The organism is Pseudomonas sp. GW821-FHT01D09, assembly GCF_059422465.1.
Genome location: NZ_JBWKWY010000001.1, coordinates 146,210 through 371,542, shown reverse-complemented (window position 1 = coordinate 371,542; position 225,333 = coordinate 146,210). Strand labels below are relative to the sequence as shown.

At 61.7% G+C, this 225,333-nt stretch carries 223 protein-coding genes and 3 pseudogenes (2 of these 226 only partly in view); 85 read left to right on the top strand and 141 right to left on the bottom strand.

Going from position 1 to position 225,333, the window contains the following annotated elements; genetic code table 11:
- Positions 1-292: the end of an NADH:flavin oxidoreductase/NADH oxidase family protein gene (locus AC07W7_RS01830; protein WP_495038511.1), read on the top strand. 932 nt of this gene lie to the left of the window's left edge; only the last 292 of its 1,224 coding nucleotides appear in the window; the start codon falls outside the window, past its left edge; the stop codon is at positions 290-292.
- A gap of 71 nt (positions 293-363) precedes the next feature.
- Here the strand turns inward: AC07W7_RS01830 and AC07W7_RS01825 are convergent, their stop codons facing one another.
- Complete coding sequence (locus tag AC07W7_RS01825; RefSeq protein ID WP_495038510.1) at positions 364-921, bottom strand: NADPH-dependent FMN reductase; 558 nt, start codon at positions 919-921, stop codon at positions 364-366.
- Between the two features lie 227 nt (positions 922-1,148).
- On the opposite strand from AC07W7_RS01825, the gene AC07W7_RS01820 reads away from it, so the two are divergent.
- Together AC07W7_RS01820 and AC07W7_RS01815 are read left to right on the top strand one after the other, a co-directional pair.
- Positions 1,149-1,373, top strand: a complete 225-nt coding sequence (locus AC07W7_RS01820; RefSeq protein WP_076961099.1) for a hypothetical protein — start codon at positions 1,149-1,151, stop codon at positions 1,371-1,373.
- Positions 1,374-1,465: 92 nt separating this feature from the next.
- On the top strand, positions 1,466-2,356 hold the full coding sequence (locus AC07W7_RS01815; protein WP_495038509.1) for a LysR substrate-binding domain-containing protein: 891 nt from the start codon (positions 1,466-1,468) through the stop codon (positions 2,354-2,356).
- Between the two features lie 3 nt (positions 2,357-2,359).
- Here AC07W7_RS01815 and AC07W7_RS01810 read toward each other — a convergent pair whose 3' ends face one another.
- The 3 genes from AC07W7_RS01810 to dnaQ form a co-directional block, all read right to left on the bottom strand.
- Positions 2,360-2,923: a GNAT family N-acetyltransferase gene (locus AC07W7_RS01810; protein WP_076961101.1), complete on the bottom strand. Its 564-nt coding sequence runs from the start codon at positions 2,921-2,923 to the stop codon at positions 2,360-2,362.
- Between the two features lie 8 nt (positions 2,924-2,931).
- Complete coding sequence (locus AC07W7_RS01805; protein ID WP_495038508.1) at positions 2,932-5,187, bottom strand: Orn/Lys/Arg family decarboxylase; 2,256 nt, start codon at positions 5,185-5,187, stop codon at positions 2,932-2,934.
- 229 nt (positions 5,188-5,416) lie between these two features.
- Complete coding sequence (dnaQ, locus tag AC07W7_RS01800; RefSeq protein ID WP_162237649.1) at positions 5,417-6,157, bottom strand: DNA polymerase III subunit epsilon; 741 nt, start codon at positions 6,155-6,157, stop codon at positions 5,417-5,419.
- A 360-nt stretch (positions 6,158-6,517) separates the two neighbouring features.
- On the opposite strand from dnaQ, the gene AC07W7_RS01795 reads away from it, so the two are divergent.
- Positions 6,518-7,468, top strand: a complete 951-nt coding sequence (locus tag AC07W7_RS01795; RefSeq protein WP_076961103.1) for a glycerophosphodiester phosphodiesterase family protein — start codon at positions 6,518-6,520, stop codon at positions 7,466-7,468.
- Positions 7,469-7,471: 3 nt separating this feature from the next.
- On the opposite strand, the gene rnhA is transcribed toward AC07W7_RS01795, so the two are convergent.
- Both rnhA and AC07W7_RS01785 read right to left on the bottom strand, forming a co-directional pair.
- Positions 7,472-7,924 carry a ribonuclease HI gene (rnhA, locus tag AC07W7_RS01790; RefSeq protein ID WP_236309304.1) on the bottom strand — a complete coding sequence of 151 codons (453 nt, stop codon included), beginning with the start codon at positions 7,922-7,924 and terminating at the stop codon, positions 7,472-7,474.
- A gap of 85 nt (positions 7,925-8,009) precedes the next feature.
- Positions 8,010-8,768: a class I SAM-dependent methyltransferase gene (locus tag AC07W7_RS01785; protein WP_076961104.1), complete on the bottom strand. Its 759-nt coding sequence runs from the start codon at positions 8,766-8,768 to the stop codon at positions 8,010-8,012.
- A 65-nt stretch (positions 8,769-8,833) separates the two neighbouring features.
- Between AC07W7_RS01785 and gloB the strand changes: the two genes are divergently transcribed.
- From gloB to AC07W7_RS01730, 11 genes are all read left to right on the top strand, one after another.
- Positions 8,834-9,601 (top strand): hydroxyacylglutathione hydrolase, encoded by a 768-nt coding sequence (gene gloB, locus AC07W7_RS01780; RefSeq protein ID WP_099169738.1) that lies wholly within the window; start codon positions 8,834-8,836, stop codon positions 9,599-9,601.
- Between the two features lie 98 nt (positions 9,602-9,699).
- Positions 9,700-11,100 carry a lytic transglycosylase domain-containing protein gene (locus tag AC07W7_RS01775; protein ID WP_236309302.1) on the top strand — a complete coding sequence of 467 codons (1,401 nt, stop codon included), beginning with the start codon at positions 9,700-9,702 and terminating at the stop codon, positions 11,098-11,100.
- A gap of 231 nt (positions 11,101-11,331) precedes the next feature.
- Entirely contained in the window at positions 11,332-13,161 is a 1,830-nt protein-coding gene (locus tag AC07W7_RS01770; RefSeq protein ID WP_495038507.1) for an extracellular solute-binding protein, read from the top strand.
- Entirely contained in the window at positions 13,158-14,996 is a 1,839-nt protein-coding gene (locus AC07W7_RS01765) for an extracellular solute-binding protein (protein WP_495038506.1), read from the top strand. Before AC07W7_RS01770 ends, AC07W7_RS01765 begins: the two co-directional genes overlap by 4 nt.
- Position 14,997: 1 nt before the next feature.
- Positions 14,998-16,071: a microcin C ABC transporter permease YejB gene (locus tag AC07W7_RS01760; RefSeq protein ID WP_076961109.1), complete on the top strand. Its 1,074-nt coding sequence runs from the start codon at positions 14,998-15,000 to the stop codon at positions 16,069-16,071.
- Between the two features lies 1 nt (position 16,072).
- Entirely contained in the window at positions 16,073-17,092 is a 1,020-nt protein-coding gene (locus AC07W7_RS01755) for an ABC transporter permease (protein WP_076961110.1), read from the top strand.
- 1 nt (position 17,093) lies between these two features.
- Positions 17,094-18,704, top strand: coding sequence for an ABC transporter ATP-binding protein (locus AC07W7_RS01750; protein WP_099169735.1), 1,611 nt, complete (start codon positions 17,094-17,096; stop codon positions 18,702-18,704).
- Positions 18,705-18,955: 251 nt separating this feature from the next.
- Positions 18,956-19,486 (top strand): sigma-70 family RNA polymerase sigma factor, encoded by a 531-nt coding sequence (locus AC07W7_RS01745; protein WP_083743021.1) that lies wholly within the window; start codon positions 18,956-18,958, stop codon positions 19,484-19,486.
- Positions 19,483-20,451: a FecR domain-containing protein gene (locus AC07W7_RS01740; RefSeq protein WP_495038505.1), complete on the top strand. Its 969-nt coding sequence runs from the start codon at positions 19,483-19,485 to the stop codon at positions 20,449-20,451. The genes AC07W7_RS01745 and AC07W7_RS01740 overlap by 4 nt, the downstream gene beginning before the upstream one ends.
- 117 nt (positions 20,452-20,568) lie before the next feature.
- Positions 20,569-23,037, top strand: coding sequence for a TonB-dependent siderophore receptor (locus AC07W7_RS01735; protein WP_495038504.1), 2,469 nt, complete (start codon positions 20,569-20,571; stop codon positions 23,035-23,037).
- Between the two features lie 77 nt (positions 23,038-23,114).
- Positions 23,115-23,936, top strand: coding sequence for a helix-turn-helix transcriptional regulator (locus tag AC07W7_RS01730; protein ID WP_169864113.1), 822 nt, complete (start codon positions 23,115-23,117; stop codon positions 23,934-23,936).
- A gap of 1 nt (position 23,937) precedes the next feature.
- Here the strand turns inward: AC07W7_RS01730 and AC07W7_RS01725 are convergent, their stop codons facing one another.
- From AC07W7_RS01725 to AC07W7_RS01715, 3 genes are all read right to left on the bottom strand, one after another.
- The gene (locus tag AC07W7_RS01725; RefSeq protein WP_495038503.1) at positions 23,938-24,525 is read right to left on the bottom strand and encodes a LysE family translocator; all 588 of its coding nucleotides are present in this window, start codon (positions 24,523-24,525) and stop codon (positions 23,938-23,940) included.
- 313 nt (positions 24,526-24,838) lie between these two features.
- Positions 24,839-25,204, bottom strand: a complete 366-nt coding sequence (locus AC07W7_RS01720; protein WP_130898180.1) for a hypothetical protein — start codon at positions 25,202-25,204, stop codon at positions 24,839-24,841.
- 239 nt (positions 25,205-25,443) lie between these two features.
- Entirely contained in the window at positions 25,444-26,064 is a 621-nt protein-coding gene (locus AC07W7_RS01715; RefSeq protein ID WP_495038502.1) for a GDP-mannose pyrophosphatase, read from the bottom strand.
- 186 nt (positions 26,065-26,250) lie between these two features.
- Here AC07W7_RS01715 and AC07W7_RS01710 point away from each other — a divergent pair, with 186 nt between their 5' ends.
- Positions 26,251-27,420 (top strand): GGDEF domain-containing protein, encoded by a 1,170-nt coding sequence (locus AC07W7_RS01710; RefSeq protein WP_495038501.1) that lies wholly within the window; start codon positions 26,251-26,253, stop codon positions 27,418-27,420.
- A 74-nt stretch (positions 27,421-27,494) separates the two neighbouring features.
- On the top strand, positions 27,495-28,379 hold the full coding sequence (locus AC07W7_RS01705; RefSeq protein WP_076961117.1) for an alpha/beta hydrolase: 885 nt from the start codon (positions 27,495-27,497) through the stop codon (positions 28,377-28,379).
- Between the two features lie 206 nt (positions 28,380-28,585).
- Here the strand turns inward: AC07W7_RS01705 and AC07W7_RS01700 are convergent, their stop codons facing one another.
- Entirely contained in the window at positions 28,586-28,795 is a 210-nt protein-coding gene (locus AC07W7_RS01700; protein WP_076961118.1) for a DUF3079 domain-containing protein, read from the bottom strand.
- A 176-nt stretch (positions 28,796-28,971) separates the two neighbouring features.
- Here AC07W7_RS01700 and AC07W7_RS01695 point away from each other — a divergent pair, with 176 nt between their 5' ends.
- From AC07W7_RS01695 to AC07W7_RS01680, 4 genes are read left to right on the top strand one after another with little or no spacing between them, the layout of a single operon-like run.
- Complete coding sequence (locus AC07W7_RS01695; protein ID WP_076961119.1) at positions 28,972-29,502, top strand: iron transporter; 531 nt, start codon at positions 28,972-28,974, stop codon at positions 29,500-29,502.
- Positions 29,503-29,826 carry a cupredoxin domain-containing protein gene (locus AC07W7_RS01690; protein ID WP_076961120.1) on the top strand — a complete coding sequence of 108 codons (324 nt, stop codon included), beginning with the start codon at positions 29,503-29,505 and terminating at the stop codon, positions 29,824-29,826.
- A gap of 17 nt (positions 29,827-29,843) precedes the next feature.
- On the top strand, positions 29,844-30,695 hold the full coding sequence (locus tag AC07W7_RS01685; protein ID WP_495038500.1) for an FTR1 family iron permease: 852 nt from the start codon (positions 29,844-29,846) through the stop codon (positions 30,693-30,695).
- 32 nt (positions 30,696-30,727) lie between these two features.
- The gene (locus AC07W7_RS01680) at positions 30,728-32,053 is read left to right on the top strand and encodes a 4Fe-4S binding protein (protein WP_495038615.1); all 1,326 of its coding nucleotides are present in this window, start codon (positions 30,728-30,730) and stop codon (positions 32,051-32,053) included.
- A gap of 147 nt (positions 32,054-32,200) precedes the next feature.
- Here AC07W7_RS01680 and AC07W7_RS01675 read toward each other — a convergent pair whose 3' ends face one another.
- The 13 genes from AC07W7_RS01675 to AC07W7_RS01615 form a co-directional block, all read right to left on the bottom strand.
- On the bottom strand, positions 32,201-33,820 hold the full coding sequence (locus AC07W7_RS01675; RefSeq protein ID WP_495038499.1) for a methyl-accepting chemotaxis protein: 1,620 nt from the start codon (positions 33,818-33,820) through the stop codon (positions 32,201-32,203).
- A 99-nt stretch (positions 33,821-33,919) separates the two neighbouring features.
- The gene (locus AC07W7_RS01670) at positions 33,920-34,615 is read right to left on the bottom strand and encodes an anaerobic ribonucleoside-triphosphate reductase activating protein (RefSeq protein ID WP_495038498.1); all 696 of its coding nucleotides are present in this window, start codon (positions 34,613-34,615) and stop codon (positions 33,920-33,922) included.
- The gene (gene nrdD / locus AC07W7_RS01665) at positions 34,612-34,767 is read right to left on the bottom strand and encodes an anaerobic ribonucleoside-triphosphate reductase (RefSeq protein ID WP_038441552.1); all 156 of its coding nucleotides are present in this window, start codon (positions 34,765-34,767) and stop codon (positions 34,612-34,614) included. Before nrdD ends, AC07W7_RS01670 begins: the two co-directional genes overlap by 4 nt.
- 35 nt (positions 34,768-34,802) lie before the next feature.
- Positions 34,803-36,797 carry a ribonucleoside triphosphate reductase gene (locus AC07W7_RS01660; RefSeq protein WP_495038497.1) on the bottom strand — a complete coding sequence of 665 codons (1,995 nt, stop codon included), beginning with the start codon at positions 36,795-36,797 and terminating at the stop codon, positions 34,803-34,805.
- 96 nt (positions 36,798-36,893) lie between these two features.
- Positions 36,894-37,946 (bottom strand): PDDEXK nuclease domain-containing protein, encoded by a 1,053-nt coding sequence (locus AC07W7_RS01655; protein ID WP_495038614.1) that lies wholly within the window; start codon positions 37,944-37,946, stop codon positions 36,894-36,896.
- A 133-nt stretch (positions 37,947-38,079) separates the two neighbouring features.
- A complete protein-coding gene (gene moaA / locus AC07W7_RS01650) occupies positions 38,080-39,066 on the bottom strand; it encodes a GTP 3',8-cyclase MoaA (RefSeq protein WP_495038496.1) in 987 nt (328 codons plus the stop codon).
- Position 39,067: 1 nt separating this feature from the next.
- Entirely contained in the window at positions 39,068-39,970 is a 903-nt protein-coding gene (locus tag AC07W7_RS01645) for a peptidylprolyl isomerase (protein ID WP_495038495.1), read from the bottom strand.
- A gap of 10 nt (positions 39,971-39,980) precedes the next feature.
- A complete protein-coding gene (gene narI / locus AC07W7_RS01640) occupies positions 39,981-40,658 on the bottom strand; it encodes a respiratory nitrate reductase subunit gamma (RefSeq protein WP_076963221.1) in 678 nt (225 codons plus the stop codon).
- Positions 40,651-41,406, bottom strand: coding sequence for a nitrate reductase molybdenum cofactor assembly chaperone (gene narJ, locus AC07W7_RS01635; protein ID WP_076963222.1), 756 nt, complete (start codon positions 41,404-41,406; stop codon positions 40,651-40,653). Before narJ ends, narI begins: the two co-directional genes overlap by 8 nt.
- A gap of 3 nt (positions 41,407-41,409) precedes the next feature.
- Positions 41,410-42,948 (bottom strand): nitrate reductase subunit beta, encoded by a 1,539-nt coding sequence (narH, locus tag AC07W7_RS01630; protein ID WP_495038494.1) that lies wholly within the window; start codon positions 42,946-42,948, stop codon positions 41,410-41,412.
- Position 42,949: 1 nt separating this feature from the next.
- Entirely contained in the window at positions 42,950-46,723 is a 3,774-nt protein-coding gene (locus AC07W7_RS01625; protein WP_495038493.1) for a nitrate reductase subunit alpha, read from the bottom strand.
- Positions 46,724-46,792: 69 nt separating this feature from the next.
- Positions 46,793-48,190, bottom strand: a complete 1,398-nt coding sequence (locus AC07W7_RS01620; RefSeq protein ID WP_495038492.1) for a NarK family nitrate/nitrite MFS transporter — start codon at positions 48,188-48,190, stop codon at positions 46,793-46,795.
- The gene (locus AC07W7_RS01615; protein WP_495038491.1) at positions 48,187-49,455 is read right to left on the bottom strand and encodes an MFS transporter; all 1,269 of its coding nucleotides are present in this window, start codon (positions 49,453-49,455) and stop codon (positions 48,187-48,189) included. Before AC07W7_RS01615 ends, AC07W7_RS01620 begins: the two co-directional genes overlap by 4 nt.
- Before the next feature lie 310 nt (positions 49,456-49,765).
- On the opposite strand from AC07W7_RS01615, the gene AC07W7_RS01610 reads away from it, so the two are divergent.
- Positions 49,766-51,571: a HAMP domain-containing protein gene (locus AC07W7_RS01610; protein ID WP_495038613.1), complete on the top strand. Its 1,806-nt coding sequence runs from the start codon at positions 49,766-49,768 to the stop codon at positions 51,569-51,571.
- On the top strand, positions 51,568-52,215 hold the full coding sequence (gene narL, locus AC07W7_RS01605) for a two-component system response regulator NarL (protein ID WP_495038490.1): 648 nt from the start codon (positions 51,568-51,570) through the stop codon (positions 52,213-52,215). The genes AC07W7_RS01610 and narL overlap by 4 nt, the downstream gene beginning before the upstream one ends.
- A gap of 55 nt (positions 52,216-52,270) precedes the next feature.
- Here narL and AC07W7_RS01600 read toward each other — a convergent pair whose 3' ends face one another.
- On the bottom strand, positions 52,271-53,131 hold the full coding sequence (locus tag AC07W7_RS01600; protein WP_169901271.1) for a DMT family transporter: 861 nt from the start codon (positions 53,129-53,131) through the stop codon (positions 52,271-52,273).
- A gap of 113 nt (positions 53,132-53,244) precedes the next feature.
- On the opposite strand from AC07W7_RS01600, the gene AC07W7_RS01595 reads away from it, so the two are divergent.
- Genes AC07W7_RS01595 through AC07W7_RS01585 form a run of 3 tightly spaced genes read left to right on the top strand, consistent with a single transcriptional unit; the run spans position 53,245 to position 56,059 of the window.
- Complete coding sequence (locus tag AC07W7_RS01595; RefSeq protein ID WP_169901270.1) at positions 53,245-54,132, top strand: LysR family transcriptional regulator; 888 nt, start codon at positions 53,245-53,247, stop codon at positions 54,130-54,132.
- Between the two features lie 47 nt (positions 54,133-54,179).
- Positions 54,180-54,860, top strand: coding sequence for a Crp/Fnr family transcriptional regulator (locus AC07W7_RS01590; protein ID WP_099169719.1), 681 nt, complete (start codon positions 54,180-54,182; stop codon positions 54,858-54,860).
- A gap of 50 nt (positions 54,861-54,910) precedes the next feature.
- Positions 54,911-56,059 (top strand): MalY/PatB family protein, encoded by a 1,149-nt coding sequence (locus tag AC07W7_RS01585; RefSeq protein WP_076963231.1) that lies wholly within the window; start codon positions 54,911-54,913, stop codon positions 56,057-56,059.
- A gap of 45 nt (positions 56,060-56,104) precedes the next feature.
- On the opposite strand, the gene AC07W7_RS01580 is transcribed toward AC07W7_RS01585, so the two are convergent.
- From AC07W7_RS01580 to sctW, 31 genes are all read right to left on the bottom strand, one after another.
- Positions 56,105-56,320, bottom strand: coding sequence for a TOBE domain-containing protein (locus AC07W7_RS01580; RefSeq protein ID WP_003173733.1), 216 nt, complete (start codon positions 56,318-56,320; stop codon positions 56,105-56,107).
- A gap of 298 nt (positions 56,321-56,618) precedes the next feature.
- A complete protein-coding gene (locus tag AC07W7_RS01575) occupies positions 56,619-57,029 on the bottom strand; it encodes a CesT family type III secretion system chaperone (RefSeq protein ID WP_076963232.1) in 411 nt (136 codons plus the stop codon).
- 6 nt (positions 57,030-57,035) lie between these two features.
- Positions 57,036-59,075, bottom strand: a complete 2,040-nt coding sequence (locus AC07W7_RS01570) for a patatin-like phospholipase family protein (RefSeq protein WP_495038489.1) — start codon at positions 59,073-59,075, stop codon at positions 57,036-57,038.
- A gap of 88 nt (positions 59,076-59,163) precedes the next feature.
- On the bottom strand, positions 59,164-59,847 hold the full coding sequence (locus tag AC07W7_RS01565; RefSeq protein WP_076963233.1) for an HrpE/YscL family type III secretion apparatus protein: 684 nt from the start codon (positions 59,845-59,847) through the stop codon (positions 59,164-59,166).
- On the bottom strand, positions 59,826-60,467 hold the full coding sequence (locus tag AC07W7_RS01560) for a Yop proteins translocation protein K (protein WP_099169716.1): 642 nt from the start codon (positions 60,465-60,467) through the stop codon (positions 59,826-59,828). The genes AC07W7_RS01565 and AC07W7_RS01560 overlap by 22 nt, the downstream gene beginning before the upstream one ends.
- Positions 60,467-61,216 carry a type III secretion system inner membrane ring lipoprotein SctJ gene (gene sctJ, locus AC07W7_RS01555; protein WP_090413028.1) on the bottom strand — a complete coding sequence of 250 codons (750 nt, stop codon included), beginning with the start codon at positions 61,214-61,216 and terminating at the stop codon, positions 60,467-60,469. The genes AC07W7_RS01560 and sctJ overlap by 1 nt, the downstream gene beginning before the upstream one ends.
- Entirely contained in the window at positions 61,213-61,551 is a 339-nt protein-coding gene (sctI, locus tag AC07W7_RS01550; protein ID WP_495038488.1) for a type III secretion system inner rod subunit SctI, read from the bottom strand. The genes sctJ and sctI overlap by 4 nt, the downstream gene beginning before the upstream one ends.
- The gene (locus AC07W7_RS01545; RefSeq protein WP_099169715.1) at positions 61,551-62,132 is read right to left on the bottom strand and encodes a YopR/YscH family type III secretion effector; all 582 of its coding nucleotides are present in this window, start codon (positions 62,130-62,132) and stop codon (positions 61,551-61,553) included. The genes sctI and AC07W7_RS01545 overlap by 1 nt, the downstream gene beginning before the upstream one ends.
- Positions 62,129-62,479, bottom strand: a complete 351-nt coding sequence (locus AC07W7_RS01540; RefSeq protein WP_083743067.1) for a YscG family type III secretion system chaperone — start codon at positions 62,477-62,479, stop codon at positions 62,129-62,131. The genes AC07W7_RS01545 and AC07W7_RS01540 overlap by 4 nt, the downstream gene beginning before the upstream one ends.
- Positions 62,480-62,481: 2 nt before the next feature.
- Entirely contained in the window at positions 62,482-62,736 is a 255-nt protein-coding gene (gene sctF, locus AC07W7_RS01535) for a type III secretion system needle filament subunit SctF (RefSeq protein ID WP_076963238.1), read from the bottom strand.
- Positions 62,736-62,942, bottom strand: a complete 207-nt coding sequence (locus tag AC07W7_RS01530; RefSeq protein ID WP_076963239.1) for an EscE/YscE/SsaE family type III secretion system needle protein co-chaperone — start codon at positions 62,940-62,942, stop codon at positions 62,736-62,738. The genes sctF and AC07W7_RS01530 overlap by 1 nt, the downstream gene beginning before the upstream one ends.
- Positions 62,905-64,209 (bottom strand): type III secretion system inner membrane ring subunit SctD, encoded by a 1,305-nt coding sequence (gene sctD, locus AC07W7_RS01525; protein WP_495038487.1) that lies wholly within the window; start codon positions 64,207-64,209, stop codon positions 62,905-62,907. Before sctD ends, AC07W7_RS01530 begins: the two co-directional genes overlap by 38 nt.
- Position 64,210: 1 nt before the next feature.
- A complete protein-coding gene (sctC, locus tag AC07W7_RS01520; RefSeq protein ID WP_099169713.1) occupies positions 64,211-66,040 on the bottom strand; it encodes a type III secretion system outer membrane ring subunit SctC in 1,830 nt (609 codons plus the stop codon).
- Positions 66,028-66,450, bottom strand: a complete 423-nt coding sequence (locus tag AC07W7_RS01515) for a YscB family type III secretion system chaperone (RefSeq protein WP_076963242.1) — start codon at positions 66,448-66,450, stop codon at positions 66,028-66,030. The genes sctC and AC07W7_RS01515 overlap by 13 nt, the downstream gene beginning before the upstream one ends.
- Positions 66,451-66,472: 22 nt before the next feature.
- Positions 66,473-67,306: a T3SS regulon anti-activator ExsD domain-containing protein gene (locus tag AC07W7_RS01510; protein WP_076963243.1), complete on the bottom strand. Its 834-nt coding sequence runs from the start codon at positions 67,304-67,306 to the stop codon at positions 66,473-66,475.
- A 118-nt stretch (positions 67,307-67,424) separates the two neighbouring features.
- The gene (locus AC07W7_RS01505) at positions 67,425-68,240 is read right to left on the bottom strand and encodes a helix-turn-helix transcriptional regulator (RefSeq protein ID WP_076963316.1); all 816 of its coding nucleotides are present in this window, start codon (positions 68,238-68,240) and stop codon (positions 67,425-67,427) included.
- 347 nt (positions 68,241-68,587) lie between these two features.
- Entirely contained in the window at positions 68,588-68,998 is a 411-nt protein-coding gene (locus AC07W7_RS01500; RefSeq protein WP_495038486.1) for a YscW family type III secretion system pilotin, read from the bottom strand.
- Positions 68,995-69,240, bottom strand: a complete 246-nt coding sequence (locus AC07W7_RS01495) for a T3SS regulon translocated regulator ExsE family protein (protein WP_141562834.1) — start codon at positions 69,238-69,240, stop codon at positions 68,995-68,997. Before AC07W7_RS01495 ends, AC07W7_RS01500 begins: the two co-directional genes overlap by 4 nt.
- A gap of 7 nt (positions 69,241-69,247) precedes the next feature.
- Positions 69,248-69,691, bottom strand: coding sequence for a type III secretion system chaperone (locus AC07W7_RS01490; protein WP_076963246.1), 444 nt, complete (start codon positions 69,689-69,691; stop codon positions 69,248-69,250).
- Between the two features lie 122 nt (positions 69,692-69,813).
- Complete coding sequence (locus tag AC07W7_RS01485; protein ID WP_495038485.1) at positions 69,814-70,704, bottom strand: YopD family type III secretion system translocon subunit; 891 nt, start codon at positions 70,702-70,704, stop codon at positions 69,814-69,816.
- 10 nt (positions 70,705-70,714) lie between these two features.
- Entirely contained in the window at positions 70,715-71,881 is a 1,167-nt protein-coding gene (sctE, locus tag AC07W7_RS01480) for a type III secretion system translocon subunit SseC family protein (RefSeq protein WP_495038484.1), read from the bottom strand.
- Positions 71,862-72,368 carry a SycD/LcrH family type III secretion system chaperone gene (locus AC07W7_RS01475; protein ID WP_076963248.1) on the bottom strand — a complete coding sequence of 169 codons (507 nt, stop codon included), beginning with the start codon at positions 72,366-72,368 and terminating at the stop codon, positions 71,862-71,864. The genes sctE and AC07W7_RS01475 overlap by 20 nt, the downstream gene beginning before the upstream one ends.
- 9 nt (positions 72,369-72,377) lie before the next feature.
- The gene (locus AC07W7_RS01470; RefSeq protein WP_495038483.1) at positions 72,378-73,307 is read right to left on the bottom strand and encodes a virulence-associated V antigen; all 930 of its coding nucleotides are present in this window, start codon (positions 73,305-73,307) and stop codon (positions 72,378-72,380) included.
- Between the two features lie 10 nt (positions 73,308-73,317).
- Positions 73,318-73,596 carry an LcrG family type III secretion system chaperone gene (locus AC07W7_RS01465; protein ID WP_076963318.1) on the bottom strand — a complete coding sequence of 93 codons (279 nt, stop codon included), beginning with the start codon at positions 73,594-73,596 and terminating at the stop codon, positions 73,318-73,320.
- 42 nt (positions 73,597-73,638) lie between these two features.
- Complete coding sequence (locus AC07W7_RS01460) at positions 73,639-74,073, bottom strand: LcrR family type III secretion system chaperone (protein ID WP_495038482.1); 435 nt, start codon at positions 74,071-74,073, stop codon at positions 73,639-73,641.
- Entirely contained in the window at positions 74,070-76,196 is a 2,127-nt protein-coding gene (sctV, locus tag AC07W7_RS01455; protein WP_169864157.1) for a type III secretion system export apparatus subunit SctV, read from the bottom strand. Before sctV ends, AC07W7_RS01460 begins: the two co-directional genes overlap by 4 nt.
- Positions 76,180-76,521 carry a type III secretion apparatus assembly chaperone SctY gene (gene sctY / locus AC07W7_RS01450; RefSeq protein WP_099169708.1) on the bottom strand — a complete coding sequence of 114 codons (342 nt, stop codon included), beginning with the start codon at positions 76,519-76,521 and terminating at the stop codon, positions 76,180-76,182. Before sctY ends, sctV begins: the two co-directional genes overlap by 17 nt.
- An 8-nt stretch (positions 76,522-76,529) precedes the next feature.
- A complete protein-coding gene (gene sctX / locus AC07W7_RS01445; RefSeq protein ID WP_076963253.1) occupies positions 76,530-76,895 on the bottom strand; it encodes a type III secretion apparatus assembly protein SctX in 366 nt (121 codons plus the stop codon).
- The gene (gene sycN, locus AC07W7_RS01440) at positions 76,892-77,263 is read right to left on the bottom strand and encodes a type III secretion chaperone SycN (RefSeq protein WP_076963254.1); all 372 of its coding nucleotides are present in this window, start codon (positions 77,261-77,263) and stop codon (positions 76,892-76,894) included. Before sycN ends, sctX begins: the two co-directional genes overlap by 4 nt.
- Before the next feature lie 9 nt (positions 77,264-77,272).
- Positions 77,273-77,548, bottom strand: a complete 276-nt coding sequence (locus tag AC07W7_RS01435; protein ID WP_076963255.1) for a TyeA family type III secretion system gatekeeper subunit — start codon at positions 77,546-77,548, stop codon at positions 77,273-77,275.
- The gene (sctW, locus tag AC07W7_RS01430) at positions 77,529-78,404 is read right to left on the bottom strand and encodes a type III secretion system gatekeeper subunit SctW (protein ID WP_076963256.1); all 876 of its coding nucleotides are present in this window, start codon (positions 78,402-78,404) and stop codon (positions 77,529-77,531) included. The genes AC07W7_RS01435 and sctW overlap by 20 nt, the downstream gene beginning before the upstream one ends.
- 193 nt (positions 78,405-78,597) lie before the next feature.
- On the opposite strand from sctW, the gene sctN reads away from it, so the two are divergent.
- From sctN to sctU, 8 genes are all read left to right on the top strand, one after another.
- Complete coding sequence (sctN, locus tag AC07W7_RS01425; protein WP_169864159.1) at positions 78,598-79,920, top strand: type III secretion system ATPase SctN; 1,323 nt, start codon at positions 78,598-78,600, stop codon at positions 79,918-79,920.
- Positions 79,917-80,384, top strand: coding sequence for a type III secretion system stalk subunit SctO (gene sctO / locus AC07W7_RS01420; protein WP_495038481.1), 468 nt, complete (start codon positions 79,917-79,919; stop codon positions 80,382-80,384). The genes sctN and sctO overlap by 4 nt, the downstream gene beginning before the upstream one ends.
- Before the next feature lie 689 nt (positions 80,385-81,073).
- Positions 81,074-81,511 (top strand): type III secretion system needle length determinant, encoded by a 438-nt coding sequence (locus AC07W7_RS01415; RefSeq protein WP_169901258.1) that lies wholly within the window; start codon positions 81,074-81,076, stop codon positions 81,509-81,511.
- Positions 81,508-82,440, top strand: coding sequence for a type III secretion system cytoplasmic ring protein SctQ (gene sctQ, locus AC07W7_RS01410; protein ID WP_495038480.1), 933 nt, complete (start codon positions 81,508-81,510; stop codon positions 82,438-82,440). Before AC07W7_RS01415 ends, sctQ begins: the two co-directional genes overlap by 4 nt.
- A complete protein-coding gene (gene sctR / locus AC07W7_RS01405) occupies positions 82,437-83,090 on the top strand; it encodes a type III secretion system export apparatus subunit SctR (RefSeq protein ID WP_495038479.1) in 654 nt (217 codons plus the stop codon). Before sctQ ends, sctR begins: the two co-directional genes overlap by 4 nt.
- Positions 83,091-83,092: 2 nt before the next feature.
- Positions 83,093-83,359: a type III secretion system export apparatus subunit SctS gene (sctS, locus tag AC07W7_RS01400; RefSeq protein WP_076963264.1), complete on the top strand. Its 267-nt coding sequence runs from the start codon at positions 83,093-83,095 to the stop codon at positions 83,357-83,359.
- On the top strand, positions 83,356-84,144 hold the full coding sequence (sctT, locus tag AC07W7_RS01395; protein ID WP_076963265.1) for a type III secretion system export apparatus subunit SctT: 789 nt from the start codon (positions 83,356-83,358) through the stop codon (positions 84,142-84,144). The genes sctS and sctT overlap by 4 nt, the downstream gene beginning before the upstream one ends.
- Positions 84,141-85,199, top strand: a complete 1,059-nt coding sequence (gene sctU, locus AC07W7_RS01390; protein ID WP_099169703.1) for a type III secretion system export apparatus subunit SctU — start codon at positions 84,141-84,143, stop codon at positions 85,197-85,199. The genes sctT and sctU overlap by 4 nt, the downstream gene beginning before the upstream one ends.
- 20 nt (positions 85,200-85,219) lie before the next feature.
- Here the strand turns inward: sctU and AC07W7_RS01385 are convergent, their stop codons facing one another.
- From AC07W7_RS01385 to AC07W7_RS01360, 6 genes are all read right to left on the bottom strand, one after another.
- A complete protein-coding gene (locus AC07W7_RS01385) occupies positions 85,220-87,610 on the bottom strand; it encodes a TonB-dependent siderophore receptor (protein ID WP_495038478.1) in 2,391 nt (796 codons plus the stop codon).
- Positions 87,611-87,831: 221 nt separating this feature from the next.
- Positions 87,832-88,767, bottom strand: a complete 936-nt coding sequence (locus AC07W7_RS01380; protein WP_236309755.1) for a FecR domain-containing protein — start codon at positions 88,765-88,767, stop codon at positions 87,832-87,834.
- Complete coding sequence (locus AC07W7_RS01375) at positions 88,764-89,282, bottom strand: sigma-70 family RNA polymerase sigma factor (RefSeq protein WP_099169807.1); 519 nt, start codon at positions 89,280-89,282, stop codon at positions 88,764-88,766. The genes AC07W7_RS01380 and AC07W7_RS01375 overlap by 4 nt, the downstream gene beginning before the upstream one ends.
- A gap of 107 nt (positions 89,283-89,389) precedes the next feature.
- Positions 89,390-89,605, bottom strand: coding sequence for a cytochrome C oxidase subunit IV family protein (locus tag AC07W7_RS01370; protein ID WP_099169700.1), 216 nt, complete (start codon positions 89,603-89,605; stop codon positions 89,390-89,392).
- A gap of 2 nt (positions 89,606-89,607) precedes the next feature.
- A complete protein-coding gene (locus AC07W7_RS01365; RefSeq protein ID WP_076963271.1) occupies positions 89,608-90,174 on the bottom strand; it encodes a cytochrome c oxidase subunit 3 in 567 nt (188 codons plus the stop codon).
- The gene (locus tag AC07W7_RS01360) at positions 90,158-90,934 is read right to left on the bottom strand and encodes a CbbQ/NirQ/NorQ/GpvN family protein (protein ID WP_099169698.1); all 777 of its coding nucleotides are present in this window, start codon (positions 90,932-90,934) and stop codon (positions 90,158-90,160) included. The genes AC07W7_RS01365 and AC07W7_RS01360 overlap by 17 nt, the downstream gene beginning before the upstream one ends.
- A gap of 188 nt (positions 90,935-91,122) precedes the next feature.
- Between AC07W7_RS01360 and nirS the strand changes: the two genes are divergently transcribed.
- The 11 genes from nirS (at position 91,123) to AC07W7_RS01305 (ending at position 100,108) form a co-directional block, all read left to right on the top strand.
- Positions 91,123-92,805 (top strand): nitrite reductase, encoded by a 1,683-nt coding sequence (gene nirS, locus AC07W7_RS01355; RefSeq protein ID WP_495038477.1) that lies wholly within the window; start codon positions 91,123-91,125, stop codon positions 92,803-92,805.
- A gap of 24 nt (positions 92,806-92,829) precedes the next feature.
- On the top strand, positions 92,830-93,144 hold the full coding sequence (locus AC07W7_RS01350) for a c-type cytochrome (RefSeq protein WP_099169696.1): 315 nt from the start codon (positions 92,830-92,832) through the stop codon (positions 93,142-93,144).
- A gap of 16 nt (positions 93,145-93,160) precedes the next feature.
- On the top strand, positions 93,161-93,487 hold the full coding sequence (locus AC07W7_RS01345; RefSeq protein WP_090412681.1) for a c-type cytochrome: 327 nt from the start codon (positions 93,161-93,163) through the stop codon (positions 93,485-93,487).
- Positions 93,484-94,656, top strand: a complete 1,173-nt coding sequence (locus AC07W7_RS01340) for a cytochrome D1 domain-containing protein (RefSeq protein ID WP_495038476.1) — start codon at positions 93,484-93,486, stop codon at positions 94,654-94,656. The genes AC07W7_RS01345 and AC07W7_RS01340 overlap by 4 nt, the downstream gene beginning before the upstream one ends.
- A 1-nt stretch (position 94,657) precedes the next feature.
- Entirely contained in the window at positions 94,658-95,116 is a 459-nt protein-coding gene (locus AC07W7_RS01335; protein WP_076963276.1) for an Lrp/AsnC family transcriptional regulator, read from the top strand.
- Positions 95,113-95,628: a siroheme decarboxylase subunit beta gene (gene ahbB / locus AC07W7_RS01330; RefSeq protein ID WP_076963277.1), complete on the top strand. Its 516-nt coding sequence runs from the start codon at positions 95,113-95,115 to the stop codon at positions 95,626-95,628. The genes AC07W7_RS01335 and ahbB (AC07W7_RS01330) overlap by 4 nt, the downstream gene beginning before the upstream one ends.
- Positions 95,621-96,064, top strand: coding sequence for an Lrp/AsnC family transcriptional regulator (locus AC07W7_RS01325; protein ID WP_076963278.1), 444 nt, complete (start codon positions 95,621-95,623; stop codon positions 96,062-96,064). The genes ahbB (AC07W7_RS01330) and AC07W7_RS01325 overlap by 8 nt, the downstream gene beginning before the upstream one ends.
- Positions 96,039-96,557 (top strand): siroheme decarboxylase subunit beta, encoded by a 519-nt coding sequence (ahbB, locus tag AC07W7_RS01320; protein ID WP_495038475.1) that lies wholly within the window; start codon positions 96,039-96,041, stop codon positions 96,555-96,557. Before AC07W7_RS01325 ends, ahbB (AC07W7_RS01320) begins: the two co-directional genes overlap by 26 nt.
- Before the next feature lie 14 nt (positions 96,558-96,571).
- Positions 96,572-97,750, top strand: coding sequence for a heme d1 biosynthesis radical SAM protein NirJ (gene nirJ, locus AC07W7_RS01315; protein ID WP_099169692.1), 1,179 nt, complete (start codon positions 96,572-96,574; stop codon positions 97,748-97,750).
- 67 nt (positions 97,751-97,817) lie between these two features.
- Entirely contained in the window at positions 97,818-98,651 is an 834-nt protein-coding gene (cobA, locus tag AC07W7_RS01310) for a uroporphyrinogen-III C-methyltransferase (protein WP_099169691.1), read from the top strand.
- Positions 98,648-100,108 carry a cytochrome D1 domain-containing protein gene (locus AC07W7_RS01305; protein ID WP_099169690.1) on the top strand — a complete coding sequence of 487 codons (1,461 nt, stop codon included), beginning with the start codon at positions 98,648-98,650 and terminating at the stop codon, positions 100,106-100,108. The genes cobA and AC07W7_RS01305 overlap by 4 nt, the downstream gene beginning before the upstream one ends.
- Positions 100,109-100,150: 42 nt before the next feature.
- On the opposite strand, the gene AC07W7_RS01300 is transcribed toward AC07W7_RS01305, so the two are convergent.
- The 4 genes from AC07W7_RS01300 to AC07W7_RS01285 form a co-directional block, all read right to left on the bottom strand.
- A complete protein-coding gene (locus AC07W7_RS01300; RefSeq protein ID WP_236309750.1) occupies positions 100,151-101,590 on the bottom strand; it encodes an outer membrane protein transport protein in 1,440 nt (479 codons plus the stop codon).
- A 129-nt stretch (positions 101,591-101,719) separates the two neighbouring features.
- Positions 101,720-102,226 carry an alkane oxidation protein activator PraB gene (praB, locus tag AC07W7_RS01295; protein WP_076963284.1) on the bottom strand — a complete coding sequence of 169 codons (507 nt, stop codon included), beginning with the start codon at positions 102,224-102,226 and terminating at the stop codon, positions 101,720-101,722.
- Between the two features lie 207 nt (positions 102,227-102,433).
- The gene (locus AC07W7_RS01290) at positions 102,434-102,646 is read right to left on the bottom strand and encodes a hypothetical protein (protein WP_495038474.1); all 213 of its coding nucleotides are present in this window, start codon (positions 102,644-102,646) and stop codon (positions 102,434-102,436) included.
- Between the two features lie 44 nt (positions 102,647-102,690).
- Positions 102,691-104,790, bottom strand: a complete 2,100-nt coding sequence (locus AC07W7_RS01285) for an EAL domain-containing protein (RefSeq protein ID WP_495038473.1) — start codon at positions 104,788-104,790, stop codon at positions 102,691-102,693.
- A gap of 419 nt (positions 104,791-105,209) precedes the next feature.
- Here AC07W7_RS01285 and AC07W7_RS01280 point away from each other — a divergent pair, with 419 nt between their 5' ends.
- Positions 105,210-105,437, top strand: coding sequence for a hypothetical protein (locus AC07W7_RS01280; RefSeq protein ID WP_495038472.1), 228 nt, complete (start codon positions 105,210-105,212; stop codon positions 105,435-105,437).
- Between the two features lie 46 nt (positions 105,438-105,483).
- On the opposite strand, the gene AC07W7_RS01275 is transcribed toward AC07W7_RS01280, so the two are convergent.
- The 15 genes from AC07W7_RS01275 to tssA all read right to left on the bottom strand — a co-directional run bounded on the left by AC07W7_RS01275 (position 105,484) and on the right by tssA (position 124,737).
- Positions 105,484-106,377, bottom strand: coding sequence for a serine/threonine-protein kinase (locus AC07W7_RS01275; RefSeq protein WP_495038471.1), 894 nt, complete (start codon positions 106,375-106,377; stop codon positions 105,484-105,486).
- A 64-nt stretch (positions 106,378-106,441) separates the two neighbouring features.
- Positions 106,442-109,849, bottom strand: a complete 3,408-nt coding sequence (gene tssM / locus AC07W7_RS01270) for a type VI secretion system membrane subunit TssM (protein WP_495038470.1) — start codon at positions 109,847-109,849, stop codon at positions 106,442-106,444.
- Between the two features lie 15 nt (positions 109,850-109,864).
- Complete coding sequence (gene icmH, locus AC07W7_RS01265; protein WP_495038469.1) at positions 109,865-110,731, bottom strand: type IVB secretion system protein IcmH/DotU; 867 nt, start codon at positions 110,729-110,731, stop codon at positions 109,865-109,867.
- A 4-nt stretch (positions 110,732-110,735) separates the two neighbouring features.
- On the bottom strand, positions 110,736-112,067 hold the full coding sequence (gene tssK, locus AC07W7_RS01260) for a type VI secretion system baseplate subunit TssK (RefSeq protein WP_495038468.1): 1,332 nt from the start codon (positions 112,065-112,067) through the stop codon (positions 110,736-110,738).
- A gap of 1 nt (position 112,068) precedes the next feature.
- Positions 112,069-112,554, bottom strand: coding sequence for a type VI secretion system lipoprotein TssJ (tssJ, locus tag AC07W7_RS01255; protein ID WP_099169683.1), 486 nt, complete (start codon positions 112,552-112,554; stop codon positions 112,069-112,071).
- Positions 112,555-112,559: 5 nt separating this feature from the next.
- Positions 112,560-113,687, bottom strand: a complete 1,128-nt coding sequence (tagH, locus tag AC07W7_RS01250) for a type VI secretion system-associated FHA domain protein TagH (RefSeq protein ID WP_495038467.1) — start codon at positions 113,685-113,687, stop codon at positions 112,560-112,562.
- A gap of 15 nt (positions 113,688-113,702) precedes the next feature.
- The gene (locus tag AC07W7_RS01245) at positions 113,703-113,840 is read right to left on the bottom strand and encodes a type VI secretion protein TagU (RefSeq protein ID WP_197881969.1); all 138 of its coding nucleotides are present in this window, start codon (positions 113,838-113,840) and stop codon (positions 113,703-113,705) included.
- 39 nt (positions 113,841-113,879) lie between these two features.
- Positions 113,880-115,406 carry a sigma-54 interaction domain-containing protein gene (locus AC07W7_RS01240; protein WP_495038466.1) on the bottom strand — a complete coding sequence of 509 codons (1,527 nt, stop codon included), beginning with the start codon at positions 115,404-115,406 and terminating at the stop codon, positions 113,880-113,882.
- Entirely contained in the window at positions 115,403-117,976 is a 2,574-nt protein-coding gene (gene tssH / locus AC07W7_RS01235; RefSeq protein WP_495038612.1) for a type VI secretion system ATPase TssH, read from the bottom strand. Before tssH ends, AC07W7_RS01240 begins: the two co-directional genes overlap by 4 nt.
- A gap of 12 nt (positions 117,977-117,988) precedes the next feature.
- Complete coding sequence (gene tssG, locus AC07W7_RS01230; RefSeq protein ID WP_495038465.1) at positions 117,989-118,996, bottom strand: type VI secretion system baseplate subunit TssG; 1,008 nt, start codon at positions 118,994-118,996, stop codon at positions 117,989-117,991.
- Complete coding sequence (gene tssF / locus AC07W7_RS01225) at positions 118,960-120,729, bottom strand: type VI secretion system baseplate subunit TssF (RefSeq protein WP_495038464.1); 1,770 nt, start codon at positions 120,727-120,729, stop codon at positions 118,960-118,962. The genes tssG and tssF overlap by 37 nt, the downstream gene beginning before the upstream one ends.
- A complete protein-coding gene (tssE, locus tag AC07W7_RS01220; RefSeq protein WP_076963297.1) occupies positions 120,719-121,138 on the bottom strand; it encodes a type VI secretion system baseplate subunit TssE in 420 nt (139 codons plus the stop codon). Before tssE ends, tssF begins: the two co-directional genes overlap by 11 nt.
- Positions 121,139-121,152: 14 nt before the next feature.
- The gene (gene tssC, locus AC07W7_RS01215) at positions 121,153-122,628 is read right to left on the bottom strand and encodes a type VI secretion system contractile sheath large subunit (protein ID WP_495038463.1); all 1,476 of its coding nucleotides are present in this window, start codon (positions 122,626-122,628) and stop codon (positions 121,153-121,155) included.
- A 27-nt stretch (positions 122,629-122,655) separates the two neighbouring features.
- Positions 122,656-123,153, bottom strand: a complete 498-nt coding sequence (tssB, locus tag AC07W7_RS01210; RefSeq protein ID WP_495038462.1) for a type VI secretion system contractile sheath small subunit — start codon at positions 123,151-123,153, stop codon at positions 122,656-122,658.
- A 30-nt stretch (positions 123,154-123,183) separates the two neighbouring features.
- Entirely contained in the window at positions 123,184-124,737 is a 1,554-nt protein-coding gene (tssA, locus tag AC07W7_RS01205) for a type VI secretion system protein TssA (RefSeq protein WP_495038461.1), read from the bottom strand.
- 547 nt (positions 124,738-125,284) lie between these two features.
- Between tssA and AC07W7_RS01200 the strand changes: the two genes are divergently transcribed.
- Positions 125,285-125,800: an Hcp family type VI secretion system effector gene (locus AC07W7_RS01200; RefSeq protein WP_076963301.1), complete on the top strand. Its 516-nt coding sequence runs from the start codon at positions 125,285-125,287 to the stop codon at positions 125,798-125,800.
- Positions 125,801-125,863: 63 nt separating this feature from the next.
- Here the strand turns inward: AC07W7_RS01200 and AC07W7_RS01195 are convergent, their stop codons facing one another.
- Entirely contained in the window at positions 125,864-126,901 is a 1,038-nt protein-coding gene (locus tag AC07W7_RS01195; protein ID WP_495038460.1) for an AraC family transcriptional regulator, read from the bottom strand.
- 243 nt (positions 126,902-127,144) lie between these two features.
- Between AC07W7_RS01195 and AC07W7_RS01190 the strand changes: the two are divergent.
- Positions 127,145-127,408, top strand: a pseudogene (locus AC07W7_RS01190) (transporter); the annotation flags it as partial.
- 12 nt (positions 127,409-127,420) lie between these two features.
- On the opposite strand, the gene AC07W7_RS01185 reads toward AC07W7_RS01190, so the two are convergent.
- From AC07W7_RS01185 to AC07W7_RS01165, 5 genes are all read right to left on the bottom strand, one after another.
- On the bottom strand, positions 127,421-128,632 hold the full coding sequence (locus tag AC07W7_RS01185) for a DSD1 family PLP-dependent enzyme (protein ID WP_169864240.1): 1,212 nt from the start codon (positions 128,630-128,632) through the stop codon (positions 127,421-127,423).
- A gap of 68 nt (positions 128,633-128,700) precedes the next feature.
- Entirely contained in the window at positions 128,701-130,029 is a 1,329-nt protein-coding gene (locus tag AC07W7_RS01180) for a D-arabinono-1,4-lactone oxidase (RefSeq protein WP_495038611.1), read from the bottom strand.
- Positions 130,030-130,106: 77 nt separating this feature from the next.
- Positions 130,107-130,475, bottom strand: a complete 369-nt coding sequence (locus tag AC07W7_RS01175) for a c-type cytochrome (protein ID WP_495038459.1) — start codon at positions 130,473-130,475, stop codon at positions 130,107-130,109.
- A 154-nt stretch (positions 130,476-130,629) separates the two neighbouring features.
- Complete coding sequence (locus AC07W7_RS01170) at positions 130,630-131,382, bottom strand: outer membrane beta-barrel protein (protein WP_495038458.1); 753 nt, start codon at positions 131,380-131,382, stop codon at positions 130,630-130,632.
- A gap of 149 nt (positions 131,383-131,531) precedes the next feature.
- Positions 131,532-132,365 (bottom strand): arylamine N-acetyltransferase family protein, encoded by an 834-nt coding sequence (locus tag AC07W7_RS01165; RefSeq protein ID WP_495038457.1) that lies wholly within the window; start codon positions 132,363-132,365, stop codon positions 131,532-131,534.
- A gap of 160 nt (positions 132,366-132,525) precedes the next feature.
- Here AC07W7_RS01165 and AC07W7_RS01160 point away from each other — a divergent pair, with 160 nt between their 5' ends.
- On the top strand, positions 132,526-132,768 hold the full coding sequence (locus tag AC07W7_RS01160; RefSeq protein ID WP_495038456.1) for a DUF6555 family protein: 243 nt from the start codon (positions 132,526-132,528) through the stop codon (positions 132,766-132,768).
- Between the two features lie 99 nt (positions 132,769-132,867).
- The gene (locus AC07W7_RS01155) at positions 132,868-133,389 is read left to right on the top strand and encodes a DUF3087 domain-containing protein (protein ID WP_495038455.1); all 522 of its coding nucleotides are present in this window, start codon (positions 132,868-132,870) and stop codon (positions 133,387-133,389) included.
- Between the two features lie 37 nt (positions 133,390-133,426).
- Here the strand turns inward: AC07W7_RS01155 and AC07W7_RS01150 are convergent, their stop codons facing one another.
- A complete protein-coding gene (locus tag AC07W7_RS01150) occupies positions 133,427-134,293 on the bottom strand; it encodes a Dyp-type peroxidase (protein ID WP_495038454.1) in 867 nt (288 codons plus the stop codon).
- Between the two features lie 140 nt (positions 134,294-134,433).
- Here AC07W7_RS01150 and AC07W7_RS01145 point away from each other — a divergent pair, with 140 nt between their 5' ends.
- On the top strand, positions 134,434-136,059 hold the full coding sequence (locus AC07W7_RS01145) for an NADP-dependent glyceraldehyde-3-phosphate dehydrogenase (protein ID WP_495038453.1): 1,626 nt from the start codon (positions 134,434-134,436) through the stop codon (positions 136,057-136,059).
- 157 nt (positions 136,060-136,216) lie between these two features.
- Positions 136,217-137,281: an FUSC family protein gene (locus tag AC07W7_RS01140; RefSeq protein WP_495038452.1), complete on the top strand. Its 1,065-nt coding sequence runs from the start codon at positions 136,217-136,219 to the stop codon at positions 137,279-137,281.
- 152 nt (positions 137,282-137,433) lie between these two features.
- Here the strand turns inward: AC07W7_RS01140 and AC07W7_RS01135 are convergent, their stop codons facing one another.
- Positions 137,434-138,189: a TetR/AcrR family transcriptional regulator gene (locus AC07W7_RS01135; protein WP_495038451.1), complete on the bottom strand. Its 756-nt coding sequence runs from the start codon at positions 138,187-138,189 to the stop codon at positions 137,434-137,436.
- A 354-nt stretch (positions 138,190-138,543) separates the two neighbouring features.
- On the opposite strand from AC07W7_RS01135, the gene AC07W7_RS01130 reads away from it, so the two are divergent.
- Genes AC07W7_RS01130 through AC07W7_RS01115 form a run of 4 tightly spaced genes read left to right on the top strand, consistent with a single transcriptional unit; the run spans position 138,544 to position 143,167 of the window.
- Positions 138,544-139,251: an ABC transporter ATP-binding protein gene (locus tag AC07W7_RS01130; protein WP_076963681.1), complete on the top strand. Its 708-nt coding sequence runs from the start codon at positions 138,544-138,546 to the stop codon at positions 139,249-139,251.
- Positions 139,248-140,447, top strand: coding sequence for an ABC transporter permease (locus AC07W7_RS01125; protein ID WP_099169665.1), 1,200 nt, complete (start codon positions 139,248-139,250; stop codon positions 140,445-140,447). The genes AC07W7_RS01130 and AC07W7_RS01125 overlap by 4 nt, the downstream gene beginning before the upstream one ends.
- Complete coding sequence (locus tag AC07W7_RS01120; RefSeq protein ID WP_076963683.1) at positions 140,440-141,921, top strand: TolC family protein; 1,482 nt, start codon at positions 140,440-140,442, stop codon at positions 141,919-141,921. The genes AC07W7_RS01125 and AC07W7_RS01120 overlap by 8 nt, the downstream gene beginning before the upstream one ends.
- Entirely contained in the window at positions 141,911-143,167 is a 1,257-nt protein-coding gene (locus tag AC07W7_RS01115; protein WP_169864221.1) for an efflux RND transporter periplasmic adaptor subunit, read from the top strand. The genes AC07W7_RS01120 and AC07W7_RS01115 overlap by 11 nt, the downstream gene beginning before the upstream one ends.
- 54 nt (positions 143,168-143,221) lie before the next feature.
- Here the strand turns inward: AC07W7_RS01115 and AC07W7_RS01110 are convergent, their stop codons facing one another.
- Positions 143,222-144,643 (bottom strand): FAD/NAD(P)-binding protein, encoded by a 1,422-nt coding sequence (locus AC07W7_RS01110; protein WP_495038450.1) that lies wholly within the window; start codon positions 144,641-144,643, stop codon positions 143,222-143,224.
- 259 nt (positions 144,644-144,902) lie between these two features.
- Between AC07W7_RS01110 and AC07W7_RS01105 the strand changes: the two genes are divergently transcribed.
- Positions 144,903-146,066, top strand: coding sequence for an L-dopachrome tautomerase-related protein (locus AC07W7_RS01105; RefSeq protein WP_495038449.1), 1,164 nt, complete (start codon positions 144,903-144,905; stop codon positions 146,064-146,066).
- Between the two features lie 35 nt (positions 146,067-146,101).
- Positions 146,102-146,983, top strand: coding sequence for a glycine betaine ABC transporter substrate-binding protein (locus AC07W7_RS01100; protein WP_495038448.1), 882 nt, complete (start codon positions 146,102-146,104; stop codon positions 146,981-146,983).
- Positions 146,984-147,079: 96 nt separating this feature from the next.
- Here the strand turns inward: AC07W7_RS01100 and AC07W7_RS01095 are convergent, their stop codons facing one another.
- Positions 147,080-147,502 carry an ester cyclase gene (locus AC07W7_RS01095; protein ID WP_076963692.1) on the bottom strand — a complete coding sequence of 141 codons (423 nt, stop codon included), beginning with the start codon at positions 147,500-147,502 and terminating at the stop codon, positions 147,080-147,082.
- Positions 147,503-147,633: 131 nt separating this feature from the next.
- Here AC07W7_RS01095 and AC07W7_RS01090 point away from each other — a divergent pair, with 131 nt between their 5' ends.
- Positions 147,634-148,527: a LysR family transcriptional regulator gene (locus tag AC07W7_RS01090; protein ID WP_495038447.1), complete on the top strand. Its 894-nt coding sequence runs from the start codon at positions 147,634-147,636 to the stop codon at positions 148,525-148,527.
- 10 nt (positions 148,528-148,537) lie between these two features.
- Here the strand turns inward: AC07W7_RS01090 and AC07W7_RS01085 are convergent, their stop codons facing one another.
- From AC07W7_RS01085 to AC07W7_RS01075, 3 genes are all read right to left on the bottom strand, one after another.
- On the bottom strand, positions 148,538-149,470 hold the full coding sequence (locus tag AC07W7_RS01085; RefSeq protein WP_495038446.1) for a p-hydroxyphenylacetate 3-hydroxylase reductase component: 933 nt from the start codon (positions 149,468-149,470) through the stop codon (positions 148,538-148,540).
- A 63-nt stretch (positions 149,471-149,533) separates the two neighbouring features.
- Positions 149,534-150,703: a p-hydroxyphenylacetate 3-hydroxylase oxygenase component gene (locus AC07W7_RS01080; RefSeq protein WP_495038445.1), complete on the bottom strand. Its 1,170-nt coding sequence runs from the start codon at positions 150,701-150,703 to the stop codon at positions 149,534-149,536.
- Between the two features lie 687 nt (positions 150,704-151,390).
- Positions 151,391-152,482 carry an NADH:flavin oxidoreductase/NADH oxidase gene (locus AC07W7_RS01075; RefSeq protein ID WP_076963695.1) on the bottom strand — a complete coding sequence of 364 codons (1,092 nt, stop codon included), beginning with the start codon at positions 152,480-152,482 and terminating at the stop codon, positions 151,391-151,393.
- A gap of 58 nt (positions 152,483-152,540) precedes the next feature.
- Between AC07W7_RS01075 and AC07W7_RS01070 the strand changes: the two genes are divergently transcribed.
- Positions 152,541-152,876: an ArsR/SmtB family transcription factor gene (locus tag AC07W7_RS01070; RefSeq protein WP_495038444.1), complete on the top strand. Its 336-nt coding sequence runs from the start codon at positions 152,541-152,543 to the stop codon at positions 152,874-152,876.
- A 32-nt stretch (positions 152,877-152,908) separates the two neighbouring features.
- Here the strand turns inward: AC07W7_RS01070 and AC07W7_RS01065 are convergent, their stop codons facing one another.
- From AC07W7_RS01065 to AC07W7_RS01005, 13 genes are all read right to left on the bottom strand, one after another.
- Positions 152,909-155,473 (bottom strand): bifunctional diguanylate cyclase/phosphodiesterase, encoded by a 2,565-nt coding sequence (locus tag AC07W7_RS01065; protein ID WP_495038443.1) that lies wholly within the window; start codon positions 155,471-155,473, stop codon positions 152,909-152,911.
- Positions 155,474-155,589: 116 nt separating this feature from the next.
- Positions 155,590-156,252 carry a hypothetical protein gene (locus AC07W7_RS01060; RefSeq protein WP_495038442.1) on the bottom strand — a complete coding sequence of 221 codons (663 nt, stop codon included), beginning with the start codon at positions 156,250-156,252 and terminating at the stop codon, positions 155,590-155,592.
- Positions 156,249-156,680, bottom strand: a complete 432-nt coding sequence (gene gspM / locus AC07W7_RS01055; RefSeq protein ID WP_099169654.1) for a type II secretion system protein GspM — start codon at positions 156,678-156,680, stop codon at positions 156,249-156,251. Before gspM ends, AC07W7_RS01060 begins: the two co-directional genes overlap by 4 nt.
- Complete coding sequence (locus AC07W7_RS01050) at positions 156,677-157,780, bottom strand: type II secretion system protein GspL (protein WP_495038441.1); 1,104 nt, start codon at positions 157,778-157,780, stop codon at positions 156,677-156,679. The genes gspM and AC07W7_RS01050 overlap by 4 nt, the downstream gene beginning before the upstream one ends.
- A gap of 14 nt (positions 157,781-157,794) precedes the next feature.
- Complete coding sequence (locus AC07W7_RS01045; protein ID WP_495038440.1) at positions 157,795-158,385, bottom strand: PulJ/GspJ family protein; 591 nt, start codon at positions 158,383-158,385, stop codon at positions 157,795-157,797.
- The gene (locus AC07W7_RS01040) at positions 158,382-158,747 is read right to left on the bottom strand and encodes a type II secretion system protein (RefSeq protein WP_495038439.1); all 366 of its coding nucleotides are present in this window, start codon (positions 158,745-158,747) and stop codon (positions 158,382-158,384) included. The genes AC07W7_RS01045 and AC07W7_RS01040 overlap by 4 nt, the downstream gene beginning before the upstream one ends.
- Positions 158,744-159,193 (bottom strand): type II secretion system minor pseudopilin GspH, encoded by a 450-nt coding sequence (gene gspH / locus AC07W7_RS01035; protein WP_495038438.1) that lies wholly within the window; start codon positions 159,191-159,193, stop codon positions 158,744-158,746. The genes AC07W7_RS01040 and gspH overlap by 4 nt, the downstream gene beginning before the upstream one ends.
- A 2-nt stretch (positions 159,194-159,195) precedes the next feature.
- Complete coding sequence (gene gspG, locus AC07W7_RS01030) at positions 159,196-159,639, bottom strand: type II secretion system major pseudopilin GspG (protein ID WP_076963704.1); 444 nt, start codon at positions 159,637-159,639, stop codon at positions 159,196-159,198.
- Between the two features lie 32 nt (positions 159,640-159,671).
- The gene (gspF, locus tag AC07W7_RS01025; RefSeq protein WP_495038437.1) at positions 159,672-160,874 is read right to left on the bottom strand and encodes a type II secretion system inner membrane protein GspF; all 1,203 of its coding nucleotides are present in this window, start codon (positions 160,872-160,874) and stop codon (positions 159,672-159,674) included.
- Complete coding sequence (locus tag AC07W7_RS01020) at positions 160,874-162,322, bottom strand: GspE/PulE family protein (RefSeq protein WP_083743079.1); 1,449 nt, start codon at positions 162,320-162,322, stop codon at positions 160,874-160,876. Before AC07W7_RS01020 ends, gspF begins: the two co-directional genes overlap by 1 nt.
- Positions 162,323-162,327: 5 nt before the next feature.
- Positions 162,328-164,277 carry a type II secretion system secretin GspD gene (gspD, locus tag AC07W7_RS01015; RefSeq protein ID WP_495038436.1) on the bottom strand — a complete coding sequence of 650 codons (1,950 nt, stop codon included), beginning with the start codon at positions 164,275-164,277 and terminating at the stop codon, positions 162,328-162,330.
- 7 nt (positions 164,278-164,284) lie between these two features.
- Positions 164,285-164,704, bottom strand: a complete 420-nt coding sequence (locus AC07W7_RS01010; RefSeq protein WP_495038435.1) for a pilus assembly protein PilZ — start codon at positions 164,702-164,704, stop codon at positions 164,285-164,287.
- Entirely contained in the window at positions 164,701-166,353 is a 1,653-nt protein-coding gene (locus AC07W7_RS01005) for a bifunctional UDP-sugar hydrolase/5'-nucleotidase (RefSeq protein ID WP_495038434.1), read from the bottom strand. The genes AC07W7_RS01010 and AC07W7_RS01005 overlap by 4 nt, the downstream gene beginning before the upstream one ends.
- Positions 166,354-166,583: 230 nt before the next feature.
- Here AC07W7_RS01005 and AC07W7_RS01000 point away from each other — a divergent pair, with 230 nt between their 5' ends.
- Positions 166,584-168,614: a PhoX family protein gene (locus tag AC07W7_RS01000; protein WP_076963708.1), complete on the top strand. Its 2,031-nt coding sequence runs from the start codon at positions 166,584-166,586 to the stop codon at positions 168,612-168,614.
- Between the two features lie 326 nt (positions 168,615-168,940).
- Here AC07W7_RS01000 and gspK read toward each other — a convergent pair whose 3' ends face one another.
- Positions 168,941-169,906, bottom strand: coding sequence for a type II secretion system minor pseudopilin GspK (gene gspK, locus AC07W7_RS00995; protein WP_076963709.1), 966 nt, complete (start codon positions 169,904-169,906; stop codon positions 168,941-168,943).
- A 161-nt stretch (positions 169,907-170,067) separates the two neighbouring features.
- Between gspK and tatA the strand changes: the two genes are divergently transcribed.
- From tatA to AC07W7_RS00935, 12 genes are all read left to right on the top strand, one after another.
- A complete protein-coding gene (tatA, locus tag AC07W7_RS00990) occupies positions 170,068-170,283 on the top strand; it encodes a twin-arginine translocase TatA/TatE family subunit (RefSeq protein ID WP_076963710.1) in 216 nt (71 codons plus the stop codon).
- Complete coding sequence (gene tatB, locus AC07W7_RS00985) at positions 170,283-170,576, top strand: Sec-independent protein translocase protein TatB (RefSeq protein WP_197883361.1); 294 nt, start codon at positions 170,283-170,285, stop codon at positions 170,574-170,576. The genes tatA and tatB overlap by 1 nt, the downstream gene beginning before the upstream one ends.
- Entirely contained in the window at positions 170,573-171,310 is a 738-nt protein-coding gene (tatC, locus tag AC07W7_RS00980; protein WP_169901222.1) for a twin-arginine translocase subunit TatC, read from the top strand. The genes tatB and tatC overlap by 4 nt, the downstream gene beginning before the upstream one ends.
- A gap of 73 nt (positions 171,311-171,383) precedes the next feature.
- Positions 171,384-171,896, top strand: a complete 513-nt coding sequence (locus AC07W7_RS00975) for a MarR family winged helix-turn-helix transcriptional regulator (protein ID WP_076963713.1) — start codon at positions 171,384-171,386, stop codon at positions 171,894-171,896.
- Positions 171,897-171,946: 50 nt separating this feature from the next.
- The gene (locus tag AC07W7_RS00970) at positions 171,947-172,876 is read left to right on the top strand and encodes a GNAT family N-acetyltransferase (RefSeq protein ID WP_495038433.1); all 930 of its coding nucleotides are present in this window, start codon (positions 171,947-171,949) and stop codon (positions 172,874-172,876) included.
- 34 nt (positions 172,877-172,910) lie between these two features.
- On the top strand, positions 172,911-173,777 hold the full coding sequence (locus AC07W7_RS00965; RefSeq protein WP_495038432.1) for a class I SAM-dependent methyltransferase: 867 nt from the start codon (positions 172,911-172,913) through the stop codon (positions 173,775-173,777).
- Positions 173,767-175,404, top strand: a complete 1,638-nt coding sequence (locus AC07W7_RS00960) for an FAD-binding oxidoreductase (RefSeq protein ID WP_495038431.1) — start codon at positions 173,767-173,769, stop codon at positions 175,402-175,404. Before AC07W7_RS00965 ends, AC07W7_RS00960 begins: the two co-directional genes overlap by 11 nt.
- The gene (locus tag AC07W7_RS00955; RefSeq protein WP_495038430.1) at positions 175,401-176,171 is read left to right on the top strand and encodes a hypothetical protein; all 771 of its coding nucleotides are present in this window, start codon (positions 175,401-175,403) and stop codon (positions 176,169-176,171) included. Before AC07W7_RS00960 ends, AC07W7_RS00955 begins: the two co-directional genes overlap by 4 nt.
- Before the next feature lie 13 nt (positions 176,172-176,184).
- On the top strand, positions 176,185-176,826 hold the full coding sequence (locus AC07W7_RS00950) for a peroxiredoxin-like family protein (RefSeq protein WP_197883373.1): 642 nt from the start codon (positions 176,185-176,187) through the stop codon (positions 176,824-176,826).
- A gap of 63 nt (positions 176,827-176,889) precedes the next feature.
- On the top strand, positions 176,890-178,560 hold the full coding sequence (locus AC07W7_RS00945; RefSeq protein WP_076963718.1) for an NAD(P)/FAD-dependent oxidoreductase: 1,671 nt from the start codon (positions 176,890-176,892) through the stop codon (positions 178,558-178,560).
- 5 nt (positions 178,561-178,565) lie between these two features.
- Positions 178,566-180,038, top strand: coding sequence for an amidase (locus AC07W7_RS00940; RefSeq protein ID WP_232243934.1), 1,473 nt, complete (start codon positions 178,566-178,568; stop codon positions 180,036-180,038).
- 24 nt (positions 180,039-180,062) lie between these two features.
- Positions 180,063-181,400, top strand: coding sequence for a cation:proton antiporter (locus tag AC07W7_RS00935; RefSeq protein WP_076963720.1), 1,338 nt, complete (start codon positions 180,063-180,065; stop codon positions 181,398-181,400).
- 46 nt (positions 181,401-181,446) lie between these two features.
- Here the strand turns inward: AC07W7_RS00935 and AC07W7_RS00930 are convergent, their stop codons facing one another.
- The 6 genes from AC07W7_RS00930 to AC07W7_RS00905 all read right to left on the bottom strand — a co-directional run bounded on the left by AC07W7_RS00930 (position 181,447) and on the right by AC07W7_RS00905 (position 186,794).
- The gene (locus AC07W7_RS00930; protein ID WP_495038429.1) at positions 181,447-182,307 is read right to left on the bottom strand and encodes a hypothetical protein; all 861 of its coding nucleotides are present in this window, start codon (positions 182,305-182,307) and stop codon (positions 181,447-181,449) included.
- A gap of 120 nt (positions 182,308-182,427) precedes the next feature.
- Positions 182,428-182,814 carry a nuclear transport factor 2 family protein gene (locus AC07W7_RS00925; protein WP_495038428.1) on the bottom strand — a complete coding sequence of 129 codons (387 nt, stop codon included), beginning with the start codon at positions 182,812-182,814 and terminating at the stop codon, positions 182,428-182,430.
- Positions 182,815-182,840: 26 nt separating this feature from the next.
- On the bottom strand, positions 182,841-184,064 hold the full coding sequence (locus AC07W7_RS00920) for an MFS transporter (RefSeq protein ID WP_495038427.1): 1,224 nt from the start codon (positions 184,062-184,064) through the stop codon (positions 182,841-182,843).
- 105 nt (positions 184,065-184,169) lie between these two features.
- On the bottom strand, positions 184,170-184,793 hold the full coding sequence (locus AC07W7_RS00915; RefSeq protein WP_076963724.1) for a malonic semialdehyde reductase: 624 nt from the start codon (positions 184,791-184,793) through the stop codon (positions 184,170-184,172).
- A gap of 11 nt (positions 184,794-184,804) precedes the next feature.
- Positions 184,805-185,800, bottom strand: a complete 996-nt coding sequence (locus AC07W7_RS00910; RefSeq protein WP_495038426.1) for a 2,4,5-trihydroxytoluene oxygenase — start codon at positions 185,798-185,800, stop codon at positions 184,805-184,807.
- 127 nt (positions 185,801-185,927) lie between these two features.
- The gene (locus tag AC07W7_RS00905; protein WP_495038425.1) at positions 185,928-186,794 is read right to left on the bottom strand and encodes a fumarylacetoacetate hydrolase family protein; all 867 of its coding nucleotides are present in this window, start codon (positions 186,792-186,794) and stop codon (positions 185,928-185,930) included.
- A 227-nt stretch (positions 186,795-187,021) separates the two neighbouring features.
- On the opposite strand from AC07W7_RS00905, the gene AC07W7_RS00900 reads away from it, so the two are divergent.
- Positions 187,022-187,645, top strand: coding sequence for a TetR/AcrR family transcriptional regulator (locus AC07W7_RS00900; RefSeq protein WP_099169992.1), 624 nt, complete (start codon positions 187,022-187,024; stop codon positions 187,643-187,645).
- Positions 187,646-187,665: 20 nt separating this feature from the next.
- Here AC07W7_RS00900 and AC07W7_RS00895 read toward each other — a convergent pair whose 3' ends face one another.
- From AC07W7_RS00895 to AC07W7_RS00865, 7 genes are all read right to left on the bottom strand, one after another.
- Positions 187,666-187,959, bottom strand: a complete 294-nt coding sequence (locus AC07W7_RS00895; RefSeq protein ID WP_495038424.1) for a hypothetical protein — start codon at positions 187,957-187,959, stop codon at positions 187,666-187,668.
- Positions 187,960-188,013: 54 nt separating this feature from the next.
- On the bottom strand, positions 188,014-189,399 hold the full coding sequence (locus tag AC07W7_RS00890) for an OprD family outer membrane porin (protein ID WP_495038423.1): 1,386 nt from the start codon (positions 189,397-189,399) through the stop codon (positions 188,014-188,016).
- A 35-nt stretch (positions 189,400-189,434) separates the two neighbouring features.
- A complete protein-coding gene (locus tag AC07W7_RS00885; protein ID WP_495038422.1) occupies positions 189,435-190,397 on the bottom strand; it encodes an HlyD family secretion protein in 963 nt (320 codons plus the stop codon).
- Entirely contained in the window at positions 190,394-190,597 is a 204-nt protein-coding gene (locus AC07W7_RS00880; RefSeq protein ID WP_076963731.1) for a DUF1656 domain-containing protein, read from the bottom strand. Before AC07W7_RS00880 ends, AC07W7_RS00885 begins: the two co-directional genes overlap by 4 nt.
- Positions 190,587-192,737 carry an FUSC family protein gene (locus AC07W7_RS00875; RefSeq protein ID WP_495038421.1) on the bottom strand — a complete coding sequence of 717 codons (2,151 nt, stop codon included), beginning with the start codon at positions 192,735-192,737 and terminating at the stop codon, positions 190,587-190,589. Before AC07W7_RS00875 ends, AC07W7_RS00880 begins: the two co-directional genes overlap by 11 nt.
- 65 nt (positions 192,738-192,802) lie before the next feature.
- Positions 192,803-193,429, bottom strand: coding sequence for an isochorismate family cysteine hydrolase YcaC (gene ycaC, locus AC07W7_RS00870; RefSeq protein ID WP_029300559.1), 627 nt, complete (start codon positions 193,427-193,429; stop codon positions 192,803-192,805).
- Between the two features lie 62 nt (positions 193,430-193,491).
- Positions 193,492-194,181, bottom strand: a complete 690-nt coding sequence (locus AC07W7_RS00865) for an isochorismatase family protein (RefSeq protein ID WP_099169988.1) — start codon at positions 194,179-194,181, stop codon at positions 193,492-193,494.
- A gap of 245 nt (positions 194,182-194,426) precedes the next feature.
- Between AC07W7_RS00865 and AC07W7_RS00860 the strand changes: the two genes are divergently transcribed.
- The 3 genes and pseudogenes from AC07W7_RS00860 to AC07W7_RS00850 form a co-directional block, all read left to right on the top strand.
- Positions 194,427-195,362 (top strand): LysR substrate-binding domain-containing protein, encoded by a 936-nt coding sequence (locus tag AC07W7_RS00860; RefSeq protein WP_495038420.1) that lies wholly within the window; start codon positions 194,427-194,429, stop codon positions 195,360-195,362.
- 68 nt (positions 195,363-195,430) lie between these two features.
- Positions 195,431-195,913: pseudogene (locus AC07W7_RS00855) on the top strand (ClbS/DfsB family four-helix bundle protein); the annotation flags it as partial.
- 58 nt (positions 195,914-195,971) lie between these two features.
- A pseudogene (locus AC07W7_RS00850) lies at positions 195,972-196,145 on the top strand (N-acetyltransferase); the annotation flags it as partial.
- Positions 196,146-196,159: 14 nt separating this feature from the next.
- On the opposite strand, the gene AC07W7_RS00845 reads toward AC07W7_RS00850, so the two are convergent.
- From AC07W7_RS00845 to pdxR, 3 genes are all read right to left on the bottom strand, one after another.
- Positions 196,160-196,654 carry a DUF2165 family protein gene (locus AC07W7_RS00845; RefSeq protein WP_099169987.1) on the bottom strand — a complete coding sequence of 165 codons (495 nt, stop codon included), beginning with the start codon at positions 196,652-196,654 and terminating at the stop codon, positions 196,160-196,162.
- Between the two features lie 55 nt (positions 196,655-196,709).
- Complete coding sequence (locus AC07W7_RS00840) at positions 196,710-197,621, bottom strand: DMT family transporter (RefSeq protein WP_495038419.1); 912 nt, start codon at positions 197,619-197,621, stop codon at positions 196,710-196,712.
- A gap of 185 nt (positions 197,622-197,806) precedes the next feature.
- Complete coding sequence (pdxR, locus tag AC07W7_RS00835; protein ID WP_076963737.1) at positions 197,807-199,219, bottom strand: MocR-like pyridoxine biosynthesis transcription factor PdxR; 1,413 nt, start codon at positions 199,217-199,219, stop codon at positions 197,807-197,809.
- Positions 199,220-199,306: 87 nt separating this feature from the next.
- On the opposite strand from pdxR, the gene AC07W7_RS00830 reads away from it, so the two are divergent.
- The 5 genes from AC07W7_RS00830 to AC07W7_RS00810 all read left to right on the top strand — a co-directional run bounded on the left by AC07W7_RS00830 (position 199,307) and on the right by AC07W7_RS00810 (position 202,773).
- On the top strand, positions 199,307-199,753 hold the full coding sequence (locus tag AC07W7_RS00830) for a GNAT family N-acetyltransferase (protein ID WP_099169984.1): 447 nt from the start codon (positions 199,307-199,309) through the stop codon (positions 199,751-199,753).
- Positions 199,750-200,370 carry an FMN-dependent NADH-azoreductase gene (locus AC07W7_RS00825; protein WP_169901209.1) on the top strand — a complete coding sequence of 207 codons (621 nt, stop codon included), beginning with the start codon at positions 199,750-199,752 and terminating at the stop codon, positions 200,368-200,370. The genes AC07W7_RS00830 and AC07W7_RS00825 overlap by 4 nt, the downstream gene beginning before the upstream one ends.
- Positions 200,371-200,787: 417 nt before the next feature.
- Positions 200,788-201,069 carry a BrnT family toxin gene (locus AC07W7_RS00820; protein WP_076963740.1) on the top strand — a complete coding sequence of 94 codons (282 nt, stop codon included), beginning with the start codon at positions 200,788-200,790 and terminating at the stop codon, positions 201,067-201,069.
- A gap of 3 nt (positions 201,070-201,072) precedes the next feature.
- Positions 201,073-201,414 (top strand): BrnA antitoxin family protein, encoded by a 342-nt coding sequence (locus AC07W7_RS00815; protein ID WP_076963741.1) that lies wholly within the window; start codon positions 201,073-201,075, stop codon positions 201,412-201,414.
- A 132-nt stretch (positions 201,415-201,546) separates the two neighbouring features.
- On the top strand, positions 201,547-202,773 hold the full coding sequence (locus AC07W7_RS00810) for an MFS transporter (protein WP_099169981.1): 1,227 nt from the start codon (positions 201,547-201,549) through the stop codon (positions 202,771-202,773).
- Between the two features lie 45 nt (positions 202,774-202,818).
- On the opposite strand, the gene AC07W7_RS00805 is transcribed toward AC07W7_RS00810, so the two are convergent.
- The 3 genes from AC07W7_RS00805 to AC07W7_RS00795 all read right to left on the bottom strand — a co-directional run bounded on the left by AC07W7_RS00805 (position 202,819) and on the right by AC07W7_RS00795 (position 208,157).
- A complete protein-coding gene (locus AC07W7_RS00805; RefSeq protein ID WP_495038418.1) occupies positions 202,819-203,865 on the bottom strand; it encodes a DUF2931 family protein in 1,047 nt (348 codons plus the stop codon).
- A gap of 14 nt (positions 203,866-203,879) precedes the next feature.
- The gene (locus AC07W7_RS00800; RefSeq protein WP_197883389.1) at positions 203,880-206,294 is read right to left on the bottom strand and encodes a DUF3772 domain-containing protein; all 2,415 of its coding nucleotides are present in this window, start codon (positions 206,292-206,294) and stop codon (positions 203,880-203,882) included.
- Between the two features lie 144 nt (positions 206,295-206,438).
- Positions 206,439-208,157 carry a hydrogenase maturation protein gene (locus AC07W7_RS00795; RefSeq protein WP_495038417.1) on the bottom strand — a complete coding sequence of 573 codons (1,719 nt, stop codon included), beginning with the start codon at positions 208,155-208,157 and terminating at the stop codon, positions 206,439-206,441.
- Between the two features lie 277 nt (positions 208,158-208,434).
- Here AC07W7_RS00795 and AC07W7_RS00790 point away from each other — a divergent pair, with 277 nt between their 5' ends.
- The 3 genes from AC07W7_RS00790 (at position 208,435) to AC07W7_RS00780 (ending at position 211,192) form a co-directional block, all read left to right on the top strand.
- On the top strand, positions 208,435-208,671 hold the full coding sequence (locus AC07W7_RS00790) for a thioredoxin family protein (protein WP_099169977.1): 237 nt from the start codon (positions 208,435-208,437) through the stop codon (positions 208,669-208,671).
- Positions 208,672-208,791: 120 nt separating this feature from the next.
- Complete coding sequence (focA, locus tag AC07W7_RS00785) at positions 208,792-209,652, top strand: formate transporter FocA (protein ID WP_076965194.1); 861 nt, start codon at positions 208,792-208,794, stop codon at positions 209,650-209,652.
- Between the two features lie 100 nt (positions 209,653-209,752).
- Entirely contained in the window at positions 209,753-211,192 is a 1,440-nt protein-coding gene (locus AC07W7_RS00780; RefSeq protein ID WP_495038416.1) for a catalase, read from the top strand.
- Between the two features lie 50 nt (positions 211,193-211,242).
- Here AC07W7_RS00780 and AC07W7_RS00775 read toward each other — a convergent pair whose 3' ends face one another.
- The 15 genes from AC07W7_RS00775 to AC07W7_RS00705 form a co-directional block, all read right to left on the bottom strand.
- On the bottom strand, positions 211,243-212,607 hold the full coding sequence (locus tag AC07W7_RS00775) for an alginate export family protein (RefSeq protein ID WP_495038415.1): 1,365 nt from the start codon (positions 212,605-212,607) through the stop codon (positions 211,243-211,245).
- Positions 212,608-212,788: 181 nt separating this feature from the next.
- Positions 212,789-214,432: an arylsulfatase gene (locus tag AC07W7_RS00770; protein ID WP_495038610.1), complete on the bottom strand. Its 1,644-nt coding sequence runs from the start codon at positions 214,430-214,432 to the stop codon at positions 212,789-212,791.
- A gap of 109 nt (positions 214,433-214,541) precedes the next feature.
- A complete protein-coding gene (locus tag AC07W7_RS00765; RefSeq protein ID WP_495038414.1) occupies positions 214,542-214,877 on the bottom strand; it encodes a Rieske (2Fe-2S) protein in 336 nt (111 codons plus the stop codon).
- Positions 214,874-215,191, bottom strand: coding sequence for a YciI family protein (locus AC07W7_RS00760; protein WP_495038413.1), 318 nt, complete (start codon positions 215,189-215,191; stop codon positions 214,874-214,876). Before AC07W7_RS00760 ends, AC07W7_RS00765 begins: the two co-directional genes overlap by 4 nt.
- A 3-nt stretch (positions 215,192-215,194) precedes the next feature.
- Positions 215,195-216,067, bottom strand: a complete 873-nt coding sequence (locus AC07W7_RS00755; RefSeq protein ID WP_076965230.1) for an intradiol ring-cleavage dioxygenase — start codon at positions 216,065-216,067, stop codon at positions 215,195-215,197.
- Positions 216,068-216,107: 40 nt separating this feature from the next.
- Positions 216,108-217,178, bottom strand: a complete 1,071-nt coding sequence (locus tag AC07W7_RS00750; RefSeq protein WP_076965229.1) for a maleylacetate reductase — start codon at positions 217,176-217,178, stop codon at positions 216,108-216,110.
- An 8-nt stretch (positions 217,179-217,186) separates the two neighbouring features.
- On the bottom strand, positions 217,187-218,650 hold the full coding sequence (locus tag AC07W7_RS00745; RefSeq protein ID WP_495038412.1) for an aldehyde dehydrogenase family protein: 1,464 nt from the start codon (positions 218,648-218,650) through the stop codon (positions 217,187-217,189).
- A gap of 92 nt (positions 218,651-218,742) precedes the next feature.
- Positions 218,743-219,762, bottom strand: coding sequence for a hydroxyquinol 1,2-dioxygenase (locus AC07W7_RS00740; RefSeq protein WP_076965227.1), 1,020 nt, complete (start codon positions 219,760-219,762; stop codon positions 218,743-218,745).
- Between the two features lie 54 nt (positions 219,763-219,816).
- Positions 219,817-220,311 carry a cupin domain-containing protein gene (locus AC07W7_RS00735; RefSeq protein WP_495038411.1) on the bottom strand — a complete coding sequence of 165 codons (495 nt, stop codon included), beginning with the start codon at positions 220,309-220,311 and terminating at the stop codon, positions 219,817-219,819.
- Positions 220,312-220,435: 124 nt separating this feature from the next.
- Positions 220,436-221,365 carry a LysR family transcriptional regulator gene (locus AC07W7_RS00730; RefSeq protein WP_076965226.1) on the bottom strand — a complete coding sequence of 310 codons (930 nt, stop codon included), beginning with the start codon at positions 221,363-221,365 and terminating at the stop codon, positions 220,436-220,438.
- Between the two features lie 87 nt (positions 221,366-221,452).
- A complete protein-coding gene (locus AC07W7_RS00725) occupies positions 221,453-222,487 on the bottom strand; it encodes a branched-chain amino acid ABC transporter permease (RefSeq protein ID WP_495038410.1) in 1,035 nt (344 codons plus the stop codon).
- Positions 222,487-223,350: a branched-chain amino acid ABC transporter permease gene (locus AC07W7_RS00720; protein ID WP_076965224.1), complete on the bottom strand. Its 864-nt coding sequence runs from the start codon at positions 223,348-223,350 to the stop codon at positions 222,487-222,489. Before AC07W7_RS00720 ends, AC07W7_RS00725 begins: the two co-directional genes overlap by 1 nt.
- Before the next feature lie 2 nt (positions 223,351-223,352).
- A complete protein-coding gene (locus AC07W7_RS00715) occupies positions 223,353-224,045 on the bottom strand; it encodes an ABC transporter ATP-binding protein (protein WP_495038609.1) in 693 nt (230 codons plus the stop codon).
- A 21-nt stretch (positions 224,046-224,066) separates the two neighbouring features.
- Complete coding sequence (locus AC07W7_RS00710) at positions 224,067-224,723, bottom strand: ABC transporter ATP-binding protein (protein ID WP_244902332.1); 657 nt, start codon at positions 224,721-224,723, stop codon at positions 224,067-224,069.
- A 94-nt stretch (positions 224,724-224,817) separates the two neighbouring features.
- Positions 224,818-225,333 carry the end of an ABC transporter substrate-binding protein gene (locus tag AC07W7_RS00705; protein WP_495038409.1) on the bottom strand. Its footprint extends 795 nt past the window's final position, so 516 of the gene's 1,311 nt are visible here — the last part of the coding sequence; the start codon falls outside the window, past its right edge — the gene reads right to left on this strand; it ends in the stop codon at positions 224,818-224,820.

Sequence of the window (225,333 nt, the reverse complement as noted above, 5' to 3'; positions counted from 1 at the left end):
CCTGGACAGTGGCATCGCCATGGCCGGTATTGCGACCGCGCTGAGCCTGGAGCCACAGCTGATCAAACAGTGGCGGGCAGGTCGCGACAGTCATCCCCAATTGCGCCCGATTCGCTGGAAGCGCAAGGCATTGGCCTCCCTGGCGACCATGGCGGTGGTGCGCTATCAACTGCGCCGTTTGAGCCAGGGCCGCCAGCCGAACCCGCGCATTGCACCGCTGCTGGCACTGATTCAAGACCAGTGGTTCAGTGCCCGGCGCACCCGGCAATATCGAGCGGCAATGGCCGGTTAGGCAGCCAATCAGCAGGCCGTGCAACTGGCAAGCCGACTGGCCTGGGCGGATCTTGCAGGTACGGCGTGCGCTCAGCCCTTCTGTTTCGCGACCCACTGGCCATAGGCATCGATAAACGCCTGCAGGAACGACCGGGTTTTTTCCGCGAGCTTGCCCGACTCATCGAAGGCGCTGCCCGCGCCACTCAGGTACGCTTCCGGCTGCTGCATGCAGAGCACATCCAGAAACACCAGGGACTGACGCAAATGGTGGTTGGCGCCGAAGCCACCAATGGCCCCCGGCGACACACTGATGACCGCCCCCGGCTTGCCGCTCCAGACGCTCTGGCCGTAGGGCCGAGACCCCACATCAATAGCGTTTTTCAGGGCCGCCGGGACCGAGCGATTGTATTCAGGGGTCACAAACAGCACGGCATCAGCGCCAGCCACCTGTTGGCGGAAGGTGGTGTAGGCCGCAGGTGGCGTTGAGCTTTCAAGGTCTTCGTTGTACAGCGGCAATTCGCCGATCTCGACAATCCTGAGCTCCAGATTGGTCGGTGCCAACTGGGCCAATGCCAGGACGACCTTACGATTGATCGACTCTTTTCTCAAGCTGCCGACCAGTACGGCAATCGTGTAGACCTTGCTCATGGGGTTTTCCCTACATCTGACTAAAGGAACCTACAGTTATAGAGCCTTCACCGGCCTATCACCAGCAGGTTTTGCCTCTTCGGCGGTGGTTTTGCGCCGAGACTTGCTTGTAGGAAAAATAAGCGGAACATCAGCGAATAGTATTTTTTCTATGTAGGTAAACTACCCAGCTCAATGACGGTCTACAGAACCGCAAATCGGTGTTTTTCTCCAGAGGTTCTAAACAGATGGCAGCAGTACTTGTCGGACAATTCCATGCCCGCGACGCGGAAGGCCGCGTTTATTCCGTGCATGAGTTCCAGGAGTCCACCCCGTCCGCCGACGGTTCAGAGCCTGCAATTTCCTACAAACTGGCGATTGGCGACCGGGTCAACAAGGTCGACGACAATACCTTTGTCCTGGTTCAGTCGCAGGTCTCCCTGACTCGCGAACCCGAAAACACGCCTGTTTGATAAGGCTGTGCCCTCCGGCAGAAGTCATATGAACGGACTTGGGTTAGGATTCACCCGTTGAATCCCTTACCTGCTGAACATGGACTTCATGCATGCGTTTACGTCATATCGAAGTGATTCAAGCCATTTTGCAGACCGGACACCTCGGCACCGCCGCCGAATGGTTGCAATTGGCTGTGTCCGACGTGGACGCTACCCTCAAGGACGCTGAACAGCAGCTGGGTTTCATGTTGTTCGCCAGCGTCCGCGGGCGGTTGCAGGCAACCCGGGAAACCCTGGCCCTGCAAGCGCAGATCGCCCACCTTTACGAAGCCCTGGAGCCGGTGCAGCGCCTGGCCAGTAGCCTCAAGCACCACCACGCCCCGCCGTTGCGCACGCTGTGCACACCGCCCCTGGCCAATCAGTTGCTGCCGCAAAGCATTGCGCTGCTGCGCCGACGCTTCCAGGACACACCCTGCAACCTGTCCAGCCAAGCCACCCGGGATATTGTCAGGAGCCTGCTGCTGCATGAAGCCGACCTGGGCCTGAGCCTGCATGACCCCGAGCACCCGCAAATCACCCGTACCGTGCTGGCCCAGGGCAAGTTGCAGTTGTTGGCACCCCACGGCTGGCTCAAGCCCCGGCAGAAATACATCGCCCTGCAGGAGCTGGCCGGCCAGTCGATGATCGGCCTGGAGGGTCAGGACCCGTTGAGCCAGTTGCTGGACAGCAAGTTGCAGGCGCTGCGGCCGCTGCCGGTGATCCAGACGCGGGTACAGACCTACCAGATGATGCGCAGCATGGTCGAGGCCGGCGAAGGGTTAGCGGTGGTCGACCCCTTCACCGCCAGCGGCGCGCGTGAGGCCGGGCTCGATACCTGCCCACTGTCGCCGCCGATCCTGGTGAGCCTGTATGGGTTGACGCTCAAGGACAGCAGCCCGAGCCCGGCGCTCAATGCCTTGCTGGAGATTGTCACGCAGAAGGCCCAGGCGCTGTTGTCCTGACGGTCAGTTGAACAAGCGATACCAGAAAATCGCCACCTCACGCGTCTGCGGATCAATCCCGCGATAACGCAGGTGGTCGATGCCGCCCAGCACATAACCGCAACGCTCATACAAGCGGCAGGCCCCCAGGTTGTTGTTCTGGGTCTCCAGCATCATCCCCGGCAGGTTTTTCTTGCGGCTCCAGAACTGCGCCACATCGAGCAAGGCCTTGGCCACGCCATAGCGCCGTGCCGCCAGCACCACCGCCAGCTCATCGACATGGGCATAACCGTTCCAATTGGTACTGACGACGATATGGCCCACTGGCCGATCGTCCAGGTAGGCCATGAATACCGCACTGTCGGTGGCATCGCGATAGCTGGCGAACTCCTCGGGATCGATGCCGTAGCACTTGCGGTAGGGCAACACCTGCTCCAGCGCCCATTGATCGACCGGCTTGCCCAGCTCCGGCGTGCCATACACGTCTACCTCAAAGCTGAAATCATTGCCCCATACGTAGGCGTCAAATCCCTCGTCGGCGACTCGTACACTGAGCCCCGGGTACTTCGGATTTACTACAGCTTGCATAACCATCCTTAACACTTGATGCAATCGACGGTGTAACAACGACCGTTGCCGTCGTCTTCGTGTTGTAAGCCATGCACATCGGCGACAAACCCCGGGAAACTGCTATCGAACTCCCGGGCAAAGGCCAGGTAGTCGATGATCGACCGCGTCGACTCGGTAAAGCGCTCCCCCGGCATAATCAGCGGAATGCCCGGCGGATAAGGCACCAGCATCACGGCTGCAATGCGCCCTGGCAAGGCATCGATGGACACCGCCTCGACTTCACCGCGCACCAATTGGTCATAGGCATCGGCCGGCTTCATGGCGATTTCCGGCAACACCGTGTACATACGCTTGAGGTGCCTGGCCGTGGCGTTGCTGCGATAGCAGCCGTGCAACTGGTCGCACAAGTCCTGCAACCCCATGCCCTGGTAACGGGCCGGGCCTTGCTGGAACACCGACGGTAGGCAACTGGCCAGGCTGGTATTGGCGTCGTAACTGCGCTTGAACTCCAGCAGTTCCGTGAGCAGGGTACTCCACTTGCCTTTGGTGATGCCCATGGAGAACAACACCAGGAACGAATACAGCCCGGTCTTTTCCACCACCAGGCCACGTTCCCAGAGGAATTTACTGACCACCGCCGCCGGAATCCCACAATCACTCAAGGCCCCACCCGCCGTGAGGCCGGGCATCACCAGGGTGACCTTGATCGGGTCGAGCAACACGTAGTCTTCGGCAATATCCCCAAACCCGTGCCAATCGGCCTCGGGCTGCAGCAACCAGTCGGCCGTCGCCACCCGGTCAATGCCGGCCACCGAAGGCGGCTGCCAGATAGAAAACCACCAATCGTCGGCGGCGATATGCTGGCGCAAATTGGCCAGGGCCCGACGAAAACTCAAGGCCTCATCGAACATTTCCTGGAGCAGCGAACGCCCCGCCGGCCCCTCCATCATGGCCGAGGCTACGTCCAGCGAGGCGATGATGCTGTACTGCGGCGAGGTGGAGATATGCATCATAAATGCTTCATTGAACCGGTCACGGTCCAGTTGCCGCGCCCCGCCATCCTGCACATGGATCATCGACGCCTGGCTGAACGCCGCCAATAGCTTGTGGGTCGAGTGCGTGGTAAACACCAGCGGGCTGTCGGGCGTACGCGAGGTGCCCATACCATAGCGCCCGGCGAAAAACTCGTGGAAGGCTGCGTAGGCGTACCAGGCCTCGTCAAAGTGCAGAACTTCGACACTGTTGCCCAATTGCTGCTTGATCAGCTCGGCGTTGTAACACAGGCCGTCATAGGTCGAGTTGGTCACCACCGCCAGCTTGACCCTGGGCTCGCGGCCACGGGTCAAGGGGCTGGCCGCGATCTTGGCGCGAATCGATTCGCGGCTGAACTCGGTCAGTGGAATCGGGCCGATGATCCCTAGTTCATTGCGCTCCGGGCACAAGTACAGGGGGATCGCGCCGGTCATGATGATCGAGTGCAGCACCGACTTATGGCAATTGCGGTCCACCAGCACCAGGTCGTCGCGCCCGACCATGGAGTGCCAGACGATCTTGTTGGCCGTGGAGGTGCCATTGATCACGAAGAAGGTGTGGTCGGCGCCAAAGTTGCGCGCGGCACGGGCTTCGGCTTCGGCCAAAGGCCCGGTGTGATCCAGCAGCGAGCCCAGTTCCGGCACCGACACCGACAAGTCCGAGCGCAGGGTGTTTTCCCCGAAAAACTGATGAAACGCCTGCCCCACCGGGCTTTTGCGATAGGCAACGCCGCCGCCGTGACCGGGGGTATGCCAGGAGTAATTGGAGTCGGCCGTGTGCTGCACCAGGGCCTTGAAGAATGGCGGCAACAGGCCATCAAGGTAAGTGCGTGCGGCGCGGGCCACTTGCCGGGCGAGAAACGGCACCGTGTCTTCAAACAGGTAGAGAATGCCACGCAGCTGGTTGAGTTCGCTCATGGCATCGGCCGGGGCATTTTCCAGGGTGACTTGCTCGCCCAGGGCAAAGATCGGCAGGTTGGGTGCACGCAGGCGTGCCAGTCGGATCAGTTCCACCATGTTTTGCAGCAGATGGGTATTTTCCCCGGCGCCTTCAGCCGCGATCAGCATGCACGCCAGGCCATGATGGGTCGAGGCCACCAGCCGGCCTTCGGCATAGTCCACTGCGGAAAAGATGCTGAAACCCTCTTGCTCCAACTCCCGGGCGATGCCCCGGACCCGATCACCGGCGACGGTGTCGGCCTTGATGTCGCGGTGCACGATCAGGATCGGGAACTTCAGGTCTTTGTACATGGGGGCTTGGCGTCCTGAGGGCGATGTACTCAGGGTAGAAGCTGGGAGTGAATGTGGCGAATGAAGATTTTGCAGGTATGAAATGTGAGGGTTTATGTGGGAGTGGGCTTGTGTGGGAGCGGGCTTGCCCGCGATGGCGGTGTATCAGTAACAGATGTACTGACTGTCAAACCCCAATCGCGGGCAAGCCCGCTCCCACACAAACCCGCTGCCACATTTTTCGACCGCGTCAGTGTTGGGTCAGTTGAGTCCACAACGCCGGCGCCCCTGCCGACTTGGCGATGGCCTCCAGGCGTGCCGCATGCTCGGCCATGTCCTGCTCGCTGGCGCGGATGATTGTGGTGGCTTTGCGATCAGCCGGCAGGCGGCGGATTTCCGAAGGCCGGTTGCCCGAGCCTTCGGCCGAACCGTTGCCATCGGAGGCGTTGCCGGCGAGGGACAGGCTGGTCTGCCCGCCCGTCATGGTCAGGTAGACATCCGCCAGGATCTCGGAGTCGAGCAACGCGCCGTGCAGCTCACGGCCGGAGTTATCGACACCGTAGCGTTTGCACAAGGCATCGAGGCTGTTGCGCTGGCCCGGGTGGCGCTCACGGGCCATCATCAAGGTATCGAGGATCGAGCAGTGACGGGTAATGTCCGCCCGATCCGCCTGGCCCATCAAGGCAAATTCGTTGTTGATGAAGCCAACGTCGAACGCCGCGTTGTGGATGATCAACTGGGCGCCGTTGATGAACTCGAAAAACTCATCGGCGACTTCGGCAAAACGCGGCTTGCCCACCAGGAATTCATTGGTGATGCCGTGGACGCCAATGGCGCCTTCGTCACTTTCCCGGTCCGGTTGCAGGTACACGTGGAAATGCCGACCGGTGAGGCGGCGGCCCATCAACTCGACACAGCCGATTTCAATGATCCGGTGGCCATCGGTCACCGGCATGCCGGTGGTTTCGGTATCGAGTACAACAGATCGGATGGCCATCAGGGTTCAGCTCTCAACGGTGTGTGTATTTCAAGGGGCGGGATATTAGCACGCTCTATAACCTAAACGCCGCCCCGAGGAAAACCGCAGCCCCTTGTCCAACAGTTTTTTACAAGATTTAGCAAAGCTTGCGCAGTTTGCCATCACGGCTCTTGCGGCCTGCACGCTACGGACGAGCAACTCGCCCAGGCGATCCTGCTCTTGTAACGATGGATTGCACGCGAGGTTTTCTTATGGAGTTGGCTGAGGTATTAATTTGATAAGGGTCGTCTTCGTTTATCAAACAAGTCGATCGTTGTCCGTTTACCCTGCCTTGGTAAAATGCCAAGCCCACCCGAGAACGCGAGCATTCCGATGATTGAAACGCGATATGCCCTTGCCCTACTGGTCGCCAGCCTGACCCTCGGCGGCTGTGTGTCCCAGCCTGTCTCCAGCCCGACAACCGGGCAGCCGCCGCAGATCGTCGCCCACCGTGGCGGTACGGCGGATTTCCCGGAAAATACCCTGCTGGCCATCGATAACGCCCTGCAAAACAAGGTGGACATGCTTTGGCTCACCGTGCAACTGAGCAGTGACCAGGTCCCCGTGCTGTACCGGCCGACAGACCTGAGTGCCAATACCGATGGCTCGGGCCCCGTGGCCGGGAAAACCCTGGCCCAGTTGCAACAGCTCAACGCCGGGTGGCAATTCAAGCAGGACGCGGCCAATGGCCAGGTGGTCTTCCCCTATCGCACAAACCCCGTGAGATTGCCCTCCCTGCAGCAAGCCTTGGCCGCGATTCCGCGGACAACCCCGATCATCCTCGACATGAAAGCCCTACCCGCCGCCCCCCAGGCCAAGGCCGTGGCCCAGGTCCTGGAGCAAAACCAGGCCTGGGACCGGGTCTTGATCTACTCCACCGACGCCAGCTACCAACAAGCCTTCGCGCAATACCCCCAGGCGCGGTTGTTCGAGAGCCGGGACCGGACACGTGACCGCCTGGCCAACGTAGCCCTGGCCCACAGTTGCCAGCCGGCGCCCCAGGCAGGGAGCTGGGTGGCATTCGAGTATCAGCGCAAGGTCGAACTGGTGGAAACCTTCACCCTTGGGGAAGCACGCTCGCCGGTGAATGCCAAGCTGTGGACAGCGCCGGCCATTGACTGTTTCCAGTCCAAGGGCAAGGTGCATATCCTGGCGATCGGCATTAACAGCGAAGAGGACTACCGGGCGGCAGCGTGCCGTAACATCGACGCGGTGCTGGTGGACTCGCCCCGCACGATGCGAGGCGTGAAGCAGCGGCTCGAATGGCCGCTGCGGTGTGACTGACGGTCAGCTCTGCTTGTAGCCGCGCACGTCATCCACGCCACGATTGGCCAATTGATCGGCCCGCTCGTTACCGGGGTGGCCGATATGCCCGCGTACCCACTTCCAGGTGATGTTGTGGCGGTTGCACTGTTCATCCAGCAACTGCCACAGGTCGGCGTTTTTCACCGGCTCCTTGGCCGCGGTTTTCCAGCCGCGTTTTTTCCAGTTGACCATCCACTCGTTGATGCCTTTCATGACGTACTGCGAGTCCGTCACCAGCAACACGTCGCAACGGCGCTTGAGCTCTTCCAGGCCACGAATGGCGCCCATCAGCTCCATACGGTTGTTGGTGGTGTTGGCTTCACCGCCCCACAACTCCTTCTCCACGCCCTTGCACACCAGCAAGGCGCCCCAGCCGCCCGGCCCCGGATTGCCCTTGCAGGCGCCGTCGGTATAGAGTTCTACGCTATCGGTCATTACGCTATCCATCAAAGCGGGTTGCCGGCAATCGACCGGCAGTTCCCGAGGTCGAACACGACGACCTGAATTCCAGAAAAGTGATTTATGGCTCGCTGGAGCGACGGTTGACCTTGGCCAGGGGCATCGGCACCAGTTTGCCCATGGGCTCGCGCCGTACCTGGCTCACCGGCCGCAGCCCGACCACGATCTTGCGGGCCACCAGCAGGTAGAAACCGCCACCGGACAACTGCCAGGCCCCGGCCCGGCGCTCCCAGCCCGCCAAACGGCCCTGCCACTTGGGCGAGGCAAGCGGCGGACGATAGCACCCGAAGCGGCGTTTCTCCAGCGCGAAGCCCAGCAGGTTCAACCAGTCGCTGACCCGCGAGGGCGAGATGCAGCGGGCCTGGCGCAATGCATCATGGGCAAAGACGTGCCGCAGCCCCCATGAACTCCAGGGGTTGATGCCGACGATCAATAAATGGCCACCCGGGCGCACGGCGCTGGCCGCTTCCCGCAGCAAGCCATGGGGCGACAGGCAGAAATCCAGGCCATGCTGCATCACCACCACGTCGGCGGCGTGCTCGCTCAGGGGCCAGGCCTGTTCTTCGCAGACAATCTCGACCCCCGGCAATGGCGCACCCAGGCGTACATTGCGCTGCACCTGGGGCGCGGACGGCGGGGCCTGGGCCGAAGGGCCGTAGTGCACCAGGTAGCCGCCAAAGAAGCGCTCAAGCTCTTCTTCGAGCATCAGCCGCTCCTGTTCCAGCAAAAATTGCCCGATCGGCCCGGACAACCACTCACGGGCTGCGCTGATCAAGGCCAGCCACTCGGGATCGGCCTGGGCGAACGCTTTATCAGTCATTGCATTCTCCAACTCGCCAAGACGTTCTAAGATGCACCAATGTGTCCAGCTTGGCGAATAGAAGAATGATACAGATCAGTGCCCTGCCCGCCTTCACCGATAACTACATCTGGTTGTTACAAGACCATCGCACCCTGCGTTGCGCGGTGGTCGACCCTGGCGATGCCGCGCCTGTGCTGGCATGGCTGGCGCAACACCCCGGCTGGACCCTCAGCGATATCCTGGTCACCCACCATCACCACGACCACGTGGGCGGTGTCGTGCAGCTCAAGGAGGCGTCAGGCGCCAGGGTCTATGGCCCGGCCACTGAAAACATCCCGGCACGTGATGTCGCGCTCAACGATAACGATGATATCCATGTGCTGGGTTGGGACTTCAAGGTCCTGGCCGTGCCGGGACACACCCTGGGACATATAGCCTTTTATCATCATGGCTTGCTGTTCTGCGGCGACACGCTGTTCGCCGCCGGTTGCGGGCGTCTGTTCGAGGGCACGCCACAACAGATGCACATCTCCCTGGAGCGCCTGGCCGCGCTGCCGGCCGACACGCTGGTCTACTGCACCCACGAATACACACAAAGCAACCTGCGCTTTGCCCAGGCCGTGGAGCCGCACAACACCGATATCGCCGAACGGGTGGCCAAAGTCAGCCAACTCCGGGCAGACGGCAAGATGACCTTACCCTCGACCCTGGCCCTGGAAAAACTCACCAACCCGTTTTTGCGCACCGCTGAAACATCCGTTAAACAAAAAGCGGACGAATGGGGGAACTGCGATAACCGCTCTGGGAGCGCGGTTTTTGCTAGCTTGCGGGCTTGGAAAGATACGTTCTAAGCAGACAGGTTCTGATACGAAATTTCTGAATGGTTGACCGGAACCCAAGCGCTTTCTAGAATCGCCCGACATTTTTGCCCGGAACTCACTTCCAGCCAATGTCGTCATCTATTCGTAAATCCAACCATTCAGACGCATTGACCCGCCTGGCTCAAGCCATTGCGGTGGCCGTATCCGCAACTCTGGCGGGCTGCCAAACAACCAATTACGCTGCACAATCCACCGTGCAACCCAAACCCAATCTTGCGGCCAAGATCAAGCAAAAACCCCTTTGGCTCTCAGAGAAGCCAAGCCCACAGGTGCCCCAGGATGTCTGGGAACGCATGCGCCAGGGGTTCCAATTGCAGGACGGCGCGGGCGTCAACCCGCGTATCGAGCAACAACGCCTGTGGTTCGCCAGCAATCCCTCCTTCCTGGAGAATGCCGGCGAACGTGGCAGCCTCTATATTCACTACATCGTCGAACGCCTTGAAGAACGCAACATGCCCCTGGAGCTGGCGCTGCTGCCAGTGATTGAAAGTGCCTACAACCCAATGGCCTATTCGCGCAGCGATGCCGTCGGCCTGTGGCAATTCATTCCCTCCACCGGGCGCTACTTCAACCTGCGCCAGACCCGCGCCTATGATGGCCGCCGCGACATCACCGCCTCCACCACCGCCGCCCTGGACTATCTGACACGCCTGCATGACATGTTCAACGGCGACTGGTTGCTGGCCCTGGCGGCCTATAACGCTGGTGAAGGCACGGTCAGCCGGGCCATCGAGCGCAACGAGAAGCTCGGCCTGCCCACCGACTACTGGAACCTGCCACTGCCCCAGGAAACCAAGGACTACGTGCCCAAGTTCCTGGCGCTGTCCCAGGTGGTGCTGGCCCCCGAGGCCTACGGCGTCAACCTGAACCCGATTGCCAACACGCCGTACTTCAAAATGGTCGAAGTCAAGCAAAGCATGGACCTGTCCCGGGTCGCTGCGCTGGCCGAAATCGACGAAGACGAGCTGTTCCAGCTCAACCCGGCCTTCAAGCAACGCACCACCCTGGACGGTCCCCAGCACTTGCTGGTGCCCACCTCCAAGGCGCAACTGCTGGCCAGTAGCCTGTCCTCGATGAATCCCGAGGAGCTGTTGAGCCTGCGTCCGAAAAAACCGGTGTTTGACGAAGTCGAGCACAAGGCCGTGGCCGGCCGCTCGCGCAGCTACAAGGTCAAGAGCGGCGACAACCTGACCCTGATTGCCAAGGCCAACAAGGTCGATGTGCATGACCTGCAGCGCTGGAACAAGCTCAATGGCCAGGCGCTGAAGGTCGGCCAGACCCTAGTGATGCAGGACACCCGTAAAGTCGTGGCCAAGAAGCCGGTGCAGTACAAGGTCAAGAAAGGTGACTCGCTGTACATGGTTGCCAAGCGTTTCAACGTCGAGATGCAACACCTCAAGCGTTGGAACCCACGCACTGGCCAGGCGTTGAAGCCGGGGCAGATGCTGGTAGTGTCCGGGCCAAGATAAACCGAGTGCAAGCTGGCTTGTGTGGGAGCTGGCTTGCCTGCGATTGCATCTACGCGGTGTAACTGATTCACCGCGGCGCTTGCATCGCAGGCAAGCCAGCTCCTACACAAGCCAGCTCCCACATGATCCCTCCGGGCCTGGAAATGGCCTTTTCAACAGTCTTTTTCCAAGTGGAACAAGCTGTTACTGTACCGGTCATAAAGCCCAAGCCGCCCGGATCGGATTTCTGACTTGAAGCGTCCCCTCCTTCTACTAATAAGTCTGGCCTTGAGCTTTTGTGCGAATGCAACCATTACCGAAAACCACGGTTATGCGCAGTTCGGCACACTCAAGTACCCGGCCAAATTCACCCACTTCGATTGGGTAAATCCCGCAGCGCCCAAGGGTGGCACCTTGCGGGTCATGGCCTTTGGCACGTTTGACACCCTCAACCCCTATACCTTCAAGGGCTCAAGCCCGGTCTCCACCGCCAACTTCCTGCAATACGGGGTCAATGAGCTCAACGAGCCACTGATGGTCGGCACTGGCCAGTACGCCCCTTCCGGTGACGAACCCACCTCCAGTTATGGCCTGATCGCCCGATCCGTGGAGTACAACGAGGACCGCAGTTGGGTGGTGTTCAACCTGCGGCCACAAGCGCGTTTCCATGACGGCAAACCCATCACCGCCGACGACGTGGCCTTTTCCTATCGCACGTTGCTCACCGAAGGTCACCCGCAATACCGCACCAACCTGCAGGAAGTGGCCCGGGTGGACGTGCTGAGCCCCCTGCGCATCCGCTTCGTGTTCAAGCGCGCCGGCAACCCCTTGTTGATCCTGCGCCTGGGTGAGCTGCCGGTGTTGCCCCAGCACTACTGGAAAAACCGTGACTTCAAGGCCACCACCTTTGAACCGCCGCTGGGCAGCGGGCCCTATCGGATCAGCCAGGTCCAGCCGGGCCGGCAGTTGGTGTTCGAGCGGGTCAAGGACTATTGGGGCAAGGACTTGCCGGTCAATCGCGGGCTCTACAACTACGACAAGGTCGAGGTGGAGTTCTACCGCGACAGCGACGTGGCTTTCGAGGCATTCAAGGCCGGCGAATTCGACATCTATATCGAACACCAGGCCAAGAACTGGGCCAATGGCTACAACTTCCCGGCGGTAAACCGTGGCGAGGTGGTCAAGGCGCAGATCCCCCACCAGATCCCGACCCAGAGCCAGGGCCTGTTCATGAACAGCCGGCGCGCCACGTTCAGCCAGGCCAAGGTGCGCGAAGCGCTGGGGCTGATGTTCGATTTCGAGTGGACCAACCGCACCCTGTTCAGCGGCGCCTATAAACGCACCCTGAGCTACTACCCCAACAGCGAGTTCTCCGCCAGCGGCCTACCGGTGGGCCATGAATGGTTGATGCTCTCGCCCTATCGCGAGCAACTACCGGCCAATCTGTTTACCCAGGCCTTCAGCCTGCCGCAGACCGACGGGCGCGGCATCCCCCGGGACACCCTGCGCCGCGCCCTCGGCCTGCTGGCCGAAGGTGGCTGGAAACTCTCCGGCCAGCGCCTGCTCAATCGCGACGGGCAGCCGCTGCGCTTTGAAGTCCTGCTGGTCAACCCGAACCTGGAGCGGATCCTGCAACCTTATGTGGAAAATCTGCGCAGCATCGGTGTCGATGCCCGCTTGCGTACGGTGGATCGCGCGCAGTACAAACAGCGCCTCGACCAGTTTGACTTCGACATGATCCTGATGACCCTCAACCAAACCCTCAGCCCCGGCCTTGAACAGTGGCAGTACTTCCATTCCAGCCAGGCCGAGATCAAGGGCAGCAAGAATTACGCGGGCATCGCCAACCCGGTGGTCGACCACCTGCTGGAGCAGTTGCTCGCCGCCCAGACCCGCGACCAGCAAGTCGCTGCCGGCCGGGCCCTGGACCGGGTCCTGCTGTGGCAGCACTACAGTATTCCCAATTGGTATCTCAACTATCATCGCCTGGCGTACCGTAACCGGTTCGCCTTCGTGACCACGCCGCCCTACAGCCTGGGCCTGAGCGCGTGGTGGCTGAAAGCATCGGAGAAACCCCAATGATGGCTTTGCGCACTGCGATTATCAGTGGCCTGTTATTGTGCACCCAGGCCGTGGCCGCCCCCCAACACGCCTTGACCCTGTATGACGAGCCGCCCAAGTACCCCGCCGACTTCAAGCATGTCGACTATGTAAACCCGGACGCGCCCAAGGGCGGCACCTTCCGCGAGGCGGCCATGGGCAGCTTCGACAGCCTCAACCCGTTTATCAGCAAGGGCGTGCCCGCCGACAATATCGGCCTGGTCTACGATACCCTGGCCCAGCAGGGCCTGGACGAACCCATCACCGAGTACGGCCTGATCGCCGGCAAGATCGAAAAAGCCCCGGATAACAGCTGGGTGCGTTTTTACCTGCGCCCCGAAGCACGCTTTCACGATGGCCATCCGGTGCACGCCGAAGATGTGGTGTTCACCTTTGAAACCCTGATCAAGCAAGGCAGCCCCATTTACCGCACCTACTATGCCGACGTCGCCGAAGTGGTGGCCGAAGACCCGTTGCGCGTGCTGTTCAAGTTCAAGCACACCAGCAACCGCGAACTGCCACTGATCCTTGGCCAGTTGCCGGTATTGCCCAAGCACTGGTGGGTCGGGCGTGACTTTGCCAAGAGCAGCCTGGAGATGCCCCTGGGCAGCGGCCCGTACAAAGTGGCCGAGGTCAAGCCGGGGCGCTCGATCCGCTACGAGCGGGTCAAGGACTACTGGGGCAAGGACCTGCCGATCAACAAGGGCTTGTACAACTTCGATTACCGCATCAGTGACTATTACCGTGACAACACCGTGGCCCTGGAGGCCCTCAAGGCCGGGCAGTTCGATTACTGGCAGGAAATGACGGCCAAGAACTGGGCCAATGCCTACAACGTCCCGGCCGTGGTCGAGGGCCGGCTGATCAAGGAAGAACTGCCCAACGGCAATCCCACCGGGATGCAGGGTTTTGTGTTCAATATCCGCAAGCCGATGTTCCAGGACGTGCGGGTGCGCAAGGCCATCAGCCTGTTGATGGACTTTGAATGGACCAACAAGCAACTGTTCAACGGCGCCTACACCCGCACCCGCAGCTATTTCGAGAACTCGGACATGGCCGCCACCGGCCTGCCCGGCCCGGCCGAGTTGGCGATTCTCGAACCGCTGCGCGGCAGGATCCCGCCCGAAGCCTTCACCCAGGCCTTCGCCCCAGCGAAAACCGACGCCAGCGGCATGATCCGCACCCAGCAGCGCGAAGCCTATCAACTGTTGCAGGAAGCCGGCTGGCGCATCGTCGACGACAAGATGGTCGACACCAACGGCAAGCCGGTGAGCATCGAGTTCATGCTGGCCCAGACCGACTTCGAGCGCATCCTGCTGCCCTTCAAGCGCAACCTGGCAGACCTGGGGATCGAACTGGTGATCCGCCGGGTCGATATCTCGCAGTACGTCAACCGCATACGCTCGCGGGATTTCGACATGATGGTCGGCAGTTTCCCGCAGTCCTCTTCCCCGGGTAACGAGCAGCGTGAATTCTGGCAATCGGGCAGTGCCGACAACCCCGGCAGCCGCAACTACATCGGCCTCAAGGATCCGGCCATCGACGAATTGGTGGAACAGTTGATCAACGCCGACTCACGCAACAGCCTGGTGGCCCACGCCAAGGCCCTGGACCGGGTCTTGCAATTTGGCTACTACGTGATCCCCAACTGGCATATCAAGACCTACCGCGTGGCCTACTGGAATCACCTTGGCCACCCCAAAGTCCCGCCGCGCTATGACGTGGGCATCAATACCTGGTGGATCAAACCCAACACACCGCCGGCAGTGACGCCCCCCACCGACACCAGCGCCGATCCGGCGAGCGGAGGCGACTGACATGCTGGCTTATATTTTCCGCAGGTTGCTGCTGATCATTCCCACGTTGTTCGGCATTTTGCTGATCAACTTTGTCATCATCCAGGCCGCTCCCGGTGGCCCGGTGGAGCAAATGATCGCCAAGCTCGAAGGCTTTGAAGGCGCCACCAGCCGTATCGCCGGTGGCGGCGCCGAAGTCTCGGTGGCCGGCTCCAGCTACCGGGGGGCCCAGGGCCTGGACCCGACGCTGATCAAGGAGATCGAGAAGATGTACGGCTTCGACAAGTCGGCGCCGGAACGCTTGTGGATCATGGTCAAGAACTACGCCCGACTGGATTTTGGCGACAGCTTTTTTCGCGATGCCAAGGTCATCGACCTGATCAAGGAGAAGATGCCGGTGTCCATTTCCCTCGGGTTATGGAGCACCCTGATCATGTACCTGGTCTCGATCCCCCTGGGGATCGCCAAGGCCACCCGCCATGGCAGCCACTTTGACGTGTGGACCAGTTCGGCAATCATCGTCGGCTATGCGATCCCGGCGTTCCTGTTTGCCATCCTGTTGATCGTGGTATTCGCCGGCGGCAGTTATTTTGACTGGTTCCCCTTGCGCGGGCTGACCTCCAACAACTTCGAGGAACTGAGCTGGGGCGCCAAGATCCTCGACTACTTCTGGCACCTGGCGCTACCGGTCACGGCCCTGGTGATCGGTAACTTCGCCACCATGACCCTGCTGACCAAGAACAGCTTTCTCGACGAAATCAACAAGCAGTACGTAATCACCGCCAAGGCCAAGGGCCTGACCCATCACCGCGTGCTCTACGGCCACGTGTTCCGCAATGCCATGCTGTTGGTGATCGCCGGGTTCCCTTCGGCGTTTATCGGCATTTTCTTTACCGGCTCGCTGCTGGTGGAGGTGATCTTCTCCCTCGACGGCCTGGGCCTGATGAGCTTTGAAGCGGCGATCAACCGCGATTACCCGGTGGTGTTCGGCACCCTGTTTATCTTCACCCTGCTGGGCCTGGTGGTGAAACTGATCGGTGACTTGACCTACACCCTGGTCGACCCCCGTATCGACTTTGAAAGCCGGGAGCATTGAGATGACGCTATCCCCCCTCAATCGCCGCCGTTTTGAACGTTTCAAGGCCAACAAGCGTGGCTGGTGGTCGCTGTGGCTGTTCCTGATCCTGTTTGGCCTGAGCCTGGGCGCCGAGCTGATCGCCAACGACAAGCCGCTGGCGGTGCATTACGACGGTGACTGGTACTTCCCGGCGCTCAAGCGCTACCCGGAAACCACCTTCGGCGGCGAATTCCCCCTGGAAGCCAACTACAAAAGCCCGTATATCCGCGAACTGCTCAAGGCCAAGGACGCCTGGACGCTCTGGGCGCCGATTCCCTACAGCTACCAGAGCATCAACTACGACCTGAAAGTCCCGGCCCCGGCCCCGCCGTCGGCCGACAACCTGCTGGGCACCGATGACCAGGGCCGGGATGTACTGGCGCGGGTGATCTATGGCTTTCGGATCTCGGTGCTGTTTGCCCTGACCCTCACGGTCTTGAGCTCGATCATCGGCGTGGCGGCCGGGGCCTTGCAGGGTTTCTATGGCGGCTGGGTCGACCTGGCCGGCCAGCGCTTCCTGGAAATCTGGTCGGGCTTGCCGGTGCTGTACCTGCTGATCATCCTCGCCAGCTTTGTGCAACCCAATTTCTGGTGGCTGCTGGGGATCATGCTGCTGTTTTCCTGGATGAGCCTGGTGGACGTGGTACGTGCCGAGTTCCTGCGCGGACGCAACCTGGAATACGTGCGCGCGGCCCGGGCCCTGGGCATGCAGAACGGCGCGATCATGTTCCGCCATATCCTGCCCAACGCCATGATCTCGACCATGACCTTTATGCCCTTCATCCTGACCGGCGCGATCGGCACCCTGACCGCCCTGGACTTCCTGGGCTTCGGCCTGCCCGCCGGTTCGCCGTCCCTGGGCGAACTGGTGGCCCAGGGCAAATCCAACCTGCAGGCGCCGTGGCTGGGCATCAGTGCCTTTGCGGTGCTGGCGATCATGTTGAGCTTGCTGGTGTTTATCGGCGAGTCCGCTCGCGATGCCTTCGACCCGAGGAAATGAGATGAATCAGGACAATCTGATCGAAGTCCGCGACCTCAGTGTCGAGTTCGTCACCGGCGAGCAGCATCAGCGCGTGGTGGAGAACATCAGTTTCGATATCCGCCGTGGTGAAACCCTGGCCCTGGTCGGCGAAAGCGGCTCCGGCAAATCGGTGACCGCCCACTCGATCCTGCGCCTGCTGCCCTACCCCCTGGCGCGGCACCCATCCGGCACCATCGAGTATGCCGGGCAGGATCTGCTGACCCTGAAAGAAAAGCCCTTGCGCCAGATTCGCGGCAACCGCATTGCGATGATCTTCCAAGAGCCCATGACCTCGCTAAACCCGCTGCACAGCATCGAGAAGCAGATCAACGAGGTACTGGGCCTGCACAAGGGCCTGACCGGCAAGGCCGCGACTCTGCGCACCCTGGAACTGCTGGACCTGGTGGGCATCCCCGAACCGCGCAAGCGCCTCAAAGCCCTGCCCCACGAACTGTCCGGCGGCCAGCGCCAGCGGGTGATGATCGCCATGGCCCTGGCCAACGAGCCGGAACTGTTGATCGCCGATGAACCGACCACCGCCCTGGACGTGACCGTGCAGTTGAAGATCCTCGAACTGCTCAAGGAGTTGCAGGCGCGCCTGGGCATGGCGCTGCTGCTGATCAGCCATGACTTGAACCTGGTGCGGCGCATTGCCCACCGCGTGTGTGTGATGCAGCGCGGTTGCATTGTCGAGCAGGCGTCCTGCGAGGAGCTGTTCCGCGCGCCCCGGCACCCCTACACCCAGGAACTGCTGGCCGCCGAGCCCAGTGGCGGGCCGGCGACCAATGCGATTGGCCCGCCGCTGCTGGAAGTCGACGACCTGAAGGTCTGGTTCCCGATCAAGAAAGGCTTTTTGCGCAATACCATCGATTACGTCAAGGCGGTGGACGGCATTAACTTCAGCCTGCCCCAGGGCCAGACCCTGGGCATTGTCGGCGAAAGCGGCTCGGGCAAATCCACCCTGGGCCTGGCGATCCTGCGGTTGATCGGCAGCAAGGGCGGGATCCGTTTTGAAGGCCAGCAACTGGACCCACTGACCCAGCAACAGGTGCGGCCCTTGCGCCGGGAAATGCAGGTAGTGTTCCAGGACCCGTTCGGCAGCCTGAGCCCACGCATGTGCGTCAGCGAGATCGTTGGCGAAGGCTTGCGTATCCACAAGATCGGCACGGCGGCCGAGCAGGAGGCGGCGATTATCGCGGCGCTCCAGGAGGTCGGGCTGGACCCGCAGACCCGCCACCGCTACCCCCACGAATTCTCCGGCGGCCAACGCCAACGCATCGCCATCGCCCGCGCCCTGGTGCTCAAGCCACGCCTGATTCTGCTGGACGAACCCACCTCGGCCCTGGACCGCACGGTGCAGCGCCAGGTGGTGGAACTGCTGCGCAACCTGCAGACCAAGTACAACCTGACCTACCTGTTTATCAGCCACGACCTGGCGGTGGTCAAAGCCTTGAGCCATCAGTTGATGGTGGTCAAACAGGGCCAGGTGGTGGAACAGGGGGATGCCAAGGCGATCTTCGCTGATCCGCAGCATGCCTATACCCGACAGTTGCTGGAGGCTGCCTTCCTGGTGCCGACCTCCCGGATCTGACCTGTCATGCCAGGGGTCAAGATCCACCGCTGATCCCCTGTGGGAGCTGGCTTGCCTGCGATAGCGGTGGGCCAGCCAATTGGGATGTTGCCTGTACCGCCGCTATCGCAGGCAAGCCAGCTCCCACATTTGCTCCGTGCAAGCCCACAGACCGCGTCTTTCGCAAAAGCAAACCAATATCATTTGCGCTGCCCGCAGGCCTTTGCTTTAATCGCGACCAATTCCTATTCACATCATGGCATCCGCGCCGGTTGGATATTGTGTCGACCTCCCCCACTTCGTTCAGCCAGCTCTACGGCAGCCACCATTCCTGGCTGCTCGGCCTGTTGCGCCGGCGCCTGAGCAATCGCTGGGATGCCGCCGACCTGGCGCAAGACACCTTTATCCGCGTACTCAAGCGCCCGCCCGACCAGGCCTGCGCCATGCGCGAGCGCTCGTACCTGGCGACCATCGCCCGTGGCCTGTGCATCGACCATTGGCGCCGGCGCCAACTGGAGCAGGCCTGGCTGCAAAGCCTCGCCGACCGTCCGCAAGCGGTGCAGCCATCGCCGGAGCAGCGGGCGATTATCGTCGAAACCCTGTACGAGGTAGACGCCATGCTTGCGCGCCTACCGCGCAAGGTCAGCGATGCGTTCCTGCTGGCGCAACTGCATGGCATGACCTACAAGCAAATCGCCCTACAGCTGGGAGTCTGTGAGCGCATGGTGAAAAAATACATGGCCCAGGCGCTGTTGCACTGCGCGGTGCTGGAAGCCGAACTCGACGGGTTGCTGGTGGAATGACCCCCGCCGGCAAACTCAGCCACGCCAGCCTGCAACAGGCCGCCCACTGGTATGTGCGCCTGCAAGACCCGCAAGGTGACAGCCAGGCGCAACAGCACTGGCAAGCCTGGCTGGGGCAGAACCCCGAGCACCAGGCCGCCTGGCGTTACGTCGAGCGCGTCAGCCAACGCTTCGCGCCCCTGGCCGACGAGCCCATCGGCGCCGGCCGTGCCCTGCGCAGCACCCGGCGGCAAACCCTCAAGACGCTGTTGGTGCTGGGCGCAGGTTCAGCCTTGGCCTGGGGCACCTGGCGCGGCACTGCCCTGCCCCGGGTGGTCGGCGGCTGGAGCGCCGACTACGCCACGGCCAGTGGCGAAATCCGCGACACCTTGCTCGGCGACGGCACGCATATCTGGCTCAACGCGCTAAGCGCCATGGATGTACGCTTCGACGCGCACCAGCGCCTGTTACACCTGCGCTTTGGCGAAGTGCTGATCGACACCGCCAAGGATCTCCAGCGCCCGTTCCTGGTCGACACCGCGCACGGTCGCCTGCGTGCCCTGGGCACGCGCTTCAGTGTGTTGCAGGGCGAGGACGGCACCACGCTGAATGTCTTTGATGGTCGGGTAGAAGTGCGCACCGTCGATGGGCAGCAGGTGCGCATTATCGAGTCCGAGCAACAGGCGGTGTTCGATCGCCACAGCATCCGCAGCCCGCTAGCGGCATCAGCCACCCGCGAGGCCTGGAGCCGTGGCGTGCTGTTGGCCGACAACCTGCCCCTGGGCCAACTGATCGGCGAACTCAACCGCTACCGCCACGGCCACCTGGGGTGCGATCCGGCAGTGGCCCATTTGCCGGTGATGGGCTCGTTCCCGCTCAAGGACAGCGAACATGCGTTGCGGCTGCTGGAGGCGGCGTTGCCGATCCAGGTGGACCGGCTGATGCCGTGGTGGGTCAGCGTGGGGCCGAAAACACACGCGACCTGATGCCTTGGCGCAAATGGGCGAGCACATTTTTTTTGCCCCTCCAGTTCCCCTTTTCGACGTTCGTTCGGTTAACCCAGCAGACGCTTTCATATTCGCCGAACCCGTAGGGAACCTTCCATGCCGCAACCCGCTGCTTTCACTGTGCGCCCCCTGGCGCTGGCCATCACCGCGACCCTGCTCTGCCTGGGCCCACTCCACGTGCAGGCGGCGCAAACGCCAGCGACCCAGGAAACCACCCGCAGCTACAATATCGGCGCCGGATCGCTGGTCAGCGTGCTGAACCGCTTTGCCGAGCAATCGGGGATTTTTATCGCCGGCCACAACAGCCTGGCCGCCGGGAAAAACAGCCCCGGCCTCAGCGGCAGCTTCTCCCCCACCGGCGGTTTGCAGCAGCTGTTGCAAGGCAGCGGTTTGCAGGCCCGGCCCCAGGGCAACCAGGGTTATGTGCTGGAGCTGGCGCCGCTCAATACCGGCGAACTGGAACTGGGCGCCACCACCATTTCCGGCGTGAACCTGGGGGCCACCACCGAAGACAGCCACGCCTACACCACCGGCTCGATGGCCTCGGCCACCGGCCTGCCGCTGTCGATCCGTGAGACACCGCAGTCGGTCACCGTGATCACCCGCCAGCAGATGGATGACCAGGGCTCCAACAGCATCGCCGACACCCTGCGCCGCGCCCCGGGCATCAGCGTGCAGAACTACGACAGCGAGCGCTGGGAGTTCTCCAGCCGCGGCCTGCCGATCACCAACTTCCAGTACGACGGCGTCAACTCCACCTACGACGGCGTGTATGACTACGGCACCACCAGCACCGACATGGCGGTGTACGACCGCCTGGAAATCATCAAGGGCTCAGCGGGCCTGATGAGCGGCTCGGGCGACCCTTCGGCCACGGTCAACCTGATCCGCAAAAAGCCCACCCGCGACTTCAAGGCCTCGGTCACCGGCACCGTGGGCTCCTGGGACAACTACCGCACCGAAGGCGATATCTCCGGGCCGCTGACCGAATCGGGCAATGTGCGTGGACGCTTTGTCGGGGTTTATCAGGATCGTTCGTCGTACCTGGACCACTACCAGCACACCAAGGACATTGCCTACGGCATCCTCGAAGCCGATCTGACCCCCGACACCCTGCTGACCTTCGGTATCGACCAACAGGACACCCGCTCCCGCGGCGCCAGCTGGGCCGGGTTCCCGATGTACTTCAACAACGGCAATCGCACGAACTTCTCGCGCTCGTTCAACCCGGCTGCCGACTGGAGCCGCCGTGACTTCCAGAACCAGACGATTTTCGCCTCGGTGCAACAACAACTGGCCAACGACTGGTCGCTCAAAGTCAGCCTGGACCGCAAGCGCAGCCAGCACGACACCCTGCTCGCCTCGGCCAGTGGCGGCAACCCCGACCAGGCCAGCGGCGACGGCATGTACATGTTCATGGGCAAGTACAAGGGCGACCAGGTGCAGAACACCCTCGACGTCAACCTCAACGGCCCGTTCAGCCTGTTTGGCCGCGAACATGAGTTGATCATGGGCTTTATGGCGACCCGCTCGAAACAGGACGTGCCGGTCTACGGCTCGATCTACCCGCCGGTGGGCGGCAGCATCTATGACTGGCGCGGCGAATACCCCAAGCCGGATATCCCGCGCAGTGGCCAGAACGATATTGTGCAACGCCAGACCGGCGCCTACCTGGCAACCCGCCTCAAACCCACCGATGACCTGTCGGTGATCCTCGGCACCCGCGTCAGCAATTTCAGCAACACCGATAACACCGACTTCTATGCGCCAACCGCCACCGACAACCGCACAAGCTATAAACAAACCGGTGTGGTGACGCCCTACGCCGGGGTGGTCTACGACCTCAACGATATCTGGTCGGTCTACAGCAGCTACACCAAGATCTACCGGCCGCAGAACAGCAAGGATGCCGATCGCAAATTGCTCGACGCGATTGAAGGCGACACCTACGAAGCCGGGCTCAAGGCGGCCTTTTACGACGGTCGCCTGAATGCCAGCTTCGCCGCGTTCCGCATCGAACAGGACAATGTCGCGCAATACGTCTCGGGCTTTGAAAGCGACTCGATCTATCGCCCGATTGCCGGCGCCACCACCAAGGGCTTTGAAGTGGAACTGGCCGGCGAAGTGCTGGAGGGCTGGAATGTCTCGGCCGGCTACACCTACCAGCACACCCGCGATGCCAACGACGACTACGTCTACGGCTCGGTGCTGCAAACCACCACGCCGCAGCAAGTAGTGCGCCTGTTCAACACCTACCGCCTGCCTGGCGCACTGAACAAGGTGACCCTCGGGGCCGGGGTTAACTGGCAAAGCGAGTTCTTCGGCAATGTGTTCCAGCCCAACCCGAATGACACGGTCAACTTCGGCCAATACGCGCGCATCACCCAGGACAGCTACTACCTGGTGGACCTGATGGCGCGCTATCGCTTCAACGAGCACTTGAGCACCACGTTGAACGTGAAGAACGCCTTCGACAAAAAGTACTACACCGGCCTGGGCAACTTCGGCACCGGCTTCTACGGCGAGCCACGCAGCCTGCAACTGGCCACGCGCTGGGACTTCTAAGCACTCCCTAGGGATAGGATGGGCGGCGTATTGTGTGCAATCATCGGGGCCCTACACGGTTCCCCGGAGATTGCATCATGTCGCTGCCCGACCTGGCCGCCCCGCGCTTCTGGCGGGATCCTCGCCTGCCGTTTATCGAGGCGCGCACCATCGATGATGGGCGCAAGGTCTGCTACACCCGGCATGCCCACGACCATTTCTCGATTGGCGCGATCACCGCCGGGCAGAGCCTGTATCTCCATGGCGCGGACACCTTCCAGGTCCACAGCGGCACCGTGGTGCTGATGAACCCTGGCGACGTGCACGCCTGCAACCCTCTCGACGACCAGCCCTGGTCGTATCACATGCTCTACATCGACACGCCCTGGCTGACCGACCTGCAACACCAGCTGGGGTTTGCCAGCCACTTGGGTTTTCGCCGCTTCGACGCCACCCATACCGCTGACCCGCTGCTGTTTGCCGGCCTGCTGGAACTGTACGCCGTGCTGATCGACGAACACGCCGCCGCCCGGCATAAACACAGCGCCGTGGTGCGCTTTTTCACGGCGGTGCAAACGCGCCTGAACCCGGCGGCGTTGCCTGCGCGGGAGGTCAATCACAAGCTGGAACGCGCCGCCGAGTACATCCGCGAGCACTGCACCGAAGCGCTGAAACTGGAAACGATCTGCCAGGCGGCGCAGCTGTCGCCGTCGTACCTGATCCGGGCCTTCAAACAGGCTTATGGCATGACGCCCCATGCGTTCCTGATCAACCAGCGCGTGCAGTTTGCGCGCAACCAACTGCGTAGCGGCCAGTTGATTGCCGATGTGGCACTGGCCGCCGGTTTTGCCGACCAGGCGCATCTGCAGCGCACGTTCAAACAACACCTGGCAGCCACGCCTGGGCAGTATCGCGGCTGACTCATGCCAGCAGCAGGTACGCCACACTGATCACCAGCAACAGCGCCATGATCCGGTTGAACAGGCGCATGCCCCGGGCATTGCCAAGGTAACGGCGAAAGAACGTGCCCACATACGCCCAGCACGCCACCGACAGGTAGCAAATCACCAGGTACACCGCCGCCAGCTGCCACACACGCGCAGCCTCACCGTCAGCGGCAAACAGGCCCATGCCCGCCACACACGCCAGCCAGGCCTTGGGGTTGAGCCATTGCATCACCGCGCCATACAGCATCGACGGTGCAGCCGCCGCGTCTTGCGCCTCCAGCCGGCCATCATCCATCGCCAGCTTGTAGGCCATATACAGCAGGAATACGACCCCGCCCCACTGGATGCCCTGGGTCAGGATCGGCCAACGCACCAGCAGCTCATGCAGGCCCAGGCCAATCAACACCAGCAGCAACGTAAACCCCAGCGCCGCGCCGGCCACGTGTTTCTGGCTGGCGGCAAACCCAAAGCGCGCGCCCGAGCCGAGGGCGACCACATTGACCGGGCCGGGGGTAATGGAGGTCGCCAGGGCGAAGGCGGCCATGGACATGAGCAAACTCATTGCACTTCCTTTTTTGTAATGACAGGGGGACAGGCCTGTACGCTACGTTCCTGTAGCCAGTGCGTATTGAAGAAAATGCCCCTTGGCAGCGGTGCCTGGATGTCGCTCAGGCACAGCCAAATCGCCGCTCCGGCTGTGAGGCTGTCGATAAATCCAGGATACTGCTAGATACGCCATCCCATGGTCACTCAGGCAACAGAAACTCGCCCGATAGAGAACACACGACAGGTTATAGAGTGAGTTGGGAAAGAGATTCCCGATAACAAAAAATTAGGATTATTTAAATATTCCGCAAACAGTAAATCAGCGTATTTCAGTTATTGCTTCGTATAACGGCAGCATCACCCGGAGCCGAGCGGGGACTAAACAATCGATCAGAAAACTCGATCAAACTATCAAGAGTCTCTCTATCCTTGCATACTTCATAGAGGTTTTCTTCCCCGCCGGATCCTGATTTACTTCTTAACAACGTCGGCGAACCAGTGGCGGTAGAAACCTTATAACCATTACATCCCCTAGAAGAGCTGTAGCCCGTAAAGCCACCGCTCAATAGAGGAACTGCCATAGCGGAACTCACTCCAAACGCCAGCACAAAGATCATTGCCCCACCACCAGAAAACACTATATTCTTTAGATAACATTCAAATTGAATGCCTTTTTTTTGATTATTTTTCAGCATTCAGACGCCCTCCTTTATCCACTCATGTCTTATTTATCTTCGCAAAGAAGCCTTCAAGACGAAGGTAGCACCACCGAATTACAGTTCAGCACCCTATCCAATTGAATAGCTATTGCGACTAACGCACTTTAAATACAAAAATAATTAAAGTACCTGAAGGCGATAGTCGCAACTGTCAAATATGACAGGTTGTTTTTTTACATAATCAGGTATAGCGCGAAAGCCTAGGCAAATTTCGACTATACCGTTTCGTCGGCATTCCCGGGCGACCGCGTCAGCCCTACCTTGAGCAAACGCAGCTCCAGGTATTGCAGGAGCATGATGGTCTTGCCATCGACAATCTCACCACGCGCAACCATGGCAATGGCCTCGTCAAACCCCAATTCCAGCACATCGATATCCTCGCCTTCCTCCTCCAGGCCACCGCCCTCGCCTACGCGATCGCCAGGCTGATACTCACCGATAAAGAAATGAATGCGCTCGGTTACCGAGCCCGGGCTCATGAACGCCGAGTAGACTTTTTCCACATGCCCTACGCGGTAACCGGTTTCTTCCTCGGCTTCCAGGCGGATGCGTTCCTCAGGGCTGGCGTTGTCCAGCAGGCCGGCGGCGGTTTCGATCAGGTAGCCGTCATGGCCATTGACGAAGGCCGGCATGCGGAACTGGCGGATCAGCAGCACCGTGCGCTGCAAGGTGTTGTACAGCAGGATGGTCGCACCGTTGCCACGGTCGTACACCTCGCGGGTCTGGGCTTGCCAGCTGCCGTCGCGGCGGCGCAGGTCGAAACTGTACTTTTTCAACAGGTACCAGTTGTCCGAGAGCAGTTCTTCGGCAGTGATGCGTACGGGACTGTTGTCCATGACAGGTCCTTTGGTCAAAAAGAGGGGCGAGCAGCATGTCGGTGACACCCTGCCAGCGTCAAGCTGTCCATAGGCCAGCATTGCGGAACGTTATCCAGCTACAATTGCGCCTTTTCTGCACCGGATGACCCCGCGGGCCTGTGGCTGATGGGTTATCTCGGCAGTGCATCCCGCGGGGTCAAGGACATGATGCTGCACATACCGACGCTATTGCTGGTCGCGGTCTTCGTTTTTTGCCTGATGGGCCTGCTCACCGTGCATGCCTGGCATCGCGTGCGTGAGCCGACCCTGGGCTATCTGGGGGTGATGCTATTGCTGGCCTCCCTCGGCACCGCCTTGATGGTAGTGCGCGGTGTGGGCGTGGATTTTGTCGCGTTGGTGCTGGGCAATGTGGTGTTGCTGTTGGGCGCGGCAATGAACTGGACCGCCATGCGCGTGTTTGTCCAAGGCAAGCCCCACCTGCCGGGCATCCTCGCAGGCCCGGTGCTCTGGGTCTTGATGTGCCTGGTCCCGCAGTTCTACGGCTCGATGTCCAGCCGGGTGTCGCTGTATTCCCTGGTAGCGGCGAGCTACGGTGTGCTGTCGGCGCTGGAGTTATGGCGCCATCGCCAACACCTGCAAGTGGCCTATCTGCCGGCGGTGGGGCTGATGCTGTTGCACACCACGTTCTACTGTGTGCGCGCCGTGATCGATCCCGGCATGCCCTTCAAGAACCAGCACACGCTGATGGGCGAAGGCGTACAGCTCTTCTCGTTCATGCTGTTCGAGTCGATGCTGTATGCCATCGGTATCGCCTACGTCACGCTGGCGATGGTCAAGGAGCGCGCCGAACTCAATTTCAAGGCCGCCGCGTTCAGCGATGTATTGACCGGCATCGGCAACCGCCGCGCCTTCATGCTGCACGGCGAGCAACTGCTGGCCGACAGCACGCAACGCCGGCAACCGGTGACCCTGCTGCTGTGTGACCTGGATTACTTCAAGCGCCTGAACGACAGCTTCGGCCACCCCATGGGCGACCAGGCGCTGATCGCGTTCAGCCGGCTGACCTCGGCGATCTTGCGCAAGCACGATTTGTTTGCGCGCATTGGCGGCGAAGAGTTTGCCTGCCTGCTGGCCAATACCGATGAGCAAGGCGCCGTACAGGTGGCCGAACGCATTCGCCAGCAGTTCGCCGCGCTGGACCTGCTGGCGCCGGGGTTTCTCAGTGTGAGCATCGGGGTGGTGACCACCACCGCTCAATGCCACGATCTGTCACGCCTGCTGTCCCAGGCCGACCAGGCGCTGTACCGCGCCAAGGATCAGGGGCGCAACCGTGTGCAGACGGCCTGTAACACTTTGCAAGCAATCGCCCCCTGACGATGGTCTGAATATTTTCTTTACGGGCAAGGCATCTGGTAAAAATCCTGCTTCGCTCCGGTCCTGGAACCTTTATGTCCTCACGTTTTCTCTCGCGCCTGCGTTTGCGTTGGTTGCCCCTGCTATGCATGGCGCTGCTGGTCCTCGGCCTGCCGGTAGGCTGCCATGTGCTGCAACACAAGGAGCGCGAGCTGGTGTTTCGTATCGAGCCCGGTACTGCCAGCTGGTATCGTGGCCTGCCAAACGCGGTGCAGGAGTTCGAGCTCAAGCCCGCCAGCTTCAAGTCCGGGCAGAGCCTGCATGGCTGGTGGTGGCCAGCTGCGAAAAAAGACGCGCCGGCGATCCTGTACCTGCACGGCGTGCGCTGGAACCTCACGGGCCAACTGTTTCGCATCGAGCAACTGCACGCCCAGGGCTACTCGGTACTGGCCATCGACTATCGGGGGTTTGGCCAGAGCCGGGGCGACCTGCCGTCCGAGCGCAGCGTCTACGAGGATGCGCGGATTGCCTGGGAGCGCTTCCAGGTGCTGCAACCCGATCCGCGCAAACGCCTGATCTACGGCCACTCCCTGGGCGGTGCCGTGGCCATCGACCTGGCGGCGGAACTGGGCCAGCAGGCGGCCAGCCAACAGCGGCCGCCGCCGGTGCGGGGGCTGGTGATCGAATCTACCTTTACCTCACTGGCCGATGTCGCCGCAGCCGTGGTCAACACCTCGCTGCCGGTGCGCTGGGTGCTGTCGCAGAAGTTCGATTCCATCGACAAGATCGCCGATATCCACATGCCCTTGCTGGTGGTGCATGGCCTCGACGACCGCTATGTGCCGCCGCGTTTCAGCCAGCAATTGTTTGATGCTGCCCAAGAGCCCAAGCACTTGCTGCTGGTACCAGGGGCCAGTCACAACAACAGCCTGAGCCTGGGCGGTCGCCCCTATCGCCAGGCACTGCAGGGTTTGCTGTAAAACGGCGGATCCGGCACCGATTTCAGCGAGGCGTGTCAAGCGCAAGCCTCGCGCAAAAAGGCCTGCAAACGATCCTGATCAAATATTGACCGCAGGTTAAATCGCCAGCGCTGCCGGGCCCGCGCAAGGTTATCCACAGAGATACCCACGGTTTTCGTGGACAACTCTTTTTGTATTTTGGGCCAGGGGCTTGCCGAAACGGCCGGTCAGTTGGCCTCTGGCACCTTATCCGTAGCAATCGGCACTTCAATCCCCCAATCGCCATGCAGGTACCAGTCCTCACCGATCATCTCGGCCGGATGCATGGTGCGATCGGCACCATTGCCGCAGGCCAGGGCGGTGGTCGCGCAGTAACGATCACAGCCCCAGCAAATGCGCTCGGGGTGTTTGGGGTTGAGCGGGAACGGCTTGGCCATGAGCAGGCTCCACAGCGGTGGGCAGTGATTTGATCCTACGGTCGCTACAGGCCCACAGCCTTGACCAACGTCAAGAAGGGTTGTGTGTATATCCCTGGAAACTTGACAAGAATCATTATTGTTTACAGCAAAGCTTTCTAGACTCGGCTTCTCATTTGCCCTGTCAGGAAGCCCCCATGCGTATCCCCTTCACCCTGTCACTGGCCCTGCTGTTGTCGACTGGCGTGGCCGTCGCCAAGGAATACCCGATCGGCGAGCCACAAATGTGTCCCGGCCTGGAAGTCGGCGCGGTCTATCTGCAACCGATCGAGATGGCGCCACCGGGCATGATGCGCGCCACCGCCGATTCGGATGTGCACCTGGAGGCCGATATCCGCGCCACCGCCGACAACCAGCAGGGCTTCCAGGAAGGCAGTTTTGTGCCCTACCTGAACGTGTCGTTCCGCCTGCAAAAGCAAGGCGGCGCCAGCCCGATCATCGGTGAGTTCCACGCCATGGTGGCCAACGACGGGCCGCACTACGGTGACAACGTCAAGCTGCTGGGCCCTGGCAAATACCAGTTGACCTTTACCGTGATGCCACCCAGCGGCCATGGCTCTCTGGGCCGGCATACCGACAAAGAGACCGGGGTCGCGCCCTGGTTCGAGCGCTGTGAAGTGCACTATGAATTCGTCTACGCGGGGATTGGCAAAAAAGGCGGCTACTGAATGCGCCTGCCCCTCGCCCTCTGCGCCCTGCTGGCTGCTGGCACGGCCCTGGCCGCGCCGTTGCCCACCTATGAATTGACCCTGCAAGACGGCCACTTCACCCCGGCGCAGCTCAAGGTGGCGGCCGGCCAGCGCTTCAAGATCGTGCTGAAAAACATCGGCCAGGGCCCGGCCGAGTTCGAGAGCACACCGCTGCGCGTGGAAAAAGTGCTGTCGCCCGGGGTCACCACCTTTGTGGTGATCCACCCGCTCAAGCCGGGCACCTATGGGTTTTTCGACGAATTCAACTTACAGCTGCCCGCAGGCAGCATCCTCGCCGAATAACGGCCCGGGAGCCTTTGATGAATCAATCGATGTTTATCGTCTGGCGCGAAAGCGTCGAGGCGCTGTTGGTGATCGGCATCCTCCAGGCCTGGATCAGCCAGCAACCCGAGGGCTCGCGCCTGGGGCGCTTCCTGTGGGCCGGCGTGGTGCTGGGCCTGCTGTGTTCCGCCGGGCTGGCCGGCCTGATGCTCTGGGCCGGCGAAGCCATGAGCGGCCCCGGCGGCGAATGGTTCCAGGCCGGCATGACCCTGGTGGCAAGCCTGCTGATGGTGCAGATGGTGTTCTGGATGCACCGCCACGGGCCGGGCCTGCGCCAGACCCTGCTGCGCGACGCCGAGCAGCGTGCAGCACGCCAGGGTGGCCTGGGGTTGCTGTTGCTGGCGTTGCTGGCGTTGCTGGCAGTCAGCCGCGAAGGCAGCGAAACCGTAGTCTTCCTGTACGGTGCCGGCGCCCAGTTGCACGGCCCGGCACTGGGCCTGTTCGCCATTGGCGGCCTGCTCGGCCTGGTGCTGGCCGGGCTGACGGTAATGCTGCTGCGCAGCACGCGGCGGTTGATTTCCTGGCCGCGGTTTTTCGCCCTCAGCGAGGTGCTGTTACTGCTGTTGGCGGCCGCCTTGCTGGTGGCCGCCGTGGAACGCATCGGCGGGCAACTGCTGGCCATGGACATGCCCGACTGGGTCTACACCCTGGTGGGCGAAGCCTGGTGGGACAGCAGCCCCCTGCTCAGTGACAGCCACGGCCTGGGCGCCGTGCTCGCAGGCTTTGCCGGCTACCGCGCAACGCCCAGCACGATCACCCTGCTGGTACTCGCCGGTTATTGGTTGCTGGTCGGTCGCGGGCTGTACCGGGCCCGGCGAGCGCCCTTGTGAACGGCCCCTGGCTGCAACGCCTGGGGGATGGCATGCGCCGCCATGGGCGACTGATTCGTGGCGTGCAATGGGCGGTGGTGCTGTTCTACGCCGGGTTGCTGATAGTGCCCGCCTGGCTGGCGCTGCCCACCAGCCAGGCACGCCTGCTGGATAACCTGACGCTGCTGGCCCAGTTCCTGTTCTGGGGCCTGTGGTGGCCGTTCGTGGTGCTGTCCATCGTGTTGTTCGGCCGCGTGTGGTGCGGCGTGCTCTGCCCCGAAGGGTCCTTGAGCGAATGGGCCAGCCGCCATGGACGCGGCCTGGGTGTTCCAAACTGGATCCGCTGGGGCGGCTGGCCCACCGTGGGCTTTGGCCTGACCACCCTCTACGGCCAGCTCATCAGTGTGTACGACTACGCCCAGGCGGCCTTGCTGATCCTCGGCGGTTCAACCGTGGCCGCAGTGCTGGTGGGCCTGTTGTTCGTGCGCGGCAAACGGGTGTGGTGCCGCTACCTGTGCCCGGTCAGCGGCGTATTCGCCCTGCTCGCACGCCTGGCACCGGTGCACTTCCAGGTCGACGAACAACGCTGGAAAGCCAACGCCGGCCCGCGCCTGCCATTGCCCAACTGCGCACCGCTGCTGGACATCCGCCGCCTGCAAGGTGCCAGCGATTGCCACGCCTGCGGCCGTTGCAGCGGGCAACGGGGCGCGGTGCAGTTGATTGCCCGCTCATGCAATAGCGAAATCCTCCAGGCCCCGCGTAAACCCACGTTGGTGTGGGAGACGCGCCTGTTGTTGTTCGGCGTGATCGGCCTGGCAATGGGCGCCTTCCAGTGGACCGTCAGCCCGTGGTTCATCACGCTCAAGCAGTGCCTGGCGCAATGGCTGGTGGAGCATGACTGGCTGTGGCCATTGCAGGACAGCGCGCCGTGGTGGCTGTTGACCCATTACCCCCAGGTCAACGACAGCTTCAGTTGGCTGGATGGTTTTTGCATCGTCGCGTACCTGGGCGCCAGCAGCCTGCTGCTCGGCGGCGCCTTGCTGGGGCTGGTGCACCTGGGCGCAAGATTGAGCGGGGATCGGGCACGCTCTTGGGCCCTGGCCCTGACCTTGACGCCCATCGGGGGTGCCGGGCTGTTTCTGGGGCTGTCGGCCACCACGGTGAAGTTGCTGCGCTATGAAGGACTCTTGCTCGAATGGGTACAACCGGCGCGTGGCGCCTTGCTGATCGCAGCGCTGGGCTGGTGTGTGTGGCTGGCCTGGAAACAGCTGGCCGACCTATCGCTGGCGCGACGTTGCGCGGCCTGGAGCTGCCTGCTGGTGGGCAATGGGCTGGTGGGGTATGGCTGGTGGCTACAGTTTTGGGGCTGGAGCCTGTAAGACGCCGTTCAGTTAGCTCAACGCCGCGCAGATCAAATTCGGGGCTTGTGTGGGAGCGGGCTTGCTCGCGATAGCGGTGCTTCAGTCACCGAATATATTGACTAACACATCGCCATCGCGAGCAAGCCCGCTCCCACAGGCCCAGCGCTAGACGCGGAACCTGGCAACCATCAAGTGCAGCTCCCCGGCCATCTGTGCCAGTTCATGCCCTGCCGTATCGGTATGCCGGGCCCCGAGCAAGACCTGCTCGGACAGGGTGCGAATGCCCACCAGGTTACGATCCACCTCCCGTGCCACCAGCGCCTGCTCTTCGGTGGCGCTGGCGATCATCAGGTTGCGTTCGTTGATCTGCGAGATCGACTGGGTAATCGCTTCCAGGGCCTGGCCCGAGCGCTGGGCCACGCTCAAGGTGGTCCGCACCAGGTCGCTGCTGTCCTGCATCGCGGTCACGGCCTGTTCGGTGTCCAGGCGGATATTGCCGATCATCTGCTCGATCTCCTGGGTCGAGGCCTGGGTGCGGTGGGCCAGGGCCCGGACCTCATCGGCCACCACCGCAAACCCGCGCCCGGCGTCCCCGGCCCGTGCCGCTTCGATGGCGGCGTTGAGCGCCAGCAGGTTGGTCTGGTCGGCAATGCTGCGGATCACCTCCAACACGCCGCTGATGTCCTGCACCCGCCCGGCCAGTTGCTGGATACGCACCGAAGTGCCGCTGACCCCGTCGGCCAGGGTGCTGATCGAGGCGACCGTTTCCTGCACCTGATCACGGCCAAGCTGGGCGGTCTGTGCCGACACACGCGAGGCTTCGCTGGTGCTCACGGCATTGCGCGCCACCTCATCCACGGCTGCCGTCATCTCATTGACCGCCGTGGCGGCCTGCTCGATCTCCATGCCTTGCGACTGCAGGCTGCTGCTGGTTTGGCTGCTGACCGCGCTCAACTCCTCGGAAGAACTGGCCACGCGGTCCACCGACGCGGCGATCTGGCGCACCATTTCGTTGAGGTTGTGCTGCATCTGCTGCATGTTTTTCATCACACTGCCATCGGCGCTGCCCGCCGTTGGCACCACGGTGGTCAGGTCGCCCTGGGCGATCTGGCTCAACACTCGCGCCGCCTCGTCGGGCTCGCCGCCCAGGGGCCGGGTCACGCTGCGGGTGACGATCACCGCTGCCGCCACCACCAGGGCCACGCACAGCAGGAACAGCCCCAGCATATTGCGCCGCGCCTCGCTGTACAGGGTCTGCGCCGCGTGTTCGCGCTCAGTAAAGATCTGCCCCTGCAGGGCCATCATCGCCTCCAGGCTCTTGAATACGGCCTGCTCGGCGGGTTGCACGTTTTGCTTGAGCCGGGTCACGCCCTCGGCATGGGCGCCCTGGCGGATCAGCGCCTGCACCTGGGTAAAGGCGGCGACATAGGCCTCGCGATGCTGCTTCAGGTCGGCATAGGCGGCCTGGCCAGCGGGCGTGACGAACAGCGGCTCCAACTGGGTGAAGGCCTCGGTGATGCGTTGCCGCGTGGCGCCAATCGCCTGCTGGGCGGCCTGGTTGTCCTGGTCGATCAGCAAGTCGCGGGTATTACGGCCGTTGTCGCGCACGCCGGTGGCAATCACCATGATCGGGGCGATTTTCGGCCAGTCCTGCTGCACGATCAGTTCCGATTGTTGCTTGAGGGTGCCCAGGTCATGCAAGGCGTAGAGCGCCATGCCGGCCAGGGCCAGGGGTGCGATAGCAAAGCCGATCGCGATGCGGCGGGCGGTGGTTAATCGAGTCATGTCATAAGCTCCCTGATGAATACCTGCCCCCAGGGGGCAGCATCTTTGAAAATCCGGTGGGAGTTCAATCGCCACGCTTGAAAGGGGTCCGCGAAGGGATCAGCCCCGTAAAACAAATGCCGGGAACAGTGCCCGCATTTTCTCCCATAGTTCAGGCAGCAAGGCCTGTGCCGAAACGCTCGGCAACTGCTCATCGAGCATGCGTGCAGTACGCACCCGTTGTACGGCGAAGCGCTTGACGCCCCGTTCCTGCAAACGCTGGGCCAGCAGCAAGAGGCGCTGTGGGTCGATCAGGTGCCAGTGCACGGTGGTGCGGCACTCATAGTCCACACCGCTGTGCAGCAACAGGTCGAGGCTGCGCCAATTGGCGGCGCCGCTGCCCTTGACCTGGGTGATCAACTGGCAGTCCTCGGCCAGGGCCTTGACGTCGAAACCGACCCAATCGGCATGGGCCAGGGCATGGGCAAACGCCGTGGGCTTGATCCCGGCGCTGTGCAGGCCGATGCGAAAACCCATCTGGCGTACTTCGTCCATGGCGACCGGCAGGCCTTCCTGCAAGGTCGGTTCGCCACCGCTGAACACCACGGCGTCCAACAGGTCCTGGCGCCGTTGCAGAAACAGCAAAACCCGGCGCCAATCCACCTCATCGCTGCCGCGAGGGGGGATCAGGTCCGGGTTATGGCAGTACCGACACCGCCAGGCACAGCCCTGGCAAAACAGCACGCAGGCGAGCATGCCGGGGTAGTCGAGGGTGGTCAGGGGCACCAGGCCCCCGACCCGTAGCGCTCGACTCATTGGCGCCCGGCCGCAGCGGCACTTTCGGTAAAGTGCGCACGCTCACGGTGCTCCGATTGTTTGCCGGGGTTGAAGGCCGAAACCGGTCGGTGGTAGCCCATGACACGGGTCCAGACTTCACAGCGTTGGCGTTGGGGCTGGGAGGTTTGCATGGTGAATCTCCTTGGGGTTGGAATAGGGTTGGCGTCTACAGGGCGATGCCCAGGGCTTCGTCACACTTGGGGCAGAACTCATGTTCGCCCGCCAGGTAGCCATGCACTGGGCAGATGGAGAACGTCGGCGTCACCGTCAGGTACGGCAGGCGGAAGCGCCCCAGGGCCTTGCGCACCAGTTGCTTGCAGGCCTGGGCCGAGGAGATCTGCTCGGCCATATACAGGTGCAGCACGGTGCCGCCGGTGTATTTGCATTGCAGTTCGTCTTGCAGCTCCAGGGCCTCGAAGGGGTCCTCGGTATAGCCCACCGGCAGCTGCGAGGAGTTGGTGTAGTACGGCGCGTCAAGGCTGCCGGCCTGGAGGATGGCGGGGAAGCGCTTGAGGTCTTCCTTGGCAAACCGGTAGGTGGTGCCTTCGGCCGGCGTGGCTTCCAGGTTGTACAGGTGGCCGGTGTCTTCCTGGAAGCGCAGCAATGTGGCGCGCACATGGTCCAGCACCTGCAACGCAAACTCACGGCCACGGGCGGTGTGCGTGCCCTCCTCGTCCCCGGTGAAGTTGCGCAGCATCTCGTGCATGCCGTTAAGGCCAATGGTGGAGAAGTGATTGCGCAAGGTGCCCAGGTAGCGCTTGGTGTAGGGGTACAAGCCGGCATCCATGTGGTGCTGGATCACTTTGCGCTTGACCTCCAGGCTTTCCATCGCCAGTTCCATCAAGTGGTCCAGGCGTTGCAGCAGGCCACTGGTGTCGCCCTTGAACAGATAGCCCAGGCGCGCGCAGTTGATCGTCACCACGCCCAAGGAGCCGGTCTGCTCCGCCGAGCCGAACAACCCGCCGCCACGCTTGAGCAACTCGCGCACGTCCAGTTGCAAGCGGCAGCACATCGAGCGCACCTGGTTGGGCTGCATATCGGAGTTGAGGAAGTTCTGGAAGTACGGCAGGCCGTAGCGCGCGGTCATCTCGAACAGGCGGTCGGCGTTTTCGCTGTCCCACGGGAAGTCATGGGTGATGTTGTAGGTGGGGATCGGGAAGGTAAATACCCGGCCCTTGGCGTCGCCCGCCTGCATCACTTCGATGTAGGCGCGGTTGATCAGCTCCATTTCCGCTTGCAGGTCGCCGTAGGCAAACGGCATTTCTTCGCCGCCAATAATCGGGATCTGCTCGCGCAGGTCCTGCGGGCAGACCCAGTCGAATGTGAGGTTGGTAAACGGCGTCTGGGTGCCCCAGCGCGATGGCACGTTGAGGTTGTAGATGAACTCCTGCACCGCCTGGCGGATCTCGGGGAACGTCAGTTGGTCCTTGCGCACAAAGGGCGCCAGGTAGGTGTCGAACGAGCTGAACGCCTGGGCGCCGGCCCACTCGTTCTGCAGGGTGCCGAGGAAATTGACCATCTGCCCCAGGGCGCTGCCCAGATGCTTGGGCGGCCCGGCTTCAACGCGGCCCGGCACGCCATTGAGGCCTTCGTGCAGCAGTGTGCGCAGGGACCAGCCGGCGCAATAGCCGGCGAGCATGTCCAGGTCATGGATATGCAAGTCCGCCTCGCGGTGGGCCTGGCCGATCTCCTGGCTGTAGACCTCGTCCAGCCAGTAATTGGCGGTAACCTTGCCCGACACATTGAGCACCAGCCCGCCCAGGGAATAGCCCTGGTTGGCGTTGGCCTGCACGCGCCAGTCTTCACGGTCGAGGTACTCGTTCATCGAGGTGGCGACCTCCACCAGGGTCTTGCGATCCCGACGCAGGCGCCCATGCTGCTCGCGGTAGACGATATAGGCGCGCATCGCCAGAAAGTACCCGGCATCCATCAGCACCCGCTCAACACTGTCCTGGATCTGCTCCACATCCAGACGAACAATCCCGCGCAACCGGGCAAGCACCGCCCCCAACAACAGATCGACCTCGGCATCCTGATACTCACCGGTGGCGTTGCCCGCGGCGATCATCGCCTGGCGGATTTTCTCGGCGTCAAAGGCAACAAGGGTGCCATCGCGCTTGTGTAGGCGGGTACTGGCCAGCGGGCTTGAGGTGATCTGCATTGGGGGCTCCAAACACTACATATAGATTTAATAATTTTTATAAACACAATATGCAGTGATGGTACGCAGTGAAAGGTGGGTTGCAATTGACCAGGGTCAAGTTTGCGCAGAGGTATCGTCACAGGCCAGTTCACGTTCAATCTGTTCGATGCTGGGCAAGCTGGTTTGCAGTTCTGCCGGGAGGGAGCCGACCAACTGGTACTCCGCCACCCCGATGGGTCGAGCGCTGTCGCGCAAGGCATATTCAGCCACGATCTTGTTTTTGCTTTTGCACAGCAGCAAACCAATGGTGGGGCTGTCTTGTGGGTGCTTGAGTTGGGCGTCCACCGCGGCGAGGTAAAAACCCAACTGCCCCAGATGCTCTGGCTTGAACTTGCCGGCCTTGAGCTCAATAGCGACGTAACAGCGCAGTTTCAGGTGATAAAACAGCAGGTCAATAAAGAACTCCTCGCCGCCCACATCCAGCAGTACCTGCTTGCCGACGAAGGCAAAGCCTGCCCCCAACTCCAGTAGAAAGTCGGTGACATGCTTGATCAGTGCGCTTTCGATCTCACGCTCCTGCGCGTCCAGGGTCAGCCCCAGAAAGTCGAAACGATAGGGATCTTTCAGCGACTCGCGGGCCAAGTCCGATTGGGGCTTGGGCAGCAGGTTTTCAAAGTTGCTGACAGCATTGCCACTACGCTCCAGCAAACGGGTCTCGATTTGCATGACCAGAATATTGCGTGACCAGTTGTGTTCAATGGCTTGGGCGGCGTACCAGCGGCGGGTTTCGGGGCCGGGCAGCTTATCGAGCAGCGCTACTTGGTGATACCAAGGCAATTGTGCAAGCACCCCTTGCACAAACTCAGCCTCCGGCCAGGCTTCAGCAAATGCGCGCATATACTTGAGGTTACGCGGCGAAAAACCTTTCATATCAGGAAAAGCCGAACGCAAATCCCGCGCTAGACGCTCAATGACTTTGGCTCCCCACCCCTGCTGCGCCTGTCGGGTCAAGATGTCCTGACCAATCTGCCAGTACAGCAGCACAAGCTCGCGGTTTACCGCCAGGGATGCACGCATCTGGGCTGAGTGGATGCGGTTTTTCAGCTCCTTCAGCCAGTCGCCATATCCCTCAGGTGGTGTGGTGAGGCCATCATCTGATCGATTCATTCCGAGTTCCTTGTCGATATTGCACGTTGTAGAAACCAGCAATGGTAACGACGGAAAAAAGCCACGCGGGCCAGCGGAATGCCCTTGATACAAAATGACGGGAACTACTATGCAACAGGGTTCCAGCACCTCCTCACCCCCCACTCATATTCATAAACCGCACCACCTGCACCTCGCCCTGCCCGGTGAAATCATGGCGCAATGGCTTGTCCCGCAACGCCTTGTGCAGCGCTTCCACCAACGGCCGGTCATCCAGTGGATAGCGGCGTACCAGCGCCCGAAAATCCACCGCATTGTCCTGCCCCAGGCACAGCAGCAACTGCCCTTCCACCGTCATCCGCACCCGGTTGCAGCTGGCGCAGAAGTTATGGGAGTTGGGCGAGATAAAGCCGATGCGCGTCTGCGGATGCCGGGCCAGGCGTACATAGCGCGCCGGGCCGCCGCTGTTTTCGGGGCTGTCGAGCAGCGGGTGATGTTCAGCAATCAACGCCCGGACCTGCTCGCTGGAGCAGAAGGATTCGCCCCGCGAGCGCCCTACATCGCCCAATGGCATCTCTTCGATAAAGCTGATATCGATGCCCTGGTCGATGGCGTACTGCACCAGCGCCGGGACTTCATCGAAGTTGCGCCCTTGCATCACCACGCAGTTGAGCTTGACCCGCTCGAACCCGGCATCCCGTGCCGCCTCGATACCGTCCAGTACCTGGCGCAGGTCGCCGTTGCGGGTAATCGCGCGAAAGCGTTCAGGATCGAGGCTGTCGAGGCTGATGTTCATGCGCTTGACTCCGGCCTCCACCAGCGGTCGTGCCAGACGGCCCAGTTGCGAGCCGTTGCTGGTCATCACCAGTTCGCGCAGGCCAGGCAACGCGGCGATATGGCGGCACAGCTCGACAATGCCCGGACGGATCAGCGGTTCGCCCCCGGTCAGGCGGATCTTGCGCACACCCTGGCTGACGAACACCGTCGCCAGCCGTTGCAGCTCCTCCAAGGTCAGCACCTGCTGGCGCGGCAGGAAGGTCATGTTTTTCGCCATGCAATACACACAACGAAAATCACAACGATCGGTCACCGACAACCGCAGGTAGTCAATGGAACGGCCCACACCATCCACCAGGCTCATGTCACTGCACCAGCGGCGAGTCGGCGCCCTGCAACGCGATGCCACGCACATCGGCCGCGCCAATCAGGGTTTGCAGGTATTGCACCAGCGCCTTCTGCCACACCCCTTGCTGCAACTGGGTGCGGATCGCCGTAGCCACCGCCTCGTATGGCAGCGCCTGGCCTTCGATGCGTTGATCGACGCAGATCACATGCCAGCCGTAGCGGCTTTCCAGGGGTTTGCCGGCCAGGCCCGGCGCCAGGGTGAACAACTGGCGCTCCAGCTCCGGCACGGTCTGGCCCTTGCTGACCTGCCCCAGGGAGCCGCCCTGGGCCTTGGAGGGGCACGCCGAATACTTCAGCGCCAGTTCGGCAAACGCGCCGGGCGTCTCTTCCAGGCTCAGCAACAGCACCTCGGCCTGGGAGTGCGCCACATGCCGCGCCTCGGCGTCATCCGGCGCGCACTCCAGCAGGATGTGCCGCACCGCCAGCAACGGCGCGCTGTGAAAGCGCCCGCGATTGCTCTCGAAGTAGCGCACACAGGTAGCCTCGTCACAGTCCGGCACCTTGACTTCGCGCTCCAGCAACAGGCGGGTCGCCGCCTCTTCTTCGTTCTCGCCGGCGCCCACTTCCAGTTGCACACCCAACTCGCGAATCCGCTGCTGCAACAGCTCACGGATCACCAGCGCGCGGGCGGCGAGGAACACCGCCTCCTCGCGGCTTTGCGCCGGGTGATATTGCAGCTCCTGGGCCATCGTCTCGGGGCTGATCAGCACCCCGTTGACGCTGACAATCGGCCATTCCTGCTCGCTGCTGGCGATCAATTGCGGCTCAACCGCCACCTCGACCTCGGGCACCACCACTTCCACCGCCTTGGCCGAAGAACTGCAACCGCCACCGCCACCACATCCGCATCCTGTCGTCATGACGTTCTCCTCACTTCTGCCGCACGATTTGATAACGACGCCCCAAGTACCAGATCGGCGCGCTGACCATATGCACCAGACGGGTAAACGGGAACAGCACAAACAGGGTCAGGCCCAGCGCCACGTGGGCCTTGTAGATCAGGCTGACCGGGGCAATCGCCGCTGCCGCTTCCACGGGCCGCAGCAACACCACGTTCTGTGCCCAGTCCGCGAGCATCACCATCACCGAACCGTCCATATGCCCGGTGGAGGCGACAATGGTCAGCAAGCCCAGCACCAGCTGCGCCAGCAACACCAGCAGGATCAAGATGTCCGACGGGCTCGACGTGGCCCGTACCCGTGGGTCGGTGAGGCGGCGCTTGACCAGCATCAGCAGGCCCACCAGGCACAGCAGGCCAAAGAAGCCACCGGAGACCATCGCCAGCAGTTGCTTGTGCTCGGTGCTGATCACATGGTGGTAGATCGACGCCGGGGTCAGCAGGCCGACAAAATGCCCGGCCAGCACGAACAGCACGCCGATATGGAAGAAGTTGCTCGCCACGCGCATGCCACGGTTATTGAGCATCTGGCTGGAACCGGCCTTCCAGGTGTACTGGGACAGGTCAAACCGCGCCCAGCTGCCCAACAAGCAAATGGCCAGGGCGACATACGGATACACGCCAAATACCAGCAAATTCCACTTAGACATTACCCACCTCCTTGGCTGGCACGGCGGCCAGCCCTTCGTGCTGAAAATCCACCCAGTGCAACGGCACCGCACTTTCTTCGCGGGCCTTGCCCGGTGCGCTGGGCATCGAGCTGCAACGGTCCTGCTGCTCGGCCTGCATAAAGTCCACGGCCTCCTCTTCCCAGACCTTGTCCAGGGCTTCGAGGGAGTCGTCGCGCACTTCGGCGGCGACCTGGGCGCGCAACTCGGCAATGGCCTGGTGCGGCTCGGCGCCGCTGATCTGCAACAGCGCACGGAAGCAGCTGGCGTAGGCGCTTTCACGCTCATCCAGGCGCGCCGCCAGCAGGGCCAGCAGGTGGGCCACATCCGCCAGGCCCTCGCGGGCCTCGATGTCTTCGCGGGTGGACAGAAACTCCAGGTACAGCGGGATATAGTCCGGCAGCTCCTTGACGCCGATGGCAAACCCGGCTTCCTGGTACTGGGCCATCATGTCGACCATGGCCTGGCCGCGGTCCCGCGACTCGCCATGCACGTGCTCGAACAGCAGCAACGACAGCGAGCGGCCGCGGCCAAACAGTGCGCCGTAATGCTCCTGGCCATCCATCAGGTCATTGCTGCAGATCAGTTCCAGCAACTCGAACAGCGCACCGCGTTGCTTGGGGCTGATTTCCCGCGCTTCGATAATCGCCTGCTCCAGTTCATCGTGGCCGTCGACCAGGGTTTGGGTGGGGTAGTCCAGCAGCAACGAGATCACTTTAAGAATGCGCATGGCTCAATCCTCCCAGATCTGGACGGTTTTCAGCACGTCGCGGCGGTTGGCCTTTTTCGCCCCGAACATATTGGTGTCGGAGCTGCCACTGCAGCCGCTGCCGAAGCTGAAACCACAGCCGGAACGCTCGGCAAACGCATCGCTCATCGCATCTTCACGGTGGGCGCTGGGCACCACAAACCGGTCCTCGTAGTTGGCAATCGCCAGGTAGCGGTACATCTCTTCCACCTGGGCCACGCTCAGGTCCACGTCGGCCAATACTTGCAGGTCTTCAATCCCATCCACTTGCTGCGAACGCTTGAAGGCGCGCATGGCCAGCAGGCGTTTCAGGGCACGCTTGACCGGCTTTTCGTCACCGGCGGTGAGCATGTTGGCCAGGTAACGCAGGGGGATACGCAGGCTGTCGACATCCGGGATCACCCCGTTCATGCCCACGGTGCCAGCGGCGGCCGCGTTCTGGATCGGCGAGAGGGGCGGCACGTACCAGACCATCGGCAAGGTGCGGTATTCCGGGTGCAGCGGCAGGGCGAGCTTCCAGTCCACGGCCATTTTGTACACCGGCGAACGCTGGGCCGAGTCGATCACCGACTGCGGTACACCATCGGCCAGGGCCTGGCGGATCACTGCCGGGTCGTTCGGGTCGAGGAAGATTTCCAGCTGTTTCTCGTACAGGTCGTGCTCGTTGGCGGTGCTGGCCACTTCGCTGATGCGGTCGGCGTCATACAGCAGCACGCCGAGGTAGCGGATACGTCCGACGCAGGTTTCCGCGCAAACGGTGGGCATGCCGGCTTCGATCCGTGGATAGCAGAAGATGCACTTCTCGGACTTGCCGCTCTTCCAATTGAAGTAGATTTTCTTGTACGGGCAGCCGCTGATGCACATACGCCAGCCGCGGCATTTTTCCTGGTCGATCAGCACGATGCCGTCTTCTTCACGCTTGTAGATCGCGCCACTGGGGCACGACGCCGCGCACGCCGGGTTCAGGCAGTGCTCGCACAGGCGCGGCAGGTACATCATGAAGGTGTTTTCGTACTCGCCATAAATATCGGCCTGGATCTGGTCGAAGTTCTTGTCCTTGCGGCGCTTGGCGAACTCGGTGCCGAGGATTTCCTCCCAGTTGGGGCCCCACTCGATCTTTTCCATGCGCTTGCCCGACACCACCGAACGCGGGCGTGCAGTGGGTTGGTGCTCGCCCAAAGGTGCGGTGTGCAGGTGCTGGTAATCAAAGTCGAACGGCTCGTAGTAGTCGTCCAGGCTCGGCAGGTCGGGGTTGGCGAAGATGTTCGCCAGCACGCGGAACTTGCCACCGATGCGTGGGTTGATCGAGCCGTTGGCGTTGCGGATCCAGCCGCCCTTCCACTTGTCCTGGTTTTCCCACTCCTTGGGGTAGCCGATACCGGGCTTGGATTCGACGTTGTTGAACCAGGCGTATTCCATGCCTTCGCGGCTGGTCCACACGTTTTTGCAGGTGATCGAGCAGGTGTGGCAGCCGATACATTTGTCCAGGTTCAGGACCATGCCGATTTGTGAGCGGATCTTCATCTCAGTTCTCCTCGATATCGGTCGGCAATGGACGCGGCAGATCATCACCGCTGGAGCCATCGAGCCAATCGACCTTGACCATCTTGCGCACCACCACGAATTCATCGCGGTTGCAGCCGACCGTGCCGTAATAGTTGAAACCGTAGGCCTGCTGGGCATAGCCGCCGATCATGTGGGTCGGCTTGAGCACCACGCGGGTCACCGAGTTGTGGTGGCCGCCGCGGGTCTTGGTGGTTTCCGAACCCGGTACGTTCACGATGCGTTCCTGGGCGTGGTACATCATCACCATGCCTTCCTTGACCCGTTGGCTGACCACCGCACGGGCCGTCAGGGCGCCGTTGACGTTGAAGCATTCGATCCAGTCGTTGTCCTCGATCCCGGCGCGCTTGGCGTCGATTTCCGAGAGCCATACAATCGGGCCACCACGGCTTAAGGTGAGCATCAGCAGGTTGTCGCTGTAGGTGCTGTGGATCCCCCACTTCTGGTGCGGGGTGATCCAGTTCAGGACGATCTCGGTCTGGCCATTGCTGCGCTTGCCCTTCACCCCTTCGATGGTGCGGGTGTTGACCGGTGGCCGGTAGCTCATCAACTGCTCGCCGAACGCCTGCATCCACGGGTGATCCTGGTAGAACTGCTGGCGGCCGGTGATGGTGCGCCATGGGATGTTTTCATGGACGTTGGTGTAGCCGGCGTTGTAGCTCACGTGCTCGTCTTCCAGGCCCGACCAGGTGGGGCTGGAGATGATCTTGCGCGGCTGCGCCTGGATATCGCGGAAGCGGATCGCTTCGTGGGCCTTGGAAATCGCCAGGTGGCTGTGGTCGATACCGGTGAATTCCGACAGTGCCGCCCAGGCTTTCAAGGCGACCTTGCCGTTGGTTTCCGGGGCCAGGGACAGAATCACCTCGGCGGCGTCGATGGCCGTGTCGATTTTTGGCCGGCCGTGGCTGATGCCCGCGTCGCCTTCGTGGTGGTTGAGTTCGCCAAGGAACTCGACCTCTTCGTCGGTGTTCCAGTTGATGCCCTTGCCGCCATTGCCGAGTTTTTCCAGCAGCGGGCCCAGGGACGAAAACTGCTTGTAGATGTTCGGGTAGTCCCGTTCCACCACCGCCATGTTCGGCGCATTCTTGCCCGGTACCGGCGCCACGCCGGCGCTTTTCCAGTCGGTGCCGCCAAACGGCTGGGCCAGTTCGCCAACGCTGTCATGCAACAACGGCACGGTGACCAGGTCTTGCTCCACGCCCAAGTGGCCGACCGACATGGCCGAGAATGCCTTGGCGATGCCTTTGTAGATTTCCCAGTCCGAACGCGACTCCCATGCCGGATCAATCGCCGCCGACAGCGGGTGAATGAACGGGTGCATGTCCGAGGTGTTCATGTCGTCTTTTTCGTACCACGTTGCCGTCGGCAACACGATGTCGGAATACACGCAGGTCGAGGACATGCGGAAGTCCAGGGTGGTCACCAGGTCCAGCTTGCCGATGGCGCCGTCTTCGACCCATTCGGCCTCGGTCGGCTTGCATTCGGTGCTGTGGCCGATGTCTTCGTTCATCACCCCGTTCTTGGTGCCGAGCAGGTACTTGAGCATGTACTCGTGGCCCTTGCCCGACGAGCCGAGCAAGTTGGAACGCCAGATAAACATATTGCGCGGGAAGTTCACCGGGCTGTCCGGCTGCTCGCAGGCAAAGCGCAGGCTGCCGTCCTGCCAGGATTTGACCACGTAGTCTTTGGGGTCCATACCGGCAGCCGCCGCGTCACGGCAGATATGCAGCGGGTTGGTATTGAGTTGGGGTGCGCTGGGCAACCAGCCGGCGCGTTCGGCGCGGATGTTGTAGTCCAGGGCGTGCTCGGGGAACTGCGACTTGTCGGCCAGCGGCGAGAGGATGTCGTGCATGCTCATCTTCTCGTGGCGCCATTGCGAGCTGTGGCCGTAGAAGAAGCTGGTGCCGTTCATCTGGCGCGGCGGACGGTTCCAGTCCAGGCCGAATGCCAGGGGCAGCCAGCCACATTGCGGACGCAGTTTTTCCTGGCCCACGTAGTGCGCCCAACCGCCACCGGTCTGGCCGACACAACCGCAGAGCATGAGCATATTGATCAGCCCGCGGTAATTCATGTCCATGTGGTACCAGTGGTTCATCGCCGCGCCGACGATGATCATCGAGCGCCCACGGGTCTTGTCGGCGTTGTCGGCAAACTCACGGGCGATCTGGATCGCCTTTTCGCGGCTGACCCCGGTGATTGCCTCCTGCCAGGCTGGCGTGCCCGGTACGCTGGCGTCGTTGTAGTCCTTGGCCACGTTGCTGCCGCCCAGGCCACGGTCGATGGCCAGGTTGGCCGCCGACAGGTCGAACACCGTCGCCACTTTGGCCACCGTGCCATCGGCCAGGGTCACGCTGTGCACCGGCACCCGACGGAACTGCACGGCGTCACCGGCCACGTGCTGGAAGTAGTCGTGGGCTTCACCGGCAAAATACGGGAACGCCACTTCGGCGACGTCCTCGCCGATCAGGCTCAGCTTGAGGTCGATCTCGCGGCCTTCACCGCCTTCTTTGGCCAGGATGTTCCACTTGCCCTTCTCGCCCCAGCGATAGCCGATGGCGCCTTGTGGCGAAACCAGTTCGCCGCTCTCGTCGAGGGCGATGGTTTTCCATTGCGGGTTGTTGTCCTGGCCCAGGTTGTCCACCAGGTCCGACGCACGCAGGAAGCGGTCCGGCTGGAACCCTGCGCCCGGGGCGAAGCCGGTCATGGGCTTGAGCATTACCAACACCGGCAAGTCGGTGTAGCGCTTGGCGTACTCGGTGAAGTACGCGCTCGGTTTATCCAGGTGAAATTCCTTGAAGATCACATGGTTGAAGGCCTGGGCCAGTGCCGCGTCGGTGCCCTGCTTGGGGTTGAGCCACAGGTCGGTGAGCTTGGCCACTTCCGAATAGTCAGGCGTGATCGCCACGGTCTTGGTGCCCTTGTAGCGCACCTCGGTGAAGAAGTGCGCATCCGGGGTGCGGGTCTGCGGGACGTTGGAGCCCCAGGCAATAATGTAGTTGGAGTTGTACCAGTCGGCCGATTCCGGCACGTCGGTCTGCTCGCCCCAGACCATCGGCGAGGCTGGTGGCAGGTCGCAGTACCAGTCGTAGAAGCTCAGGCACACGCCACCGATCAACGACAGGTAACGCGAACCTGCCGCGTAGCTGACCATGGACATGGCCGGGATCGGCGAGAAGCCAACGATGCGGTCCGGGCCGTATTGCTTGATGGTGTAGACGTTGGACGCGGCGATGATCTCGTTGACTTCATCCCAGTTGGAACGGATGAAGCCGCCCATGCCGCGCTTACTCTTATAGGCGTCGGCCTTGACCTTGTCCTCGACAATGCTCGCCCAGGCCTCGACCGGCGACAGGGTCAGGCGCGCCTCGCGCCACAGCTTGAGCAAGGGCTTGCGGATCTTCGGGTACTTCAGGCGGTTGGCGCTGTAGATGTACCAGCTGTAGCTCGCGCCACGGGGGCAGCCGCGCGGCTCGTGGTTAGGCAGGTCGTTGCGGGTGCGCGGGTAGTCGGTCTGCTGGGTTTCCCAGGTGATCAGGCCGTTCTTCACGTAGATCTTCCACGAGCACGAGCCGGTGCAGTTCACCCCGTGGGTGGAGCGCACGATCTTGTCGTACTGCCAGCGCGAACGGTAGACGTTCTCCCAGTCGCGGGACTCCTTGCGGGTCTCGCCGTGACCTTCGGAGAATTCGTCTTGCTTGCGATTGAAGAACCGCAGTTGATCGAGTAGATGACTCATGGTGCTTTCCTCAGAGGCTTGCTGCGGGGTTCTGTGCCCCGCCCACGCAAGGTTTGAATTCGGGTCGACTCAGCAGGGGGTCTCGGCGCCTTTGCGCGCATACCACCACCAGGTCACGACGATGCAGCTCAGGTAGAAGCCGACAAACATGTAGAACGCCATGGCCGGGCTGCCGGTGTAGGCCATGGACGAGCCAAAGGTCTTGGGAATGAAGAACGCACCGAAGGCGCCCATGGCCGAGCTGAAGCCCAGCACCGCGGCCGATTCCTTGCTCGCATCCTTGAGGGCTTGCTCACGCACGGCGGCAGGTTTGCCGGCGCTGGCTTTTTCATGCTGGGTGCGGAAGATCACCGGGATCATGCGGAAGGTGGAGCCATTGCCGATGCCGGTGGTGATGAACAGCAGCATGAACAGGCCAAGGAAGCCGTAGAAGCTGCCGCCCTCGCCGTTCAGGGGCAGGAAATGCAATACCCCAAACACCATCACGATCATCAGCACGAAGTTCCACAAGGTCACCCGCGCACCGCCCAGCTTGTCGGCCAGCCAGCCGCCCAATGGGCGTACCAGGGCGCCCACCAGCGGGCCGAGGAAGGCGAATTTCAGGGCGTTGACGTCTGGGAACGAGGTCTTGATCAGCATCGGGAAGGCGGCCGAGAAACCAATGAAGGAACCGAAGGTGGCCAGGTACAACCAGCACATCAGCCAGTTGTGCTTGCGCTTGAAGATCACCGCCTGCTCGCTGAACGAAGCGCGGGCACTGGACAGGTCATTCATGCCGAACCAGGCAAACAGGGTCACGGTGATGATGAACGGCACCCAGATAAACCCAGCGTTCTGCAACCACAACTGGCTGCCGTCTTCCAGGGTCTGTGGCTGGCCGCCAAGCAGGCCGAACACACCGAAGGTAATCACCAGCGGCACGCAGAACTGCATCACCGACACCCCCAGGTTACCCAGGCCGGCGTTCAGGCCCAGGGCCGTGCCTTGCTGGGACTTGGGGTAGAAGAAGCTGATGTTGGACATGCTTGAAGCGAAGTTGCCGCCACCGAAGCCGCACAGCAGCGCGATCAATACAAACACGCTGTAGGAGGTACTCGGGTCTTGTACCGCGAAGCCCATCCACAGTGATGGAATCAGCAGCGACGCGGTGCTCAGGGCCGTCCAGCGGCGGCCACCGAAGATCGGCACCATGAACGAATAGAACACGCGCAGGGTGGCGCCGGACAAGCCCGGCAAGGCCGCCAGCCAGAACAACTGGTCAGTGGTGAAGCTGAAGCCGATGGCGTTCAGGCGCACGATCACCGTGCTCCACACCATCCACACAGCGAAGGCCAACAGCAGCGCCGGGATCGAGATCCACAGGTTACGGGTCGCGGTCTGCTTGCCGCTGGCGCCCCAGAACGCCGGGTCTTCGGGGCGCCAGTCGTGGATCACCGGGCCCGAAACGGGCTTTTGCGCGATAGTCATACTGATTCTCCCTGGAGAGGCTGGGCCGCCGGGGCTTTGCCCAGCAGCGGCTGTTTGCGGATTTCGCTGAAGTACATCCAGGTCAAGGACACCCAGACCACGCCGTACATCAACATGAAGCAGGAGGAGCGCACACCGGTGAGGTCCACCAGGGCGCCGAACATGATCGGCAGCACAAAACCACCCAGGCCCCCGGCCAGGCCGACGATGCCGGACACCGCGCCCATGTTTTGCGGGTAGTCATTGGCGATGTACTTGAACACCGAGGCCTTGCCGAAGGCGAAGGCGATGCCCATCACAAACAGCAGGATGGTGAAGACGGTGGCGTTGAGGCCGATATGCAAATCCAGCGGGCCGTTAACGGTCTGCACCTGCAACTGGGTCTGCGGGTAGCTGAGCAGGAACAGGCAGATCCAGCTCACCCACAGCACCCACCAGGTCACGCTCTGGGCGCCCCAGCGGTCGGACATCCAGCCGCCCACGGCGCGCAGCACCCCGCCCGGCAGGGAAAAGCACGCGGCCAACAGCGCGGCGCTTTGCAGGCTGAAGCCGTATTCCTGCACGTAGTACTTGGTCGCCCACAGCGCCAGGGCCACGTAGCCACCGAACACAATCGAGTAGTACTGGCAGTAGCGCCATACGGCCGGGTCCTTGAGGCACAGCAGTTGTTCGCGCAAGGTAGCGCCGCCGGCACTGCGGTGGGCCTTGTTTTCGCTGGTGAGGAACCAGAACAGCAGCGCGGTGATAAACAGGATCGCGCTGAACACCTTCGGCACCAGGTGCCAGGTGCCCAGGGCAATCAGGGCCGGCGCCAGAAACTTGGTGACCGCCGCCCCCGCGTTGCCGGCACCGAACACGCCCATGGCAAAGCCCTGGTTGTCCTTGTCGAACCACTTGGCGACGTAGGCGATGCCTACCGAGAACGAGCCACCGGCCAGGCCGACAAACAGCCCCAGCACCAGGAACTGCCAGAAGGCCGTGGCGTAGGTGATCAGGTACAGCGGCAGCACGCAGGTGAGCATCAAGACAAAGAACACGATGCGCCCGCCGAAGCGGTCAGTCAGCAGGCCCAGGGGCAGGCGTACCAGGGAGCCGGTCAAGACCGGGGTGGCCGCCAGCAGGCCGAACTGGGTTTCGTTGAGTTGCAGCAGCTCTTTGATCGGTACGCCGAGCACGGCGAACATCATCCAGACCATAAAGCACACGGTGAAGGCCAGCGTACTCATGCCCAGCACCAGGCCTTGTCTTACACGGGGTTGAGTCACGGTTTGCGCTCCCAGAAGTGATTCCATGAGCGCAGGTTAGGGGTGACGTCCTCCAGGAACTTGACCCAGATCAACGTCCACCTGGGGGCTCTTGGCCTATGCTGGGCCCATCTACCTCTTAAGAGGTAGGCCAAATAACAAGAGAAAGTCTTTATTTATCAATGGATTGATCTCTTGTGCCGGCTTTTTCCCGTGGGAGGGTGCGCCGGCAACTCTTTAGAGGTAGTGCGCCAGGGAATGCAGAATTGAATACTGTTTCCTTTGCCAGGTGCCGCCATGCTGCTGTTCTTGCCCCTTCGATTACGCCGTGATGTTTAACTGGCTGCGCAGCTCCCTGCCCGCGCGCGCCGGTGTCGCGGTGATCCTGATTGCGATCCTGGCCCTGGCCAGTTCCCTGAGCGCCGGGCTGATCGCCTGGTTCAGCCAGGGCGACGGCGCGGCCATCAACACCGCCGGCTCAGTGCGCATGGAGACCTACCACCTGAGCTGGAAACTCGCCGACCACGCCCCCGCCGACGAGATCCAGGCCATCACCCAGAGCCTGCAACGACGCCTGGACAGCCAGTCCTTGAAAGCAGTGCTGGAAGACGGCCCCCACAGCGCCCTGCAACAAAGCTACCGGCAGATCCAGCAACACTGGAACCAAGAGCTGCGCCCGGCCATCGAGCGCGGCGACAGCGTGTTCTTCCGCGAGCGCGCGCCGGCCTTTGTCGAGCAACTGAACCAGTTCGTCAGCCTGTTGCAGCAACAGAGCGAGCACAAACAAGGCTGGCAACAACTGATCCAGGGCCTGGCGCTGTTCAGCACCCTGATCATCCTGCTGCTGGGGCTGTATGAATTGCAGTACGGTGTGGTCACGCCCTTGAAGGAACTGGTGGACGCCACCCGACGCTTTCGCGAGGGCGACTATCAGACCCGTGTCAATCATCGCTCCCAGGACGAACTGGGGCAGTTGGCCCTGAGCTTCAACACCCTGGCCGAAACCATCGAGCAGTCCCACCGCACCCTGGAAAGCCAGGTGCAGCACAAGACCCTCAACCTGCAACAGGCCAACGCCGCCCTGGAATTGCTCTACGAGAGCAGCCGCAGCCTGGCCACACGCCTGGCCAATGCCGAGGGCCTCGACGAGTTGATCCGCCGCTTTCAGAAACGCCTGCCGGGCCTGCGCCTGTCGCTGTGCCTGCAAGGGCACTTCCTCGCCCCCGCCAAACAGATGCTGGCGCTGCATGGCGAGAACAGCCGCAATGTCTGCGCCATCGGCGATTGCGCCACCTGCGAGCGCCATCACGTCGCCCCGCCCCAGGTGTTCAGCATCAGCAACCAGGGTGCGGAACTGGGCGAACTCAAGGCCCACTTTGTCGACGGCCATACGCCCCAGGCCTGGGAGCAGCAACTGATCCAGGCCCTGGCCAACCTGATTGGCACCTCGCTGTCCCTCAAGCGCCAGCGTGAGCAGGACCACCGTTTATTGCTGCTGGACGAACGCACCATCATCGCCCGCGAACTGCATGACTCCCTGGCCCAGGCCCTGTCCTATATGAAGCTGCAAGTCAGCCGCATGCAGACCCTGCTGCGCCGCGACGAACCCAAGGCCACCCTGGAAACCGTCACCGGCGAACTGCGCGAAGGCCTGAACAACGCCTACCGGCAACTGCGCGAGTTGCTCACCACCTTCCGCCTGCAAATCCACGATGCCGGGCTGGTGCAGGAGCTCAAAGACACCGCCGAGGAATTCTCGCGCCGTGGCGAATTCCAGGTGCACCTGCATGTGGATGCCCTGGCCTTCCAGCTGTCGGCCAGTGAACAGATCCACCTGTTGCAAGTAACCCGCGAAGCGCTGTCCAACTGCCTGCGCCATGCCCACGCCGAAAACGCCTGGCTGCAACTGCGCCAGCACGGCGAAACCGTGAGCCTGAGCATTGAAGACGATGGCCGCGGCTTCAGCGAGCCGGTGGACCAGCGCGAACACCACGGCCTGACCATCATGGACGAACGCGCTCGCAGCCTGCACGGCCAATTGGATATTTCCCCCCGCGAGCCCCAGGGCACGCGGGTGCACTTGCTGTTTCGCCCGGAGTTTCTCGGGCACTCTCTCCAAGAAGGTAGCTTGTCATGAACACCTCACTGCGCCACCGCATCCTACTCGTCGACGACCACCCGATGATGCGCCACGGCATGCGCCAGATGCTCGAACTGGAAGATGACCTGCATGTGGTGGGCGAAGCCGGCAATGGCGAGGAGGCCCTGGGCCTGATCGATTCGCTGCAACCGGACCTGGTGCTGCTGGACAACAACATGCCGCAGATGAACGGCCTGGAAACCCTGCGCCGCCTGCGGGCCATGGCCTATGGCGGCAAGGTCTTGCTGTTTACCGTGTCCGATGCCGAAGACGACATCCGCGACGCCCTGCGCCTGGATGCCAACGGGTATCTGCTCAAGGACATGGAGCCGGAGTTGCTGATCCAGTACATCCGCGATGCCCTGCACGGCGCCCTGGTGATCAGCCCCGGCCTGACCCGCGTGCTGGCCCAGGCCTTGCGCTCGCCCCAGCCCCATGCGGCGGTGGAGCTGACCGAGCGCGAGCGGCAGGTGTTGAAGACCATTGCCGGGGGCTATAGCAACAAGGTGATCGGGCATAAGCTGGGGATTACCGAGGGCACGGTGAAGGTGCATGTGAAGAACTTGCTGCACAAGTTGGGGTTGCGCTCGCGGGTGGAAGCGGCGGTGTGGGCGATGGAGCATTTGCGTCAGGCTGGGTAGGGTTTGCCCTGTGGGAACGACCCGACAAGCCAGCACCTACAGCTTAGTTGCGTCCTCATCGCCCTTTCACTGTCAACGCCCCCACACTCGCCAGGACAATAACCGTCCCCACCATCACCATCACCGAAGGCCGCTGCGCCAGTATCACCCACCCCATCAGCATCGCCACCGGCGGGATGAGATACAGCGCAATCGCTGCCCGGCTGACCTGGCTATGGGCCAGTACATAAGCCCAAGCCAGGTACGCCAGCGCACTGGGAAAAATGCCCAGCACCAGCACGGCCAGGTTCACCGACATCGAAGCCTGGGCCAGCTCCCCCGGCAACCCCGGCAGATACACCAGCAGCAACGCCGTGCCTGACCAGAGGGTGCAGCACACCATCGTCAGCCCGTCATAACGCTGGGAATAACGCTTTTGCAGGGCGAAATACAGGCTCCAGGACGCCGCCGCCAGCAGGATCAACACGCTATGCCCTTCCAGCTCGCCCAAGCCGCGATCCCCCACCGCCACCACCCCGGCACCGAGCAGGCCGCCGAGTACACAGCCCCATTGCCAGGCGCCGAGCCGTTCCCTGAACACGGTGCTGGCCAGCACCGCGCTGAACAGTGGTGTAGATTGCGCCAGGACGCTGGCAGCGCCGGCACTCACACCGCGCTGGCCGTAATTGAGGGCGATGTGGTGCAGGGTCACCGCAAACAGCCCCAGCACCGCAAACAAAGGCAAATCCCGGACCCGGGGCCGTGCAATGCCCTTGCACCAGGCCACCGCGGCCATCAATACCGACGCAATCAAAAAGCGCAGCAAGGCCAGGTTGTCGGGGGCGTAGGCCTGCAAAGCGATATGGATACCGATAGGCGAATACGCCCAGCAGAGAATGACAAAGACGGTTGCCAGGACAACTTTTGCGCGGGGCATGGGCGTTCTCGGGGACGTGGCAGCACACAGGCACTGCCTGGCAACAGTATGAGAAACCCCAGGCCTTGAAAAAAGTGACTTAAACTGAGCCCACTCTTCACTCCAGGTGAACCATGGAACTGTCCCAACTGCGTATGTTCAAGACGGTCTACGAGCTGGGCAGCATCGCCCGTGCTGCGCAGCAGCTGCATTGCGTGCCGTCCAATATCACCGCGCGCCTCAAGGCCCTGGAGCAGGAACTCGGCGTCGCGCTGTTGGTGCGTGAGGGCCGGGGCCTGCGGGTCAGCCCCGCCGGCGAAGTGTTTATCGAGTACGCGACGAAAATCCTCGACCTGACCGAAGCCTCCCGGCGTGCCGTCGCACTGGGTGGCGCGCCCCAGGGGCATTTGCGTATCGGCGCTATCGAGTCCAGTGCAACCGGGCGCTTGCCGCAGTTGCTGGCGCGCTATCACGCGCTGTACCCCCAGGTGTCGCTGGCGTTGAGCACTGGCACCTGGTCGCAGTTGCTCGATGATATCCAGCACCATCGGCTGGACGCGGCAATTGTCGCCGTGGATGTGCAACGCCCCGGGCTGCACAGCACGCGGCTATATAGCGAAGACCTGATATTGATTGCCCCCACATCGCTGGGCCCGGTGCGCAGTGCCGCAGACCTGCACGGCCTGACCCTGTTTATGTGGCCCACAGGCTGCCCGTATCGCCTGGCCCTGGAACAATGGTTGTCACGCCATGACCAGGTCTGCCCCATTGTCAGCATCGCCAGCTACGGCACGATTATCGGCTGTGTCAGCGCCGGCAGCGGCGCCGCGCTGGTGCCGCGGGGGATCTACGAGCAATACCGCCAGGGTGCCAACTGGCAGGGCCATGAGTTCGCGGAACTGGCGCACATCGACAACCTGTTTTACTGGCATGCCAACGTCGGTTGTCATCCGGCCCGGGATGCGTTTTCGGCACTGTTGCAGGGGCACTGCCTCCACGGGACTACCTCCAACGAGGCATAGGCCCAGCCACCGCCAGGCCCTACCATGGGCGGGAGCGGAGGTACGCCATGTTGACCCATCCATCCATTGTCTTGACCCTGCGTCGGCATCATCTATTCAGCCCGTTGCCGGAGAAGATTTTCCAGGACGTCTGTACCCTGGCCAATCTCAAGCGCCTGCCCGGGCATGCCACCCTGATGCACCAGGGCGACCCTGCCGATCGGTTTTTCCTGCTGGTCAGTGGCCAGGTCAAGTTGCACCGGGTCACCGGCGAAGGCCAGGAGCATCTGGTGGAAGTCATCCGCCCCGGCCAGACCTTTGCCGAAGCGCTGTTGTTCAGCCAGGCCAAGGCCTATCCGGTGAGTGCCACGGCGCTCAAGGACAGTGTCTTGGTAAGCATCGAGGGCCATCATTACCGCAAGGCCCTGGAGGACCAGCCACAGATCTGCCTGGCGATCCTCGGCACCATGAGCCTGCACCTGCACCAACGCCTCAAGGACATCGACACCCTGACCCTGGCCAATGCCAGCCGCCGGGTCATCAACTTTCTGATCCAGGAGCGCGATACCGTCAGCGGCGATGTGGTGCTGCAGGTGCCCAAGCGTCTGGTGGCCTCCAAGCTTGGGATTCAGCCGGAGACGTTTTCGCGGATTCTGCACCGGCTGATAGACGCCGGCCTGATCGAGGTGCAACGCCGCACCATCCGCATCCTGTGCGAGGAGCAATTGATGACCTATCAGGCTGGCTGACTTAGAATCGACGCCATTCTTCGCCCGCCTTCCTGACACGAGCGCCGCCCATGAGCTTTGATTTCGACACGATCCACCCTCGCCTCGGCACCGGCAGCACCAAGTGGAGCCGCTACCCCGAAGACGTCTTGCCCATGTGGATTGCCGACATGGACATCGCCGCCCCACCGGCGATCCTCAAGGCCCTGCACGCACGCCTGGACCAGCAGATGCTCGGCTACAGTGTCGCCCGCCCCGAAGTACGCGAGGCGATCATCAGCGACCTGTGGGACAAGTACGCCTGGCGCGTGCAGCCCGATGAACTGCTGTTCCTGCCGGGCGTGGAGCCGGGTTTCAACATGGCCTTGCACGCCTTTGTCCAGCCCGGCCAGCCGGTGGTGTTGCAGACCCCCAACTACGCACCGCTACGCCATGCGGCGGGCAACTGGAACCTACCGAAGATCGAAGTGCCGTTTGCCCTGAGCGACCAGGGCGAATACCTGACCCCCCTGCCCGCCTTGCGCCAGGCCTTGAAAGGCGCCGGCGCCTTGCTGCTGAGCAACCCTCACAACCCCCTGGGCAAGGTGTTCGCCCGCGAGGAACTGCTGGCCGTGGCCAACGCCTGTCTGGATACAGGCGCGCTGATCATCTCCGATGAAATCCATGCCGAACTGTGCTTCGACGGGCGCCGGCATATCCCCACCGCTTCGTTGAGCGCAGAGATCGCCCGCCGCACCATTACCCTGATGTCGGCCAGCAAGGCCTACAACGTCGCCGGCCTGAAGACCTGCTTTGCCATTGTCCAGGACCCGGTCATCCGCGAGCGCTTCAACAAGGCGCGCTGCGGCATGGTCGATAGCGTCAGCCCCCTGGGCCTGGAAGCCACCTGGGCGGCCTATAGCCAATGTGGGGAATGGTTGCAGGCGTTGGTAGCGTACCTGCAAGACAACCGCGACTACCTGCTGGAGGCGGTGCAAAAGCGCCTGCCGGGCGTGGTCATGCATGCCCCCCAAGGCACCTACCTGGCCTGGCTGGATTGCAGCGCCCTGGGCCTGGAAGACCCGCAGCGGTTTTTCCTGGAACAGGCCAAGGTAGGGTTGAGTGCGGGTGTGGAATTTGGCGATGACAGCCAGCAGTTCGTACGCTTGAACTTCGGCTGCCCGCGAGCCTTGCTCGAAGAAGGTCTTTCCCGCCTGGAACGCAGCCTGCAAAACCGCTGAACCGCTCTGCCGGAGCCGCCTTGCCGGCTCCGGCAAGGGCTGGGCTCAGAGCTTGGCGATGGACACTTCGGTGGATTTGACGAAGGCAATCACTTCGCTGCCCACCTTCAATTCCAGGTCGCGCACCGAGCGGGTGGTGATCACCGAAGTGACAATCCCCGACGCCGTTTGCACGTCAATCTCGGACACCACTTCGCCCAGCAGGATCTCCTTGATCACGCCCTTGAACTGGTTGCGTACGTTGATCGCTTTGATGGTCATGTGAGGTTTCCTTTTACGGTTGGGTCAATCCGCACGAATGCGCAGGCCCTCAAAATGCGCCATCCACACCAACAACAAAAGGAATAAATAACTATTTATTTATTCCTTTTTGACATATTAAGAATTCTGTAATTGCATACCAAAAATGCCTACGGTTTGAACGTAGATTCCCTGCATGGCCAACGCGGTCTCACCGGCGCAGCCTTGAACTGAATGTTTGAAGCACCGAAATAACACCGTGCCCAATTAGGGCCCGGTGTTATTTCACATTTGAAAGCGCTCGGCCAACTCAGCCCATTCAGACAAAGACCCCACCCGACAAGGGCGCATCAGACAGCGTCGCACCTGGCTCGGTCAACGATTTGAACAAGGTATGCCCCTGGAGCAACTTGCCATACCAGGCGTTCAGGCTCTCGACATCGCTCTGCCCGTCCAACGCCTCGACCCACAGCACCAGATCGCCAGCGGCGTCAGCGGTCAGTCTGACGGGGGCAAGCACCGAGAACGGGCTGTTGACCTGCAATAACTGAAGCACCACACCTTGCAGCAATCGCTTGGGCAGCGCGCCCAGGCGCAGGGCGATCAGCCAGCCATGCGGTACTCGCTCCAGTAGCACTTCGGGATCCTCGCCAATGTGCAGACGGCAGGTAGGCTGATCTTCTGGCGGCATTGCCAGATCCCATTGCTCCAACCAGTTTTTCAATGACATTCAAGCTTACTCCGCAATTCGCCAGGCCTTGGCCATTTCGACAGTGGTGGAGCTCGACGGTTTGCTCCAGGGTTTGTTTCGTGCGCCGTAGTTATCGATAAGATCGTCCAGGGCCTGATTGATCTGGGCCGGGCTTATCGCACGCATCAGGCTGTGCTCGACACGATTGAGCAGCGCGACGTTGGAGGCTGGCTGGCCAACGCGATAGAGGGACGGCAGAATCACTTCTTTGCGGATGTTGTCGGCGATCACCGCCACATCACGTCTGCGCATTTCATCGACCGCAGCTTTCAATACCGGCGACGCCACAGGCGTGTCGCGCAAGGCCCCCAACAAGCGCTGATGGTCGGTGTTATCGGTATTGTTCAGCGTATTGGCTACCCATGCCTTGCGTTCCGGGGTCGACGCCAACGTATCGAGGCGCGCCAAAGCCGAATTTATGCCGTCGGACAGTTTCATGTCCTTGGCCGAAAGGATGGCCACTGTGAGTTCGGAAAAAGCCTGCGTCGCCGCCCGCCTAAATTGCACGACATCCGCCGTACGAACCGGCTCTTGCGCCGAAACGCTGGCAAGCATTTCATCGTCCAACGCCAGTAGCGCGCTTTCCATGGTTGCAAACGTGTGGGCCTCACGGGCCTGCAAACGGTTATCGAGGTGGTTGCCGACCTCTTTGTGCAACAGCGATTGCAGTTCGTTCTTGACGCCATCGGGCATTGTGAAATTCAGGGTTCCGCTGAGCATGCCACTGTAGTCCCCCGACTCTGTTTTGAGCGGCACCACGACGGTCTGGTCCTCCAGCGCAGCGAGCCCGCGCGCCTGCAATGCCGCTTGTGCGCCCAACGGAGCCCCTACAACCCACTCGAAAACACTGGGGCGGTACTGACTAGGCCCCTTCTCGGGAACTGCGTCCTCAGGAAACTTGAGAATGAGGTTGTCATCTTGACGTAGCGGGCTGTTCGAGAACTGTTGGTTGATCATTTCCGCTACCGGAACGTTGAGCATCACGCCACCGTCCTGGAACTTGGTACGCTCGTTCTCTGCCTGGAACGGATGGTTGGTTTCGCCCATTTGTTTGAACACCAGCGGGAACGAACCGGAGATGTGCGCGGCGCGGGCGATGTCCATGTCGGGAGTCAGGTCGGCATTGAATACCACCAACTGCGGACGGCCTTCATACATTGCCGTGCCGGTGATGTTCAGTTCTTTGATCTGCGGGATCTGCCTGCTGAGCACGGACAGGTCGCTGAATGTGACTGCGCCGCCCTTTTGCAGTTTTTGCACAATAGCATTGACGGCGGGCTGCCGAGCGACCTCGGGATGGGCCGCAATCTGGTTCAGTACGGACTTGCTGGACTCCGTGCGCAGGACTTTTTCCAGTGGCGCTGCTTCTGAACCCATGCGCGGGAGGATGTTGTACAGCAAGCGCACAATGCTGGCGACCACGCCGTTGTTGCCGAAGGTTATCAACTTGCCTAGGCCAGAGTTAAGATGCTGGAGCTTTTTCATCCAGCCTTTGCCGCTGTCGAGCAGGGAGATCAAGTCCATGCTATCGGACAGGCTCTTGAACGAACCAGCGCTCATCCCGGACGCCAATAATGCCGCTGTGATTGCCCCAGCCGAAGATCCGGAAATGCTCTTGATACCGTCCAACGCTCCTTTATTTTCGAGTGCTGAAATAGCGCCTGGATACGCTGCGCCTTTGGCACCACCGCCACTGAGAACCAGACCGGTCAACGGTGGCCGGGTCAGTTTGACCTCGGTGACACCGTTCTCGAAACTGCGCAGCGTGACCTGCCGCTTCCCCGCGCCTTCGGCGATCAACTGCGACGCGCCTTCGGGTTGCGGTGCCACCAGGGCAGCCCGGCTGATATCCGGCAATTGCGCACTGACGGCTACACCGATGCTGCTCTTGAGTGCCGCCGTCAAACCCTGGCCCACAGGGTCCGTGGACAACCTGGCCTTGAGCGGTGGTTGATCCTTGGGCGGCGTAATTTCCTGCGGCCGGCCGGTAGCGGCAAGTGCGTTGACTGAAGACGGAATTAGCATAAAGGCTCCTGGGGCAAGTCAGTTGTTGACTGGAGCAAATACTAAGGGAATGGGTTTTCCGGCCTTTTCAGTATCAGACGTTTTTTTATCAATTTAGCGTTTCCAGTGATTGCCCTTCAGTTTGTCTGTCGATCGAAGGGGCAGGCGCTCGCGCTTCATGCTGCCACGTTTGCTGCAAGGCGGCTTCCAGTGCCCCCAATTGGCCGCCAACGCTCGCGTCAATGATGCCGATCTCGGTCTCAAGGATGCAGCCACCCTGGTCGAGTCGGGCATCGGCGACGACCTCGACATAGCCCACCTCCGGGAAGTCCTTGAGCACTCGGGAAATCTGCTCGCGCACCTCAAGTACCTGATCCGGATGCACATGCAAAATGACCTGTTTCTGATTACTGACCAGCAACAACGCCTGTTGTGTCACCTGTAACGTCAGCTCGATATTGTCGTAATGCTGAAGGATCTTGCGCACGGCTTGCAGCACCACACCGCCCATCTGCTGCTCGACCTCGCGGTAATACTGATGACACTGCAACAGCGTTTCCTGAATCAGCACAGCCTGACGCTTGTTCGCCTCTTCGATGCCGGCCTGCCAGCCCAACGCCTTCTGTTGCTCATAGACATCATGGGCAGCACGCTCGATTTCCTCGGCACGTTTGCGGGCGACTTCAACCAACTCGCCTGCCGTCAGATAGTCTTGATAGTCAGCACTGCGCAGCAGAACCTGATCCGGTGCGAGGCGGACTTCAGATGCTTTTATTTCAATAAATGGAAGCATTGCGGGCTCACTTGTCGGGCGATTTTCAGACACAACGCCTGGGCCAATGGACGCTGGCTGTTACTGACATGCCAACGCTGAGGGGGCACCAATAACTGGGATTTTCCAGGCGCCAGGCGTAAAGCCAGGCGCCTGGAAAATCCCGATGGTGCGTCATCACAGGCCAGCAGCCAGAACTCCAGCGCGCGCTGGCGCAGGCAATCAACCAGTTCTCCTGCTGGTAACGGTTGCTGCCAGCCTTGCGGCCAGGCGCCAATAATCAGCTCCAGTTGTTCCAGACAGTAACGATGCCCGGCTTCGCCAATCGCAGCGTGAACCCGCCGCAGGCTTTGCGCGTCCAGCACTTGCCGAATCGCGTGACCATGCAGCAGTGCGCCCAGATAACCGAGAGTCTTTTCCAGCGCGGCCTGCTCAAAAAACGCGAGACCGCCGAGCATGGGTGGCAATTCATACTCGATGCCCAGCGCAAACTCATTGAGCAGCCATGCATTGATCCCCCTGTGCCGGCGCCAGTGGTCCAGGGTTTCGGTCAGGCCCGCCAGCGAAGATGGGAGGCGTGCAGGGTGAATGTAACGGGCCGGGCAAAACCGTAGCTGGTAGGGCGTCAACAGCAACGTCATCACGAAAGCCTGCTGCGCTGCCACACATATTGCCCGAGGTTGCTGACCAACAGCAGTGCCACCATTAGCCCGAACAGCCCCAGCAACCGGCTGCGCGATTCTTCAGTCACCTGAATCGAGAAGACTGTTTCATAACGTGGGGCGAGCGGAACTTGCCGCACATCGGCCGAAGGCACCAGCACGACGCTGATGCGGTCGTAACTCAAGCCTTCGATGCCGTTGTTCACCAATTGCTTGATCTGCGGAATGTAGGCGTCGAGCTGAATATCCGCCGCATGCTTGATAAATACCGACGCCGAGGCAGGCGACGATTTTTTACCCAGGCCATCGCGGTCTTCAGGCAGCACTACATGCACCCGAGCGACCAGTACACCATCGATTTCAGAAAGGGTTCGGGAAATTTCCTGGGCCTTGGCGTAGTTAAGCCGCGCTCGCTCCTCGACCGGCGAGGAGATCAATCCCTCCTTGGGGAAAACATCCTTGAGCGTGGAAAAACTCTCGCGCGGATAGCCCTTGCGCTTGAGTGCATCAATCGCCTCAGCGATATCGGACTCCTCGACCAGCAACTTGACCTTACCGTCCTTGTCGGGCTGCTTGGCTGCCCAGATTCCTTCGGTGCGCAGCAACGCCAGCATTTCGTTGCCTTCTTTCTGGCTGATACCGGCATAGAGTTCGACTTTGCAAGCGGTGAGCAGTAACACGGCCAGCACCATCAGAATTCGATTGAGTCTCTTCACACAGCACCTTATTGGGTTTTCATCAGCGTTTCGACGTTCTGACTCATGCGCCCTACCGTCTTGGCTATCAGTTCCTCCTGCATGCTGATACGCATCAGCGACCACTGCATCTGCATAAGGCTGCCCGGGTCGTCGCCTGGCGTCGAAAGCTCGACCTCAAGTTCATGCTTGGCCTGGGAAAAACGTTCCTTGAGCTGCCCGATTTCGTTGAGCAAATTACCTCCCAGGCTCTCACCGCCCTTGCCCATCTCCCGTTCAAAATCGGTGACTTGCCCGGCATTGGCTTGGGGTGCCTTGAGATCATCGAGATTGGCGACAGTGGCCTGACTTATCTGACTAACGTCCATCACGACTCCAAATCGGGTGAGTGGGTGAAGCTCATCATGTTTTTGATCATTGCGTTCACAGGGATCAGGATCTGCAACTCGCGGCGCACAATCGCCTGCAGGTAGTCACTGCCCTCGACGCCCTTGACCTCACTCAGTACGTTGAGCAACAGGGTTTCTTGTTGCTTGCCGAACGGTGCCTGCTCCTTGAGCATGTCCTTGAGTGCCAGACGATCCTGTTCAAGCCCCAGTTGTTGTTGCCCAAAGCGCACGAGCAAGCGATCCGACAGGCCCTGCATCAGCCAATTGAGCAGTTCACCACGACGCCCTTCGGCCGATTCCGGCAGATCCTGGCGATACCACTTCCACACGGCGTCACGCTGCTGCCGGGCATCCATACCTGTCAGTGCCGTTGTCAGATCCGCACCGTGCAACCAGAGTTGCAAGGGGCCGTCAATCGAGACAGGCCTCGGCGACACCGCAGCCGGTTTCATTGCCGCGTCAAATGCTTGTGCCTGACCGGGCTCGGCGGGTAACGCAGGTCGAGTGTCCCGTGCATCATGAGGCGGCAGTTGCCCGGGCGCCGAGTCGATCCGGTTCATCCCCCCTCCGGGTCACGCATGCCTTGGGCAAACTGCTGCAGCCGCGGGTCTTCGCTCGCCGCCAGCTCGGCCAGGCGCCGATCCAACGCGGTGCCCAAGCCCAGCCGCCATTCACATAACGCCAGCCAGGGCGCAAGTGCCGGCCACGGCTTGCCCTCGCCCAGCACCAGCGCCTGCTGGTAATGTCCCTGGTTCATCAGGCTGGATAGACGGATAAGGCACGCGGCCTCCTCCTGCCCCTCGACCTGTTCAAGCCAGTTGGCAATGTGCTGTGCTTCTTCGTGGCAGTGATGACCGCTACCGGCCAGGGCTAGTTCTGCCATCAGCCCTTTCAATGAACTGTCCATCATCAGATTTTCTGCAGGATGCCTTGCATCAGGTCTCTCATCGAACGGGTGACGGTCGAGTTGATGTTGTAGATCACCGACCATTTGTTGAGTTTGTGTTGCAACTCGGCCAGCAGCGCCGGGTTATCCGCAGAGTCCTTGAGAGCGGCAATCGCATCACCGACCTCCTTGTTGGCGTTGTTGGCCTGGTCCTTGAGGTTTTCCGCGACTTTGTCGAGCGTGTTGACGCTACTGTCATTGGTAAAGATCGATGCCATCATGAAGCTCCCTTGAGGGTGTTGAGAAGGCTGATGGCGGCCTCGACTGCCTGAGCTTCCATCTGCCATTGCCGATACTGTTGAGGATCACTGCCGCCGATCAAACGACGTTTGACGCAGGCCCTGGCCTGTTGCAGTTGCGCGTGTATCTGCTGTTCAAAGTCCGTGTCAGCGGCGCACAGACGCTCCTCCAAAACCGTCATCATTGAGCGGTTCCCCCTTTAGATTGATGATGAATTGTTGTTTGCCACGGCTGACGATCACGGTGTCGACATTGATCGCCAGCACCCTCACGCCTTGCGCAGTAGAGGCATTGACCGGGTATTTCTGACCATCGCTCAGCACCACATACGGCACTTTGCCGAAGGACACCGAACGCACCACGAACTCCAGATCATCGGTGCTGCCACGTTTGTTGCGACTCACCAGGTCCAGGGCCGGACGTGCGCCGAACTCCTGGCGAAAATCACGCTGCAACGTGTAGAACGCGCTGAGTTGAGGCTCATCAAGTTGCCCGCGCACTTCAATTCGCTCACCTTTGTCCTGATAAGCCAGCACCGCGTCGAGACCCGAGTCGGCAAGCATCTGATCGAGCCGCTTGAGGTGCGATCCGGCAAGCCGCACACGGTTTTCCACTCCCAGCAAGCCAGGTACATCGACCTTGAGCAAACTGTCGATTTGCAGCCAATGCTCATCCTCAAGCGCCAGTTCACCGGTGAGGCGAATCCAGCCGGGTTGGTCCCCATTGGCCGTGCGTACCTGGCGATAACCGAATTTCTGCAAGATGAACTCCACCCCCTGGCGAATCTCTTCCAGGGTGCGTACGTCGAGCCGGTATGTCAGGCCGCTACGTTCCAGGTACTGCTGCAATGCCAGCCGCGTGCGGTTGTCTTCCAGATAACCGGTGAGCGCAATACTGCCATTGCCCTGAGGCTCACCGAGTTGCACAAACTGATACTGGCGATCACGTAAAAAACTGCGCAAGGCCACGACCGGGTCCTCGCTGGCCATCCCAGCGTTGCCAGACGACCAGGGGGCGCCAAGCAAAGCAATGAGCCCTGCCAGCAACAGTGCACTGATACCAAGCAGCAATAGCCCACCCCAACGCACTCGCGGCTGCGCCATGCGCCGTTCGTGAGGGTTGGCAGCCAGAGGCAGCTGTTCGCAGAACTGCCGCTCCTGAGCACAATAGGCCCACAGCAGCGGCCCACAAGCCTGGCGGACCAGGGCCTGCAACGCGCTGCCGCCCGCCAGCGGCTGCCCCTCCTGAAGTGGCTGATGACCTTCGGCCCACTCCAACAGGCGTACACCTTGTGGGTCGACATCGAGCACCAAGTGGATCGCAGCGATACCTTCATCGACCAGCACCAGATCGGCTTGCAGCGGATCGGAACCGATCACTACCCGCCCTTCAGCCAGCGGTACTTCAACCCCTTGATTGAGGCCGCTATAGAAACGAATTTTCCAACCCATGTCAGGGCTTCTTCGGTGCGCGGACGCACTGTTCGACACCTTCGACGCAGGCACCCTCGGCAATACGCCAGCCCGTGGTGTCCTTGCCCAGGCTGCATGCCATCAGCGAAGAGTCCTTGCCTGCCTGTGCCAGCACGTGCTGGAGCTCGCGGGCCTGACCCAGTTCCTGGCACTGCGCAGTCCCGAGCAATTTCTGCAACGAAAGACTCTGGTTCGACAGCTCATCGACCTGGAGCAATGGATCCATATAGCCACGCTTGCTGCCCAACGCCACGAAATGGCCTAGCCCGTTGTCAATCAAGCGCGGCTCGATCAGAAACAGCCGCACCGAGCGACGGGTGAAACTGGACTTGAACCGGAACAACGCTCCCAGATACGGAATGTCGCCCAGCAGCGGAACCTTGCGCATGGATTCGCTGAGCTCATCACGGTAGATACCGCCGATCAACAGACTCTGCCCGTGTCCCACGCGAGCCACGGTATCGACCACGGTGCGGGCGATAGTGGGAAGCCCACCCACCCCTGAGCTGTTGGGTTTCTGATTACCGTCCTCGATATGCAGGCTGAGGCTGATTTCCGGTTTGTCACCCAACTGGATGACCCGCGGCGTCAGTTTCAGCATGGTGCCGTAGGTGATCGCCTTGAGTTCAGCCACCCGCTCACCAAGAAGGCTGACATAATAGGTTTCGCTGTGATCAATCACTGCCAGGGTGTTTTCCTGGGTCAGCACGGTCGGCCGCGAGCCGACCTGGGCGCGCCCCTGACTCTGTAGCAAGGTGATGCGGGCAAGCAGGTAATCCAGCCCCCGGCTATCCACAAGGCTGGCACCGGCCTCGCGCGTGGTACCAGGACTGGCGTTGCCCTGACCGCTAATGTTCTGGCTGGTGGTGCGAATGTCGATCAGCTTGTTTGGGCCGACGCCTATACCGACGCGCCAGTCCACGCCCAGTTCGGCGAGGTTTTCCGCGTTGATGTCGACAATCGACAAACCGACCTCGATTCGCGCCGAAGGACGATCCAGCGCCGCGATCAAGCGCCGGTACATCGGCATGCGATCCTTGGTATCGCGCACAATAATGGCATTGAGCGAGGGCTCAGCCTGAACTACGGCTCGCCCGGACTGCGTCGGTAATCGAGGACTGTCCTGTCCGCCTTCTACCGACACCACGTTAGCGTCACTCAGCACGCGAGCAAGAATGGTCGCCACACCCGGTGCATCAATATCGTCTTCGCGATACTTGATTCGCCGATCCTCAGCGACCGCATACTTGAGCGGAAAAATTTCCACGGCCAGGTCTCCGGTCTTCTCAATACGCAGAGCGTGCTGCTGCTCAAGAGCCAGGGCTGTTTGCTCCACCAGATCCAGATACCGTGGGGGGCCGGAGACGTACACCAACCGCCCGCGCATGTCCGATCGCCAACCAAATCGCGGCTCCCAGACACCTGCAGCTTCCAGTGCCTGCCTCAGTTCGGTTTCGCCGATCTGCTCCAGCTTGACCAGCCGCGACTGCATTTCGGTGGCCTTGAATACGTAGAGAACAGCACCGTCGTAGTACCAGATCAGGTTGTAGAGCGAAGTCATCAGTTGCACAAAGGACTGAGGATCATCGAGATCGAAACGCCCACTGACCTGATCATTGACCTTGTCACTGACAATCACCGAGCCGTCGTAATTAGCCGCGAAATTGGCCAGGACATCACGCAGGCTTTCACCCTGGGCGATATAGTTGTAGGGGATTTGTGGCCAATCCAGATCCTGGCTTTGGGCGGTTCCGGTCAATAGCAAGGCAAAGACCAGGCTCAAGGACCGCGAAACACTCAGGGACGCCATAAAGTTTGTTTCCACTGCGGTTCCAGGCCTGCAATCAACAGCTCTGGCTTGATCGTTTCCAGAATCGCGACCTGAGCCGATAGCGCTCTCTCCAGGTCGTCCAGTTCCAGGGTGGCGAATTCCAGACGCGCTTCAAGCATCAGGTTTGACTGTTCATCGGTGGCCAACGCCTGGGGATAGCGTCGACTCCATCGGGTGACCTGGCCTAACAGGTTCAGCAACACTTCACGTTCAGCCGCAGATGAGTGCTGAACTTGCCAGTTCAGCGGGCTGGACAGCACAAGATCAGCCCCCTGACGTTGTAAAAACAGACTGTGACCGTCGATCCGCAGGTGGTATCGACCTGTTTGATCGGCCACAAAAACCCCTTGGCCCGTACGTGCGGCCAATCCAGTCAGTAAATGTTCCATGATTCCTCGGCGTATCCGGCAGTCAGGAGCCTTGCCAATAAAAGTGGTCGTTCGCCTGGCACAGGCTACGTTCATACAGCCAGTGCTGAACGACATCCGCGGCACCCGCGTCGTCGTCAAGCCTGGCCAGCGGCTCCCACAGAGGGCTCAACACCACCGGGACAGGCGAAAAACCATCGAGCTTGCCGTCAGCCAGCAACATGGACATGCCTTGATGCCAATTGGGCCAGGCCAGCTGTGCCTGCTCGGAGATGGCGCCCAGCTTGCGTACCATATTGGCAATTTCAGCGTCGGTCTTTGCCCGACATTGAGCGATTTTGGCCAGTTCCTGTTGTGCTAATTGCGCATTGGTTTCTCCGACCAAGCGCCAGAACTCGGCCTTGATCCGCAACTGGCGTGCCTGTGTTTCGTACTCGATCAATGCCAGGCGCCAATTGGATACCGCTTCATCAAAAAGGCTTTCCCACCAGCTGTATACCGGCAGCAGAACCCAATCGATGAGGGCCTGAGTCGAGGCCAGATTGATCCGGTCGCCCAACCAATTGCACCAGTCCTCACCCTGGGCGCGGGCCTGACGCAGTACCAATTGAATATCCCCGCGTTCGAGCGCCATGCCACGGGCCAAGCGTTGTTGCAGCCAATTGGACTGGAACAGTTGCTCCAGCCGTACACGCGGCAGCAAGCGTTGCAACAAGATCAACTGTCGCACACTAATAATTCCCGACTCACGGTACACACTGACTGATACACACCCAGCTGCCCGGCCTCGACCGCGGGCATCCCGGCCTACTACAAACACCCGACGACCAGCAAAAATACCAGCTTGAGGGGTTTGATTTTGGTCTTCCTGGCTCATCTTCTGCCTTGACTATCTCGTTTCGTAGCACACCCGTCAGCGTCTTCCACTGCGACCAATCTTACTGAGGAGCAACGGACCAAACTTGCAAAAAACGTCATTTTTTTTTAGTCCGCCGCTATTCTTTTCCTTGTCTTGAACGACTGGGAGTACACCCGAAACGACGACGATAGCTCTGAGTGAAGTAAGACTGGCTGGAAAAACCGCTTTCCATTGCGATGTCCACAATGCTCATTTCGCTGTTAAGCAATAGATGATGGGAGTAGAGAATACGCCGCTCACTGATCCACGCTCGGGGAGAAACGCCATAGACCGACCCGAACAACTCCTTGAACGTGGTCAAGCCCATTCCGAACTCCCGGGAAAACTGGCAGAGCCGCCACTCCTTGAGGTAGTGCTGCTCCATGAACACCTGTAAACGCTCGACGTGCCGACTTCCCTGCTGACGCAATACTGACATCAGCGCCGGGCCCTGGGGGCTGAAAGCAAACAGCATCAACAACTCTTCGACGCGCAACAACGCCAGCATCGGTGGGTGCTCATGCACCATCAGCCCTTCAAGCCCCTTTATGCAGTCCGCCATCAACGGCGTACTGGCAAACGCAATGAGACTAACCCCCGGCCCATCCCAGCGCTCTACTTCACTCAATAAAGAACCAAAACGCTGAACAAACTTTTGTAAAAACTGAACCGATAATGGGATCCAAAGTAAAACACAATCGTGTTCGCCCGTACTCACGACATAGTTACCTCTGCGCGCAAACAATAGCTCGCCAGGCATGAGACACACTGTCGCATTACAATCTTGAACCGTGACCTGCCCCTCGATAAGGATATAAATCCCCTCCTCACCGTTCGATACAAACTCAAACGTCGGAATAGACCACCGGCACAGCTTTATCTGTTTCCGAGCACGTGTGCTGGCACCTTGCATTTTATTGTGACCCCGAACCTGCACATACCATTTGTACGGTGCCCAAGTAGGCATCGTACGAAACTCAACTTCTAAATACTGCTGCGCGACGACTTTGCGCTTGAATCCTGTGACGCGAGAGCCTGGAATCTAGCAGTGGCGGATTCTCTATCTCTTGGCTCAAACACTGCACTGATTCTATGAAGTCAGGATGACTAACTCAATGACAACCGTCCTTGCAATTAATCATAGCCACTAGAGTAATTACTCTTAACTAGACGAAGCCCCGATAAATTTATTTAGTTACCCACCTATCGAAACACCCTTCTATTTCAATAGGCGCTAAATAAATACAAAATATTTCAAGATCATTTCGTCGCCACCGAAATAGTGCACTTCGGATAGCAGGGTAGTTGCCCAAGCTGCATATTCATACTTTCACCAGGCACCACCGACTGCCAACTTCTCGACTGCACAGCCCCGTCCTCTGACCAGGCCAGCTCACTGCGCACCAGCAAGCTGTCACCGACCACCTGCGTCGGCATCAGACGAAAAGCAAAGTGCAACGGCAACGCCGTCACCCGATAACGAGCCTGGGCAACCAACCGCAGCTGCTGCTGGATCACCGAGTAGAGCCGCACACTGACGTAGGCAGGTTGTGAAATCGGTGAAGGCGTGCGCACCTGCCCTCTCACATCAATCAACGGTGCCGGCGGCGAAGGCACACTGACGCAGCCCCCCAAGGCAAGAAAAACGCTGAATAGCAGCGTCTTCCTCATGGTTGACGAACCTTGCGCTCATAAAGAGGGGCAATCTCGCCATCGACCAAACGCTGCAAATGTTGCTCACTCTGTTGATCGACCTCCACCTGTACCGCCAGCCAGCGACCCAACTGCGCAACGCTGATGCCTCCCTCCTGGCGACTGGGCACCTGACTGAACGAGCGCCCGGCAAAGCTTCCAGATATTGGCGCACCGTCACTCGTGGCCGCTGGTGAAATGCCAGTGCTTTCTATCTTCATGACTCACTTAAACCCTCATACCGGCGGGCTTGGATATTGTTTGGTCGCCACCCTCATATCCCGGCAGCAATTGCTGCCAAAACTCGGCGTGATCAAGCAGGTTGGCCAAGGTGGCCTCGAAACGTTCCAGGGTCAACTCAGCCGCGGGTATCTGGGCGTATAGCTGCACCAGGCCTGCTGCCTCATCAAAACCAAAATGCAGATCGAAGCGATACCAGTACCGATTGAAACTCGCCAACTGCCGGAAGATTGCGTCGCCGAACGTTTCGATTCCCGCCACATCCGCTTCCATAACCAAGCGCTCGCGTCCTGCCAGTAACACCAGCGTCACGCCCAACTTATCGTCAAACAGCAGACTGGCTATTCCCTCTTCATCCAGCGACAAAGCGGGAAGGCCACTGCGATTGGCAAACTCGGCAAGCAGCCGGTTGACCCTGATCCTCAAATCCATGCACGTCCCCTCGAACTAGGCGAATGCTAGCACCCTGACATGAGCGGGTTTTGTCACTGACGGGCTTTTCTTTTAAGAAAAAAGCCACATCACTGTGGCTTTTTTCCTATATCAAGATCAGATCAAGCCACGCCAGCGGCGGCCCGCCAGGCCTGATTGTGGTTCTGGGTGTACTGCGCAAGCAGTTGCAGCATCTCTTTCATAAAGTTGGCGTTGTAGCTCAACTGGTCTTCGACCTTCTGCTTTTCGCTCTGGGCAATTGACGCGCTGACTTCATCTTCCTTGGCATTGGCCTGAATAGCCGTTTGCTCGACTTGCACCGAGTTGCTGGACATCTGCCCAAGTGCCTGGTTCACGCCATTGATGCTTTGCAGCTTGGCATTGCGGTTATCCACGCCCTGCCCAGCCAGCTTGAGCGCACGGGTATCGGCCGCCTGCTCCTTGGCCCATTCCCGGCCGACCTCAATGCGATCGGCCTTCGAGGTTTTGCCCAGCTCCTGCATCTTCGCGTCGATCTGCTCGTTGCGCCGACCAATGTTGCCCTCCAGGACCTTTTCCTGGCTGATCGCCTTGCCATTCTTGACCGCACCAATGGCACCGGTAACCGCCGATGCCAGGGCCATCACACCGGAGATCACCGCCATCGCAATCATCAGCCTCGAACCGCTGCGCATTTCGTCCACTTGGGACTTCTGCGCATTGATGATCGAGGTGTTCTCGCTGTCGCGCTGGATAATCCCCAGCTCGCGGGCCTTCTGCGCGATGCGAAACAACAGCACCATCAGCTCCACACTGCCATTGAGTTCACTGCTGACCCTGCCCAGCCCCTCGGGCTTGAACACTTGCCTCGGCGCTATCAGGTCGACACCCAAGCTCTTCTTCGATTCGCCGGGCAGTGCCGTATTCGCGCTGTGAACTGTTTCGGTTCGTACGCCTGCTTGAGTTTTTTCCAGCGACTGAGTATTGCCAATCTGACCCAGCCCGTGAGCGCCATAGCCTGTTTCAATCATCATGATGTGTTCCTCAGATAGCCGCAGGACGGCTGGAAAGGTTATGCAGGGTGTCGCCCTTCGCATTGATCATCTGGAAAATCTGCTCCATGACCTGCAAAAAAGACTCGACCATGCGACTGAGTTCTTCCTTGAGCTTGTCCATGACGGCCTGAAACTGCGTGAGCTCGGAGCGCGTCTCCAGGGCATCGGCCTGTTTATCGGCAGCCTTGGCCTGAAACGCCGAGTTGGCGGTTTGCGCCGCACCGTTGGCGACCTCCAGGGTCATGTCGGAAATCTGCATCCCGAGCTTGGCACCATGGGACAGAGACTGACTGGCCACGTTGCCAAACTTGCTCCCCAAATCCGCCACTTTGCCGGCTAGACTGGCAGTGAGCTCGGCAGCCTTGCCACCGATTTTTGCACCCACCTTGGCGACCGCCCCGACGGCAGCCCCCCCGAAACTGACTACCGCAGCCATCACAGCGATGGCGATTTCGATCCCCATCAGAGCCGGTCCGAGCTTTTCCATCACTTCTTTACTGATCAATCCGTCCTTCGCCGCTTGTTGCACAGCCTGGGAAACGACACCCATTACGCCCCCGGCGATCATCAGTGCTCCGGCGGCCGCGCCGACACCCGTCGCTACCAGAATGGCACCCACGATGATCGAGGCAATGGCACTGATCCAGCCAAAAATCTTACCTATCAAGCCAGACTTCTGGGCTTCTTTTGCAGCCTCGGTCGCCTCCAGAATCTTCTTCTGGTTTTCCTCGATCTTTTGCAGGTTTTGCTCACGCGCCATCTTGATTTCTTCAAGCTTGAGCTTTTTTTGCGTGGACTCCAGCTCGCCAGTCAGTTTGGCCAATTCAATCTCGAAATCCTCCACCGAGCTGAGCCGCGCCACGCCTAACCGAGCCGTTTCAGCGACAAAACGCTGGGCCAGCCCGGTATCCTGGCGCACGGACTGCACCAGGCGGTTGATGTCCGCCCGAGTCCCGACCTCCAGGCGCTGCTGGCTGGCCGCCGACGGCGCAGTCAATTGCACCCCTTGAGACGTGACGGCCGATCGGCCATCCGACTCGACCCGGGAGACCGTTAGCGCATCCCCCCCACGATCATTGCGTGGGCGCCCCACGGGGTCGCTTGCAGCAACGCTCCCCGTGGCAAGCGTAACGCGATCAAACGTTATCGGATTCATTAGGTTGATCCTTTCTCGCTAGTACGGCTTCCAACATGGCGCCTGCACGTTCGGCCAGAACCGAGTGTGCCGGCTGTGCTGCGGCCAAGGCCTGAGCCGAGTAGAAGCCACTCTCGGCCCCGTCGAGATCACCCAACCGCAGGTGACACTCGCCAGCATGAAATGGAAATCTGGGCTCGTTGATATCGATCAGCGCGCCGTAACTGAAGCTCTGCAATGCCAGCTCTAGCTGCCCCATGGCCTGCCTGCACGCGCCCAATCCCAAAAAGAACCGAACGTCGTAATGATCAAGCATGCACAGCGCCTGAAAAATCTTGTGGGCGTCATCCCACTTGCCAGCCTGGTATTGATTGAACGCCAGGGAGTAGAGCTGCTCAAGGCTGTCGCTGGAGATGTTCCTGAGCATGGCCAGTGTGCCGCCATCGCGCAAAAACGCTTCCAGTTCTTTCTCGTATTCCTCAGACACATCGTGTTCTTGCTGGCTCATCAACCGTTCCTATATGGCATTTAGAATGTCGCGCATCATGCTGTCGTACTTCTGAACGAAGCGATTCAGGGCCTCGATGGCCGAGTTGTAGCGAGAGCTGACATCGTTCAACAGCGTGGTTTTCTCACTGACTTTGTCGTTGATCGGGCGGGAGCGGTCGCCCACCGTCGTGGCGAAGTTGGCGATGGGGTTGTTCTCGTCCTTGAACTCGTACTTTTTGAGTAAGTCATCGGGGTTCATCGCCCCACTGTCCTTCGGTGCGCCACTGAGGAAGCTTCTGATGCTCAGCGTGCCGGTGCGATAGGTGTCGAGCCCTGTCAGCAGCGTGTATTCCGCACTGGCCTGCCAGGTCTTGTCGTCGGGGTAGCCGTATAAGGTGCGATCGAACAGGTTGAGTCCCGGCTCGATTGTGATGTCTTTTTTAGCGGCCAGATTCGCGTTGATCTGCGACTGGATCTTGCTGTAGATGTTGAGCTCGGCAGTCAGAACCTTGAGGTCATCACGCAGCGCGGTACGCTTGCCATCCTGTATCAACAGAACCTCTTCATAAACGCCCCGCACGTCATCATCGATCCGGTCACTGGTCAGGCCGAAATGCGCCTTGGCCAGGAACTCTTTCAACGGCCAGGGCTGCCCCGGCTTCGCATCGGCGTACTGGTTGATCAGTTGCTTGACCGACTCGATCCCGGACTTGATTTGCAACTCATACAGGCTGCCCTTCAAATTCGATTCAGGCGGCAAAAAATAGGCCAGCAACTTTTCTACCTGGGCATCCGACAGAGTCTGGTTGGCATGGGTAAAGCTGACATTGCGGTTACTGACCAGTGCCTTAAGCTCTGCCAGTGCATCCGTTGCGCGACCGCGCAAATGATCGGCTGGAAGCGTCTGCAACGTATTCAAGAACCCCGACAGGTCTTGCTGGTAATGCCTGATATCCATAAGAGGTTCCTTACACCACAAGTCCACGCATCGACGCCGGACGCCGTTGTCGTTTTCCTTCATCGGCAACCGGTGGGCGGCTGATGCGCATCCGCCGCACTTCCTGCAACAGCTCTTGTTCTGCTCTCTGTACAAGTGCCTGGTCCGGCGAGCGAAAGACCCGGTCACGGACCTCGGCAGGCAACGCCAGGCCTTCCCACAGTTCACTGAGCAACCGCTCGCGGTGCTCATTGTCTTCAATGGCCTGCTCGGCAGCCTGAAGGGTTTTTGCGTAGGGTTCGTCGTACATATCCATGGCTCCTATAGTAGGGATAGAGCGCCTGGCTTCCTGTCAGGTACGGTCGATTATTTGTCGTTTTCTGATGGTTCGTAGCGAACACACCTGCCCGGCCGCCAGCTCGAACCAACCGCTCTGCAGTTCGGCTGCGCCAGTCCAGCGACGATAGAAATGCGCCATCCGCGTGCCATCCAGCGGGCTGTCCGCCATCGCCTGCACCTTGCCGTAGAGCTTGGCTTGCGCGCCCAACACCGCGAGAACCGCCTCGGCCAGCACATGTAGCGCGGCAAAAGAATTGACCAGGCCATGGCGCCCGTCGACCCGGCGCAGCATGACGATCCAGACCCGTCCCCCTTCACAGCGCCAGGCCAGTTCGCAGCCGCCATACACAAACTTGCGGCCCAGCGGTAGTGTGCTGTGACGCAAGAAATGTGGCCGGGTGTCATGCCCGTGTGCCTGTAGCCAGCCCACCAAAGGGTCGCGCGTCATAACGTCACCCGGCCCAGTGGCTGGATGTTGATTTGCTGGGTCAACTCCTGGTAGGAGAGTACCGGCAAGCCGTAATAATCGCCTTCGATCAACTTGCGCACGTAGCGGCGAATGTCCATCGACACGATCAGCACCGGCTTGCTCTGCATTTGCGCGAGGTCGCCGACGGTCTGCCGGACTTGTTCGAGAAAGGCTTGGGTGACCGCCGGATCGAGCGCCAGATAGCTGCCGGCACTGGTCTGGCGAATGCCTCCACGGATCTGCTCTTCGACCTGTTGGTCCAGCAGGTAGGCCGGCAGGATGTTGTTGCCGCTCGAATACTTGTAGCAGATGTAGCGCTTGAGGCTGCTGCGGATGTATTCGGTCAACTGCACCACGTCCTTCTCTTTCTGCCCCCATTCCACCATCGCTTCCAGAATCGCGCGCAGGTTGCGGATCGAGATGTCTTCACCGACCAGGCGCTGGAGAATTTCAGTCATGCGTTGCAGCGGAATGATGCGCTGGGCCTCCTTCACCAGTTCCGAATAGCTGTGCTCCATTTGTTCCAGCAGATAACGGGTTTCCTGGATGCCAATAAAATCTTCGGCGTACTCGCGCAACACATGGGAAAGGTGCCAGGTCAGCACCTGATCCATGCTCAGGAAGGCGCAGCCGGATCGTTCCAGCCGACCTTGGTGCTCGGTACTCACCCACAGAGTCGGCTTGCCCGGCAGCACCGGCTCGCCTTCTTCAAAGGGCACACCAATGAGCTCCAGTTGAGTGGCGCGCTCCTGCACCAGCAGCCGTTCGCTGCGCAAGCGCCCACGGGCCACCGGCACTTCTTGCAACTGAATCAGGTATTCACCGTCTTTCAAGCCTTCATTGAAACGCAGATGGATACCCGGAAACGGCACACCAAAATCCAGATAGAGCGCACGCCGCACCCTGACCAGCTCATCATTGAGTGCGAACGCCTCCAGCTCCTGCTGCATGCTAGCCCCCACATCGATCAGCAAGGGCACGGTCATCGCGAACTCTTCCTTATCCCCCAGCCGTGTGCCCTTGGACTTGTTGCCCGCGGGCTTGGCCTTGGGCTTGGCCGATGAGGCCGCTCCCGCACCTTGCGCCAGCAAGGTTGGTAAATCTCTTGGATTACCCTCGGCAGCCATCCCGCGCTGACGCAACAACATAAAGTAACCACCCCCACCCACCAGTACCGCCAGCAGCATGAAAGTGACGGTGGGAAACCCGGGAATCAGCCCGAACAACAGCAGCAATACCCCCCCAATCAGTAATGCCTTGGGCTGGGCCACCACCTGATCACCGATGTCACTGCCCAGATCCGACGTACCGTCCGAGGAGTCCCGGGTCACGATGATCCCGGCGGTAATGGCAATCAACAGGGCCGGCACCTGGCTGACCATGCCATCGCCGATGGTCAGCACCGAATAGAGCTGCAAGGCGTCGCCTGCAGTCATGCCCTTCTGGGTAACACCAATGGTGATACCGGCCAGAATATTGATGAAGATAATGATCAGGCCGGCAATCGCATCACCTTTGACAAACTTCATCGCGCCGTCCATTGAGCCGAACATCTGGCTCTCTTTCTCGATCACCGCACGCCGGTCACGCGCCTCATTGACATCGATGACCCCGGCGCGCATATCGCCGTCGATACTCATCTGCTTGCCGGGCATGGCATCCAGAGAAAACCGCGCACTCACTTCAGCGACACGCTCGGCACCTTTGGTGATTACCAGGAACTGCACAATGGTGATGATCAGAAAGATGATGCAACCCACGACCAGATTGCCGCCCACGACGAAGTTGCCGAACGTGTAGACGATCTGGCCCGCGTCGGCCTCCAGCAAAATCATGCGCGTCGTACTGACCGACAACGCCAGCCGGAACAAGGTGGTTATCAACAGCACCGCAGGGAACACCGAAAACTGCAACGGTGAACTGATGTAGACGGACATCATCATCAACACCACCGACACTGTGATGTTGATTGCAATCAGGATATCCAGCAGAAACGGTGGCAGCGGCAGGATCATCATGAACACCACCGCCAGCAGCATCACCGCCAGCATGATGTCCTGGCGTTCGCCCGCCAGTCTCAAAAATTCAGCGAGCCGGTTCATGGGCCTCCCGCAGGCTCAGGAAGCGCTCGTGCGCCACGCGCGCATCACCAATACGCCCCTGCAAATGGCACGCACGACTGACGCAGTCCCACAGCGCGAAGTCTTCCTCGCCTTCAGACAACAACCGATCACACTGTTGCTCGGCCTGCTCGCCCGCCTCCAGTTGCAACAGTGCCATCACCAGCGCCCGACGCCCCTGACGATGAGTCGGTTCAACGGCCAACAGGGCCTCAAGGAATATCCGCGCATGCGCTGGCTGGCCGCACTGCAGCTGCAGCCAGCCAAGCAACAGCAACAGGCTTTGCTGGATCGGTTTCAACATCATCGGTGGGGTCATACCTTGTGCAGCAAATGGAGGGCCATCTGCAGCAAGTACTCATCTTCGCTACGCGCTTGCAACAGCGCCGAGAGCGCCTGAAACTCGGGCGCATCAGATGAACAGACTTGCTGTTTGAGGTCGGTCAGGGCCTGGCGAAATGCCTGTGGCCGGAGTAATGCGTGGAAACCTTCATGGGGGCAGGCAAACGCCTGCAAACGACGTCCGGCGAGATCTGCCGGGTACAGATTATCAAGATGGGCCTCAATGCAATGGCCGTCAGGTGGCAACACATAGCGCTCGGGCAAGCCCGATGCGAAATGCTGATCGCCAACCTCAGTCAGGTGCTCAATGCCGATGTGCGGGGCACTGATCCGACTCACGGCGCAAGCACCGTTTGGCGCGCCGCACTCAATGTGCGCAACGCCTGATGCAAAACCAATGCGCTGACGCGCCGCTCATCCAGGGTAATCAATAGCAGTAGACGCGTGTCACCAGCCCATCCACAACGCAGTGGCAGCTCAGGCCCGGTGCGGCTAAATACCATCGCCAAGGCACGCACCGCGCCCTGATGAACCTGATGCCACTCCAGATCAACAGCCAGCCACAAGGTCAACTTGCGGTTGTGCTGCTCCAGTTGCAGCGTGCCGGTTTCCTCGAACTCCAGCTGGATGAGCGCCCCCAACGGGGTCGGTACGACCACACCCAGGTCCTGACAGAACTGCGCCAATGCTTGGTCAATCCAGTGCATGCTGCTCACTCATTGTGCTTGCCATTCGTCTTCTTCCTGGTCAATAGCCAGATCCAGCGCCAGCTGACAGGCATTGAGCAGGTTCTGACGCTGCTCCTCATCGGTGAAAATTTCCGTAGGGATCAGGCGCACCAGCCGCTTGATCTCACGAAAGAAATGGATCTGCCGCGCAGCGTCCTTGATCCCCAGCGGCACGATCAATCGCTGCACGTCCTGGACACTCGCCCAGCGCTTGTCGATCAGCCCAATCAGCCCGCCCATCAGATCAGAAGGCCCGTATGCCATGACCTCGCTCCCCCGTCACCAGCGCCTGCCACAATGCATTGACCTGATCCGACATACTCGTCAGCACCCGCAGCTTGTGCATGTCGCTCATCACCCGTTCGAGCTTGACCGGGTCGAGCCGGGTCTGCTGGCTATCGAGGTCGGCGCTCAAGGCTTTCATCAAGAATCCCGCCACACCTTCGAGCATCGAACTGCCGAACCGCGCATTAATGTCGTTCCACGCCGCGCTCAGACCGCGATAGTCCATGACGGCATCGCGATAGGTGTCACGCAGTGACTGGATATCGCCCACGCCCTGCTCCGCCGCCGCCTTTGCCAACGGCCCGATCTGCAAGCCCAGCTCGATGGCCTGGCCATGCTCCTGGGCCATTTCCAGTAACGCCTGGTCAATAAGCTCGACCATCGCCCGGGCAGCGGTTTTACCGGCCAGTTCCTGGCGTGCATAGGTCAGTGCAACAAACTGGTGACTGACCTCGCGCGAGAATCCCTTGAGATAAGCCTTAAGCTGCGCGAGGTTGCTTAACTGGCCACTGCCGAGGTGCGCAACCAACGCTTCGAGCTTTTGTCGGGCCTCAAGATCAGGCACTTTCTTGAGGTACTCCTCAAGCATTTCAAGGATTTCGCTCAGGCGCGCCTGACCATCACTGACGCTGCGCTTGGCCAGAGATTTTTCTACTCGTTCGGAGAATACGAAGGTCAGCTCTTCCGCCGCGTCGGCCATCGCCTGACTGGTGGAGATGTATTGCACGCGCTCCCCCTGGAAATTCCCGGTCAGTCGACTATCGCGTGCAATGACCGGCTCAGCCTGTCGATCCGGCACTGACACTGCGGGGATAACGCTCTGAATAATGGCCATACAGGGTACTCACTTGCCGACAACATACGCATGACAGGCATTGTAGGAATGGGACTACGGTTGCCTCTGCCAAAATCGGTCGCTTTTTTTTAGGCATTACACCAACCAATTTCTAAAAACTTGCGACCGGGACTGAAATTACCGAAGCGGGCCTTTATCTATAGTGGCCGCTAGCCCCATACCCAAGTCGACCATGCACCTCTCACTCGAACACATCACCGGCCAGATGCTGCAGGCCATCGATAAATGTCGGCTGATTCAAATCCGCGGCCGGGTCACGCAAGTCACCGGCACACTGCTCAAAGCAGTGGTGCCCGGTGCGCGCATCGGTGAGCTTTGCCAATTGCGCAACCCCGACCACTCGCTGTCACTGATGGCTGAAGTCATTGGTTTCCAGCAACATCAGGCACTCCTGACCCCTCTGGGCGAAATGCTTGGTGTCTCCTCGAACACCGAGGTCAGCCCGACCGGCACCATGCACCAGGTAGGCGTCGGCGATCACTTGCTGGGCCAGGTACTCGATGGCCTGGGCCAGCCGCTCAATGGCAGCCACCTGGGTGAACCCGCTGCGTGGTACCCGGTTTACCGCGATGCGCCCGACCCCATGAGCCGCAATCTGATCGAGCGCCCCATTTCCCTTGGTGTTCGCACCATCGACGGCCTGCTGACTTGCGGTGAAGGACAACGCATGGGGATTTTCGCCGCGGCCGGCGGCGGTAAAAGCACTCTGCTGGCGACCTTGATGCGCAGTGCGGACGTCGACGTCATTGTGCTGGCGCTGGTCGGTGAGCGCGGGCGTGAGGTGCGTGAATTCATCGAGTCTGATCTGGGCGAGCAAGGCCTCAAACGCTCGGTACTGGTAGTCGCCACCTCTGACCGACCAGCAATGGAGCGCGCCAAGGCCGGCTTTGTTGCCACCACGATTGCCGAGTACTTTCGCGACCAGGGTAAACGTGTGCTGCTGCTGATGGACTCCGTCACCCGGTTTGCCAGGGCCCAGCGCGAAATCGGCCTGGCCGCTGGCGAGCCGCCGACTCGGCGCGGCTTTCCACCTTCGGTATTCGCCGCCCTGCCGCGGCTGATGGAGCGCGCCGGCCAATCTGACAAAGGCTCAATCACCGCGCTGTACACCGTGCTAGTCGAAGGTGACGACATGACTGAGCCGGTAGCGGATGAAACCCGCTCGATTCTCGATGGGCACATCATCCTGTCGCGCAAGCTGGCGGCATCCAACCATTACCCGGCCATCGATGTACTGCGCTCGGTGAGCCGAGTCATGAACCAGATAGTGACCCCTGAGCATCGCAATGCCGCCAACCAGTTGCGCGAGTGGCTGGCCCGATACGAAGAAGTCGAGTTGTTGCTCAAGATCGGCGAGTACCAGAAAGGTCAGGATCCGGTCGCCGATCGGGCCATCGAAAAAATGGACGCCATTCGTGCCTGGCTGCGCCAAGGCACCCATGAACCCAGTGACCTGCCCGATTGCCTTGAACAACTGGCGAGCCTGACCCGATGACACTCCCTACTTTGTTGCGCATCAAGCGCTTGCGCGTCGAGCGTGCGGAACAGGCATTGCAGCGCCAGGAGTTGCGGGTCGGCGAGGCGCAGCGCCTCCATCAAACGACACTGGCTGATCACAAACAATACCGGCAGTGGCGCCAGGCGCAAGAAACCCGTTTGTTCGAGCAATGCAAGGCACACCCCATAAACCGCAAAACACTGGAGCAATGGCAGCAGCAGGTTGCCCGCTTGCGAGAAAAGGAAGCAGCACTGGAACAGACCATCGCCGAACAGGCGCAAACCCTGGCCCAGGAGCGCGAACGCCTGCGCCTGAGCAGGCGCCAGTTGCAGGAGGCTCAGCAGCAAGTCGCAAAATTCAACGAGCTGAACGCCCACGCCCTCGCTGAGGCGTTGATGCTGCTTGAGTTCAAAGAAGAACAAGAACTCGAAGAGTTCCGTCGCACCGAGGCCGCCTCATGAGCAGAATTTCCCCACCAGATAGGCCACAAGATGTCTTTACACCGTCATCGCTCCCGGCACTCGTAGCCTCAGACAAAAATTGCCAGGCCGAATTCGAGCGGGCGCTGGGCAGCAGACCCGATGTGATAGAGCGACGCCTGATCGACGCATCGCGTAAGTTCGGTAACCGCGCACCCGATAAAACGCTTGAGGACAATTGCAGCCCGCAGGATGAGGACGCCAGAACAGCTGAACCGGCCAATACCAAGGGGCGCGAGACCATCCCTGATCTGCCACCGAAACCCGACACGCCGGGCGGGCAGGCCACGAATGAGGAAAGCGGCGAACACCGTGAGCCTGACCAGGCCTGCATGCTGCAGTCTCCCATAGCCATTGCCACACCGTTTTCCACAGTCACTACCAAACCGTCTCACACGACGACTACCCCACCGTCGTCCACAACGGCGACCACACCGTCTTCCACAGAAACTACCAGGCCGTCTCCCACAGCGGCGACCACCGCGCCTGTGCCAGCGACCGACCGACCTGTGACGGCTACGAACCAGCGTGACAACACCACAGCGCCTCTGAAGAGCCCGGAGCAAAATCTGTCCATAGCACCAAACGCTCCTGCCAATAGAGCCCCCGTCCAAACACCTGCTGATCAACAAAACCCCTCTGGCGAACAAGATGAACAGGCACATTTCGATGTGGCGGACGAAGACCCCAAGCTCGCCTCAGGCCCCCACCAGACCCCGGGCGACAAACTGCTGGCACGCTTGCTGAAGACCACTGAGCAACCGTCGTTCAGCAGGGACCTCGACAAACTGGCGCAAACCCTGCAGCTGCACATCCAGGCTGGCGAGTCCCGTAATGGCAGCAGTACGCGGCTTCAGGTAAATCTGGCACAACTGGGCCAGGTCGATGTTCAGCTCAACCACTCACGCGGGGAGTTGCATGTCGAAATACAGGCCAGCCCCGGTAGCCTGCTGCAACTCCAACTTGCCCGTGGCGACCTGATGGAACGCTTGCAACGCCTGCACCCGGGCCAACCGATCCAGTTGACTTTTGCTCAACAGCAACATGGCGGTGATCAGGGCTCACGACAACGCCGGCATGTGTATGACGAGTGGGAGCAGGATTCATGAGCAGCCTGACGCTTCCTTGGGCCGCCCCCCGGGAACTGGCCCTGCAACAAAAACTCAGTCGTTGCCGCAGCCGCTATCCACTCGCGCAGGGGGAGGCCCGCCTGGCGATCCTTGTGCCGCCCGACTCGCTGGATGTACGACTGAGCCTCCACTGGCAAGGTTTGCTGTTGCATTGGCGATGCCACAGCGCCCCCCTGGCCGCGTGGCTTGAACCCCACCTGCAAGAAGCGGCGCTCAGCAGCCTGCCATTGCCACTGCAATTGGCGCTGCTGGAGTTGGAAAGCGTCGTTTTGCCAGGACTCACCTGGAAGAGCATACAGCCGTGCACCGACGACCCCGAGATCGGCACGCCCACACTGGCATTAACCCTGACACGCGGTACACAACACCTGGTTGTATGGCTGGAGAGTGACCCAAGCGCGGTACTTGCCTGCGTGCCCGCCCGCCCGCTCGCAGAGCTGAACGCGGTTCTGTTGCGGCTTTCTTTGCAATGGGGGCCGATCAGTCTACTCCCCGCGCAACTGCACTCATTGGCTACCGGGGACCTGCTCTTGCTGCCTGCACGCCACGACGCTACGAGCCCTTTGCTCGGTGTCGTCGAAGATCGCCCCTGGGCGCACTTTCGCCACCATGAATCTCAACTGGAACTGCTTGCCATGCACAATGATGCCCCCCTCGAAACCCCCAATGACCTGACCCACCTTGATCAACTGCCCGTTCAGGTCAGCTTTGAAGTCGGTCGTCAGACGCTCGATCTGCACAGCCTCGCGACCCTGCAACCGGGGTCACTGATTGACCTCGCCTCGCCGCTCGACGGCGAAGTGCGGATCCTGGTCAACCATCGCTGCGTGGGAACGGGTGAGCTGGTGAGTATTCAGGATCGCCTTGGTGTGCGGGTCAACCGCCTGCTGCAGGATCTGCCCGCATGATTCAATTGCCTGACGAACTCAGTCTGATCTTTGGCTTGGCGCTGCTGGCATTGCTACCTTTCATTGCGGTCATGGCCACCTCATTTATCAAGATGACGGTGGTCTTCTCACTGCTTCGCAACGCGCTGGGCGTACAACAGATTCCACCGAACATGGCCATGTATGGCCTGGCAATCATCTTGAGCCTGTACGTGATGGCTCCTGTCGGTTTCGCGACCCGCGACTATCTGCGCACCCACGATGTCAGCCTGAACAACAGCCAGTCGGTGGAACAGTTCCTCGATGAAGGCATGGAGCCTTATCGGTCCTTTCTGAAGAGACAGATCCAGGCCCGTGAACATGCGTTCTTCGTCGACAGTACCCGCCAGGTCTGGCCCAGCGAGTATGCCGATCAACTCGAACCCGACAGTTTGCTCATCTTGCTGCCAGCCTTCACGGTCAGTGAACTGACGCGCGCCTTTGAAATCGGCTTTCTGATTTACCTGCCCTTCATTGCCATTGACCTGATCATTTCCAACATCCTGCTGGCCATGGGGATGATGATGGTTTCACCGATGACCATTTCCTTGCCGTTCAAACTGTTGTTGTTTGTCCTGCTGGACGGCTGGGCGCGGTTGACCCACGGCCTTGTCATCAGTTACGGAGGCTGAGAGTGAATAACGCCGAAATCCTCCATTTCACCAGCCAGAGCCTGTGGCTGGTCCTGATTCTGTCCATGCCCACCGTGCTCATGGCGGCCGCCGTCGGCACGCTGGTGTCACTGGTACAAGCACTGACCCAAATTCAGGAGCAGACCCTGGGCTTTGTCGCCAAGCTGATCGCCGTTGTCATTACTCTGTTTGCCACGGCGGGATGGATGGGTAACGAACTCTACGCATTTGCCGAATTGACCCTGCTCAAGATTCCTCTCGTACGATGAGCATTCAGGATCTGCAACAACTCCTGTTGGCATACACCCTACTGCTGCCCAGAATCATCAGTTGTTTTGTGGTCATGCCAATTCTGAGCAAACAAATGCTCGGGGGTGGCCTGGTTCGTAACGGCGTGGCCTGTTCGCTCGCCTTGTTTGCCTACCCGACAGTCGCCGGCACGCTGCCAATGACACTTAACGGCATAGACCTGGCCATGCTGATCGGCAAGGAAGTCTTGCTCGGCCTGCTGATCGGGTTTGTCGCCACGATCCCGTTCTGGGCCATCGAGGCCACCGGGTTCATCATTGACAACCAGCGCGGCGCCTCCATCGCCTCTACGCTCAACCCCACATTGGGCAGCCAGACCAGCCCTACCGGCTTGTTGCTGACACAAACCATGATCACCCTGTTTTTTACCGGTGGCGCGTTTCTGACGTTGATCGGGGCACTGTTCCAGAGCTACGTCAGTTGGCCGGTCGCAACCTTCTTTCCCTATATCGGCAGCCAGTGGGTGGACTTTTTCTACGCCCAGTTTTCGCAACTGCTACGCCTGTGCCTGTTGTTGGCGGCTCCGCTGCTGATCGCCATGTTCCTGGCCGAGTTCGGCCTGGCCCTGATCAGTCGCTTTGCCCCGTCCTTGAATGTGTTCATCCTCGCCATGCCGATCAAAAGTATCGTCGCCAGTCTGTTGTTGGTGATTTACCTGAACGTGTTGATGGCGCACGCCTATGACAGCTTGCTGATCGCCATCGACCCGCTCCGTCATCTACGCCCAGTGCTGGAAACGCCATGAGCGCCGAAAAAAGTGAACAGCCCACGCCGAAGAAGCTCCGCGATGCGCGAGCCAAAGGCCAGGTGGTCAAAAGCAAGGAAGTGGTGTCCACGGTGCTGATTCTGGCTCTGATTGCCACGCTCGCCAGCTTCAGCGATTACTACATGGAGCACCTCGGGCAACTGATGCTGATGCCCGAGTCGTATCTCAACCTGCCGTTCGGGCTGGCCCTGCAGTTAATGGTGGAAAACCTGTTCCAGGAAATGGTCTACCTCTGCCTGCCATTCTTGGTCGTTGCCGCATTGGCCGTCATCGCCGCCCACCTGTTGCAGTACGGCTTTCTGCTCAGCGGCGAGTCGATCATGCCCGACCTGAAAAAGATCAATCCGATAGAGGGCGCCAAGAAGATCTTCTCGATGCGCAGCCTTGTCGACTTCCTCAAGTCGCTCATCAAGGTGACCCTGTTGTCGGTGCTGGTCTGGACAACCCTGGCCGGCAACCTGGACACCCTGATCAGGCTGCCCGCCTGCGGACTGAGTTGCATTGCACCGGTGATCGGTTTATTGCTTGGCCAGTTGATGCTGATTTGCGGCGTGGGGTTTGTGGTGATCTCGGCGCTCGACTATGCCTTCGAGCGCTACGAGCACAACAAGCAGTTGCGCATGAGCAAGGACGAAATCAAACGCGAATACAAAGAGATGGAAGGCAGCCCAGAGATCAAAAGCAAACGACGTCAGTTTCATCAGGAGTTGCAGTCAAGCAACCTGCGCGCAGACGTCAAACGCTCCTCGGTGATTGTCGCCAACCCCACCCACATTGCAATTGGCCTTCGCTACGTGAAAGGCGAGACGCCCTTGCCCGTCGTCACCTTGAAACACACCGAGGCCCTGGCCCTGCAAGTGCGTCGTATTGCCGAGGAAGAAGGCATCCCGGTGTTGCAGCGTGTCCCCTTGGCTCGGGCGTTGTATCAGGATGGCCATGTCGACCAGTACATTCCCGCCGACCTGATTCAAACCACCGCCGAGGTTCTGCGCTGGCTCGACAGCCAGCAACAGATACCACCGTCAGTGCTGTAAGCCGGCGCCCTGGGAAGCTTTCAGAAGCCGACGGTAGCCGATACCAGCCACGTACGCGGCGTAGACAGGGTCAGGCCTGGCGCACTGTCGCTGGAGGTCGCGGCCGAGGCCCAATACGTGGTGTCCAGCACGTTCTCCACAGTGGCCCGCAGGGTCACCGGGTTTTCCTTGACCTTGAAGGTGTAGCGCGCGCCCAGGTCATAGCGTTCCCAGTTGTCGATTTTCTGCTGGTTGGCCGCATCCAGGTACTGCGCGCCGGTGTGGATCGCGCGGGCGGTCAGGGTCAGGCCTTGCAGGCGTGGCACATCCCATTCGGCACCCAGGTTGACGTTGGCGATCGGCGCGCCGGTGCCGCGCTTGCCATCCGTGAGCCCCTGGGCAGTCTTGGTCTGCTCGCTGTCGAGCAGCATCACCCCGCCCAGCAGGCGCACGCCGGCCAGCGGCTCGCCAAACATGTTCAGCTCAACGCCCTGGTTGCGCAGTTGGCCATTGGGTTTGAAGAACCCCTGGCTGTCGATGCCATAGGCCGGCTGCTTGATCTGGAACACACTGGCAGTCAGGCCAAAGCTGCCCATGTCGTACTTGGCGCCGACTTCCACCTGCTTGCTCTTGGTCGGCGGGAAGATCGCGTTTTCATTGTGCACCCCACTCGACGGTGCGGTCTCGCCCTGGCTCAGGCCTTCCATGTAGTTGGTGTACAGGGACAACTGGTCGGTGACTTTCACCACCAGGCCCAGGGCTGGCGAGGTCGCTTGTTCGTCGTACTCCGGCTGATCCTTGATGCCATTGCTCCAGGAGGTGACCTGGACCTTTTGCAGGCGCGCGCCAAGGGTCAGCAGCACCCGTTCATCGAAAAACGCCAGGGTGTCGGCCAAGGCCAGGCTGGTGAAGCGGTTTTCGGTGTGGGTGCTGGTGTCCCAGCGCACGGCCTGGCCTGGGTGGGGCAAGACCACCGGGTTGTAGAGGTTGCTCTTGCCCGGTGTGTAGCGCTCGCCGGCATTGTCGAAATCCATATTGAACTGATTGAGGCTGACATTGAGGGTGTGCCCTACGGGGCCAGTGTCGAACCAACTGCGCGCGCCGACGGTGACGGTCTTGACGTCTTCGTCGCGGCGGAAACTGCGCGGCACCACGGTGAAGTCGCCATTGCTCTGGGTTGCCTGCACACCATGGCGCAGGAAGTCATAGTTGCCTTTGCGCGCACCGGCGGCGGCATAGACCATCAACGAATCGCTGACATCAAACTCGCCACGCACCGCGCCAAAGGTGTCTTTGGTATGGGAATAGGTCCAGGACTGGGCGAAGTTGTCGCGGATCTCGCGGGCCTTGGGCATCACGCTGCCCTTGGCGATTTCCACGCGCTCCTGGGGCGCATCGGCGGTGCGCTCCTGGCGCCCGAGGTCGAGGGACAGGCGCACCCGCTCCTGGCGATAATCGAGGCCGATCACGGTCATTTCGCGGTCTACCTCCTGGTGATCCCACTCGGTATCGCCGGCTTGCTTCACGCCATTGAAGCGCACGCCAAACTGCTGCTCATCGCCAAACCGCCGGCCGATATCCACCGCACCGCCGAACTGCCCGGCCGAGGCATAGCTGCCGGTGAACTCGGTGAGCGGCGTGTCGGCGGCGCGCTTGGGCTCGATATTGATCCCGCCACCGATGCTGCCCCGAGGCGCGATGCCGCCGAGCAAGGCGCCGGGGCCCTTGAGGATATCGACGCGCTCGACCATTTCCATGTCGATGGCGTAGGTTGGCAACACGCCATACAGGCCGCCGTAGGACACGTCGCTGTTGAACAGGCTGAACCCGCGCACCGAGAACTGCTCAAAACGCCCACCGGCCGGGTTGGTGATGCGTACCGAAGGGTCGCTGGCAACCATCTCGCCGAGGGTGCGCGCCTGTAGGTTTTTCACCGCCTTGGCGGTATAGGAGGTGAGGTTGAACGGCGTATCCATAAAATCGCCGTCGCCGAGCATACCCTGGGCACCTTTGCGTGTGACCTGGTCACCGGCGTAGGTTTCGGCGACCGGTGTGGCCGCCGCCCCGAGAATCGAGGTGGCCGGTAACTGGTAGACACCGCCCTGTGGCGCGGGGATCAGGGTGTAGGCGCGCTCCCCCACCGCCTGCAATTGCAGGCCCGAGCCTTGCAGCAGGCGCTCGAAGCCTTCCTCGACGGCAAACTCACCCCAGACCCCGGCGCTTTGGCGGCCGCTGACCAGGGCCGGATCGACCGACAGATTGACCCCGGCCAGCCCGGCAAAGCGGGTCAAGGCACTGCCCAGGCTGCCGGCGGGCACCTGATAACTGCGTCGGGCCGCATCCTCGGCCCAGCCCACAGGAATCAACAACGGGCTGGCACTCAGGCTCAGCAGCAAACTCAGGCGCAACAACGATGGCGGGACGACGGGCATTAAAAGGCTCTCTGTTTTCGTTCACTTGCCTTGGATGACAGGCGAGCCGAAAAAAGGGGACACGGGATTGCAAAACCTGTGGAATCCCCTGTGGGAGCGGGCTTGTGTGGGAGCGGGCTTGCTCGCGATAGCGGTGTATCAGACATAGATGAGTTGGCTGACCCTGCGCCTTCGCGAGCAAGTCCTCCCACATTGGATCTGCATCAACAATTAAATCGTGGTCAAGCCAGGGGTCTACGCGGTGCCAGCGTGACCCAATACCGCGTGCGAAACTGCACCTGCAGCCCATGAGTGGTGGCCAGCAGGCTGAGGATGCGGTCGGTGTCGTCCAGGCGGAAACTGCCGGTGACGCGCAAGCCTTCCAGGCTCGGATCCCAGCGCAGGACACCCGGGCGATAGCGATCCAGTTCGCGCAGGAAATCACCCAGCGCTAGGTTTTGTGCGGTCAGTACCCCGTCGCGCCAGTCCGGTTGCAGCACGTCGAATGGCAGCGGCACGCCCAGCCCTGTGGGCTGTAGGCGTATCTGTTGCCCGCTTTGGACCCGGGCGCTACGCCCAGCCCCATCGAGCACGTGGACCTGGCCCTTGAGCACCGACACCAGGCAAGCGTTTGCCCACTGACGCACACAGACCTCGGCCTGGCTGGCGATAACCTGGCCATAACGGGTGTGAACCGTCAGTGCCGCCGTACCTGGTACGTTCAGCGCCATTTCCCCATCGACCAGGGTCAGGCGTCGCCGGGCGAGGTCCACATCCACGGCACTGGCAGTGTTCAGTTGCAGGACGCTGCCATCGGCCAATGGCACACGTTTGCGCTCGCCGGTAGCGGTGTGCAGGTCGGCACGCCATACGTCGAGGGGGAGCTGGCGACTGAGCAGCCAGGCCGCCGGCACCAGTGCCGCCACGCCCAGGGCGCGCTTGAGCACGGCACGCCGGCCCGGTTGCGGGCGGTCGAGGCTGGCCATGGCCAGGGAGGCTGGCAGGTCGGCAAAGCGCTGGCGCAGCAGTTGCGCCTTTTGCCAGGCCTGTTCGTGCTGGGGGTGGCTGTCGCGCCATTGCTGCAAGCCGGTGTGGTCGCGTTCGCCAGCGGTGCCGGACTCCAACAGCGCCAGCCAGTGCGCCGCGGCCCGCGCCACATCCGCTGGGGTACGGCTCACAGTTCCACCAACAGGCAATGCTCGTAGGCCTGGGCCATATAGCGCTTGACCGTGCGCTGCGAGACCTTGAGGCGCTCGGCAATCTCCCGGTAGCCCAGGCCTTCGAGCTGGCTCCAGAGAAACGCCCGGCGCACCACCGGCGCCAGGCCGTCGAGCAATTCATCCAGGGCCTGCAGGGTTTCCAGCAGCAACCAGCGCTGCTCCGGCGAGGGCACGCATGCTTCAGGCAGGCATGCCAGGGCATTCAGATAGGCCTGCTCCAGGCTGCGGCGCTGATGAAAATTGACCAGCAAGCGCTTGCCCACCGTCACCAGATAGGCCCGTGGTTCCTGCAATTGCGCTACCGGCTGGGCGCTGGCCAGCACCCGCAGGAAGGTGTCCTGGCTCAGGTCGGCGGCATCCCAGGCATTACCCAGGCGCCGACGCAGCCAGCTTTCCAGCCAACTGCGGTGGTCGCGGTACAAGGTGCTCAGGCTGGGTTCGGCGGTGGTCGTTGGCGATACAGCATCAGTCATGGCAAGCGAACCCTGGGCGGCGCGAGTGAGTCTCAAATGAGATTCATTCTATTTAATATCCCTGCGCGGCACCATGTTCTTTTTGCCGGGTAGACGGGTGGAGCGCCTCAACGCATCACCACAATCCCCCCTACCAACACCACCGGCCACGCCCACATCGCCGCCCGCCATCCCCAGGGCGCATGCCGCAGTTCCATAAACCCATCGGCAATCACCCAGGCCTTGGCCACCGCTGCCAGCAGCACGATCCACCACCATCCCGCAGCGCCGGACATAACGGTGCCCACGCTCAGCAGCACCAACGCGGCCCAGCACGCCAGCATCGTCACAACACGTACACCAACGGAAACAGTACGACCCACACCAGATCCACCATATGCCAATACAACACCCCGGACTCCAACCCCGCCTGGCGCCCCGGCCCATAAGCTCCACGCCAGCAGCGCAAGCCCAACCACGCCAGGATCACCATCCCCAGCAGCACATGCAAAAAATGAAACCCGGTCAGAATCCAGTACAGGGTAAAGAATGTGCTGTGCTCCAGGCCCAGCCCGGCAGCGGCCAGGTGCCCGTACTCGCCGAGTTTGATCCACACATACCCCATCGCCACCGACAGCCCCAGCGCCAACAACCCGCCCGCCCGCCGTGGGTGGCCGGCAAGTGCCTGTTGCTGTGCCAACGCCGCCAACAGGCCGGCGGTCAGCAGGCTCAGGGTCATGGCCAGGCCGGTGGAGGTGTCCAGCTGTGCGCGGCCTTCGGCAAAGACCTCGGGCCGTAGTGCCTGGGTCACCGCAAAGGCGAGGATCAGGATCGCGAACACCGAGAGTTCGGCGAGGATGAACAACCACATCGCCAGGTCACCCGGCAGCCGCCGTTCAACTGAAGTGAACATCAACCACATCCATCAGCGCCGCGACGGTTTGCGGGTCGTCGCTCAGCGCTTCGGCCAGACAGGCCAGGCAGGCTTGGCGCGGGGGCATGCCGGCGGCGATCAGGCGGGCGGTGAAGATCAGCAAGCGGGTGGACGCCACCTCTTCCAGGTCATGTTGGTCAAGCCGGCGCAAGGCCTGCCCCAGGCGCACCACCTGGGCCGCCAAGGCGCTGTCCACCTGGGCTTCGCGGGCGACGATGCGCTCTTCTTCCACTGTCGCAGGATAGCCAAAGCGCATCGCCACAAAACGCTGGCGGGTGCTGGGTTTCATGCCCTTGAGCAGGTTCTGGTAACCGGGGTTGTAGGACACCACCAACATAAATGACGGCGGCGCCTTGAGCACTTCGCCGGTGCGCTCCAGGAACAGCTCGCGACGGTCGTCGGCCACCGGGTGCAGGACCACGGCCGTGTCCTGGCGGGCCTCGACCACTTCGTCCAGGTAGCAGATGCCCCCCTCACGTACCGCGCGGGTCAGCGGGCCGTCCTGCCACCAGGTGCCCTGGGCGCCGATCAGGTGACGGCCGATCAGGTCGGCGGCGCTGAGGTCGTCGTGGCAGGCCACGGTGTACAACGGCAATTGCAGGCGGTGGGCCATGTGCTGCACAAAGCGGGTCTTGCCGCAGCCGGTCGGGCCCTTGATCAGCACCGGCATGCGGTGGCGCCAGGCGTGCTCGAACAGCTCGTGTTCGTTATTGACGGCTTGGTAGAAGGGTTCGCTCATGGGGCACCTTGCATGGACAACGGGTTTGACGGCCACGCTACGGGGGCCTGCGACAACCTGGCAAGCCGTACTCAAGGCAAACTTGATCGCCGTCAAGCGGTCATCCACCCGCCGCGACATAGTCTCTGCTGGCACTAAGAACCTGCGCTCTACCCGGATCGCAAAGGTCTTGCCTGAGGAGATATGGAATGCTGACTCGCAACAAAACACCCTACGTACTGACGCTGGCCAGGCTCAGCTGCGCGCTGGCCCTGGCCCTTTCAACACAGGCCTTCGCCGCTGCTCCCGCGCCGGCGGCGGCCATGGTCCAAAGCCCCGGCGCTGCCGATTTGAGCCAGGCCGAGTTCGATGCCTCGAAGCAGATCTACTTCGAGCGCTGCGCCGGCTGCCACGGGGTGTTGCGCAAAGGCGCCACCGGCAAGCCGCTGACCCCGGACATCACCCAGGCCCGGGGCCAGGCGTATCTGGAAGCCTTGATCACCTACGGCTCCCCCGCCGGCATGCCGAACTGGGGCACCTCCAATGCGCTGACCAAGGCGCAGATCACCAGCATGGCCACCTTCATCCAGCACACCGCGCCGACGCCACCGGAATGGGGCATGGCCGAGACGCTCAAGACCTGGAAGGTGCTGGTCAAGCCTGAAGACCGTCCGAAGAAGCAACTCAACACGCTGAACCTGGAAAACCTGTTCTCCGTGACCCTGCGTGACGACGGCAAAATCGCCCTGATCGACGGCGACAGCAAGAAAATCGTCAAGCTGATCGACACCGGCTACGCCGTGCATATCTCGCGGATTTCCGCCTCGGGCCGCTACCTGCTGGTGATCGGCCGTGACGCCAAGATCGACATGATCGACCTGTGGCCCGCCGAGCCGACCAAAGTCGCCGAGATCAAGGTGGGCATCGAGGCCCGCTCGGTGGAAACCTCCAAGTTCAAGGGCTATGAAGACAAGTACGCGATTGCCGGTTCCTACTGGCCGCCGCAGTTCACCATCATGGACGGCGAGACCCTGGAGCCCAAGCAGATCGTCTCGACCCGCGGCATGACCGTGGACAAGCAGGAATACCACCCCGAGCCGCGTGTGGCAGCGATCATCGCCTCCCACGAATGGCCGGAGTTCATCGTCAACGTCAAGGAAACCGGCAAGGTGATGCTGGTCAATTACCAGGACATCAAGAACCTCACCATCACCACCATCGACGCCGCGCCGTTCCTGCATGACGGCGGTTGGGACAGCACCCACCGCTATTTCATGACGGCGGCGAACAACTCCAACAAGGTGGCGGTGATCGACTCCAAGGAGCGCAAGCTCACCGCCCTGGTGGATGTGGGCAAGACCCCGCACCCCGGCCGTGGCGCCAACTTTGTGCACCCGCAATACGGTCCGGTATGGGCCACCAGCCACTTGGGGGACGGTGGGGTTTCGGTGATCGGCACCGACCCGGTCAAGCACCCGCAATACGCCTGGAAACAAGTGGCCTCGCTCAATGGCCAGGGCGGCGGCTCGCTGTTTATCAAGACCCACCCCAACTCGCGGCACCTGTACGTCGACACCACCCTCAACCCCGACACCAAGCTCAGCCAGTCGGTGGCCGTGTTCAACATCGACAAGCTCGACGCCGGCTACACCGTGCTGCCGATTGCCCAATGGTCGGGCATCAAGCAAGGCGCCCTGCGCGTGGTGCAGCCGGAATACAACAAGGCGGGCGACGAAGTGTGGTTCTCGGTGTGGAACGGCCAGGAAGAGGAGTCGGCGCTGGTGGTGGTCGATGACAAGACCCTCAAGCTCAAGAACGTGATCAAGGACAAGCGCCTGATTACCCCGACCGGCAAGTTCAACGTTTACAACACCCAATTCGATATCTATTGAGCTTCATCAACAAGAGGCAACCCAATGAAAAATATCCTGCTTGCACTCGTGGCCCTGGGCGCGGCACTGAGCCTGCCCACCGCTGTCGCCGACGATGGCGCAGCGCTGTTCAAGAGCAAACCCTGCGCGGCCTGCCACACCATCGACAGCAAGATGGTGGGGCCGGCGCTCAAGGACGTCGCGGCGAAGAACGCCGGGGTCAAGGACGCAGACAAGACCCTGGCCGGCCATATCAAGAACGGCACCCAGGGTAACTGGGGGCCGATCCCGATGCCGCCAAACCCAGTCACCGATGCCGAAGCCCTGACCCTCGCCCAATGGGTGTTGAGCCTGAAATAAGCACAAGGAGCACGCCATGCAAGTCTCGATGATCGGTTCGGCCATGGCGCTGCTCTTCCTCATTCCCGCGCCGGTGCACGGAGCACCGGCGCCGGCGCGCCAGGTCCAGCTGGAACACCTGTTGACCCAGGACTGTGGCGCCTGTCACGGCCTGCACCTGACCGGCGGCCTGGGCCCGGCCCTGACCCCGCAAGCCCTGGCCGGGCAAACCCGCGACACCCTGATTGCCACCGTGACCTATGGCCGCCCTGCCCTGGCGATGCCTGGCTGGGCACCGTTGCTCGATGCCGGCGATATTGCCTGGCTGGTCGACCGCCTCCTGCAAGGAACCCCCGCACCATGATCCGTCCCCTGCTTGCCTGCATTGCCGGCCTGTTGCTTACCGCTTGTGTCCAGCCACCGTTGCGCGGCAGCGGCGACCTGGGCCTGGTGATAGAACGCGCCAGCGGCAGCCTGCTGATTATCGACAGCAGCAACCAGGCCCGCCTGGCCCGGGTCGAGGGGCTGGGCGACCTGTCCCATGCCTCGGCGGTATTTTCCCGGGACCAGCGCTACGCCTACCTGTTTGGCCGTGACGGCGGGTTGACCAAGGTCGATCTGCTGACCCAGCGCATCGACAAACGCCTGATCCAGGGCGGCAACAGCATCGGCGGTGCGATCAGCCAGGATGGGCGCCTGATTGCCGTGTCCAACTACCAGCCCGGCGGCGTCAAGGTGTTCGACGCCGCGACCCTGCAACAGGTCGCCGATATCCCGGCCACGCCCCTGGCCGATGGCAAGCGCTCGCGGGTGGTGGGCCTAGTCGATGCGCCGGGGCAACGCTTTGTGTTCAGCCTGTTCGATACCGACGAGATCTGGAGCGCCGATTTCAGCCAGGGCAATACCCCGGCCATCACCCGCTTCACCGGCATTGGCCGCCAACCCTATGACGCGCTGATCACTGCCGATGGCCGTTACTACATGGCCGGGTTGTTTGGCGAGGACGGCATGGCCCAGCTCGACCTGTGGCACCCCGAACTGGGGGTCAAGCGCGTGCTTGCCGATTACGGCCGCGGCCAGGCAAAACTGCCGGTGTACAAGATGCCGCACCTGGAAGGCTGGGCCGTGGCCAGCAACCAGGCCTTCGTGCCCGCCGTGGGCCGCCACCAGGTGCTGGTGATGGACGCGCGCACCTGGCAACAGACCGCCACCATCGCCGTGGCCGGCCAACCGATTTTTGTCACCGCACGGCCCGACGGGCGCCAGTTGTGGGTCAACTTTGCCTACCCGGACAACGACCGGGTGCAGGTACTCGACACTCAAACCCACCAGGTGGTCGCGGACCTGCGCCCCGGCCCCGGTGTGCTGCACATGGAATTCACCGGGCGCGGTGAGCAGCTGTGGCTGTCGGTTCGCGACGGCCAGCAGGTGCAGGTCTGGGATCCTTATCGTTTGACCTTGCTCAAGACCCTGCCGGCCGACAGCCCCAGCGGCATCTTCTTCAGCAGCCGCGCGCAAAAAATGGGGTACTGAGATGGAACTGGATGAACTGACCGCACGCCTGATCGACCGCTATCAACACGGCATGCCGCTGTGCGCCGAGCCTTACCTGGAAATGGCCCAGACCTTAGGTTGCAGCGAACGCGAGCTGCTGGCCTGCCTGCAACGCCTGGAACTGGCGGGCGCGCTGTCGCGGGTCGGGCCGGTGTTCGATCACAGCCGCGCCGGCGCCAGTACCCTGGCCGCCCTGGCGGTGCCCGCCGAGCGCCTGGAGCAGGTGGCGGCGCGCATCAGCCGCTACCCCGAGGTCAATCATAACTACGCCCGCGAGCATCACTACAACCTGTGGTTTGTGCTGACCGGGCCCAATCGCCGCCATCTGGAGCAGATTCTGGAGGAGCTGGAAAAGGACACCGGCCTGATCCCCCTGGACCTGCCCATGCTCACCTCTTATCGCATCGACCTGGGTTTTGCCCTGGGAGTCCATCCGTGATCGCCCCGCTGAACCATGAACAATTGCTTGACCTGCGCCAGTGCCTGGAGCGCGGGCTGCCGCGCGTTTCGCGGCCCTATGAAAACCTTGCCGAGCAGATCGGCGCCCATCACCTGCAAGTGCTGCAACAGATGCAACAGTGGCAGGAGCAGGGCCTGTTCCGTCGGGTCGGCCTGGTGCTTAACCATCGCGCCCTGGGCTATGTGGCCAATGCGATGCTGGTGCTGGATGTGCCCGATGCGCTGATCGATGAAGTTGGCCAGCGCCTGGGCCACGCGCCGGGCATCACCCTGTGCTACCAGCGGCCACGGCGTTTGCCGCACTGGCGCTACAACCTGTTCTGCATGGTCCATGGCCGTGAGCGCGAAGCGGTACAGGCACAGGTCGAGGAGCTGCTGCAACAGCATCTGCTCAGTGACCTGCCCCACCACCTGCTGTTCAGCACGCGCATGTTCAAGCAATGCGGCGGGCGTTTCGCACCGCCGCCGTCACAGGTATGGGCCCATGGATGAACTCGACCGGCAACTGATCAACCGCCTGCAACGGGGCCTCCCCCTGGTGCGCCACCCATGGCAGGCGGTGGCCGCAGAGCTGCACAGCACGCCCGACGAACTGCTCGACCGCCTGCACCTGCTGCTCGAAGACGGCGTGCTGACGCGCTTCGGGCCGATGTTCGATATCGAGCGCCTGGGCGGCGCGTTCACCCTGGCCGCCCTGGCGGTGCCCGAAGCCCGCTTTGAACAGGTCGCGGCGCAACTCAACGACCTGCCGCAAGTGGCCCACAACTACCGCCGCGAGCATCCCTGGAACATGTGGTTTGTGCTGGCCTGCGCAACCTGCGACGACCTCGACCAGACCCTGTCACACATCCACGCCATCACCGGGCTTGAGGTGCTTAACCTGCCCAAGGAGCACACCTACCATGTCGGTCTGTACTTCCCGGTTTGACGAAACCCTGGCCCAGCGCCTGATCCATTTGACCGAAACCGGCCTGCCCCTGGTGGAAGACCCCTGGACCTGGCTCGCCGAGCAATTGGGCATCAGCGTCGAATCCACCCTCGACCTGCTCAAGCGCTTGCAGGGTGAAGGCGCGATCCGCCGGATCGCTGCCGTGCCCAATCACTATCGCCTGGGCTACCGCCACAACGGCATGACCGTGTGGGATGTGTGCGATGAACAGATGCCGCGCCTGGGCGAGCTGATCGGCGCCCAACCCTTTGTCAGCCACTGCTATCGCAGGCCCAGGCGTGCGGGCTGGCCCTACAACCTGTTCGCCATGGTCCATGGTCGCAGCCGCGAAGAAATCGACAGTTACCGCGAACACCTGCGCTTCCTGCTGGGCGATGCCAGCCGGGCGGACGAGATGCTGGTGAGCAGTCGTATCCTGAAAAAAACCGGCTTGCGCCTGAGCTCTCCCCTCGCGCCTACACGTGCGCGCTGAAGAAGGAACCTCTTATGCTTAGGATCAGTCATTACCTGCGCACCCTGGCCGGCCAATGCCCGCCTCCACGCAGCGCCAAACCCGGCAGCCCGCGCGCGCCGGTGGTGATCTGGAACCTGTTGCGCCGCTGTAACCTGACCTGCAAGCACTGCTATGCCACCAGCGCCGACAGCGTGTTCCGCGATGAGCTGGACACCGAGGCGGCGCTGAAGGTGATCGATGACCTGCACGAGGCCGGAGTCAAGGTGTTGATCCTCTCGGGCGGCGAGCCCTTGCTGCGCGAGGACCTGTTCCAGCTCAGCGCCTATGCCCGCGCCAAGGGCTTTTTTGTCGCCCTGTCGAGCAATGGCACGCTGATCGATGAAGGCAATATCCAGCAGATCGCCGAGGCGCGTTTTGACTATGTGGGCATCAGCATCGATGGCTTGAAGGCCACCCACGATGCATTCCGCCAGAGCGAGGGCAGTTTCGAGCGCTCGATGCATGCCATCAGCCTGTGCCGCCAGGCCGGTATCCGCGTGGGCCTGCGCACCACCCTGACCCAGGAAAACCACGCGCAACTCCCGCAATTGCTGGCCTTGATGCGTGAATACGATGTGCAGAAGTTCTACCTCTCGCACCTCAACTACAGCGGGCGCGGCAAGCGCAGCCGGCAACTGGACGCCCATCAGCAGATGAGCCGCGAGGCCATGCTGATGATTTTCCAGCAGGCCTGGGAGGACATCCAGAACGGGGTGGCCAGCGATTTTGTCAGCGGCAACAACGACGCCGACGCCGTGCTGTTGCTGCAATGGGTGCACCAACACTTGCCGGAACACTACCCGCAACTCGAACACCTGCTGCACGCCTGGGGTGGCAATGCCTCGGGCAGCGGCATCGCCAATATCGACAACACCGGCGAAGTGCACCCGGACACGTACTGGTGGCAACACTCGGTGGGCAATGTGCGCCATACCTCATTTCGCGAGATCTGGCTGGAGCGCCCCGACCCGTTGCTGCTGCGCCTGCGCCAATACCCACGCCAGATCGGTGGCCGTTGCACCGAGTGCCGCTGGCTGGGCATCTGCAACGGCAACACGCGCACCCGCGCCTGGGCCGGTGGCGACCTCTGGGGCCCGGACCCCGGTTGCTACCTCAGCGACGCGGAAATCGCCCGAACGCCACCCACCCTGATTCCTTGCTCGGCACGCTGAACCACCGGCCGGCCACCTGGTGACACAACCGGGGGCCGCCAACCTGATGATGAACCAAGGAAGTCTCATGCACTCATCCCACGCGTTACCCTCCGTGCTGCACAGCCCCTTCCACCCCGGCGAAGTCGCCCTGGTCGGTGCCGGCCCCGGCGACCCGCGCCTGCTCACCCTGCGCGCCTGGAGCCTTTTGATGCAGGCCGATGCGGTGGTGTTCGACCGCCTGATCAGCGCCGAACTGCTGACCCTGATCCCACTGACCTGTGCCCGGCATTACGTGGGCAAGGCCAGCGGCTATCACAGCCTGCCCCAGGAACAGATCAACGAGCTGCTGGCCGAACTGGCCCAGCAGGGCCAGCGAGTGGTGCGGCTCAAGGGGGGCGACCCGTTCGTGTTTGGTCGCGGTGCCGAAGAGCTGGAGTACCTGCTGGCCCAAGGTGTGTCGTGCCAGGTGGTACCCGGCATCACGGCGGCCTCCGGCTGCAGCGCCTACGCGGGTATCCCGCTGACCCACCGTGACCTGGTCAACTCGTGCCGCTTCGTCACCGGGCATTTGCAGCGCGACGGCGAATTGAAGTTGCCCTGGGACAGCCTCGCCGACAGCAGCCAGACCCTGGTGTTCTACATGGGCCTGTCGAACCTGGCGATGATCGCCGAGCGCCTGATCGGTGCCGGCCTGCCCGCTGATACACCGGCGGCGCTGATCTGCAACGGTGCCCGCGCCGACCAGCAGGTACATCGCGGCACCCTGCGCCTGCTACCGGCCCTGGCATTGATGTGCGAACCCGGCGTGCCGACCTTGACGGTGATCGGGCAGGTGGTCGACCTGTTTGCCGACGCCGCCCTGCACTACCCCGCCAGCCTCGCGCCCGCGCACCTGGCGGTGTCCAGGGTGGCGGTATGAAACGCCTGTGGCTGGTGCCGCTGCTCTGGGCCAGCGCCGCCCATGGCGCAACCGATGCCGCCGCCGATTACCAGCAGCACTGCCAGAGCTGCCATGGCGTCAACCGGGTCGGCAGCAGCGGCCCGGCGTTGTTGCCCGAGAGCCTGGGGCGAATCAAGCCGGCCGAGATACGCCAAGTGATCGAACATGGCCGCCCGGCCAGCCAGATGGCGGCATTCGCCCCGCTGCTGACGGCGCAACAGATCGACGCCCTGGTGAGTTTTCTGCAACAGCCGCCCGCCACGCCCGCGACCTGGAACGAACAGGATATCCGTAGCAGCCATCGCCAATTGGCCGACCTCAGCCAACTGCCGAGCACCCCGCAGCACCACGCCGACCCGCTGAACCTGTTTGTGGTGGTGGAGTCCGGCGATCATCACATCACTATTCTCGACGGCGACCGCTTTGAAGTGCTCGACCGTTTTGCCTCGCACTTTGCCGTGCACGGCGGGCCGAAGTTCTCCCCGGACGGGCGCTTTGTGTACTTCGCCTCACGCGATGGCTGGATCAGCCTGTATGACCTGCACAACCTCAAGCTGATCGCCGAGGTCCGCGCCGGCCTCAATACCCGCAACCTGGCGGTGAGCAAGGACGGGCGCTGGGTGCTGGTGGGCAATTACCTGCCAGGCAACCTGGTGGTACTGGACGCGCGCGACCTGTCGCTGGTCAAGACCCTACCGACACATTCGCGGGTCAGCGCGGTGTACACCGCGCCGCCGCGCAACAGTTTTATCGTCGCCCTCAAGGATGTGAATGAGGTCTGGGAGTTGTCCTACGCGGCCCCTACCCCGAACTTCGAGCCCCGGCGCATCCAGGCCCAGGATGTGCTCGATGACTTTTCCTTTTCCCCCGACTACCGGCAACTGCTCGCCACCTCGCGCAAGGCCGGTGGCGGGCAAGTGATCGACCTCGATAGCGGCAAAGTGGTCACCGATATCGCGCTGTCGGGCATGCCGCACCTGGGCTCGGGGACTTACTGGCAACGCAACGGGCAGTGGGTGTTTGCCACGCCGAATATCAGCAAGGGGCAGATCTCGGTGCTGGACCTCAAGACCTGGAAGCTGATCAAGGAGATTCCCACCCTTGGACCGGGGTTCTTTATGCGCAGCCACAGCCACTCGCGCTATGTGTGGAGTGATGTGTTTTTTGCGCCGGGCAATGATGCCATTCACTTGATCGACAAGCAGACCCTGGAAATCGCCCATACCCTGCGGCCCATGCCGGGCAAGACCGCAGCGCATGTGGAATTCACCCAGGATGGGCGTTATCTGCTGTTGAGCATCTGGGACCGCGAGGGCGCGTTGATTGTGTATGACAGCCAGACGTTGCAGGAGGTCAAGCGTCTGCCCATGAACAAACCTTCGGGCAAGTACAACGTGGGCAACAAGATCGAGTTTGCCGAAGGGACTTCCCATTGATGCAGGAGCCCGGCCGGCTCCTGCCAGGGGCCCCGTGGCTGGTCAAAAGGCGTAAGTGGCCGACACGCTGACCACTTCGCCCTTGGCCTCGGACTTGCCATCCAGCGAGGCCGCACCGAGGCGGTCAACGTTCTTGCTCTTGAGTTTCACCGTCTGCACAAACTGCCGCGAATAAGCACCGTCGATACTCAAGCCCGCAATGGCCCGGATGTTGTAGCTAAAGCCCAGGGAGGCAAAGATCCGATCACCATCCGGGATACGTGGGTCGCGGGTCGCGTTACGGGTCGGCGTCTGGTCAAAGGCCAGCCCGGTGCGCACGGTAAAGTCGTCGGTAAGCTTGTAGTCGCCACCGAAGGCATACATCCAGCTGTTCCTGTAGTTGTACGGGATCGACACAAGGGTGCTGCCATCAGACTTCAAGGTCAGCGCCTTGAACGATGACCACTGGATCCAGGTGGCGCTGGCCCCCAGGGTCAGGCGCTCAGAAAACTGGTGGACCCAGTCCAGGGAGGCATGGGCGGGAATGTCCAATTGAGCAGAGGCATTGGCGCCACCGGGGTAGAGACGCAGGCCGGGATACGCCAGTTCGACCAGGGTTTTGCCATCCGACACGGGGAGAGTCATCAGGTCGGTCGACAGGGGGTCGGCGTAAATGTTGTATTGCCCCTCCAGTCGGTTCTTGATTTTGGCGTGATAGTTGAGGCCCAGGGTGTCTTGTGACGTGGGCTTCCAGGTCGTTCCCGCAAACCAGCCCAGGGAGGTGTTGTCGACCTTGACGCGTATCAAGGCGTGGCCCTGGCCTGCCGGAAACGGCAGATAGCCCAGGTCTGGCGACTGCGCGGCGGCGGCATACAGATCGACGTTCTGGCTCACAAAGCCTTTGGTGTGCTGAACAATGGCACCACCGCCCACGGCAAACTGGTCATTGACCTTGAACGACAGCGAGCCGGTCAAGCCCACGGTTTCGATTTTGGTGTCTACCGCAAAGTCGCGGCCTTTCCAGTCCTCGTCCCAGGTCGTACGGGCGCCCATGGGCACCACCTGGCTCAGGCCAAAGGCAAAGCGCTCGTTGATCGGGACCACCATAAAGCCGGTCGGGGCCCAGGCCTCGAACCCGCCCTGGCCACCGTTACCGGTGCGCAGGGTCGAGGTCGTGAGGTCGGTATCGGGATCGTAGACGATGCTGGACCCGGGATTGCCAGCGTAGTCATAGGCAGCGCCGCTGTATTTGATGTCGATATTGGCGTAGGTGATGGTGAACTGCGAGAGGGGTTTATCAATGAACGCCATGGCCGCCGGGTTGTTATAGGCTGCCGATGGATCGTTCTGGAACAGCGAGCCTCCGCCAAACGCGCGCCCCCATCCTGAAGCGCCATAAGTGGGTGTCAAAAACCCGCCCGCCTGGATAGACCCCGCGACCATAAGCCCCCCTAACAGTATTAGGCCGAGCAATATCTGGATCGGTTGTTTCTTATGACTCATGCACGCGACTCCTATTTATTGTTATTCACCCATGGCTGACGATCTCGATATGAACGACAGCAACAGGTGCCTATAAAAGGCACCTGTCTTTTTCAACGGATGCTCATAACATTCCGTATCGGATGAGACTTATGGAGAAACCGTGAAGGCCGGGGTTGGCTTCACGTTAAGTGCGCTGATCTTGCACTTGCCAACGGTCTGCGTCGAAGGAATGCTCAGCGTGTTGGTAGAGTTATTGAACGTCACCGCAATCGTGGTAGGCGAACTTGCGCAATTACCCAGAATATTGAAGTTGACACCCGACACGGTCCCGGCAAACACGTTTGAGCCGGTACCGGTTGGGGTCAGGGTCCAAGGCAAGCCCAACATAGTAGGCACGCCGCATAAAGGATTGCTGCCACTGACGGTAGCGTTTGTAATCGTCGCGGAAGCCCCATTGGAGGCAACCGAGCCGGAGAAGTTGATGGTGCAGGACACCGGAACACCAAATGAGGCCGGCGAGGAAACCGAAATGGCCCCCGCCGGGGTGCTGAACGCAGCGCCCGCTGGGGCAACGGTCACAGCACTGGCCATCGAGGCGGCGCCCAGGCAAATAGCAAAAGCAGACAGCGAGATAAGGTTTTTCAAGCTTTTCATTATTTTTCCTCACATGGATGGCGAGTTATTTCGCCGGGGTAATGGCCATGATCGAGAAGTCACGGTTAAACCGCAGCCCGCTCTTTCAAGCCAAACTTCAATTCAATCAACCGCACAATAGAGTGCATTTATCTGGATAACTTTTAAGCCAACAGTTTCTTGCAACTACAGGCTCAAATAGATTTAAATCATCGCGAACTATCTGACTTATATAGGGAAGCCATAGCTAATAACAAAGCGCAGCGCAGCCATCGATCTAACTCCCAAATAAACATTTAAAAGTTCGATGAAATATCCTGCCAGGAGCAAAAGAAGAAGCGTCAATCGCACTATGATGAATATATTTTCAAAAAGATTTTTCATAACTCGTATTAAATAATCTACATGAAAAAAGCCCCCGCGCCAGAGGGCATTTTCCATTTGCGAGAAGTCCTACGTTGCCATTGAGAGACGGGTAAAAGAGGCTACATACCAGCCCCATTCACCTTGAGCGCACGCTCCAGAACGAAGCGCTGGAGTGCATCGCCGGGCAGCGCTTGACTGAAATACCAACCCTGGATAATCAGCTCTGCCCCCCCATGGCCCCCGCCCGATTGGAGAAAGGCCAATTGCTCGGCGGTTTCCACCCCTTCCACCACCACCCCCAGGTTCAGCGCTTCACAAAAGCGCAGCATGCCGGTCAAGACCTGCGCGCCCTTGGGGTCTTGCTGGGCCACCACAAAACTGCGGTCGATCTTGATGAAATCCACCGGGAACTGGTGCAGGTAACTCAGCGCGGAAAAGCCCGTGCCGAAGTCGTCGATATAAACCTTGGCCCCAATGGCCTGCAGTTTTTCGATCATCTGCCGGGTCACCTGGATATCCCCCACCAGGGCATCCTCGGTGATCTCCACCGACACCTGGCCGTTGGCCTGGGACAGGATGTCCACCAATTGCCGGCCATACGCCGGGGTCGTCAGGGTGGCGCTGGAGACATTGATGGTGATCGGCAGCGCAAAACCGGTTTTCTGCCACTGCTGGTACTGACGCACCGCCTGGGAGGCCACCCACAAGTCCACGTCCGGCATCAACCGGGCCTGGGCCAGCCACTGGAGGAACTCCCAGGGCGAGTGCACCTTGCCCTGGCTATCCCGGGCCCGCATCAGCGCCTCGCAGCCCGTGCACAAGCCGGTCAGGGAGGACACTTGGGGCTGGTACTCCAGGTAGAACTCGTAGTCGCTGATCTGCTGGATCCGGCTCAATTCACGGGCCTGCCGTGCCAAGGCCCGGTGAGAGGTCAGCACCGGGTCCAACTCCTGCAGGCGTCCTTTTTCTTCGAGCCCGCGAAAGGTCATGTCGAATGACTTGAGGTAAACGGTGCCGCCCTCCACCGCCTGCTGGTGGATCGCCCAGACGTAGGGCGCATAGACCAAGGTCCCGAACCCCAGCAACAGCAGTTGCAGGGCCACCGCCGCCAGGTCGCCCTGGGTACTCAGGTAGGCATTGAGCAGCACCGGCGCGGTAAACGGCACGCTGGCCACCGCCGGCGAGACCCAGCCGGCCTGCACCGCAAACAACGCCAGCAGGGTGTTGAGCGCCGGGACAGCCAAAAAAGGGATAAACAAGCGCGGGTTGAGGATGATCGGCAAGCCGAACAGCAACACTTCACTGACATTGAATAGCGACAGCGGCAGGCTGGCCATAGCCAGCAGGCGCATGGACTGGCTCTTGGAAAACAGCAGAATCGCCAGCAGCAGGCACAGGGAACCGCCGGCCCCGCCAATAAAGGCAAAGCTGCCCAGCAGGCCGCCATTGAGCACGTAGCGGATAGGCTCCCCCGCCGCCTGCGCCATGCCGTTGAGCACCACCGCCTGGTCCAATGCATCAAACAGCGGCTGGAGCGCATACACCCCATGAATACCAAAAAACCACAGCAGCGAATTGATCGCCGTGACAAACAGGCCGCTGCCATAGGGCGACTGCAGCGCCTCGAGCATCTGCGGGCCCTGGAATTGCGCCACCGGGGGCACCTGCAACAGCAACGACAACGTCACCACCAGCAGCAATGCCGTGATTGCCCCCGGCACCACCATATTGATGGTGCCCTTGAGGTTGTGCCCCACCAGGTCCTCGTTGACCAGGCGGGTCCAGCGGTAGCGATGCAACCAGGCAATCGCTGGCACATTGATCAGCGGCGAGGCAATGGCAATAAACAGGATGAAGGTCGCCGCCGCACGTGGAGAGTCACGCAGGACAAAGGTGGCAATGACCACGTACATCAGGCACAGGAACGCCACCGGCAACTGTGGCAATCGGTGCTGGACCGCCAGCATATAGCCGATGGAAGCCGCCACCAGCAGCGGGATCACAGAACTGATCTTGGCATGCAGGCCCGCCAGGAATGCCACCATTGGCGATGAAAACCCCAGGATCCGGGCGCATTCGGATAACAGCAGGAACCCTGCCGAGACCAGCAGGCACGGCAAGATCCATAACAGGCCTTCACGGATGGCTCGCAGCGACTCCGTGCTCGCCAGGGCGGCCAGGCGTTGGGTAAAGAAGAGCTTGAACAGCGTTTGCGCCATGATTGTCTCCTTGCCCGCGGGCCGTCACACCGGGGGCACCCCCTCAACCGGAGCCTGCGACGAGGGCTTAACGCTACACGCCCAGGCCCCGCCAATGAAAGGGGTTTGCCACATTTGGCGTCGAGGCGTTGCCCCTGGGCGTCAGCAGGCATGCAGATGAGGGTGTAATGTTCCAGGCTTTTTGAAACAATGCTGCCCTTCAGGGCCTTGCCGCCCACGCGGGTGCCGCAGGTTTTCGGAACCAACTGCGCCGCAGACAGGTCATGAGCTGTACGGGTCTGTCGACCCACAGGCCGGTATCGAATGACTCGATCCGCAGACCACTTTTACACCCATGGGGGTCGGTACACCGACTGACCCAGCGTTCTCAGGGAGATGGATTGAACATGCAAGGCAGGTTTTCAAATCGTGCGCGACCTTTGCTTTTCACCGTAGTGCTGTGGTTGTGCGGGGTCGCCGTACTGTTTTTGATCAAGGCTGGCGTCGAAGCCGTGGAAGGGCCTATCAGCAAGACCTGGATCGACTTGACCCTGGTACTCGCCGCCTACCTGTTCTTTTTCCTCCTGGACCCACTGCAACAGTGGACGGCCAATCGGCTGCGTAAACGCGCCCGGCGCAAAAGCCGCTACGAACAAGCGTCGTCCTAGAATCTGTTTGCCTGGGAACTGACGCTGCAGCTGATCACCCCGTCCTCTAACGGGCGCGATCCGCGAACCAACGACCCACCACCGAATGTTCACACTGCATGGCCGCCTGCAATTCGTCAGCGGTGATGGTTCGGCGCTGCGGGTCGACACTGAGCGCCACCCGCAATGCCGGCCAGCAACGCCGGGGCAGTTGCCGAGGGGGCGCCAGTCGCGGCCTCGGGCCCGCCCCTTGCGCCGCACGCCCACCCAGTGCCAGGTCATACAACAGGCATGCTGCGCCATACACCTCCGAACTGGCTGACAGCGGCGCCCCCTCCAGCAGTTCCGGTGCGGCATAGGCTGGTGTCCAGGCCGTGAAACGCTGTGGACTCAAGGCCGGCAGCCCGGACAGCGGCGGCCCGAGCGCCTGGGCAAGGCCAAAGTCAAACAGGCGCACCCCGTCAGCGCCCAACATCACATTGCCGGGCTTCACATCGCCGTGCAATACACCTTGCCGATGGATATAACCCAACGCTTCCAGCAGCCCCAAGGCAATAGGGCGCAATGCCTGCCAAGGCACCCCGCGCGGGCAGTTGAGCAGCAACTGGTCCAGGGTCATGCCGCTCATCAACTCCATGGTGAAGAATGCCACTTCACCCGTGGTATCCACCTCAAATGAAAACACTCGCACCACACGCTCGTGCCGCAGGTAGCGGGTCAGGGAAAACTCGCTGTAGAGCAACAGGTGAGCGTCCTGTGACGGGGCCAGGTGCTCGCCGAGCACCTTGAGGGCCACCTGGGACCTCGGTTCACCGAATTGCTCATGCAGCAAGTCACGGGCGCGATAGACAACCCCCATGCCGCCCACCCCGAGCACCCGTTCAAGACGATAGCGCCCGGCCAATAACGCCGGCAGTGGCTGCCCCGGGGGCGGATCGCAGGACTGGGGGAGCTGTTCCATCAGCGTCGGGCCGCTGTGATTGGCGCCGTACGCCCGGCGTTGCGACAGGTATCTTGCCGTGGGCTCATAGTTGCTCCGGTATGCGGAAGGTCCGCCACGCCGCCATCTCGAACGGGTTCGGCGTCCGCTGGCTGGTCAACAGGTAGTGGGCGCGCAGGCCGCCGATATCGGCCTTGAGCAAGCGCGCATCACGCCCATTCAAGGGTTCGCCCTGCAGCAAATCGAACAGGCGGAACAGCGACCATGGCCCGGTGTTTTTTTCAATGCCCAATGGCTGTTGCGCCATGCCTTCGAGCACCAGGCTGCTACGGCCGCCCTCGACATCGGTGGGCCACTGGAACAGCATCGGTACAATCGGCCCATGGCGGTATTCCATCTGCTGGTCGCCGAACCGCAGGATCGCCCGGCTGACCGTGGGGTCCAGGCTATAGGGCGCCAGGGTGAAGCGCACCCCCGGCTCCCCCGGGTCATCGGCAAAGAACGCCTCGCGTATGGTGCGTGCCTTGGCCAGTTGGTCCAGCAACGCCCGTGACATCGGCAGGCTGCGGCCATCCAGGCTGCGCAACCGATAACGGTTGCCATCGCCGATGACAAAGGGCCGCAGGTCATCGTCAAGGAACCGCGCCATCAACCCTTGCGGCTTGAAGAACTCGCGAAAATCATTGAGCGCGACATCGCTGCTGGCATGGGCGCTGAACGGATAGCGCTGCTTGATCGCCGAGGAATAGAACCCATACACCTCACTCTGATAACGCCGGTTCAGGTGCCGGTAGGCCGCGTCGAGCACCAGGCGCCAACTGTCATCCGCTACGCCCGCCAACCAGCCGTTGAGGGGCGTCGGCAGGCGCTCCGTGGCATTGCGCAGGTTACCCAGGGCGTCCCGTTGCCCCTGCATGCGCCGCTTGACCATCTCAAAGGCCGCCCGGTCAGGCTGGTTATCCCGGCCAAGGGTGGCCAATTGCAGTTGCAACGGGTTGAGGGTTTGCAGCACCTGCGACAACTCAGGCCCTGGGTTGTCCTGTTCATCGAGCAATTGATGCAGGGCTTCAAACCGACGCTGCAAAGCGCGCTGTGCGGTGTCAGGCATCCGTTGCGTGGCATTGTCCAAGGCGGCCTGGGCCACTGGCGAACCCGGCTGGAGTGCGTCCAGGCGCTCGACAGGGCTTGAGAAACGGGTGTTTTCCCTGATTTGCTGCAATAACTGCAATAACGGCGAACGGGGTGAGGTCAGGCTCGCCAGTTGCTCGGCCATTTGCCGCGACGTCTCACTGTCCTGTAAACGCACCTGGGCCAATGCGGCACTCCAGGCCTGGGCATAGTCACTGAAATAGCGTTGCTCCAGTTCGACCAGCAGTTGGCGCAGGCCCAGGGCATTGAGTTCCGTGCCCTCCCCCAGCACCCAGTTGTCGCGCACGATGCTATCGACCATCCGGCTGCCCTGCACCGCAAAGAACTGACGGTAGCCCCGCTGGGTGAAAAAGCCCGGAATGGCCTGGTCGATGCCGGTGAACACTTGCTCCTGCGGGTCCAGGTGTTGAGTGAAGCGATAGGGCTCAAGCTCGCTGCCCTGCTCACGCAACAGACGGTAGACCACGCCAGCCAGGGGCTGTGCTTTCAGCACCTGGCGAGCCCGGGCGACCAGCGTTTCGTCGAGCGGCATTGCAAAGGGCTGTTCGAGCAATTGGGCAAAATGTAGGTTCAAACGCTTCTGCAGCGACGGGTCTGTGGGGTAACGCAACGACCACAATTCGGCGACCCGATCCGCCAACCATTGCTTGTCCCGGCGCTCTGGCAGGTTGAGCATCAGGTAGGCGCGCAGGCTGAGGAGTAGCTGCTGGCGGTCGTGCAAGCTGCTGCGCACCTGCAGCTCCAACAGCTCGCGGACCCGGGCCATCAAGTGTTGTAGCAATGCCTGTTGGTAGGCCGTGTCCAGCACCGGGCGGCTCCTGTCACCTTGATACAAACCCGCGAATGGCATCCAACCCGCGCCCTGCGGTGACGCAAAAACCTGGGTGGCTGCCAGTCGGCTATCCAGGAGCGGCACGATCGCCAGGGTCTGGTCTGCTGCAGCGTGGCCACGGACAGGCGTGCGCGCCAATTCACGCAGTTGCTCCAGGCGTTGATGGTTCTGCGAATAGCTGTACATCCACAGTGAACCTGCAGCGCCGAGTACCAGTAAGGCCGCCAGCGCCAAGCCGCGCTGACGCCGACGGATGCGCACCCGTTCCCGGTGGTCCAGGCCGGCCAGGTCGACCTCACCGAACACCACCCGGCTGAACAGCCCCTGGATAAACCGTGGGCGGCTTTGCCCGGCGCCCGACTCACTGCCGGAGCTGGTCAGGTAAAAACCGCGCAAGGCGTTGACGCGCTGGTAACGATGGGCAGAAAACGCCAGTTCAATAAACAGGCACAACCGCTCCCCGATCAGCGCCACCTGCCGGGGGAAATCCAACATACGCCCCCGGCGCTCACCACTGCGCTCCAGATGCAGGCGTTGTATCAATTCCCCACTCAAACGCTGCAGCAAGGCTTCAAAGGCCTGGCGCACTTCGCCAACATCGGTTCCCGCCTGGCCAGGTACGATGTGCTCGCCCAACAGGCCATCACTGGCCTGGCCCTCCGTTCGCTCGAAGAACTCGACAAACCCGGGCAAATGATCCGCCTGCGTCAGTACCAGGTAGACCGGCAACTGCACATGCAAGGTCTGCCGCAGGTCGTGAAGGCGACTGTTGAACTGGCGCGCCATGACGCTCAGTGCCTGCTCGCTGCCATTGAGCAAGGTGTCCACCGAGACTGTCAGCAGTACGCCGCTGAGCGGGCGCGCACGGCGACGGGCTTTCAACAGGTTCAACAACGTCACCCAGCCACCGCTGTCGACCTCACTGTCGATGTGCGCCAGGTAGCGCGCCGGGGTTTCGACCAGTACCCCTTCCTCGGCAAAATACCACTCGCAATGACGTATGCCGCCAGCTGCGTGTGGGTCGCCGGCATCCGTGCGGTCCAATGGCAGTTGTAGCCCGCCGGCCTGCAACAGACGGGTCTTGCCACTGGCGCTGTATCCCATCACCAGGTGCCAGGGCAACTCACTGCGCCAGCGTTCGCTGCGCTTGCCATAGCGGTGCGACGTCTTGAGGGCTTGCAGCGCCTCCTTGAAGCGGCCACGCACGTTGTTCTGCTCATGCTCGACCAGCCCCTTGCGCTGTTTTGGCAGTGCCTGCTCCGGGCCGGCATCATCGCCAGGCAGTTGCCCAGGGTTACGCCGATTGACGAAGACCATCAACAGGCCCCAGGCCAGGAACAAGCCACTGATGGTCAGTAAGCGCGAAGTCGCACCGAGCCAGAAACGCTTGTCGTCGACCGCCAGGAGCGGCCCGAACCACCACACGGCCCAGGCCAGTAACAGCACCAGCAGCAGGCTCCAGACCCAGGTCAGCGCCAGGGCTGCAACCAGCGTTTTGAATAGAGGTTTCATGATTCGCTCCCTGCGTTACTTCGGTGTCCGGGTGATGTCTGGGGTGGTCTGAAGATAGGGCTGGAGCACGCTCTCGCGTTGCTCCCCAAGCACCCAGGCGAACCCCGCATACATCATGCCCAGGCCCACCCCGACAAATACCCAGACCCAGGTGGCCGGAACAATGCGCATCGCCGGCCCAGGCTTGCGGCTGGACGGTGGCCGGGGATCAGTGGCCGGCGGCGCGTCCCCACGCACATGGATGATCTGCCGGTACAAGGCGTCACGAATGCCCTCCAACTGCAGCAACCCGCGTTCCATCACCCGGTACTTGCCTTCAAAGCCCAGTGCCAGGCACAGGTACATCAACTCCAGCATCGCCAGGTGCTTGAACGGGTCCCTGGACAGTCGCTCCAGCAGCTCAAAAAATTTTTCGCCACCAAAGGTTTCGTTGTGGAAGCTGCTCAACAGGCTCATTTGCGACCAGTCGCTCTGGCGCCCCCACGCCGTGGTGCCCACGGCCTCGTCAAGGACGCTGCACAACACGTAGCGGGCCGCCATGATCTGGCTGTCGGGGATTGCGTCGTGGCGGGCCCGCTGTTCAAAAAGCGTGATGCCCGAGGACAGTCGGTCATTGAGCGAGTGCAGGCCTTCACGGGCCGAGCCGCCCTTGAGCCGGACCACCTCCGACAGCAGGTCCCAGGCCGCCGTCACCAGGGGGTTGAGGCCAAGCCTGAAATGCTGCGTGCCCTGCAAATGGGCGGCATGGATCATCCGGTCTTCAAGCTGTTCAAAGCGCGGTGGCGTCTCGAAATCGGTCATGGCGCCCTGTGCCGGGCCGAATCCATGCCGATCCAGCAGGACCGTCTTGTCATCCTGTGGGTATGCCTTGTCCATCGTCATAGGTTCAGTTCCTGATAGCCCAGAATTTCAATTCAAGATCGGCAAACTCGCCGCTGACATGGAAGGCGAATCCGCCTGAATGCTCCAACTGCTCCAGGTCACGGGCACTGAGTTCGAGCATGAAATAGGTTTTGCTGGCATGGAACGGAATCTGCCGTGGCGCCACGGGCAGCGGTTTGACGCTAATACCCGCCAGGTGCAGGTTGACCAACTCGCGAATCCGCTCCACCGGCCCGACCTTGAGGTGCGCCGGCAGCCGCAGGCGCAGTACCTCCGAATCGCAGCGGGCACTGGCGGCCAAAATGAAGGTGGCAGAGCCCAGCAGGTTCAGGTCATTGACCGGGCACACCAGCACACCGTATTGACGGGGCTGCAATACCAGTTCAATGGCGTGTTGCTCCAGCACCATCGACAGGACCGAACGAATGGCCGCCATCAGTTCCCGAAAGCTCGCCCCCTGGTCGCTATGCCGGTAGCGCCCTTCAAAACTGGCGCGTTTGGTATCGCTGGAAAATGCCGAAAGCTCCCCCAACAACCCAAGCAGGGCCTGGTACAACTGGTCAGGGCCCAGGCGGGCCTGGTCCAGGTCGTGACGCAGGATCAACTCGGTCCGGTTGATCAACTGCAGCATCAGGAAATCCCCCATCTGCGCACCGGCCGCCTGGCCAGCATCCTGCAAGCGTTCGGCAATCGCGTCACCGCGAAACGCCAACAGGCTGATCACCTCCTTGAGGCAAGACAACAAAAACGGCGAGCCGTGCAGGTGCATGAACGTCGGGGAGAACACGCTATCAAGCGCAACAACGCCTTGGGCGCTGCAATCCTGGACCTGTGCGACCTTGAGTTTGACGCAGGTCTGCCCCCCAGGATCATCGCCAAGCAGCAAGCGGAAGTCCGGGCGGGCGCAGGTGATGGCGCAGCGCGTGTCTTCGCCGGCATTGGCGTCTCCCACTTCGGCTTCGTACGCGGTATAGCGTGCCACGACGTCAGCCTGCGCCGGCTGGCGTACCTCGACTGCATTGCCGGCGACCATCGGCAAAGCCAGGTACACCGCCTGGCTGCCGCTATTGGCTGGGATTTCCAGTACCAGCGGCGAGGCCGGCTCACGCAGTTCAAACAGGGTGCCGTCAGGCAGTACACCACTGGCCTGGCTGACCACTACCTTGCCCATATCGAGGTATTGCGGGTCGATTTCCAGCGTCAGGAAGCCCCAGGCATAGCCCTGTGCCAATTGACTGCGGCGGGCCAGTTGCTGGTGGTAGTAGCGGTCGTTGTGCTGCAGATGCTGAGGGCGCAACAACATGCCCTCCTGCCAGATCACTTTATCGATCAGCATGTCAGTCACCTGCCTTGGCGGTCTGCAAAGCCGTTGCACGCACGCCGGCTTCGTCGAGCAGCAGATCGACCTGGGTCCGCGACTCGACGGCCAGCGGCACCACATGGCGCCATCGCGCCTGGGGCAAATCCCGGTAGGCCGCCAGCACGCCGAGGTAACGGCTGCCTGGCGTTGCACGGAGCTTCAGCGCGACCTGCTCGCCAGGGCGTAATTCCCACTCTTCGCTGCTGACCAGGTCCTTGGGCAAGGTGTTTTCGGCACGCCCATACAGGCTGAAGAAATCGGCATTCTCGAAGGCCACGGGGTTTCTGAGTTCCAGCAGGCGCACCACGATCGGTGACGGCCGGCCATTCACATCCGGGTTGACCCGATCACTGGCGGTCAACGTCAGGTCCAGCTTGGTCAGCGTCGAATAGGGAGACAGGTTGCTGCAACCGGGCAACAGCCCCATCACAGCCAATAACAGAACAGAGGTGGCACGTGGCATGGGGCTCATCCAGAACAAGGGCTATGAAGGGTGGAAACCAGGCGCACCTGTTCCCTGTAGGCGTTGGCAAAGTCCTCGTTCAGTAGGCGCTCTTCCCAATCGTCGTCCTCGACCAGGCGTTGATAATGGCGCAGATAGGCCCGCCAATAAGCACCGCTGGTGGGGATTCGCGGGGTGTTGCCCTGCTGTTCAAAACGGACCAGCAACTGGCCAGGTGCAAACGCCGCCAGGGCGCCGCGCATGGCCGCCCGACAGCCGGCGAGCAGTGCAACCTGGTGCACCTGTAAATCGCGATATGCCTGGGTAATCGTCAGTTCGCCAGCCCCCTGCAACATGGCCTCCAGCGCTTGCCCTCCCTCGCTCAACAGCCCCAGGTCGCGGGCTGGCGCCTGACCGAGCGAGGTGCCCAGCGCACTTTTCAGCTCTGCATGGGTGTGCAGGTTCTGTTGCAGCCCTTCGATGGCCTGCTTGAGCAAGCCCGCGACCTTGATGGCCAGCGCTTGCCGCCCAGGTTCGTCGAGAGGGTCCAGGCACACGCCCAGCGCCTGGGCAAACGCCCCCCAGAACAGCCCATGGTCATGGGCTGGCGGGATGGTTTCTGTAGGCGGGGAAACCTGCAGGGCAGGCTCGACCAGGGTCGGCATAGGCACATGGTGGCGTTCCACCGTGCTGGTGTCCGCCCAGTTCGAGGGCGTGCTGCTCGGTTCCGGTAGTGGCCGGGCCTGTTGGTCATCCAGGGCACGCACAGGATCCAACTGCAGGAACGCGTCATCAGGGATCAGGTTGTCGCGATGATTCGACGCGTCAGCGGCCGCCACCAATTGCGTGCGCAGATCAAACGGCCCCATCCGCAACACCATGCCTTGGCTGATCGGCCGGGCCTGGCCCTTGCGCAAGCGCACGGCGCCGTCTCCCAGGCGAATGCCATTAGTGCTGATGTCAGTCAGAAAGTACTGATCGTCACGAAAGCTGACCAAGGCATGATGATTGGACAATTGGCGACTGGGGTCGGGAATCACCCAATCGCAATCGGCACCACGGCCGATCACCCCTCCAGCGCCATCAAAGATTTTGCTGCGGGTCGAGCCAGGCATGCCTTGCCCATTGCCACAGACCTCAAATACCAACTGCATACAGGGACTCCTGGCTTATTGCCCGCGCTGGTTGGACCGCGGGTCACCCAGCGGCCGATAGTCATCGTCGTCAAACACGTAGTTCGCCGTGCAACCACTCAGCGCCCACATCAGTAGAACCATCCCCACTGCCGGCCATCGAAAAACACTCATCACGCCTCTCCCATTGAAATAAATTCGTGCGCGGAACATTCAGCACTCGCCCTTGACATCACCGCAGGGGATATTCAGCCGTGCCAGGCGATACAACAGGGTGCGCCGGGCGACCCCCAGCTCACGGGCAGCACGGGTGCGATTGCCACGGTTCTTGTGCAGGCAATCAATCAGCAAGCCCCGCTCGACGCGCTCCAGGCGCTGGCGCAGCGTTGCGTCGGTGGCCTGTGCGGGTGACGCCAGTGGTAGCAAGAGGTGTTGCGGCAGGATCACCCCGTCGTCGCACAACAACACGGCGCGTTCCACCAGGCATTTGAGCTCGCGCACGTTGCCGGGAAAGCTGTGGCTGGACAGCTGATCCAGGGCCTGGTTCGACCAGGACACCGGCGCTCGCCCCTGGGCGGCGCAGGCCTTGCCTGCGAAATGCCGAGCCAGCGCCCGTACATCGCCCTCGCGTTGGCGCAGGGCCGGCAGTTCGATCGGGAACTGGGCCAATCGATAGTAGAGGTCCTCACGGAAACTCCCCTGGGCGACCATTGCGCCAAGGTCACGGTGAGTGGCCGCAATGATCCGCACATTCACTTTATGGGCGGTACTGGCACCCAGCGGACGTATTTCGCCCTCCTGCAAGACCCGCAACAATTTGGCTTGCAGCGACATCGGCATATCGCCGATTTCATCGAGTAGCAACGTGCCGCCGTCGGCGGTATCGAACAGACCGGGACGATCCCGGTCGGCACCGGTAAAGGCGCCCTTGCGATAGCCAAACAGTTCGCTTTCCAGCAACCCTTCCGGGAATGCGGCGCAGTTCTGTACGACAAAGGCCCTGGATCGACGCGGGCCCATGGCATGGATCGCCCGGGCGACCACCTCCTTGCCCGTACCGGTCTCGCCGCGCAAAAGCACGGTGTAGGTGCTGTCCAGCACCTTGCCGATCAGGCGGCAGGTCTCGTCCATCGCCGCGCTGTTGCCTATCAGGCCAAGACCTGCGGGACGGAGCACGCGAGCGAGCCCCGGACGGGCCGGCGATGGCGGGCTGGCGTCCTGCAGCAGCGCCCGCTGGCGCAGGGCAAAAGCCCCCAACGGTCCCAGTGTTGTGGCGTACCCCAGCAGATCCCTGGAATGTTCAGTTACGCATAGCAGCACGCCCCTCGCGGGGAGATGTCGATGGGTGATGGGCACGCACAGCAGCGACTCCCAGGGCGCCAGGCCCCTGGGAATGAAAGCGGTGTCATAAATGCTGTTTTGCAGGCCACGGATACTCAGGGGGCGCTGATGTTCCAGGGCGAACTGCAGCAATTGCTGGCCCTGTTGGTCCACCTCTGTGCCCACACCGATATCCCAAGGCCCTTCTTCCCGCCGGTATTCGGCAGCCAGGAGCAGGCCATGGCCGGCCTCATCTGACAGGTACACCTGGCTGAGCGTGCACTGGCTCAACTGCACCGCGGCCTGGGCAAGGTTGCCAGGCACACTTGCCCGATCGCTGTCGAGGCCCAGGCGCAAGAGCCACTGCACCAGTTGTTCGGTATAGTCCGGCGACGGTGACAACGGGGCTGCCCTCATCATGCAAACTCGCAGATGAGGTGACCGTCGCCATCCAGCGTCCCGTGGGCGCGCTGCACATGTTCGTCCCTGGCCATTGCCTCCAGCAGGCGATCGACGATCTGGGGCAATAGATTGGCGTCGATCCACTGATCGACATACCGCGCCCCGCTCTCGCTGCGGGTACAGCGCTCTGCCAGGTAATCGACCAATCGCGGGCAATGGCTGAATGCCAGATGCCGCTGCAGCAGACGTTGGCCCAGGCGCTGCAACTTGCTTTCTACCAACTCCCGCAGCACCGCACCGTTGATCGGGTAGTACGGCACTACGCACATGCGGGCCAGCAGCGCCGGTTTGAAGTGTTGGTTGAGCAGCGGCGCAAGTGCTGCTTGCAAGGCTTGCGGGCTGGGGCGCTGCGCAGCGCCACACAGGTCAATGATGTGTTCGCTGCCGAGGTTGGAGGTCATCAGGATCAACGTGTTGCGAAAATCGATCTCACGCCCCTCGCCATCATGGGCCCAGCCTTTGTCGAAGATCTGGTAGAACAGGTTCATGACCCCAAGGTGCGCCTTCTCGACCTCATCGAGCAGCACCACCGAATAGGGTTTTTGCCTGACCGCTTCGGTCAGCACGCCGCCTTCGCCATAACCGACATAGCCGGGCGGAGCCCCCATCAGGCGTGACAGTGAATGTTTCTCCTGGTATTCGGACATGTTGATGGTGGTCATGAACCGTTCGCCGCCATACAACAGGTCGGCCAACGCCAACGCCGTCTGCGTCTTGCCAACGCCACTGGGACCGACCAGCAGAAAGACGCCCACGGGCGCATCGGGCCGGTTCACCCCGGCGGCGGCGGCACGCATCGAGCGGTCCAGCCTCTGCACGGCCTGCTCCTGGCCGAGAATGCGCGTGCGCAGATCGGTGGCGAAGTCGAGGACCTTGACGCTGTGCTCGCAGGCTACCTGGCTGAGCGGAATGCCGGTCCAGGCACTGATCACTTGCGCCACCAGCCGCGGGCATACTTCAAAATTGACCAGGCGCTGCTGTGATTGCTCTGCCAGCAGGCTGCCGTGGGCTTGGCACAGTTGCTGCTCAAGCAGCTCGATGGCCTGCCCGGACTGGCGGGCCTGGCTCAACTGTAGGCGCAAGGCCAGTACCCGCTCGGCCATCTCACGCTGGCGTGTCCAGCACTGCTTGAGGTGTTCATGTTCGCCACCGACGGTTTCCAGACGCGCGGCCAGTACCTGCAGTGCGCCAGGGTCAATCGGCAGCCCGGCATCCCGGTCGCGGCAAAGTGCCTGGTGCTGGCGGGTACTTTCCGCCAGTTGGCCAGCCACGGCCTGTAACGCCGGCGGAGCGGTCACCAGGCTGATGCGCACGCGCGCGCAGGCCGTGTCGAGCACATCCACAGCCTTGTCGGGCAACTGTCGCCCCGCCAGGTAGCGTGCCGATAGCTGCGCGGCGGCAACCACGGCGTCATCACGCACGTACACACCATGGCTGGCTTCATACACCGAGGTGAGACCACGCAGGATCGTCACCGCATCATCGACACTGGGCTCCTGGACATGCACCGGCTGAAAACGCCGGGCCAGTGCCGGATCCTTTTCAAAGTACTTCTTGTACTCCGACCAGGTGGTGGCCGCGATGGTGCGCAGTTCGCCACGGGCCAGCGCCGGCTTGAGCAGGTTTGCCGCGTCGCCGCTGCCCGGCGAACCACCGGCCCCGATCAGGGTGTGCGCCTCGTCAATGAACAGGATCACCGGCACCGCTGAAGCATTCACTTCCTCGATAACGCCCTTGAGCCGCCGCTCGAACTCGCCCTTGATACTGGCGCCGGCCTGTAGCAGCCCCATGTCGAGGATCAGCAGGCGCGTATCTTGGAGCACCGGCGGCACCTGCCCCTGGGCAATCTGCCTGGCCAAACCCTCGACCAGCGCGGTCTTGCCGACACCGGCTTCACCCACAATGATCGGATTGTTCTTGCGCCGACGCGTCAGGATATCGATCAACTGCCGGATCTCGACGTCTCGACACAAGACCGGGTCGACCCGCCCATCCAGGGCCTGCTGGGTCAGGTCATGGGTGAAACGCGGCAACAACGCTTCAGGGTTGCCACAGGCGTACCCCCGGGAAACCTCGGCCTCCTCGCCCAAGGCGAACTCAAGCAGGCGTTGCGCATCGAGACGGGCCAGCAGCACCTGATAACGACTACCAGCGTGGTGCAACGGGTTACGCAGCAAGGCGAGGATCAAGGCCGCCTCACTGACCTGGGAGTGCGCCAACTCCAGCTGGGCAACAACCAGCGCTTGTTGCAACCATTGCACCAGCAACGGCGCAAACACCGGATTGCGCGAAGTGCCCTGCCCCATCCTGGGCACAAGCGTGGCTTGCAGTTCGCCCTGTTCGATGCCGGCCTCTTGCAGCGCACGCACCAGCAACCCTTGTGGGTGCTCCAGCAGCGCCAGCAAGACGTCCTCCACCAGGACTTGCGAGCCACCCCGGGCCACACAGCGTTCTGCGGCGCGCTCCAGGTCATGGCGAGTTTGTGTCGCCAGCACACGAATCAATTGCTGCAAGTCCACATTCATCATAGTCATCTGTCCCTAGTGAGTTTTACTGGCCAGTGTGAGCACACCGTCCGCGCGCGCCTGCCCCATCCAACTGGTCCAGCCCAGCCGGCACACATTGCGTTGGCCTATGTGCAGCGCCCGTATCTCCCCGGGGCGCAGGACCAGGCGCAGGTCATAGTCCAGAGGGTCTCGCACGGCGAAGCGAATCAGCGCGCAGAGCGGCAAGTGGTTCGCGCCGTCGGGTAAAAACTCATGAAAACGCTGCCAGTCGAGGTCCTGGAGATGCACCCTGAATTTGCCAGCACGGTCGACGACCTGCCGCCCAAGGACCAGGTCCCGCCCCAGCAAACTGCTGGCATGTGCCAGTTGGTTGCGTTGCCCACGGGCAATCACCACCTTGCGCTGGACGCATTGCTCGATCAGCAACGATGGGTGTTTGAAGTAGTAACGCAGCACCGTTTCGATAAGCGCCGCCGAATGGGCGCGCATGCCCAGCAACCCCAGGTAGGGCAACAGGCGTTTCCAGTCCAATGGCGTCGCCCCCCGGATGGCCCGGCCGCCCAGGCCTATCAGGGCGAACATCTGCGCAGAAAATGCATCGCTGGCGCCCGCTCGAAAGCGTGCCGGGTAACGGTACTTGCGCCACAGAGGCAGCATCAGCCGATGCAAACGGTGGTGGAACAGGTCAAGAAAGTCGGCGACCGGATTCCCCCCCGCCCGCTCGGCCAAGGCGTGCTCAGCATAAAATGCCGGCAGTGGCGAATTCGCCCCCACCAGGCCCAATACATTGAGGCGCAAACGTGCCCGCAATTGCCCGCGCTCGATAAAGAACGTCACGCGGTCAATATCGTTGCCGGGAAACCCCAACCCCGGATTGGCCTGGAACTCCAGGAGGTCATACAGCGCCTCATCGCCAAGGGATGGGTGGGCCTCACGCAAACGCTCAATCACCTGCAAGACCGCCTGGAACAGCGAATACTCACGGATGGTCCGGGACAACTCGGTTAAAGCAGGGCCTGCTGGCCCATCCGGGATGGCCATAGGTACACCTCTCCTTGTGTGCTGGTAACGCGCAGTTCGTGGTACGAGTTGAGGCTCGCGTACAGCGCAAAAAACTCATTGAGGACCGAGGCAAAGACAAACAGGTCGCCCTCTCCGAGGAAGTGCTGGGGGTCAAGGGTCAGATCGATTGCCACCCCTCGAGTCGGCAAGCCGCCCTGCAACCTGTCGATCGGGCGCTGGCTTATCGAACGCAACCCGTCCAGCCGTCGAAGGCTGATTTTTTCGGCCTGGCGATCGTGGTAGCGCGGCAAGTCATAGGTTTTGAGCACCACTTTCAACGCATTGATATCGCTCAGGGACAGGTAGTTGAGCGACATATTGCTGATCAGCTTCCACAAAAAGCCGCTGTCCAGCGGGGGCGCGATACCGGGGGTGGCGGCAGTGATGTTGCTGAAGGACAGGAACTCGGGTGTTTGCTCGCAGGCTTGATTGATGTCACCGATACGCAATTTGCGTGGCAAGTCATGGTTGGTGCAGGTCAGCTCGACGGACAGGGTTTCCTGATCCCCGAACTGGCGAATGCCGAAGCTCAGGTAGGTATCCAGGCCGCTGTGTTGCAGGGACGGCCGCTGGCGAATGCTGTAGCACGCGGTCTGCTGGTCGTGCTCGAACGACTCGAATGGCACATACGCCTGGTAGCCCAGGCCACCCGGGCGCCATCCGGTGACCTGATCCACGGAAAAAACCCCGCAATGGCCTGGCGCATAGTCGGTTCCCAGCAGCAGATATTCATCCTGCTTGCCATCCAATCGGATCGGCACCCCGTCGTGCTTGAACAGGTTGACGACCGGCGTGCAAAACAGCTTTACGTTGTCCACCGTGGGGAGCACCTGCCCGGGATTGCGCTGGCGAAGCTTGAAGCGCAACTCAACCCCCCGGGCCTGCTGGAGCAGGTCATGCGGCAAGGTTTGCAGAATATCCAGGCCACCGACGTCGACAAACAGGTACTTGTCAGGAAAGGCGAAATATTCCTGTAGATGCCGATACCCAGTGAATGCATTCGGCGGATAGGGAAGCAGCGCCTCGTCTGCCGAAAAACCTGCTGGCCGGACCACCGATGCCGGTAATGGCAATGACAACACTTGCCCGTTGCGCGCAACCAGCGGTTTGCACTCGCCATCGAGCAGCAGCAGGTCAATGCCTTGCAGGTGGCGCAGCAGACTCACGTACAGCATCTGGCTGACATAGCGCTCCCCGGCAAAATGCAAGCGCAGGTGCTCAAGCACCAGTTCGCCCATATGCCCTTCGGCGGTCATCTCCAGGCGCAGGTTCAGCAAGGCGCCCTCGCCCTGGGCCGAGTAATCCAGCGCACTTATTTGCAGGGGCAGCACATCCGTTGCATAGCAGGTGCGAAAGCGGCAACGCTCACCGTCAATCGCCACGCTTTCCACCGGCGTATCCCGCTCGACGGTGATCGCGGGCCCGGCACGCAGCAACGGCGCGAACTGCAACATGCTGAACGCGGGTAACGGTCGCATGTAGTTGGGCCACAACAGGTGCATCAGCGAATGGCTGAGCTCCGGCAACTGGTCGTCGAGCTTCTGCCGCAAGCGGCCCGTCAGGAACGCAAAGCCCTCAAGCAGCCGCTCGACATCCGGGTCCCGGCCACTGTCCCCGAGGAATGGGGCAAGTGCCGGATTACGCTCACAGAAGCGCCGCCCCAAGTGTCGCAAGGCGTTGAGTTCGCTCTGGTAATAGCGGTTAACAGACACCTGGGGTGACCTCTACTCGCCCATTGCCAGCCAGGCTTGCGCTGAACACCACCACCTGCACGACCCCGTCGATATGCAACGCCCCCTGGATATCAAAGGCCAGGGCCAGCGGATCGCGACCCTGTGGCAGCGCCGTGACCCGCACATGGCTCAAGCGCGGCTCGTAGGCCGTGATGAACCGTTCGATCAGAAAACGTGCCTGGCTGAGGGATTCGTGCAGGCTCAGGCGCATGTCATTGAGATCCGGCAAGCCATAGTCGGGCAGCGTCTGCACGCTGCCCGCCCGGGTGCTGAGCATGTTGCCCAGGTGGGTGGCCACCGACGCCGCGACGCAGGCCAGTGGCGTGCGCCCCGCCAACAGCGGCGCAGTGCCTGCAAGGCGCTCAAGGAAACCGCTGTAGTGACTCATCTCAAGCCCCCGGCTCATTCTTTATCGAGCTTGCCAACCAGGAACAGGGTGAAATCCGCCCCCATGTACTTGAAATGAGGGCGGACGCTGAGGCTGATGCGATACCAACCTGGCTCGCCGTCGACATCACTGACGACAACCCGTGCCGAGCGTAGCGGACGCCGCCCCCGCACCTCGGCGCTGGGGTTCTCCTGGTCGGCCACGTACTGGCGAATCCATTTGTTGAGTTCCAGTTCCAGGTCGGTGCGCTCCTTCCACGAACCCAGTTGCTCGCGTTGCAAGACCTTCAAGTAGTGCGCCAGGCGGTTGACGATCATCATGTAGGGCAGTTGTGTGCCGAGCCGGTAATTCAACTCGGCCGCCTTGCCCTCGGCGCTGATCCCGAAGCGCTTGGGTTTCTGCACGGAACTGGCGGAAAAGAACGCGGCATTGTCGCTGCCCTTGCGCATCGTCAGGGCGATAAAGCCCTCCTGCGCCAACTCGTATTCGCGCCGATCGGAGACCAGCACTTCGGTGGGGATCTTGGTTTCGATTTCGCCCATGCTCTGGAAATGGTGCAGCGGCAGGTCTTCCACCGTGCCCCCGCTTTGCGGGCCGATGATGTTGGGGCACCAACGAAAGCGTGCAAAGCTGTCAGTCAAGCGCGTGGCAAAGGCATAGGCGGTGTTGCCCCACAGATAATGTTCGTGGCTGCTGACCACATGCTCGCTATAGGAGAAGGTCTTGACCGGGCAATCCACCGGGTCGTAGGGCGTTCGCAGGAGAAAGCGTGGCACCGTCAAGGCAACGTAGCGGGCATCTTCGCTCTGGCGGAAGCTCTGCCACTTGGCAAATTGCGGCCCTTCAAAGTGGTCTTTCAGGTCCTTCAGGTCTGGCAGGCCGGTAAAGCTCTCCAGCCCGAAAAAACCAGGCCCGGCGGCGGCAATGAACGGTGCATGGGCCATGCAGGCGACGCTGGACACGTACTGCATCAGCTTGACGTCGGGCGCGCTGGGTGAAAGGAAGTAATTGGCAATGATCGCGCCGACGGGCTGACCGCCGAACTGACCGTATTCGGCACTGTAGGTATGTTTGTAGAGCCCGGACTGGACGACCTCCGGCGAGTCCTCGAAATCATCCAGCAGGTCTTGGCGTGAGACGTTGAGCAGCTCGATCTTGATGTTTTCCCGGAAGTCGGTGCGGTCCACCAGCAGTTGCAGGCCACGCCACGCCGACTCCAGTGCCTGGAATTCAGGATGATGGAGGATTTCATCCATTTGCCGGCTGAGCTTGGTATCGATCTCGGCGATCATCCGGTCCACCAGTTGCTTCTTGACGGGCTCGCCTCGGTTTTGCGGCTTGATCAATTCCTCGATAAAGGCCGAGACACCGCGCCGGGCGATGCCGTAGGTTTCATCATCGGCCGTCAGGCGGGTCTGGGCGATGATGTCGTCGAGAATGCTGTATTCGGTATCCAGGGGGGTTACGTGGGCGGTCGGGCTCGTGGTCATGCGATCAGTGTCCTTTTACTGAGAAGATCATGCGGCAGGGCTGTTCAGCCCCAGTTCGGCCAATACCCGCGCACGGGACTGCTCATCGGCCAGGGCGTTTTCTATGGCCTTGCGAAAACTCGGCGCGTTACCCAGGGGGCCTTTGAGCGCGACCAGCGCCTCGCGCAGCGCCATCAGTTTTTTCAACTGCGGAACCTGCTCGACCAGATGGGCCGGGTTGAAGTCCTTCATGGCGTTGATACGCACCTGGACGGCCAACTCGTCGGCTTCATCCGTTTCCTGCAGTCGATTGGGCACACTCAGCAACAGGCTCAAGGTCTGCTTGGCCAGCACCTCGTCCAGGGTGTTCTTGTCGATACTGATGGGCTTGCGGTCTTCAACCTTGCGCGTATCTTCGCGCTGAGTGAAGTCACCCAGGACCAGCAGCTTCAGGGGCAGCTCGACCTCTTCCTGGGCACCGCCTATGGCCGGCTTGAACGTGATGTTGATACGTTCCTTGGGGGCGACCGAACCTTCTTTGGCCATGGTGTTTCTCCTTTGCGTGATGACGGAAACCTATTCGAGTACCGCTTCAAGATCGACCTGGCACAACTTGCGATGGATCTCATCCTTGCGCTCGCGCAGGCCATGGCCCTGGGGCAATACGTCGTAACAGGCGTACAACAGTTGCAACACCTCAAGGGTCAGGTCAGGCTCCCAGCGATACAGGCCGCAGTGCTGCAGCTCCTGTTCGAGCTGTTCAAGCTGGACCCTGGCCAAGTCATGCTTGGCCCCCTGGACACACAACCGAGCCAGGCCAAGGCGCCAGTAAAACCGGGCGCGATCCCCCCGAGCGGCCTGCATGGCGTTTTTGTAGGCCTGGACAGCGGCCTTCAACCCTTCCTTGCGCAGCAGCGGAGCAATCGCCTGCAAGGCCTCCTCCCATGGCGCCGGGCCGGCACTGGCACGGGTGCTGACCGGCACCCGGATTTGCAGGTGGTGGCTAACCTGGGTGTCGATCCACCCACGGGTGGCAGCATCGGCAAAGGGCGCGCCATCATGGAAACGCAACTGGGCAACCCCGGGCAGTCGTTGCAACAACAAGGCGAACTGAATCTCAACCTCGACCATCGCCAGCTCGGCCTGTAGCGCCTGGAGGCACTCCCAGACCATGCGCACGCCGTCAAACCAGAAAGGCGCGCTCGCCAGGCTGGCTTCAAGCTCCAGCAACAGGTCGGCGTAATGCCCCTGGGCAAAACGCTCCTGATAGCGCTTGAGCTTGTCGGGCGCCAGCCCTCGCAACGGCGTTATCTGTTCGCTGTTGCTATCGGGAAGAGCGGTGATCCCCAGCCACGTCAGTGTCCGGTTCAAGCGCAAGGCCCGCAGGTCAGTGGTGTTCTGGCGCAACCACCAGGCGCACAGGGGGCGAGCGTTGTCCTGCAGCGTGCGCAAGAGCTTGTGCACGTCTTTCTCATTGTTCACCACCGGCTCAGGCGCCAGCAGTTGGGTTGCCACCTGCTTGACCTGGGCGACCACACCGCTCACGCCTGATGGCGGCGGGTCACTCTCCAGGGCCTGTTGCAGCTTGTCCTCGAGCTGCCTGCGAACGGCCAGTAGCAACGGGGCATCATCCCCCAGGTGCCCGACCCACAGCTCATCAAGGCGTGCCAAGTGCCCTGCCATACCTTGGAACAGGGAGCGCTGGTCTTTGAGTGCAAAGCTCTGTGCCAGCACCGGCTCAATACGCTGCACCAGCCAAGCAAAAGCCGCAATACGGGTACGCAGCTTGATGGGGTGTACCGTCGCCCAGTGGTGCTCACAGAGTTCACGCAACATGCCGAGCCCGGCGAGCAGGCCAGGAAAGGATTCACGTTGATACAAAGCCCAGGTCAACCAGGCAACCACCCGCAGATCCTTGGACTCGTGACGCAACAAGGCTTCGCTTTTGTCCCTCACACCCTGCCAGTCCGGCTGGCTGTTGCCATGGATCGACCGGGCCTTGTCCAGCTCATTTTCCAGCGCTTCATACCCCGCCGAAAAACGTATGTCCTCCCCTGCAAAACCGCCAGCCGAGATCGGTGACTGGGCAAGTTCCAGGTAATAAGCCGAAAGCTTGTCTGGATAAACCATGGTGGGCCGTACTGTGCTGGTTATGCTCAATTAAAGTATGGCGAACACCTATATAAACACCGAGCTTATACTGAGTGAATTCCATTTCCGTGTAGCGATAAGTGCAAACCATAGCCAGCAATATTTTATTGGGCAAGCCACCCAGATCTAGTTAAGGAGATTCCTACAAAAACAATGCTGATTCATTGTTTGTCAGTCAGCGTACTCAACGGGCGCCCTTGAAACACGCAAGGCCGCTCGCATCCGCAGACAAGAGGCTTCATTCAGGCGTGCGCAAAAAATTGCACAGCCTTTTCAATTACGCTGTACTTAAACTAAATACTGAGCTCTCAATACCGCGACACCCACGCACCGGGCAATTAATTGCGCACTACTGCGCAAACAAACTCAACTTCAAGAGCAAAAAACATACAACCGAGGCGCCATTGCACGCCCACGCTTAAACAACGCCCTTATTTTATTAGGCGACGGTTATCCGGCACACTTTTTGTTAGTGAGCCATGGCGCCCAACAGCGCAAACTTATCTATCAGGCAAGGAAACCCGTCATGCCAACACCCGCATACCTCTCGATCACCGGCACCAAGCAGGGTCTGATCACGGCAGGCACATTCACCCAGGATTCGGTAGGCAATATCTATCAGGAAGGCCACGAGGACCAGATCCTGGTCGAGGCATTCCAGCACCAGGTCATCATTCCCCGGGATCCACAGTCGGGCCAGCCCACCGGCCAGCGGGTACACAAGCCGCTGATGATCAGCAAGGTGTTCGATAAATCCTCACCGCTGCTGTTCAGCGCGCTGACATCGGGGGAAATGGTCAAGTGCCGCCTTGAGTGGTATCGCACGTCATCCGCCGGAACCCAGGAGCATTACTTCACCATTGAGCTGGAAGACGCGATCATCGTGGACATCCAGTCACGGATGCCCAACTGCCAGGACCCGGCAAATGCACACTTCACCCACCTGGAGGATGTGCACTTCACCTACCGTAAAATCGTCTGGACCCATGAGGTCTCGGGCACGTCCGGCTCTGACGACTGGCGCAGCCCGGTAGCCGGCTGAACCCGGCCGTGGATCAAACGACATCGCAACCAGCGATAGCGTTTGATCCACGGCCGGCGGGGTTCAATGCCACTCCGTGGCCACCCCCCGAAACGCACTGGGGCTGAGCCCCGTCCAGCGCTTGAACGCCCGGCGAAAGCTGCGTACGTCACTGTAGCCCACCTCTTGGGTAATACGCTCGATGGACAGGCCAGGGTTGCCCAGCAACCCCATGGTCCGGGCGCGACGTACCTGTTCCAGCAACGCTTCAAAGGTCAGCCCATGATCGGTCAGGCGCCGGCGCAGGGTGCGCCCGCTCATGTTCAGGTCACTGGCGACCTTTTCCAGTTGACTGCCCTGTAAATCACGGGAAATAGCGCGCTCCACGGCCTGGATCAGGTCCATTTTCCGGTGCAACTGGGCACTTTCCAGTTCCAGCAGGCCAAGGGCCTGGCGCAAGGCCAGGGCATGATGATTTGGCAACTGCACGTCCAGCCAGCGGGCCTCCAGGACCATGCGATTGTGCAGGCAGCCAAAGCGCACATCGTCACCGAACAAGCGCGGGTACTCGGCGGCATATACCGGCGGTGCGTGCATGAATTCCATGCGCAATGGCTTGAATTCGCTGCCCACTAGGGTCCGCCCGTAGACCATGAGGCTGGCAAAGAATTCCTCGGCGGCAAACACCTGGACTTCGGCATAGGGCAACAGGCATTCGACATCGACCATGACCTCCTGCGCACCTTCATGGGTGTGTGAGGTGGCGATGCCGCCAGAGGTGTGTTGGTGCCGCTCGCCCACGGCAAAGGCATCGCGCAGGGTCTTGCACAACGAGATGACATGCCCCAGCAGGCCCAGGGTGCCCAGCACATTCTGATTGCCGACACACAGGCCCAGCCCCTGGTCCGGCAAGGCCTTGAGCGCACGCTGGATCATTGCCACGGCCTGGCGATAGGAGATGCGCAGCGCCGGGTCGTCCAGGTCCGCCAGGGTAAAGCCCAGGCCACGACACAGATGCCCGGCATTCGCACCTTTTTGCGTCACAACCTGCCCCAGGGTTTGCAGGAGAAAAGGCGACACCAGCGCCAGCTCATAGTGTGGATCAACGGTTTTGCTGTGCATGGATCTGCGATTCCCGACTGTCTGCCCGGTTATTGTTTTAGAAACATCCTGACAATCATAGGTGCTTGCAAGGCTCGCCGCACTCTGAATGAACAGTGTCCGGCAAAGCCCCCTCTGTGGCCGCCAATACCCTGCCCTCTGGGGCGCCAAGGGCTTATTTCTATGGGCAAGGCCCCGATGAAGGCCCCCCTCCAACAATAATAATGAGCCCAGACATGAATCCGACCCGTGCGCTTGCCCCCCGACCACTTAAGCCTGGGCATCAATGGCTACTACCTCAAGCAGACGACTGACGATAGGCAATACGGGCGCACCGTCACCAATATTTATGGCGAAGACGTCGATGACGGTGTGCGGGGCCAGGTGTTGGCGATTGGTCCGGCGGTGTATTTCACCTTTCTTAAGTACGCCAGTGCAGAGATCCGCTGGGCCAAGGAGTTTGAGGTAGAGAACCGGCCGCAAGGCGATATGGTGTGGGCCAAGCTGACGATTCCGTTTGCGTTGTAGGGGGGCGTTATTTCAGCCGGTGTAGACCGGCCAGCGCTCGACAATGCTGGCGCCGCGCACCGCCAGCAAATCGCCAAATTGCAGAAGCACCGACTCCGTCTGGCTCGGGCGCAAGAACACCTGGTCGTCGACGTCCAGGCCAACCCCAGGCGAGCCATTGACCATCTCCTGATTGGAACTGCGACCATACAAGCCATTACTTTGCAGCCCCGAGGGCGACTCGAAATCGGCCAGCCAATGACCGCCATAAATAAAGAACGTGGCGCGCTGGTTGCGATCCCACCAGGACAGCAACCGGGACTTGTCATCCAGCGCCGGGATATTGACCACGCCGGTGCTTTTGAGCACTGGCGTGGCGATATAGGCCGCCGGTACATGCTCGCTGAGGGATGGCAAATCATAGTGCGTAGGTTTGAGCATGGCCGTGCCCACCGAGACTTCGCTACTCAACCGCTCCTGCTCATGCATCCGATAGCTGGGACTGCCAGCGGTATTGAGCGTCAGGCCATCACGCCACAGGGGCGCAAATTGCTGGCAGGTGAAGTCAACAAAGCCGTTGTAACGCTGCATGACCTTGTCGAACAACGCCTGGGGCGAGCCAAGGATGCCCGGCACGCCCATGCCGACAAACGGGTCATAGCCCATGAAGCCCGCAAACTCCAGGTGCTGCGGGTGTGCACTGATCAGCCCAAGCATCTGCCCCAACCCCGCGTTATCGCTGATACCGCCGCGATGCAGGCCCACATCCAGCTCGATATTGATCCGCAGCCGTGTGCCCAGGCCCTGGGCCAGCGCCAGGTATTGCTGCAGGCGTTGCGGTGTATCCAACAGCCACTGCAATTGTCGGGCGGGGTCGAATGGCCCTTGGTGGCCTTGATAGAACAGCTCGGCAGAACGCACCGGCAACGGCTTGCCCAGCAGGATATCGGCGTCGGGAAACACTCGGGCATCGTGGTTGAGAAAGGGTTGGTGAAACGACATCAGACGCTGAGTGCCGGCGCGCTTGGCGATGTAGGCCAACAGGCCCGGCGCAGGCAGGGATTTTTCCACCAACCGTAGGTGCTTGCCAGCGCGCTGGACCGACTGCATCACGATGTCGATGTTGTGATCCAGGCGATCCAGGTCAATCAGCAACACCGGACGCATCGGCCCATGGGCTTTGAGCTGCTGGTTCAACTGGCGAAAATACTCGCTGTAGGGCGAGCCCCGGTCAGCCGGACGCAACAGCGCCGCGCCCGCCACCAGCAAGGCACCGGCGCCGAGGGTGCCGGCCATGAAGTGTCTGCGGTTCATCAGGCAACTCCCAGGATTGATGACAGGTGTGCATTGAGGAATTTGCCGCCGGGGTCCAGGGCCTGGCGCACCCGTGCGAACTCCTGCCAGCGCGGATACAGGGCCTGCAAGGCGCGGGCATTGAGGCTATGCAGTTTGCCCCAGTGCGGCCGACCGGCGTATTTCCAGAAGATCGGCTCGACGGCGGCGAAGACGTTGTGATGGTCCATGGTGTAGTGCTGGTGCACCGAGATCGAACAGCTGTCGCGGCCTTCAAACATGCTCAGGGGAATATCGTCAGCCTTGACGTAGCGATACTCGATGGGAAACCAGGTGCGCAAACCCTGGTCGCGGATCAGCTTGAGGATTTCTCGCAGGCAGGCCGGGCCATGTTCGGCGGGCAGCGAATACTCCATCTCGTTGAAACGCACATTGCGCACGTTGGCGTAGACCTCGAACGATTCGGCCACCCGGTCCTGGAAACGGGCGAAATAGCGCAGGCTGTTGAGCAGCATGCGGCGCGTTTCGGGAAAGTCGCTGGCATATTTATCGAGGTTTTCGATAATCGACACGAACTCATTGCCGCCCGCCTCTGCCGGGTCGATTGGCGGGGTCGGGGCATCGGTGGTTTCGTTGAGGGCGATGGACAAGGCATAGTCGGAATGGGTCACCACCAGCATCTCCCAGTGCTGGTTCTCCCGGGTGGTGTTCACCACGTCCTCCAACAATTCCTCGGTGCGGGCAATCCATTGGCGCTCCCGCAGGCGGTAAGGCGTGCGGTTTTGCAGGCGCACGCGGGTGCTCACGCCGAGCGCACCCAGCGACACCCGGGCGGCGTTGAACACCTCGCGCTCACGCCCGGCATCGCAATCGAGCACTTCGCCCTGGGCCGTCACCAGTTGCAGGCCGGTGACACCGGCCGAATACGAGGTAAAGCCGACCCCGGTGCCATGGGTCGAGGTGGAAATGGCACCGGCCAGGGTCTGGTAGTCGATGTCTGCCATGTTCGGCAGTGCCTGGCCGATCGCCTTGAGCGCCGGCCCCATGCGGGACATGGGCGTACCGGCGGCGAAGGTGGCTTGCAGGCTGCCGGGGTCGTGATCGAGCAAACCATTGAAAAAACTCAGCGACAGTAGCGTGCCATCGGTCGGGACCAAGGCACTGAACGAATGGCCCGCCCCCACCGGGCGGATCTTGCCCGGTGCCTGGCGAATGACCTGCACCAACTCATCCAGGTTCCTGGGGGCCAACCGTTCAAGGGGCAGGCACTGTTGTGCGCCCGACCAGTTGCGCCAGGGGATCAAGCGCGGCGCCCGGGCCAACTGGGCCAGCGCCGGGTTGCTGCTGATTGCCAGGAATGCGCCGGCTGCGGCCGAGCGCTGCAACAGTTGCCTGCGTGAAAGCACCATCACCTACTCCATTGTTGTTATTGGATGTGAGTACCGGCCATAAAACTGATCAGCCCCAGGAACTGCTCCTCGGAGCACTGCATGCACAGGCCCATCGGCGGCATGCCGTTGTAGCCGTTGAGGGTATGGTCCAGCAGCGTGTCCACGCCCTGGGCAACGCGGGGGCGCCAGGCCTGGCTATCGCCGGTCAGTGGTGCGCCGGATGCCGGGTTGGCGTGACACAGTTTGCAACTGGTGTCGTAGACCCGGGCCAGTGCCGGGTCGCCAGGCATGGCGCGGCTTGCCGTGGCAGGCTGCGGGGGATGTTGCAGTTTGTCGTCACAGGCTGCCAGCAGGCCCGGCAAGGCCAGGAGCAAACCCATGCGGCGGGGAGTCATAGACCACATAGCCAGCCTCTCTTGTGGTGTGAACAGCTGGGTTCACACTAAGTCAGCAGGGCCGCGGCGTTGAGGGTATTGGGGGACACAAAGGGGGGCTTGGGCGGACAGGGTTGGACGACCGGCGATCCATGACAGAACGCCGGCGCCCGCAGCAGGCGGCTTAGAAAGCCAGGCCGACCTTGAAGCCGTACTCGTCGCGCTTGAGCTTGGTGTTATCGGCCACTTCGGAGTCCGCATCGAGCTTGTATTCGGTACGGGTGTAATACAGGCCTGCCATCACCGGCAGGTCGCCGTTCTGGTTCATCAGCAGGCTGACTTCGGCGTAGGGGTTGGTGCGGTCCTTGAGGTCCACGGTGTCGCTGCCAATGCCGTCGACCTTGAGCTTGGCGCGGCCATCGAGGGTGTAGCGGGCGCCTGCTTCGACGCGCAGGGTCATGCTGTCGAACTGATGGTTGTAACCCAGGGCGGCCTTGGCAAACGGCGACTTGCTGGTGAGTTGCATGTCGTAGTCGCCGGACTCCGGCTCGTAGCGGGTCCAGTTGTAGCCACCACCGACCAGTACATCGACAAAATTGCGCGCATCCAGCGCGGCGCGCCAACCCAGGTCGAGGTCGGCCTGGCCTTCCTTGAGCTTGTTGTCGCTTTTCTTGCCGAACTTGGCGTCCACGCCAGCCTGGTAGATAAAGCCGGATTCGGCGGTCAGCTTGTTGCCGAAGTTATAGAACAGGCCCGCTTGCGGCATCTGCTCCTTGTCGCTTTCACTGCCGCCTTCGAGCTTGAAGTCGTTGTAGCTGCCCAGGATACCGAACGTGGAAATCGGATCGGTGGGCGGTGCCGCAAATACCATGGCCGGTGCGGCAACCAGGGCCAGGAGCGAGGAACTCTTGAGGAATTTTCCGAATTGCTTGGACATCGTCTTACATCTCCTTCTTGGGTGGGCAAATTATTCAGGAATCGGTTCGAGCCCCCCGTTTTGCGAAAGGTTCGATTTAATTTGCCCGGTCAAACGGAGGTAAAACGCTTCAGTGAAGGCTCTGGATCAAGCCTCCTGGAGCCGGTCCATCAGCTATCGGCCAACAGTTGCGCCAGTTTCGCGCGCAGTGGCGGGTAATCGGGGACACGTAAAGCAAAGGCTTCGCGCAGCAAGACCAACAGCTCATCCACGTCCGTGATCCTGTGCTTCTCGCTGTCGCGGCCCAGGTAATGAATCGCATAGTGGCCGTTGTTCAGGGTACGCCGCAGCCCAGGCCCGACCAGCGCCACTTTCAAGTGGTTCACAAATGGCGAGTCGGGATGCGTGGAGACATACCAGTTGCCGACTTCATAGTCGAAGTGCGACTGCGACTGCAGGTCGAACACGTACAGCCCGCGCCACTCCTCGCCGACCTGGGCCCACAGGGTGTAGCTGGCGTCGTTCAAGGTCAGGCGATAGGGTTCATGGGCCGTGGCCTGGGGCGCCAGGTTATCCAGTTGCAATGGGCTGCTTGGCACCATGCCACCCAAGGCGACATCGCTGATGTAGCGCACACCCGCCAGGGTCACCAGGGCCAGGCGATGCGCGCGTGCGGTATGCGCATCGGGCGGCCCACCGATCACCACGCGGCCGGTGATGCCGCGGGCATCAAAGCCCAGCTCTTGCAACAACGCCAGGAACATCTGGTTCAGTTCGTAGCAATAGCCGCCCCGCCCATCGAACAGGACTTTCTGCTCGATGCTGGCCAAGTCCAGGGGCACCGGCAACTGTGACAGGACCGAGAGGTTTTCAAAGGCGAAGGTACAGACATGACGCAACTGCAACTGCGCCAGGGTCTCCAGGGTTGGTGCTGGCGGCGTGTCGTAACCCAGGCGTTGCAGGTATAGGCGGCTGTGGGTCAGGCGGGAAGAATCCTTGAGCATGACGAGATCCTTGGGCGCAGGGCGAAGGCTTCACTAATACCTGTAACCGTCGTCGCTGCCAATACTGATCTGTGGCAATAGATTGCAAGAATGCAGCACAAACTTTCTGAACCTTTCTGAATCAATCCGCATCCATTCCATAACAAAACAGGGAGGCAATATGGGCACGGCAACGATCTACACCATCCACTACAGGCTGCATGGCGAACCCAAGTCCTTTGTGGTGCGGGCGGAGGTCATGAATAACGCAGAGGCATGGCACTGGGCTAGCTGTGACGCCGGGGTGGCCCACGTCGGGCGCATTGGGCGTCCAGGCCATGAGCGCACCAAAAAAACCACCCGGCCATGGGCGGAGAAATACGGCATCACTGACGTTACCTGGATCGCCCCCAAGCACTTGTAGGCATTGGCGGCCTGGTTTCTTCTCACCCCCCGCCACAAATCATGAGAAGATGCCGCGCCGCGCAATACCCCTACTTGGCTTATGGAGACTGCATCCCGCATGTTCGAGATCAAACCTGTCGATCCGCAAACCTATCGCCAGCAAACACGCCGCAGCACGCTGATCGTCGCGGTGATCTTCATCGCCCTGGCCATGCTGCTGTCGAGCCTGGCGGTGATGCTGTTTGGCGAGCCCGGCGGCGACAACTTTCGCTTCAATATCGGCGGTGTGGTGGCTGGCGTGGTCCTGACCATCGCCCTGGTCCGCGGCCCGCTCTGGTCACAGGCCTGGCTGGCCCCCGCGATCTATGGCTGGCAGCTCAAGCGCAACCTGATGCGGGTGACCAACGTCATGCACAAGGTCACCGAGCGGGTACAGGCCAACAATCCGGCGGCGCTGAAGCTGCTGCGGTTCTACCACCTGGGGCTGACGCAGATGCACGAGTTGGATGCCAATTCCAGCGCACAGGCGCAACTGGTCAGGGAAATCCAAGAACACCAGGCACAGATGAAGGCGCAGGGAATCGAAACTGAGCAAACGCGCCTGGACCCGGCGTGGTTGAAGGCCATGAGCGACACCTGAGGTGACAGGAGCCCGCTTGCGGGCTCCGGCAAAGGGCTCAGGCGGCGAAGAGCACGCCCAGGTCCAGATGCCCGTCCTTGAGCGGCGGGCACCAGTAGTAACCACCGGTCAGCGGCGTGCTGATGCGGTACAGGCCATCGACAATCCCGTCTTCCAGGCCACTCATGCGGCGCAACTGGGCCTCGAAGGCATCGAAGGAATGGCCGAATGCGAGGAACATCAACCCCGCCTGGCCATTTTCGGCCCAGGGCATCGAGCGGCGCACCACAAAGGCTTCGGGGGTGAAGCTCTCCTGGGCGGTGCGCTTGACGTGGGCGGACTCGGGGGCGTCCTCCAGCTCTTCGTTATCGCCATGGCGACGCCCGATGATGTGGTCGCGCTCCTGGGCCGGCAAGGCGGCGAAACCGTCCAGGTCGTGCTGCCATTGCTGGATCGCGGCAAAGCTGGCGCCGCTGTCGGCAACGGCGGCTTGGACGGCGGCATCGTCGCGGGGGTTTTCGGTGCCGTCTTCGTAGTCGGTCAGGTCAAAGCCGGTCTTGTAGCGGAAACCTTCGGTCATCTGCACCAGGCGAAAAGCCGGCGCCAGGGCTTTCTCAAAAGCCCGACTGCGCAGCAGCAATTCACCACGGTCTGCGCCATGCAGCCAGCACCACAACGCCTGCTGGGTGGATGGGTTATCGGCACCAGGCGCCGAGATAGGCGGGAAACTGCGCAGCCCGTCGACCTGCGCGCCAAGGGCCTTGACCAGCGGTTCACCCAAGCCCACCACCCCTGCCGAGTCGACCAGCTGCACCAGCGCATCCAGCGCTGCCGGCACGGCGTCAATGGATTCGATGGCAAAAAACAGATGGCGTGCCTGCAACGGCACCGGTGCGGCAAGAATGCCCGGCTGGTACTGACTCATATGAACTCCTTCAAGAAAGCCGCGTAGTTTACCCGGCACAGCCCCACGGTGCGTAGGGAAATACGTGTAAGCCTTGCAACAGAGCCCTCGGATGGGGGAATCTCTGACCCACGCTGTGCAACCACTCCAGGGGTAGCGACATGACCACCACTCACCTGCTTGCCAATCTGTTTCCCACCGTCAACGACATTCCCGAACAATTTCGCCTCGCCGCCCCCATCGAACAGCGCGACTATCTGGTCGATGGCCAGTTGCGCACCTGGAACGGCCCCTTGGCCCAGGTGCGCAGCCCAGTCCAGTTGGCGGGCGCTGACGGCGACACGCCAGTGATGATCGGCAGCACGCCCCTGCTGGATACCGAAACCGCCCTGCTCGCCCTCGATGCTGCGGTGCGGGCCTATGATCGGGGCCAGGGCCAGTGGCCTACGATGCGGGTGGTCGAGCGGATCCAGCATGTCGAGGCGTTTTTGCGGCGCATGCGCGAACAGCGCGATGCCGTGGTGAAACTGCTGATGTGGGAAATCGGCAAGAACCTCAAGGACTCGCAGAAAGAGTTCGACCGCACCTGCGACTACATCACCGATACCATCAATGCCCTCAAGGAACTGGACCGCCGCTCCAGCCGCTTCGAGCTGGAACAGGACACCCTGGGGCAGATCCGCCGCGTGCCCATGGGCGTGGCGCTGTGCATGGGGCCCTATAACTACCCGCTCAACGAAACCTTCACCACGCTGATTCCGGCGCTGATCATGGGCAACACCGTGGTGTTCAAGCCGGCCAAGCTCGGCGTGCTGTTGATCCGCCCGCTGCTGGAAGCCTTCCGCGACAGCTTCCCGGCCGGGGTTATCAACGTGATCTATGGCAGTGGCCGCGAGACCGTCAGCGCGCTGATGGCCAGCGGCAAGGTGGATATCTTTGCGTTTATCGGCACCAACAAGGCGGCCAGCGATTTGAAAAAGCTGCACCCGCGCCCCCATCGCCTGCGTGCGGCCCTGGGGCTGGATGCGAAAAACCCCGGCATCGTACTGCCTGAGGTCGACCTGGATAACGCCGTCAACGAGGCGCTCACCGGCTCGCTGTCCTTCAACGGCCAGCGCTGCACTGCGTTGAAAATCCTGTTTGTGCATGAGGCCGTGGTCGAGCGTTTCATCGAGAAATTCAACCACAAACTGGCCACCCTCAAGCCGGGCATGCCCTGGGAAGACGGTGTGGCGCTGACGCCGTTGCCGGAAGTGGGCAAGGTCGACTACCTCAACGGCCTGGTGACCGATGCCGAACAGCATGGGGCCAAGGTGGTGAACGCCAATGGCGGCGCCAGCCGTGGCTCCTTCTTCTACCCGGCGGTGCTGTACCCGGTGAACCCGCAGATGCGCGTGTATCACGAGGAACAGTTTGGCCCGGTGGTCCCCATCGTGCCCTACCGCGACCTGGACACGGTGATCGACTATGTCCTGGAGTCGGATTTCGGCCAACAGTTGAGCCTCTTCGGCACTGACCCGGCGCAAATCGGGCGCCTGGTGGACACCTTTGCCAACCAGGTGGGCCGAATCAATATCAACGCCCAATGCCAGCGCGGCCCCGACACCTTCCCGTTCAATGGCCGCAAGAACTCGGCCGAGGGCACCTTGTCGGTGCATGACGCCCTGCGGGTGTTCTCGATCCGCACCCTGGTGGCCACCAAGTTCCAGGACAGCAACAAAGCGCTGATCAGCGATATCATTCGGGACCGGGCGTCGAGCTTCCTGACCACCGACTATATTTTCTAAACTGCTCCCATGTAGGAGCGGGCTGTGTGGGAGCGGGCTTGCTCGCGATCGCGGTGTATCAGCACCAGATTTGTTGGCTGACACTCCGCGATCGCGAGCAAGCCCGCTCCCACACTGGACCCGCATAACATCTAAAGATGAGGCCTTCTTAATCCCGATGAATCTGCCGCCCTTCGCCCGTCGCCTGTTGCGGCCACTGCTCGACCCCTATCGCCGCTATCGCCATGCCAAACTGATCCACGCCATACGGGTTTCCATCGGCCTGCTCGCGACCATCCTGCTCACCACCGGTCTCAACCTACCCCATGGCGAATGGGCGTCGGTGACCATGCTGGTGGTGATTGGTGGCCTGCAGCACCACGGCAATATCGGCAAGAAAGCCGTGGAGCGGGCCTACGGTACGCTGATCGGGGCCAGTATCGGCCTGTTGCTGGTGGCGCAACAGGCTTACCTCGGCCAACCCTTGCTGACCTACCTGTTGATGTCAGTGGTGTGCGGCTTCTTTTCCTATCACGCCATCGGCAAGGGTGGGTACACCGCGCTGCTGTCGGGAATCACGGTATTTATCGTCGCCGGCCACGGCGATAACCCGCTGTCCGATGGCCTGTGGCGTACTGTCGATATTCTGATCGGCATCGCCCTGGCCCTGGCGTTTTCTTTCGCCCTGCCGCTGTATGCGGTGTACTCCTGGCGCTACAACCTGGCCAGTGCGCTGCGTGACTGTGCCGCTATCTACAGCCGGATCATCAGCGGCCAGTCAGTCACCGATGATGAACATCTCAAGCGGCTCAATCGCTTGAATGCGGCCATGTTGCAACTGCGTTCGCTGATGCCTTCGGTGTCCAAGGAGGTGCGGATTTCCATGACCGAGCTGGACGCGATCCAACGCCATCTGCGCATGTGCATCAGCACCCTGGAAATTCTCGGCAATACCCGCCCTGATCCACGGGATGAACAAGCCATGGCACGCTTGCAATTGGCGCTCAAGACCCAGCATCGGCAGATTCACGTGCAGTTGATCGGGATGGCGCGCGCCCTGCAATCGGGCGCCACGCAGCGGTTGGAGCGCACCCGTATTGCTGCGCCTGAGCCCCAGGCCCCGCTGGAGGCCCCGGTACACAGTGCGCTGGACGGCTATCGGTTGTTGACCGCGCAACTGGCGGCAAACGTCGACGCGATGCACGCACGATTGGCGAACAGCGCCAAGGCGTGGAAGATCTGAAGCGTTTTACACAAAAACACGGATGCCCTATTTTTCTTACAGTTTTTTCACGATTTATTCACATCCACAGACGTAGGGTGAAGCCTCATCCGTTACAAACGTTGCATATCAAGCCCGCCGCCCCAGCGGGCTTTTTTTTGCGCGTCATTTGATCAACGCGCGGCCTTGCCCGTGGCCGGCAACGCGGGCTGGCCACGAATCGCGCGCTGGGTATCCAGTACCCGCGCCAGTGCCGTTTCGGCCTCCGGGCTTTGCTGCGGCACACGAATAGCCGCCGAGACCAGCGTGATCAGCTTGGCCATGACTTCCGCGTCGGTGGCCGGGCGCCCCAGGCTCATGGAGTTCATCAGCAGGCGCAGCTCGGTGCCGGCCATCACCCCGGAAATCGCCTTCAAGGCAAATTGCAGGCGCACCCCCAGCTCATTGCGCGGCAGGTCGGGCAACGCCAGGGCAAAGGCCTCGAAGAAACGCTGGAACACGGGCTGGTAGTGCACCTTGAGGTATTCCTGGATAAACGGCGAAGTATCGCTGTACACCCGGCCGAGGAAGCGAATGAAGGAGCGCCCTTCACCGCTGGCCGGATCACTGCGCTCCAGGCCCATGGCCGGGGCAAACAGCACGCCGAGCAAGGTATCGCAATCCAGCGGGCCGTCAGACTCCGCCTCGCACCGGGCAAGCAATTCCAGGCGCTGCTCGTTGAGCGGCTCCAGGCGCTGCATCAGTAATGTTTTCATCAGGGAGTCCTTGTCCCCGAAGTGATAATTTACTGCGGCGAGGTTGACCTGGGCCTTCTCGGTGATTTGCCGCAACAACACGGCATCGTAGCCGTACTTGATAAAAAGAGCCTCTGTCGCATCCAGCAGTCGAGTCTTGGTTACATTTGGAGCGCTGAGTTTCTTCGCGACCATATAAGTTCCACGGGGGAAATATGTTTTAAAAATAAATTTGATTTTTTATACCGGGGCGAGTGCCCGAAAGCAAGTAGTGACACTGCACCCTACTATCCAAACGCGTTGCCGCCCGCCCCGCAAACGGCTTCCCCAGGGCAGGACCCGGCATTTTCCGGCCAGCGGTAGCGGCTCTGCCACAAGAAAAACCGCTCTATCTCTGTGGCTGGCGAAGCGGCTGGATCACAGTTACTATTCAAACAATGTTTTTAAAACAAGAATAAAAACCCGCTGTTGGCAGCCGTCACGCAGGCCCTGAAGATGTTACAACGCTTTTCAGGAACAAGCCGGATTGCCGAAGCGCAAGGCGTAGTCATGATGACAGATACCCCAACGCTCCCAGGCTTTATTTCTCTGCAAGGCATCGGCAAAAGCTATCAATTGGCCGGACAACACTTGGCCATTCTCAATGACGTCAGCCTGTCCATCGCCCGTGGAGAAAGCTGCGGCATCCTCGGGGCTTCGGGCTCCGGCAAAAGTACCCTGCTCAATATCCTCGGCCTGCTGGACCTGCCCGACTGCGGCGCCTATCACTTCGCCGGCCATGACATTTTCCACGCCACGCCGGATCAACTGGCCGCGATCCGCAACCAGCAGATCGGCTTTGTGTTCCAGAGCTTCAACCTGCTGCCGCGCCTCAGCGCCCTGGACAACGTGGCCCTGCCCCTGGGTTATCGCGGTGTGTCGCGCCAGGAGTCGGTGGCGCGGGCCCTGCATATGCTGGAGCAGGTCGGCCTGGCCGAACGGGCCCACCATCGCCCCGCCGACCTGTCCGGCGGCCAGCGCCAGCGGGTAGCGATTGCCCGCGCGCTGGTGGGCGCGCCGGCGGTGATTCTGGCCGACGAACCCACCGGCAACCTCGACAGCCACACCGCCCAGGACATCATGGACCTGCTGCTGGCCCTGAACCACGAGCAGGGCGTCACGTTGATCATCGTCACCCACGACCCGCATATCGCCGAGCGCCTGAACCGCCAGATCCTGGTGCGCAACGGCGTGGTCCATGAGGCAGAATGCGTATGAGCCTGCGGGTCGAACAGAGCCTGAGCCAGTTGCTGCACGAAGCGTTTGTCAGTCTGCGAACCCTGGGCAAGCGCTCCATCCTGGCCCTGCTGGGGATTGTCATCGGCAGCTCATCGGTGGTCGCACTGATCAATATCGGGCATAACGCCGCCGAAGATGCAGCGATGATTTTCAAGGACATGGGCACCGACACCCTGGTGGCGCAGTTCCCGCCCAAGGGCAACAGCAGCGTACCGATGCCCACCAGCCTGGACCTGCAAGCCGTACGCCAGGCGGTGCCTGGCATCCTCCACATCGGCGCGATTTCCTCGTTCAGCGGGCCGATCGTCTTTCATGGTCGCACCACCAATGCCGGCTTGATTGGCAGCACCCCGGGCCTCAAGGACGCCATGCGCCTGGTTCTGCGCGAAGGTCGCTTCCTGTCCGAGTTCGACAGCGGCGAAACCTACGCGGTGGTCGGCGACCAGATCGCCCAGGCGTTAAGCGCGCCCGGCGACCCGCTGCGCCTGGGCGATCGGGTGCGGGTCAACGACTATCTGTTCCTCGTCATCGGCATCCTGCAGGACCAGCCGCGCTCGATGCTGATTCCGGTGCAAAGCAACGAATCACTGTTCATCCCGGCTGCCGGCATGCGCCGTATCTATTCCACACCCCAGGTAGGCAGCGTGGTCCTGCGCGCAGCGGTCGGCCAGGACATGGAGCGCATCGCGGCCCAGGCCACCCAGGCCTTGGGCGCGCAACTCCCGGACCATATCGTCGAGATCCAGATCCCCCAGCAAATGATCGACGGCATGACCCGGCAAAGCCGCACATTCGCCTATCTGTTGCTGGCCCTGGGCGCCATCTCCCTGGTGGGTGGCGGGGTCGGCGTGATGAATGTGATGCTGATGAACGTCTCGGAACGCCGCCGGGAAATCGGCATCCGCATGGCCCTGGGCGCTCGCCAGCGGGATATCCGCAACCTGTTCCTGCTCGAAGCCGTCACCCTCACGGCCGTCGGCGCGCTGTGTGGCGCAGTGCTGGGCATGGGGGCGGCCTATCTCTACGCCTGGCTGTCGGGCTGGCAGTTTGCCCTGGCCGTATCGGCCCTGCCCCTGGGCGTGGGCAGTACGTTGCTGGTGGGGTTGTTTTTCGGGATCTACCCGGCCGTCTCGGCGTCACGCTTGCAGCCGGTGGAGGCCCTGCGCGATGAATAAACCCCTGCTGTGGCTGATCGCCCTGGTGAGCCTGCCCTGTGTGGCCGCCGATATGGTGATCCGCCCTTCGGCGCCGACCACCACGCGCAGCGGCTATGAGCGCAGTGTCTCGCTCAACGCCCAGCTCACCACCCTGACCCTGGGCGACGCGGTGTACCTGGGCCTGCGCAACAACCCGGCAATCCGCAGCGCCTACCTGCAGCGGGTGGCGCAGAAGTTCGACCTGCGGGTGGCCGAAGATGCCTTCAACCCCAAGCTGGTGCTCAACAGCGCCTACCGTACCACCCAGGGCAGCGACGACCGCGCCCGTAATGCCACCCTGTCACCGACCAGCAGCTTGCTCGGCGAGTACGGCACCCGCCTGAGCATGGGCTGGACCCAGCAACTGAACAACGCCAACCGTGCCGGGCGCTACCGCAGCGATGGCCTGGACCTGGCCATCATCCAGCCGCTGATGCGCGGCGCCGGCTGGGACGCCACTACTGCGCCACTGCGCTTGTCACGCCTGTCCGAACAGGCCAACCGCTTGAACCTCAAGGCCAGCGTCGCGCAGACCATCAGCCAGATCATCGCCACCTACCGCGAGCTGCTGCGGGCCCAGGAGCAACTGAGCATCGCCCAGGAGGCCCTCAAGCGTTCCAATACCCTGCTGGACGTCAACAAGGCGCTGATCAATGCCGGGCGCATGGCCGAATTTGAAATCGTCCAGACCGAAGCTGACATCGCCTCACAGCAACTGGGCGTCGAGGAAGCCCAGAACCAATTGGATATGAGTCGCCTGTCGTTGCTGCGCCTGCTGGCCCTGGACCTGGCGACACCGCTGCGTGCCACCGAAGCCCTGGAAGCCACGCGCATGGACATCGACAAGCGCGAGGCCTTCAACCTGGCGCAGAACCAGCAGCCCGAATACCTTTCGGCACTGCTGGGCAGCCAGCAGGCCGACCTCAACCTGGTGCTGGCCAAGGACTCCGGGCGTTGGCAGGTCGACCTGGTGGGCGGTGCCAACCAGATCCGCGCCAACACCGACAACGATGTGGGCAGTACCAGCAGCCGGCGCTGGAACAGTTATGCCGGAGTCCAGGTACGCATTCCCATCGGCGATATCAGTACCCGCCAGGCCGAAGTCCGTGCACGCGTGGATGTAGAGAACCAGGCCATCCTGATCACCGACGCACGCCAGGAACTGGAGCGCAGCGTCAATAACGTGGTGCGCGACCTTGGCACCCGCTGGCGCCAGTATGAAATTGCCCAGCGGGCCGTGGAGCTGTCCCGGCGCAAGCTTGAGATCGAACGGGACAAACTCAGTGCCGGGCGCTCCACCAACTTCCAGGTGCTGAGTTTTGAAGCCGACTTGCGCAGTGCCGAAAACGCCCGTCTCAATGCCCTGATTGCTTATTTAAATGCCCAGACCCAGCTCGACCTGACGCTGGGAATGACCTTGGAAAGTTGGGAAATCGCCCTCAATGACTACTAGAAAAGCCCTGCTGGGCGCTGCACTGCTGATGCTGCTGGGCGCTGGTGGATTTGCGCTGCTCAGTCGCCCAACGCCTGCCGCCAACCAATCCGGTACGGCCGAGCAATGGCAGGAGGTCAAGAGCGATGCCCTGGTGCACCAGATCGGCCTGGTCGGCAGGATCGAACCGGATACCACCATCACCCTGACCGCCCCGTTCGACGGCAATGTGCAGGCCAACCTGGTAGAACAGGGCCAACGGGTCGAAGCCGGCCAGGTCCTGTTGCGCATGGACCCGGCCACCCTGCAAGTGCAACTGCGCGAAGCGCTCTCCGCACAGCTCAAGGCCCGGCGTACCGTGCAGGAAATGCAGGACTGGGACAGCGGCCCCACCGTCAGTCGAGCCCGACGTAGCCTGCGTACCTCGCAAATGAGCGCCGACAACACCCAGCGCAAACTGGTCGAAAGCGAAAACCTGTTCAAGCGCGGCATCATCCCGCGCAACGAACTGGACGACCTTAAACAGCAGGCCCAGCAGCAACAATTGGACCTGGCCGCCGCCCGCAGCGAACTGCAACAGGCCCTGAACCAGGGTAAAGGCGAATACCGGCAGATTGCAGACATGGAATTGACCAACGCCACGGTCAAGTACGATGCCTTGCGCAAGCTGCTTGACGGCCAGGAGGTCAAGGCACCGTTTTCCGGGATCGTCGTGCCCCCACCCGGCAGCAGCACCCCGCAGGGCGGTAACAACACCCCGCCAGTACAGGCGGGGAGCAAGGTCGGCCAGGGCCAGGTGCTGTTCGGGTTGGCCAATATCGAACGCCTGAAGATCGTCGCCAAAGTCTCGGAGCTGGATATCAACCAGTTGCACCAGGGCCAGCCGGTGGAGGTCATGGGCGACGGCTTTGACGGCGAGCACCTGAGCGGTTCGGTCAGCGTGGTCAGCAGCCTGGCGATTGCCAATGACAACCAGGGCAGCGCGCAATTCCCAGTGACCTTGTCCATTCCCAAATTGACCGACAAACAGCTGCAAAGGGTCCGCCTGGGCATGAGCGCGCGCCTGACTATCGTGACCTACAACAATGCCCAGGCGATCATCGTGCCGGCCCAGGCGATCAGCCATGGGGAGGATGGGCTTTGGGTGGAGTATCGGGCAGCCATGGACAAGCCGGTGGAGCGGGTGAACATCACCACGGGACAATCGACGGCCCAAGGCGTGGAAGTGTTTGGGCTCAAGCCTGGGTTTATCAGAACTGACTTATGAAGCCTGCATCGCAATCCTGAAAAAGCTAAAGGGGGTAAGCCAAGTTTGAAGAGATCACGAGGCTCCTAATCGGCCTGCCAACGCCTTGGCCTGGATCGCCACATCCGTCACCGCCGTGCTCTCCCACCACATGCCGCGCAGCGGCGGGCCCATGGCGAAGAGCCGTTCACTGGCCACCCCCTGTTTATCCAGCACCGACCCCGAGGCATCCGCCGCTATCCCCAGCGCCAATGGCCCGGGCTTGATCAAGCCGCGCGCCAGCAATTGCCTGGGCAACGGGCGGGCCACGCGGCGCCAGTCGTATTCGATCCCGCTGGAGTTGATCAAGGCCGCGCCACTGACGAAGGAGGTGTGCTGTTCGCCACGACGGCGCAGGCGCAGGGTCACTTCGCCGTTTACCGTGGGCTCCAGGCCCAGGAACGAGGCGGCCTGGACCCGCAGGCGCCCTTCCCCGTGCAGCCGCGCCACCAGCTCGGCGCTCAACGGTGGCGAGCGATGGTGATGGCTCTCCCACCAGGGCCGTACATGGCGCACGAACTGGCGCTTCTCGCGCTCGCTGGCCTGGCTCCACAGGCGGCCGATATGGGCGCGCACAGTGTCCAGGGGAGCTTGCCAGTCGATGCCCTGGGCCAGGGCGCTCTGACATTGGCCGCGCACTGCCCGCAGTAATTGCCGCGGGCTGCGCAGGCACAGATCTTCAGCGAGAAAGTCCACCCAGGCCGGGGGTTGCCGGCGCACATGGGGCAGCAGGCCATGGCGTGAAAAAATCTCGATCGGCCCGCGATGCCCGGCCTGTTCCAGTGACACCACAGCATCGACCATGGTCAGGCCGGAGCCGATGATCAACACCGTGGAGTGTGGGTCCAGTTGCGTCATGGCGCGCACATCCCACGGGTCAAGCGCCGCCGCATTCAAGCCGCTGGAGTGGGTTTGCGGCGTGCGCGCCGCTGGGAACATGCCCGTGGCCAGTACGGCCTGGGCACCGTGCAGTGGTTGGCCGTCATCCAGGGTCAGGTGTACGCCGTCCGGTCCCACCTGCGCATCGATGACCTCGGCGCGGATGTGCGTGAGCGTTGACGCCGACCCCTCCCGGGCCTGCGCCAGCCGCTGTTGCGCATACAGGCCAAAGATCCCCCTGGGTGGGAACAGCTCGCTGACGGGGACGTGTTGCTGATCCGATTCCGGCCAGCCGCCAGCGGCGATGTAGTCGGTCAACCAGTGGGTCAAGTCGTCGGCGTTGTCCGGGTCCACACTCATGCGTGCCGCATTGCCATTGAGGGTGTGCCCCAGCTCCACCGCACTATAGGCTTCGCCCCGTCCAAGCTCTGCACGCGGCTCGATCACCAGAATCTTTCGCGTGCCGGGCAAACGCAGCAACTGCACGGCCAGCAGCGTACCGCTCAGCCCGCCGCCGATAATCAGCACATCGGCGTTGCAGATGGCCTTTGTCGCCTGTCCGCGTTCGGTTTCACTCATGCAAATATGCCCTTACTGGTTGCCCGAATAATGCTTATGCCCATCGCCTGCGCCAGCGTAAACCCGCGTTCAGAGCGACGTGGCTGCGTTAGTTATATAGCCAGGCGCGCTCCGTTGCACGAGTTACGCCAAGATGGAGAACCCCACACTTTCTCGATTGCGATGAAACTGTTAGCGCCATTCGTGGGTTTTTCCATGGGCAGGGAACGCACACCATGGGCCGCAACACGCCCTTTCCTGCCGATTCCCGGAGCTTTTCATGCACCTCAAGCACGCCTTTATCTGGCCTGCCCTGGCCTTGTCGATTGCCATCAACAGCCAGGCGGCTCAGGCCCAACCGATACCCAGCGAGCAAACTATTGGCACCATCGAGCAGGTGTTCGCCTTCCATGACGCCATGCCCACCGGCGTCAGCGTTGCCGAAAACGGGCGGATCTTTGTCAATTTTCCACGCTGGGGCGACCCGGTGCCCTTCACCGTGGGTGAGCTGCGCGATGGCCAGGTCGTGCCTTACCCTGACCTGGCTATGAACCAGGCCGACCCGAAAGACCCGGCCAAGGGTTTTATCAGTGTGCAAAGTGTGGTGGCCGATGGTCGCGGGCGGATCTGGATACTGGATACTGCCGCCCCCGGTTTCGCCTCGCCAACGCCCGGCGGTGCCAAGTTGGTGGCCGTCGATCTGGCCACCAACAAAGTGGTCAAGACCCTGGTGTTCCCGAAAAACGTGATGCTGCCCAGCACCTACGTCAACGATATGCGTTTTGACTTCCGGGTGGGCGATGAAGGGGTGATCTACATCACCGACTCGGCCCTGAGCGGTCCCGGGGCGATCATCGTCATGGACATTGCCAGCGGCACCGCCCTACGCCGCCTCAGCGGTGCCACCTCGACCTCGGTAGACCCGAATTTCGTGCCCAAGGTCGAAGGCCAGGTCTTGCAGGTTCGCAACACCGACGGCAGCACCCGTCCGTTTGCGGTAGCGTCCGATGGCATCGCCCTGTCCGCCGACGGCCAGACGCTGTACTTCTGCCCGCTGTCCAGCCGCCATCTGTACTCGGTCCCCACCGCGTTGCTGCGCGACACCTCGATCAGCGAAGCGCGGCTGGATATGGCGGTCAAGGACCTGGGGGAAAAAGGCGCTTCCGATGGCCTCGAAGCCGACGCCTCCGGCGCCCTGTATGCCGGCGACTACGAACACAACAGCGTGCGCAAACGCCTGGCGGATGGACAGTGGCAGACCATCGTCCACGACCCACGTGTGCTCTGGCCCGACACCCTGTCCATCGGGCCGGACGGTTACCTGTATTTCATGGCCAACCAGTTGCATCGCCAGGGCATCTTCCACGCAGGTCGCGACTTGCGCCAGAAGCCCTACAGCCTGCTGCGCGTGAAGATTGATGCAGCGCCGGCACCCACCCTCTAGCCCCATGATCAGCCGTACCTCTTGGAGGAAGCAACATGCGCAGACACCCACCCCGGCGCCCGGCGAAAACGCTGACCGTGACCCACCAGGACTTTTCCCTGGCCAATATCGCCAGCGGCTCGCGTGTGGTGCGCCTGGGCGTCACCGATCTGTCCTTCCATCGCGCCACCGCCGCCGTGGTGGCGCTGGTCCTGCAGCGCATGGGCCTGACTGTCGAACGGCAATATGCCCTGCACGAAGTGAATTTCGAGCGCTTGCGCGAAGGCGCCATCGACATGTTGGCCTCGGCCTGGCTGCCATGCAGCCATGGTGTGTACCGACAGGCCATGCCCGTCCGTGAACTGGGCCTGCATTACCAGCCCTATGCCATGTGGGGCGTGCCCGACTATGTGAGCGAGGCAGACGTGGCATCCATCGACGACCTGCTCAAGCCCGAGGTTCGCGCGCGCATGCACCCGCTGATCCAGGGGATCGGGCTGGGCGCAGGGATTACCCGGTTTTCCCTGAAAATCATGGACGAATACGGCTTGAGCAACGCCGGCTATCAATTTCGCACGGGCACTCAGGACGATTGCATCGACGCCTTTGAGGCCCTGTACCGCCAAGGGCACTGGGGTATCGTGCCGTTGTGGCATCCGCAGTTCCTGCACCACCGCTATCGTATCCGCGAATTGAAGGACCCCAAGGGTTTGCTCGGCAATGTGGATCGGGCGGTGCTGCTGGCGCGGAAAGATCGCCTGGCGTTGCTGACCCGTGCAGAGATTCAGGTGCTGGATAATATTCGTCTGTCGAACCCGGTCGTTGCCGAGCTGGATAATGCATTCAACCGGGGTGAACGCTCGGCGGATGAGGCAGCCAGGGAGTGGCTGGCGCGACATCCGCAGATTCTGCGCGGGTGGCTGGCACCGATGAGCTGACAGAAGACGGGCTGTTGCGCAGTTGTTCCAGCAGCGTTTCACTGGCACAGTGCAAGTGCGCTCTGCCCCTGCGTCCCTGCAGGGTAATAGCCCGGGTCAGTCGTACTCGACAATCCCCAGTTGCTTGGCCATGAACAGCTCATTGCGCTCGACGATTTCCTCGACCACTTTGCCTTCGGCATTGAACCGGAAGTACGTCAACGCGCTCCAGGCCAGGTCTTTGCCGCTCACATCAAACCCATGCCAGGTGTTGGAGCCCTTGGCGTGATGCATCAACGCAACCACCACCACATCAGCGGCCACCACTTCTTTTTGGAAGGTTGTCTCGATCGACTCGTAGCGCTCGGTCACGTTCAGGCGCAAGGCCTGTTTGAACGGTTCGACACCGACGATAGGCGCCGGACAATCGGGGCGATGAACCACCACATCGTCGGCAAAAAATTCCGCTACGCGCTCAACATCCTTACCGTCGACGCAATACTTGAAGTACTTTTTCACCACATCCAGATGCTTGCTCATTTCGACTCCAATCAAGTTTTTCCCTGCACTCAACGGCTAGACTGGCAGGGGCAAAAAAAGCTTAACGGTCGGCATAAACCTGAAAAATGCTGTAACTGGAAAACACCCTTGCGCGCAGTGGAGCAATGCTGATGGATCGCTGGACCGAATATGAGTTGTTTGTAAAGGTCGCGGAACTGGGCAGCGTGACCAAGGCCGCAGACGCCCTGGACCTGTCCAGTGCGGCGGCCAGCCGGCACTTGGCGGCACTGGAGAATCGCCTGGGCGTGAGGCTGATCGAGCGCAGCACCCGGCGCTTGTTCGTCACCGAAGTCGGCAAGGTGTTCTACACCAATTCCAAGGCCGCCCTCACGGCGATGCAAGGCGCGACCGAGGCCGTCAGCGCGAGCAAAAACCATCCGCATGGGGTGTTGCGTGTGACCGCATCCTTATCCCTGTGCCTGCAACATATCCTGCCGCTGGTGCCCAAGTTCAAGGAGCAGTACCCGGATGTGCGTCTGGAGATCGTGGCCGAGAACCGCTACCACGACATCATTGACGACAACATCGACGTCGCCCTGCGTACCCGCGACAGTGAGCCGGACTCCAGCCTGGTGATCCGCCGCCTGACCGATACCCGACGCATACTGGCTGCCTCGCCGGACTACCTCGAGCGTTGCGGCCGCCCGCTACATCCGCAGGCGTTGGCCGAGCATCAACTGTTGCTCTACACCTACGCCACCGATCCCTATGAGCTGACGTTCCAGCGCGAAGATCAGACCATCACGGTGCCCGCCACTCCGGCGCTGGAATCCAACGACGGCTATCTGTTGCGCTCGGTTGCGTTGCAGGGCCTGGGCATCCTCGCGCAACCCACTTATGTGATCCACGACGATCTCGTCGCCGGGCGCCTGGTGCCGATCCTCAGCGAGTGGAACCTGCCCCGCCTGGAAATCAACCTTGTCTACCCCTCGCGACGCCACTTGCCGGCCAAGACCCGGGTGTTTATCGATTTTATCGTCAAGGAGTTCCAGCACCTGGATTGAACTGTCGCGCTCAGTGTTGGATCACTGCTTTGAGTACCATCTTGAAGGTCTCCAGTTGCTCAGCGCTGAATTGGCTGAAGACTGTGTCCTGCTGCTCACGGGCGATGGTCCACAACGCCTCGGTTTCGTCGATGCCCTTGGTGGTGAGTTTGACCCGTTCCTGATCGTCGCGGACCAACGCCTTGCGCTTGAGGTTGTTCACCGCCTCTTCGATCTCACGCACCGGCATTGCCACTTCGCGCTGTAGTTCTGCCAGGCTCAGGCCGGCATCGTTCTCCAGCACCATCAGCATGCGCGCTTCACTGGTGCGCAGGCCGGTGGACAGTTGGCGCGGTTGGTAACTGGCCTGATAGGCCCGCAGCGCCTGGGTCATCAGGTAGTAGAGGTTATGGCTCAGGCGGCCCTGGAAATGGCTGCTGGGGGGCTGGCCTTCCTCGCGCCGGGTCATGCGGGTGTGCGGCAGCACCATGGAATAGGCACCCTGGTGATACAACAACGGCGAGCGGCCGCAGTCGTCGAAGGCCACCACTTTGCCAATCATGATCCAGTGGTCACCCCCGTCTACCTGCTGGTACTTCTCACACTCAAAACGGGCCGAGCAGTCAGCCAGCACCGGCGCCCCACCCTCACCGGCCTGGTACTCGACATCGGCAAAGCGGTCTTCCCTGGGCCGGGCAAAGTTGTTCGACAGCTCGATCTGATCGGCCGCCAGCACATTCACCGCAAAGTGCGTAGCGCTTTCAAACACAGCGTGGCTGGTGGAGCGTTTGTCGATGCTCCAGAGGATCAGCGGCGGGTCCAAGGACACCGAATTGAAGCTGTTGGCGGTCACGCCGACCTTGCGCCCGCTGGCGTCGGCGGCGGTGACCACGGTGACACCGGTGGCGAAATTGCCGAGGGCGCGGCGAAACGCGCGGCTATCGATTTTGTTTTCAGTAGACATGCAAGGCTCCCGGGCGGGCCGATGGCCCCACCCTGATTGTTCTTATAGGTAAGCGTGGTCTTCTCAGACCATTGCCGGGTCCGGCTCCAGGCCCATCAGTTCACGGCCCAGGATCTGTGCGCAAACGTCATAGTCGGTGTAGGCATGGGCCCCGGCGAGGTGAACGTCGCGGAACAGGCGTTGCAGTTCGTTGGTTTCAAACCAGGCGCCACCGCCCGCCGCCTCCATCAGCCGATCCACCGCCTGGATGCACATCTTGGTGGCATAGCCCTGGTTGGTCCGCCAGAACGCCAGGGTGCCGCGGCTTGGGTATTCATGGCGCGCGCTGTGCTCGGCGATCTCGTCCCAGCTTTTTTCCAGCAAGGCCCGTGCAGCGGCCACCTGGTGAGTGGATTCGGCCAGGCGCATCAACGCCGGGGTCGCAGCACCGACGGCCGCACCGGTATAGGCCCGCACGCGGTTTCTGGTTTTTTCACGGAACACCTCAAGCATGCGCTCGGCGATCCCCAGGCTGACCGTGGAAAAACCGCTGGCAAAATACGGACGGTACGGCGCGAAGAAAATCCTGCTGTCGGGATACAGGCCAAAGCCCGCCGACTGGCCTTCCATCATGTCCTTGGCCTTCTGGATACGGTGCTCGGGCACAAAGGCCTGGTCAACGAGCAAGGTCTTGCTGCCGCTGCCACGCATGCCCACGGCATACCAGTCGTCACGAATCTGATAGTCACTGCGCGGGAGCACGGCGAAGCAATAATCCTGGGTGCCTTCGGCGTTTTTGCGGCGAAAGCCCATGATCGCCCACTCGGCATGGTCACAGCCCGAACTCCAGCCCATCTCGCCGCTGAAGGTCACGCCACCCGGCACTTCTTCGGTACGGCCGAACGGCGCGATGCTGCTGCTGGCCGTGGCGTCGGGGTCGTTGCCCCAGACTTCATCCTGCAACTTTGCCGCAAACATCGCCATCTGATGACTGTGGGTACACAGCAGGCTCATGGCCCACGCGGTGCTCGCACAAGAACCGGCCAACAGGGCAATGCACTGGGTAAACTGTGGCAGGGAGATTTCCATGCCGCCGTACTTTTTCGGCAAGAACGCCCGGTGCATGCCGATGCCCTTGAGCAACGCGATATTCTCGGCAGGCACGCTGCGGTCTTTCTCGGCGGCGAAGGCATTGGCAGCGATGGAGGGCAAGACCGACTTGAGGTCTTCGAGCAGAGGGTTTGGCTTTTTCATGGGCGGTCTCTTTATTATTGGATATCCCCATTCCTGGCCGGCCTGTGCCCTGCTCACTCGACAGGAGGCTTAAAACAACCGGGAACGTTCGTAATGACGGGCCCAGTATGTGGCGCTTGGTCGCAGCGCAAAATGCACGTTCCAGATGGAAGATGGTACTTTTCATGGCCCACAGAAAAGCCGCCGCAAAAACTGCGACGGCTTGGCCGGGGTGGAACATTTCGCGCTCAACCACCGAAGATCCAATATGGGAGCTGGCTTGAACTGCGATAGCGTCGGTACGACCAATATTGATATTGACTGATCTGCCGCCATCGCAGCCTCGCTGGGGCTCGACAGCTCCCACATTTGATCCGGGTGACACCCAGGGCTCAGTGCACTGTCCCTTGTCGAGCCGAATCCCTGTGGGAGCTGTCGAGCCCCGGCGAGGCTGCGATAGGATCGACTCGGTCCACCTGCAAAATCGAGGTGCCTGCATCGCAGCCTCGCTAAAGCTCGACAGCTCCCACATTTGACACGGGTGACACCCAGGGCTCAGTGCACTGTCCCTTGTCGAGCCGAATTCCTGTGGGAGCTGTCGAGCTCCGGCGAGGCTGCGATAGGATCGACTCGGTCCACCTGCAAAATCGAGGTGCCCGCATCGCAGCCTCGCTAAAGCTCGACAGTTCCCACAAGAGCCCGCGGGCCTTAGCGATAGCGCTCAAGCCAGTGCGCGTACGGCGCCGGCAGGGTCCAGGAGGCTTTGTCCACGCCCAGTTCCTTGGCGGCGAAGTATGCCCAGTGTGGGTCGGCCAGGTGTGCACGGCCCACGGAGACCAGGTCCAGTTGACCGGCCTGCAGCGCGCCTTCGGCCAGTTGTGGCGTACCAAAACCCCAGGCCGAGGTGACCGGCAAACCGGCTTCGCGGCGGACGCGCTCGGCAATCGGCCCCATAAAGGCCGGGCCCCAGGGGATCGCGGTGTCGGGGATGGTAAAGCCGACACTGACGCTCAACAAATCCAGGCCGCCGGCCTTGAAGCGCCGGGCCAGTTCGATGGATTCCTCCAGGGTCTGCTCGTCGCGCCCATCATATTCGAGAACCCCGAAACGCGCGGTCAGCGGCAGGTTTTCCGGCCAGACTTCACGCACCGCCGCGAGGGTTTCCAGCAGGAAACGGCTGCGGTTATCGAAGCTGCCACCGTAGGCATCGGTGCGCTGGTTGGAGTGTTCGGAGAAAAAGCTCTGGCCCAGGTAACCGTGGGCAAAATGCAGTTCGATCCATTCAAAACCGGCGTCGCGAGCACGCCGTGCGGCCTCGACGAAGTCCTGCTGTACCCGGGCGATATCGTCCAGGGTCATGGCCTGGGGAACCGTCGGCAGGTTCGCGCCAAACGCGATCGCCGAGGGGGCCAGGGTTTGCCAGCCACGGGCGTCACCGGCGGGGATATGGTCGTCACCTTCCCACGGGCGGTTGGCGCTGGCCTTGCGCCCGGCGTGGGCGATCTGGATGCCGGGCACCGAACCTGCCGCCTTGATCGCTTGCACCATGGGCACAAAGGCCTGGGCATGGGCATCGCTCCAGATACCGGCGCAACCAGGGGTGATACGGCCTTCAGGGGCCACGGCGGTCGCCTCGACCACCACCAGGCCGGCACCGCCACGGGCCAGGCCGGCGAGGTGGACATGATGCCAGTCGTTGACCAGGCCGTCTTCAGCCATGTATTGGCACATCGGCGGAATGGCGATGCGATTGCGCAACGTCACGTCTTTGAGCGTGAAGGGTTCAAATAATGCAGCCATGGGAATGCTCCTGAAACGAGGGTGATGTTTGATTCGATAGTTCGATCTTAATCGAACTATGGTAATCAATGCCAGCCCTGTTATGATTCGCTGCATGCGAGCATTCAAACACCCCTCCCCCGAAGACCTAACCCTCGAACGCCTGCTCTACGCGTTGAGTGACCCTGTGCGCCTGGACATTGTGCGCTGCCTGGCCGACGTGGAAGAGGCCAGTTGCGGCGAGCTGGACGGCGGGCGGCCGAAGTCCAGCATGTCTCACCACTTCCGGGTGCTGCGCGATGCCGGGCTGGTGCATACCCGCAGCGTTGGCACCAGCCATATGAATTCGTTGCGGGCGGATGTGCTGGCCGCGCGGTTTCCCGGGTTGCTGGAGAGTATTCTGGCCCAGCAATGAGTCTTGCACGATCGCTTGCCAGCGCCTGCGACCTAATCCGTGCAGCCCGCGATCAACTCACCGATCGCCTGGGCATTCATCGGCACACTGAGGTAAAAGCCCTGCGCTTCATCGCACTGCACATCCTTCAACGCCTTGAGCTGGTCGATGGTTTCCACACCTTCGGCGGTGACTTTCAGCGAAAGCGCGCGGCCCAGGCCGACAATCGCCTGGATGATCGACTGATCACCACCGCTGGCGTTCAACCCACGGATAAAGCTGCGGTCGATCTTCAGCCCATCGAAGGGGAATGAACGCAGGTAACTCAGTGATGAGTAGCCGGTGCCAAAGTCATCCATCAGCAAGCGCACGCCCAGGGCCTTGAGGCCTTGCATGATGTTCAAGGCCACTTTTTCGTCGTTGAGCATCACGCTTTCAGTCAACTCCAGCTCCAGCCGCGCCGGGTTCAAGCCGGTCTCGACCAGCACCGCCTTGACCCGTGCCACCAAGTGCCCGCGCTGGAACTCGGTGGAGGACAGGTTGACCGAGATCATCACCTCCTCAGGCCAGCCAGCGGCCGCCCGGCAGGCCGTGTACAGCACCCAATTGCTCAATGGCAGGATCAGCCCGGTTTCTTCGGCGATGGGGATAAACACATCAGGCCCCAGCAACCCGCGCCTTGGGTGCTGCCAACGCACCAAGGCCTCGGCGCCGGCCAGGCGCTTGTCTTCAATGCGGTAGCGCGGCTGGTAATCCAGGCGCAGCTCGCCGTTCTTGATTGCATGACGCAAATCGGCTTCCAACTGGCGCCGCTCGATGATGCGTGCATTCATGTCGCCCGCATAAAAACGCCAAGTATTGCGCCCGCCATCCTTGGCTTCGTAAAGCGCGATATCGGCATAGCGCAGCAACTCATCGGCCTGGACCGCATCGGCCGGCGCCATGGCAATCCCAATACTGGCACTGATAAATACTTCGTGCTCGGCGAGGTAAAACGGCTGCTCGATACCATCGATCAGGCGCCGGCACAAGCTTTCCACCTCCAGCGGCGAGCTCATGTCGGCCACCACCAACATAAATTCATCACCGCCTATGCGCGCCACCAGGTCGTCACCGCGCAGGCAGCCCTGCAAGCGCCGGGATACCTGGTTGAGCACATCATCACCGGCGGCGTGCCCCAGCAGGTCATTGACCGGCTTGAAGCGATCAAGGTCGATACTGAGCATCACCAACGGCCTTTCCAGGGTCGGCACCGCCTTGAGTTTGCCTTCCAGGAACTCTTGCATGCGCGTGCGGTTGGCCAGGCCGGTCAAGGCATCGTGTTGCGACAGGTATTCAATGCGTCGCCGTGCCTCGACCTCTTCGGTGATATCGCTGGCCGTGCCCCGATAGCCCTGGCCCGGGATCTCACGCACCGACAGCCGGCAGATGCGCAGTTCCCCGCCGCCACACAGGTAACTGCACTGTACGATGGCATTCGGGCGACGGGCATGGTCCTTGAACCAGGCGGACAACAGGCCCTGATCCGACGTCAGCAGGTCATCCGCCACCAGCCCCAGCCATTTGGCCCCGACAAGGCCGGTGATCACGTCAAAACGTTCCGACAGGTAGGTAAACCGCAGTTGGGTGTCCACCTCCCAGATCCAGTCGGAGGCCGCCTCGGCCACATCGCGAAAGCGCTCCTCGCTCACCGCCAGCGCGGCGCGACTGGCCTGCAGGGTCGCGTAGTTACTGTCCATGACCCGCGCGGCGGCGGTGCTGCGGCGCTGGATAACCCAGGCCATCAGGGTAAAGATCAAGCCGGCAACAATCACCAGTGGTACGACCAGCACCAGCAATTGGTGCCCAGGGTCATCCGAAGTCCATTGCACAACGCCTGCATTGTCCCTGAGGCTCAAACTCAACACGCCCGCAGCTACCCCACCAGCCGGGACAACCCGCAAATCCTGCACACCAAACTCCTGGCCCAGTGCAGCCAGCCGTTGCGGCGCAAGCTTGGCAATGAAGATCAACACCGCGGCGGGCCCCGCCTCGGCCTTCACGTTCGGATCGATGCCCGGCGTAAGCGCTGCGGCGGCCAGCACCGCCAGCGTGCCGTCTGCCTGAACCAGGCGGCTCAGCGCTTGACCGTTGACGGCGGCTTCCCGGGCCTGGGCCAGCAGGGGCTCGATCGGCATCGGCAACCAGTCCTGCACCGCAACGGCCTGCAACTGGCCTTCAATCACCGAATACACCGTGCGGCCGCTGGCATCGACCACAAAGACCCCCTCGAAGCCCAAGTCGGTAAATAGCGTCGAGCCCAGGTTTTGCCGGGCAAATGCCCAGTCCACATCCACCTGCTGATGCAGGTGGATGTAGGCATCTCCCCAGAAGGCATAGTCCTTGACCGTAGAGGCAGCGACCTTTTCAACAGACTGCAGGGCGTTTTCGATATCGATCCGAGTGTGCTCGCCGGCATCGTGGTTCAGGTGAGCGGCAATCGAGACCAGCAACACCCCGACCAGCAGAAACATGGCCAGTAACAGCAGCGAACAGGCGAGCAGATAGGCCCGTGCGGTGGAGAGATTGGAAACTTTGCCTTTGAGCAACGACTTGGGATCAATGTTGAGCTTTTCCATAGCACTCCAGGTGCCGTGACGACCTAAGAACCCGCACCGAAAATCACACCACGCACCCCGGGGTGCGCGACTACCTGCCCATAGACAATAGACAATTTTTTGTGTTCCATCGAAGTTCAGGGTTTACCCAGCACCTTGCTGAAACGCTGAGCAGCCGGTTGCAACCAGCGCGCCTGCACCAGCAATGGGGTCACCGCAGCACCCGGTTCGAGCTGCCCATCCACCTGCAAACGCTGCGAGGCGGCCTCAACCTTGAAATGGTGCTCGCCAGGCCGTTGCACATCCGCCAACAGCCGCAGCCCATCCCGGCATTGCAGCGCGATCCGGGTGTCGCCCAGGTTGACCAGCCACGGGCTCAACACTGCCAGATCGTGCCCCAGCAATTGGCCTTCGGCCCGCAGGCAACTCATTCCCGCGCCATCGACCTGCAATCGCCCTTCCCAACGCCCATCCAGCACAAACATCGGCGCGGGCCAGGCGCTGACTGCGCGCGGTGCCAACTGCGCCTGCCAGTTCCACGGCCAGCCGTGAACCGACAACGCCCAGATGCGCTGTTGAAAGCCCAGGTTGACCTGCGCCGCCCACGGCCGGATCTTCCACGCCACCGGCCCCAGCGCACCGACGCGAGCCGCACGGCCAGCCCACAGGCTGCCCGCGACGCCGCTGGGCTGCCAGCCGGTCGGCCATGGCAACTGACGGGCAACGAAGGCCGCCGGCAGCTCCAGCAGCACGGTCAGGCTGAACACCAAAACGCCCCAGAGGATGAGCGCGCGACTCATGGCCGCGCCGCCACGTCCAGGCTGAAGGCATAACCCTGGCCGCCGCCCTGCTCCAGGCTCCACTGCACGGGTCGCCCCCCTTGCTCCTGCACGGTGCGCAACAGTTGCTGCAGGGCCTGGGGGCCGGGCAGTTCGCCCTGCAATTGCCAGCGATCGCCCTGTTGTTCGACCCGGGTCAGCACCCATTGGCGCGACACGGCCAGGGCCTGCCATTGCTCGTTGGAAAACACCGCTGGCGGCGGCAGTGCGCCGGCCTGTTGCGCCAGCGCCTGCCACTGGCGTGCCTCCTGCCAGGCCGCCAGCAGCGGGCGTGTCAACAGCACCAGCAATAACAGCAGCACCGTTGACCAGCCGGCCAGCAAGCCATAGCGCCGCTTGGCCGGCAGTTGGTTGAAGTGGGCCAGATACGCCTGCATCCGTGCCTTCATGGTTGTTCTCCCAGCTCAAAAGTCAGGTGCAATTGGCCGGCGGCGCTTTGCGCCTCGTCAAGCCATTGGGCGCCAGCAGCCTGGGCCATAGCCTGCCACTCGGCGGGCAACGGCCGCGGACCATTGCCGCGCAAGGCCAGGCGCCAATGGCTGCCGTCCAGTTCGATGCGCACCACCGACCAGCCCGGCTGCTGTTGCAACCAGGCCGAAAATGCCTGCTCCAGGGCCACGATCTGTTGCTGACGCACCTGCCAGTCGGTCGCCTCAGCCTGCACCCGCGCCAGCGCCGCACGCGCCTGTTGCGGGCTGTTCGCAGGCCCGGTCACCGCCCTGACCTGCGCCTTCCACCCCTCGATCTGGCGCAGGCTCTGCCCCAGATACAGCGCACTCCAACAGGCGGCCAGTACCACGCAACCCAGCAGCAAACGGCGCTGCATCCCACTCATCAATGGGGCCCGCTGCGGGTGGGCCGGCCGCGTGTTCTCCAACACACTGGGCACCTGTTCCAGGCGCGCCAGACGCGACGGCCAGTCACCCTCAAGCGTCTCGGCAGGCAAGTCGCGCCAGGCCTGGGGCAGGCGTTCACCCAACACCGGCGGCCACACCAGCCATTGCCGGGAGTGCGCTTTAAGGCAGCGCACCTGCGCACGCCGCCACTCCACCACTTGCCCCGCCTCGGGTGGCGGCAACAACTGCAACTCCGCCCAGCCGTGGGTAATCTGCAGCCCAAGCGCGGCGCACTCGGCCAGCCATTGCTGGACCTGCTGGCGCTGCATCACCAGCAACTCCAGCTGCCCGGCCTCGCGGGACAGGCAACTGACCAGCAATGCTTCGGCGGGCTGCTGCGCATACTCCTCGAACAATTGCGGCCACTCGTGGCGCTTGAGCCCCGGCGGCGCCGGCAGGCAGAAATGGCTGCAATCGAGCGCTGGAATAATCAAGGCGCCCGGCAGTTGCAGCAGCGCGGACGGTGGCGGCCAGGTGCCGCTTGCGCAAGCCTGTTGCGCGCTGTAGTGCAACCACTGCCAACGGCTCTCGGCAGTGGCCGGCGGGCGCACCAGCAACCATTCCCGTGGCTTGGCGCGCAGACGTTCAAACATGCCTGCGCTCCGGCTCATGGCTGGGTATCGGGCAAGGCAAAAGTACAGACATAAGGGGCTCCATGGTGCTCGAACTCGATCCGCACGCCGCGATTGGGGTGGGCGGCAACAGTAGAAGGAAAGGCCAGCCAGCGCGTGCCCTGGTAAAAACTGAATGTGGCGCGCTCGACCGGCGCCAGTGCCGCCTTGAGTTCCCAGCGCGGCTTGTCGGCGGCGTACAGGTCGGCCGAGGCCCACAGCTCCAGGCGCTGCTGGCGCCCATCGAACACCAGGCGCTGGCGTTGCACCCGCGATGCGCCCTCGGCCGGCGGCCAGGCGCCCAGGGCCACCCACTGCAATTGCCCAAGGCCCGGCTGCCACTCCAGCCAGGCCAGGTCCAGGGGCAGGCGCTGCTCGTACAACTGGCGCAACACCAGGGCGTCGAAGCGGCGCTCCAGGGCCATGCAGAACTCCAATACCTGAGGTTCGCTGCCCGGCTCCTCCAGACGCTCACGCACCTTGACCCAGCCATTGACCAAGGCCGCCAGCAACACCCCGACCACCGCCGTGAGGGCCATGGCCACCAACAGCTCGACCAGGGTCAAGCCGCGCTGCGCCGCCTTCATGGACGCACCAGGAACAGGCTGAACTGGCCCAGGGGCTGACGCTGCTGGGGATCGGCAAATAAGCTCAACTCACCCCGGCGCAAGCGCTTGACCCCGGTATTACCCAGGGTCAGTTGCCAATGACAGGTGGCATGCCCCTGGCGCAGCTCGCCGCTCACCGCATTGATCTGCGGCCAGTACTGCTCCACGCCAAACCGCGCCTCCAGCTCCCGTGCGCACAAACTGCCCAGGCGATGTTGGGCGACGGCCTGGTGGGTCGCGATGCGCTGGCGCAGCAACTGGCTGACCATCACCGCCATCAACGCGGCAATCCCCAGGGCGACCATGACTTCGAGCAAGGTAAAACCACGCTGGCGCTTCATGGCAGGGTCGCGATATGCAAGGTGTTGTCCGTTTGCCATTGCCAGCGCTCGCGGCCCTCGGCCCAGCGCCAGGTGAGTGACACCGGGCGCGCCAGTCCCGAGGGGGTGAACATCACCTGGGGCTCGCGGCTCACCGGCCAGTCCGGTTGCAAGCCGGCCGGCCACGGCGCGCCGCGCGACGGTGCGACCTGCCACCCAGGCGCGCCCTGCCCCGCCTGCCAGCGCACGAATTCAGGGCTGCGGCCATTCCAGCGCAAGCCCAGCAACTGCCCGGCATGCCGGGCCTGGGCGGCCTGGCTGCGCGCCTCGTTGGCCAACTGGGCCAGGGCCTGGCGCATCGGCGCCTGGCCGGCATCCAGGTAGGCCACGCCCAGGGCACTGAACAAGCCGACGATCAACAACACCACCAGCATTTCCAGGAGCGAAAACCCACGACTGCGCGGCATGCCTAGAGGTCCCAGTTACCGATATCGGCATCGGTGCCTTCGCCGCCTTCCTGGCCATCGGCGCCCAGGGAAAACAGATCCACCCGGCCATGCTGCCCGGGCGTGCGGTAGCCATAGGCATTGCCCCATGGGTCCTGGGGCAGGCGACGGATGTAGCCGTCGGCGCGCCAACTGCGCGGCAGCGGCTCCAGGCTCGGCTTGCTGACCAGGGCCTGCAAACCCTGCTCGGCGGTGGGGAACCGCAGGTTGTCGAGGCGGTACATATCCAGCGCCTGCTCCAGGGTCGCCAGGTCGGCCAGGGCCTTCTGGCGCATGGCTTTGTCCTGGCTGCCGAGCACACTGGGGGCGACCACGGCGATCAGCAGGCCGATGATAAAAATCACCACCATGATTTCCATCAGGGTGAAACCGCGCTCGCGACGCTTGACTACAGGAATGCCACTCATGGCGTGCTTCTCCATTTTCAGGTTGTCTAGGTTCAAAAACTCAGGCCCTGATTGAGCTGCATGATCGGCAGTAGCACGGCCAGCACGATGAACAACACCACCGCGCCCATCAGCAGAATCATCAGGGGTTCAAATAACGCCAGCAGCAGGTCGACCTGGCGTGCAAACCCACGCTCCTGGTTGTCGGCCACGCGCTCCAGCATGTCGGGCAAGGTGCCGCTGGCCTCGCCGCTGGCGACCATGTTCAACAGCATCGGCGGGAAGTGCCCGCTGGCACTCAGGGCGCGATACAGGGTCACGCCGCCTTCGACCTGCTCACGCACCGCCTCCAGGGCCTGGTGGATCTGCCGGTTGCCGACCGTGGCGGTGGCCACCTCCAGGGACTCCAGCAACGGCACGCCACTGCCCAGCAAAATCGCCAGGCTGCGCGAGACCCGGGCGCTTTCCAGCACCGCCAACAGCACGCCGATGCGCGGCAGGCGCAACGCCAGGCGGTCGCGGCGCAAACGCCATACCGCCTGGCGCAACAACAACCGCGCGCCCAGCGCCAGCAGCAAGCCCAGCCCCAGCAACCACGGGCCGAGCATCACCAGGCCCTCGCTGGCGCCGATCAGCACCCGGGTAATCAGCGGCAGGCTTTGCCCGGTGTGGCTGAACTGCTCGGTGAGCTTGGGCACCACAAAAGTCATCAGGCCGATCACCACCGCCAGCGACACCAGGATCAGCACCGCCGGGTAGATCAACGCCGTGCGCGCCTTGTGCCGCTGCTTCTGCACTTGCTCCAGGTGCTCGGCCAGGCGCTCCAGGACCGGCGCCAACTTGCCCGAGCGCTCGCCAGCCTCCACCAGTGCGCAATACAGGGTATTGAACTGCCCGCCCTGGCGCCGCAGGCTCTGGGCCAGGCTCAAGCCCTCGCCCAGGGCGCCGCGCACCGCCACCAGCAGGTTGCGAATCGCCGGTTCCGCCAGTTGGCGTTCCAGGGTGGCCAGGGCATCCACCAGGGGGATGCCGGCACTCAACAGCGTGGCCAACTGGCGGGTCAACTCGCACAGCTGGCCATGGTTCAAGCGTTGCCCACGCAGGCTCGACAGGCTTGCGCCCTGCACCTGCAACTCACGGGCAAACAGGCCCTGCTCACGCAGCAGTTGCCGGGCATGGCGCTCGCTTTCGGCCTGGATGCTGGCTTTGCGGCGATTGCCGCGCAGGTCCAGCGCCTGGTAGCGATAGGTCGGCATCAGTCACGCACCGCACGCAAGACCTGCTCTAGGCTGGTGTCGCCACGGCGCAGGCAGTCGGTGGCCATGGCGGTCAGGCTCTGGCGTTTGTCGGCGAGGTATTCGTGCATGGCCGCTTCGCTGGCGCCGTCGTACAGCAGGCTGATCAACCCGGCATCCAGGGTGATGAATTCGTAGAGGCCGATCCGCCCGTGGTAGCCACTGCCCTGGCAGTCATCGCAGCCCTGGGGGTGAAAGCTTTGTTCGAGGGTGGCCAACTCCGGCCACAGCTGACGCTCAGCCGCCTGCAAGGGCGCGGGCGTTGCGCAATGGCACAGGCGCCGCACCAGACGCTGGGCCATCACGCCCTTGAGGCTGGAGGCGATCAGGAACGGTTCGATGCCCATGTCGCGCAGCCGGGTGACCGCGCCCACCGCGCTGTTAGTGTGCAGCGTCGACAGCACCAGGTGCCCGGTGAGGCTGGCTTGCACGGCAATTTGCGCGGTCTCCTGGTCGCGAATTTCGCCGAGCATGATCACGTCCGGGTCCTGGCGCAGGATCGCCCGCAGGCCGCTGGCGAAGGTCATGCCGGCACGGGGGTTGATCGCGGTCTGGCCGATGCCGGTAATCGCGTATTCCACCGGGTCTTCGACGGTGAGGATGTTGCACGAGCCGTCGTTCAGCGCATTGAGGCTGGCATACAGCGTGGTGGTCTTGCCCGAGCCGGTGGGCCCGGTGCTCAGCAAAATCCCGTTGGGCCGCGACAGGCAGGCGCGCAACGCCTGCTCCACATCGGCGGGCATGCCCAGGTTATTCAGGTCCAGCAGGTTGGCCTGCTTGTCCAGCACGCGCATCACCACGCGCTCGCCATGGATGCCAGGCAAGGTGGAGACGCGGATATCCACCTCGCGCCCGCCGGAGCGCAGGGTGATGCGCCCGTCCTGGGGCTGGCGTTTTTCGGCGATATCCAGGCGCGCCATGACCTTGATCCGCGACACCAGCATGGCCGACAAGGCCCGTGGCGGGCGCAGGATTTCGCGCAGATGGCCATCGACCCGCAGGCGCACCACCAGGCTCTGCTCGAAGGTCTCGATATGGATATCCGAGGCCCGCAGGCGCAGGCCTTCGGCGAACAGACCGTTGATCAGGCGGATCACCGGCGCCTCGTTGTCGCTCTCCAGCAGGTCTTCGATACGCGGCAGTTCGCTGATCAGGCTGTCGAGATCGACCTGCTCGCCGATGCCCTCGATCAACGCCGCCGTGGCCGACTCGCCGGCCTGGTACAAGGCGCCCAGGCGCCGTTCGTACTGGGCCGGGTCAAGGTGCTCGACCGCCGATGGCAAGCCATGCACGCGCAACACTTCCTGCAAGGCGTCGGTGTCGACATCCTCGCGCAGGCACAAAGTCCAGCCTTGCGCGCCAGGCGCCCGCGCCAGCCCCGCCTGGCGTGCCAGTCGATAGGGCAACAACGTGCTCACCACACGCCCTCGTCGAGGCGCTCGCGGCTGGCCGGGAACAGGCGCAGCAAGGCGTTGTTATCGGAGATGGCGGGCAATGCCAGGTTCGAGTTGGCCTTGAGGTTGCGGTATTTCTCGCTGCTCAATTGGGCCAGGGTCTCGCCGTCGCGCATGATCCGCGGGCGGATAAACACCATCAGGTTCTGCTTGGTGCGCTGGCTGGCGTTGGAGCGGAACAGCCGCCCGACCCCGGGGATATCGCCGAGCCACGGCACCCGCTGGTCACTGTTCTTGGCCTCGTCGCCGATCAGCCCGCCGAGCACCACCAGGCCGTTGTCTTCGACCATGACCTTGGTCTTGATCTCGCGCTTGTTGGTGATCACATCGCTGGCACCGGTGCTGTCGGCAATCGACGAGACCTCTTGCACAATGTCCAGGCGCACGGTGTTGTCGATATTGATCTGCGGCTTGATCCGCAGCTTGATCCCCACTTCCTTGCGCTCGATGGTCTGGTAGGGGTTGGTGTTGTTCTGCGTTACCGAGCCCGTCACAAACGGCACTTCCTGGCCCACCAGGATCGACGCCTCGGCGTTGTCCAGGGTCAACAGGGTCGGGGTCGAGAGCAGGTTGAAACCGCTTTCGCTTTTCAGCGCATTGAGCAGCGCAATAAAGTTCAGCCCGCCGCCATTGAGCTTACCGAAGCCTGCGGTCGCCCCCGGCACATTGGCCAACAGCTTGCCCAGGCCTGCGGTGTCGCCGCTGGCTGCGGCCCCCGCCAGGCCGGCGATACTCGTCCCGCCATTGGTAAAGTTCACCGCGCCGCCACCAAACGAGTCGCCCAGAAACAGCCATTGCACCCCCAGCTCCTGGGCGCGGGTGTCGGAGACTTCGGCGATGATTGCTTCCACCACCACCTGGGCGCGGCGGATATCCAGTTGTTCGACGATGGTGCGGTAGGCGGCGATTTCGCTGTCCGGGCCGACCATCACCACGGCATTGGTGCCCTCCTCCGATTCCATGCGGATCCCCGAGGCGCTGGCCGCCATCTGCTTGGGCGCGCCTTCCGTGGGCACGCCTTCGCCAGCGGCGCCAGGGGTGTCCTGGCTCAAGCCGCGCAGCACCTTGACCACCTCAGCCGCATTGGCATGGCGCAGGTACATCACCACGGTGTTCGACGGGCGCAAGGCATTTTGCGGCTGGTCCAATTGCTTGAGCAGCGCGCGCACCCGCTGGCGGCTATCGGCACTGCCGCGCACCAGCAACGCATTGCTGCGCGGGTCGGCCACCACCTGCGCACCATCGGCGCCCTGCTCGCGGGCCAGCAGACGGGTCATCAGTTGCGCGGTGTCGTTGGCGCTGGCATTGACCAGGGGCAGCACTTCAAGAGGCTCCTGGCTGACCTGATCGAGTTGTTGCAACAGGCTGTCGATACGGTCGAGGTTGCTGCGCCAGTCGGTGATCACCAGCAGGTTAGCCGACGGGTATGGGCTGATCACCCCGACCCGGGGGTCGATCAGCGGCTTGAGGATGTTGAGCATCTGTTCGCTGGCAGCATTGCGCACGCTGAATACCCGGGTGGCCATGCCGTCGTTGGCTTGCGCAGCCTGACGCGTAGACTCCACCGGCACCGGCTCCAGGCGCGCGGCCTGGTCCGGCACGATCTTCACGCTGCCATTGGGCAGGTTGACGGCGGCAAAACCCTGGGCGCGCAATTGGGCGAGGAAGATGTCATAGATGGCCTCGCTGCCGAGCATATCCAGGCTGCGCACCGTGACCTTGCCCTTGACCCGTGGGTCGATGATGAAGGTGGTGTTGGTGATGCGCGACACGCTGTCGATAAAGTCACTGAGTTCGGTGTCGATGAAATTCACTTCATACAAGGCCGGCGCTTCTTCGGCGTGGGCCGGGGTCACGCTCAAGGCCAGGCACAATGCGCTCAGGCCCAGGCATTTATTGATCATGTGCATCGTCGGTTCATTCCTTGCGCTTGAGGCCGATCACCGGTCGCTCAGTCGGCCATGGCAAGCGCTCGCGCTGCCCTTGATTGTCGAAAATCAGCCCGCGTTCATCGATGTCCTGCAAGACGATGCCCGGGGCCAGGCGCTGACCCAGGGTCAGCGTGCGTTCTTGTTGCCGGTAGCGCAGCACCAGGACCGTGGCGCGCAACGGCGTGGCCTTGAGGCTGCCCAGGTAATCGACCTTGAGCGTGGTCAACGGCAGGTCGTCGCTGGGTGCCTGGCGCGGTGTCCAGTGGCTGCTCAACAGGTCGGCAACCGGCGCCGCTGGCGCGTAGGGCACGACCGGCTGGGCGATGCCGTGCCACAGTTGCAGCACACATTGCGCCGCCAGCCAGGCCAGCAGCGTTGCCAACAACAGGTTGCTTGTACGGCTCAAGTGGCCAGGCTCCGTGGATGCCACCCCGGGTGCCCCTGCACATAGCGCACTTCGGGCAGTTGCAGCGGTGCCAGTTGCCAATCCACCGGCTGCTCGCGCAACCAGCCTTCAAGGTGTTGCCACAGCGGTTGCCCAGCCTCGGCGGCAAAACCCAGGCCAAAGGTGCGGCAGGTGCCGACAGGTTCGGCAAACTCACTGACCCGCTTGCCGCCCGGGCTATAGGTGACCTGCCAGGGCTGGCCGAGCCAGCGCGGCAAGTCCTGGCTGTTATCCAGCAGCAGTGGCTCGCCAAACAGTTGCTCGGCGCCGTTTTCCAGGACCTGGCGCACCTGCTGCGCCGGGACATCCACCACCGGCGCCGGGTAACTGGCACTCAGGCTGATCAGGTGTTCGCGGGTAATCATCTGGCCACGGGCCAGGGGGCTGTCGTAGCGCAGGCCCGGCAGCAGCACCGCGCTCTTGGGCTCGCGGGCCAGGGCCTGGTGCAACAGGCGGTCCCAGCTGCCGGCGCGCACATCGCGGCGCCAGAGGTTTTCCGGGGCCTTGGCCAGGGGTTGGTCGAGCCAGGCGGCATGGGCGGCGCGCTGTTGCTGCAAGCGTGGTTGCAGGCGCTGGGCGTGGGCCTGGGCGGTAGCGTCCAACGCGCTGGCCTGGGCCGCAAAGAAGCGCGCCTCAAAGCGCCATTGCCCCGCCTGCGCCTGGCAGCGGATGCGGAAGGCGCCGCTGGCCCGGGTCCCGCCCAGCACCACCGGGACACGCTTGCCGGAGCTTTGCAGGATCTCTACCGGTTGCGGCCACAGGTCCTGGCCACGGGCACACAGCATCAGGTCTACCTGGCTCAGGCGCTCGGCCAGCCAGAACCCCGGCCCGGTGCCGACATCGGCCAGGGCCACCACCAGGTCGGCTTCTTCGCGGGCCTGGGCGAGCACCGGTTGCAGGCTGTGCAACCATTGTTTCAAGGAGGCTTGCTGGTCCCGTGCATAAGGGTCGGTAATGCCGACCACGGCGATGCGCACGCCGCCCCGGCGGAACACCTGCATGCCCGGGGTGGCCAGGCGTTGCGCCTGGTTGCTGGCCAGCCCGGCGCCCAGCACCGGCTGACCGAATTGCTGGTACAGGCCCTGGCATTGTTCGGGCCACAGCACGCGCTCGTCGCTGCTGACCCGCACCTCGCTACCGAGCAACTGGCTGCCCTGGACCCCGGACAAGCCACGGGTCAGGTAGGCCAGGCCGCTGCCGTTCCAGCACTGGCCGTTTTCCAGGGTCAGGCTATTCTCAGGCCCGGCTTCATCGCGCAGGCGTTGCAACACAGCACCGAGTACCGCATAGCCACCGGTTTGCACACCGTCACTTAAGGAGGCATCCAGCAGGCCATCCAACGAGCTGCCATCAGCCTGGCGAAAACGCGCATTGGCCCCGGTAATCCACGGCGCCTGGCCGATCCGTGTTGCCGGCCCCAGGCGGGTGGCGGGCACCACCGGGCGACCCGGCAGGCGGGCATCGAGGGTGTCGGCAATGTACAGCAGGTCGACCGGCTGGCTGTCCGCAGGCCCCGCCGCAGCCCCCCGGCTAGAGCAGCCGGCCAGCCACGGCGCACAGGCGCCCAGCGTCATCCATCCCAATACATCGCGCCGCACCATTGAAGCCATTGTTCTCTCACCCTGAGGCTAACTGCTTTAAGGGCGGCATAGTGGGGGTCAATTAATGACGGTTTAATGTCAGTTTTTTAACAGGAGTGAAATATGCAAACCTGCAACAAAAAGAAATAAAAAAATTAAACTTAAATACATTTTTAACAAAACCGACCGCGAATCATCATATTCGGCTCTTAGAGTTCGGGCTCCTTTCAAAAATCGTGATCTACAAAGGACCTGATGAAATGAGTCGAGAGACTGGCGACAACCAGAATCGCAACCTGAGCCTCAATGAGCCGATGGAATCGGTACTCACGGCCTACCTGAGCCGCCGCAGTGTGGTCCGGGGCGGGCTCGGCGCCGCGATCGCCATGATTGCCGGCACCGGCCTGACAGGCTGCTTTGACAGCGGCGGTGGCTCTGACCACGACACCCCGACCGAACCCGGCAAGCCGGCATTGAAACTGGGCTTCAACTCGATTCCCGGCTCGCGCACCGACGGCTGCACCGTGGCGGCCGGCTACACCGCGCACATCCTCGCGCCCTGGGGCACACCGCTCAACAGCAATGCGGCTGCGTGGAAAAGCGATGGCACCAATACCTCCACCGACCAGGCCAACTCGGTCGGCATGAACCACGATGGCATGCGCTTCTTCCCGATCAATGGCAGCTCCACTGACGGCCTGATTGCGATCAACCACGAATACATCGAACAAGCCGAACTGCACCCCAATGGCGCCACCCTGATCGGCGGCGTGCGCCCGGTGGAAGAAGTGCGCAAGGAAATCAACGCCCACGGCGCGGGTGTGATGCGTGTGACTAAGGTCAATGGCCGCTGGCAGGTTATGGAAAACGACCCACTGAACCGTCGCTTCACCTCGGCCACGCTGATGGATCTGGCGGGGCCAATGAAAGGCACCGAACACGTCAAGACCAAGTTTTCGCCAACCGGCACCCAGACCCGTGGCACCAACAACAACTGCGGCAATGGCTACACGCCGTGGGGCACCTACCTCACCTGCGAAGAAAACTGGCCTGGGATTTTCGTCAACCGCAGCGGCAACCGCCCGGCCGACCAGGTACGCATCGGCGTGGGCACCAGCAACGGCAACTATCGCTGGGAGAGCGTCGCAGGTGACCCCAGCGAAGTGAATGGCGAGTTCAGCCGTTTCAACGTCACCCCAAGCGGCGCCACGGCCACCGACGACTACCGCAACGAAGCCAGCACCTATGGCTACATCGTCGAGATCGACCCGTACAACGCCGCGACCCGCGCCGTGAAACGCACCGCGCTCGGCCGTTTCCGCCACGAAGGTTGCTGGCCGGGCCTGACCACCGCCGGCAAGCCAGTGGTGTTCTACAGCGGCGACGACTCGCAGAACGAGTACCTGTACAAATTCGTCTCCACCGCCTTGTGGGATCCGGCAGACGCCAACCCCAGCGATCGCCTGGCCACCGGCGCCAAGTACATGGACAGCGGCAAACTCTACGTGGCGCGCTTCAATGCCGACGGCAGCGGCAACTGGTTGCTGCTCGACGTGGCCAGCCCGACCGTGGATGGCAGCACCCTGGGCGCGAAGTTCACCGACCTGCCGGGGATCATCCTCAACACCCGTGGCGCAGCCGACGCCGTGGGCGCGACGCCGATGGACCGCCCGGAATGGACCTCGGTCAACCCACTCAATGGCGACGTGTACCTGACGCTCACCAACAACACCAGCCGCACCGTGGCCAACGCCGCCAACCCGCGCGTAAACAACAAGCACGGGCACATCATTCGCTGGCATGACGCCGATAACCAGGTGGCCTTCACCTGGGACATCTTTGTGTTTGGCGCCAACGCCGCCGGCGCCCCGGACCTCAACCGCTCGGGCCTGACCACACTGAACCAGTTCGCCAGCCCCGACGGCATGACCTTCGACAGCCGCGGCGTGATGTGGATCCAGACCGACAACGGCGAAAAAACCCTGACCGACTACACCAACGACCAGATGCTGGTGGTGATCCCCACCAATATGGTCGATGCCCAGGGCAAACAAGTGCCGGTCAATGCACAGAACCAGGCGGACCTGCGGCGCTTCTTCGTAGGGCCCAATGGTTCGGAAGTGACCGGGGTGACCTTTACGCCGGACAACAAGACGGTGTTTATCAACATCCAGCATCCAAGCAACTGGCCATCCACCAATGTGGCGACCGACGTCACCGTGGGCAAGGTGCGGGCGCGGGCGTCCACCGTGGTGATCCAGCGGGCCGATGGGGGGGAATTGGCGATTTGATAGCGAGGCAGGAGCCGGCCTGGTTCCTGCCTCACTGGCCTTGTGGGAGCTGTCGAGTTCCGACGGGGCTGCGATGACGAGGTCATGGCCAGCATTGATGTTGGCTGACCCACCGCTATCGCAGCCTCGCCGGGGCTCGACAGCTCCCACAGTTGTTTTGGGGTGCACTCAAAATCAACCTGTGGGATCACTGCCACACCACAAAGCAAATGTGGGAGCTGGCTTGCCTGCGATAGCGGTCTAGCAGCCGGCAAAAAATGCTGACTTCACCACCGTCATCGCGGGCAAGCCCGCTCCCACACAAGCCCGCGGCCCCACTGTTTTTTCTATAACGGCAACGGCTCCCGCGAGCGCAGCAGCATGCCCTGCGCCGGCACCCGCGCATGCCACTTCACCACCCCCTGGGCTTCGACACGGTACTGGCTGCGAAACCGTTGGCCATCCAGGTCGATATCCAGTTGCAGCAGGAAGTGGTCACCATTGAGCTGCAGACCTTCGCTCAAGCGCTCGAACAGTGCGTCATCCACCGCCCCCAAAGCCTGGCGCAGTTCGCCGGCATCGCGATAGCCCCCTGCCGGGCGCGCACTGACCAGCCGGGTCAGCAGCGAACGCGACACCTCACCCTCATACAACGCATCCAGCAGCGGTAGCATGTCCAGGCTCAACGCATTGGCATTCAGGCGCCAGCCAGCGGTCTCGTCCAGGCTGCATAACTGCGGGTAGCGCAACGCCCGCAGCGGGTCGGGCAGCGCCAGCAGGTTCAGCTCGCTGATATCGCGCATCCGTTGATTGGCCGCCAGGCGTGGTGGTGATTGACGCAGGTATTCGTTGCTTTCGGCACCTTGCAGGCGGGTCTGTTGGTCGGCGTCGAGCCAGTCGGCCAGGGTCTGGGCCAGGCGTTCGGCGGCCATGTCGGCGCCCAGCAGATGCACCAACTGGCGCTGGGCTCGCTCGGCTTCGGGGCCGATCAGGGCGTTGACGTTGAAGCAGGTGTGCAGGTCGCGAATCTGGATGCTCGCCTTGCCCCCCTTGAAGTCGTAGCTCAACGGCTGCCCACGCATGGCCTGCCAGAACAACGGGCTGGCGCGCCACAGCGGGTCTTGCAAGGCCTGTTCGGTAAAGGCCAGCGCCGCCCGTTCGATGGCCCGCGCCTGCACCCGCTGTTGCACCAGGCGCACGCTGTCGACCTGCTGACGCCCCTGCTCGACCATCCAGGCCATACCGCCCGCCAGCATCGCCAGGGCCACCAGCACCATCAACAATGCCGCCCCCTGCTGCCGTTTTCTGTCCATTGCCCTGCCACCTTTTATGTCGATCCTGGCGACAGTCAACACAGTGGATGTTTCAACCAGGTGGCAGGCTCACACAATTCCCGCAAAAACGTCACCGCGCCGTCATAAAGCCTCGGCAAACTGCGCCTTCATATTTCAAATCAATGGCTTGGAGTGGCGTTATGGGTGGTATAGGGATTTGGCAACTGGTCATCGTGCTGCTGATCGTGGTCATGCTGTTCGGCACCCGGCGCCTCAAGGGCCTGGGCAGCGATGTGGGCGAGGCCATCAAGGGCTTTCGCTCCTCCATGGGCAACGAACCCGGCGCCCAGGCGGCGGACAAGACCAGCCTTGAGGTACACGCCGAACCTCAGCGCCCTGCTGACAGCCAACGCTGATGTTCGATATCGGTTTTAGCGAACTGCTGCTGGTGGGCCTGGTGGCCCTGCTGGTGCTGGGCCCCGAGCGCCTGCCGATTGCCGCGCGCAATGCCGGGCTGTGGCTGGGCCGGGCCAAGCGGGCGATGAACACGCTCAAGGCCCAGGTCACCCAGGAACTGGACAACGAGCATTTGCTCAAGGGCATCGACCAGCAACCCTTGCGGCAACTGGAGCAACAACTGCGCGACGGCATCCGCCTGGACGCTCCGCCGCCAGCCACCAACCCTTCCCCAGGACACCCTGCCCCATGAGCGACCTGCCCCTGCCTGCCCCGCGCCTGTCGGTGACCGGCCACCTGACCCGGTTGCGTTCGCGCCTGGTGCGCTGCGTCCTGGCGATCGTCCTGGTGTTTTGCGCGCTGTTCCCCTTTGCCCAAAAGCTCTACAGCTTCGTCTCGCAACCGTTGCGCGACTTCTTGCCCAGCGGCGCCACCATGATCGCCACCGGGGTGACCTCACCGTTCCTGGCACCGCTCAAGCTGACCCTGATGATCGCCCTGTTCATCAGCATGCCGCTGTTGCTGCACCAGGCCTGGGGCATGATCGCGCCAGCCGTGTACCGCCAGGAGCGCCGCACCGCCGCCTGGCTGCTGGCCGCCAGCGTGGTGCTGTTTTACGCGGGCATGGCGTTTGCGTTTTTCCTGGTGTTCCCGATGATGTTCGGCTTCTTTACCAGCGTGACCCCGGACGGCGTGGCGATGATGACCGATATCGCCTTGTACCTGGATTTCATCCTCGCGCTGTTGCTGGCGTTCGGCCTGGCCTTTGAAATCCCGGTGGCGACTTTCCTAGTGATCTGGGCCGGCCTCACCGATGTGCAGACCCTGCAAAAAAGCCGCCCGTATGTGATCGTCGGCTGCTTTGTGGTGGGCATGCTGCTGACCCCGCCGGATGTGTTTTCGCAAACCATGCTGGCGGTGCCAATGTGGATTCTGTTCGAGCTGGGGCTGCTGGCCAGCCGGTCGGTGAGCACCCCGCGCCCCTGATGCCACCGCCACCCGCGGCGGGAGCATTAAACAAAATGTTGACTTAGTAAGGCACCAAGATAAACTGCGCCTTATGAATATTTTAGAGAACAAACACCACATCATGCTGCGCGAGCTTGACGGGGTGCCGGCCGAGGTCAGGGACAGTGTCAAGCTGTGCTTCGAGCTGCTGTCGGCGGCCGCCGCGATCAATCGCGTGTGTGCCATCCGCCTGGCCCGCTACAACCTGTCGGAAGGCCGCTTTGTCATCATGCTCACCCTCAAGAGCGCCGGCGGGAAGCTCTCGCCCCTGGAACTGGCAACACGCTTGTCGATTACCACCGGCACGGTGACCGGCTTGCTCGATGGCCTGCAGGGCGACGGGTTTATCAAGCGCAAGACCGACCCCACCGACCGGCGCAAATTGATCATCACCCTGACTGCCGACGGTAGGCGCGTGGTCGATGAGGTGTTCGTCGAACACACCGACTGGATCAGCGGCATTATCCAGGGGCTGAGCCCCGAGCAGCGCCAGGCGTTGTCCGAGTCGATCTATTGCATTTCGGCCAGTCATGCACTGTCCCAGCCACTGCCGGATGGGCATTAGGCCCAGGCTTCAATTGCGTCAATCGCGGTAGTCACACAAGGAGGTGTTTGATGCTGCACAGTCAACGAGTGATGACCAACTTCGGCAGGAAGCCACGCATTCACAGTGGCGTCGATGTCATCCGCCACAGCATGGTCTCCCTGGAGCGCTACATTCCCCCGGCGCTGTATCGGCGCCTGTTTATCCAGCGGATCGCCCGCCACCCCCTGGCCATCGAAGGCTTTGAGTTTCGCCCGGTGCAAAGCCTGTTTGAACTGGAGGCGGCCTTGCGCCTGGTCAACGACAGCTATGCGCGACGCGGTATCTCCACGGTGTGCCGGGCCGGTATGCGCTTTTCCGCGTTTCATCTGCTGGCGGGCACCACCACCTTCATCGCGATCAAGGACCAGCAGATCGTCGGCACCGTGTCACTGATCGAAGACTCCATGCTCGGCCTGCCCCTGGAAGAGGTGCATGGCAACGAGGTGGTGTTGCAACGCCTGGCCGGGGCCCGGCTGGCCGAGGTCGGCACCCTGGCCGTGGCCGCCGGGTATCGCGGCAAGGGGGTGCCGTTGATGCTCTACAACGCGATGTTCCGTTGGGCCATGCATTTTCGCGGGGTGCAGCGGCTGCTGATCGCCGTGCATCCACGCGCCGGGGCGTTTTATCGCAACGTGTTGTTCTTCTCCCCCATGGGCCGGGTGCAACCCTACACCAAGCTCAACAATGCCTTGTCGCTGCCCCTGTCTTTGGACCTGGGCGATGCGCCGGCGATTTTCCAGCGGGCTTATCAGCGCCCCGACCTGGAGTTTGCCGTCGAGGGCCAGCGCACGCACTTCTTCGATTTTTTCTGCCGCCGTGACTACGCCCATATTGGCCTGCCCGCCACCGGTGCGCTGCGGCCCTGGGACACGCACGAAGTGCTGACCCATATGGCCCGCTGTGGCGTGCATGGCCGAAACCTGTCGCCACGGGTCCAGCGGGCGCTGGCCCTGGCGTAAGCAAGCTCAAACGTCATTTCATGGAGGAAGCAGTATGGACAGCGGATTGCTGCGCGCGATAGTCAGAGAAATAACGATCAAGCAGCCCTTCGAGCGTATACCCGAACCGGCCCTGGTCATGGAAGAACAGCAGAGTGTGGCGTCCTACGCCGACAGCGCCGCCCAGGGCCAGGCCTTGTCCGGCACCCACCTGTATCACTGTGCGCAGATGTGCGCGCTGATCAAACCCGGCGACGTGGTGCTGGACATCGGCTGCGGCCCGGCGGCCCTGTTGCTGCAAGTCGCGCGGCTCAACCCGCGGGCCGAATTCATTGGCATGGACTTGTCCCAGAGCATGCTGGAGGTGGCCCGTGAAGCCTGCCACCTGCAAGGCATCGATAACGTGCAACTGGTGGCCGACGACATGACCCGCCTCACCACGATCGCCGACCGCAGCGTGGATGTGGTGATCTCGTCGATGGCCCTGCACCACCTGGAAAACCTCGGCCAACTGGAGGCGACCTTTCGCAATATCTCGCGGGTGCTGCGCAATGACCGGGCGATTTACCTGAATGATTTCGGGCGCCTGAAAACCATCGAGTCGGTCGACTATTTTGTCGAGCGCGCCAGCGACGGGGCCGACGCGGAAACCCTGTTGGACTACCGCAACTCCCTGCTGGCGGCATTCTCCCTGGAAGAATTCCAGACCCTCGCGGCCAGTTACCTGGGGCCGTGTGCCAAGGTCTACAGCACGGCGTTCAGCCCGTTGATGCTGGTCATCCGCACCCCCAAGCGGCGTTGCGTGAACGTGATGAAGCCCGAATTCCGCCGCCGCTACAACGCCCTGCCCGCCAGCCGCCAGGCGGATGTGAACCAGTTGCGTCTGTTCCTGCGCCTGGGAGGCCTGGCCAGTGCCTTTTGAACCCGCCAACCTGATGCTCGCCCAGCAACAATGGCGTGAGGTGCTCGGCGACGCGGGGGTGCGCGTCGACCCGGCCACCCTCGAACGTTTCCAGCAAGACACCATGTGCTCCCCCGCGTATGCCAGGGTGGTGATTGCACCGCGCTGCACCGAACACATCTCGGCGTGCATGGTCATTGCGCGGCGCTATGGGGTTGCCGTGCAGCCGATCAGCACCGGGCACAACTGGGGCTACGGCACGGCCTCGACCCCTGGCGCCCATTGTGTGCTGATGGACCTGTCGGGGATGGACCGGATCCTGTCGTTCGATGAAGAGCTGTCGGTGGTCACCCTGGAGCCGGGGGTGACCCAGGGCGCCCTCGCCCGCTATCTGCAGGAGCACAACCTGGCCTTCTTGACCCCGGTCACCGGCGCGGGCCCGACCTGCAGCGTGCTGGGCAATGCCCTGGAGCGTGGTTTTGGCATCACCCCCCATACCGACCACTTCCAGGCGGTGCTCGGCCTCGAAGCGGTGCTGGCTGACGGTACGCTGTACCGCTCGCCGATGTCCCTGGGGGGCAGCGCGCCCTGTTTCAAATGGGGGGTGGGGCCGTACCTGGACGGTCTGTTCAGCCAGAGCGGGCTGGGGGTGGTGACGCAGATGTCGATTGCCCTGGTGCGCAAGCCCGAGGTTATCCAGCCGTTTTACTTCTGGGTGGAGGAGGAACAAGGGCTGGAAGCGGCCCTGGCGGGCATCAAGCGCATGCTCGACCTGGCCCCCGGGCAGATCGGCGGCATCAACCTGATGAATCGCACACGGCTGTTGACCATGGCCAGCGAAGATACCCAGGTGGTGGGCATGAACGAGGCGCAGCAACGGGCCGCCGCCGATGCCCTGGGGCTGCCCGCGTGGATGGGCGTAGGCTCGATCTATTGCCAGAAGGCACAGCACGCCTCGCTCAAGCGCATGATCAGCCTTGAGCTTGAAGCCTTCGCCAGTAAATCGCTGTTCAAGACCGGTGGCCAATTGACGAGCGCCCGCCGCCTGCTGGGGTATCTGCCCGGCGGCTGGTCCCGGCGCTGGCAGCGCACCCTGGACAAGATGCTGCAAGGCATCGCCCTGATGGAAGGCCAGCCCAGCGAAGTGGCGTTGCCGCTGGCCTACACCGCCGGCGCCAAGCCGCTGCCCGGCGCGCCCCTGGACCCGGCGCGGGATAACTGCGGGCTGATCTGGTACGCGCCGATCCTGCCGCTCAAGACCCAGCCAGTGGCCGACTTTGTGCGGGCCATGGAGCGTCGTTGCCGCCAGCAGCAACTGCCGTGCCCGGTCACGCTGACCAGCCTGTCAAGCCGTGCCATCGACTGCACCGTACCCCTGCTGTTCGATCGCACGGATGCCCCGGCCTCGAACCGGGCCCATGAGTGCTATCGCCAGCTGTTCGCCCAAGGCAAGGCGCTGGGCGTCTTGCCCTACCGTGTGCCCGCCCGCTTCATGCACCTGTTGACCGACGCCCAGGGGCCGGCCTGGCAGCTCGGGGCGCGGCTCAAGGCGGCACTGGATCCCGACAACCTGCTTTCACCCGGGCGCTACTGCATCGCCAGCCCAATGCCTGAGCAGCCCATGACCGCATCGGTGGTATCGAGATGAGTGAAGAACGCAAACACCTGATTGACCAGGGCCGCCTCGCCACCCGCAACCTGGCGGAGTGCCTGGCAGTCGACCCGGTGGCGCTGGCGACGGCCATCGCCCCGCAGTGGGAGCCGTCCCTGGCCCAGGCCCTGTTGAGCGCAGCCCAGGCCGGCCAGGCGCTGGGCATCTCGAAGAAAGTCGCCGGCCTGGGCCTCGCGCTGGGGCAATGGCTGGAAGCCGCCGCCCAGCCCCTGCGCGAGCAGACCTGGCAGCGACTGCTGGAGCATCCTTCGGACACCGTGCGCAGTTGGGCGGCCTTCGCCAATGCCTACTGTCAACGCGACAGCGCCCTGGAAACCGCGCTGGTGAGCCAGTTCAAGTTCGCCACCGACAGCCACTTTGGCGTGCGTGAATGGGCCTGGATTGCCTTGCGCCCCCTGCTGGCCCAGGACCTGACGGCCGCCCTGGCGCTGCTGTGCAGCCATGCCGGTAGCGCAGACCCGCTGATCCGCCGTTTCTGCGTTGAAATCCTGCGCCCGCGCGGGGTCTGGTGCGAACACATCGCCCGACTCAAGGCCGAGCCGCAAATCGCCGAACCCCTGCTGATTGCCAGGCTCGATGAAAGCGACAAATACGCCCAGGACTCGGTGGCCAACTGGATCAACGACGCCAGCAAGACCCGGCCAGACTGGGTGCTGGATTTGTTCGAGCGCTACCCACCCAACGGCAAGGCCGCCACCAGGATTTTTACCCGGGCTACCCGCAGCCTTTCTCAACAGAAGTGAACAGGAGTCACCCATGTCGCTCAAGGAAAAGCTTCAAACCGTCAAGGACCAGATGACCCAGTTGCCGGCCGAGATCCAGCACAAGTTCCAGGCGTCGTTGCAGACGCTGCTCGACAGCCATCTGGGCGACAAGGCCCTGAAGGCCAACGACAAGGCGCCCCTGGCGGTGCTCAAGGATGCTGACGAACAGGCGGTGGACCTCAGTCAACTGCTGAAAAAAGGCCCGTTGGTGCTGGTGTTCTACCGAGGCCTGTGGTGCCCCTTCTGCGGCCAGGCATTGACGGCCTACCAGCAGATGGTCGCGGACCTGGCGGCCTCGGGCGCCACCCTGGTGGCGGTGTCGGCGCAGACCCCGGAGTACTCGCGCAAGACCCGCGAAGCCCTCGGCATCAAGTACCTGTTGCTCAGCGATGCCGACAACCAGCTGGCGCGCCAGTACGGCATCGTGTTCAAGCTCGAAGACGAACTGGATGAGGTCTACCGCTCACTGGGCGCCGACCTCAAGCAGTTCAACGGCTCCGACGCCCTGACCCTGCCCATGGCCAGCGCCTTTGTGATCGGCCAGGACGGGCTGATCCGCGCCGCCTTCGTCAACGTGGACTACTCGCAACGGGTAGAACCACAGGATTTGATCGCCGCCGCCAGCGGCGCATAACCGACAACTCTCGCCGAAGGCACGCCTGCCTTCGGCGAACCCACTTGTTCAGGGACTGACGACATGAAACGAATCGCAATCATGGGGGCCGGCGTCGCCGGTCACCTGGCCGCGCTGTACTTCAAAAAAAGGTTACCGGGTGTCGACGTCATCCTGATCGGGCGCCCGGACCGCAAGCGCCCGATTGTCGGCGAGTCCACGGTCGAGTTGACCACCCACTTCTTCAAGGGCCTGGGCCTGGGGCGCCTGCTGGAAGAAAAGCACTACCACAAGTACGGCCTGACCTATTACCTGAAACTGCGCAACAACCCCGAGTGCCGCAACTACGTGGTCCACGAGGCGCCCGGCGTGATCCGCATGCCCGCCTACAACCTCAACCGCTTCAGTTTCGACAAGGACCTGCGCCAGATCGTGGGCGATCACCAGGTGCACATGATCGAGGCTGACGTCACCGCCGTCGACCTCCATGCCGGCGAGCACGCCACCCATCTGCTGACCCTGCGCAACGCCGCCGATGAGCCACAGCAACTGACCGCCGACTGGGTGGTGGACGCCACCGGCCGCAATCGCTTCATGGCCAAGAAGCTCAAGCTGCACAAAGAAGCGACCTACCAGCGCAGCACCTTCTGGCTGCGGCTCAAGGACTTCGACCGCGGCATCTTGTCCAGCATCACGGCACACAAGGACAAGCATCACTGCTACGACCCGTACTACGTGACCCACCATTTCTACGGCAAGGGCTACTGGATCTGGATGATCCCGATGCGCAGCGATGACGGTAACGAGATGATCAGCATCGGCATCACCTACCGGCCGGACATGATCGAGGAGAAAATCAGCACCTTGGACGCCTTCAAGGACAAGGTCATGGCCGACCACCCGGTGATCACCGAGCTGATCGAGTCGGGCCAGTTGGTCGATACCCAAGCCATGCACAACTACATGTACGAGGCGCGGCAGTACTACTCGACCGAAGGCTGGTTCCTGCTGGGCGACGCGGCCTTTACCTTCGACCCGGCCAACAGCGCCGGGCTGGCCTATGTGGCGCAGCAGATCCCGCAGGTCGCGGCGATGATCGAGAAAGACATCCATGGCAGCCTGACACCCGCCTACGTCAATTGCCTGGAGTCGCATATCCAGGCGCAACTGGCCCTGCAGGACACCTGGAGCAAGTGGTACGAGGTGATGGACGACCCGTTCATGATGGGCTGGACGTTGCTGTTCGCCAATATGGCGTACTTCCATGTGGTGCTGCCGATGTACATGACCGGGGATTTTCTCGATGGTCACCAGGCCCAGCAATTTGCCGACCTGCTGCCGCGCTACACCCGCGAGATGCAACCGTCGCCGCTGCCGTTTGCCTGCCTGTTGCAAGAGATCCGCCGCTCCAACCCGGGCTTGAGCCCGACGATGATGCCCAACCTCTACTCGCGCACCATCAACTTCGACTTGTACAAGGCCGAAAACCGCGCACGACCGATCTACGCCTCCAACTATTACCTGCGCTCGGCCCTGCTGCGGGTGCGGCTGATGAAGATGGTCAAGTGGTCGCTGTCGGCACGTCACCTCACGTTGCTGCTGCGCCATGGCTGTGGCGCCGTGCAGGACCTGGCACGGGCGGCGGTCCTGCGCCTGCGGCCTTCGTTGTTCTACAAATATGGCGAGTCGCCGGAGCTGCTTAAATCGCCGTTTGGCAAGGAAGGTGGCTTTCTCGACCTGGTACGTCGCGGATGAACGGCATGGCGCAGGTCCATACAGACCTGCTGGCCCTGAGTGCCGTCCACCTGGCGCGGTTGATCCGTGACAAGCAGATCTCCCCGGTGGAGCTGATCGAGCAGTGCATTGCGCGCCTGGAGGTCGTCCAGCCGCTCTGCAACGCGATGGCGGTCGACCTGTTCGACGATGCCCGGCGCGCCGCGCGCCATGCCGAAGAGGCGGTGCTCAAGGGCCGGCCCCTGGGACGCCTGCACGGTGTGCCGTTTTCCATGAAGGAAGGCCTGGGCCTGGCGGGGCAGCCCAAGACCTGTGGGTCGCGCCTGCGCAGCAACACCCGGGCGCTGAGCACCGCCACGGTGGCCACGCGGCTGCTGGCGGCCGGGGCCATTCCGCTGGCCCTGGGCAATCAGGCCGAAATGGCCCTGTGGCCCGAGACAGACAACCTGGTGTATGGCCGCACACTCAACCCCTACGACGCCTCACGCACCGCCGGCGGCAGCAGTGGCGGTGATTCGGTGATGGTCGCCAGTGGCTGCGTGCCCTTTGCCCTGGGCACCGACGGCGGTGGTTCGATCCGTATTCCGGCGGCGTTCAATGGCATCTTTGGCTTGAAGCCGTCGCGGGGGCTGGTGCCGCTGAGCGGGCATCTGCCGCTGGACGAACAGCGCGTATCGCTGCCGGCCTCCCAAGCCGTCGCCAGCCACTTTGCGGCCGGCCCCTTGTGCCGGCATGCCGAGGACCTGGGCGCCGTACTGGAGATCATCGCCGGCAGCGACGGGATCGACCGCAATATCCACTCAGGCTACCAACAGCCGGCCCGGGCGCCGGCGCTCAAGCGTGTCTTGGTATGCGTGCCAACGCCACTCAAGTGGGGCACACCACTCTCGCCTGCCGTGACAGCGGCGGTGATCGAGACCGGCCAGCGCTATGCAGACCGGGGCGTGGACGTGCAAGCCTGGAATGACGGCGGCTTTGCCAACGCGTTTTTTATCTGGCTGGCCGTGCTCAAGTGCGAGACTCACCTGCACCTGGCCGACTACCTCGGGGATGGGCAGCCGCTCAATTATCCACGGGCGTTGTATGCCGCCCTGGCCGGCAAGCCGCAGTTTTCCCGGGGGCCGCTGCTCGCCAGCCTGATGGACAGCGGCGGTGATCGGCTGGGCAACCCGGGGCTCTCGCGCTTCCTCAAGCAACGCGATCACATGCAGCAGGCCCTGGCCGGGCTGTTCGACGGCCAGAGCATTCTGGTGCTGCCGGCCACGCCGGGCGTGGCGCCGGCCCATGGCAGCGCCCTGAAGCACCCGTTCGATATTGGCTATTGCGCGCTGTTCAATGTGCTCGGCTTCCCGGCCCTTTGCGTGCCCATGGGGCGCCTCGACCAGGGCTGCCCGGTGGCCGTGCAACTGGTGGCCGGGCTGGGACAGGACGCGTTGTTACTGGAAGCCGCGCGCTTTCTGGAAATGGAATTCGGCGGCTGGCGCAAGCCCCCGCTCTGACACCTCAAGTACTAGGACACCCCCATGCAAACCAACACCAGCGCTATCACGCTACAACCTCCTGCGCCTGCGGGCGGGCAATCGGCCGTGGGTTCCCAGGCCGAGCATTTGACCCTGTTGTTCCTGATCCAACTGATCGTGATTTTCAGCGCCAGCCGCCTGATCTCCTGGCTCAGCACCCGCTGCCTGGGGCAAACCCCGGTGGCCGGGGAAATTCTCGCCGGGCTGGTCCTGGGGCCGAGCCTGCTGGGCTATTTTTTCCCGGAACTGCTCAGCAGTATCTTTGTGCCGCAAACCTCCACCGCCTTTGTCGCCACGGCCCAGGTCGGCCTGATTCTGTTGATGTTCCAGGTGGGCCTGGAATTTGAATTCGGCGCCCACCTCAAGGGGCGTAAACGCTCGATCATGGCGATCAGCCTGGGGGGGTTGCTGGTGCCGTTTGCCAGTGGCTTCCTGGTGGCCGAGTATTTCTGGCAACAGATCGCCGGCGACAAGCCACCGCTGCTGGCCTTCCAGCTGTTTTTTGCCACGGCGCTGTCGATCACCGCCCTGCCGATCCTCGGGCGGATCTTCATGGAGCTGGGGCTGTCCCGCTCCCGCGTAGCCACCCTGACGATTGGCGCGGCGGCCATCGATGATGTGTGCGGCTGGCTGATCCTCGGCGGCGTGACCTCGATCATCGCCTCCAACTTCAGCGTATGGGCCTCCCTCGGCAGGATCCTCGCCCTGGCGCTGTTTATCGTGCTGGTGCTGTGGGTGGTGCGGCCGTTGGTGCTGCGCTGGATCATCGGCGACCTTGCGCGCAAACCCCTGTCGGCCCAGGGTATTTCCCTGATGCTGATCGTGCTGTTTGGCAGCGCGGTGATCACCAACCTGATCGGCGTGTTTTCGATTATTGGCGGCTTTATCATCGGCGTCGCCCTGCACACCCACCGGCCTTTTGTCACCCAGTGGAATGCCAAGGTCAGCGGCCTGGTCAATGCGTTTTTCCTGCCGGTGTTCTTTGCCTACACCGGGCTGCGCACCGATATCGGCTCGCTCAATGGCGACACGGCGCTGCTCAATTGCTTTTTGGTGTGCCTGGTGGCGTTCGCCAGCAAATTCTTCGGGGCCTATGGCGCCAGCCGCTGGCTGGGCGAGACACCGCGCAACAGCGCGTTGATCGGCGTGTGCATGAACACCCGGGCGCTGATGGAACTGGTGGTGCTTAACGTGGGCTATGACCTGGGCGTGCTGCCCAAGGAGTACTTCACCATGCTGGTGATCATGGCCATTATCAGTACCTTTATCGCCTCGCCGCTGATCCGCCTGCTGACGAGCGAGGAGCGGCGCGTGCCGGTGGGCCAACCGGCGGTGAAATAAACGCCGGCTGCAGCGGTGAGCCGCTGATGCGGCTCACCCAGGGGCTTTAGAAATGCCACTCAAGGTGCACAGTGGGGGCGTAGGTGTCGGTGCCGGGTTTATGGATCGCGCCGTACTTGTGCTTCCAGTACTCATAGCCCGGGCCGATCAGCAGGGTGTTTTTGCGAGCAAACGCCAGTTGCCCGACATCGACCATCAATGAGGCGCGAACCAGGCTTTCCTCGGCCGTGTCCTGCTTGAAGTAATCCTTGCCCTTCGCAGTCTTGTAGCTGGCAAAACCCTGGAACTTGAGGGGCACGCTGCCCACCTGGAACGGAATGCCCCAGACCATGTGCAACACGTAGTACGGGTCGAACTGGATGTTTTCGGTGTGGCACGCATTCAGCCCGCAGTGGTTCCACTCCATGGCATACAGCAGGCTGATATCCAGGTAACCGGGCACGTCGAACTTGAGCGTCGGCCCGGCCACCAGCATGCGTTTGCGGGTGGCAAACTCGGTGTTTTTGTAGTTGAGTTCAACCCCGCTGCTCAGGGCCACTTCCTTGACCGGACCGAACGCCATCGAGCGCTCGAACACCTGGCTGAGGAACAGTTGATGGCGATAGACCAGATAGGCCTCGGTCGCGCCCGAGTCGCTGTCTTTCTTCGGGTCGTTGCTGTCGGACTTGAGCACATCCAGGTTAAAGAAATTGGACCCCGCCTGATTGCCGCTGGCATGGCCCAGTTGATAGATCTCCTTCTGCACCTTGCCGCGGACACTGGGTTCGGTGAAGTCAGTGCCATAGCGAAAACCGATAAAGGTGTCGCTCCAGTCCTTGGCCTGCAGCGGGCTTGAGGCCAGGCTTATCGCGCCTGCGGTTATCAGAAGAGCCTTGCAATACGTTTTTTGTAATTGTTGTACGTACATGTTCAGGTTTCCATCAAGTCAAAGTTCCAGCCATCGTGTTTTCCAGGCATGCGCACGCCCTGCCCGGACAACCACGAGGGCCGGGTTCCAGTTGCCGGTTGTTGAGGGTCTTACCGGGGTTCAGGGGTGCGGCGTGTAACGCGTCGATTGCCAGGCCATCATTTGCCAGCCGTTATTGCCGGCTTTCCACACGCTGATGTAGCGCGAGTTCAGCAGCATGGGCTCGCCACGGATCACCACGTCCATGTCGATCAACCCGGTGACGACTACACAATCCCCAGCCCTGCGCATCTGCTCGTCGCGGGTGGCGAACCCCCGGTAGCGCCAGACGCCCTCGCGCATGCCTTGCAGGTAACTGCGCTTGCTGTCGCTCTTGCCGTCCGAGTGGCTGTAGGTCAAGTCGCGGGGATAGAGGCTTTCCAGGAAGTCCAGATCGCCTTCGACCATGGCCTGGCGGCGGCGCATTTCCAGGGCCTGGATCTGTTGTTCTACGGTTTGCTGTGACATGTCTTGAAGCTCCAGGTGGGTCTCGACTATCGGGAATCCATGGTGTTGAGTGGCATGCCAGCCATCGCGGGCCGGTCCGATTCCGCCTGGGGCATGAACCACAGGGTAAGGGTGGCCAGGGCAAAGAACCCGGCGCACACCAACAGTCCCCACGCCAGGCTGTAGTGAGTGGCGATTGCGCTCAACAGCAGCGGCGCAAAGGCCGCCAGCCCGCGGCCAAAGTTGAAGCAGAAACCCGCGCCGAGGGTGCGCACCCGGGTGGGGTACAGCGCACTGAAGTAGGAGGCAAACAGGCTGGCAAAGGCATAGAAGAAGGCGTAGATCGGCCCCAGCCAGAACAGGATGGCGTTCTGCGTGGTGAGTGCATAAATCGACAACATCACCGCACTGCCGAGCAATGACAGGAGCGTGGCGTTGCGCTTGCCGATGCGGTCGGCGATAAAACCGAAGGCATTGATGCCGATAAAGGCGCCGACGTTGAGGATCGCCATGAAGTTGGCCATCGTGTCGAGGCCCAGGCCACGCTCCTGGATCAAGTAAGTGGGCAACCAGGTGCTTGCGCCCCAGAAACCAATCACCGCAAAACTCGCCGCCAGGGTGCCCAACAGGGTCAGGCGCAGCAGTTCGGGGGAGAAGATTTCGCGCACCGAGACGTGCTTGCGTGCTCCGGGTCGGGCTCTCTGCACAGCCCACTCCGGCGACTCCGGCACGAAGAAAAACAGGTACGCCAATGGAATCAGGGTGGAGATCCCGGCCACCATGAACAAGGTCGGCCAGTCTGGCAGATAGCTGGCCGCCGCCATGGCCGCAATGGCCGCGCCAATCGGGAATGAACTGAGCACAAACCCGATCGCTCGCGCCCGCTGGTGGGCCGGCCAGGTTTCCGTCACATAGGCCGAGACAATCCCCCACACCCCGCCCAAGCCCAGCCCGGATAGAAACCGCAGCAGCAGGAGCAAGGCCCAGTTGTGTGTGACAGCCACCAGCGTGGTCAACAGGCCGAATACGCTCAACGAAATCAGTAAAGCTTTGCGGCGACCGTAGTTGTCGGAGTACCAGCCCGTGGTGATGCTGCTAAAACCGATACCCAGCAGGGTCGCCGAGGCGAGCATGCCGGCTTCATTGAATGTCAGGCCCAGGTCCTGGCGGATTACCGGGAGTGCGAGGGTGAGCAAGATAATTTCCATCGCGTCAAACAGGTACGCGAGAAAACCGCCGACAAGCACATGCCACTTGGAAAGAGGTCTCATTGCTGGATTTTCCTTATTGTTGTTGTTTTGCCAGGCTGACAGACAGGCGTGATGCGTCGCAGCACGCCCGATCGGTCTGGAGGATTTACGTACAGGTGCAGTCAGTTACAACAGCGCGCAGGCCTCGTCGAAGTCCAGGCGCGGGTTACGGGCAAAGAGTTTCTCGGGGTCGCCATAGCCGAGGTTGCACAGGAAGTTCGACTTGATGTGCATACCGGCAAACGCCTGCATGCCATCGGCCCCGGGGGCGAAAAACGCCTGGTCGACCTGTGCGTGGTCAAACCCGGACATCGGTCCGCAGTCCAGGCCCAGGGCCCGGGCCGCGAGGATCAAGTAGCCGCCCTGCAGCGAGCTGTTGCGAAAGGCGGTGGATTCGAGCAACTCCGGCTGGCCGGCAAACCAGTCACTTACCGTGGGGTTGTGTGCAAACAACCTGGGCAACTGCGTATGGAACTGCGTGTCGTAGCCGATGATCGCCGTCACCGGGGCGCTCAGGGTCTTTTCGACATTGCCCGCGCTCAAGGCCGGCAGTAAGCGTTGCCGGGCTTGGGCACTGCGCAAGAACACAATGCGCGCCGGGCAGCCGTTGGCGCTGGTCGGGCCCCAACGCACCAGATCGTATAGCGCCCTCAAGGTGTGCTCAGCCACCGGTTTGTCCAGCCAGCCATTCTGGCTGCGGGCCTGGCGAAACAACCTATCGAGCACCTGCTCGCTGATTACCTGACTCATGGCATTTGTCCTCAACTGCGTCGCTGACGTTCTGAAGTCGACCGGGGCGCGGTCTGTTCGGCGGCACACTCCCCGCCCAGGAAAAACTCCACCGACATCGGCGGGCCCCATTGGTAGAGGCTGGCGTCGCACGCCTGGGTGTAGCCCGAGGGCGACTCCTGGTTGAACAGGTCGCCATCGGTGAAGTGTTCGATCAGGTTGCCGGACGGGTCGCGCCAGTAATCGAAGATCTGGCTGCCCAGCATGTGCCGGCCCACCCCCCAGAACGGCGACCAGCCTTGCAGGGTCATCCACTCGTGGCCCAGGCACTGCGCATCAAAATCCTGGACCTCGAAGGACACGTGATGAACAAAGTCCCGTGGCGCCTGGAACAGCGCGATGGTGTGATGGTCGGTCCAGGCGCTGCCACGGTTCAAACGCAGGAAGGCCGCACTTGGGCGGTCGCGATGCGGTTCCTCGACCACCAGATCTGAAGGCAACATGCCGAGCATGTGCTGGTACCAGGCCAGGTGCAGGGCCATGTCCTGTACACCAATCGCCGCATGGCCCAGGCGCAGGACCTGTGCCGGGCCCTTGCCGGGGCGCTGCACATCGCCGAAGCGCTGCTTGTGTTGGGCCGAGTTGAGGGTCAGCGCAGGGCGATGGGGCAGCGCGCCCACGGCTTGGATGCCATGTACCAACTCAATCCGCCGTCCCGAGGGATCATGCAAGGCAACGTACTGCCCTCCTCCCGGACCTTCCATCGGCTGGATAGCCGAGGCCCCCGGCAGCCGGCAGGCCTGGTGCAGGTCGTCGAGGCTTTCGACGGCGAACGCGATGCTGCCAAAGCTGGCTTTTGCGGCCTTCTCGGCGATATACACATAGGGCAGCGAGCAGGTGCCGCGAAAATACAGGCGTTGCTCGGTACGGTGCATGACCACCAGGCCGAAATCGCTCAGGAAGCGTTCGACCACCCCAAGGTCGGGATGACGGTAGAGCACATGGTTAATGTCTTTGATCTGCAGCACGGTAGTGACTCCTCGGCATTCAATGGGCAGGACAACCGGTAGTCGAAACCAGGGCAGCCGGGATCGCTGCCCACCGTGGTGACGGTCGGTCGGTTGTTCCTCACTCGTGAAAAACTGACGCGTGAACTCAGGCCGCAGGCGGCTCGTCGGCGATCAGGTTGCTCAAGGTGCCAAGGCCTTCGATCTCTACGGTGCAGAGGTCGCCGGGCTTCATGAACAATGGCGGGCGCCGCGCCCAGCCAATCCCGGCCGGGGTGCCGGTGACAATCACGTCACCGGGCTCCAGGGTCACCGCTTCACTGAGCACGGCAATCAGTTCGGCGACGCCAAAGATCATGTCGGCGGTATTGCCCTGCTGCACCACCGTGCCGTTGAGGCGTGTCACCAGGTTCAGGCCGGCGGCCCCCGGTGGCAACTCATCGGCACTGACAAAGGTCGGGCCAAATGCGCCGGTGGCGTCGAAGTTCTTGCCGATGGTCCATTGCGGCGATTTGAACTGGTAATCGCGCACCGACGCCTCATTGAAGACCGCGTAGCCCGCGACATGCGCCAGGGCCTGCGCACGGGCGATATGCCGGCCACCGGTGCCGATCACCACCGCCAGCTCCCCTTCGTAATCCAGTTGCTCGGACACACGCGGGCGCAGGATGGGCTCGCCATGGCCGATCAGGCTGGTGGAAAAGCGCGGGAAGAAGGTCGGATAGGCCGGCTGTTCGTAGGGGCTCTCTTTGGTGTGATCGGCGTAGTTCAAGCCGACACACACGATCTTGCCCGGCCGCTCCAGTGGTGGCAGGTAGCGCAGCGTCGAGGTGTCCAGCAAGCGAGCGTCGCTCAAGCGCCGATGGGCCGCTTGCAGCGCTGCGGGGCCGGCTTTGAGCAGGCTCTCCAGGGTGCCTGGATAGCCGTTTTCCTGTTCGTTCAAGCCCCGCAGGACGCCTGCTTGCTCGACGGCCAGGCCTTTGCTGGAGCCTTCCAGAAAATGCACGAAACGCATGATCAGTACCTCTATTGTTTTTATGAAATGGTACGGTACGTTACCGTACCCTTTTGCCGAAAATGCGCCCAAATCAAAAACTCGTCAAGGGTGATCGAAGTGTTTTTTACAAAAAAATTCCCGGGACAAATGTCTGACTCGTCCCACTGTGTGGCTGGAAGGCTGATGCAGAGCCGCGTAGGCTAGGCGGACTGTCGAATTGTTCTTTTCAGGAATAGCCGAGCCACATGCAAACCCCTACCCCGAGGCAAGCCGCAAAACGTCAAAGTATTCTCCAGGCGGCAACCGAGATGTTTCTCGCAGAAGGCTATTCCGGGGTCAGCGTTGACGGGATCATTGCCAACATTGGCGGCTCCAAGCGCACGATCTACGCCTATTTCGGCGGCAAGGAAGGCCTGTTCTCCGCGATTATCGAGGAGCTCTGTGCAGAGAACGTCAGCCCGCTGACCCATATGGACCTCGCTCAGAAGCCTGTGCAGGAAGCACTGACGACCATTGCCCGAGTGTTCCTGGACGTGTTGTTATCGCCCCGGACCCTCGCCCTGCATCGCCTGATTGTGTCCGAAGCCCTGCGAGCACCGGAGGCGGCGCAGTCGTTCTTCGACGCCGCGCCCGCGACCGCCTACAACTGCTTGGCGGAGTATTTCACCTGGGCAGAGGAAGCAGGGCTGATCATCCCTGGCAACCCGCAGACCCGGGCAAAGATCTTCCTCGATGCGCTGACCGGCGACATGCAGTTGCGTTGCTTGCTGGGTCTTTGCCGAAGTCCCGGAAAACCGGCACGCGATCAGCTGATCAAAGAGACCATATCTATATTTATCAATGGCTTGTCAGCTGATAAGGCCCGGTAAGACGCCTCTGGGGTGCACCTTCATTGGCGGCAGATCAGCGCCGCCCCCGTGATCTCGGCACCGTCGGAAGTTTCCTTACCATCAGCCACCGCCATGCTGTCGGCCCCCAAAGCGCCCGCTTCATTCAACGCCATGCGCAGCGTTTCATCAGCACCCGCCCCCCTGACGGTGAACATCCTGATCAAGTTGCATTGATTGGACGATGTCGCGGTGACCAGACTAACGTTGAGGCCTTGCTCAGTCAGTTGGGTAGAGCACGCGCAGAGCGTGCCCATCGCCATGAGGGTCAGAAGCGTTTTGGACGGAGTCTTCATAACGGGTGCTTCCCTAGGTTTACGCGACTGATTCAACCGACGTTTGCAAAGCAGCTAAAAAATACTGAACGGATAATCGACAATCACCCGGTACTCATCGGCATTTGAGTTGCCACGGGTATTGCCCGGTGCGGTATACCCCTGCCCTGTACGGTGGGCCGCCCAGCGCAAGGTAACGTTCAAGCCCTTGGCCTTGCCGCCCGGTACGGCGTAGCGCAGGGCAATGTCCCGCTCCCAGTGATGGGCATCCTTGCCGGCGGCGTTGTAGATGTAGCCGTAGCCTTGGCTACCGGGATCGACCCGGGTCAGGTCTGCCTCGCCACGGGTGTAGGAGGTGCTGAGCTGGAAGTCAGGCGCGTCGATAAACGCCAGGCTGGTCTGGTATTGGATCTTCCAGGACTTTTCCCCCGGCGCGTTAAAGTCTGCGTATTGCTGGGAGTTGTTCAGGTAAAGGAAGGTCCGGTCATCCTGCACCACGTAGTCGAACGGCGTGTCGCCATCGACCTTCTGCAGCCCCAGGGTCAGGCTCTGGCCGGCGCCGGACAGGGTCAGGCCGCCGGTGTAGGTGTGGTTGTCGATACGCCCCAACTGGCTGCGCCCCTGGTCGCGGGTGTTGAAGTAATGCACATACGGCGTCAGGGTGATCCCGTGCGCCAGGGTGAACGGCTGGCTCACCCCGACGTAGTACTGATTCCAGATATCGCTCAGTTGCCCGCCATACACCGTCAGCGTCATCCCACCCGGTGCACTGTAGACACCCCCCAGCCAGGCCATGTGCGGGCTTTCACGATCGGCGGCCAGCCCGGCCTTGTTGCCGCTGCCGTAACTGGTGCCCAGGCGGCTTTGCCCACTCTGGTTGCGCAGGCGCGTGGAGTCGACCCAGCCGCTGTCGAGGGTCAGGTTGTGCAGGCTGTAATTTTTCAACGTCACGCCGCGAAAAGTCTGCGGGAACACCCGGCTCACGCCGCTGGCCACCAGCGGGTTTTCCAGGTACTGGTCACCGACCTGCACCAGGCTGTCAAAGCCGCGCAGCTTGAGGGCCGCGCCCGCTGCCGAAAAGTCGGCCTGCGGGGCGTTCTGCGAATCCAGCGGCAACAACCCCGCCCCGCCACTGCCCCCGCCACCATCGAGCTTGAGCCCATAGAAACCATGCACATCCACCCCGACCCCAATCGGCGTGTCGGTGTACCCCGAGCGAAAGGACAGGTACACCCCCTGCACCCATTCGCGCTGGTCCAGTCGCGACGGCGTGTTGTGGTTGTCGCGACCCAGGTAGTAATTGCGCAGCAAGCCATTGAGGGACGAACCGCTGACAAACCCCGGCGCGACCGCCAGCTCAGCCTTCTGCCGCTCATTGATGCCGGTGCTGAGGTTGTCCCGTTGGCCCAGGGAGTTATCGGCGCACACGCCCCCTGCGGTTAGCGAAACGGTCAGCGACATCGAAGCGCGCACCAGCCGTTTCAAGATGAGCCCCATCAGCGTGGCGCCTGCTGTTCCAGCACGGTCACGGTCGCCGTGGTGCCCGCCCGCAAGCGGCCCTGGCTGACATAGTCGGGATCGATGCCGATCCTGACCGGCACCCGCTGTGCCAGCTTGACCCAGGTGTAGCTGGGGTTGATGTTGGCCAGCAGGCGACTGCCCGGGGAGTTCTCGCGGTCAGTGATGGCGAAGGCGATGCTCTGTACCGTGCCGCCAAAGGTTTCGCCGCTCATCAACTGGATCCGTACGCGGTCGCCCTCGGCGATCCGTGGCAGCTTGGTTTCCTCGAAATAACCACTGACATAGAACGAGTCGCTGTCCACCAACGCCAGCAAGGCACCGCCGGCCGTGGCGTAGTCGCCCTGGCGCGTCAGCAGGTTGGTGACATAGCCACTGACCGGCGCGATCACCCGGGTGCGCTGCAAATCCAGCTCGGCCTGGGTCAATGCGGCCTTGGCCAACTGCACATTGGCCTCGGCCAGCCCGAGATTGGCCTGGTTGCTCAACAGTTGCGCCTGGGCGACTGCCACGTCGGTATTGGACTTCTCCCACTCTTCGCCGGAGATCGCGAACCCCTGCTTGAGGGTGCGTCGCCGCCGCTCCTCACTCTGGCGCTGCTTGAGCTGGGCCTCACTGGCAATGATCGCCGCCCGGGACTGGCCCAGGGTGGCCGTGGCCACGTCCACCGAGCGCTGCGCATGCTCGACCGCCAGGGCGTAGCGCGCCGGGTCGATTTCCAGCAGCACATCGCCCTTGGTCACATGCTGGTTATCCTGCACCCGCAGGCTGACGATCAACCCGGAGACATCCGCCGGCAGCGTCACCACGTCGGCACGCACCCGCGCATCACGGGTCCAGGGCGAGCGGGTGTAGTGTTCCCAGGCGAACCAGCCCAGCACCAGGGCCAGCACGACGACCGCCAGGGTGATCAGTTGGGGAATGAGTTTTTTCAAGGTCATGGGGTTCCCATCACTAAAATGACAACAGCACACACGCAGGCATACAGGGCACCCTCAAACAGTGCCTCATGCCAGACCAACCGCAACACGCCGAGACGGCGCAAGCCCCAGTCCAGCAGCATAAATACCGGCAGCGCCAACAGCAGCGCCTGGGCAATCGGCGGCAGGTACACGCCGCCCACCTCGAAATCAATCGGCAAGGGCCGGCACTCCTTCTTCCACGGGTTCAAGAAATTCACGGTAGCGCTCAAGGAACGACGCCACGATCAGCAACGCCACCCGAATGCGGAACACCGACCACAACTGCCCATGCCCGGAAGGCAACGCGCTGGCGTGCAACTGGTCCAACTCGTCGCCTAGCTGGCGCAAGCTCGTGGCCAGGGCCTGCACATCCACACCCGGCCGGCCCGCTACATAACGGCCGGACTGCTCCAGGATCGCCTGCAAGCGCGCCTTGGTGGCGGGCGTGAGCAGTGCATTGTCCTGGCCTTGTTGCTTGAGCTGGTTCAGGGCGATCCCCAGGGCCATGCACGCGAGGCTGACCTCGAACAGCGCGTTGGAGCGCTGGTCGTTGGCGGCCGGTAACAGCCCCAACATCATGGTCAGGCGGTCCATCATCCGGCTTTCAAAGGCGAATTGGCGCGAGTCCGCCGGCGCAGTCTGGAGCAATGCGTAGACCTGGCCACGGCTCTCGTCATACAGGCGCTGGATACGCCGCGCCGGGTTGAACGGAAACACCCAGGCGTACACCAGCAACGACAGAGCACAGGCGCCGATATAGGCGCCGGCGAACTCGAACCATTGGCTCGCGGTGTTCTGCCAGGCTCCGATATTCTGTGGGCCCACCATCAGGAAGGTCGACAGGCCCAGGCCCATGCCGATCCCGGCGGTCATCGGGCTGGCCAGGCCCACCGCAATCACATACAACAGCGGCGCGAGAATCAGAAACAGCATTTCCACATCGCCAATGGCCGGCACCAGCATGAACTGATAGACCGCCGACACCAGCAGGGACAGGCCAAAGCCGCGCGCATAATTCTGGCTCGCCGCCAGGGGCCGTGGAAAGGTCGCCATCAACGAACAGAGGATGCCCACCAGGATCATCCCGGCCCGCGCGCCGTCCCATGCGGTTTCGATCCAGATCAGGCCGCTGGCGAGCAAGGCAATAAAGGCCCGCGCCGCGTTCATCCCGGCCAGGCGCCAGTCCAGGTACAGCGGGTTGCTCTGGCCCTGGCGGTGCGCACAGCTGGCCTGGCGGCCGTCCTGGATCGCGTCGCTGAGTTCGAGGATTTCCTCCAGTTGCTGCAACAGGCGCGCCTGTTCCCAGCGCAAGGCCCACGCCAGGGCGCGCAAGGTGCCGGTCATGGGTTCATCGCGGCGCTGCTCGGCGTTTTTGGCCTGCTGATCAAAGCGCTGCTGCAGCACGGTAAAGCCCTGGCGCGCCTCGGCCGACAGTGAACGCCCGGCCACTGCCAGTTCATCGAGAAACGCCAGCTCGTCCGCGCGCAACTGCTGGATGTCTGCGGGCAGCTCGCCCTCCCAGCGCTCGCCGATCAGCGTGCGCTGGCGGCGCAGTACCGTCAGCCGCGAGGTCAGCAACACCAATTGGTTGCCGAGCAATTGCACCAGCCCATTGGCGCTGCGCAGCCGTGGCGCATCGAAGTACAGATGCCGGCGCAGGCCTTCCAGGGCGCTGATTTCCCCCAGCAACTGCATCTGACGCTGATGGAAGTCGGCCTCGCTCTCTTCGGTGCGGATCACCGCCGCAGCGTGGGCGGCCATCAGCTTCAGCACCTGGTCGACCTTGGCGAAATAGCCCCGGGCGACCGCTTCCGGGCGCGCCGTGAGCAAGCTGACCAGGCACACACAGGCCACCGCCAGCAGCGTCTCGGTAAGCCGGGTGATTGCCAGCATCAAGGTGTTGTCCTGCTCCGGCACCGCCAGCAGCCCTACCACCACGGCGGTAAAACCGCTGAGCACAAAGGCATGGGAGCTGGTGTAGCGCAACAGCGTGCCGCCGGCGGTGCAGAACGCCAGCCACAACGACAGGGTGATAACAAAGGGCAGCGGTGCCTGGGGGAAAATCCCCATGATCAACACCGCCACGGCGGCACCGACCAGGGTGCCGATAATCTGCGAGAAACTGCGCTGCAACGCCATGCCGCCCAGGGGCTGGCTGACGATAATCACGGCCATTACCGACCATTTGGGTTGATCCAGGTCGAAGATAAAAGCCAGGTACAACGTCAACAGCCCTGCCGCGACGGTGCGCAAGGCAAACAGCAACACCCCGAGGCCGGGGTTGAATACCACTTTGAAATAATTGATCAGCGGTTGCATGGGCGCCCTTCATCCTGGACTGAAGCGGGGGCTGCCCGTAGCCGCACAGCCCCCCGGACCTGGGCTTATTTGCCCTCGGTCAACGCGTTGTAGCTGGTGAACAGGTTACGATAGTCCGGGATGTGGTTGGAGAACAAGGTCCCCAGGCCTTCGATATCGTTGCGCCAGTCGCGATGCAGCTCGCACGCCAGGCCAAACCAGGTCATCAGCTGCGCGCCGTTGGCCGACATGCGGTTCCAGGCCGATTGCTGGGTCAGTTCGTTGAAGGTGCCGGAGGCATCGGTCACCACAAACACTTCATAGCCTTCGGCCAGGGCCGACAGCGCCGGGAACGCCACACACACCTCGGTCACGACGCCGGCGATGATCAGTTGCTTCTTGCCGGTGGCCTTGATGGCCTTGACGAAATCCTCGTTGTCCCAGGCGTTGATCTGGCCAGGACGGGCAATGTACGGCGCGTCCGGGAACAGGGCCTTGAGCTCGGGCACCAGCGGGCCATTGGGGCCGGTTTCAAAGCTGGTGGTGAGGATGGTCGGCAACTTGAAGTACTTGGCCAGGTCAGCCAAGGCCAGCACGTTGTTCTTGAACTTGTCGGGCTCGATATCACGCACCAGTGACAACAAGCCAGCCTGATGGTCAACCAGCAGGACAGCGGCGTTATCTTTGTCCAGGCGAACGTAGGGTTTAGACATCATGATGCTCCTGGTAAGAGGTGCTTCCCGAAATGGGCCGCACCGGGAAAGGTCAGCGGTATTTACTTGCGCTGGGAGTCTAGCTCTTCGTGGTTATTAGCCACTTCCTGCGCCTTGATGTAACTCTCGATCAGCAATTGGTAGTGCGGCATGGCCTGGGTATAGACGTTCGCCCACTCTTGGGCATCTGGACGGTTCCACGAGCCTTGCAGTTCCGACAAGGTGCCCATGATGTCGATCGGCACCACGCCGGCCTGGGCCAGGCGCGCGACGGTCAGCTCGGTGGCCAGCTTCGAGTGGTTGCCCGAGGCATCGACCACGGCGAACACCTTGTAGCCCTCATGCACCGCCGCGATGGACGGAAACGCCAGGCATACGCTGGTCAGGGTGCCGGCGATCACCAGAGTCTTCTTGCCGGTGGCCTTGACCGCCGCGTGGAACTCGGGGTTATCCCAGGCATTGATCTCGCCACGCCGGGCCACATACTGGGCATGGGGCGCCGCCTCGTGGATTTCCGGGATCAACGGACCATTCGGCCCCTGGGGCACCGAAGCGGTGGTAATGACCGGGATTTTCAGCAGGGTCGCGGCCTTGGCCAAGGCAATGGCGTTGGCGCGCAATTGAGGAACATCAATGTCCTTGACGATCTGGAACAGGCCACTCTGGTGGTCGATCAGCAACATGGCGGTGTCGGTGGGGTCAATCGTTGGCTTCTGACCATTAAAGTTTGCAGCGTTACCTGAAGCGCTCATTTGCCTTTCCTCTTACATGGGTGAACGGTATCGGGCCAGAACCTTGCCTCGACGTTTCTGGCGGCAGCTGACAATTCCAACAATGGAACGCCAGTGCAGAATAATGTTGGGTAGCACGAAGCGATCATTTTTCACGCAGCTGGTAAATCCAGCCTCAGCTGTACTATCTCCAGTGTTCGTCATTGCACTAGGTGTCCGGTAGTCGTTGAATTAGACTTCACCATCTCAAAAATGGAACGATGCCTGTGTTCGACCTCAATGAACTCTTCCTCTATGCCAAGGTGGTTGAGCATGGTGGCTTTGCGGCAGCCGGTCGGGCGCTGAACATGCCCAAGTCGACCTTGAGCCGCCGGGTCAGCCAGTTGGAAGCGCGGCTGGGGGCACGGCTGATCCAGCGCTCGACCCGTCAGTTCCAGGTCACCGACATCGGCCTGGCCTACTACCGCCACTGCGTGGCGATGACCGCCGAGGCAGAGTCGGCCGAGGACCTGATCGCCTTCAACAAGGCCGAGCCGCGCGGGGTGATCCGCCTGAGTTGCACCACCGCCCTGCTCAATTACTGGGTAGCGCCGATGCTGGCCCAGTTCATGGCCCAGTGCCCCAATGTCGAACTCAACGTGAAAAGCTTCAACCGCAAGGTCGATGTGATCAGCGAGGGCTATGACATCGCGTTGAACCTGTGCTTCCCGCCCCTGGAAAGCAGTGACCTGGTGATGAAGCTGCTCGCCAAGAGCCCCCAGGCGCTGGTCGCGAGCCCGGCCTTCTTGCAACAGCATGCACTGCCGCTGTTACCTGCCGACGTGTCGGGACTGCCAACCATCAGCTGGGGCAACCCGCTGCTGCAGTACGTTTGGGAGCTGATCGGCCCAGAAGGCGTGTCCGCCGAGATCTGCCACACGCCACGGCTGATCAGCGATGACATGCCCACCCTGAAAAGTGCGGCGCTGCAAGGTGTGGGCATCGCCAACCTGCCGCTGGCCGTGGTCAAGAAGGAGATACAAGATGGTCGCCTGGTCAGCCTGCTCCCCCAATGGCGCCCCACCGAGGGCGTGATCAGTGCTGTTTTCCCGTCAAGACGTGGGCTGCTGCCTTCCGTGCGAACCTTGATCGATTTTCTGGCCCAGGCGTTTGAAACCCAGGCGCCTGGTCCATCGGGCCCCTCGCCGAAGAACGGACACTGAAACCCGCCGGGGTATGGATCCCTGCCCCGGGCTGAGGCAGGATTGGTTTTTTAGGTGGTGGGTGAGTCATGACGGTCCCTCAAAACAAGCAAGAACTGCTCGATGCCATCAACCGCAATTACGCAAAGCTACTCAGCGTCATCCAGCAGGTGCCTGCCGAGTGCATCAACGAATGCAACCTGGAGGGGCACGCCAAAGGCACGCAGATGAGCGTTGCCAATCTCGTCGCCTACCTGGTGGGCTGGAACGAATTGGTGCTCAAATGGCTGGCGGCCGATGCCGCCGGCAACGCCATAGACTTCCCGGAAACCGGCTTCAAGTGGAACCAGTTGGGGCAACTGGCGCAGAAGTTCTACCGCGACTACGAAGGCATCCCTTTTGAGCAGTTGCTCGACCGGCTCGACACGGCCAAGCAGCGCATCGTGTCCATCATCCAGAGCCGCGACAATGCCCAGCTTTACGAATGCCCGTGGTACGAGCAGTGGACGCTGGGGCGGATGATCCAGTTCAACACCGCGTCCCCGTATGACAATGCGCGTGGGCGCTTGCGCAAATGGCTTAAAACCAAAGGCCTGCTCATCCGCCAGGCCGTCCCCGAGGACGTGCACGCTGCTGGCGGCGGCCGAGGCGGCGTGCAAGACGCCCAAGCTGTTTGTGTCGACCAATGCCTCCAACACCGCCTCCCGGGCCTTGATCGCAAAGGCCGGGTTTATCCCCAGCGGGAGCATCGAGAACCTTGACGAACACGATCCTGAACACGTGTTTGTCAAATTCGTTGGCTGACTGTGTGAGGCGCGTCAGTCGCGATCCACATCCGCCTGGTTGAGAAAAATCAGCACCCCAAGCAGCGCCATATAGAACTTGAATGCCGCGTCCTGGCCATTCCACTGATGGGATTGCCACATCAGGAACCACTCCCCGCCAATCACCATAAAGCCGAAAAACCACACCAGCAGGCCAGCGGTAAAGCCGATAATGGCCACCTGCTTGGCCGCGTTGAACTGCCGGCCACTGGCCTGCCTGGCCCGCCACATGGCCAGCGCCCCCCAGGCCAGCAATACGCCCGTCAGGGCTTCGCCGGCGATGATCAGCCCATAGGCGCCATGCCACAGCCACGGTGCGGTGATTGCCCGGTACATGGCGGCGTTACCCGGGAATGTGGTGTCCATGCTCAACACATGCTGGACAAAGGCAAAGTTGGAGGCGTAATCGGTGAGGTTGTTGAACGCCACAAGCGCGGCGAAGGCCGCCAGCATCAGGGTCAGGATGATTTTTGCGTAACGGGTGGTCATGTTGCTCGTATCCCTGGGCAATAAAATGGCTACGCTAACACGCTCGGTGACTGGATCAATCCGAGGCAGGTGAACCTGTTACTTTTTGCCGGTTGTTGCTGAGAACGCACCACACCGCTAAACAAATAAGCCCGCCGCCGTACAAATGGGCGAGCGAAAGACGCTCCCCCAGCAACAGCACTCCCCACAGCACGCCGAAAGGCGGGATAAGGAAGGTCACGGTCAGCGAACGCACCGGCCCGATATCCGCGATCAAGCGAAAATACAGAATGTACGCACACGCGGTGCAGATAAAACCCAGAGCAAGCAGTGCGCCCCAAACCTCCGGGTTGCCCCAGGTCGGCGGTGGGTTGATTGCGGCAGAGACGCCGAAAAAAGGCACGAGGAACAGCGTCGCCCCCACCTGACTGCCAAATGCGACAAGTTTTGCGTCCAGCCCACCCTTGTCAGCAACCCATCGTTTAGTCAGGAATCCTGCTGCGCCGTAGCAGCTGGTGGCGACTAAACACGCCAACGCCCCCATGACCACACTCATTGAAAGTGCGACGGGGCCGGTGCTGGTCAGGATCGCAATGCCCATCAGACCGATCAGCACCCCAGCCGCCTTTTTCAGGGTCAACGCCTCGCTGAAACACATCCAACCGAGCAATACCCCCATCATCGGTGTGGTCGCATTGAAAATGGCCGAATAGCCGGCAGGCAACAGCAGTGCCGCCACGCTATACATCAAAAATGGGATGCCCGAATTGATAACCCCCAACACCATGATCGGCTGCAGCTTGCCTTTGAAATCGACGTTGGTTTTGAGCAGGGCAAGAATGACCGCCAAGCCAATGGCGCCCAACAAGACGCGGAAAAAGGCAGTCGGCAAGGCACCCAGAACGGGAGCCGATAGGCGCATAAAGAGAAAACTGGCGCCCCAGATCGCCGCCAGAATAAGAAGTCGAACATAATCGGATAATTTCATGGTGACCTTCGGTGCCGTCCATTAACGAAGTAAAGACTCCAGAATCGCTTGGCTGAGGCCGGGCCAGCCATGGCGGACGCCTCTACGCTTGGAGTCTCACACTAAGGGGCTTCGCCATGCGCGCGCACTCCGCTTCTTGCGGTCAAATCGGCCGGCGCGTCAGAGCGTCTGTCAAACAGGACCTTCTACGGCGCCTGGGTGATGACGCGAGCCAATTGAAGCGCCACCGTCGCGGCCTGCTCGGCGCTGACGATGTTGGTAAAGCCCAGCACCAGGCCGTGCCTGGGCTTGGCCTCCAGGTACCACGGTGACAGCGGCTCGACGGCGATGCCAATGGCCCGGGCACGCTGGGCGAGGTCAACATCATCACCTTCACGCAGGCCTGCAATCAGGTGCATGCCTCCCGCCTGGGGGTTGATCGACAGGCGTTCGCCGAACTGTTGCAGCAGTGCATCGACCAGCCATTGGCGGCGGCGCGCGTAGAGATTGCGCATTTTTTTCAAGTGCCGTGCAAAGTGCCCCTCGTAGAGGAAGGCGCTGACGGTCGCCTGGAGGAGTTGCGGGCAGTGGTTATGCAGGCGGTCCGCCTGACGGGCGAAAGCGTCGCTCTGCGCCGCCGGCACCACCAGATAGGCCAGGCGCAGGCCGGGAAACAACACCTTGCTGAAGGTGCCGGTGTAGAGCACCCGGCCCTGCTGGTCGAGGCTCTTGAGTGCCGGTAAGGGCCGGCCCTGATAGCGGTATTCGCTGTCGTAGTCATCCTCGATGATCCAACTGCCTTGGCGGTTGGCCCAGTCCAGCAGGGCCAGTCGGCGCGGCAGTGACAACGACACGCCCAGCGGGCTCTGGTGGCTCGGCGTGACCACCGCAAAACGCGCATCCGCGCAGCGGGCAATGCCTTGCGCGACATCGAGCCCCTGCTCATCCACCGGAACCGGCACCAGTTGTGCACCGGCTTGCAGTAGCGCATTGCGCGCCATGAAATAGCCGGGCTCTTCCAGCCAGCACCTATCGCCATGATGCATCAGCGTGTGGCGGATCAGGTCCAGGCACGCACGATAGCCCGCACACACGAACACTTGTTCCGGGTGGCAGGTAATCCCCCGGGAAATGCCCAGGTAGGTGGCAATGGCCGCGCGCAACGGTGCATGGCCACGCGGGTCCGGGTAGACAAGCCCCTCAAGCCCGGCCTGGCGCAACTGCCGGCCCGCCAGCCGGGTCCAGAGCTTGCGGGGAAAGGCATCCAGTGCCGGCAACCCCATTTGCAGGGCCAGGGGCAGCGCCCCGCAATGGGTGGACTGATCCTGCGTCGCCAGGACAGGCGCCTGGCGTATGGGCGAGGAAACCGCAGCCAATTGCGGCGTGACCATCGTCCCGGCGGCGCCACGCGCAATCAGGTAGCCCTCCCCCATCAGCAACTGATAAGCCGCTTCCACCGTGCCACGCGCCAGGTTCAGTTGCGCCGCCAATGCGCGAACGGCAGGCACGCGATCCCCCGGGCGCAGGCGGCCATCGGCAATGGATTCGCGAAATCGCTGGTAAAGCTGGCGGTAGACCGGCGCGCTCTGGCTACGGTCCAGCGTGAAGGGAGGAATCATGGCCTAGTTATTTATGCACTTTTCGGCCCTGTAGCTTAAGTCATCCGCGCTTTAAGGTCTGCTGCCTCTTCACAGCGGACGACAGACATGACTTATACACTGGGGCATCTCGAAGACCAGCAGGCCTTCGCGGCCAGTTTCGACCTGATGCGCGTGCTGCGGCCCCATGTCACCCACCCGGCCCACTATGTGGCGCAACTGCTGCGCCAGACAGGGCAAGGCTACCGGTTACTGGCGGCGTGGGACGCCGGGCAAGTGGTCGGCCTGGCCGGTTACCGTGGGCTGGAAAACCTGCTCTACGGGCGCTTCCTCTATGTCGATGACCTGGTGGTACACCCAGACCTGCAGCGCAGCGGCCTGGGCGCACGGCTGCTGGACGCGGTTCGCGAAGAAGCCGTACAGCGCGGTTGCGCGCATTTGGTGCTGGACACCGGGCTGCATATGCCGTTGGCCCAACGCTTTTATTTTCGCCAGGGGCTACTGGCCCACGGCATGCACTTCACCCAACGCCTTCAGACAGAGAATCCGGCATGAAGAATGTTCTATTGATCAACGCCAGCCCCAATGGCCAGGTTTCCCATGCCAACCAGCTGGCATTGGAACTGGTGGACACCCTTGGGCAGCGGCACCCGAGGCTCGAACTGGTCGAACGCGACCTGGGCACCCACCCGCTGCCACCGCTCGGCCTGGACTACGCCCGGGGCCTGGCGACGACCACGCCGTTCGACGCGCCGGCCTTCGAGGTTTCCGAAATGCTGATCCGCGAGCTGGAGCGCTGCGATCTCCTGCTTATTGCCACGCCGATGCACAACTTCACCCTGCCCGCTGCGCTCAAGCTGTGGGTCGACTATGTCCTGCGCATTCACCGCACGTTCAGTTCAGGGCCCGAGGGCAAGACCGGCCTGCTGAGCAACCGCCCGGTGTATGTCCTGGTCGGTTCCGGTGGTTTTCATCAGGGCGAGTCGGCACGCCAACCGGACTTCCTGACGCCCTACCTGCGCCAGGTCCTGGGGACCCTGGGGTTGCTCGACCCGCATTTCACGTACCTGCAGGGGCTGGTGTTCGGTGACGAGGCGGTCCAGGCGGCGGTCCGAGACAGCCGTGCCCGGCTGGCCCTGGAGCCGCTGTTCAACCCGCTTATTTGTGCCTGACGGTCAAAGCACGCCGGGCACCACCAGGGTCAACCAGGCCGGAGATGCCATGGGCGACATAGTCGATGGTGCCGGGGCGGCATTGGTGGCCATGGGTGTGCTTGGGCTGTAGATGAAAGCAGGCTTGGATAGAAAGAGGCCCTGCGAAAGAGGCCAAAACATCTCTACTTCATCTCATCCGGCAACCGAAACAGAAGCCGGCTACGTATCGGATCACGCTTTACGGGCGGATGCACATTGGCAAGATCGGCAAGATCGAGCCTCAACTGATCGAGCAAGATTGGGTGTGTCTACATCCCTTAGAAATTCTGCAAAAGGTAAGACGCAGGTTACGTAGGTCAATCGCGCAACCACAACCCACCCTCTCCTGATTAACGGTTCCTTCAACCGCTTTTTTATACATATAAAATATGCATAATGAGAAGATTCAGGATTCAATATGACGAGGCAAAAAACATCGCAAACCAGCAGAAGCATAAAGGCATAAGCCTAGCTGATGCAGAACCGGTGTTTTACGACGAGACCGCCCTGACAATACAGGATCACGATCACGATGAAGAGCGCTGGGTGAGCATGGGCATAGACGCGAAGGGACGCGTTTTGGTGGTGGCCTACACCTACCGCGACCCAAACTTCGTGCGTGTTATCAGTGCCAGGCTCGCATCCAAAAATGAACGGCGCCAGTATCTGGAGGCTTGAACCATGAAAGACCAATACGACTTCAGCAAAGGCAAGCGTGGCGCAATCGCCAGCAACAAGGGGAAGACACGCATCACTATTATGCTGGACGACGCCGTCATCATCGCTGCCCGTGAGCGTGCGCAAAGCGCCGGTATGGGCTATCAAACCGTGATTAATCAGTTATTGCGTCAGGCGCTGATTTCACAGGACATACACAGTCTGGCGCCTGCGCCGAAAAAGCGCGCCAAAACCCTGCAAGTCATCAGCCATGGCATCAGTCACTCGGAGGTAGAAGCACTGGAGCGACAGTTGATCGCTGTCGCTGGCGAGTTGAACAGGGTGCTGGCCATGTCAAAACCGTGAGTTGCATTGATTGCAGTGATGATGACTATCAAACCGCCCGGCCTGTTTAATTGCCTGCACCGATTCCTATAATCGCCTCCACATTCTCCCCCCGGCCTGGCTTCAGGCTGCATTCCCCCCGGATCTCCACCCATGCCAAGCGCCAGCCAGGCCCCTCGTAGCCTTCCCGAACATAATCAACAGAGTGTCAAACAGCAGTGGCTGGCGATTCTCTCGGTCGCCGTGGGGGCCTTTGCCCTGGTGACCAGTGAGTTTCTGCCGGTGGGTGTCCTTAACGATGTGGCCAGCGACCTGGGCATCAGTGCCGGCCACGCCGGGCTGATGGTGACCCTGCCCGGCATCATGGCCGCCCTCGCCGCGCCGTTGTTGTCGGTCGGCATTGGCACCATGGACCGTCGCTATCTGTTGATCGGCCTGACGCTGATCATGATCATCGCCAACTCGGTCGTGGCATTGGCCAGTGACTTCGGCCTGCTGCTGTTCGGCCGCGTGCTGCTGGGCATCAGTATCGGCGGTTTCTGGGCGACGGCCATCGCCCTCAGCGGCCGGCTGGCGCCCAAGGGCGTGGGCGTGGCCCAGGCTACCTCGATCATCATGGTCGGCGTGACCCTGGCCACCGTGCTGGGCGTACCCGTCGGCACCTGGCTGAGCGGCCTGATGGGCTGGCGCATGACCTTCCTGATCACCGCGCTGATGGGGGTGCCGGTGCTCCTGGCGCAGATCTTCCTCCTGCCGCGACTCAACCCGGAGAAGGCTATTCGCGTCAGAGACCTGCCAGCCCTGTTTATCAACCCACAAGCGCGGGTCGGCTTGATTGCAGTGTTGCTGATCGGCCTGGCGCACTTTGCTGCGTACACCTACGTCGCGCCCTTCTTCAAGCACAGTGCCGGCTTCGACGGCCCAACGATTGGTTCGCTGCTGCTGCTGTTTGGCGTGGCCGGGGTGATGGGCAATATTTTTGCCGGTTTTGCTGCCAACCGCAGCGTACGTCACACCCTGTTGCTGGTGGCGCTGATGATCGGCACCAGCACCGCCCTGTTCCCCCACTTCGCCACCGGCATGACCGGCGCGGCGATGCTGATCGCGCTCTGGGGCTTCGCCTTCGGTGCCTTCCCGGCCTGCGCCAGTATCTGGATGTTTGTCGTGGCGCCCAAGGATGTCGAACGCGGCATGCCGCTGTTCGTGGCGTTGTTCCAGGTAATCATTGCCCTGGGTTCGTTCTTCGGTGGGCGGATCGTCGACCAACTGGGCAGCTCGGTGCTGCTGAGCCTCGCCACAGTGCTGGTGGGCTTGGGTTTTGTGACAGTGTTGGTGCTGGGACGCAATGTCAGCAACAGCCTCGCGGCCCAGCCCTGCTAGTTGGCTGAGCACTGAAGTGTGGCTCGCCCTTAAGCAGGGGCGAGCCTACTCGATTTTACGAGACAGCCTGACTGTTGCTTTGCCGATGGGGAACTCTTGCGTTCCCGACCTTAACGCCAGGGAAACCCGGGTGTTTTGCGCATCAACTTTCACCAGCAGGTCTATATCTTTTTGCTTGCCCAGTTTCTGGAAAACCTCAAAGATTTCTTTTTCATCGAAAGCATCAATCCAGACGCCATAGCGGCTGTTTCCATTGCGCCAATAGAAGCCACAAAACGTTGGGATGGCCCTTTGTTCATAAGGATTGTCCAGGAGGTCCTTTCCGAATATGTTTTCCTGCTCACCGTTGTAGGCGCGCCATCCAAAGTCCAGCCATTCGCCCTCCTGCAGGACCACCACAGGTCTCCAGTTGTATTTTTCCCGGTAGGCACCATAGATGCCTGGTGCAGGATAGCCCTGCGTTTGGATTTTCTGCCGGGTTTGCGGGCTGAAGGTCTTATAGGCTGGGTCATTGAGCATGCGGTCTGCATAGCCGTCTTTAAACATGTATTGGGCATTGCTGTAGGCACTTTCCTTGGTCAGGGTTGCCACCTGCGCCTGAAAAGCCCCCACCTCCTTCTGGTTTCCCGCCCCACTCAGCCAGAGCACCACCCGGCCCTGTGGCGCCAACCCCACGATAAACGTGCGATAGGTGTCTTTTTTATGGGTGTCTTGATCGATAAAACCCTCATCCAGCAGGCGTTTTATCGTGTGTTTGTCCAAGTCCCATTTGCCGGTATAAAACGTTCGCTCCACCAGCGAGTACCACGTAAATTCCAGTTGATAGGGCACGGCCTTTTTCTCGACCGCCGTGGTCATGGTTCCGCCCTGGCTGCCCCAACCGGTATTCTGCGTCCCCCAGATCGCATCAAAACCGTAGGTAAAGCCCTCAGCGATTATCGCGCCGCGATACACCTCCATCGGATATTCCTGCGGTGCGGATACCGTTCCCGTCCAGCTATACGTTTCAGGCACGTCTTTACTCTTGCAAGCCATCAAAGAACAACAGAACACAACAGCAATCAGCACTGGCATCGGTTTTTTTATGTTCACACACCACGACCCCTTCATTGCCTTACAGGAACATCGCCACTCACGGCACTGCCCTCTCCCGTCACCAAGACCAGGCTCTGGGGTGAAGACAAGGTAATCCCCATTTCCTGAAGGCGCGCAAGCAGGATGAACAGCAAGTCGCTGCGGGCATCGGACACCGAGCGCGGGCTGTTGACGTAGCCGCTGACTCCAATGATCAGGCCGTCCCTGGCCAGGTCCTTGAACGTGACCGAAGGTGCGGGGCTGTCGAGAATCGCCTCATGCTCGGTAAAGGCCTGCATGAGCAGTTCGCGCACTTTCAAGACATCGGTGTCCAGCGGCAATGTGAGGGTGATGCCCACCACACCGAGCGCGTTGCCCATGGTGACGTTGCGCACATTCTGCGAGATGAACTGCGAGTTCGGCACGATCACTGTCGAGCGGTCGGCCATCTGGATCTCGGTCGCCCGGACATTGATCCGGCGGATATCCCCCTCGACGCCGCCCAGGCTCACCCAATCGCCGACCTTCACCGGCCGTTCGGTGAGCAGGATCAGCCCGGAGATAAAGTTCTGCACAATGGCCTGCAAGCCGAAACCGATCCCCACCGATAAGGCACTGACCACCCAGGTCAGACTGGTCAGGTTGATCCGCAGGGTGGACATCACCAACAGGCTCAGCAGCACAAAGCCGAGGTAGCCCACCAGGGTCACCAGGGACGCGCGCATGCCGGCGTCCATGTTGGTTTCCGGCAGCAGCCGCTCGCTCAGCCAGCGCTTCAAGGTGCGCACAGCGAACAGGCCGACGACAAACATCAGCAGCGCAACGAGGATGTCCTGGGGAATGATTTGCAGGTTGCCCAGGGTCTTGCTGGACTCTCCCAGTTGGCTGAAGCCCTGGAGCAGCTCGCTGGGGCTGGAGCCCGCCGGAAGGAAAGCCGCCATCACCGCAGTGAGCAGCAGCAAGGTACGACCAACGCCCGCCAGTACCGTGCAAGCCTGGGCCTGGTGCCGTGGCGACAGCCCCAGGGCCTTGGCCAGTGCCAGGCCGCTGGGCTGCTTGGGCGAGAGCAGGGTTTCGCAGACGTCGCCGAAAAAGGCCATGAGCAGATAGGCCGTCGCCGCCACGACACTGATCCACAGCAGCTTGACGGTCAGGAAGTAGGCCAGGGACAGATACCCCGTGAACAGCGCGAGGACAATCACCGCCACCCATATCGAGGCCACAAAGGGCAACATACCGGCGAGCCCGCCCGGGCGCTCCAGCCCGAGCTTGTTGCGCACATGGCGCACACGCAGCAACGCAGCGATGAAGATCAGCGCCGTGATCAGGGCCGTCAGGCCATTGAGCGCCACGGTCAATGCCAGGCTGGCGCCCGTGACGCTGTTGATGCGTTCCTCGGTGGCCACCAGCATCAGCGCTACCGCCAGAATCGCCGGGAAAGGCCCCAGGGCACTGGCGATTTCATCGGCAATGGTCGGCAACCGCCAGGAAGGTCGCGGCAACATCAGCAAGGCCCGTCCCAGGCCGGCAATAAACGCGCAGAACATGGCCAGGGTGACCAGGTGATCAGAAAGCCGCGCCAGGTTTTCGCTCAAGAGCGCATTGCTTTCCACCGCCCAGCGCATCAATGAGACGGCCCCCATGATCGTCAGGATCGACGCTAACCCCACCGCCACCGCCAGGGTGCTGCGCCGCAGGCGCCCCTCCGGCAGCCAGCGGATCATCGCCCAGGTAAGCAGTTGCTCAAGCAGTCGCCGGCCGAAACTCCAGATCAGCACCGCCACCAGCAGCGTGCCGAAGAACGCCCAGCGGCGCTCGGGGCTGACCGCACTCTTGAGGGCGACGAGCCCCTCGGCCTTCAGGTTGTCCAGGCGCTGCAGGTCTTCAGTGGTGGGGCGGATCAGGCTCGACCAGAACGAGGGGCTGAAGGGGCTATCGGTGCGTGAAGTGACCTGGGAATTGAACAGGTTGCGCCGCAGGTTGACGATCTGCGCAGCGAGGTCACGGCTCAGTTGGCTCAGTTGTTTGGCCTGGCTCTCATCGGCAAGCAGGCTGTTTTTTTTCCGGGTCAGGGCATCCCGCTGGGCGGTGAGGCTCTGCGCTTCCCCGGGCTGGGCCGCGCCCACCACCTTGAGTTGATCATCCAGGCGCTCCATATCGGTGGCGCGCACCGTGAGCAACGCCTCGGCCTGTTGTTGCACCTGGAGTGCGCCCTGTCGAAACTCCGCCAGCTTCTCGTCACTGGTACTGATGGGCACACTCTGGCGAATCAGCTCAAGCTGCTGGCTGAGCTGTTTGAGATCAGCGTCATCGGGCAACACCGGCAAACTGTCGACAACTTCGACAGGCACCGTTGTTGCAGGCGCATCGGCCCACGCGGGCAGGCTGATAGCCATCACCATGGCCAGTATGGCCTGGCAGATGACGCGTGTATAAATTCGCCGCATCAAGTCACCCTTTCAGTCTCTTTGCATTGCCATTATGGACTGCCCCTGAAGAAAGGAAATTCCATAAGGGCCGCAAAAGAGCAGGTGCAAGCGCATTCACTCAAAAGGCTCACCCTGGGCTCAACCCGGCAGAGGGTCTGCCTCTCAATCAACCAGCGTGGGCTTGAGCACCAATGCCCACGGCGCAATCAACCGCGCAGGGGTCTGGCAGGTTGGGCGCTTGAACACGAAGTTGCGGCACTTCTCGGCGAACTGTTGGCGGTTGTGCACCATGTCCAACTGCATCTGTGCCAGCTCGTTTGCGCGGCAGCGTTCGAGCTGTGCGAGGTCCTGGCTGGCTTTACGCGCACGATGCCCCGCGTACTGCGCATCGGTCAGCGCGTTGCCGGCCTGTTGCAGCAACCATGAACCGAATGCGTGTGGGCAGCGTGGGCCGATGCCCTGGATCATCCCCCAGTGGTGGGCCTGGACAACGCTGATCGGCAGGCATTCTTCAATCAGCCTATGCGCCACTTCACTGCCGACTGCGCGGGGCAGGCTGTAGGTCCAGTATTCGGAGCCATACAAGCCCATGGTCTTGTAATGCGGGTTGAGTACCACACCCGCCCGGGCGAACACGATATCGGCCGCCAGCGCCAGCATCACGCCGCCGGCGCCGGCGCTGCCCGTCAGGCCACTGACCACCAGTTGCCGGGCCGTCAGCAACTCCCGGCAAACATCGTCGATGGCCTGGATATTGGCCCAGGCTTCCAACCCCGGTACCTCGGCCGCCTGGATCACGTTGAGGTGCACACCATTGGAAAAACTCCCGCGCCCGCCCCTGACCAGCAGCACCTGGGTGTCCCGGGCCTTGGCCCAGCGCAGCGCCGCGACCAGCCGCTGGCACTGTTCGGTGCTCATGGCGCCGTTGTAGAACTCGAAGGTCAGTTCGCCAACATGAGCGGACTCTCGATAACGAATCGGTTGGTACACCCGCTCATCGAACCCTGGGTCGGCGATCGAACCGTCCAGCACCGGTACATCCGCCAGTTGCCCGGCCAGCACATGACGGGCCGGTAGCTTGAAGGTTTGTTCCCCTGGCAGGGCTTTGCGCTTGAGTGCGCCGATCCACAGGCTGTGATCGCCGGCCGCAACCAACACCGCATCATCCTGTACCGCGAGGATGTCCCCCGGCGTACCGCGACGCGCATCCAGGTGCGCGTCATACAGGTAATACTGCCCGCCGGCGAGGCTGGCCAATACTCCGGGCTGGCCGTCGGCGGCGTCGAGAGTGCGTTTGATAAACCGTGCGCAATCGTACCAACTGAAAGTGCGGTCAGCCTGCTTCATGTTGGGCTGCAAACGCCCGATCACGTCAGGTTGCGTGTCATCGAGAGGCGTCGGCACGAAGCCCCTGGCGAATTTTTCTACGACATCACGAATGCAAGAGATCGCAGCGTCACTCACCGGGCCGTTGTACAACTCGGACTTGCGCATATCGGCGGGCATATCGAATTCGCAGGTCGACCAGATCGGGCCGGCGTCCATTTCCTCCACTGCCTGCAAAGCCGTGACACCCCAGCGCTTGACCTGCTGGGTGATGGCCCAGTCCAGCGCGCTGGCGCCACGGTCGCCGACAATCCCTGGGTGAATGATCACCACCGGGCGATCCGGGTTGCTCCAGAGCTGCTGCGGCACACGGTCCTTGAGAAACGGGCAAATCACCAGGTCGGCCGCCGATGCCTCGATCTGCCGGCACACCGTGGCTTGATCGGTGAACAGCACCACACTGGGTTCATGCCCCAACTGGCGCAAGTCCAGCCAGGCCCGCTGGGTCAACCCGTTGAACGCCGACGACAACAACATGATCTTCAATGACCGCATGATTGACTCTTCCTTGAGAAGGCATGGCCGCAGGCTCCTTGAGCCATCCTTGGCCTTTTATGGAAGCGCAAGGGTAGAGGCCGGGCCGGGGCAGTCACCTGATCGAGGTCAATCTTGTGTCAGTCAGTCGTTACCACGCGGGGACGATATTTTTAGTGTCGAATCGAAATCATGTTGACAAGAGAGCGCTACCGCGCGAAATTATGGTTTCGGATCAATACTAAATGACATGCCTGGTTCAGGTTGTCTGAAATCAAACCACCGTTGGAGAGACATCATGTTATCTAAAGCTATTTTTTATCATGCAGGTTGCTCGGTGTGCGTCAGCGCAGAACAGCAGTTCGTTACGGCGCTGGATCCACAACGTTATCAAGTCGAAGTGGTTCACTTGGGAGATGCCAAAGGCCGCGTTGCAGAGGCCGAGCGTTTTGGTGTGAAGTCTGTGCCGGCATTGGTAATTGACGGACAAGCCTTCCATATCAACTTCGGCGCGGGTATCGAAGTTTTACGCTGACCCGTGTGCAGGGCGCCAAATAATGGCGCCCTGTAACCTACCTCGCGGCGCTCATCAATCTCAACGGAGAAACCGATAAATCCGCGCGTGCAAACCTAATACCCAAGAGTGACAGTCCACATGAAAAAAGACAGTCCCTTCGCCCTGCTTCTGCCTGCCGCAATGGCACAATTCGCTGAAGATGCGGGCGTGTATAAAGCCACCAAGCAACCGCTGAAAACTTTCTATCTGGCCATCATTGCCGGTGTATTCATTTCCATCGGTTTTGTGTTCTATATCACGGCAACCACCGGCCTCGCTGGCAGCTCCTGGGGGCTGGTGAAACTGGTCGGCGGCATCTGCTTCTCCATGGGGCTGATGCTCGTGGTCGTCTGTGGCGCGGACTTGTTCACGTCTAACATCCTGAATGTGATAGCCAAGGCCAGCGGCCGCATAACCTGGGGGCAATTGGCCAGGAACTGGCTGAATGTCTATGTCGGCAACTTGATTGGAGCCTTGTTTTTCGTCGCGTTGATTTGGTTCTCTGGCCAATACATGACCGCCAATGGCTTATGGGGGTTGAATGTATTGCAAACCACCAGCCACAAGTTGCAGCACTCGTTTATTGAGGCCGTGAGTCTTGGCATCCTGGCCAACTTGATGGTGTGCATGGCCGTCTGGATGAGTTATTCCGGCCGCAGCCTGACGGATAAAATGCTTGCGATCATCCTGCCGGTGGCCATGTTTGTCGCCAGTGGTTTCGAGCACTGTATTGCCAATATGTTCATGATTCCCATGGGCATTGTAATCAAGCACTTTGCTACTGCCGAGTTCTGGAACGCGGTGGGCGCAGCCCCTGAGCAGTTTGCTCATTTAACTATCAATAACTTTATTTTCGACAACCTTATCCCCGTCACGCTAGGCAACATCATTGGCGGAGGCTTATTGGTTGGCCTGACTTATTGGGTGATCTACCTGCGAGCCCCTGAAGGGCAACATTAATCACCCAAGTACCCGGCAGGATGGTTTGCACTGAGTTCTGCCCTCCCTGTTTTATTTTCTGTTCTGTCCCCTGCTCCACCCAAATCGATGAGGAATAGATATGAAAAAGTTAACCACTGCGTTTGGCGCTCCAGTCGTCGACAACCAAAATATTCAAACTGCCGGCCCGCGCGGCCCTGCCCTGCTTCAAGATATCTGGCTGCTGGAGAAAATGGCCCACTTCGACCGGGAAGTCATTCCCGAGCGGCGCATGCATGCCAAAGGCTCGGGCGCGTTCGGGACGTTTACGGTGACCCACGACATTACCCGCTACACACGGGCCAAGATCTTCTCCGAGATCGGCAAGAAGACCGAAATGTTCACCCGTTTCTCGACGGTGGCCGGTGAGCGCGGTGCCGCCGATGCCGAGCGCGACATCCGCGGCTTTGCCATGAAGTTCTATACCGAAGAAGGCAACTGGGACCTGGTGGGCAACAATACCCCGGTGTTTTTCCTGCGCGACCCGCTCAAGTTTCCCGACCTGAACCACGCGGTCAAACGCGACCCGCGCACCGGTATGCGCAGCGCCGAGAACCAATGGGACTTCTGGACCCAACTGCCCGAAACCCTGCATCAAGTCACGATCATCATGAGTGACCGTGGCCTGCCGCGCACCTGGCGGCATATGCATGGTTTTGGCAGTCACGCCTTCAGCTTTATCAATGCCAACAATGAGCGCTACTGGGTCAAGTTCCACCTGCGGACCCAGCAAGGCATCGAAAACCTCACCGATGCCCAGGCCCAGGAACTAATAGGACGCGACCGCGAATCCCACCAGCGCGACCTGTATGAAGCCATCGAGAACCAGGACTTCCCGCGCTGGAAGCTGTTTGTGCAAATCATGCCGGAACAGGAAGCGGGCACCTACCACATCAACCCTTTCGACCTGACCAAGGTCTGGCCAAAAGCCGACTACCCACTGATCGAAGTCGGCGTCATGGAGTTGAACCGCAACCCCGAGAACCATTTTGCCGACGTCGAACAAGCCGCTTTCTCCCCGGCGAATGTCGTCCCGGGCATCAGTTTTTCACCGGATAAAATGCTCCAGGGCCGTCTGTTTTCCTATGGCGACACCCAGCGCTACCGCTTGAGCGTCAACTTCCAGCAAATCCCGGTGAATGCCCCCCGAGGCGCCACCCGGGTCAACAGCTATCACCGCGATGGACTGATGCGGGTTGATTCCAATGCCGGAGGCACCACCTCCTACGAACCGAACACCCGTGGCGAATGGCAAGAGCAGCCCGATTTTCAAGAGCCGCCCCTGACCCTGGAAGGCGCGGCCGGCCACTGGAATCATCGGGTCGATCCCGATTATTTCTCCCAGCCCGGCGCCCTGTTCCGAAAAATGTCCGCAGAGCAAAAACAAGCGCTGTTCGATAACACCGCGCGCTCCCTGGCGGGGGTTTCCACCCCTATCCAACGCCTGCATATAGAGCACTGCACCAAGGCCGATCCCGAGTATGGGAACGGCGTTATCAAGGCCTTGGCAGCCTGCCAATAACCCTGGACGGGGCTCCCGGGTCAACCGGGAGCCCCCTTGGCCTTGGCCGCCTAAAAACGAAAGGTGCCACGAACAGACAAGAATTGACTGTCATCCCCTCCAGCCTCCCGCACCATTTTTGCCACCGCGTAGTATTTGTAATCCAGGTCGATCGTCAGATTGCTTGAAGCCAGCCATCTCAGATTGGCCCTGGCAATCGTCCCGATCTCGCGCCCCGCCCCCTGACCGGAAGGCACGATGGGCACCATGCCCGGGACATACACGGCATCCCCGGCACGCTGTTTCCAGGCCTTGAACACCCCAGGCTCGATGCGCACCGTAGGCCACGGCGAAAACGCCAGGACCGGGCCGACAATAATGGCGTTGGAAAGGGTGATCAACGCCGCTTCGCCATACACCCCATTGCGCGGGAACAACGGGTCGAAGGTCTCGACCTGTTTGTCGCCGGCCTGCCGATCGCCACTGGCCGCGTCAACCCGCAACCCCAGGCGCGGGCGCCAGGGCGCTGAAAAGGTGTAGCCACTGTCCGTCGAGAAGGCCCAGGCACGTATATCCCCGCCGGCCAGCGTGCCGGACTGCCCGGCCAGGTCCCAACTCCAATCCAGCGCGCCGCTGTTTCCAAATAGCCTTGTGCCGAAGGTGTAACGCTGCTCCGCGCCGGTCAGCCCGGCCAAGGTTCTGCGCTCGGTTTCCAGCCCAAAGGCGTAGAGGTCGATGTTCCATTGCGACGACAACGGTAACGTGCCGTAGAGACCGTAGAACTTGACTTGATTGTTCGACCCATCGTCGAAAGAGTCGGTGCCAAGCCTGACCGGACGTACGGCAAAAACATCCAGCCGCGTGCGCGGAGCCCATTCCAGGGTCAACCGTAAACCATCGAAGGCCTGCCGCACATTCGGCGTTTCCCGGTAAGTGACAAATGCCTGGGCACCGTAGGCCATTTCCTGGCGCCCGAGCCGCGCCGTCAGCATTGCACCGCCCAGCTCGAAGCGACCATCGATGAAGGCCTGTTGTATATCGTTGCGGCTGGCATCGGTCGGTGACGGTGAGTCCTTGCCCCAGGCCCGGGTATTCTGCACCTGCGTGAAAATACGCAGGCCACCGTCGAACAAATGCAGGTCGGCATGGGCTTGCAGCCGCTGCATCAAGGCGGAATCGTCATGCCCGCCCCGCAGGCCAAAAAACGGCCTGTCGACAGTATCGGCCCGGTAACGCACCTCGCCACCGGTTTGCAGCCAGGCCGAGTCGGACAGGCGATGAAAACGCAAGGCATCGAACGGATCGGTCCGCTTGCGCGCATCGTCGAGAAAACGATAGTCCTCCATCCAGCGCGGTAACCCCGGGCGTAGCGGGCGCTCTTGCTCCAAAGGGTTGCCGAGTGCCAGATCGGCACACAGTAAAAGTGACGGTGCCATCAGGCTTGCACCTGCCAACAGCGTCGAAGAACGTCTAGAGATCACGGTTCCCAACATCTTCAGATTCTCTTTTTTGTTTTTATTGGGTAGCCGTCAACACCGGTCAGGCATTCGCCAACCGGAGCCGCAGCCGCTGCAAAGAGAAAGACGCGCCGTGCAAGCGCGCCTGTTTAAAGGGTTGTCACTGAATACAACGGTCGAAAAGGCAAAACATCTGACCGTATTTATAACGGACCGGGGCCGGGACCACTCCACTGTCCCGGGCATACTTGTCCCAGTCGGCGGTCAGCTCGGCGAGCTTCTTCGGGTTGTCCGCCGCGACGTCATGGGCCAACGTCACGTCCTGCTGCATGTCATACAACTCCCAGCGCCCGCTGCCATACGGCGGCGCCTGGAGCTGGGCAACCCACTGGCCGCTGTACAACGCGCGTCGACCATTGAACTCCCAGCCCAATATCCGTGGCGCCTGCTGGCGGCCCTCAAGCGCAGCCAGCATCGAGCGCCCCTGCAACGGCAAAAGCGCAGCCCCCTGGTACTGTTTGGGATAACTCACTTGCGCCAATTCAAGAACGGTCGGCAAGAAATCCTTGGCATGCAGGATCTGCCGATTGATCGTGCCTTTGGCGCTGAGCGCTGGATAACGCACAATCGCCGGCACATGGATCCCGCCGTTGGCCGTGAAGCCCTTGAAGTAAGGGAATGGCGTCGCACTGACCTGCGCCCAGCGTGGCCCCAGTGTCACGTAGGAACCTTTTCGTCCCATATTTTGCGGGCTGTTATCGAATGTCTTGTCCACCCACTCGCGGATCCCGTCACGGTCGGCCGTTGTGCCCAGGGACTCGGGGGTCGCCGACTCCGGGCCGTTGTCGGACATGAACAGAATAAAGGTGTTATCCAGCTCGCCACTTTTGCGCAGGTGTTCAAGTACCCGGCCAATGTTGTGGTCCATATTGTCGACCATGGCCGCATAAATCTGCATGGCCCGGGTTTGCTCCTGGCGTTGCACCTCGCTCAGGTCCTCCCAGGCAGGCAGCTTGTCCTTGAGCGGATCGTTGGCCGTGGTTCCCGCAGGCACCAGCCCCATCTCGATCATCCTGGCCAGGCGCTGCTGGCGTAGCGCTTCATAACCCTGGGCGTAGTCTCCCTTGTACTTGGCCAGGTATTCGTCTGGCGCCTGCAGGGGCCAGTGCGGTGCGGTAAAGGCCAGGTAGGCGAAGAACGGCTTGTCTGCCTGACGGTCGCGCTCAAGATAGCCCAGTAACTTATCCGTGTAGAAATCGCTGGAATAGAACGGCTCGGGAATCGTCGTGTCCTTGCCATTTTCCTGGTATCGGGCCTTGTAGTTCCCCGGGAACATCTGGCTCTTGTCCATGTGGCTGGCGCCGCCGGGCATCAGGGTAAAGGAGCGCTCGAACCCACGGGCGGCGGCGTTGCTCTGTTCGGTGGCGCCCAAGTGCCACTTGCCACTCATAAAGGTGTTGTAACCCGCGCCCTTGAGCAGCTCAGCCACCGTCACCACATTGCGGTTCAGCATGCCTTCGTATCCGGGCTTGCCCTTCTGTTCCGGCTGCAGGTATTCGGCCATCGTGCCAAACCCTGACTGATGATTGTCGATGCCGGACAGCAACATCGAGCGGCTCAACGAACACGTCGGCCCGGCATAGAAGTCCCCCAGGCGGACGCCTTCCTGCGCCAATTGCTGCAGGTTCGGCGTGGCGATTTCACCGCCAAAGGGTTGGGTGTCGGAAAAGCCCAGGTCATCGGCAACGATCAGCAAGACATTGGGACGTTTCGCCCCTTCTGCCTGGCAGATCAGTGATGCCATCGACAGGAACAGCAACCACACAAAACGCGAAAGCTTGCACATGGATTCACCTTATTATTGTTGGTTTTATTGATCGAAGCAGGCCCCTCTGGCCATTGGCACAACCCTCTCAGACATCCAGTACGACACACTCGCCCACCCGACGCACCGCGACGGGAACCAATTGCGCCCCTTTGCAGGGCCCATCGATACAGGCGCCATCCTTGAAACGAAACATCGCGCTGTGGTGAGCACACATCAACAGGTTGCCTTGATAGGTGCAGAACCGTTGCGGGTGATAGTTGAGCGGCACCGAAAAGTGCGGGCAGCGATTGATGTACACCCACACCTCCCGGCCCTGGCGCACCGCCACCAGGCCCGAGGGGTGCAGGTGCTGATGCCCGGGCAACCCCAGGGCACCGCCATCGGCGATGTCTTCCAACTGACACAACGTGATGCCGCTCATGTCAGGTCCTGAAGCTGTGGGTTGCCCAGGCTCCAATGCCAAGGGCGGATCTGCAGCGAGGCAAACAACCCGCCCTGGACATAGGGGTCGTCCTGAACGAATGCTTTCACGTCGGCCAGGCTGCCGGCTTCGATGACCAAGAGCGTGCCGTTCATGTTGACACCGCCGTCATCGAGGGTCGGCCCACCAAACCGCACCACCACCCGATGTGCCTGGGTTGCCCGCAAGTGCGCTTGATGACTGGGGCGCAATCGCTGGCGCAAGGCCAGGGAGTCGGGGTGGTCAGAGGCGAATATCGCAAACAGCTGCGCCATGGCTTACTCGGCCTCCATGACAAATTCATAACTCGCACGCTTGAACGGCAAGGCGATCCCCAGTCGGGAGGACACATCGTCATGGGTCACGCGATCTTCATAGATCACCTGCAAGGACTGTTTGACACCAAACACCGCGTCAGACTCCAGGTACGGATCATCCCGATTGAACAAGTGGGTCACCAGTGTGCGATAGCCCGGTTGCTCAATCAGGAAATGCAGGTGCGCGGGGCGCCATGGGTGGCGGTTGGCAGCCTTGAGCATGCGGCCGACGGGGCCGTCGGTGGGGATCGGATAACACACCGGGACTATCGTGCAGATCGCAAAATAGCCATCGGCATCGGTGCGGTAACGCCCTCGCAGGTTGCCCAAAGGCTGCTCTGGATCCTGGCCCGAATACATGCCATTTTCAGCCGTCTGCCAAACGTCCAGCACGGCACCGGCCAGGGGGTTGCCATGGGCGTCCACCACACGCCCGCGCACCAGTGCCCTCTGGCCCGGGGTGAACGCCATGTTTTCGCCGTAGGCCCGCTCAGGCATGCCTTCGATATAGAACGGCCCGAACACCGTGGTTTGCGTGGCATCGATGCTGTGTCGGTGGTTGATCGCATCGACCAGCATCGACACACCGAGGGTATCGGACAACAGAATAAATTCCTGGCGCACCTGGCCATCGCACATGTGCCCGGTGTCCGTCAGGAAGCGGATCCCGTCCAGCCATTCGCGCTCGGTCAGTTCAACCTCGCGGACAAACCCATGCAGATGGCGAACAAGGCTGTGCATGATCTGCTTGAAGCGCGCATCGGGGGTATTGTCGAAACTGTTCAGCACCTGCTGGGAAATCTGCGCCTCAAGGTCGGTGTTGTGATCGCTCATTGTGGTTACTCCGAAATGACTGAGAAGACGCCACCTGTGATCAATCGGCTGGCGCCAGTCCGTTCCTGGCCCGCGTCAACAGCGCCTCGATGGGTTGGCGCTCGAACGGTCGCGGATTGTAGTACGGGCTGGCACAGGCGATTTGCGCCGCTTCGGCCGGTCCGTGCTCAGGCAGGCCGATTTCAGCCAGGGCCAGGGGAACCCCCAGTTGTTGGTTCAAGGCGTACAACAGTTCCCCCACCTCTGCGGCCTCATTGCCCCCCAAGGCACGGGCAGCCCGTTGTAAAGGTCCAGCAGCCGCCTGCCGGTTGTAATGCGCGGCATGGGGCAGGACGATCGCGTGAGCCTGGGCATGGGGCAGGTTGAACGTCCCGCCCAGGGTATGGCAAAGCTTATGGTGCAGGGCCATCCCCACCGACCCCAGGCAAATACCGGCCAACCACGCCCCATACAACGCCTGGCTGCGGGCGTGTGGGTCATTGGGGTCCTTGACCACGCCCGGCAAGGCCTGCGCCAGGGAGCGAATGGACTCCTCGGCCATAAAGCCGATGATCGGGTTAGCGTCTTCGGCATACAACGCTTCCACCGCATGGGCCATGGCGTTCATGCCGGAGCACGCGCTAATCTGCGTTGGCAGGCTCAGTGTCAGTTGCGGGTCGTAGATGACGGTCTTGGGTAAAACCCTGGGATCGCGCCCGGTTTTCTTCAAGCGATTTTCGGTCAGCCCGTAAATCGGGGTCATTTCCGAACCCGCATAGGTCGTCGGCACGGCGACGATCGGCAAGCCCGACTCCATCGCAATCGCCTTGCCCAGGCCAATGGTCGAGCCGCCGCCAATGGCTACGCAGCAATCGGCCCCAAGACGGGCCGCCTCCAGGCGCGCCGCTTGCGCCACCTCCAGTGGCACATGCATCACCGCCTTGGGATAGATACCGGCCGCACGCTCCCCCAGCAGCGCCGCTACCCGCTCGCCAAGCCCCTGTTGTTCCGGCGTGGTGAGAATCAGCGCGCGCTTGGCCCCCAGACGCTCGATCTCTTCGGCCAGCGCCGAGAGCTTGCCCCAGCCGAACACCACACGGGTCGGCAGGCTTTGGTACACAAAAGAATGCATGGCAAACCTCAGCGTTTGAAGTGAGGAGGGATTTTGGCGTCGACATTGACCCAGACCGATCGCGCCTCGGTGTAATCATGGATCGCCTCAAAGCCCATTTCCCGGCCGTAGCCCGACTGGCCGACGCCACCAAAGGGGCTGCCGGGGCTGACGCGCTTGTAGCAGTTGATCCAGCACATACCGGCGTGGATGGCATTGGCCATTTTGTGGGCCCGGGTCAGGTCCTGCGTCCACAGGCCGCTCCCCAGCCCGTACTCGGTGCTATTGGCGATGGCCAGCGCCTCTTCATCGGTGCTGAAACGCATGACCGTGACGAAGGGGCCGAACACCTCCTCCTGGCACACGCGGTCCTCAGGCGACGCCTCGATAACCGTCGGCTGCACATAGAAGCCGTTGGCCAATGCCGGATCATCAGGCGCCTTGCCACCGGTGAGGATTTTGCCGCCCTGCGCCAGCGCAATATCGACATAAGCCAGCACGCGGTCACGGTGCAGGGCCGAGGTCAATGGCCCCATTTCGGTCGCCGGCTCCATCGGGTCGCCCAGGCGAATGGATTCGGCCAGCGCGATAAAACGCTCAAGAAAGCGCTCGGCAATATTCTTGTGCAGAATCAGGCGCGAACCGGCAATGCAGGCCTGGCCCTGGTTATGAAAGATCGCCCAGGCGGCGCCGTTGACCGCCGCGTCCAGATTGGCATCTTCAAACACAATGTTGGCGCCCTTGCCGCCCAGTTCCAGCTGAATGCGCTTGAGGTTGCCGGTTGACGCCTCCACGATCCGGCGACCGGTCGATGTCGACCCGGTAAAGGCAATCTTGCCCACACCCGGGTGCTCCGCCAGGGCCTGGCCGGCGGTATGGCCATAACCCGGCACAACGTTGACCACGCCCTTGGGGAACCCCACCTCGGTCATCAGCTCGACAATGCGCAAGGTCGATAGCGGCGTGATTTCAGAGGGTTTGATAACGATGGTGTTGCCGGCCGCCAGGGCCGGCCCCATTTTCCAACTGGTGAACATCAGCGGAAAGTTCCACGGCACGATCTGCCCGACCACACCGATCGGCTTGCGCTGTACGTAATTGAGGAACCCGGCCTCCACTGGAATCACGGCGCCTTCGATCTTGTCGGCCATCCCCCCGAAGTAGCGGAAACAGGCCGCCGTACGCGGCACATCGAGGCCCCGGGAATCACGAATCGGGTGGCCGGTGTTCAGCGACTCAAGCTGCGCCAGTTCTTCAGCGCATGCTTCGATCCTGTCCGCCAGCTTGAGCAACAAGCGCCCGCGCTCGGCGGCGCCCAGTGCCGCCCAGGGCGCAAACGCACGCTGGGCGGCAGCGACGGCAAGATCGATGTCAGCTGCTTCGGCGGCGGCGACACGGGTGATCAACGAACCGTCATGGGGCGACACCACGTCAATGGTGCCACCGGCGAGTGCATCCACGAATCGGCCATCGATATAGAGCTTATTTTGCATAATACTTTCCTCGCACCGTGCCACCGGCACAGCGTCTGACGACGTGATTCTGGAGAATATGGCCCGGCAGGTGCCGGGCCAGGCGCGAAGCCCTAGAACTCGATCGGGTAGGGTTTGAGCTCGCCGCTTTCATAGCGTTGCGGCAGATCGGGGGTCGCGTTTTCCCACACCAGCAGCATTGAGCGCTTGGTCGAATACCCCTGGTGACGGATGTCTGCCGGCATGGCGCAGATATCGCCGGCGCGCATGGTGATGCGGGCTCGCGGGCTGCCGTCCTCCTTGTCGCCCACGTCCCAGATGATTTCGTCGGACAGTTGCAGGAACCACTCGACCCGGTCATTGCCATGGAACACCGGCAGGATGAACTCCTCCGTCGTTGGGCAAAACAGGCTGGCCTTGCACACCGAGGTCACCGAGGGGTTCCAGGTCACATCGGAACGCGACAGGTACTTGAACAGGCTGAAGGCATGCAGTTGCCCCTCGAAACCCGCGGCGGCATGCACTTGTGGTTCGTCCTGGTCCACATCGCTGAATTGACGGTTGACCGGCAGGTCGTTACGCAGTGGCGAATCATCCGCCAGCCCGGGCATGCGCTTGGTGGCAATGCGAAAACGCTCGATGGCCTCGATGTTGTGACCGTTCTTGCGCCCGAATGCGGTTCCGGTTTCTTCCGGTGCCGCGAACGGATCGAAGGTGGCATTGGTCCAGTCGTACAAAATGGCTTTGAAGGTCGCCATGATCAACGGCGTTTCAAAATTCTCGGTGTAATTGACGCCCGCCGCCTTGAGCGTGCCATTGAATGTACCGGCGTACAGATCGACTTTGCCGTAATAATTGCGGGTCCCGATAACGTGGTCGAAGTTGACCCAGCCGTAGAAAAAGCCCCAGGCCACGTCTCGCATCATGGCGCGCAAAAAGGCGTCGATGGGCATCAGGTGCGAGCGGGTCTGCCCCTTGGCGGGCCAGGTAATCCGGGCAAAGTATTCATCGCGTGACAGCTCGAAGGCGCCAAGCGTAAAGGTGCAATAGCCGGTGACCGCATGGGGCGCGCTGGCCTGGACGTCGTGGTCGGCAAAGGATGGCAGGTCGACAGTTTTTTCAAGCATGGCCATGACGGCATTCCTCTTATTGGGCTGATGGCGCTTGTCACAAGGCAACAAGGCAGGTCACTGCAGGCAGATGTCTGCCCACTTCTCGACCGACAACACGCCCTTGATGGTTTGCTGCAAGATCACCCCCGGGTGGCGGCTGTCGAAGCGGTATGCCGTGCCAGCGGGCAGCACACACTGGTGACCCCGCTTGAGCAGCACATACCCCATCGGTTTGCCCGCCGGCAGCTCGCCGGCCAATTGCGTGCCCTCGCCGGCGTTCAACGGCGCATCGAGCTTGAGAAAATCCACGCGGACCTCGCCATCCATGACAATGGCGAATTCGTCGTGCGCGGCGGTGAACCAAGGCGACTGGCCTTCGGCACGCAGGGTTTCAATGACGTAGCCGAGGTTGAGGCCGACCACGACTTTTTCGTAAGGCGCGGACTTTTGCGCCACTTCAAAAATATTTGAAAAGGCATAGTGACTGGCCTGGCCCTTGATGATTTCAACCGAGCCTTTGTGGTATTTGTCCAGCGAGCCGAAGATCGTTTCGATTGCAGTGCTACCCATGGTGTTCACCGTCTTGTTGTTGTCACAGTGGGTCAACGATACGTCGCACATCCCTTGGCAACAATGACTGCACCGGCGACAACAGTGTTCGCCAAACGCAAACACTGGCAGGCCAGGCACCGCACTAACGCACCCAGCCGCGCGCCAGCAAAGGCTTGTCCCAGCAAGGCTCGTCACCGAAGTTTTCCACCAGAAAATCGATCAGCGTGCGCACCTTCAAAGCCCGGCGCTGGGTCGCCGGATACACGGCGGAAAAGTTGAAGGATGACAACGCGTATTCAGGCAGGACCGGGATCAGCCGGCCACTGAGCAAATCATCGCTTGCCACCAGTGTCGGCAAGCAAACAATACACACCCCGGTTGCCGCGTAGTCGCGCAGCAAATGCACCGAATTGGAGCGCACCTGGCCCGGCAGGCTCAGTTCCACCTGCTCATTGTCGGCGGTGAAGATCCAGCGGTTACGTGACGGATAGCCCTCGTACAAGGCGATCTTGTGTTGCAGCAGTTCTTGCGGGTGCCTGGGCGCGCCGAACTCGGCGACATAATCGGGCGACATACAAAACAAGCGGCGCACGCTGAACAGCTTGCGCTCGATCAGGGTCTCGGCCATGGGCGGGAACATCTGGAAGGCCACATCGAAGCCCTCTTCGATCGGGTCCACCACCCGGTCGTTGACGATGACGTCAACCTCGATGTCCGGGTACAACCCGGTGAACTCGGCCAACATCCTGCCGAAATGACCGATGGCAAAGCCAGGCAGCATCTGCACGCGCAATTTGCCGGTGGGCTTGGCGCGCAACTCGCGCATGTGCTCGGTCAGCGAGTTGAAGCTGGCGACCATATCCGCGCATTCCTTGTAGTAGGTCTCGCCCACCTCGGAGAGCCGCACATGCCGTGTACTGCGATGGAACAGCGGGGCATTGATGAACTGTTCCAGTTGTTGAATACGATGGGTGATCACCGAGCGGGTCACGCCCAGTTGCAGGGCTGCCTTGGCGAAGTTGCCGGTTTCGGCCACACGCACAAAGGCTTCGACACTGAGTAAACGGTCCATGGGGTAGGTTCTCTGGCGGCTTTTGTTCTTATAGGAACGGCGAGGTTAGCCTGCTAACCCCTTTCCACTCCACCACCTTGGCACACGCTACGTTTGCCCCGGGACCGACAAGCGCCGCTGCATGGGGAAAACCTGCCAGCCCAGGCGTTCGCTGATCAGGCCCCAGACACCTTGCGGCGCCTTGAGCATCATCACCACCGCCACCACGCCCAGGATAATCATGTACAAGGCCCCGAACTGGGCCAGACAACCACGCAACAGGAAGTAAATCAGCGTACCGATCAAAGGCCCCTCCAAGGTGCCAATGCCGCCAATGATGACGATAAAGATCACCACCGCGGTCCAGTCCTGCAGGCTGAACGCGGCATCCGGTGAAATGCGCAGCTTTTGCAGGAAGATCAGCGCCCCGATCACCCCCGTGCACCCGGCGGCCAGTACATACACCATCAACTTGACCCGGAAGGTGTTGACCCCCAGGCTGCCGGACGCCGGCTCGGAATCGCGAATCGAAGCCAGGGCCAGGCCCTGTCGCGAACGCAGCAACAAAAACACCACCGCCACCGCTGCAATCGCAATGGCCAGTGCCGTGAAGTAGACCAGCATTTCGCGCTCGTCCCGGTCACTGCCGATCTGGCGCACGATGGCGGCGGGCAGGCTTTGCCCGGAACCGCCACCGAAATGACTGATCTGCGCCAACCCCAGGCGAAAGACTTCCGCCACGACCCAGGTCCCAATCGCGAAATAGGCACCGCGCAAGCGAAACACGATCAGCGCCGTGGGAATCGCCAGCAAGGCCACCAACACACCGGAGAGCAAAACCGCGAACAATGGCGGCACCCCCACGTGCATGGACAACATAAACAACAGATAGCCGCCCAGCCCGACGAACGCCTGCTGCCCCACCGAGACCAGGCCTGCGTAGCCGGCCAGCAGATTCCACATTTGCGCCAGGGCCAGGTAATAGGCGAACTCGATGACCAGCCGCAGGCTGGAACGGTCGGCCCAGAACGGCGCACTGATCAACACCACGACACAGATACCCAGCAGGGACAAGCCGATCAGGCTGCTGGTGGTGCTTCTGTGTACTCGATAGCCGGGCGCAGGATTATTCAGGGCATTCATCAGTCGACACTCCGAGGGAACAGGCCACGCGGGCGCACGACCAGGATCAGCAGAAACACCAGGTGACCGGCGAGTATTTGCCAGCCGGGATCGATTTTGGCCCCCAGGGTCTGGGCCACACCGAGAATCACCCCGCCGGCCAGGGTGCCCCAGAGGCTGCCCAACCCGCCAATGATCACCGCTTCAAAACCGTACAACAGCCGCGCCGGCCCTACCGTGGGGTCGAAACTGGTGCGAATCGCCAGGAACACCCCGGCAATCGACACCACGGCCATGGCCAGCGCCATGGCCAGGCCGAAGATATGCCTGTTGTCGACCCCCATCAGGCGCGCCGTTTGCGGGTCATCGGAAGTGGCACGAAATGCCCGGCCGAGCGCGGTTCTGTAGAACAGCAATTGCAGGCTGGCGATGATCAACAACGCACTGCCAAACACGATGAGCGGCATCAGCCCCACGTTCAAACTGCCCAGGCTGACACTGGCGACCTCAAGCTCGCCCTGGGACAACTTCTGGCTGTCGGCACTGAAAAACTCCAGCAGCGCGTTCTGTACGATGATCGACAGACCAAAGGTCACCAGCAGTGGCGGCAGAATGTCCTGGCCGAGTGTGCGGTTGAGCAACAACCGTTGCAGCAGATAGCCGAAACAGAACATCAGCGGCACCACCACCAGCAAACTGGCCAGGGGGCTGAACCCCAGGTGATTGACCACCACCAGCGCCAGGTAAGAGGCCAGTACGATAAAGTCGCCATGGGCGATATTGACCAGGCGCATGATGCCGAACATCAACGACAGCCCCACCGCGAACATCGCGTAGAGGCCACCCAGCAACACGCCCTGCAGCAATGCATTGAGCCATTCCATAACTAGATCCCGAAGTACGCGGTTTTGATATGTGCCGGATCCACCTCTGCCGGGCGACCGCTCAGGGACACACGCCCTTCCTGGAAGCAATAGAAGCGGTCGCAGACACTCAAGGCCTGATTGATATCCTGCTCGACCAGCATCACCGTGGTGCCGTCGGCCTTGATCGAGGGCAGTGCCGCATAGATATCCTTGATCGTGGTCGGCGCCAGGCCCAGGCTGATCTCGTCGCACAACAGCAGGGACGGGTTAGCCATCAAGCCCCGGCCAATCGCCACCATTTGCTGCTGGCCGCCGGACAGGGCAGTGCCAGGGCGCTTGCGCAGTTGCTCCAACACCGGGAACAACTGATAGATCCGCGCCAGTGTCCACGGCCCGGGCCGCCGGCTGTAGGCGCCGATCAAGAGGTTTTCCTCGACACTCAACGACGGGAACAGCTTTCTGCCTTCCGGCACCAACGCAATGCCTCGCTCAAGCACTTGATTGGCCGCCATATCGCCAATGGCCTGGCCCATGAACTTAATGGCGCCGGGCTGATTTTTGATCAGGCCGGCCAACGAGCGCAGGAACGTCGACTTGCCCGCGCCGTTCGAGCCGATGATCGCCACGGTTTCGCCCTGCGCAAGGGTCAGGTTGATATCGAACAGCGCCTGAAAGTCGCCGTAACCGGCACTCAGTTGTTCAACGCACAACACCGTTGAAGAGATCGGCATGGTTCAGCTCCCGATACCCAGATAGATGCTCTGGACCTGGGGGTCGGCCATCACGCTGCGCGGCTCCCCTTCCGCCAGCTTGGCCCCGAAGTTGATCACCGTCAGACGGCTGACCACCGCCAGCAACGCATGCACGATGTGTTCGATCCAGATGATGGCGACGCCCGCCTTATGGATGCCCTGGATGGTTTCCACCAACGCCAGGCATTCCGGTTCGGTCAGCCCGCCAGCGATTTCATCGAGGAGCAACAGGCGCGGTTGGGTCGACAAGGCACGCGCCATTTCCAGGCGTTTGCGCTCAAGCAGGGTCAATGAGCCCGCCAGTACGTTGGCCTTGGGAATCAGGCCTGTCAGCTCCAGGATCTGGACGCACCATTGGTTGGCGTCCTGATGGCTCAAGCGCCCGCCAAAGGTGGCGCCGACCAGCAGGTTCTCGAACACGGTCATTTTTACGAACGGATGCGGGATCTGATGGGAGCGGCCAATGCCTTGGTGGCAACGTTTGAATACGGGCTCGCGGGTAACGTTGCGGCCCTCGAAATGGATCGTGCCGCTGTCGGCCGCGACGCCTCCGGCAATCAGGTTGAACAGCGTGCTTTTACCGGCACCGTTGGGCCCTATGATGCCCAGGGCCTCACCCGGTTGCAGGGCTAGGCTCATTGCCTGCGTCACCTTCACCGCCCCATAGCTTTTATGCACATCGTTCATGTGTAGAAGTGGCTGTTGCATGGTGCACCCGCTTTTGTTGGAGCGATCAATACGTAATGGCCTGCATCTCGCCACCCAGGGGGATGCCCGGTGCGGTGGCGTTGCTGGTCACGATCAGGTCGTATTGCTGGTCTTTGCCCAAGCGCCACTGGCCGCTGACCAGGGGGGTCTTGGCGACGTTCTTCACCGGCCCGTCGCGCCAGTTGATCGGCCCGACCACCGTATTGAGCCGGGTCTTGAGCAAGGCATCCCGCACGGCGTGAGGGTTACCGAGTTCCTCGGTACGCTTGAGGATGTCCACTGCCAGTTCAAACAGGGCATGCACAAAACCCAGCGGTTGCGTCCACTGCTTGCCCGTTGCCCGGGTATAGTCCTGGGCCAACTGTGCGGCGTTGGCGCCGGTCAGCGAGGAACTGAACGGATGCGTCGGGCTCCACCAGATTTCGGTCGACAGGTTGTTACCGGCCTTGCCCAGCGCCTCGACCGCCGTGGGAAACAACAAGGCCTTGCCGACCGATACCACTTTGGGCTTGAAACCTTGCTGGCGGGCCTGGGTCCAGAA

What these genes read in the sequence shown, in the direction of transcription:
- AC07W7_RS01825 (WP_495038510.1), bottom strand. Translation starts at nt 921, where the DNA reads ATGAGCAAGGTCTACACGATTGCCGTACTGGTCGGCAGCTTGAGAAAA.
- AC07W7_RS01820 (WP_076961099.1), top strand. Translation starts at nt 1,149, where the DNA reads ATGGCAGCAGTACTTGTCGGACAATTCCATGCCCGCGACGCGGAAGGC.
- AC07W7_RS01815 (WP_495038509.1), top strand. Translation starts at nt 1,466, where the DNA reads ATGCGTTTACGTCATATCGAAGTGATTCAAGCCATTTTGCAGACCGGA.
- AC07W7_RS01810 (WP_076961101.1), bottom strand. Translation starts at nt 2,923, where the DNA reads ATGCAAGCTGTAGTAAATCCGAAGTACCCGGGGCTCAGTGTACGAGTC.
- AC07W7_RS01805 (WP_495038508.1), bottom strand. Translation starts at nt 5,187, where the DNA reads ATGTACAAAGACCTGAAGTTCCCGATCCTGATCGTGCACCGCGACATC.
- AC07W7_RS01795 (WP_076961103.1), top strand. Translation starts at nt 6,518, where the DNA reads ATGATTGAAACGCGATATGCCCTTGCCCTACTGGTCGCCAGCCTGACC.
- rnhA (WP_236309304.1), bottom strand. Translation starts at nt 7,924, where the DNA reads ATGACCGATAGCGTAGAACTCTATACCGACGGCGCCTGCAAGGGCAAT.
- AC07W7_RS01785 (WP_076961104.1), bottom strand. Translation starts at nt 8,768, where the DNA reads ATGACTGATAAAGCGTTCGCCCAGGCCGATCCCGAGTGGCTGGCCTTG.
- gloB (WP_099169738.1), top strand. Translation starts at nt 8,834, where the DNA reads ATGATACAGATCAGTGCCCTGCCCGCCTTCACCGATAACTACATCTGG.
- AC07W7_RS01775 (WP_236309302.1), top strand. Translation starts at nt 9,700, where the DNA reads ATGTCGTCATCTATTCGTAAATCCAACCATTCAGACGCATTGACCCGC.
- AC07W7_RS01765 (WP_495038506.1), top strand. Translation starts at nt 13,158, where the DNA reads ATGATGGCTTTGCGCACTGCGATTATCAGTGGCCTGTTATTGTGCACC.
- AC07W7_RS01760 (WP_076961109.1), top strand. Translation starts at nt 14,998, where the DNA reads ATGCTGGCTTATATTTTCCGCAGGTTGCTGCTGATCATTCCCACGTTG.
- AC07W7_RS01755 (WP_076961110.1), top strand. Translation starts at nt 16,073, where the DNA reads ATGACGCTATCCCCCCTCAATCGCCGCCGTTTTGAACGTTTCAAGGCC.
- AC07W7_RS01750 (WP_099169735.1), top strand. Translation starts at nt 17,094, where the DNA reads ATGAATCAGGACAATCTGATCGAAGTCCGCGACCTCAGTGTCGAGTTC.
- AC07W7_RS01740 (WP_495038505.1), top strand. Translation starts at nt 19,483, where the DNA reads ATGACCCCCGCCGGCAAACTCAGCCACGCCAGCCTGCAACAGGCCGCC.
- AC07W7_RS01735 (WP_495038504.1), top strand. Translation starts at nt 20,569, where the DNA reads ATGCCGCAACCCGCTGCTTTCACTGTGCGCCCCCTGGCGCTGGCCATC.
- AC07W7_RS01730 (WP_169864113.1), top strand. Translation starts at nt 23,115, where the DNA reads ATGTCGCTGCCCGACCTGGCCGCCCCGCGCTTCTGGCGGGATCCTCGC.
- AC07W7_RS01725 (WP_495038503.1), bottom strand. Translation starts at nt 24,525, where the DNA reads ATGAGTTTGCTCATGTCCATGGCCGCCTTCGCCCTGGCGACCTCCATT.
- AC07W7_RS01720 (WP_130898180.1), bottom strand. Translation starts at nt 25,204, where the DNA reads ATGCTGAAAAATAATCAAAAAAAAGGCATTCAATTTGAATGTTATCTA.
- AC07W7_RS01715 (WP_495038502.1), bottom strand. Translation starts at nt 26,064, where the DNA reads ATGGACAACAGTCCCGTACGCATCACTGCCGAAGAACTGCTCTCGGAC.
- AC07W7_RS01710 (WP_495038501.1), top strand. Translation starts at nt 26,251, where the DNA reads ATGATGCTGCACATACCGACGCTATTGCTGGTCGCGGTCTTCGTTTTT.
- AC07W7_RS01705 (WP_076961117.1), top strand. Translation starts at nt 27,495, where the DNA reads ATGTCCTCACGTTTTCTCTCGCGCCTGCGTTTGCGTTGGTTGCCCCTG.
- AC07W7_RS01700 (WP_076961118.1), bottom strand. Translation starts at nt 28,795, where the DNA reads ATGGCCAAGCCGTTCCCGCTCAACCCCAAACACCCCGAGCGCATTTGC.
- AC07W7_RS01695 (WP_076961119.1), top strand. Translation starts at nt 28,972, where the DNA reads ATGCGTATCCCCTTCACCCTGTCACTGGCCCTGCTGTTGTCGACTGGC.
- AC07W7_RS01690 (WP_076961120.1), top strand. Translation starts at nt 29,503, where the DNA reads ATGCGCCTGCCCCTCGCCCTCTGCGCCCTGCTGGCTGCTGGCACGGCC.
- AC07W7_RS01685 (WP_495038500.1), top strand. Translation starts at nt 29,844, where the DNA reads ATGAATCAATCGATGTTTATCGTCTGGCGCGAAAGCGTCGAGGCGCTG.
- AC07W7_RS01680 (WP_495038615.1), top strand. Translation starts at nt 30,728, where the DNA reads ATGCGCCGCCATGGGCGACTGATTCGTGGCGTGCAATGGGCGGTGGTG.
- AC07W7_RS01675 (WP_495038499.1), bottom strand. Translation starts at nt 33,820, where the DNA reads ATGACTCGATTAACCACCGCCCGCCGCATCGCGATCGGCTTTGCTATC.
- AC07W7_RS01670 (WP_495038498.1), bottom strand. Translation starts at nt 34,615, where the DNA reads ATGAGTCGAGCGCTACGGGTCGGGGGCCTGGTGCCCCTGACCACCCTC.
- nrdD (WP_038441552.1), bottom strand. Translation starts at nt 34,767, where the DNA reads ATGCAAACCTCCCAGCCCCAACGCCAACGCTGTGAAGTCTGGACCCGT.
- AC07W7_RS01660 (WP_495038497.1), bottom strand. Translation starts at nt 36,797, where the DNA reads ATGCAGATCACCTCAAGCCCGCTGGCCAGTACCCGCCTACACAAGCGC.
- AC07W7_RS01655 (WP_495038614.1), bottom strand. Translation starts at nt 37,946, where the DNA reads ATGAATCGATCAGATGATGGCCTCACCACACCACCTGAGGGATATGGC.
- moaA (WP_495038496.1), bottom strand. Translation starts at nt 39,066, where the DNA reads ATGAGCCTGGTGGATGGTGTGGGCCGTTCCATTGACTACCTGCGGTTG.
- AC07W7_RS01645 (WP_495038495.1), bottom strand. Translation starts at nt 39,970, where the DNA reads ATGACGACAGGATGCGGATGTGGTGGCGGTGGCGGTTGCAGTTCTTCG.
- narI (WP_076963221.1), bottom strand. Translation starts at nt 40,658, where the DNA reads ATGTCTAAGTGGAATTTGCTGGTATTTGGCGTGTATCCGTATGTCGCC.
- narJ (WP_076963222.1), bottom strand. Translation starts at nt 41,406, where the DNA reads ATGCGCATTCTTAAAGTGATCTCGTTGCTGCTGGACTACCCCACCCAA.
- narH (WP_495038494.1), bottom strand. Translation starts at nt 42,948, where the DNA reads ATGAAGATCCGCTCACAAATCGGCATGGTCCTGAACCTGGACAAATGT.
- AC07W7_RS01625 (WP_495038493.1), bottom strand. Translation starts at nt 46,723, where the DNA reads ATGAGTCATCTACTCGATCAACTGCGGTTCTTCAATCGCAAGCAAGAC.
- AC07W7_RS01620 (WP_495038492.1), bottom strand. Translation starts at nt 48,190, where the DNA reads ATGACTATCGCGCAAAAGCCCGTTTCGGGCCCGGTGATCCACGACTGG.
- AC07W7_RS01610 (WP_495038613.1), top strand. Translation starts at nt 49,766, where the DNA reads ATGTTTAACTGGCTGCGCAGCTCCCTGCCCGCGCGCGCCGGTGTCGCG.
- narL (WP_495038490.1), top strand. Translation starts at nt 51,568, where the DNA reads ATGAACACCTCACTGCGCCACCGCATCCTACTCGTCGACGACCACCCG.
- AC07W7_RS01600 (WP_169901271.1), bottom strand. Translation starts at nt 53,131, where the DNA reads ATGCCCCGCGCAAAAGTTGTCCTGGCAACCGTCTTTGTCATTCTCTGC.
- AC07W7_RS01595 (WP_169901270.1), top strand. Translation starts at nt 53,245, where the DNA reads ATGGAACTGTCCCAACTGCGTATGTTCAAGACGGTCTACGAGCTGGGC.
- AC07W7_RS01590 (WP_099169719.1), top strand. Translation starts at nt 54,180, where the DNA reads ATGTTGACCCATCCATCCATTGTCTTGACCCTGCGTCGGCATCATCTA.
- AC07W7_RS01585 (WP_076963231.1), top strand. Translation starts at nt 54,911, where the DNA reads ATGAGCTTTGATTTCGACACGATCCACCCTCGCCTCGGCACCGGCAGC.
- AC07W7_RS01580 (WP_003173733.1), bottom strand. Translation starts at nt 56,320, where the DNA reads ATGACCATCAAAGCGATCAACGTACGCAACCAGTTCAAGGGCGTGATC.
- AC07W7_RS01575 (WP_076963232.1), bottom strand. Translation starts at nt 57,029, where the DNA reads ATGTCATTGAAAAACTGGTTGGAGCAATGGGATCTGGCAATGCCGCCA.
- AC07W7_RS01570 (WP_495038489.1), bottom strand. Translation starts at nt 59,075, where the DNA reads ATGCTAATTCCGTCTTCAGTCAACGCACTTGCCGCTACCGGCCGGCCG.
- AC07W7_RS01565 (WP_076963233.1), bottom strand. Translation starts at nt 59,847, where the DNA reads ATGCTTCCATTTATTGAAATAAAAGCATCTGAAGTCCGCCTCGCACCG.
- AC07W7_RS01560 (WP_099169716.1), bottom strand. Translation starts at nt 60,467, where the DNA reads ATGACGTTGCTGTTGACGCCCTACCAGCTACGGTTTTGCCCGGCCCGT.
- sctI (WP_495038488.1), bottom strand. Translation starts at nt 61,551, where the DNA reads ATGGACGTTAGTCAGATAAGTCAGGCCACTGTCGCCAATCTCGATGAT.
- AC07W7_RS01545 (WP_099169715.1), bottom strand. Translation starts at nt 62,132, where the DNA reads ATGAACCGGATCGACTCGGCGCCCGGGCAACTGCCGCCTCATGATGCA.
- AC07W7_RS01540 (WP_083743067.1), bottom strand. Translation starts at nt 62,479, where the DNA reads ATGGACAGTTCATTGAAAGGGCTGATGGCAGAACTAGCCCTGGCCGGT.
- sctF (WP_076963238.1), bottom strand. Translation starts at nt 62,736, where the DNA reads ATGGCATCGATCTTTACCAATGACAGTAGCGTCAACACGCTCGACAAA.
- AC07W7_RS01530 (WP_076963239.1), bottom strand. Translation starts at nt 62,942, where the DNA reads ATGATGACGGTTTTGGAGGAGCGTCTGTGCGCCGCTGACACGGACTTT.
- sctD (WP_495038487.1), bottom strand. Translation starts at nt 64,209, where the DNA reads ATGGGTTGGAAAATTCGTTTCTATAGCGGCCTCAATCAAGGGGTTGAA.
- sctC (WP_099169713.1), bottom strand. Translation starts at nt 66,040, where the DNA reads ATGGCGTCCCTGAGTGTTTCGCGGTCCTTGAGCCTGGTCTTTGCCTTG.
- AC07W7_RS01515 (WP_076963242.1), bottom strand. Translation starts at nt 66,450, where the DNA reads ATGGAACATTTACTGACTGGATTGGCCGCACGTACGGGCCAAGGGGTT.
- AC07W7_RS01510 (WP_076963243.1), bottom strand. Translation starts at nt 67,306, where the DNA reads ATGAGCCAGGAAGACCAAAATCAAACCCCTCAAGCTGGTATTTTTGCT.
- AC07W7_RS01505 (WP_076963316.1), bottom strand. Translation starts at nt 68,240, where the DNA reads ATGCAAGGTGCCAGCACACGTGCTCGGAAACAGATAAAGCTGTGCCGG.
- AC07W7_RS01500 (WP_495038486.1), bottom strand. Translation starts at nt 68,998, where the DNA reads ATGAGGAAGACGCTGCTATTCAGCGTTTTTCTTGCCTTGGGGGGCTGC.
- AC07W7_RS01495 (WP_141562834.1), bottom strand. Translation starts at nt 69,240, where the DNA reads ATGAAGATAGAAAGCACTGGCATTTCACCAGCGGCCACGAGTGACGGT.
- AC07W7_RS01490 (WP_076963246.1), bottom strand. Translation starts at nt 69,691, where the DNA reads ATGGATTTGAGGATCAGGGTCAACCGGCTGCTTGCCGAGTTTGCCAAT.
- AC07W7_RS01485 (WP_495038485.1), bottom strand. Translation starts at nt 70,704, where the DNA reads ATGATGATTGAAACAGGCTATGGCGCTCACGGGCTGGGTCAGATTGGC.
- sctE (WP_495038484.1), bottom strand. Translation starts at nt 71,881, where the DNA reads ATGAATCCGATAACGTTTGATCGCGTTACGCTTGCCACGGGGAGCGTT.
- AC07W7_RS01475 (WP_076963248.1), bottom strand. Translation starts at nt 72,368, where the DNA reads ATGAGCCAGCAAGAACACGATGTGTCTGAGGAATACGAGAAAGAACTG.
- AC07W7_RS01470 (WP_495038483.1), bottom strand. Translation starts at nt 73,307, where the DNA reads ATGGATATCAGGCATTACCAGCAAGACCTGTCGGGGTTCTTGAATACG.
- AC07W7_RS01465 (WP_076963318.1), bottom strand. Translation starts at nt 73,596, where the DNA reads ATGTACGACGAACCCTACGCAAAAACCCTTCAGGCTGCCGAGCAGGCC.
- AC07W7_RS01460 (WP_495038482.1), bottom strand. Translation starts at nt 74,073, where the DNA reads ATGACGCGCGACCCTTTGGTGGGCTGGCTACAGGCACACGGGCATGAC.
- sctV (WP_169864157.1), bottom strand. Translation starts at nt 76,196, where the DNA reads ATGAACCGGCTCGCTGAATTTTTGAGACTGGCGGGCGAACGCCAGGAC.
- sctY (WP_099169708.1), bottom strand. Translation starts at nt 76,521, where the DNA reads ATGATGTTGAAACCGATCCAGCAAAGCCTGTTGCTGTTGCTTGGCTGG.
- sycN (WP_076963254.1), bottom strand. Translation starts at nt 77,263, where the DNA reads ATGCACTGGATTGACCAAGCATTGGCGCAGTTCTGTCAGGACCTGGGT.
- AC07W7_RS01435 (WP_076963255.1), bottom strand. Translation starts at nt 77,548, where the DNA reads ATGGCATACGGGCCTTCTGATCTGATGGGCGGGCTGATTGGGCTGATC.
- sctW (WP_076963256.1), bottom strand. Translation starts at nt 78,404, where the DNA reads ATGGCCATTATTCAGAGCGTTATCCCCGCAGTGTCAGTGCCGGATCGA.
- sctN (WP_169864159.1), top strand. Translation starts at nt 78,598, where the DNA reads ATGCACCTCTCACTCGAACACATCACCGGCCAGATGCTGCAGGCCATC.
- sctO (WP_495038481.1), top strand. Translation starts at nt 79,917, where the DNA reads ATGACACTCCCTACTTTGTTGCGCATCAAGCGCTTGCGCGTCGAGCGT.
- sctQ (WP_495038480.1), top strand. Translation starts at nt 81,508, where the DNA reads ATGAGCAGCCTGACGCTTCCTTGGGCCGCCCCCCGGGAACTGGCCCTG.
- sctR (WP_495038479.1), top strand. Translation starts at nt 82,437, where the DNA reads ATGATTCAATTGCCTGACGAACTCAGTCTGATCTTTGGCTTGGCGCTG.
- sctT (WP_076963265.1), top strand. Translation starts at nt 83,356, where the DNA reads ATGAGCATTCAGGATCTGCAACAACTCCTGTTGGCATACACCCTACTG.
- sctU (WP_099169703.1), top strand. Translation starts at nt 84,141, where the DNA reads ATGAGCGCCGAAAAAAGTGAACAGCCCACGCCGAAGAAGCTCCGCGAT.
- AC07W7_RS01385 (WP_495038478.1), bottom strand. Translation starts at nt 87,610, where the DNA reads ATGCCCGTCGTCCCGCCATCGTTGTTGCGCCTGAGTTTGCTGCTGAGC.
- AC07W7_RS01375 (WP_099169807.1), bottom strand. Translation starts at nt 89,282, where the DNA reads ATGACTGATGCTGTATCGCCAACGACCACCGCCGAACCCAGCCTGAGC.
- AC07W7_RS01370 (WP_099169700.1), bottom strand. Translation starts at nt 89,605, where the DNA reads ATGCTGGCGTGCTGGGCCGCGTTGGTGCTGCTGAGCGTGGGCACCGTT.
- AC07W7_RS01365 (WP_076963271.1), bottom strand. Translation starts at nt 90,174, where the DNA reads ATGTTCACTTCAGTTGAACGGCGGCTGCCGGGTGACCTGGCGATGTGG.
- AC07W7_RS01360 (WP_099169698.1), bottom strand. Translation starts at nt 90,934, where the DNA reads ATGAGCGAACCCTTCTACCAAGCCGTCAATAACGAACACGAGCTGTTC.
- nirS (WP_495038477.1), top strand. Translation starts at nt 91,123, where the DNA reads ATGCTGACTCGCAACAAAACACCCTACGTACTGACGCTGGCCAGGCTC.
- AC07W7_RS01350 (WP_099169696.1), top strand. Translation starts at nt 92,830, where the DNA reads ATGAAAAATATCCTGCTTGCACTCGTGGCCCTGGGCGCGGCACTGAGC.
- AC07W7_RS01345 (WP_090412681.1), top strand. Translation starts at nt 93,161, where the DNA reads ATGCAAGTCTCGATGATCGGTTCGGCCATGGCGCTGCTCTTCCTCATT.
- AC07W7_RS01340 (WP_495038476.1), top strand. Translation starts at nt 93,484, where the DNA reads ATGATCCGTCCCCTGCTTGCCTGCATTGCCGGCCTGTTGCTTACCGCT.
- AC07W7_RS01335 (WP_076963276.1), top strand. Translation starts at nt 94,658, where the DNA reads ATGGAACTGGATGAACTGACCGCACGCCTGATCGACCGCTATCAACAC.
- AC07W7_RS01325 (WP_076963278.1), top strand. Translation starts at nt 95,621, where the DNA reads ATGGATGAACTCGACCGGCAACTGATCAACCGCCTGCAACGGGGCCTC.
- ahbB (WP_495038475.1), top strand. Translation starts at nt 96,039, where the DNA reads ATGTCGGTCTGTACTTCCCGGTTTGACGAAACCCTGGCCCAGCGCCTG.
- nirJ (WP_099169692.1), top strand. Translation starts at nt 96,572, where the DNA reads ATGCTTAGGATCAGTCATTACCTGCGCACCCTGGCCGGCCAATGCCCG.
- cobA (WP_099169691.1), top strand. Translation starts at nt 97,818, where the DNA reads ATGCACTCATCCCACGCGTTACCCTCCGTGCTGCACAGCCCCTTCCAC.
- AC07W7_RS01305 (WP_099169690.1), top strand. Translation starts at nt 98,648, where the DNA reads ATGAAACGCCTGTGGCTGGTGCCGCTGCTCTGGGCCAGCGCCGCCCAT.
- AC07W7_RS01300 (WP_236309750.1), bottom strand. Translation starts at nt 101,590, where the DNA reads ATGAGTCATAAGAAACAACCGATCCAGATATTGCTCGGCCTAATACTG.
- praB (WP_076963284.1), bottom strand. Translation starts at nt 102,226, where the DNA reads ATGAAAAGCTTGAAAAACCTTATCTCGCTGTCTGCTTTTGCTATTTGC.
- AC07W7_RS01290 (WP_495038474.1), bottom strand. Translation starts at nt 102,646, where the DNA reads ATGGAAAATGCCCTCTGGCGCGGGGGCTTTTTTCATGTAGATTATTTA.
- AC07W7_RS01285 (WP_495038473.1), bottom strand. Translation starts at nt 104,790, where the DNA reads ATGGCGCAAACGCTGTTCAAGCTCTTCTTTACCCAACGCCTGGCCGCC.
- AC07W7_RS01275 (WP_495038471.1), bottom strand. Translation starts at nt 106,377, where the DNA reads ATGGAACAGCTCCCCCAGTCCTGCGATCCGCCCCCGGGGCAGCCACTG.
- tssM (WP_495038470.1), bottom strand. Translation starts at nt 109,849, where the DNA reads ATGAAACCTCTATTCAAAACGCTGGTTGCAGCCCTGGCGCTGACCTGG.
- icmH (WP_495038469.1), bottom strand. Translation starts at nt 110,731, where the DNA reads ATGACGATGGACAAGGCATACCCACAGGATGACAAGACGGTCCTGCTG.
- tssK (WP_495038468.1), bottom strand. Translation starts at nt 112,067, where the DNA reads ATGCTGATCGATAAAGTGATCTGGCAGGAGGGCATGTTGTTGCGCCCT.
- tssJ (WP_099169683.1), bottom strand. Translation starts at nt 112,554, where the DNA reads ATGCCACGTGCCACCTCTGTTCTGTTATTGGCTGTGATGGGGCTGTTG.
- tagH (WP_495038467.1), bottom strand. Translation starts at nt 113,687, where the DNA reads ATGCAGTTGGTATTTGAGGTCTGTGGCAATGGGCAAGGCATGCCTGGC.
- AC07W7_RS01245 (WP_197881969.1), bottom strand. Translation starts at nt 113,840, where the DNA reads ATGAGTGTTTTTCGATGGCCGGCAGTGGGGATGGTTCTACTGATGTGG.
- AC07W7_RS01240 (WP_495038466.1), bottom strand. Translation starts at nt 115,406, where the DNA reads ATGATGAGGGCAGCCCCGTTGTCACCGTCGCCGGACTATACCGAACAA.
- tssH (WP_495038612.1), bottom strand. Translation starts at nt 117,976, where the DNA reads ATGATGAATGTGGACTTGCAGCAATTGATTCGTGTGCTGGCGACACAA.
- tssG (WP_495038465.1), bottom strand. Translation starts at nt 118,996, where the DNA reads ATGGCCATCCCGGATGGGCCAGCAGGCCCTGCTTTAACCGAGTTGTCC.
- tssE (WP_076963297.1), bottom strand. Translation starts at nt 121,138, where the DNA reads ATGAGTCACTACAGCGGTTTCCTTGAGCGCCTTGCAGGCACTGCGCCG.
- tssC (WP_495038463.1), bottom strand. Translation starts at nt 122,628, where the DNA reads ATGACCACGAGCCCGACCGCCCACGTAACCCCCCTGGATACCGAATAC.
- tssB (WP_495038462.1), bottom strand. Translation starts at nt 123,153, where the DNA reads ATGGCCAAAGAAGGTTCGGTCGCCCCCAAGGAACGTATCAACATCACG.
- tssA (WP_495038461.1), bottom strand. Translation starts at nt 124,737, where the DNA reads ATGGTTTATCCAGACAAGCTTTCGGCTTATTACCTGGAACTTGCCCAG.
- AC07W7_RS01200 (WP_076963301.1), top strand. Translation starts at nt 125,285, where the DNA reads ATGCCAACACCCGCATACCTCTCGATCACCGGCACCAAGCAGGGTCTG.
- AC07W7_RS01195 (WP_495038460.1), bottom strand. Translation starts at nt 126,901, where the DNA reads ATGCACAGCAAAACCGTTGATCCACACTATGAGCTGGCGCTGGTGTCG.
- AC07W7_RS01175 (WP_495038459.1), bottom strand. Translation starts at nt 130,475, where the DNA reads ATGTGGTCTATGACTCCCCGCCGCATGGGTTTGCTCCTGGCCTTGCCG.
- AC07W7_RS01170 (WP_495038458.1), bottom strand. Translation starts at nt 131,382, where the DNA reads ATGTCCAAGCAATTCGGAAAATTCCTCAAGAGTTCCTCGCTCCTGGCC.
- AC07W7_RS01165 (WP_495038457.1), bottom strand. Translation starts at nt 132,365, where the DNA reads ATGCTCAAGGATTCTTCCCGCCTGACCCACAGCCGCCTATACCTGCAA.
- AC07W7_RS01160 (WP_495038456.1), top strand. Translation starts at nt 132,526, where the DNA reads ATGGGCACGGCAACGATCTACACCATCCACTACAGGCTGCATGGCGAA.
- AC07W7_RS01155 (WP_495038455.1), top strand. Translation starts at nt 132,868, where the DNA reads ATGTTCGAGATCAAACCTGTCGATCCGCAAACCTATCGCCAGCAAACA.
- AC07W7_RS01150 (WP_495038454.1), bottom strand. Translation starts at nt 134,293, where the DNA reads ATGAGTCAGTACCAGCCGGGCATTCTTGCCGCACCGGTGCCGTTGCAG.
- AC07W7_RS01145 (WP_495038453.1), top strand. Translation starts at nt 134,434, where the DNA reads ATGACCACCACTCACCTGCTTGCCAATCTGTTTCCCACCGTCAACGAC.
- AC07W7_RS01140 (WP_495038452.1), top strand. Translation starts at nt 136,217, where the DNA reads ATGAATCTGCCGCCCTTCGCCCGTCGCCTGTTGCGGCCACTGCTCGAC.
- AC07W7_RS01135 (WP_495038451.1), bottom strand. Translation starts at nt 138,189, where the DNA reads ATGGTCGCGAAGAAACTCAGCGCTCCAAATGTAACCAAGACTCGACTG.
- AC07W7_RS01130 (WP_076963681.1), top strand. Translation starts at nt 138,544, where the DNA reads ATGATGACAGATACCCCAACGCTCCCAGGCTTTATTTCTCTGCAAGGC.
- AC07W7_RS01125 (WP_099169665.1), top strand. Translation starts at nt 139,248, where the DNA reads ATGAGCCTGCGGGTCGAACAGAGCCTGAGCCAGTTGCTGCACGAAGCG.
- AC07W7_RS01120 (WP_076963683.1), top strand. Translation starts at nt 140,440, where the DNA reads ATGAATAAACCCCTGCTGTGGCTGATCGCCCTGGTGAGCCTGCCCTGT.
- AC07W7_RS01115 (WP_169864221.1), top strand. Translation starts at nt 141,911, where the DNA reads ATGACTACTAGAAAAGCCCTGCTGGGCGCTGCACTGCTGATGCTGCTG.
- AC07W7_RS01110 (WP_495038450.1), bottom strand. Translation starts at nt 144,643, where the DNA reads ATGAGTGAAACCGAACGCGGACAGGCGACAAAGGCCATCTGCAACGCC.
- AC07W7_RS01105 (WP_495038449.1), top strand. Translation starts at nt 144,903, where the DNA reads ATGCACCTCAAGCACGCCTTTATCTGGCCTGCCCTGGCCTTGTCGATT.
- AC07W7_RS01100 (WP_495038448.1), top strand. Translation starts at nt 146,102, where the DNA reads ATGCGCAGACACCCACCCCGGCGCCCGGCGAAAACGCTGACCGTGACC.
- AC07W7_RS01095 (WP_076963692.1), bottom strand. Translation starts at nt 147,502, where the DNA reads ATGAGCAAGCATCTGGATGTGGTGAAAAAGTACTTCAAGTATTGCGTC.
- AC07W7_RS01090 (WP_495038447.1), top strand. Translation starts at nt 147,634, where the DNA reads ATGGATCGCTGGACCGAATATGAGTTGTTTGTAAAGGTCGCGGAACTG.
- AC07W7_RS01085 (WP_495038446.1), bottom strand. Translation starts at nt 149,470, where the DNA reads ATGTCTACTGAAAACAAAATCGATAGCCGCGCGTTTCGCCGCGCCCTC.
- AC07W7_RS01080 (WP_495038445.1), bottom strand. Translation starts at nt 150,703, where the DNA reads ATGAAAAAGCCAAACCCTCTGCTCGAAGACCTCAAGTCGGTCTTGCCC.
- AC07W7_RS01075 (WP_076963695.1), bottom strand. Translation starts at nt 152,482, where the DNA reads ATGGCTGCATTATTTGAACCCTTCACGCTCAAAGACGTGACGTTGCGC.
- AC07W7_RS01070 (WP_495038444.1), top strand. Translation starts at nt 152,541, where the DNA reads ATGGTAATCAATGCCAGCCCTGTTATGATTCGCTGCATGCGAGCATTC.
- AC07W7_RS01065 (WP_495038443.1), bottom strand. Translation starts at nt 155,473, where the DNA reads ATGGAAAAGCTCAACATTGATCCCAAGTCGTTGCTCAAAGGCAAAGTT.
- AC07W7_RS01060 (WP_495038442.1), bottom strand. Translation starts at nt 156,252, where the DNA reads ATGAGTCGCGCGCTCATCCTCTGGGGCGTTTTGGTGTTCAGCCTGACC.
- gspM (WP_099169654.1), bottom strand. Translation starts at nt 156,680, where the DNA reads ATGAAGGCACGGATGCAGGCGTATCTGGCCCACTTCAACCAACTGCCG.
- AC07W7_RS01050 (WP_495038441.1), bottom strand. Translation starts at nt 157,780, where the DNA reads ATGTTTGAACGTCTGCGCGCCAAGCCACGGGAATGGTTGCTGGTGCGC.
- AC07W7_RS01045 (WP_495038440.1), bottom strand. Translation starts at nt 158,385, where the DNA reads ATGAAGGCGGCGCAGCGCGGCTTGACCCTGGTCGAGCTGTTGGTGGCC.
- AC07W7_RS01040 (WP_495038439.1), bottom strand. Translation starts at nt 158,747, where the DNA reads ATGAAGCGCCAGCGTGGTTTTACCTTGCTCGAAGTCATGGTCGCCCTG.
- gspH (WP_495038438.1), bottom strand. Translation starts at nt 159,193, where the DNA reads ATGCCGCGCAGTCGTGGGTTTTCGCTCCTGGAAATGCTGGTGGTGTTG.
- gspG (WP_076963704.1), bottom strand. Translation starts at nt 159,639, where the DNA reads ATGAGTGGCATTCCTGTAGTCAAGCGTCGCGAGCGCGGTTTCACCCTG.
- gspF (WP_495038437.1), bottom strand. Translation starts at nt 160,874, where the DNA reads ATGCCGACCTATCGCTACCAGGCGCTGGACCTGCGCGGCAATCGCCGC.
- gspD (WP_495038436.1), bottom strand. Translation starts at nt 164,277, where the DNA reads ATGCACATGATCAATAAATGCCTGGGCCTGAGCGCATTGTGCCTGGCC.
- AC07W7_RS01005 (WP_495038434.1), bottom strand. Translation starts at nt 166,353, where the DNA reads ATGGCTTCAATGGTGCGGCGCGATGTATTGGGATGGATGACGCTGGGC.
- AC07W7_RS01000 (WP_076963708.1), top strand. Translation starts at nt 166,584, where the DNA reads ATGAGTCGAGAGACTGGCGACAACCAGAATCGCAACCTGAGCCTCAAT.
- gspK (WP_076963709.1), bottom strand. Translation starts at nt 169,906, where the DNA reads ATGGACAGAAAACGGCAGCAGGGGGCGGCATTGTTGATGGTGCTGGTG.
- tatA (WP_076963710.1), top strand. Translation starts at nt 170,068, where the DNA reads ATGGGTGGTATAGGGATTTGGCAACTGGTCATCGTGCTGCTGATCGTG.
- tatB (WP_197883361.1), top strand. Translation starts at nt 170,283, where the DNA reads ATGTTCGATATCGGTTTTAGCGAACTGCTGCTGGTGGGCCTGGTGGCC.
- tatC (WP_169901222.1), top strand. Translation starts at nt 170,573, where the DNA reads ATGAGCGACCTGCCCCTGCCTGCCCCGCGCCTGTCGGTGACCGGCCAC.
- AC07W7_RS00975 (WP_076963713.1), top strand. Translation starts at nt 171,384, where the DNA reads ATGAATATTTTAGAGAACAAACACCACATCATGCTGCGCGAGCTTGAC.
- AC07W7_RS00970 (WP_495038433.1), top strand. Translation starts at nt 171,947, where the DNA reads ATGCTGCACAGTCAACGAGTGATGACCAACTTCGGCAGGAAGCCACGC.
- AC07W7_RS00965 (WP_495038432.1), top strand. Translation starts at nt 172,911, where the DNA reads ATGGACAGCGGATTGCTGCGCGCGATAGTCAGAGAAATAACGATCAAG.
- AC07W7_RS00955 (WP_495038430.1), top strand. Translation starts at nt 175,401, where the DNA reads ATGAGTGAAGAACGCAAACACCTGATTGACCAGGGCCGCCTCGCCACC.
- AC07W7_RS00950 (WP_197883373.1), top strand. Translation starts at nt 176,185, where the DNA reads ATGTCGCTCAAGGAAAAGCTTCAAACCGTCAAGGACCAGATGACCCAG.
- AC07W7_RS00945 (WP_076963718.1), top strand. Translation starts at nt 176,890, where the DNA reads ATGAAACGAATCGCAATCATGGGGGCCGGCGTCGCCGGTCACCTGGCC.
- AC07W7_RS00940 (WP_232243934.1), top strand. Translation starts at nt 178,566, where the DNA reads ATGGCGCAGGTCCATACAGACCTGCTGGCCCTGAGTGCCGTCCACCTG.
- AC07W7_RS00935 (WP_076963720.1), top strand. Translation starts at nt 180,063, where the DNA reads ATGCAAACCAACACCAGCGCTATCACGCTACAACCTCCTGCGCCTGCG.
- AC07W7_RS00930 (WP_495038429.1), bottom strand. Translation starts at nt 182,307, where the DNA reads ATGTACGTACAACAATTACAAAAAACGTATTGCAAGGCTCTTCTGATA.
- AC07W7_RS00925 (WP_495038428.1), bottom strand. Translation starts at nt 182,814, where the DNA reads ATGTCACAGCAAACCGTAGAACAACAGATCCAGGCCCTGGAAATGCGC.
- AC07W7_RS00920 (WP_495038427.1), bottom strand. Translation starts at nt 184,064, where the DNA reads ATGAGACCTCTTTCCAAGTGGCATGTGCTTGTCGGCGGTTTTCTCGCG.
- AC07W7_RS00915 (WP_076963724.1), bottom strand. Translation starts at nt 184,793, where the DNA reads ATGAGTCAGGTAATCAGCGAGCAGGTGCTCGATAGGTTGTTTCGCCAG.
- AC07W7_RS00905 (WP_495038425.1), bottom strand. Translation starts at nt 186,794, where the DNA reads ATGCGTTTCGTGCATTTTCTGGAAGGCTCCAGCAAAGGCCTGGCCGTC.
- AC07W7_RS00900 (WP_099169992.1), top strand. Translation starts at nt 187,022, where the DNA reads ATGCAAACCCCTACCCCGAGGCAAGCCGCAAAACGTCAAAGTATTCTC.
- AC07W7_RS00895 (WP_495038424.1), bottom strand. Translation starts at nt 187,959, where the DNA reads ATGAAGACTCCGTCCAAAACGCTTCTGACCCTCATGGCGATGGGCACG.
- AC07W7_RS00890 (WP_495038423.1), bottom strand. Translation starts at nt 189,399, where the DNA reads ATGTCGCTGACCGTTTCGCTAACCGCAGGGGGCGTGTGCGCCGATAAC.
- AC07W7_RS00885 (WP_495038422.1), bottom strand. Translation starts at nt 190,397, where the DNA reads ATGACCTTGAAAAAACTCATTCCCCAACTGATCACCCTGGCGGTCGTC.
- AC07W7_RS00875 (WP_495038421.1), bottom strand. Translation starts at nt 192,737, where the DNA reads ATGCAACCGCTGATCAATTATTTCAAAGTGGTATTCAACCCCGGCCTC.
- ycaC (WP_029300559.1), bottom strand. Translation starts at nt 193,429, where the DNA reads ATGTCTAAACCCTACGTTCGCCTGGACAAAGATAACGCCGCTGTCCTG.
- AC07W7_RS00865 (WP_099169988.1), bottom strand. Translation starts at nt 194,181, where the DNA reads ATGAGCGCTTCAGGTAACGCTGCAAACTTTAATGGTCAGAAGCCAACG.
- AC07W7_RS00845 (WP_099169987.1), bottom strand. Translation starts at nt 196,654, where the DNA reads ATGACCACCCGTTACGCAAAAATCATCCTGACCCTGATGCTGGCGGCC.
- AC07W7_RS00840 (WP_495038419.1), bottom strand. Translation starts at nt 197,621, where the DNA reads ATGAAATTATCCGATTATGTTCGACTTCTTATTCTGGCGGCGATCTGG.
- pdxR (WP_076963737.1), bottom strand. Translation starts at nt 199,219, where the DNA reads ATGATTCCTCCCTTCACGCTGGACCGTAGCCAGAGCGCGCCGGTCTAC.
- AC07W7_RS00830 (WP_099169984.1), top strand. Translation starts at nt 199,307, where the DNA reads ATGACTTATACACTGGGGCATCTCGAAGACCAGCAGGCCTTCGCGGCC.
- AC07W7_RS00825 (WP_169901209.1), top strand. Translation starts at nt 199,750, where the DNA reads ATGAAGAATGTTCTATTGATCAACGCCAGCCCCAATGGCCAGGTTTCC.
- AC07W7_RS00820 (WP_076963740.1), top strand. Translation starts at nt 200,788, where the DNA reads ATGAGAAGATTCAGGATTCAATATGACGAGGCAAAAAACATCGCAAAC.
- AC07W7_RS00815 (WP_076963741.1), top strand. Translation starts at nt 201,073, where the DNA reads ATGAAAGACCAATACGACTTCAGCAAAGGCAAGCGTGGCGCAATCGCC.
- AC07W7_RS00810 (WP_099169981.1), top strand. Translation starts at nt 201,547, where the DNA reads ATGCCAAGCGCCAGCCAGGCCCCTCGTAGCCTTCCCGAACATAATCAA.
- AC07W7_RS00800 (WP_197883389.1), bottom strand. Translation starts at nt 206,294, where the DNA reads ATGCGGCGAATTTATACACGCGTCATCTGCCAGGCCATACTGGCCATG.
- AC07W7_RS00795 (WP_495038417.1), bottom strand. Translation starts at nt 208,157, where the DNA reads ATGCGGTCATTGAAGATCATGTTGTTGTCGTCGGCGTTCAACGGGTTG.
- AC07W7_RS00790 (WP_099169977.1), top strand. Translation starts at nt 208,435, where the DNA reads ATGTTATCTAAAGCTATTTTTTATCATGCAGGTTGCTCGGTGTGCGTC.
- focA (WP_076965194.1), top strand. Translation starts at nt 208,792, where the DNA reads ATGAAAAAAGACAGTCCCTTCGCCCTGCTTCTGCCTGCCGCAATGGCA.
- AC07W7_RS00780 (WP_495038416.1), top strand. Translation starts at nt 209,753, where the DNA reads ATGAAAAAGTTAACCACTGCGTTTGGCGCTCCAGTCGTCGACAACCAA.
- AC07W7_RS00775 (WP_495038415.1), bottom strand. Translation starts at nt 212,607, where the DNA reads ATGGCACCGTCACTTTTACTGTGTGCCGATCTGGCACTCGGCAACCCT.
- AC07W7_RS00770 (WP_495038610.1), bottom strand. Translation starts at nt 214,432, where the DNA reads ATGGCATCACTGATCTGCCAGGCAGAAGGGGCGAAACGTCCCAATGTC.
- AC07W7_RS00765 (WP_495038414.1), bottom strand. Translation starts at nt 214,877, where the DNA reads ATGAGCGGCATCACGTTGTGTCAGTTGGAAGACATCGCCGATGGCGGT.
- AC07W7_RS00760 (WP_495038413.1), bottom strand. Translation starts at nt 215,191, where the DNA reads ATGGCGCAGCTGTTTGCGATATTCGCCTCTGACCACCCCGACTCCCTG.
- AC07W7_RS00755 (WP_076965230.1), bottom strand. Translation starts at nt 216,067, where the DNA reads ATGAGCGATCACAACACCGACCTTGAGGCGCAGATTTCCCAGCAGGTG.
- AC07W7_RS00750 (WP_076965229.1), bottom strand. Translation starts at nt 217,178, where the DNA reads ATGCATTCTTTTGTGTACCAAAGCCTGCCGACCCGTGTGGTGTTCGGC.
- AC07W7_RS00745 (WP_495038412.1), bottom strand. Translation starts at nt 218,650, where the DNA reads ATGCAAAATAAGCTCTATATCGATGGCCGATTCGTGGATGCACTCGCC.
- AC07W7_RS00740 (WP_076965227.1), bottom strand. Translation starts at nt 219,762, where the DNA reads ATGGCCATGCTTGAAAAAACTGTCGACCTGCCATCCTTTGCCGACCAC.
- AC07W7_RS00735 (WP_495038411.1), bottom strand. Translation starts at nt 220,311, where the DNA reads ATGGGTAGCACTGCAATCGAAACGATCTTCGGCTCGCTGGACAAATAC.
- AC07W7_RS00730 (WP_076965226.1), bottom strand. Translation starts at nt 221,365, where the DNA reads ATGGACCGTTTACTCAGTGTCGAAGCCTTTGTGCGTGTGGCCGAAACC.
- AC07W7_RS00725 (WP_495038410.1), bottom strand. Translation starts at nt 222,487, where the DNA reads ATGAATGCCCTGAATAATCCTGCGCCCGGCTATCGAGTACACAGAAGC.
- AC07W7_RS00720 (WP_076965224.1), bottom strand. Translation starts at nt 223,350, where the DNA reads ATGGAATGGCTCAATGCATTGCTGCAGGGCGTGTTGCTGGGTGGCCTC.
- AC07W7_RS00710 (WP_244902332.1), bottom strand. Translation starts at nt 224,723, where the DNA reads ATGAGCCTAGCCCTGCAACCGGGTGAGGCCCTGGGCATCATAGGGCCC.